This is a genomic window from Sulfitobacter sp. LC.270.F.C4, from assembly GCF_032922545.1.
In the GTDB taxonomy this organism is placed as follows: domain Bacteria; phylum Pseudomonadota; class Alphaproteobacteria; order Rhodobacterales; family Rhodobacteraceae; genus Sulfitobacter; species Sulfitobacter profundi.
This window is the reverse complement of sequence record NZ_CP136692.1, coordinates 391780-618519: the sequence shown is the minus strand read 5'-3', so window position 1 is coordinate 618519 and position 226740 is coordinate 391780. Positions and strand designations below refer to the sequence as shown.

Annotated in this window: 220 protein-coding genes, 4 tRNA genes and 2 riboswitches (2 of these 226 cut by a window edge); of the genes, 108 read left to right on the top strand and 116 right to left on the bottom strand. The window is 61.8% G+C overall.

The window, feature by feature from the left end:
* On the bottom strand, positions 1-2161 hold the 5' portion of the coding sequence (locus R1T45_RS06805) for a PBP1A family penicillin-binding protein (RefSeq protein WP_317390466.1). 95 nt of this gene lie to the left of the window's left edge; only the first 2161 of its 2256 coding nucleotides appear in the window; the start codon lies at positions 2159-2161; its stop codon lies off the left edge, out of view.
* Between the two features lie 271 nt (positions 2162-2432).
* Here R1T45_RS06805 and amt point away from each other — a divergent pair, with 271 nt between their 5' ends.
* Positions 2433-3740: an ammonium transporter gene (gene amt / locus R1T45_RS06800; protein WP_132444080.1), complete on the top strand. Its 1308-nt coding sequence runs from the start codon at positions 2433-2435 to the stop codon at positions 3738-3740.
* A gap of 59 nt (positions 3741-3799) precedes the next feature.
* On the opposite strand, the gene R1T45_RS06795 is transcribed toward amt, so the two are convergent.
* The 5 genes from R1T45_RS06795 to R1T45_RS06775 form a co-directional block, all read right to left on the bottom strand.
* Complete coding sequence (locus tag R1T45_RS06795) at positions 3800-5524, bottom strand: histidine kinase N-terminal 7TM domain-containing protein (RefSeq protein WP_317390465.1); 1725 nt, start codon at positions 5522-5524, stop codon at positions 3800-3802.
* Positions 5525-5724: 200 nt separating this feature from the next.
* The gene (locus R1T45_RS06790) at positions 5725-6906 is read right to left on the bottom strand and encodes an amino acid aminotransferase (protein ID WP_317390464.1); all 1182 of its coding nucleotides are present in this window, start codon (positions 6904-6906) and stop codon (positions 5725-5727) included.
* 33 nt (positions 6907-6939) lie between these two features.
* Positions 6940-7794, bottom strand: a complete 855-nt coding sequence (sseA, locus tag R1T45_RS06785) for a 3-mercaptopyruvate sulfurtransferase (protein ID WP_067622460.1) — start codon at positions 7792-7794, stop codon at positions 6940-6942.
* 259 nt (positions 7795-8053) lie between these two features.
* Positions 8054-8542: an SsrA-binding protein SmpB gene (smpB, locus tag R1T45_RS06780; protein WP_067266812.1), complete on the bottom strand. Its 489-nt coding sequence runs from the start codon at positions 8540-8542 to the stop codon at positions 8054-8056.
* 47 nt (positions 8543-8589) lie between these two features.
* Positions 8590-9408 carry a sulfotransferase family protein gene (locus R1T45_RS06775; RefSeq protein WP_317390463.1) on the bottom strand — a complete coding sequence of 273 codons (819 nt, stop codon included), beginning with the start codon at positions 9406-9408 and terminating at the stop codon, positions 8590-8592.
* Between R1T45_RS06775 and R1T45_RS06770 the strand changes: the two genes are divergently transcribed.
* The 3 genes from R1T45_RS06770 (at position 9317) to R1T45_RS06760 (ending at position 11776) form a co-directional block, all read left to right on the top strand.
* A complete protein-coding gene (locus R1T45_RS06770) occupies positions 9317-9514 on the top strand; it encodes a hypothetical protein (RefSeq protein WP_260012847.1) in 198 nt (65 codons plus the stop codon). The genes R1T45_RS06775 and R1T45_RS06770 overlap by 92 nt on opposite strands.
* A 63-nt stretch (positions 9515-9577) precedes the next feature.
* Entirely contained in the window at positions 9578-11155 is a 1578-nt protein-coding gene (locus tag R1T45_RS06765) for a DUF5928 domain-containing protein (RefSeq protein WP_120349953.1), read from the top strand.
* A 108-nt stretch (positions 11156-11263) separates the two neighbouring features.
* On the top strand, positions 11264-11776 hold the full coding sequence (locus R1T45_RS06760) for a PepSY domain-containing protein (RefSeq protein WP_317390462.1): 513 nt from the start codon (positions 11264-11266) through the stop codon (positions 11774-11776).
* Positions 11777-11891: 115 nt separating this feature from the next.
* Here the strand turns inward: R1T45_RS06760 and R1T45_RS06755 are convergent, their stop codons facing one another.
* The 3 genes from R1T45_RS06755 to R1T45_RS06745 form a co-directional block, all read right to left on the bottom strand.
* On the bottom strand, positions 11892-14402 hold the full coding sequence (locus R1T45_RS06755) for a cation:proton antiporter (RefSeq protein ID WP_317390461.1): 2511 nt from the start codon (positions 14400-14402) through the stop codon (positions 11892-11894).
* A gap of 76 nt (positions 14403-14478) precedes the next feature.
* Positions 14479-15108: a DUF1523 family protein gene (locus tag R1T45_RS06750; RefSeq protein ID WP_120349950.1), complete on the bottom strand. Its 630-nt coding sequence runs from the start codon at positions 15106-15108 to the stop codon at positions 14479-14481.
* 128 nt (positions 15109-15236) lie between these two features.
* Positions 15237-16025, bottom strand: a complete 789-nt coding sequence (locus R1T45_RS06745; RefSeq protein ID WP_132444073.1) for an alpha/beta hydrolase — start codon at positions 16023-16025, stop codon at positions 15237-15239.
* Positions 16026-16116: 91 nt separating this feature from the next.
* On the opposite strand from R1T45_RS06745, the gene R1T45_RS06740 reads away from it, so the two are divergent.
* Entirely contained in the window at positions 16117-17592 is a 1476-nt protein-coding gene (locus R1T45_RS06740) for an NAD-dependent succinate-semialdehyde dehydrogenase (protein ID WP_317390460.1), read from the top strand.
* 58 nt (positions 17593-17650) lie between these two features.
* On the opposite strand, the gene R1T45_RS06735 is transcribed toward R1T45_RS06740, so the two are convergent.
* The 9 genes from R1T45_RS06735 to R1T45_RS06695 all read right to left on the bottom strand — a co-directional run bounded on the left by R1T45_RS06735 (position 17651) and on the right by R1T45_RS06695 (position 25360).
* Positions 17651-17908, bottom strand: a complete 258-nt coding sequence (locus R1T45_RS06735) for a DUF6525 family protein (RefSeq protein WP_317390459.1) — start codon at positions 17906-17908, stop codon at positions 17651-17653.
* A gap of 15 nt (positions 17909-17923) precedes the next feature.
* The gene (locus tag R1T45_RS06730) at positions 17924-18598 is read right to left on the bottom strand and encodes a metal-binding protein ZinT (protein WP_317390458.1); all 675 of its coding nucleotides are present in this window, start codon (positions 18596-18598) and stop codon (positions 17924-17926) included.
* A gap of 186 nt (positions 18599-18784) precedes the next feature.
* Positions 18785-19339 carry a hypothetical protein gene (locus R1T45_RS06725; protein WP_317390457.1) on the bottom strand — a complete coding sequence of 185 codons (555 nt, stop codon included), beginning with the start codon at positions 19337-19339 and terminating at the stop codon, positions 18785-18787.
* A gap of 247 nt (positions 19340-19586) precedes the next feature.
* Positions 19587-20057, bottom strand: a complete 471-nt coding sequence (locus R1T45_RS06720; protein ID WP_067631156.1) for an Hsp20 family protein — start codon at positions 20055-20057, stop codon at positions 19587-19589.
* Between the two features lie 149 nt (positions 20058-20206).
* Positions 20207-21037 carry a trypsin-like serine peptidase gene (locus R1T45_RS06715; RefSeq protein ID WP_120349946.1) on the bottom strand — a complete coding sequence of 277 codons (831 nt, stop codon included), beginning with the start codon at positions 21035-21037 and terminating at the stop codon, positions 20207-20209.
* Between the two features lie 49 nt (positions 21038-21086).
* Positions 21087-22415 carry a glycolate oxidase subunit GlcF gene (glcF, locus tag R1T45_RS06710; protein WP_317390456.1) on the bottom strand — a complete coding sequence of 443 codons (1329 nt, stop codon included), beginning with the start codon at positions 22413-22415 and terminating at the stop codon, positions 21087-21089.
* Between the two features lie 13 nt (positions 22416-22428).
* Positions 22429-22797, bottom strand: a complete 369-nt coding sequence (locus tag R1T45_RS06705; protein WP_067631124.1) for a hypothetical protein — start codon at positions 22795-22797, stop codon at positions 22429-22431.
* Complete coding sequence (locus tag R1T45_RS06700; RefSeq protein ID WP_317390455.1) at positions 22794-23912, bottom strand: FAD-binding protein; 1119 nt, start codon at positions 23910-23912, stop codon at positions 22794-22796. Before R1T45_RS06700 ends, R1T45_RS06705 begins: the two co-directional genes overlap by 4 nt.
* Positions 23909-25360 carry an FAD-linked oxidase C-terminal domain-containing protein gene (locus R1T45_RS06695; RefSeq protein ID WP_317390454.1) on the bottom strand — a complete coding sequence of 484 codons (1452 nt, stop codon included), beginning with the start codon at positions 25358-25360 and terminating at the stop codon, positions 23909-23911. Before R1T45_RS06695 ends, R1T45_RS06700 begins: the two co-directional genes overlap by 4 nt.
* Positions 25361-25545: 185 nt before the next feature.
* Here R1T45_RS06695 and R1T45_RS06690 point away from each other — a divergent pair, with 185 nt between their 5' ends.
* Entirely contained in the window at positions 25546-25902 is a 357-nt protein-coding gene (locus tag R1T45_RS06690; protein ID WP_317390453.1) for a hypothetical protein, read from the top strand.
* Between the two features lie 23 nt (positions 25903-25925).
* Here the strand turns inward: R1T45_RS06690 and rlmH are convergent, their stop codons facing one another.
* The 3 genes from rlmH to R1T45_RS06675 all read right to left on the bottom strand — a co-directional run bounded on the left by rlmH (position 25926) and on the right by R1T45_RS06675 (position 28331).
* A complete protein-coding gene (gene rlmH, locus R1T45_RS06685; RefSeq protein WP_067940986.1) occupies positions 25926-26396 on the bottom strand; it encodes a 23S rRNA (pseudouridine(1915)-N(3))-methyltransferase RlmH in 471 nt (156 codons plus the stop codon).
* A gap of 23 nt (positions 26397-26419) precedes the next feature.
* Positions 26420-26791 carry a ribosome silencing factor gene (rsfS, locus tag R1T45_RS06680; protein WP_067631153.1) on the bottom strand — a complete coding sequence of 124 codons (372 nt, stop codon included), beginning with the start codon at positions 26789-26791 and terminating at the stop codon, positions 26420-26422.
* Between the two features lie 184 nt (positions 26792-26975).
* Positions 26976-28331 carry a mechanosensitive ion channel family protein gene (locus tag R1T45_RS06675; RefSeq protein WP_317390452.1) on the bottom strand — a complete coding sequence of 452 codons (1356 nt, stop codon included), beginning with the start codon at positions 28329-28331 and terminating at the stop codon, positions 26976-26978.
* A gap of 278 nt (positions 28332-28609) precedes the next feature.
* Here R1T45_RS06675 and leuC point away from each other — a divergent pair, with 278 nt between their 5' ends.
* Positions 28610-30016, top strand: coding sequence for a 3-isopropylmalate dehydratase large subunit (gene leuC / locus R1T45_RS06670; RefSeq protein ID WP_067631105.1), 1407 nt, complete (start codon positions 28610-28612; stop codon positions 30014-30016).
* A gap of 38 nt (positions 30017-30054) precedes the next feature.
* Here the strand turns inward: leuC and R1T45_RS06665 are convergent, their stop codons facing one another.
* The gene (locus R1T45_RS06665; protein WP_067631101.1) at positions 30055-30270 is read right to left on the bottom strand and encodes a DUF2945 domain-containing protein; all 216 of its coding nucleotides are present in this window, start codon (positions 30268-30270) and stop codon (positions 30055-30057) included.
* An 80-nt stretch (positions 30271-30350) separates the two neighbouring features.
* On the opposite strand from R1T45_RS06665, the gene leuD reads away from it, so the two are divergent.
* The 5 genes from leuD (at position 30351) to R1T45_RS06640 (ending at position 34493) form a co-directional block, all read left to right on the top strand.
* Positions 30351-30956 (top strand): 3-isopropylmalate dehydratase small subunit, encoded by a 606-nt coding sequence (gene leuD / locus R1T45_RS06660; protein ID WP_120349936.1) that lies wholly within the window; start codon positions 30351-30353, stop codon positions 30954-30956.
* A 275-nt stretch (positions 30957-31231) separates the two neighbouring features.
* Positions 31232-32062 carry a hypothetical protein gene (locus R1T45_RS06655; RefSeq protein ID WP_120349935.1) on the top strand — a complete coding sequence of 277 codons (831 nt, stop codon included), beginning with the start codon at positions 31232-31234 and terminating at the stop codon, positions 32060-32062.
* Positions 31945-33051, top strand: coding sequence for an endonuclease/exonuclease/phosphatase family protein (locus R1T45_RS06650; RefSeq protein WP_317390451.1), 1107 nt, complete (start codon positions 31945-31947; stop codon positions 33049-33051). Before R1T45_RS06655 ends, R1T45_RS06650 begins: the two co-directional genes overlap by 118 nt.
* 70 nt (positions 33052-33121) lie before the next feature.
* Positions 33122-34228, top strand: a complete 1107-nt coding sequence (leuB, locus tag R1T45_RS06645) for a 3-isopropylmalate dehydrogenase (RefSeq protein ID WP_067939242.1) — start codon at positions 33122-33124, stop codon at positions 34226-34228.
* 188 nt (positions 34229-34416) lie between these two features.
* Positions 34417-34493 (top strand) — tRNA-Pro (locus R1T45_RS06640).
* 52 nt (positions 34494-34545) lie between these two features.
* On the opposite strand, the gene R1T45_RS06635 is transcribed toward R1T45_RS06640, so the two are convergent.
* On the bottom strand, positions 34546-35304 hold the full coding sequence (locus tag R1T45_RS06635) for a MauE/DoxX family redox-associated membrane protein (protein WP_132444061.1): 759 nt from the start codon (positions 35302-35304) through the stop codon (positions 34546-34548).
* A gap of 146 nt (positions 35305-35450) precedes the next feature.
* Positions 35451-36848 carry a sensor histidine kinase gene (locus R1T45_RS06630; RefSeq protein ID WP_132444060.1) on the bottom strand — a complete coding sequence of 466 codons (1398 nt, stop codon included), beginning with the start codon at positions 36846-36848 and terminating at the stop codon, positions 35451-35453.
* Between the two features lie 218 nt (positions 36849-37066).
* On the opposite strand from R1T45_RS06630, the gene queC reads away from it, so the two are divergent.
* From queC to R1T45_RS06605, 5 genes are all read left to right on the top strand, one after another.
* Entirely contained in the window at positions 37067-37768 is a 702-nt protein-coding gene (queC, locus tag R1T45_RS06625; RefSeq protein WP_317390450.1) for a 7-cyano-7-deazaguanine synthase QueC, read from the top strand.
* Positions 37768-38121 (top strand): 6-carboxytetrahydropterin synthase QueD, encoded by a 354-nt coding sequence (gene queD / locus R1T45_RS06620; protein ID WP_067939230.1) that lies wholly within the window; start codon positions 37768-37770, stop codon positions 38119-38121. The genes queC and queD overlap by 1 nt, the downstream gene beginning before the upstream one ends.
* The gene (gene queE, locus R1T45_RS06615) at positions 38118-38825 is read left to right on the top strand and encodes a 7-carboxy-7-deazaguanine synthase QueE (protein WP_132444058.1); all 708 of its coding nucleotides are present in this window, start codon (positions 38118-38120) and stop codon (positions 38823-38825) included. The genes queD and queE overlap by 4 nt, the downstream gene beginning before the upstream one ends.
* Before the next feature lie 15 nt (positions 38826-38840).
* Complete coding sequence (queF, locus tag R1T45_RS06610) at positions 38841-39305, top strand: preQ(1) synthase (protein WP_067624216.1); 465 nt, start codon at positions 38841-38843, stop codon at positions 39303-39305.
* Positions 39306-39516: 211 nt separating this feature from the next.
* Positions 39517-40182, top strand: coding sequence for a L,D-transpeptidase (locus R1T45_RS06605; protein ID WP_067624211.1), 666 nt, complete (start codon positions 39517-39519; stop codon positions 40180-40182).
* 46 nt (positions 40183-40228) lie between these two features.
* Here the strand turns inward: R1T45_RS06605 and R1T45_RS06600 are convergent, their stop codons facing one another.
* Entirely contained in the window at positions 40229-40501 is a 273-nt protein-coding gene (locus tag R1T45_RS06600; RefSeq protein ID WP_411041357.1) for a hypothetical protein, read from the bottom strand.
* Between the two features lie 109 nt (positions 40502-40610).
* Positions 40611-40687, bottom strand: a tRNA-Arg gene (locus R1T45_RS06595).
* A 172-nt stretch (positions 40688-40859) separates the two neighbouring features.
* On the opposite strand from R1T45_RS06595, the gene R1T45_RS06590 reads away from it, so the two are divergent.
* On the top strand, positions 40860-41897 hold the full coding sequence (locus tag R1T45_RS06590) for a LacI family DNA-binding transcriptional regulator (RefSeq protein WP_120349930.1): 1038 nt from the start codon (positions 40860-40862) through the stop codon (positions 41895-41897).
* The gene (locus R1T45_RS06585; RefSeq protein WP_317390449.1) at positions 41894-43108 is read left to right on the top strand and encodes a winged helix-turn-helix domain-containing protein; all 1215 of its coding nucleotides are present in this window, start codon (positions 41894-41896) and stop codon (positions 43106-43108) included. The genes R1T45_RS06590 and R1T45_RS06585 overlap by 4 nt, the downstream gene beginning before the upstream one ends.
* On the opposite strand, the gene R1T45_RS06580 is transcribed toward R1T45_RS06585, so the two are convergent.
* Positions 43105-43800 (bottom strand): aspartate/glutamate racemase family protein, encoded by a 696-nt coding sequence (locus R1T45_RS06580; RefSeq protein WP_317390448.1) that lies wholly within the window; start codon positions 43798-43800, stop codon positions 43105-43107. The genes R1T45_RS06585 and R1T45_RS06580 overlap by 4 nt on opposite strands.
* A gap of 163 nt (positions 43801-43963) precedes the next feature.
* On the opposite strand from R1T45_RS06580, the gene R1T45_RS06575 reads away from it, so the two are divergent.
* From R1T45_RS06575 to R1T45_RS06540, 8 genes are all read left to right on the top strand, one after another.
* A complete protein-coding gene (locus R1T45_RS06575) occupies positions 43964-45205 on the top strand; it encodes an FAD-binding oxidoreductase (protein WP_317390447.1) in 1242 nt (413 codons plus the stop codon).
* Positions 45206-45243: 38 nt separating this feature from the next.
* Positions 45244-46233 carry a TRAP transporter substrate-binding protein gene (locus R1T45_RS06570; protein WP_317390446.1) on the top strand — a complete coding sequence of 330 codons (990 nt, stop codon included), beginning with the start codon at positions 45244-45246 and terminating at the stop codon, positions 46231-46233.
* 76 nt (positions 46234-46309) lie between these two features.
* Positions 46310-46834, top strand: a complete 525-nt coding sequence (locus tag R1T45_RS06565) for a TRAP transporter small permease (protein ID WP_067631297.1) — start codon at positions 46310-46312, stop codon at positions 46832-46834.
* 4 nt (positions 46835-46838) lie between these two features.
* Positions 46839-48149 (top strand): TRAP transporter large permease subunit, encoded by a 1311-nt coding sequence (locus R1T45_RS06560; RefSeq protein ID WP_317390445.1) that lies wholly within the window; start codon positions 46839-46841, stop codon positions 48147-48149.
* A 12-nt stretch (positions 48150-48161) separates the two neighbouring features.
* A complete protein-coding gene (locus R1T45_RS06555; protein WP_317390444.1) occupies positions 48162-49094 on the top strand; it encodes a hypothetical protein in 933 nt (310 codons plus the stop codon).
* Positions 49087-49815, top strand: a complete 729-nt coding sequence (locus R1T45_RS06550; protein ID WP_317390443.1) for a 5-oxoprolinase subunit B family protein — start codon at positions 49087-49089, stop codon at positions 49813-49815. Before R1T45_RS06555 ends, R1T45_RS06550 begins: the two co-directional genes overlap by 8 nt.
* Complete coding sequence (locus tag R1T45_RS06545; protein WP_317390442.1) at positions 49812-50843, top strand: biotin-dependent carboxyltransferase family protein; 1032 nt, start codon at positions 49812-49814, stop codon at positions 50841-50843. The genes R1T45_RS06550 and R1T45_RS06545 overlap by 4 nt, the downstream gene beginning before the upstream one ends.
* Entirely contained in the window at positions 50840-51607 is a 768-nt protein-coding gene (locus R1T45_RS06540) for a 5-oxoprolinase subunit PxpA (protein WP_317390441.1), read from the top strand. The genes R1T45_RS06545 and R1T45_RS06540 overlap by 4 nt, the downstream gene beginning before the upstream one ends.
* Here the strand turns inward: R1T45_RS06540 and R1T45_RS06535 are convergent.
* On the bottom strand, positions 51604-52473 hold the full coding sequence (locus R1T45_RS06535) for a branched-chain amino acid aminotransferase (RefSeq protein WP_120349921.1): 870 nt from the start codon (positions 52471-52473) through the stop codon (positions 51604-51606). The two genes, R1T45_RS06540 and R1T45_RS06535, sit on opposite strands and share 4 nt — an antisense overlap.
* Positions 52474-52644: 171 nt before the next feature.
* Here R1T45_RS06535 and R1T45_RS06530 point away from each other — a divergent pair, with 171 nt between their 5' ends.
* From R1T45_RS06530 to dxs, 5 genes are all read left to right on the top strand, one after another.
* Complete coding sequence (locus R1T45_RS06530) at positions 52645-53157, top strand: MarR family winged helix-turn-helix transcriptional regulator (protein ID WP_120349920.1); 513 nt, start codon at positions 52645-52647, stop codon at positions 53155-53157.
* The gene (locus R1T45_RS06525) at positions 53154-53855 is read left to right on the top strand and encodes a response regulator (protein ID WP_067628577.1); all 702 of its coding nucleotides are present in this window, start codon (positions 53154-53156) and stop codon (positions 53853-53855) included. Before R1T45_RS06530 ends, R1T45_RS06525 begins: the two co-directional genes overlap by 4 nt.
* A gap of 109 nt (positions 53856-53964) precedes the next feature.
* Positions 53965-54207 carry an exodeoxyribonuclease VII small subunit gene (locus R1T45_RS06520; RefSeq protein WP_067264990.1) on the top strand — a complete coding sequence of 81 codons (243 nt, stop codon included), beginning with the start codon at positions 53965-53967 and terminating at the stop codon, positions 54205-54207.
* Between the two features lie 8 nt (positions 54208-54215).
* Entirely contained in the window at positions 54216-55100 is an 885-nt protein-coding gene (locus R1T45_RS06515) for a farnesyl diphosphate synthase (RefSeq protein WP_317390440.1), read from the top strand.
* A gap of 41 nt (positions 55101-55141) precedes the next feature.
* Positions 55142-57070, top strand: a complete 1929-nt coding sequence (dxs, locus tag R1T45_RS06510) for a 1-deoxy-D-xylulose-5-phosphate synthase (protein WP_317390439.1) — start codon at positions 55142-55144, stop codon at positions 57068-57070.
* Here the strand turns inward: dxs and R1T45_RS06505 are convergent.
* From R1T45_RS06505 to R1T45_RS06475, 7 genes are all read right to left on the bottom strand, one after another.
* A complete protein-coding gene (locus R1T45_RS06505) occupies positions 57067-57663 on the bottom strand; it encodes an exopolysaccharide biosynthesis protein (protein ID WP_120349917.1) in 597 nt (198 codons plus the stop codon). The two genes, dxs and R1T45_RS06505, sit on opposite strands and share 4 nt — an antisense overlap.
* Before the next feature lie 26 nt (positions 57664-57689).
* Positions 57690-58544, bottom strand: coding sequence for an SDR family oxidoreductase (locus R1T45_RS06500; protein WP_317391044.1), 855 nt, complete (start codon positions 58542-58544; stop codon positions 57690-57692).
* A gap of 51 nt (positions 58545-58595) precedes the next feature.
* Positions 58596-59294 carry a YjbF family lipoprotein gene (locus R1T45_RS06495; protein WP_165935540.1) on the bottom strand — a complete coding sequence of 233 codons (699 nt, stop codon included), beginning with the start codon at positions 59292-59294 and terminating at the stop codon, positions 58596-58598.
* Positions 59291-61459 (bottom strand): YjbH domain-containing protein, encoded by a 2169-nt coding sequence (locus tag R1T45_RS06490; protein ID WP_317390438.1) that lies wholly within the window; start codon positions 61457-61459, stop codon positions 59291-59293. The genes R1T45_RS06495 and R1T45_RS06490 overlap by 4 nt, the downstream gene beginning before the upstream one ends.
* A gap of 153 nt (positions 61460-61612) precedes the next feature.
* A complete protein-coding gene (locus R1T45_RS06485) occupies positions 61613-63496 on the bottom strand; it encodes a polysaccharide biosynthesis protein (protein WP_067628587.1) in 1884 nt (627 codons plus the stop codon).
* 242 nt (positions 63497-63738) lie between these two features.
* The gene (locus R1T45_RS06480) at positions 63739-64350 is read right to left on the bottom strand and encodes a sugar transferase (RefSeq protein WP_067942490.1); all 612 of its coding nucleotides are present in this window, start codon (positions 64348-64350) and stop codon (positions 63739-63741) included.
* 10 nt (positions 64351-64360) lie between these two features.
* Positions 64361-65245, bottom strand: coding sequence for an NAD(P)-dependent oxidoreductase (locus R1T45_RS06475; protein ID WP_317390437.1), 885 nt, complete (start codon positions 65243-65245; stop codon positions 64361-64363).
* 152 nt (positions 65246-65397) lie between these two features.
* Here R1T45_RS06475 and R1T45_RS06470 point away from each other — a divergent pair, with 152 nt between their 5' ends.
* Positions 65398-66516 (top strand): polysaccharide biosynthesis/export family protein, encoded by a 1119-nt coding sequence (locus R1T45_RS06470; RefSeq protein ID WP_120349913.1) that lies wholly within the window; start codon positions 65398-65400, stop codon positions 66514-66516.
* Between the two features lie 6 nt (positions 66517-66522).
* Here R1T45_RS06470 and R1T45_RS06465 read toward each other — a convergent pair whose 3' ends face one another.
* Positions 66523-67767, bottom strand: a complete 1245-nt coding sequence (locus tag R1T45_RS06465; protein ID WP_317390436.1) for a glycosyltransferase family 4 protein — start codon at positions 67765-67767, stop codon at positions 66523-66525.
* Positions 67768-67890: 123 nt separating this feature from the next.
* Between R1T45_RS06465 and ade the strand changes: the two genes are divergently transcribed.
* The 6 genes from ade (at position 67891) to msrA (ending at position 73893) form a co-directional block, all read left to right on the top strand.
* On the top strand, positions 67891-69693 hold the full coding sequence (gene ade, locus R1T45_RS06460; protein ID WP_317390435.1) for an adenine deaminase: 1803 nt from the start codon (positions 67891-67893) through the stop codon (positions 69691-69693).
* On the top strand, positions 69690-71153 hold the full coding sequence (locus R1T45_RS06455; RefSeq protein WP_067624625.1) for an AMP nucleosidase: 1464 nt from the start codon (positions 69690-69692) through the stop codon (positions 71151-71153). The genes ade and R1T45_RS06455 overlap by 4 nt, the downstream gene beginning before the upstream one ends.
* A 127-nt stretch (positions 71154-71280) precedes the next feature.
* Positions 71281-71568: an HU family DNA-binding protein gene (locus tag R1T45_RS06450; protein WP_007118569.1), complete on the top strand. Its 288-nt coding sequence runs from the start codon at positions 71281-71283 to the stop codon at positions 71566-71568.
* Positions 71569-71988: 420 nt separating this feature from the next.
* Positions 71989-72858: a DMT family transporter gene (locus R1T45_RS06445; RefSeq protein ID WP_120349910.1), complete on the top strand. Its 870-nt coding sequence runs from the start codon at positions 71989-71991 to the stop codon at positions 72856-72858.
* Positions 72859-72937: 79 nt separating this feature from the next.
* Positions 72938-73387, top strand: coding sequence for a peptide-methionine (R)-S-oxide reductase MsrB (gene msrB / locus R1T45_RS06440; protein ID WP_067624619.1), 450 nt, complete (start codon positions 72938-72940; stop codon positions 73385-73387).
* Positions 73384-73893 carry a peptide-methionine (S)-S-oxide reductase MsrA gene (gene msrA / locus R1T45_RS06435; RefSeq protein WP_067942613.1) on the top strand — a complete coding sequence of 170 codons (510 nt, stop codon included), beginning with the start codon at positions 73384-73386 and terminating at the stop codon, positions 73891-73893. The genes msrB and msrA overlap by 4 nt, the downstream gene beginning before the upstream one ends.
* A gap of 29 nt (positions 73894-73922) precedes the next feature.
* Here the strand turns inward: msrA and R1T45_RS06430 are convergent, their stop codons facing one another.
* From R1T45_RS06430 to R1T45_RS06380, 11 genes are all read right to left on the bottom strand, one after another.
* Positions 73923-75929, bottom strand: a complete 2007-nt coding sequence (locus R1T45_RS06430; protein ID WP_317390434.1) for a hydantoinase/oxoprolinase family protein — start codon at positions 75927-75929, stop codon at positions 73923-73925.
* Between the two features lie 11 nt (positions 75930-75940).
* Positions 75941-77005: a tRNA epoxyqueuosine(34) reductase QueG gene (queG, locus tag R1T45_RS06425; RefSeq protein ID WP_317390433.1), complete on the bottom strand. Its 1065-nt coding sequence runs from the start codon at positions 77003-77005 to the stop codon at positions 75941-75943.
* Complete coding sequence (locus tag R1T45_RS06420; protein ID WP_067624607.1) at positions 77005-77673, bottom strand: glutathione S-transferase family protein; 669 nt, start codon at positions 77671-77673, stop codon at positions 77005-77007. The genes queG and R1T45_RS06420 overlap by 1 nt, the downstream gene beginning before the upstream one ends.
* A gap of 58 nt (positions 77674-77731) precedes the next feature.
* Positions 77732-78460, bottom strand: a complete 729-nt coding sequence (mtgA, locus tag R1T45_RS06415; RefSeq protein ID WP_317390432.1) for a monofunctional biosynthetic peptidoglycan transglycosylase — start codon at positions 78458-78460, stop codon at positions 77732-77734.
* 7 nt (positions 78461-78467) lie between these two features.
* Positions 78468-79172: an SGNH/GDSL hydrolase family protein gene (locus R1T45_RS06410; RefSeq protein WP_317390431.1), complete on the bottom strand. Its 705-nt coding sequence runs from the start codon at positions 79170-79172 to the stop codon at positions 78468-78470.
* A gap of 117 nt (positions 79173-79289) precedes the next feature.
* Entirely contained in the window at positions 79290-83822 is a 4533-nt protein-coding gene (gene gltB, locus R1T45_RS06405) for a glutamate synthase large subunit (protein WP_317390430.1), read from the bottom strand.
* Positions 83819-84253, bottom strand: a complete 435-nt coding sequence (locus R1T45_RS06400; protein ID WP_317390429.1) for a GFA family protein — start codon at positions 84251-84253, stop codon at positions 83819-83821. The genes gltB and R1T45_RS06400 overlap by 4 nt, the downstream gene beginning before the upstream one ends.
* The gene (locus tag R1T45_RS06395) at positions 84250-84723 is read right to left on the bottom strand and encodes a GFA family protein (RefSeq protein WP_317390428.1); all 474 of its coding nucleotides are present in this window, start codon (positions 84721-84723) and stop codon (positions 84250-84252) included. The genes R1T45_RS06400 and R1T45_RS06395 overlap by 4 nt, the downstream gene beginning before the upstream one ends.
* 1 nt (position 84724) lies before the next feature.
* Positions 84725-86158 (bottom strand): NAD(P)-dependent oxidoreductase, encoded by a 1434-nt coding sequence (locus tag R1T45_RS06390; protein WP_317390427.1) that lies wholly within the window; start codon positions 86156-86158, stop codon positions 84725-84727.
* Positions 86159-86317: 159 nt separating this feature from the next.
* On the bottom strand, positions 86318-87124 hold the full coding sequence (locus R1T45_RS06385) for an undecaprenyl-diphosphate phosphatase (RefSeq protein WP_317390426.1): 807 nt from the start codon (positions 87122-87124) through the stop codon (positions 86318-86320).
* Positions 87124-88110: a complex I NDUFA9 subunit family protein gene (locus R1T45_RS06380; protein WP_260011062.1), complete on the bottom strand. Its 987-nt coding sequence runs from the start codon at positions 88108-88110 to the stop codon at positions 87124-87126. Before R1T45_RS06380 ends, R1T45_RS06385 begins: the two co-directional genes overlap by 1 nt.
* Positions 88111-88278: 168 nt before the next feature.
* Here R1T45_RS06380 and R1T45_RS06375 point away from each other — a divergent pair.
* Positions 88279-88364: transfer RNA gene (locus R1T45_RS06375), tRNA-Leu, on the top strand.
* A 110-nt stretch (positions 88365-88474) separates the two neighbouring features.
* On the opposite strand, the gene R1T45_RS06370 is transcribed toward R1T45_RS06375, so the two are convergent.
* Positions 88475-88840, bottom strand: a complete 366-nt coding sequence (locus R1T45_RS06370; protein WP_317390425.1) for a hypothetical protein — start codon at positions 88838-88840, stop codon at positions 88475-88477.
* A gap of 360 nt (positions 88841-89200) precedes the next feature.
* Between R1T45_RS06370 and R1T45_RS06365 the strand changes: the two genes are divergently transcribed.
* Positions 89201-90244: an IS5 family transposase gene (locus tag R1T45_RS06365; RefSeq protein WP_317389285.1), complete on the top strand. Its 1044-nt coding sequence runs from the start codon at positions 89201-89203 to the stop codon at positions 90242-90244.
* A 536-nt stretch (positions 90245-90780) separates the two neighbouring features.
* Here the strand turns inward: R1T45_RS06365 and R1T45_RS06360 are convergent.
* The 3 genes from R1T45_RS06360 to R1T45_RS06350 all read right to left on the bottom strand — a co-directional run bounded on the left by R1T45_RS06360 (position 90781) and on the right by R1T45_RS06350 (position 92643).
* Positions 90781-91176, bottom strand: a complete 396-nt coding sequence (locus R1T45_RS06360) for a PleD family two-component system response regulator (protein ID WP_132444034.1) — start codon at positions 91174-91176, stop codon at positions 90781-90783.
* 75 nt (positions 91177-91251) lie between these two features.
* On the bottom strand, positions 91252-91431 hold the full coding sequence (locus R1T45_RS06355; RefSeq protein WP_317390424.1) for a hypothetical protein: 180 nt from the start codon (positions 91429-91431) through the stop codon (positions 91252-91254).
* 129 nt (positions 91432-91560) lie between these two features.
* The gene (locus R1T45_RS06350; protein ID WP_132444033.1) at positions 91561-92643 is read right to left on the bottom strand and encodes an NAD(P)/FAD-dependent oxidoreductase; all 1083 of its coding nucleotides are present in this window, start codon (positions 92641-92643) and stop codon (positions 91561-91563) included.
* 253 nt (positions 92644-92896) lie between these two features.
* Here R1T45_RS06350 and R1T45_RS06345 point away from each other — a divergent pair, with 253 nt between their 5' ends.
* From R1T45_RS06345 to R1T45_RS06330, 4 genes are read left to right on the top strand one after another with little or no spacing between them, the layout of a single operon-like run.
* Positions 92897-93988 carry an ABC transporter ATP-binding protein gene (locus R1T45_RS06345; protein WP_120349891.1) on the top strand — a complete coding sequence of 364 codons (1092 nt, stop codon included), beginning with the start codon at positions 92897-92899 and terminating at the stop codon, positions 93986-93988.
* Positions 93989-94048: 60 nt separating this feature from the next.
* A complete protein-coding gene (locus R1T45_RS06340) occupies positions 94049-95092 on the top strand; it encodes an ABC transporter substrate-binding protein (protein ID WP_120349890.1) in 1044 nt (347 codons plus the stop codon).
* 60 nt (positions 95093-95152) lie between these two features.
* A complete protein-coding gene (locus tag R1T45_RS06335) occupies positions 95153-96382 on the top strand; it encodes an ABC transporter permease (protein WP_132444031.1) in 1230 nt (409 codons plus the stop codon).
* A 4-nt stretch (positions 96383-96386) separates the two neighbouring features.
* Positions 96387-97235 carry an ABC transporter permease gene (locus R1T45_RS06330; RefSeq protein ID WP_174861039.1) on the top strand — a complete coding sequence of 283 codons (849 nt, stop codon included), beginning with the start codon at positions 96387-96389 and terminating at the stop codon, positions 97233-97235.
* Positions 97236-97296: 61 nt separating this feature from the next.
* On the opposite strand, the gene R1T45_RS06325 is transcribed toward R1T45_RS06330, so the two are convergent.
* Positions 97297-97372 (bottom strand) — tRNA-Lys (locus R1T45_RS06325).
* A 104-nt stretch (positions 97373-97476) separates the two neighbouring features.
* On the opposite strand from R1T45_RS06325, the gene dapF reads away from it, so the two are divergent.
* Together dapF and mtaB are read left to right on the top strand one after the other, a co-directional pair.
* Positions 97477-98310 (top strand): diaminopimelate epimerase, encoded by an 834-nt coding sequence (gene dapF, locus R1T45_RS06320; protein ID WP_132444180.1) that lies wholly within the window; start codon positions 97477-97479, stop codon positions 98308-98310.
* Positions 98307-99560, top strand: coding sequence for a tRNA (N(6)-L-threonylcarbamoyladenosine(37)-C(2))-methylthiotransferase MtaB (gene mtaB, locus R1T45_RS06315; protein WP_120349886.1), 1254 nt, complete (start codon positions 98307-98309; stop codon positions 99558-99560). The genes dapF and mtaB overlap by 4 nt, the downstream gene beginning before the upstream one ends.
* Before the next feature lie 254 nt (positions 99561-99814).
* Here mtaB and R1T45_RS06310 read toward each other — a convergent pair whose 3' ends face one another.
* The 5 genes from R1T45_RS06310 to R1T45_RS06290 all read right to left on the bottom strand — a co-directional run bounded on the left by R1T45_RS06310 (position 99815) and on the right by R1T45_RS06290 (position 104506).
* A complete protein-coding gene (locus tag R1T45_RS06310; RefSeq protein WP_317390423.1) occupies positions 99815-101101 on the bottom strand; it encodes a cytochrome c1 in 1287 nt (428 codons plus the stop codon).
* A gap of 11 nt (positions 101102-101112) precedes the next feature.
* The gene (gene petB, locus R1T45_RS06305) at positions 101113-102456 is read right to left on the bottom strand and encodes a cytochrome b (protein WP_067265773.1); all 1344 of its coding nucleotides are present in this window, start codon (positions 102454-102456) and stop codon (positions 101113-101115) included.
* A 15-nt stretch (positions 102457-102471) separates the two neighbouring features.
* Complete coding sequence (gene petA, locus R1T45_RS06300) at positions 102472-103032, bottom strand: ubiquinol-cytochrome c reductase iron-sulfur subunit (protein ID WP_007118534.1); 561 nt, start codon at positions 103030-103032, stop codon at positions 102472-102474.
* Positions 103033-103222: 190 nt separating this feature from the next.
* The gene (locus R1T45_RS06295; RefSeq protein ID WP_120349884.1) at positions 103223-103831 is read right to left on the bottom strand and encodes a glutathione S-transferase; all 609 of its coding nucleotides are present in this window, start codon (positions 103829-103831) and stop codon (positions 103223-103225) included.
* Positions 103832-103891: 60 nt separating this feature from the next.
* Positions 103892-104506, bottom strand: a complete 615-nt coding sequence (locus R1T45_RS06290) for an FMN-binding negative transcriptional regulator (RefSeq protein WP_317390422.1) — start codon at positions 104504-104506, stop codon at positions 103892-103894.
* A gap of 58 nt (positions 104507-104564) precedes the next feature.
* A riboswitch (FMN riboswitch) is annotated at positions 104565-104702 on the top strand.
* Between the two features lie 76 nt (positions 104703-104778).
* Here R1T45_RS06290 and R1T45_RS06285 point away from each other — a divergent pair.
* Positions 104779-105261, top strand: coding sequence for a 6,7-dimethyl-8-ribityllumazine synthase (locus tag R1T45_RS06285; RefSeq protein WP_132444028.1), 483 nt, complete (start codon positions 104779-104781; stop codon positions 105259-105261).
* Here the strand turns inward: R1T45_RS06285 and R1T45_RS06280 are convergent.
* The 3 genes from R1T45_RS06280 to thiB are packed head-to-tail and all read right to left on the bottom strand — an operon-like array spanning position 105258 to position 108446.
* The gene (locus R1T45_RS06280) at positions 105258-105950 is read right to left on the bottom strand and encodes an ATP-binding cassette domain-containing protein (RefSeq protein WP_132444027.1); all 693 of its coding nucleotides are present in this window, start codon (positions 105948-105950) and stop codon (positions 105258-105260) included. The two genes, R1T45_RS06285 and R1T45_RS06280, sit on opposite strands and share 4 nt — an antisense overlap.
* Positions 105937-107493 carry a thiamine/thiamine pyrophosphate ABC transporter permease ThiP gene (locus R1T45_RS06275; protein ID WP_317390421.1) on the bottom strand — a complete coding sequence of 519 codons (1557 nt, stop codon included), beginning with the start codon at positions 107491-107493 and terminating at the stop codon, positions 105937-105939. The genes R1T45_RS06280 and R1T45_RS06275 overlap by 14 nt, the downstream gene beginning before the upstream one ends.
* Complete coding sequence (gene thiB / locus R1T45_RS06270; RefSeq protein WP_317390420.1) at positions 107469-108446, bottom strand: thiamine ABC transporter substrate binding subunit; 978 nt, start codon at positions 108444-108446, stop codon at positions 107469-107471. Before thiB ends, R1T45_RS06275 begins: the two co-directional genes overlap by 25 nt.
* 34 nt (positions 108447-108480) lie before the next feature.
* Positions 108481-108582, bottom strand: a riboswitch (TPP riboswitch).
* A gap of 92 nt (positions 108583-108674) precedes the next feature.
* On the opposite strand from thiB, the gene aroC reads away from it, so the two are divergent.
* The 3 genes from aroC (at position 108675) to cobO (ending at position 111409) form a co-directional block, all read left to right on the top strand.
* Positions 108675-109784, top strand: a complete 1110-nt coding sequence (gene aroC, locus R1T45_RS06265; protein ID WP_317390419.1) for a chorismate synthase — start codon at positions 108675-108677, stop codon at positions 109782-109784.
* Positions 109785-109794: 10 nt separating this feature from the next.
* A complete protein-coding gene (locus R1T45_RS06260) occupies positions 109795-110733 on the top strand; it encodes a DMT family transporter (protein ID WP_317390418.1) in 939 nt (312 codons plus the stop codon).
* A 70-nt stretch (positions 110734-110803) separates the two neighbouring features.
* Entirely contained in the window at positions 110804-111409 is a 606-nt protein-coding gene (cobO, locus tag R1T45_RS06255) for a cob(I)yrinic acid a,c-diamide adenosyltransferase (RefSeq protein WP_132444023.1), read from the top strand.
* A 59-nt stretch (positions 111410-111468) separates the two neighbouring features.
* On the opposite strand, the gene R1T45_RS06250 is transcribed toward cobO, so the two are convergent.
* Positions 111469-113016, bottom strand: a complete 1548-nt coding sequence (locus R1T45_RS06250) for an alkaline phosphatase D family protein (protein WP_120349876.1) — start codon at positions 113014-113016, stop codon at positions 111469-111471.
* 207 nt (positions 113017-113223) lie between these two features.
* Here R1T45_RS06250 and pcaF point away from each other — a divergent pair, with 207 nt between their 5' ends.
* The 15 genes from pcaF to R1T45_RS06175 all read left to right on the top strand — a co-directional run bounded on the left by pcaF (position 113224) and on the right by R1T45_RS06175 (position 125861).
* Entirely contained in the window at positions 113224-114429 is a 1206-nt protein-coding gene (pcaF, locus tag R1T45_RS06245) for a 3-oxoadipyl-CoA thiolase (protein ID WP_067935332.1), read from the top strand.
* Between the two features lie 28 nt (positions 114430-114457).
* Positions 114458-115450 (top strand): 1,2-phenylacetyl-CoA epoxidase subunit PaaA, encoded by a 993-nt coding sequence (gene paaA / locus R1T45_RS06240; protein WP_317390417.1) that lies wholly within the window; start codon positions 114458-114460, stop codon positions 115448-115450.
* Positions 115451-115455: 5 nt separating this feature from the next.
* Positions 115456-115800, top strand: a complete 345-nt coding sequence (paaB, locus tag R1T45_RS06235; RefSeq protein WP_093927696.1) for a 1,2-phenylacetyl-CoA epoxidase subunit PaaB — start codon at positions 115456-115458, stop codon at positions 115798-115800.
* Between the two features lie 35 nt (positions 115801-115835).
* A complete protein-coding gene (paaC, locus tag R1T45_RS06230) occupies positions 115836-116558 on the top strand; it encodes a 1,2-phenylacetyl-CoA epoxidase subunit PaaC (protein ID WP_317391042.1) in 723 nt (240 codons plus the stop codon).
* Positions 116552-117100, top strand: coding sequence for a 1,2-phenylacetyl-CoA epoxidase subunit PaaD (gene paaD / locus R1T45_RS06225; RefSeq protein WP_120349872.1), 549 nt, complete (start codon positions 116552-116554; stop codon positions 117098-117100). The genes paaC and paaD overlap by 7 nt, the downstream gene beginning before the upstream one ends.
* Before the next feature lie 7 nt (positions 117101-117107).
* Positions 117108-118172 (top strand): 2Fe-2S iron-sulfur cluster-binding protein, encoded by a 1065-nt coding sequence (locus R1T45_RS06220; RefSeq protein ID WP_317390416.1) that lies wholly within the window; start codon positions 117108-117110, stop codon positions 118170-118172.
* 10 nt (positions 118173-118182) lie between these two features.
* Entirely contained in the window at positions 118183-120207 is a 2025-nt protein-coding gene (gene paaZ / locus R1T45_RS06215; protein ID WP_317390415.1) for a phenylacetic acid degradation bifunctional protein PaaZ, read from the top strand.
* Complete coding sequence (locus tag R1T45_RS06210; protein WP_317390414.1) at positions 120197-120976, top strand: PaaX family transcriptional regulator C-terminal domain-containing protein; 780 nt, start codon at positions 120197-120199, stop codon at positions 120974-120976. The genes paaZ and R1T45_RS06210 overlap by 11 nt, the downstream gene beginning before the upstream one ends.
* 55 nt (positions 120977-121031) lie before the next feature.
* Positions 121032-121646, top strand: coding sequence for a ribonuclease D (locus R1T45_RS06205; RefSeq protein ID WP_317390413.1), 615 nt, complete (start codon positions 121032-121034; stop codon positions 121644-121646).
* Positions 121643-122611, top strand: coding sequence for a KpsF/GutQ family sugar-phosphate isomerase (locus tag R1T45_RS06200; protein ID WP_317390412.1), 969 nt, complete (start codon positions 121643-121645; stop codon positions 122609-122611). The genes R1T45_RS06205 and R1T45_RS06200 overlap by 4 nt, the downstream gene beginning before the upstream one ends.
* Before the next feature lie 6 nt (positions 122612-122617).
* Positions 122618-123226, top strand: coding sequence for an LPS export ABC transporter periplasmic protein LptC (lptC, locus tag R1T45_RS06195; protein ID WP_067630555.1), 609 nt, complete (start codon positions 122618-122620; stop codon positions 123224-123226).
* Between the two features lie 26 nt (positions 123227-123252).
* Positions 123253-123726, top strand: a complete 474-nt coding sequence (gene lptA / locus R1T45_RS06190) for a lipopolysaccharide transport periplasmic protein LptA (protein WP_386283852.1) — start codon at positions 123253-123255, stop codon at positions 123724-123726.
* Complete coding sequence (gene lptB / locus R1T45_RS06185) at positions 123723-124481, top strand: LPS export ABC transporter ATP-binding protein (RefSeq protein WP_120349865.1); 759 nt, start codon at positions 123723-123725, stop codon at positions 124479-124481. The genes lptA and lptB overlap by 4 nt, the downstream gene beginning before the upstream one ends.
* A gap of 308 nt (positions 124482-124789) precedes the next feature.
* The gene (gene hpf / locus R1T45_RS06180) at positions 124790-125356 is read left to right on the top strand and encodes a ribosome hibernation-promoting factor, HPF/YfiA family (protein ID WP_067630564.1); all 567 of its coding nucleotides are present in this window, start codon (positions 124790-124792) and stop codon (positions 125354-125356) included.
* A 40-nt stretch (positions 125357-125396) separates the two neighbouring features.
* The gene (locus R1T45_RS06175; RefSeq protein ID WP_067630567.1) at positions 125397-125861 is read left to right on the top strand and encodes a PTS sugar transporter subunit IIA; all 465 of its coding nucleotides are present in this window, start codon (positions 125397-125399) and stop codon (positions 125859-125861) included.
* Between the two features lie 52 nt (positions 125862-125913).
* Here R1T45_RS06175 and R1T45_RS06170 read toward each other — a convergent pair whose 3' ends face one another.
* The 7 genes from R1T45_RS06170 to R1T45_RS06140 all read right to left on the bottom strand — a co-directional run bounded on the left by R1T45_RS06170 (position 125914) and on the right by R1T45_RS06140 (position 134836).
* On the bottom strand, positions 125914-129045 hold the full coding sequence (locus tag R1T45_RS06170) for an efflux RND transporter permease subunit (protein ID WP_317390411.1): 3132 nt from the start codon (positions 129043-129045) through the stop codon (positions 125914-125916).
* Positions 129042-130283 carry an efflux RND transporter periplasmic adaptor subunit gene (locus R1T45_RS06165; RefSeq protein ID WP_317390410.1) on the bottom strand — a complete coding sequence of 414 codons (1242 nt, stop codon included), beginning with the start codon at positions 130281-130283 and terminating at the stop codon, positions 129042-129044. The genes R1T45_RS06170 and R1T45_RS06165 overlap by 4 nt, the downstream gene beginning before the upstream one ends.
* 42 nt (positions 130284-130325) lie before the next feature.
* Positions 130326-130796, bottom strand: coding sequence for a GbsR/MarR family transcriptional regulator (locus tag R1T45_RS06160; RefSeq protein WP_067939715.1), 471 nt, complete (start codon positions 130794-130796; stop codon positions 130326-130328).
* A gap of 128 nt (positions 130797-130924) precedes the next feature.
* Positions 130925-131491 (bottom strand): membrane integrity-associated transporter subunit PqiC, encoded by a 567-nt coding sequence (locus R1T45_RS06155; protein WP_067629471.1) that lies wholly within the window; start codon positions 131489-131491, stop codon positions 130925-130927.
* Between the two features lie 3 nt (positions 131492-131494).
* Complete coding sequence (locus R1T45_RS06150; protein ID WP_120349862.1) at positions 131495-133579, bottom strand: intermembrane transport protein PqiB; 2085 nt, start codon at positions 133577-133579, stop codon at positions 131495-131497.
* On the bottom strand, positions 133572-134231 hold the full coding sequence (locus R1T45_RS06145) for a paraquat-inducible protein A (protein ID WP_201722075.1): 660 nt from the start codon (positions 134229-134231) through the stop codon (positions 133572-133574). Before R1T45_RS06145 ends, R1T45_RS06150 begins: the two co-directional genes overlap by 8 nt.
* On the bottom strand, positions 134189-134836 hold the full coding sequence (locus R1T45_RS06140; protein ID WP_317390409.1) for a paraquat-inducible protein A: 648 nt from the start codon (positions 134834-134836) through the stop codon (positions 134189-134191). Before R1T45_RS06140 ends, R1T45_RS06145 begins: the two co-directional genes overlap by 43 nt.
* Positions 134837-134993: 157 nt before the next feature.
* On the opposite strand from R1T45_RS06140, the gene R1T45_RS06135 reads away from it, so the two are divergent.
* Complete coding sequence (locus R1T45_RS06135; RefSeq protein WP_132444011.1) at positions 134994-135554, top strand: type 1 glutamine amidotransferase domain-containing protein; 561 nt, start codon at positions 134994-134996, stop codon at positions 135552-135554.
* A 51-nt stretch (positions 135555-135605) separates the two neighbouring features.
* Here R1T45_RS06135 and R1T45_RS06130 read toward each other — a convergent pair whose 3' ends face one another.
* The 11 genes from R1T45_RS06130 to R1T45_RS06080 all read right to left on the bottom strand — a co-directional run bounded on the left by R1T45_RS06130 (position 135606) and on the right by R1T45_RS06080 (position 150970).
* The gene (locus R1T45_RS06130) at positions 135606-136709 is read right to left on the bottom strand and encodes a CaiB/BaiF CoA-transferase family protein (protein ID WP_317390408.1); all 1104 of its coding nucleotides are present in this window, start codon (positions 136707-136709) and stop codon (positions 135606-135608) included.
* Entirely contained in the window at positions 136706-137677 is a 972-nt protein-coding gene (locus R1T45_RS06125) for a C45 family peptidase (RefSeq protein ID WP_317390407.1), read from the bottom strand. Before R1T45_RS06125 ends, R1T45_RS06130 begins: the two co-directional genes overlap by 4 nt.
* A gap of 17 nt (positions 137678-137694) precedes the next feature.
* Positions 137695-139152, bottom strand: a complete 1458-nt coding sequence (locus tag R1T45_RS06120) for a biotin carboxylase (protein WP_067629482.1) — start codon at positions 139150-139152, stop codon at positions 137695-137697.
* A gap of 17 nt (positions 139153-139169) precedes the next feature.
* Positions 139170-141905: an aminotransferase class I/II-fold pyridoxal phosphate-dependent enzyme gene (locus R1T45_RS06115; protein ID WP_317390406.1), complete on the bottom strand. Its 2736-nt coding sequence runs from the start codon at positions 141903-141905 to the stop codon at positions 139170-139172.
* A 65-nt stretch (positions 141906-141970) separates the two neighbouring features.
* Complete coding sequence (locus R1T45_RS06110) at positions 141971-143053, bottom strand: carbon-nitrogen hydrolase family protein (RefSeq protein ID WP_067629486.1); 1083 nt, start codon at positions 143051-143053, stop codon at positions 141971-141973.
* A gap of 67 nt (positions 143054-143120) precedes the next feature.
* Positions 143121-143552, bottom strand: coding sequence for a universal stress protein (locus tag R1T45_RS06105; RefSeq protein ID WP_067940946.1), 432 nt, complete (start codon positions 143550-143552; stop codon positions 143121-143123).
* A 12-nt stretch (positions 143553-143564) separates the two neighbouring features.
* On the bottom strand, positions 143565-146318 hold the full coding sequence (locus tag R1T45_RS06100) for a TRAP transporter permease (RefSeq protein WP_317390405.1): 2754 nt from the start codon (positions 146316-146318) through the stop codon (positions 143565-143567).
* A gap of 103 nt (positions 146319-146421) precedes the next feature.
* Positions 146422-147381 (bottom strand): TAXI family TRAP transporter solute-binding subunit, encoded by a 960-nt coding sequence (locus R1T45_RS06095; RefSeq protein ID WP_317390404.1) that lies wholly within the window; start codon positions 147379-147381, stop codon positions 146422-146424.
* A gap of 231 nt (positions 147382-147612) precedes the next feature.
* On the bottom strand, positions 147613-149214 hold the full coding sequence (locus R1T45_RS06090; RefSeq protein ID WP_317390403.1) for a dipeptide ABC transporter ATP-binding protein: 1602 nt from the start codon (positions 149212-149214) through the stop codon (positions 147613-147615).
* Positions 149211-150026, bottom strand: coding sequence for an ABC transporter permease (locus R1T45_RS06085; protein ID WP_317390402.1), 816 nt, complete (start codon positions 150024-150026; stop codon positions 149211-149213). Before R1T45_RS06085 ends, R1T45_RS06090 begins: the two co-directional genes overlap by 4 nt.
* Complete coding sequence (locus R1T45_RS06080; RefSeq protein ID WP_317391040.1) at positions 150023-150970, bottom strand: ABC transporter permease; 948 nt, start codon at positions 150968-150970, stop codon at positions 150023-150025. Before R1T45_RS06080 ends, R1T45_RS06085 begins: the two co-directional genes overlap by 4 nt.
* Before the next feature lie 251 nt (positions 150971-151221).
* Here R1T45_RS06080 and R1T45_RS06075 point away from each other — a divergent pair, with 251 nt between their 5' ends.
* Positions 151222-151659: an HdeA/HdeB family chaperone gene (locus R1T45_RS06075; RefSeq protein WP_120349853.1), complete on the top strand. Its 438-nt coding sequence runs from the start codon at positions 151222-151224 to the stop codon at positions 151657-151659.
* Positions 151660-151735: 76 nt separating this feature from the next.
* On the opposite strand, the gene R1T45_RS06070 is transcribed toward R1T45_RS06075, so the two are convergent.
* Positions 151736-153220 (bottom strand): ABC transporter substrate-binding protein, encoded by a 1485-nt coding sequence (locus tag R1T45_RS06070; RefSeq protein WP_317390401.1) that lies wholly within the window; start codon positions 153218-153220, stop codon positions 151736-151738.
* A 159-nt stretch (positions 153221-153379) separates the two neighbouring features.
* Between R1T45_RS06070 and R1T45_RS06065 the strand changes: the two genes are divergently transcribed.
* The 3 genes from R1T45_RS06065 to R1T45_RS06055 all read left to right on the top strand — a co-directional run bounded on the left by R1T45_RS06065 (position 153380) and on the right by R1T45_RS06055 (position 156665).
* On the top strand, positions 153380-154642 hold the full coding sequence (locus R1T45_RS06065) for an Hsp70 family protein (protein ID WP_317390400.1): 1263 nt from the start codon (positions 153380-153382) through the stop codon (positions 154640-154642).
* 199 nt (positions 154643-154841) lie between these two features.
* Complete coding sequence (locus R1T45_RS06060; protein ID WP_067623994.1) at positions 154842-155687, top strand: formate/nitrite transporter family protein; 846 nt, start codon at positions 154842-154844, stop codon at positions 155685-155687.
* Positions 155688-155738: 51 nt separating this feature from the next.
* A complete protein-coding gene (locus tag R1T45_RS06055) occupies positions 155739-156665 on the top strand; it encodes a YihY/virulence factor BrkB family protein (protein WP_067623992.1) in 927 nt (308 codons plus the stop codon).
* Positions 156666-156668: 3 nt separating this feature from the next.
* Here the strand turns inward: R1T45_RS06055 and R1T45_RS06050 are convergent, their stop codons facing one another.
* The gene (locus tag R1T45_RS06050; protein WP_067623991.1) at positions 156669-157397 is read right to left on the bottom strand and encodes a Crp/Fnr family transcriptional regulator; all 729 of its coding nucleotides are present in this window, start codon (positions 157395-157397) and stop codon (positions 156669-156671) included.
* 90 nt (positions 157398-157487) lie between these two features.
* Between R1T45_RS06050 and R1T45_RS06045 the strand changes: the two genes are divergently transcribed.
* A complete protein-coding gene (locus R1T45_RS06045) occupies positions 157488-157859 on the top strand; it encodes a hypothetical protein (RefSeq protein WP_150120001.1) in 372 nt (123 codons plus the stop codon).
* On the opposite strand, the gene R1T45_RS06040 is transcribed toward R1T45_RS06045, so the two are convergent.
* The 3 genes from R1T45_RS06040 to R1T45_RS06030 all read right to left on the bottom strand — a co-directional run bounded on the left by R1T45_RS06040 (position 157810) and on the right by R1T45_RS06030 (position 159382).
* Positions 157810-158145 (bottom strand): phage holin family protein, encoded by a 336-nt coding sequence (locus R1T45_RS06040; protein ID WP_120352111.1) that lies wholly within the window; start codon positions 158143-158145, stop codon positions 157810-157812. The two genes, R1T45_RS06045 and R1T45_RS06040, sit on opposite strands and share 50 nt — an antisense overlap.
* Before the next feature lie 16 nt (positions 158146-158161).
* The gene (locus R1T45_RS06035) at positions 158162-158467 is read right to left on the bottom strand and encodes a YqjD family protein (protein WP_067623987.1); all 306 of its coding nucleotides are present in this window, start codon (positions 158465-158467) and stop codon (positions 158162-158164) included.
* 105 nt (positions 158468-158572) lie between these two features.
* Positions 158573-159382, bottom strand: a complete 810-nt coding sequence (locus R1T45_RS06030; RefSeq protein WP_067623984.1) for a response regulator — start codon at positions 159380-159382, stop codon at positions 158573-158575.
* A gap of 94 nt (positions 159383-159476) precedes the next feature.
* Between R1T45_RS06030 and R1T45_RS06025 the strand changes: the two genes are divergently transcribed.
* The 4 genes from R1T45_RS06025 (at position 159477) to R1T45_RS06010 (ending at position 162236) form a co-directional block, all read left to right on the top strand.
* Complete coding sequence (locus R1T45_RS06025) at positions 159477-159647, top strand: NepR family anti-sigma factor (RefSeq protein ID WP_201722086.1); 171 nt, start codon at positions 159477-159479, stop codon at positions 159645-159647.
* The gene (locus R1T45_RS06020; protein ID WP_067623982.1) at positions 159647-160204 is read left to right on the top strand and encodes an RNA polymerase sigma factor; all 558 of its coding nucleotides are present in this window, start codon (positions 159647-159649) and stop codon (positions 160202-160204) included. Before R1T45_RS06025 ends, R1T45_RS06020 begins: the two co-directional genes overlap by 1 nt.
* Positions 160205-160236: 32 nt before the next feature.
* Positions 160237-161931 carry a sensor histidine kinase gene (locus R1T45_RS06015; protein ID WP_317390399.1) on the top strand — a complete coding sequence of 565 codons (1695 nt, stop codon included), beginning with the start codon at positions 160237-160239 and terminating at the stop codon, positions 161929-161931.
* 137 nt (positions 161932-162068) lie between these two features.
* Positions 162069-162236 carry a hypothetical protein gene (locus R1T45_RS06010; protein WP_165935537.1) on the top strand — a complete coding sequence of 56 codons (168 nt, stop codon included), beginning with the start codon at positions 162069-162071 and terminating at the stop codon, positions 162234-162236.
* Positions 162237-162303: 67 nt separating this feature from the next.
* Here the strand turns inward: R1T45_RS06010 and R1T45_RS06005 are convergent, their stop codons facing one another.
* Positions 162304-162855: a cupin domain-containing protein gene (locus R1T45_RS06005; protein WP_067623976.1), complete on the bottom strand. Its 552-nt coding sequence runs from the start codon at positions 162853-162855 to the stop codon at positions 162304-162306.
* A gap of 181 nt (positions 162856-163036) precedes the next feature.
* Here R1T45_RS06005 and gabT point away from each other — a divergent pair, with 181 nt between their 5' ends.
* From gabT to R1T45_RS05985, 4 genes are all read left to right on the top strand, one after another.
* Complete coding sequence (gene gabT, locus R1T45_RS06000; RefSeq protein ID WP_260010902.1) at positions 163037-164437, top strand: 4-aminobutyrate--2-oxoglutarate transaminase; 1401 nt, start codon at positions 163037-163039, stop codon at positions 164435-164437.
* Between the two features lie 250 nt (positions 164438-164687).
* Entirely contained in the window at positions 164688-165677 is a 990-nt protein-coding gene (locus R1T45_RS05995; protein ID WP_317391039.1) for a P1 family peptidase, read from the top strand.
* Positions 165670-166479 (top strand): alpha/beta hydrolase, encoded by an 810-nt coding sequence (locus tag R1T45_RS05990; protein ID WP_317390398.1) that lies wholly within the window; start codon positions 165670-165672, stop codon positions 166477-166479. The genes R1T45_RS05995 and R1T45_RS05990 overlap by 8 nt, the downstream gene beginning before the upstream one ends.
* Positions 166476-167843 (top strand): tetratricopeptide repeat protein, encoded by a 1368-nt coding sequence (locus tag R1T45_RS05985; RefSeq protein ID WP_317390397.1) that lies wholly within the window; start codon positions 166476-166478, stop codon positions 167841-167843. Before R1T45_RS05990 ends, R1T45_RS05985 begins: the two co-directional genes overlap by 4 nt.
* Positions 167844-167858: 15 nt before the next feature.
* On the opposite strand, the gene R1T45_RS05980 is transcribed toward R1T45_RS05985, so the two are convergent.
* The 5 genes from R1T45_RS05980 to hemC all read right to left on the bottom strand — a co-directional run bounded on the left by R1T45_RS05980 (position 167859) and on the right by hemC (position 174378).
* Positions 167859-168548, bottom strand: a complete 690-nt coding sequence (locus R1T45_RS05980; protein WP_317390396.1) for a fumarylacetoacetate hydrolase family protein — start codon at positions 168546-168548, stop codon at positions 167859-167861.
* Positions 168549-168646: 98 nt separating this feature from the next.
* Positions 168647-170356, bottom strand: coding sequence for a hydantoinase B/oxoprolinase family protein (locus R1T45_RS05975; RefSeq protein WP_317390395.1), 1710 nt, complete (start codon positions 170354-170356; stop codon positions 168647-168649).
* A 4-nt stretch (positions 170357-170360) separates the two neighbouring features.
* Positions 170361-172439: a hydantoinase/oxoprolinase family protein gene (locus R1T45_RS05970; protein ID WP_317390394.1), complete on the bottom strand. Its 2079-nt coding sequence runs from the start codon at positions 172437-172439 to the stop codon at positions 170361-170363.
* Positions 172440-172501: 62 nt separating this feature from the next.
* Positions 172502-173434, bottom strand: a complete 933-nt coding sequence (locus tag R1T45_RS05965) for a LysR family transcriptional regulator (RefSeq protein ID WP_317390393.1) — start codon at positions 173432-173434, stop codon at positions 172502-172504.
* Complete coding sequence (hemC, locus tag R1T45_RS05960; RefSeq protein WP_120349841.1) at positions 173431-174378, bottom strand: hydroxymethylbilane synthase; 948 nt, start codon at positions 174376-174378, stop codon at positions 173431-173433. Before hemC ends, R1T45_RS05965 begins: the two co-directional genes overlap by 4 nt.
* A gap of 84 nt (positions 174379-174462) precedes the next feature.
* On the opposite strand from hemC, the gene hemE reads away from it, so the two are divergent.
* Positions 174463-175503, top strand: coding sequence for a uroporphyrinogen decarboxylase (gene hemE, locus R1T45_RS05955; RefSeq protein WP_317390392.1), 1041 nt, complete (start codon positions 174463-174465; stop codon positions 175501-175503).
* 235 nt (positions 175504-175738) lie between these two features.
* Here hemE and hemF read toward each other — a convergent pair whose 3' ends face one another.
* Positions 175739-176620, bottom strand: coding sequence for an oxygen-dependent coproporphyrinogen oxidase (gene hemF, locus R1T45_RS05950; protein WP_317390391.1), 882 nt, complete (start codon positions 176618-176620; stop codon positions 175739-175741).
* A gap of 19 nt (positions 176621-176639) precedes the next feature.
* The gene (gene idi / locus R1T45_RS05945) at positions 176640-177170 is read right to left on the bottom strand and encodes an isopentenyl-diphosphate Delta-isomerase (protein WP_317390390.1); all 531 of its coding nucleotides are present in this window, start codon (positions 177168-177170) and stop codon (positions 176640-176642) included.
* A gap of 195 nt (positions 177171-177365) precedes the next feature.
* On the opposite strand from idi, the gene R1T45_RS05940 reads away from it, so the two are divergent.
* On the top strand, positions 177366-177839 hold the full coding sequence (locus R1T45_RS05940) for a c-type cytochrome (protein WP_120349837.1): 474 nt from the start codon (positions 177366-177368) through the stop codon (positions 177837-177839).
* A gap of 61 nt (positions 177840-177900) precedes the next feature.
* On the opposite strand, the gene R1T45_RS05935 is transcribed toward R1T45_RS05940, so the two are convergent.
* From R1T45_RS05935 to R1T45_RS05905, 7 genes are read right to left on the bottom strand one after another with little or no spacing between them, the layout of a single operon-like run.
* Complete coding sequence (locus R1T45_RS05935) at positions 177901-179046, bottom strand: iron-containing alcohol dehydrogenase (RefSeq protein WP_317390389.1); 1146 nt, start codon at positions 179044-179046, stop codon at positions 177901-177903.
* 3 nt (positions 179047-179049) lie between these two features.
* Positions 179050-180423, bottom strand: a complete 1374-nt coding sequence (locus R1T45_RS05930; protein WP_317390388.1) for an aldehyde dehydrogenase family protein — start codon at positions 180421-180423, stop codon at positions 179050-179052.
* Positions 180424-180425: 2 nt separating this feature from the next.
* Entirely contained in the window at positions 180426-181790 is a 1365-nt protein-coding gene (locus R1T45_RS05925; RefSeq protein WP_317390387.1) for a glutamine synthetase family protein, read from the bottom strand.
* A 59-nt stretch (positions 181791-181849) separates the two neighbouring features.
* On the bottom strand, positions 181850-182887 hold the full coding sequence (locus R1T45_RS05920; RefSeq protein ID WP_317390386.1) for a TRAP transporter substrate-binding protein: 1038 nt from the start codon (positions 182885-182887) through the stop codon (positions 181850-181852).
* A gap of 50 nt (positions 182888-182937) precedes the next feature.
* Positions 182938-184263, bottom strand: a complete 1326-nt coding sequence (locus R1T45_RS05915) for a TRAP transporter large permease subunit (RefSeq protein ID WP_093927639.1) — start codon at positions 184261-184263, stop codon at positions 182938-182940.
* Positions 184263-184829: a TRAP transporter small permease subunit gene (locus R1T45_RS05910; protein WP_132443990.1), complete on the bottom strand. Its 567-nt coding sequence runs from the start codon at positions 184827-184829 to the stop codon at positions 184263-184265. Before R1T45_RS05910 ends, R1T45_RS05915 begins: the two co-directional genes overlap by 1 nt.
* On the bottom strand, positions 184826-185605 hold the full coding sequence (locus R1T45_RS05905) for an N-formylglutamate amidohydrolase (RefSeq protein WP_132443989.1): 780 nt from the start codon (positions 185603-185605) through the stop codon (positions 184826-184828). Before R1T45_RS05905 ends, R1T45_RS05910 begins: the two co-directional genes overlap by 4 nt.
* 119 nt (positions 185606-185724) lie before the next feature.
* Here R1T45_RS05905 and R1T45_RS05900 point away from each other — a divergent pair, with 119 nt between their 5' ends.
* The 5 genes from R1T45_RS05900 to R1T45_RS05880 all read left to right on the top strand — a co-directional run bounded on the left by R1T45_RS05900 (position 185725) and on the right by R1T45_RS05880 (position 190695).
* The gene (locus R1T45_RS05900) at positions 185725-186597 is read left to right on the top strand and encodes a MurR/RpiR family transcriptional regulator (RefSeq protein ID WP_067626872.1); all 873 of its coding nucleotides are present in this window, start codon (positions 185725-185727) and stop codon (positions 186595-186597) included.
* A gap of 134 nt (positions 186598-186731) precedes the next feature.
* Positions 186732-187784, top strand: coding sequence for a quinolinate synthase NadA (nadA, locus tag R1T45_RS05895; protein WP_093927636.1), 1053 nt, complete (start codon positions 186732-186734; stop codon positions 187782-187784).
* A gap of 11 nt (positions 187785-187795) precedes the next feature.
* A complete protein-coding gene (locus R1T45_RS05890) occupies positions 187796-189358 on the top strand; it encodes an L-aspartate oxidase (protein WP_132443987.1) in 1563 nt (520 codons plus the stop codon).
* The gene (gene nadC, locus R1T45_RS05885) at positions 189355-190200 is read left to right on the top strand and encodes a carboxylating nicotinate-nucleotide diphosphorylase (protein ID WP_317390385.1); all 846 of its coding nucleotides are present in this window, start codon (positions 189355-189357) and stop codon (positions 190198-190200) included. Before R1T45_RS05890 ends, nadC begins: the two co-directional genes overlap by 4 nt.
* A gap of 45 nt (positions 190201-190245) precedes the next feature.
* On the top strand, positions 190246-190695 hold the full coding sequence (locus tag R1T45_RS05880; protein ID WP_260010872.1) for a GNAT family N-acetyltransferase: 450 nt from the start codon (positions 190246-190248) through the stop codon (positions 190693-190695).
* Here R1T45_RS05880 and R1T45_RS05875 read toward each other — a convergent pair.
* The 3 genes from R1T45_RS05875 to R1T45_RS05865 form a co-directional block, all read right to left on the bottom strand.
* Entirely contained in the window at positions 190685-192190 is a 1506-nt protein-coding gene (locus R1T45_RS05875; RefSeq protein ID WP_120349828.1) for a heme biosynthesis protein HemY, read from the bottom strand. The two genes, R1T45_RS05880 and R1T45_RS05875, sit on opposite strands and share 11 nt — an antisense overlap.
* Before the next feature lie 10 nt (positions 192191-192200).
* Positions 192201-193781 carry a hypothetical protein gene (locus tag R1T45_RS05870; RefSeq protein ID WP_317390384.1) on the bottom strand — a complete coding sequence of 527 codons (1581 nt, stop codon included), beginning with the start codon at positions 193779-193781 and terminating at the stop codon, positions 192201-192203.
* A 71-nt stretch (positions 193782-193852) separates the two neighbouring features.
* Positions 193853-194551, bottom strand: a complete 699-nt coding sequence (locus tag R1T45_RS05865) for a uroporphyrinogen-III synthase (RefSeq protein WP_317390383.1) — start codon at positions 194549-194551, stop codon at positions 193853-193855.
* A 75-nt stretch (positions 194552-194626) separates the two neighbouring features.
* On the opposite strand from R1T45_RS05865, the gene tsaD reads away from it, so the two are divergent.
* The 4 genes from tsaD to R1T45_RS05845 are packed head-to-tail and all read left to right on the top strand — an operon-like array spanning position 194627 to position 197373.
* Entirely contained in the window at positions 194627-195730 is a 1104-nt protein-coding gene (tsaD, locus tag R1T45_RS05860) for a tRNA (adenosine(37)-N6)-threonylcarbamoyltransferase complex transferase subunit TsaD (RefSeq protein ID WP_317390382.1), read from the top strand.
* Entirely contained in the window at positions 195727-196680 is a 954-nt protein-coding gene (locus R1T45_RS05855) for an NAD(P)H-dependent glycerol-3-phosphate dehydrogenase (RefSeq protein ID WP_317390381.1), read from the top strand. Before tsaD ends, R1T45_RS05855 begins: the two co-directional genes overlap by 4 nt.
* 1 nt (position 196681) lies before the next feature.
* Positions 196682-196954 carry a YciI family protein gene (locus tag R1T45_RS05850; RefSeq protein ID WP_067623436.1) on the top strand — a complete coding sequence of 91 codons (273 nt, stop codon included), beginning with the start codon at positions 196682-196684 and terminating at the stop codon, positions 196952-196954.
* The gene (locus R1T45_RS05845; protein WP_317390380.1) at positions 196954-197373 is read left to right on the top strand and encodes an EVE domain-containing protein; all 420 of its coding nucleotides are present in this window, start codon (positions 196954-196956) and stop codon (positions 197371-197373) included. The genes R1T45_RS05850 and R1T45_RS05845 overlap by 1 nt, the downstream gene beginning before the upstream one ends.
* Before the next feature lie 267 nt (positions 197374-197640).
* On the opposite strand, the gene R1T45_RS05840 is transcribed toward R1T45_RS05845, so the two are convergent.
* The 4 genes from R1T45_RS05840 to R1T45_RS05825 all read right to left on the bottom strand — a co-directional run bounded on the left by R1T45_RS05840 (position 197641) and on the right by R1T45_RS05825 (position 201069).
* The gene (locus R1T45_RS05840; RefSeq protein WP_120349823.1) at positions 197641-197982 is read right to left on the bottom strand and encodes a DUF2853 family protein; all 342 of its coding nucleotides are present in this window, start codon (positions 197980-197982) and stop codon (positions 197641-197643) included.
* 189 nt (positions 197983-198171) lie between these two features.
* Positions 198172-199083 (bottom strand): PRC-barrel domain-containing protein, encoded by a 912-nt coding sequence (locus tag R1T45_RS05835; protein ID WP_317390379.1) that lies wholly within the window; start codon positions 199081-199083, stop codon positions 198172-198174.
* 206 nt (positions 199084-199289) lie between these two features.
* Positions 199290-200681 (bottom strand): adenosylhomocysteinase, encoded by a 1392-nt coding sequence (gene ahcY / locus R1T45_RS05830; RefSeq protein ID WP_317390378.1) that lies wholly within the window; start codon positions 200679-200681, stop codon positions 199290-199292.
* An 85-nt stretch (positions 200682-200766) separates the two neighbouring features.
* Positions 200767-201069: an S-adenosyl-L-homocysteine hydrolase gene (locus tag R1T45_RS05825; protein ID WP_240791555.1), complete on the bottom strand. Its 303-nt coding sequence runs from the start codon at positions 201067-201069 to the stop codon at positions 200767-200769.
* Positions 201070-201144: 75 nt separating this feature from the next.
* On the opposite strand from R1T45_RS05825, the gene R1T45_RS05820 reads away from it, so the two are divergent.
* Together R1T45_RS05820 and R1T45_RS05815 are read left to right on the top strand one after the other, a co-directional pair.
* Entirely contained in the window at positions 201145-201741 is a 597-nt protein-coding gene (locus R1T45_RS05820; RefSeq protein ID WP_317390377.1) for an HD family hydrolase, read from the top strand.
* Complete coding sequence (locus R1T45_RS05815; protein ID WP_317390376.1) at positions 201738-202217, top strand: GNAT family N-acetyltransferase; 480 nt, start codon at positions 201738-201740, stop codon at positions 202215-202217. The genes R1T45_RS05820 and R1T45_RS05815 overlap by 4 nt, the downstream gene beginning before the upstream one ends.
* On the opposite strand, the gene R1T45_RS05810 is transcribed toward R1T45_RS05815, so the two are convergent.
* Together R1T45_RS05810 and R1T45_RS05805 are read right to left on the bottom strand one after the other, a co-directional pair.
* A complete protein-coding gene (locus R1T45_RS05810) occupies positions 202214-202762 on the bottom strand; it encodes an ActR/PrrA/RegA family redox response regulator transcription factor (RefSeq protein ID WP_120349818.1) in 549 nt (182 codons plus the stop codon). The two genes, R1T45_RS05815 and R1T45_RS05810, sit on opposite strands and share 4 nt — an antisense overlap.
* A 52-nt stretch (positions 202763-202814) precedes the next feature.
* On the bottom strand, positions 202815-203429 hold the full coding sequence (locus R1T45_RS05805; RefSeq protein WP_317390375.1) for an SCO family protein: 615 nt from the start codon (positions 203427-203429) through the stop codon (positions 202815-202817).
* A gap of 99 nt (positions 203430-203528) precedes the next feature.
* Between R1T45_RS05805 and regB the strand changes: the two genes are divergently transcribed.
* From regB to trxA, 8 genes are all read left to right on the top strand, one after another.
* On the top strand, positions 203529-204920 hold the full coding sequence (regB, locus tag R1T45_RS05800) for a sensor histidine kinase RegB (RefSeq protein WP_317390374.1): 1392 nt from the start codon (positions 203529-203531) through the stop codon (positions 204918-204920).
* Between the two features lie 85 nt (positions 204921-205005).
* Entirely contained in the window at positions 205006-206532 is a 1527-nt protein-coding gene (locus R1T45_RS05795) for a PAS-domain containing protein (RefSeq protein ID WP_317390373.1), read from the top strand.
* A 56-nt stretch (positions 206533-206588) separates the two neighbouring features.
* Positions 206589-207062, top strand: coding sequence for a tRNA (adenosine(37)-N6)-threonylcarbamoyltransferase complex ATPase subunit type 1 TsaE (tsaE, locus tag R1T45_RS05790; RefSeq protein WP_317390372.1), 474 nt, complete (start codon positions 206589-206591; stop codon positions 207060-207062).
* The gene (locus tag R1T45_RS05785; protein WP_317390371.1) at positions 207059-208072 is read left to right on the top strand and encodes an aminoglycoside phosphotransferase family protein; all 1014 of its coding nucleotides are present in this window, start codon (positions 207059-207061) and stop codon (positions 208070-208072) included. Before tsaE ends, R1T45_RS05785 begins: the two co-directional genes overlap by 4 nt.
* On the top strand, positions 208045-208737 hold the full coding sequence (locus tag R1T45_RS05780) for a nucleotidyltransferase family protein (protein WP_132443973.1): 693 nt from the start codon (positions 208045-208047) through the stop codon (positions 208735-208737). Before R1T45_RS05785 ends, R1T45_RS05780 begins: the two co-directional genes overlap by 28 nt.
* A complete protein-coding gene (gene addB, locus R1T45_RS05775; protein WP_317390370.1) occupies positions 208730-211687 on the top strand; it encodes a double-strand break repair protein AddB in 2958 nt (985 codons plus the stop codon). Before R1T45_RS05780 ends, addB begins: the two co-directional genes overlap by 8 nt.
* Entirely contained in the window at positions 211684-215055 is a 3372-nt protein-coding gene (addA, locus tag R1T45_RS05770; RefSeq protein ID WP_317390369.1) for a double-strand break repair helicase AddA, read from the top strand. Before addB ends, addA begins: the two co-directional genes overlap by 4 nt.
* Positions 215056-215091: 36 nt before the next feature.
* Positions 215092-215412 (top strand): thioredoxin, encoded by a 321-nt coding sequence (trxA, locus tag R1T45_RS05765; protein WP_007118424.1) that lies wholly within the window; start codon positions 215092-215094, stop codon positions 215410-215412.
* Positions 215413-215479: 67 nt separating this feature from the next.
* Here the strand turns inward: trxA and R1T45_RS05760 are convergent, their stop codons facing one another.
* The gene (locus R1T45_RS05760) at positions 215480-216175 is read right to left on the bottom strand and encodes a hypothetical protein (protein ID WP_317390368.1); all 696 of its coding nucleotides are present in this window, start codon (positions 216173-216175) and stop codon (positions 215480-215482) included.
* 307 nt (positions 216176-216482) lie between these two features.
* Here R1T45_RS05760 and hslV point away from each other — a divergent pair, with 307 nt between their 5' ends.
* Genes hslV through R1T45_RS05745 form a run of 3 tightly spaced genes read left to right on the top strand, consistent with a single transcriptional unit; the run spans position 216483 to position 219597 of the window.
* The gene (hslV, locus tag R1T45_RS05755) at positions 216483-217043 is read left to right on the top strand and encodes an ATP-dependent protease subunit HslV (RefSeq protein ID WP_067623712.1); all 561 of its coding nucleotides are present in this window, start codon (positions 216483-216485) and stop codon (positions 217041-217043) included.
* Entirely contained in the window at positions 217040-218341 is a 1302-nt protein-coding gene (gene hslU / locus R1T45_RS05750; RefSeq protein ID WP_067937317.1) for an ATP-dependent protease ATPase subunit HslU, read from the top strand. The genes hslV and hslU overlap by 4 nt, the downstream gene beginning before the upstream one ends.
* Before the next feature lie 38 nt (positions 218342-218379).
* A complete protein-coding gene (locus R1T45_RS05745) occupies positions 218380-219597 on the top strand; it encodes an MFS transporter (protein ID WP_317390367.1) in 1218 nt (405 codons plus the stop codon).
* On the opposite strand, the gene R1T45_RS05740 is transcribed toward R1T45_RS05745, so the two are convergent.
* Genes R1T45_RS05740 through R1T45_RS05730 form a run of 3 tightly spaced genes read right to left on the bottom strand, consistent with a single transcriptional unit; the run spans position 219594 to position 221868 of the window.
* On the bottom strand, positions 219594-220178 hold the full coding sequence (locus R1T45_RS05740) for a Smr/MutS family protein (protein WP_317390366.1): 585 nt from the start codon (positions 220176-220178) through the stop codon (positions 219594-219596). The two genes, R1T45_RS05745 and R1T45_RS05740, sit on opposite strands and share 4 nt — an antisense overlap.
* Positions 220175-221167, bottom strand: a complete 993-nt coding sequence (locus tag R1T45_RS05735; protein WP_067937393.1) for a murein transglycosylase A — start codon at positions 221165-221167, stop codon at positions 220175-220177. The genes R1T45_RS05740 and R1T45_RS05735 overlap by 4 nt, the downstream gene beginning before the upstream one ends.
* Positions 221168-221208: 41 nt before the next feature.
* Positions 221209-221868 carry a Tim44/TimA family putative adaptor protein gene (locus R1T45_RS05730; RefSeq protein WP_120349806.1) on the bottom strand — a complete coding sequence of 220 codons (660 nt, stop codon included), beginning with the start codon at positions 221866-221868 and terminating at the stop codon, positions 221209-221211.
* Positions 221869-221972: 104 nt separating this feature from the next.
* Between R1T45_RS05730 and R1T45_RS05725 the strand changes: the two genes are divergently transcribed.
* A complete protein-coding gene (locus R1T45_RS05725; protein ID WP_317390365.1) occupies positions 221973-222476 on the top strand; it encodes an FxsA family protein in 504 nt (167 codons plus the stop codon).
* Positions 222477-222541: 65 nt separating this feature from the next.
* Positions 222542-223024 (top strand): protein-export chaperone SecB, encoded by a 483-nt coding sequence (secB, locus tag R1T45_RS05720; RefSeq protein WP_317390364.1) that lies wholly within the window; start codon positions 222542-222544, stop codon positions 223022-223024.
* 3 nt (positions 223025-223027) lie between these two features.
* Here secB and dnaQ read toward each other — a convergent pair whose 3' ends face one another.
* The 4 genes from dnaQ to R1T45_RS05700 are packed head-to-tail and all read right to left on the bottom strand — an operon-like array spanning position 223028 to position 225729.
* Positions 223028-223717 carry a DNA polymerase III subunit epsilon gene (gene dnaQ, locus R1T45_RS05715; RefSeq protein ID WP_067623692.1) on the bottom strand — a complete coding sequence of 230 codons (690 nt, stop codon included), beginning with the start codon at positions 223715-223717 and terminating at the stop codon, positions 223028-223030.
* On the bottom strand, positions 223710-224300 hold the full coding sequence (gene coaE, locus R1T45_RS05710) for a dephospho-CoA kinase (protein ID WP_132443965.1): 591 nt from the start codon (positions 224298-224300) through the stop codon (positions 223710-223712). Before coaE ends, dnaQ begins: the two co-directional genes overlap by 8 nt.
* Complete coding sequence (locus R1T45_RS05705) at positions 224300-225133, bottom strand: shikimate dehydrogenase (protein WP_317390363.1); 834 nt, start codon at positions 225131-225133, stop codon at positions 224300-224302. The genes coaE and R1T45_RS05705 overlap by 1 nt, the downstream gene beginning before the upstream one ends.
* Positions 225130-225729, bottom strand: a complete 600-nt coding sequence (locus tag R1T45_RS05700) for a Maf family nucleotide pyrophosphatase (RefSeq protein WP_317390362.1) — start codon at positions 225727-225729, stop codon at positions 225130-225132. Before R1T45_RS05700 ends, R1T45_RS05705 begins: the two co-directional genes overlap by 4 nt.
* A gap of 407 nt (positions 225730-226136) precedes the next feature.
* Here R1T45_RS05700 and R1T45_RS05695 point away from each other — a divergent pair, with 407 nt between their 5' ends.
* Positions 226137-226586 carry a CopD family protein gene (locus tag R1T45_RS05695; RefSeq protein ID WP_317390361.1) on the top strand — a complete coding sequence of 150 codons (450 nt, stop codon included), beginning with the start codon at positions 226137-226139 and terminating at the stop codon, positions 226584-226586.
* A gap of 124 nt (positions 226587-226710) precedes the next feature.
* Positions 226711-226740, top strand: the beginning of a protein-coding gene (gene rho, locus R1T45_RS05690; protein ID WP_067267859.1) for a transcription termination factor Rho. Its footprint extends 1242 nt past the window's final position; only the first 30 of its 1272 coding nucleotides appear in the window; its start codon is at positions 226711-226713; the stop codon falls past the right edge of the window.

The following is a 226740-nucleotide window of genomic DNA, read 5'->3' as shown; positions in this document are numbered from 1 at the left end:
CCGCGCCGCCACCCCCCTGATTGCCCCCGCCCTGCGGTTGCTGCGGCTGTGGCTGCGGTTCGGGCTGCGCTTCGCTCAGGTTGCTGGGCGGGGCGGGCGCCTGCATCGGCAACTCCTTGAGGGGCAGCCCATCATGCACGCGGCTCATGGTTTCGCGCCAAATCTCTGCGGGCAGGCCACCGCCTGTGACCCCGGTGAGCGGCGTGTTGTCATCATAGCCCATCCAGACCCCGGCCACATAATCCGCCGAAAAGCCGACGAACCAAGCGTCTTTGTTGGCCGAGGTGGTGCCGGTCTTGCCTGCCAGTTGACGGTCGCCAAACTGGGCGCGCTGGCCGGTTCCCTCCGAGATCACCTTCTCCATCATATAGACCAACTGGCGCGCGGCATCTTCTTGGATGACCCGTTCGTTGATACCGCCGCCGGTGCCCATCAGCGCCTCCGTCTCGCCCAAGAGGCGCAGATCGACCAGCCCGTAGGGGGTCACCGAAGAGCCGCCGTTCAGGATGCCCGCGTAGGCGCCCGTCATCTCGAGCAGGGTGCTTTCCGATGCGCCAAGTGCCAGCGCCGGGCCTGCGGCCAGATCGCTTTTGATGCCGAACTGCGTGGCGACCGCACTCACCGTCTCGCGGCCTACGCTTTCCGAGACTTTGACCGCCGGGATATTCAACGAGTTTTTCAGCGCGTCTGTCAGGGAGACCGGGCCTTTGAAGTTCTTGGTGTAGTTCTTGGGGCACCACTCACCCGAACCGGGGATGTTCAGGCAGTAGGGTTCGTCCACGATGATGTCTTCGGGCGAATAGCCCAGATCAAGCGCCGCGGCATAGATGAAGGGTTTGAACGCCGACCCGGTCTGGCGCATCGCCTGCGTGGCACGGTTGAACGCGCCCGCGACCTTAGTCTTGCGCCCGCCGACCAGCGCCCGCACCGCCCCATCAGAAGACATCACCACGATGGCCGCCTGCGCTTTGGAGGTGTCGCGCACCTTGTTTTCAAAGACCCATTTCAGCCCCTCCTCTGCCGCGCGCTGGATGCGCTGGTCGAGGGTAGTTTTGATGATGACATCTTCGGTGGTGTTGCGGGTAAAGAACTCCGGCCCCGAGGACATGACCCAATCGGCGAAATAGCCGCCCGCCTCGGCCTCTGCCGCCTCGGACAGTTGCGCGGGATTGGCGATGGCTTCGTCAGCCTCGGCTGCGGTCAGATAGCCCTGATCTTCCATCAGGCGGATCACCGTGGCGGCACGGCTTTGCGAGCGATCCAGATTGTTGGTGGGCGATAGGGTTGTGGGCGCGGTCAAAAGACCGGCCAGCATCGCGCCCTCAGACGGCGAAAGCGCCGCGGCGGGCTTGCCAAAGAATCGCTGCGCCGCGGCCTCTGCGCCAAAGGCACCGCCGCCCATGTAGGCACGGTTCAGATAGATCGAAAGGATGTCGCTCTTGGAGTATTTAATCTCCATTGCGACGGCAAAAAGCGCTTCTTTGGCTTTGCGGCCCAAGGAAGAGCGACGGCATTCCGCCTCATATTCCTTTTCCGTCATGCCGCTGCTGGGGTCATAGGGCTCGCCCAGACAAAGCAGTTTGGCCGTCTGCTGGGTGATGGTCGACCCGCCATGGCCGGAAAGAGGGCCGCGGCCCTCGCTTAGGTTGATCCGCACCGCCGAGGCGATGCCCCGGGGGCTGACCCCGAGATGGTTGTAGAATCGCTTGTCTTCGGTGGCGATGACCGCGTTTCGCAGATGTTTGGACACCGAGTCTGCCGAGACCACGCCGCCAAACTGGTCGCCGCGCCAGGCAAAGACCTCTCCCTCCCGGTCGAGCATGGTGACAGAGCCGCGCGCGCGGCCATCCAACAGCGCTTCGAGCGGCGGAATGGTGGTATAGATATAGCCGACAGCCAAGGCGAGAACGAGGAAGGCCACAAGGCTCACGCGCCATGTGATCGTCCAGATCAAACGCCAAATCCAACGGGCCAAGCCAGCAAAGAAACCAATGATTCCCCCGCGCCGAGGGCGTTTGGTGCGCGCGGCCTTGCGGCGGGCCGGTGCTGCCTTGCGCGTGGCCGGTTTGGCCCGCGCAGAGGTCTTGGGCTTGGGTTTGGCCTTGCCCGGATACCGCCTGTCGGCGACCAGAGGGCGTTTGCGCTTGTTCTTGTCAGTCATAAAATCGCCTGCTCGGCCCTATTTTTCGCCACTTTAGCCTGACTGCAGCGGTTTGTTTAGCGCTGCAAGGTCCAATCGGCGTCAAATGTCTGATTAATTTATAGGCAGATTCCAGCCGGCGCCCGCTTTTTAGGCAGCACTGCCAAGCAATGGCGCAAATATGGCAAGCAAACCTGTCCAAGAGCGCCCGATATCCGGTTTTCTCATGCTGCACGGGCAGCCGCCCGCTTCGGTAAGCACGCATTCGGACCCGCAGACAGGAAACGACCATATGAAACCCACCTTAATACTTCCCCTCGCAGCGGCGGTCATCGCCCTGCCCGGGCTGGCGCTGGCACAGGACGCGGAATACGCGACGCTGGCGGATACGACCTTCATCTTCAACACCCTGCTTTTCCTGATCGGCGGTTTCCTCGTCTTTTGGATGGCGGCGGGTTTCGCCATGCTGGAAGCCGGACTTGTCCGCTCCAAGAACGTCACAACGCAGTTGACCAAGAACATGGGCCTCTTTGCCATTGCGGCGGTCATGTATTGGCTGGTGGGCTACAACATCATGTACCCCGGTGACGGCAATTGGATCATGGAAGGCGTCTTTGGCACCTTCGCCACCAAAGACATCAAGACCGAGATTGACGCAGGCGGCTATTCCAACGCTTCCGACTTCTTCTTTCAGTTGATGTTCTGCGCCACCACCGCCTCCATCGTGTCCGGCGCGCTGGCCGAGCGGATCAAACTCTGGCCCTTCCTGATCTTCGTGGTCGTGCTGACCGGCTTCATCTACCCGATCGAAGCATCTTGGCAGTGGGGCGGCGGTTTCCTTTCCGCAATGGGCTTTAGCGACTTTGCCGGGTCGACCCTTGTGCACGCCGCTGGTGGCTTTGCCGCCCTCGCTGGTGCCATCGTACTGGGGCCGCGCTTGGGCAAATACGGCAAAGATGGCCGCGTTGTGCCGATGCCGGGTTCCAACCTTGCGCTCGCCACTTTGGGCACGTTCATCCTGTGGATGGGCTGGTTCGGCTTTAACGGTGCGTCGCAGCTTGCCATGGGCACAATCGAAGATGTCGACGCCGTGGCGCAGATCTTTGCCAACACCAATATGGCCGCTGCCGCCGGTGCTGTTGCTGCGCTGATCCTGACACAGGTGATGTACAAAAAGGTCGACCTGACCATGGTGCTGAACGGCGCGCTGGCGGGCCTCGTCTCGATCACTGCCGGGCCGCTTGACCCGACATTGTTCGGCGCGCTTTGGATCGGTGCCGTGGGTGGTGTCATCGTGGTCTTCACCGTGCCCATGCTCGACAAGTTCAAGATCGATGACGTGGTCGGCGCGATCCCGGTTCACCTGATCGCTGGCTTCTGGGGCACGCTGGTTGTGCCAGTCTATACCGAGGGCACATCTTTCGTCACACAGATCATCGGCTTTGCCGCGGTTGGCCTCTTTGTCTTCGTCGTCAGCTTCGTTGTCTGGCTGATCCTGAAAGCTGCCGGTGGCATCCGCGTCAGCGAAGAAGCCGAGATCACCGGTTTGGACATGTCCGAACTGGGGATGGAAGCCTATCCTGAGTTCGCCAAGGGCTAAGCCCTAGCCACATCGCCAAGCAATTGACCGCCCGGCCAGCAATGGCCGGGCGGTTTGCGTTAGGCCACCAAGGGTAAAGAAATCGTAAAGGTCGTGCCGACACCCGGCGCGCTGACATAGCGGATACTGCCGCCGTGCCGGTCCAGAATTTGCCGCGTGATATGCATCCCCAGACCGCTGCCATAGGCAGTTTTCGTGTCGGAGCCGTCAAGCTGCGAGAAACGGGCAAAGACCTGCTCTTCCGCCCCCGGAGGAATGCCGCAGCCGCTATCGCTTACCTGCACCAGCGCCATGCCTTCGGCGTGCTCAAGACTGACTTCCACCAGTCCGCCTGGCAAAGAGAACTTCACCGCGTTCGAAAGCACATTGCCAAAGACCTGACCCAACCTCTCGGCATCCGCCTCCACGATCAGGGGGTCATCAGACAACGCGCAGGTGAAACGGATATCCTTGTCGGGTTGCAGGCTTTCCGCGCGCGCCACAGCGCCCTGAACCAGCGGGCCAAGTGCAACAGATTGAAGGTCAATGCTGAACGCCGCACTGCTCAGGCTTTGGGTGTCGATCAGATCGTTAACCAGCGTCGTCAGCGTCTCGGAACCGTCTGTGGCCTTTCCAAGCAAACGTGCCTTTTGCGCATCGTTCAGCTTTGCGCCGCCCTGTGACAGCAGGCCAAGCGCGCCGTTGATCACCGTCAGTGGGGTCCGCAACTCATGGCTCACCGTGGCAAGGAACTGCATCTGCATCTGCTCGGCGGCGATCGCTTTCTGAGCGGCGATCTTTTGCACCGTCACATCCAAGAGCGCCACCGCCCAACCGACCTGTTTTTGCCCGACACCCAAGGAAATCGCATGAGCGCGTACGGCGAAATGGCGGTGGCCCAACTGGATATCGGTCACGTCCGGCAGGCTACCGTGGGCCGCGAGATGGCGAATGACCGGCCCCAGCTCTCCGAACTCGCTCAGCGGTGCTTCGGGCTCTGCGCCGCGGCGCAACAGGTCGGCCGCAGCCGGGTTCGTCTCAATCGCAACCCCTGATGGGTCGACCACGAATACCGGGTCGGTGCTGTTGTAGAACAACAGCTCCCGCGCGATCGCGTTGACATCGATCCAGCGGTTGTCAGCCACCAGCCAAACCACCAGCGTCAGCGAAAGCGCAAAGGAAAAGGGCGTCGGATCGGTGTGAAACAGCGTGATCCCGCCCAGAATATAGCCCAAATTGGCCACCATGGGGATCAGCGTCGCGGCGAAGAGCTTTAGGAAAAAGCTGCGCACCGCGGGGTTGGCCGTCCGTACGGCACGGCCCGCCACCACCGCCGCAGCCACGATGACCATGTAAAGATAGGCAATCGCGATGAAAAAGAGCGGGCCATGGTCAGATTGGACGTAGGCCCCCTCTTCGCTCAAAATCCACTTGGTTTCCGGCCCGTAGAATTTCTCATGCCAGCCGCTTGTCACTGCCGCGAGAGTGATCAGCGCCGGCGCAACCCCGGCGCAGATCGGCACCAGATACCGCGGCACCTTGGCCCCGAGTGCATATTCGTAGAGGAAAAAGGCCCAGAAGGTCGGCAGCAGCACAAAGCCGATCCATGCCCAACGACTAACCCCAAAGGCACAGGCCGCCGTGGTGGCCGAAAGCTCGACCCCGACTGAAAGAAGCCACATGTCCATGGCCAAGATCGCCAGCAAGAACCAATGTTTGCCGGGCAGACTGCTGTGGCCACGCACCCAATAGCCCAAGACGGTGACAACCGATGCCGTCACAATCACGAGCTGTACGGCTGGCATGCCAACATCCAACCGAATGCATTGAAAAATTGATTCTAAAATTTGCCTGACCTTAAGTTTTCGCTCAAGGTACTCAATCCGGGCAATCGGACCAAGTTCTGTTTTAATGTAGACATTACGGGGGCATAGTGCCCAGTTATGTTATCAACGCTTGGGTCGGCAGGATGTTCGGGCCGCGGCAGGCGCGGCCCGAAATAGCGTTAGATGCCTACGTCGATGATCGCGCGGGCCAGAATTGGCACGCTGTTTTGGTTCAACCCTGCGATGTTCATACGGCTGTCACCAACCATGTAGATGCCATGCTTTTCGCGCAGCGCTTCGACCTTGTCCGGGGTGGTGCCAAGGCGCGAGAACATGCCCCGGTGCTGGGCGAGGAACCCAAAGCGGTCCGACCCGGACAGGCGCTGCAATTCACCGGCGAGCTGCTCACGCAGGGCAAGCATGGCGTTGCGCACGTCTTCCAACTCGGCCTGCCAGTCGGCCTTGAGCGCGTCATCGGTCAGGATGGTCGAAACGATCCGCGCGCCGTGGTCGGGCGGGAAGCTGTAGTTCTGGCGGTTGAGAAAGGCCAAGGTGGCTTGGTTCAGCCCTTGGGCCGCCTCAGAAGCGACCAGCATCAGGATGCCGGTCCGCTCTTGGTAGATACCGAAGTTCTTGGAACAGCTTGCCGCGATCAGGCATTCGGGCACCGAAGACGCCACTTTGCGGGTCGCGGCGGCATCGGCTTCCAGCCCGTCGCCAAAGCCCTGATAGGCGATGTCGATCATCGGCACGGCACCGGTGCTTTGCAGCACTTCGATCACCGCGTCCCATTCACTGCTGTTAAGGTTCGCGCCGGTTGGGTTGTGGCAGCAGCCATGCAGCAGCACCACATCGCCCTTTTTGGCGGTTTTGAGATCTTCGATCATCCCATCGAAGTTCACGCCGCCGGTTTCACTGTCGAAATAGCGGTAATTCACCACTTCCATGCCCAGATAGGACAGGATCGACAGGTGGTTCGGCCATGTCGGGTCAGACACGAAAACGCGCGCTTCGGGGTTGGCCATGCGCACCAGTTCAAACGCCTGACGCACCGCGCCGGTCCCGCCGGGGGTGGCGGCGGCGGCGATCGCACCGCGCGGCACGGCATCGCCCAGCACAAGCGCGGCCATCGCGTTGGTATAGGCCGGATCACCAGCCAAACCGGTGTAGACCTTGGTGTCTTGGTTTTCCCAGATGCGCTGCTCGGCGGCTTTGACGGCGCGCATCACCGGGGTGTTGCCGCTGGCGTCTTTGTAAACGCCGACGCCGAGGTCGATCTTCGTGTCACGCGGGTCTTCGCGGTAGGCCTGTACAAGGGCGAGGATCTTGTCAGCGGGTTGCGCCTTGAGCGTCTCGAACATGGGGTTCTCCGGTTGGAAGGTAACTAAAAAGGGTTAAGCCGCGCCGGTGGCGACGGGCACGGTGGGGAACATGCCCCACTCAGCCCATGAGCCATCATAGAGCGACCATTTGCGGTGACCCACCCGCTCCAGCGCCAGCGCCAGCACGGCGGCGGTGATGCCCGACCCGCAAGAGGTGATGACGGGTTTGGCAAGGTCCACGCCCGCCGCCTCGAAAATGGCGCGGGTCTGTTCGGGGGTCTTCATCGTTTTGTCGTCGTTGAGCAATTCGGTGAAGGGCACATTGCGTGCGCCGGGAATATGGCCTGCGCGCAGCCCTTCGCGTGGCTCTGGCGCATCGCCGCGGAAGCGGGCGGCTGCGCGGGCGTCCACGATCTGCGGATCGCCGAGTTTCGAGGCATGGGCGACCTGCGTCACATCGCGCACCAACTGGTTCTGAAAGCGCACGGTCATGTGGCGGTCGCGCGGCACGGGCGGCATATCTTCGGTTTCGCGCCCCTCGGCCTGCCATTTGGGCAGACCACCATCGAGCACGGCGACATTCTCCTGCCCCATCAGGCGGAACAGCCACCAGACACGCGCCGCCGACATCAGCCCGGCGCCGTCATAGACCACCACCTGATGCCCATCACCCACGCCCATCGCGCGCAGGCGCGACATGAATTTCTCGATCGGGGGGGCCATATGCGGCAGGTCCGACCGCGCGTCAGAGATGTCATCAATGTCAAAGAACCGCGCGCCGGGAATATGGGCGGCGTCATACTCGGCCTTCGGATCGCGCCCGGCGTCGGGCAGATACCACGAGGCATCAAGGATGCGCAGGTCAGGGTCTTTCAGGTGCTGAGCCAACCAGTCGGTTGAAACCAATGTCTTGGGATCGTCGGCCATCGGGGCCTCCTTCGTCGCGGGCGTTGCCCTTGACTATAACCGGTAGGGGATGCTGGCAAGTGGAAGGGGGTTTGAGAGGTGTAAGGAGGGCCATCGCCTGCCCGTGGGGTGGCGATGCTACGGGCTGTTGGCACCATTTTATGGTTCAGCTTTGATGTGTGCCGTCAAGGAGGCGCCCGCCTCACCAAATCGCCAGCCCGCCGGTACGGGCAGGCGATGGCCCGGCGCCTGCGGCTTGATTCCGGGCCTGCCGTGCGTATCAGCCGTGATCCTTCAACAACCGCTGCTTCTGCCGCGACCAATCACGTTTCGCCGCCGTCTCGCGCTTGTCATGCAGCTTCTTACCCTTGGCCACACCGATCTTGATCTTCGCCATACCGCGATGGTTGAAATACATCACCAGCGGCACCAGCGTCATCCCCTTGCGCTGCGTCGCGTTCCACAGGTCGGCCAATTGCTTGCGGCTGACTAGCAGCTTACGGCGGCGGCGTTCCTCATGCTGAAAGGTCTTGGCCTGCTTATAGGGCGCCACGTAAGAGTTCACCAACCACAGCTCGCCATCCTCCACGGCGGCGTAACTCTCGGCGATATTCGCCCCGCCTTCGCGCAAAGATTTCACCTCGGACCCTTCAAGGATGATGCCGCATTCGATGTCTTCTTCGATAGCGTAATCAAACCGCGCGCGGCGGTTTTCGGCGATCACCTTGTAGTTCGGATCGGATTTGGAGCTGGATTTGACCTGTGACATGCCAAAGCATGTAGAGCGCCCCCCGCCCCGGTGCAAGATGCAGCCGCTCAGTCACCCAGTTTGGCGTGCACCTCATCAAGATCAATCTCACCCACGGGCAGCTTGTTCCCCGGATCGTCGAAGTCATATTTGAACAAATCGAAGTCGCGCTTATAGATCTCGCGCATCAGATGCATCGACAGATCGTCAAAGTAATCCTCGACCGGATGCGCCCGCTTGGGCCCGTGGCCCTCGCTTTCGTTGAACCGGGGGATCGCCGCCAGATCAACCCGATGCGGCGTGTCCACGGCATCGAGCACCTGCTGCATGCCGTCGTTAAACTGCTCGGTCCAAAAGATATTATCGTAGGTGCCACCGTTGATGATGAAGGTGCTGACGTGCCCCGACACCGCAGACCAGTGAATGTCCGGGTCCATCGGCCGCCGCCAACGAATGGTATCACGCGCAAACAGCAAGAAACGCCGGAAACTCGCGATCTGGTCAAACTCCTGTTTGCCATCATCGCCGCCCACATCGATCCCGTATTTCTGAACCAACAGCGGCACCAGATTGCCGCGATACCGCCGCCCATTGCGTTGGATGCCGCAAATCTTGTCAAAAAAGGACGACAGGACCCGCGTGTAGGGATTGCGCACGCAGGTAAAGGCATAGGACTTGCGCGCCGTCACATTATCGGTGATCGGCCCCTGCGATGCATCCAAGGCCCATTTGTGGATGCCTGCCTTGGCATCATGGATGTCGCCGTCAAAGAATTCGCCATGATCGGAATAAAACATGATCTGCCCGATGGTCGAACAGGCGCATTTGGGCACCACCCGGTACACCATGCTCTCGCTCTCCGTCATCCATGTTCCGGGAAAACCCATGCTCACTCGCCTCCTGCTGGCGCTGACTGTTTTAAGCAACAATCTGGCCTTCGCGCAAAAAAGCAAAGAAATGCTGTTTATTCAATCGGTCTTCACGATTAACTAGGTAAGTGATCCACGACAAAAGGCCGATGCAAGCGGGCCGCGACAAGGACATTCGGTATCCTGCATGGCGAAAATTGCCTATATCCTGCTGTGCCACAAGGATCCGGAGGCTGTTATCCGGCAGGCCGAGCGGCTGACCGCCGTGGGCGACTATATGGCGATCCACTTTGACGCTTCCGCCAGTGCCGAGGATTACGCCCAGATCACCGCCGCCCTTGGCGACAACCCCAGCGTCACCTTCCCGCGCAAACGCACCCGCTGCGGCTGGGGTGAATGGTCTTTGGTGCAGGCCACGCTGGATACGCTCACCGCCGCACTGCAAAGCTTCCCCCGCGCCACGCATTTCTACCTGATGTCCGGCGATTGCATGGCGATCAAATCGGCAGAATACGCGCATCAGTTTCTTGATGAGAATGACACCGACTTCATCGAAAGCGTGGATTATTTCGACAGCGATTGGATCAAGACCGGCTGGAAAGAAGAGCGGCTGATCTATCGCCACTGGTTCAACGAGCGCACACAGCGCAAGCGGTTCTACGCGATGTTCGAGGCCCAGAAACGCCTTGGCCTCACCCGCAAAATCCCCGCCGACCTTCAGGTGCAAATCGGCAGCCAATGGTGGTGCCTGCGCCGCCGCACCATCGAGGCGCTGATGGCATTCACCCATCGCCGCAGCGACGTGATGCGCTTTTTCCGCAGCACATGGATCCCGGATGAGACCTTCTTTCAAACCCTCGTGCGCCATCTGGTCCCCGAGGCCGGAATCTCCAACCGCAGCCTGACCTTCCTGCTGTTCTCCGACTACGGCATGCCGGTCACATTCTACAACGATCACTACGATCTGCTGCTCGGTCAAAACCACCTCTTCGCGCGCAAAATCAGCCCCGAAGCGCTGGACCTCAAACGCCGCCTCGGCCTGCTCTATGCCGCCCAAGGCGTGCAATTTCAGATCAGCGACGAAGGCCGCAGCCTATTCGACTTCCTCACCGCAAGGGGCCGCATCGGCCGCCGCTTCGCCCCCCGCTTTTGGGAGACCGAAGCCAGCCTTGGCCGCGAGCGTGAATTGCTGATCATCCTCGCCAAGAAATGGCATGTCGCCAAACGGCTCGTCGGTCGAATACGTCAGGAAACCGGCCTCCCGGCGGTGGACTTCCTCTTCAACGAAGAAGACACCCCCCTGCCCGATCTCGGCGGCATTCAAACCTCGCTGGAAAAACGCACCCGCCACCGGCGCGCCTTGATGCGGATGCTTTATGACTACTACGACAGCAGGCGGCTGATCGTCTGCATTGATACATCCAACCTCGACCTGCTGCGCGATTTCGCCTCAGATCGCGCACAGGTGCGCATGCTCGAAGTCGAATGCAAGCTGACAGATGCCTATCTCACCGGCCACGCCCTGCGCATCGGCCTGACCGGGGAACAGACCTCGCAGGAAAACCTCTCGCGCCTGCTGCCTACAATCCGGGGGAACATGCTGCATGAGGTCGACCAGATCCGTGACGCGCAGTTTGAAAATTATACGCGCCTCTCTGAATACGCCGACACCGAAACGAACGCCGCAGCCCTCGCGCGTTTTCTCAACGTGAGCGAGGACAAGGCCCGCGCAATCGCCCAGAGCGACAACCTCTTCGCGGATTAACGCAGGCCTCCCTGCCCCATGGAACACCCCGCTTTGCCAAGCGTTGAACCGCGAACGCCGTCCCCTAATTGGGGCCGGCAAACCGCAACACATTTCATGAGGTTTCCCATGCCACATAAGTTCACCGCCCTCGCCGCATCGCTCCTGATCGCCCCCACTGCGCTCTTTGCCCAAGAAACCGCCCCAGAGGCCGAGCGCGTCAGCATGTCCCAAGCCATCAAAGCCGCGCAAAGCAGCATCGACGGCGGCGTGCTGGAAGCCGAGATCGAAACCGAAGGCGATGCGCTGGTCTATGAAATTGACCTTGTCCGCGGCGAGGCTGTCTACGAAATCACCGTCAACGCCGCCACCGGCGAGGTGATCTCGCAATCCGAAGAACAGCTCACCAGCTTCCTCAGCGGCCTCTTCCAAGAAGATGAACTGCGCGCCGCTGGCACCTCCCGCGATGTGCTGATGAAAGCGCTGGCCGAACTCGAAGGCCAAGACGGCACGAGGATCGAGGAACTCTCGCTCGACGATGAAGATGACCGCATGGTCTATGAGGTCGAACTGACCGATGCGACAGGCGAACGCGAGGTGCTGATTGACGCCTCCACCGGCGAAATCACCCAAGACGACTAACCTCACCCCAAGGTGCGGCCGCCCCTACCGGCCGCACCCCCCCTATCTTCATCCTTTTTCAAATACCGCTGCGCAACACCGGCCCCAAACACCCCGTCCGCGATTGCCAAGCAGCCTATCCAGCCCCGCCCCCCGAAATCAAATCCACCGGATCGATGCCGCGCTTTTCTGCGCTGGCCCGCACCGCGTCGCGCAGGGCCGCACTCCGTTCCAGCAGGCGGCGAAAGCGGTCTTCGTCCAGCACCAAAAGCGTTGTCGGTGCGATGGCGCGGACGTCCACCCGGCGCACACGGTTCGTCAGGATCGCCATCTGGCCAAACATCTCCCCCCGACCCAATCGCCAAGTCTGACCTGCACTTTCCAACTCGACCGCGCCCGAGGCGATGAAAAACACGCTGCGTGCAGGGCTTTCCTTGTGCAAAACCACATCGCCGATATCTACATAGCGGGTTTTGAGCACCCGACCGAGCCGTTTGAGCGCGCCCTCACCCAGATCCGTAAACAGCGGAAACTGTTCGATAAAAGCGCCGCGCCGCACGGCAAGGTCAAGGCCCGGACGCCCCTCTGCCGCCGTGCGCCGCGTGGCCAATTCCTGAATCAGCGCGGTATAGACCTCGGCCCCGAACAGCCCGTCTTCGCGCATCAACGTGTATTCGCGTTCTTCCAGCCGCAGCGCTGTACGGCGGATGAAACGCCGCTCAAGTTCCTCGGCATAGCCCGGATACTGCAACCGCAGCCCCTCTAGCGCGGTTTCGATGCCTTCGATGCGGCGCGCCAGCAGATCGTGCAGCAATTCCGCCACCCGCCGCCCGTGAATCCGGCGAATACGCCCATCAATAAAGGTGCCCAGATCGCGCAGGATCAGCCGCTGCGACAGCAGCATTTCAAAGCGGTCCGCCGTCATCCGCGCCAAGGGCCCCGAAACGCCGTAGCGCCCGTGCAGCACCGCCGCCGCGCGAAAGGTGCGCCCATAGGCCACGCTGCGCCGCGCCGCGCGCTGGTACCCGCTGCGGCCTTGGGTCCGCGCCCCTTCGATCAGCCGATCCGCATCCGAGAGCACCAGATCAGCCATCCGGGCCGAGATCGTCCGCTCCCGCACCCGCGCGAGGATCGTGTCGCGCTCGTGCCCTGCCAGCGCGATGAGACCAAGCGCGATCCGGTCCCGGTCAAGGATATCGGTCGCCTCCTCCGCGGTCTTGACCGCCGTCTCAAGCCGTTCGCCAAAGCGTTTGGCTTCGGAGCGCACGATATCCCGGTTCAGATCATAATTCTCGGTCGTTTGGGCCACGTCTTCGCGCACGGTCTGCAGGGCCACGGCGATCACCTGCCGCGACAGCGCGTGATCGATGGGCGACAGTTGATCCAGCCCCAGCCGCCCGATGATCCAACGCAGCGTCGTACCTTGGGCCAGCAGGGTGAACAGCGTAAAACCGGTGGCCAAGATACCCACGATCCGCTGGATATCATCCGGCACCCGCACGCTTTCCGTCACCGCCAGCGCCAGCGCCAGCGTGACCGCCCCGCGCAGCCCACCCCAAAGGATCGCCGCGCGGTACGGCCGCTCAACTGGCGGAGAAAGCTTTGCCGCGGTCAGCAAGGGTAGCAGACCAAAAAGGATCACCGCGCGTGCGAAGATGGCAGCCATCACAACCACGGCAATGAGGAAAAAGTCCTCTAGCCGGACTTCCTCCAGCAGACGCGGGATCAGCAGGGCAGCGAGGATAAAGATGAGCGCCCCCGCCCAATGGGCCAACACATCCCAAAGCTCACGCAGGTTGGTCAGCGCCTGCGGCGGCAGCCGTCCCGGCGCGGTCAGGTTCAGCGTCAGCCCTGCCGCGACCACGGCGATCACCCCAGACGCACCAACGCTTTGCTCCGCCACGATATAGGCCAGATAGGGCAACGCGACCGAGATCGACTGCTGCGCCAGTTCGTGCCGTGCAAACAGCGCCATCACCCAAACCGCGATCCGCGCGCCCAGCCAGCCCACCAGTGCCCCGCCCGCGATCAACATCGGAAATTGCGCAAGTGCGCTGCCCAGTTCCGGGTCGGGAATGCCCAGCATGACATAGCCCATGAACAGACCGAAAAGCGCGATGGCGGCGGCGTCGTTCAGCAGGCTCTCACCCTCAATGATCCGCGCCAACCGCCGCGGGGCCGAGATCGAGCGAAAGATCGAGACCACCGCCGAAGGGTCCGTCGTCGAAACGATCGCCCCGATCAGCAGACAGGCCGCCAGCGGAATGGCACTGACCCAAAACAGCGCATAGCCAATGCTAACGGTTGCCACCACCACGGCCACCACGGCCAGCACGAGAATGGGCACCCAGTCATCCACCATGCGCCGCAGGTTCATCCCCAGCGTCGCCTGAAACAAAAGCGTCGGCAGGAAGACATACAGGAAGACGTTAGACCGGATCGGCAGCCCCAGAATGGCCGCCGCCATTGGATTCAGCGCATCCGTCAGATCGGTGCGCAGGAAAAAGATCGCCGAGGCCCCGATGAGGATCCCCACGACCGCAAGGATCACGCTGAATGGCAGTTGCAACCGCGCGGCAAAGGGTTCCGCCAAGCCGATAACGACAAAGAGCGACGCAATGATTGTGGTGACGAGGATGATGTCCATATAGGATGGAATACCAGAATTTAGCTGAATGCGGGACGCTACCTGCCCCGCTCAGCGTTTACAGTTCTTGGTGAGGTTACTTCCGCGCGCGTCGTTCGGCACGCCACCGGGCAAAGCGCCCTCGGCGCGCGGCGAAGTCATCCTCGATCGCCTCGATCCTTGGGTCCAACCGCGCGCGACGGAACCGCCGCCAGCGCACCCAGATGGCATAGAACAGGGCCGCCACGAGGGTCAGCACGATGATGGTCACAAAGGGGATACCCTTGCTCGCCTCCGGCCCCTCGACCGCGCGGAGCGAGATGGCATTGGGGTAGATCGACAAAAGCTCACTGCGCCAACCGTAATGTTTCAGCGCATAATACTGCGGCGCGCCGGTGGTGCTGCGGGCATCCGCCGCCTCGGCCTGAAGGTTGGCGGTGTCGAATTTGAAATAGGGCGGCCAGCCCCAGCCGGTGTCTTCGTTGCGGTAAACCATGACATCGCCCTTGGCGCGGCGGGTCTGGATGAAAAAGACATCGCGGTTGACCGCTAGCCCGGCACTATCCGTCGCAGAGCCGGCCCAGAAGATCGAACTGTTGCCGAAGTCGATCCGCTTTTCATAGGTGTCCGTGACGCGGACGATATCGGTCTGCGGCAGGGTATAATGGAAGAACGCCGCCACCAGCACCCAGACGGTCACCCAGAACACCCATTTAACGATTCTCATCTTCGGCCCTTTCAATTGCGTCGCGTGGCCGAACAGGGGCCTTTGCCCCTCTGACATAGTGTTTCTGCGGCACTGCGGCAAATGCCTTACGTGCATTAACGCAGGGCATCTGCCGTAAAATTTGGGGCTTAGCTGCCCAATAGCGCTTTGGTCAGGTCGCTGTCCGGCTCGGCCAGCGGGTCGATCACGTCAAAATGGTGCTTGCCCTCGGCCACGACCTGTTTCGCACCCCAACTGCGGGCGAAATTCTCGGCCTGCTCAAGGAAGGCGGGCCGCTCCTGAGCGCCCACCCAGACGGTGACATCAACGCCGTGCGGCGGGGTCATGTTCATCGGGCTTTCGGCCTCGGCCTCGGCCTCGTCCAGCCGCAGGGTGTCGTTCATCTGGGTCTGTAGCAGCGGGGCAAGGTCAGCCACGGGCGAGATCGGCACGATCCGCGTGATCCGGTCGCGCACCTCGGCCCCGAGCAGCAGGGGGTCGGTCATGCGCGCCACCAAATGCCCGCCCGCCGAATGGCCCGACAGAACGATGGTGCCCTGCGTGCGGTTCGCCACTTCGGTCAGCGCAGCGGCGATCTGCGTGGAGATCTCAGAGATACGCACATCGGGGCAAAGGTCATAAGACGGCATCGCCACGGCATAGCCCCGCGCCAGCGGACCGGCGGCCAGATGCGACCAATAGCTCTTGTCGAAGGCCTTCCAATAGCCGCCATGCACGAAAACCACCGTGCCGCGCGAGACGCCCTCGGGCTGGAAGAAATCGAACTTCTGACGGTCCGAGGGGCCGTAGCGCACATTCAACTGCGCCCGCGCCCCCAATGATGCGCGGAATGCCTCCGCCTCCTTTTCCCAGCGGGGCGGAAAGCCGTCGGCCCCGTCGATATAGGCAGCATTTGCATAGGCGTCATCTAGCATCATTTGGGTCTCCCACCCCGGATTTGATCAAACTGAACTGGACAATCATACTCGTTGTTGCTTTGGAGGCTATAGAGAATAGCGGAGAGATGACATGACTGATGCTAAGACGGATCTGAAATCACTGCTGAAAGACCCCAGCCTGCTTGAAACCCGCGCCTATATCGGTGGCCAATGGGTCGACGGTGAAGACGGCACCTTTGACGTGACCAATCCCGCGCGGGGCGATGTCATCGCACAGGTCGCCGACCTCAGCCGTGCACAGGTCGCGGGTGCGATTGCCCAAGCCGAAAAGGCGCAAAAAGACTGGGCCAGCTGGACCGGCAAGGAACGCGCGGCAGTGATGCGCAAATGGTTCGACCTGATGATGGAGAACCAAGACGATCTGGGCACCATCCTGACCGCCGAACAGGGCAAACCGCTGGCCGAAGCCAAGGGCGAGATCGCCTATGGCGCCTCCTTCATCGAGTTCTTCGGTGAAGAAGCCAAGCGCGTCTACGGCGAGATGATCCCCGGCCACCAGCGCGACAAGCGCATCATGGTGATGAAGCAGCCCATCGGCGTTGCCGCTTCGATCACGCCGTGGAACTTCCCCAATGCGATGATCACCCGCAAGGCGGCCCCCGCGCTGGCGGCGGGCTGTTCCTTCGTGGCACGTCCGGCGGCTGAGACACCGCTCTCGGCCATCGTCATGGGTGTGCTGGCCGAACGTGCGGGCATTCCGGCGGGCGTGTTCAACGTGCTGCCGTCGTCATCGTCGTCTGCCGTGGGCAAGGAGTTCTGCGAGAACCCCGCCGTGCGCAAGCTGACCTTCACCGGCTCCACCGAAGTTGGGCGCATCCTGCTGAAACAGGCCGCCGATCAGGTGATGAAATGTTCGATGGAACTGGGCGGCAACGCGCCCTTCATCGTCTTTGACGACGCCGATCTTGATGCCGCCGTCGAAGGCGCGATCATGTGCAAGTTCCGCAACAATGGCCAGACCTGCGTCTGCGCCAACCGGATCTATGTGCAGGCGGGCGTCTATGACGACTTCGCGGCCAAGCTGAAGGACCGGGTGAGCAAGATGAAGGTCGGCGACGGCCTCGAAGAGGGCACTGACCTTGGCCCGCTTATCAACCCCGAAGCCTCGGACAAGGTACGCGAGCACATCAAGGATGCGGTCGACAACGGGGCCGAGATCATTTTAGGTAACGCCAAGGACGACATGGGCGGCAACTTCTTCGGCCCGACCATCGTGACCGGCGTGACGCAAGACATGAAGGTCGCCAAGGAAGAGACATTCGGCCCCCTCGCGCCGCTGTTCAAGTTCGACGATGTGGACGACGTGATCGCCATGGCGAACGACACGATCTTTGGCCTTGCCTCCTACTTCTATGCCAAAGACCTCAGCCGTGTGTACAAGGTCGCCGAGGCGCTGGAATATGGCATCGTCGGCGTGAACACTGGCATCATCTCGACCGAGCTTGCGCCCTTTGGTGGGGTCAAGCAATCCGGCCTTGGCCGCGAAGGCAGCCACCACGGGATCGAAGACTACCTTGAGATGAAATACGTCTGCCTGTCGGTCTAAGCACCTGAGACGATTGATAGAACGGGGCGTGCCTAGGGCGCGCCCCGTTTGTTTTTGCTCAGTTCTGCAACCGGTCCTGCGCCAGCATCCGGTGCTCTGCGCGGCTTAGGTGGAGGGCGGCCCCCACCGCATCGCCTTCGCAACGCTGCAAGGCCCGACACCACAGCCGATGGGCTGACTGCGGCGACCATGGCAGCGCCGCCTGCGCCAGCCATGCCCTAAGCGGGGGCGGCAATCGGTCATAGGCCGCCATCGGATCCCCCTGACGCCGCCGCTGTTTCAGCCCGCTTCGCAGGTTTCGCTTTCTGCCAGACATGCTGGATGGCCGCCCTTAATGCGCTTGCATATCCGCCGCGATCTCAGACGCGCTCATCTCGGCGGGGAAATAGGTCGGCCAATTGGTCAACTCTTTCAGCACTTCGGCGCGATCGTCACCCCAATAGAGGTGGTAGTGATCGGCCTTTTGCGGTGCGATGATGTGGTCGCTGAACTGGATAAAGCCCGGCGCTTCGGCATCGCCACCCTCTTTGGCAAAGACATAGCGCACGCCGCGGTTGCCCTTTTCGTAGGTCAGCACTTCGTAGCCATCACTGGCATAGCGCCCCTGCACCGGATCACCGTCCCGAAAGAAGGTCACGGCGTTGCCCTCGATGGTGATGCGGTTCACATCCGTGGCATAGCCTACATCGTAATAGGCTTTGTACTCCGCCGCCGTCTTGTCGCTGTCTTCGGCCTTGTGCTGCATCACCTCGTCCAGCGCGCCCTGCTGCAAGAGCGGGTAGACCGATTGCCATTCACCCGCCCAATCCGACAGGGGCCGGTCCTTGATCTGTGCGTCATCGAAATAGCCTTTGTAGATGTCGTCTTGGCCGTGGGCGTGGTCATGCGCATGGGAATGACTGTGGTCATGCGATGCCTCTTTCGTATCGGCGAAGGCGGGGGCCGAAAGGGCAATGCCAGCGCTGAGCGTCAGAAAGAAAAGCGGGGATGCGGATGTGTGGGGCATGTCGTTCTCCGTGATGTAACGCGGGTCATGATTCGATATGTTATATCATAACTATTGCGAGGTACCCGCCCCCCAAGACATTTGCAAGCCGACAAGCACCCTGCCCCGGCACATAAAAAAGCCGACAGCACTTTCGTGCTGCCGGCCTCCGGGCGGGGGAGAGAAACGCCCTGGGAGTGACCCGTCTTAGTTGGTCCGGGTCTGCGCCGCGCTGCCCGCATTCACTTGCTGGGTCAGGGCTGCGGCGAATTCTTCGCCTGTCATGCCGATGAGCAACTGGCCTTCGGCGTCGACATCTTGGTCGATCTGCACGACTGCGCGGTCGCTATCGGCGGCGAAATCATTGGCCAGATCGATGGAATAGCGCACAGAGCCATCGGCCTGTGGTTCCGCATTGGAAATCGTGCCGATGACAGTGTCGTCCGACGCGACGGCCACGGTGCTGCCATCCAGCGCGATATCGACATCCGTGTCGCTCTCGCTCGGCATTGTCTCAGCGACCCGGTCTTCGACGTTCAGATCGGTGTCGGCCGAGATGGCGCTATCGGCGCCCGCCGCGACACCAGCACCGGTCGCAGTGTCGGCCATATCGGCGCCTACACCGGCGTTTGCTTCGGCATTCACATCAGCGCCAACGCCGACATCGGCGGTCTGAGCCTGTGCAGCAATCGGGGCGGCCATAAGCGCCGTGACAGCCGTGGTCAGGGTCAGCTTGCGTAGGGAATTTGCATAGTTAGTCATGGTTCTTCCTTTCATTGCGCGTGCGGTACTCTGCACGCTGTTGCCCGAGCACGCCTGCCCGGTCCCCCACTCAACCCGACAGCTTTCGCATGGTTTCCCCCGCCCTGCTGCGCAGCAGAAAGCCGCCGTTTTCGCGCCCCACCTTCGGCAGATATTCTCCCACGAAGGGGCCCCCTCAAGCGCCGTTGGCAACAAAAAAAGGCCCGCTGGATAGCGGGCCTTTATAAAGCTCGGCATGGAACCGGGCTTAGTTCACGGATTTGGCGTCAACCACGTCTTTGTCGATCGACTTCACCTCGGAAGAGATGGCGATCTGGCGTGGTTTCAGGGCCTCAGGCACCTGACGCTCAAGCTCGATATGCAGCATGCCGTTGGCATGGGCCGCGCCGATCACCTGAACGTGGTCCGCCAAATGGAAGCGGCGTTCAAAGGCGCGGGTGGCGATGCCACGGTGCAGGTAGGACTTGGCCTCATCCTCATCAGCCTTGCGGGCCGAAACGATCAGCGCCTTCTCACGGACTTCGACGCTCAGGTCGCTGTCGGAGAAACCAGCCACGGCGATCGAGATGCGGTAGGCATCGTTGTCGAGCTTTTCGATGTTGTAGGGGGGATAGCTGGGGGTGGCCCCATCATTTGTCAGAACCCGGTCCATCATATTGGCGATCTGGTCAAAACCAACGCTGGAGCGGTAAAGGGGTGCGAAATCAAAACTACGCATGTGTTCATCCTCATCAGTGAGCGATTGACATATCGGGCCTTCCACCATTGGACAGACCCGGTTTTTCAAGTGCCGAAGCCCTATTGAGGCACCTCGGCAAAGCTCATGTGGGATGGGTTCTGCGCGCTTTCAAGTCTTGGGCCACAGATTTACGGGCGGATGAATTTCGCCCCGGTGCCACGCTCTTCTCCGACCCGGATGCGTTTGCCTGCCGGGTTGGAATCCAGAAACACACCTTTGCCCGCCACCAGTTCCGCTTGCAGCAACGCCAAGGGCGCGCCCAGAGCGGTGCCAAGGGATACCTGCGTGCCCTCGACCTCGGCCTTGGCCGAAACGACTGAGACGATATGCGCCTCACCTGCGACAATGCTAAAGATCGGCGCGCCGCTGGAGCCGAAATCGACCGCGCAGGAGGTCACCAGTACCCCCTCCTGCTGGGCCAGCACCTTGCAGACCTCTTGCAAGGACGGCGCCTCGGCCCGGTCGCGGGCATAGCTGACCACGCCCACGCTGTCGCCGGGACGCGGACGTGCGGCGGTGCCAAAGGGCCGGATCGTCGTGTTGCGGATGGGGCGGGAGAGTTCCAAGAGCGCCAGATCGTTGCGCACCCGGCCCGAGGAGACCTCACCATCATAGACGTAGTCGGGGTGCACCACGGCGCGGCGGATATCGCGGTAGGCACCGGCGCGGCCATTGCGCCAACCGGCAAGGAATTGCACCTCGCCATGGTCGATCCGGGCCTTGGTTTCGCGGTCAAACAGGCAATGCGCGGCGGTCAGCACCAGACGCGGAGCGATCAACGTGCCGGTGCAAAACCCGGTGCCGCCGATGTCGAGACGGCCCACGGCCTCCCAAGCGGCGGCGTCCACACCGTTGTCAAGCGCCTTGAGCGCACTGTCTTGGGCCAGCGCCGCCGTGGCGAGGGTAAATACGCCGAGAATAGCCGCCAACAATTGTCGCAAAATGCACCTCAAAACCATGTCCACTTTGGCGGATATAGGGGAGTTGCGGCGAAAATACGGCGTAGGCTTAACGCAAACGCGGCACCTGCGCGGGCGCATCGGGATCGCGGCTCAGCGCGGGCGGTTTCGGCCCGCCGCAGGCCCAATCCAGCAGTTCGACGCTATGCACCACAGGCACCCCGGTGCCCGATCCGATCTGCATCATGCAGCCGATGTTGCCCGCCGCGATGACGTCTGGGGATTTCGCCTCTAGCGTCTTGATCTTGCGTTCTTTCAGCTTTGCCGAAATCTCGGGCTGCATCAGGTTATAGGTGCCCGCCGAGCCGCAGCAGAGGTGACTGTCCGCCGGTTCTACCACCGTAAATCCCGCCTGTTTTAGCAGCGTCTTCGGCGTGGCCTTGATCTGTTGCCCATGTTGCAGCGAACAGGCCGCGTGATAGGCGACGACCATGCCCTGCTCAGCCGGTTCGACAAAGGGCAGGTCCAACTCCGCGAGCAACTCCGTCACATCCTTTGCCAAGGCCGAAACCCGCGCGGCATCCTCTGTCAGTGGGTCATTGCGGAACATATGGCCGTAGTCCTTGACCGTGGTGCCGCAGCCCGAGGTGTTGATCACGATGGCATCCAGCCCCTTGCCGTCCATCTCAGCACACCACGCGCGGATGTTGCGGGCGGCATGGGCGTGGCTTTCATCGGTCTTGCCCATGTGATGGGTCAGCGCGCCGCAACAGCCCGCGCCTTCGGCTACCACCACTTCGCAGCCCGCGCGGGTCAGCAACCGGATCGTGGCGTCATTAATATCGGTGTTCAGGGCCTTTTGCGCGCAGCCGGTCATCAGGGCCACACGCCGCAGCGGTTTGCCCTGAGCCGGGAAGCTTTGCGGATCGTCATTGCGGCTGACCGGAGGGATCGTTTTTGGCGCCATCTCAAGCATTGCGCGCAGCCGGGCGTCGGGCATCAGCCGCGCGAAAGGCCGCCCGATCTTGGCCCCCAATAGCGCCAGTCGAAAGCGTGTCGGATAGGGCAGGATCCGCGCCAGCATCCAGCGCAGCGCGCGTTCGCCTAGGGGCCGTTTATACCGTTCCTCGATATAGCTGCGGGCGTGATCGACCAGATGCATGTAATGCACGCCCGAGGGGCAGGTCGTCATACAGGCAAGGCAGGACAGGCAGCGGTCGATGTGCTGGACCGTCTTTGGGTCAGGATCACGGTCATTCTCAAGCATGTCCTTGATCAGGTAAATACGCCCGCGCGGGCTGTCCAACTCATCGCCCAAGACCTGATAGGTCGGGCAGGTCGCCGTGCAGAAACCGCAGTGCACACAGGCGCGCAGAATGTCGTTGCTGCGCTGCGTGTCAGGATCCTGCAATTGCTCGGGGGTAAAGGTGGTTTGCATGGATGCTCCGTTACTATGTGCTGCGCATCAGATTGGCGAGGACAAGGCCGAACCAAGGAACCGTCGTGCCTACGGCCCCCAAAACCCCGCTCCACCGGCGCATGGCGGGGCGCGGATCGGCGCGGCGCAGTGCTTGGACCACCAGCGCGATCACCCCGATCCAAGCGGCCCAGAGGGTGAGGGCGATGACCCCCAGCAACCACGGGCTGTCGCTCCAATAGCGCAGCAGTCCATAGCGCAGGCCGGTGGCGAATAAAAAGGCGGCCAAGACCATCGCCCCCAAGGTGCGGACGGCCCGCAGGGAAGGCGGCACGGCGATCAACGCCTTGAACAGAAACGGGCCGATCAGAAAAACGATGAGAAAGACCAGCACCAATGTCATGGGGTCAGCGCCAAGGCTTCGGCGTTGAAGATGCCTCGCGGGTCGAACTTGGCCCTCAGCCCCGCCGTCAACCGCGCCACGCCCGGCGCTTCGGGTTCCTGCCGGGGCAGCAGAGTCTGCGCCGCGCTTTCGGCCCGCAATTGGGTCGCGTGACCGTCATACCGCCCCAACCGCGCGCGCAGGTCGGTGCCGGGCGCCATGCGCAGCCAGATCAGCCCCCCGGCCCAGTCATAAAGATGTGCCTCGGCCCCGGCTTTTGCCGCCAGCGCGGGGGCCTCGGTCGGGCGGCAGTGCACCCGCCAGACATCCCCCGCCGCCCCATGAAAGGCCGCAACATCGCGCAAATCGCGCCAGAGGGTCGCGGAGGGCTCTGCGTCCAGCACCTCAAGCTCGGCCCCCGTTGCGGCCAGCAAATCCTTCAGCCGCCCCGTCCGGTAGGAGACCGAGGTCTCAAACCCCTCCAACCGCAGAAACGACCGCCCCTGCGCCGGATCATGTGCCGCGCCGGTAACCTCAAAGGGGCTGCGCATGGCCAGCGCCATGGCGGCGATGGCAGCGGCGTCGTCCAGCCCCGAAAGCACGAGCGTTGCGCTGGTTTCCGGGGTGGGCAGCACCTTTAGCGACACCTCGGTCACGGCCCCCAAGGTTCCGCGCGACCCGGCCATCAACTTGACCAGATCATAGCCGGTGACGTTCTTCATCACCCGGCCCCCGTTTTTGATAACGTTCCCCTGCCCATCGACAAAGCGCACGCCCAGAAGGAAATCCCGCGCTGCGCCGATGGCAAGCCGCCGCGGGCCGCTAACGTTGGCCGCAAAGATCCCGCCGATGGTCGGCGTGCCGCTGCGGCCCATAAGCGCGCGGTGGTCCATCGGTTCAAAGGCCAGCCGCTGCCCTTCGGCGGCCAGTGTCGTCTCAATCTCGGAGACTGGCGTCCCCGCCTGCGCCACCAGCGTCAGCGCGCCCGGCTCATAGAGGCTGATGCCCCGCAATCCGGCAAGCGACAGGTCCGCCCCCGGCCCGGCCATGCCGCGCGTATTGCCACCCCGCAGGGACAAGGGCGCCTGCGCGGATCGGATCGCCTCGACCACTTCTGCTTCAGTCGTTACCGTCACGCGGCCACCGACGCGCCGCTGCCGCGCCGCCCTTCCGTGACATCCAAAGGAAAGACCTTGGCCGGGTTCAACAGCCACGTCGGATCAAACACGTCTTTCACCGCCAACTGCGCCTCCAGATCCGCCGGGGCATATTGCACATGCATCAGATCGCGCTTTTCGATGCCGACGCCATGCTCTCCGGTCAGACAGCCGCCCGCCTCAACACAAAGCCGCAGGATATCCGCGCCGAAGGCTTCGCATTTTTCCAGATCGCCGGGTTTGTTGGCATCAAACAGAATCAGCGGGTGCATATTGCCGTCGCCTGCGTGAAAGACGTTGCCGACTTTAAGGCCATAGCTGTCCGACATCTCGCCAATGCGCCGCAGCACCATCGGCAGCTCGTTCACCGGGATCGTGCCATCCAGACACATGTAGTCGTTGATCTGCCCCATCGCACCGAAGGCCGATTTGCGCCCCAGCCAGATCGCCGCGCTTTCTTCGGCGCTGGTGCTTTCGCGCAGTTCCACCGGGTTGTGGCGGCGGGCGATCTCGGTGATCAGGGCAAGCTGGTGATCGATCTCGGCGTCGGAGCCTTCGACCTCGACGATCAGCAGCGCCTCGCACATCGGGTAGCCTGCATGGGCGAAAGCCTCCGTCGCCTCGATACAGGGGCGGTCCATGAATTCGATCGCCACCGGCAGCACCCCGGCCTTGATGATGTCGCTGACACAGGCCCCCGCCACGGCGTTATCGTCAAAGCCCATCAGCACGGGCCGCGCGCCTTCGGGTTTGGGCAGAATCCGCAGCGTTGCCTCTGTCACCACGCCCAGCTGACCTTCGGAGCCGCAGACCAGCCCCAGAAGGTCCAGCCCGCCTGCATCCATATAGCCCCCACCGATTTCAACCACGTCGCCATCCATCATCACCATCGTGACGCCCAGCAGGTTGTTCGTGGTGACCCCGTATTTCAGACAATGCGCCCCGCCTGAATTCATCGCGATATTGCCCGCGATGGCGCAGGCCAACTGGCTGGAAGGGTCTGGCGCGTAGAAGAAGCCATCCTCCTCTACCGCGCCGGTCACGCTGAGATTGGTGCGCCCGGTCTGCACCCGCATGAGCCGGTTGTCATAGTCTACCTCAAGCACCTCGGCCATGCGGGCCACCCCCAGCACAACACTATCGGCTGTGGGCAGCGCCCCACCGGCGAGCGAGGTGCCCGATCCGCGCGGCACGACAGGCACGCCCTCCTCATGACATATCCGCAGCACGGTGGAGACTTCTTGGGTGCTGGCCGGAAGGGTCACGGCCAAAGGGGGGCATTTATAGGCTGTGAGCGCGTCGCATTCATAGGCGCGGGTCTCATGCGGGTCGTCAATCACGGCATTGCGGGGCAGCGCCGCACGCAGCCGCGCCACGACTCGCGCCTTGCGCGCAATGATCCCGGCATCCGGTGTTGGCATCTGCATCGCGGTCCCTCCTCTTGACCCGCAGCATAAAGACTATGCCACAGGTTTGACCAGACTGCCGCGCGCTTGGTGCAATTGCACCACTAATTTGCAGCCTCACGGTGAATTGCGCGGAGCCGCGCTGTGCTTACCTTGGAACCCTTCCGAAATGCGCTATATTCAGTTTGTTGTTTTATTGGTGCCACATGTTCAAACGCAGCCTCATTCTCATCCTATTGGCTTTTGCCATGCCGGCCTTGGCCGATCCGCCAGACATTTTGAATGTCACGGTCGATCGACAGGGGGATCTGTGGAAATTTGACGTTACCATCCGCCACAACGACAGCGGTTGGGATCACTATGCCGATGCTTGGCGCATTCTGGACCCCGAGGGGGAGCCTTTGGGCACGCGCAATCTGGCGCATCCGCACACCAAAGAGCAGCCTTTCACCCGTTCGCTGTCGGGCGTGCGCATCCCTGATGGGATGACTGAGGTCAGCATTCAGGCGCGCGACAGTGTGAGTGGCTGGTCGCCGGAATTGGTGACGATCCCGCTGCCCTGACCCCGCCCCTTGATCCCTAAGCCTCAGACCCGGTGATAAGGCCCGCCCGATAGTATCGCGGCGGCGCGGTATAGCTGTTCGGCCAGCATGACCCGCACCAGCATATGCGGCCAGACCATCTTGCCAAAGGAGAGCGCGTGATCCGCCTCGGCGCGGAGACTGGGATCAATGCCATCCGCCCCGCCGATGACAAAGGCCAAATCGCCCCGCCCGGCATCACGCCATGTGCCAAGACGTTCGGCGAAAGCGGGGGAGGTTTCGACCTTGCCGCGCTCATCCAACACGCAGATCACCGCCCCTTGGGGGATGGCGCGCCGCAGCAGAACGGCCTCGGCAGCCATGCCGCCGTTTTTCTTATCTTCCATCTCGACCACACGCGCAGGACCAAGGCCCAGACCGCGCCCGGTCCGGTCGAACCGGGTGAGATAATCATCGACAAGAGTTTTTTCGGGACCGGCGCGAAGCCGGCCCATGGCGCAGAGATGTACCCGCATGGCTTAGTCCCGCAAAAGCAGGATCAGTGCGGCATGACCGCAGCCGCGTCTTCGCCGCCCAGCCACATCTTTTCGAGCTGGTAGAACTCACGCACTTCGGGGCGGAAGACATGCACAACAACGTCGCCTGTGTCGATCAAGACCCAGTCGCCGGTTTCGCGGCCTTCCATCTTGGACGTACGTCCGGTGGCGTCTTTGACGGCCTGCGCCAGCTTTTCCGAGATCGCCGAAACCTGCCGCGTGGAGCGGCCCGAGCAGATCACCATATAGTCGCCGATGGCCGTTTTGCCGCGCAGATCGATCTGCACGATGTCTTCGGCCTTGTCGTCATTCAGCGAGGAAAGGATAAGCGCCAGCAGGTCGTCGCTGGTTGCGATTTGCGAGGCGGCAGTCATTGCGGCCCCATGGTCAGCAGCCTGCGCTGCGTCAACGTTAAGAGACAGGACATTGTCCTCCTTCGTAATGCACCGCCAATGCTGAACGCTTGCCCCGGTGCCGAGCCCCCCTAATTTAGCGATATAGGCCAGATTTTTCAATGGACCCTATGCGCTCCGCGTGAACCGGGGCGCAAATCCCCGCCTAGTCAGGCAAATTCTCTGCCGCCGCCACCCTTGAGAGCGCCAATTGACTGTCTTCGATGACTTTCACCTCGCGCTGCGGGAAGGGGATGGAAATGTCGTTTTCCTTGAACGCATCCCAAAGCGCCAGATAGACATTGCCGCGAATGTTGGTCAGCCCGCCGGTCGGATCCTTGATCCAGAAGCGCAGGATGTAATCCACCGACGAATTGCCAAACCCGACGATATGGCAAACGGGCGCCTTGTAGCTTAACACCCGGTCGACGCCCTTGGCCGCATCGACCGCCAGTTTGCGCACCACATGCGGATCATCCGAATAGGCTGTGCCGAAATAGATATCGAGGCGCACAAAGTCATTGGAATGCGACCAGTTCACCACTTGGCCAGTGATCAGGTCTTCGTTCGGGATCAGGTATTCTTTGCCGTCCCGCGTGACCACAGAGGCATAGCGCGCGCCCAGTGTCTGGATCCAGCCAAAGGTCTCCCCCAGACTGATCACGTCGCCCGGTTTGATCGACTTATCGAGCAGAATGATCACGCCCGAGACGAGGTTCGACACCACCTTTTGCAGACCAAAACCAAGGCCCACACCGATCGCACCCGAGAGCACCGCCAGCCCCGTCAGATCAATCCCCACGGCCCGCACACCGATAAAGAACGCCAAACCATAGAGCAGGATCTGCACGCCCTTTACCGCCAGCACTTGCATCGACGGGCTGATGTCTTCGTTTTTACGGATCGTCGCGGCGGTTGTCGTGCTGGCAAGCCGCGCCATGGTCAGCAACGCGCCGACCACCACCAAAGCCGTCAGGACGGTCAATACCGACAGCCGGAACTCCCCAATCGTCAGCGCCACGTCATCCAGAAACACCGCCACATCGTCCGCGACATTCAGCATGTAGAGCGTGGCATAGATCCACAGCCCCCATGTCACCATGCGCCGTAGGGGGCGGTTGCGCACCAGACGCGCGGCAAAGGCGATGCCGACATAGATCGCCGCCAGCGTCGCCGCCAATCCGATGAGATACGACCGCGATGGCCAAGTGACGTTCTGCATCACCTGATACAAAAGCCCCGCCAGCAGGGCGAACCAGATCAGCCCCAGCCGTCGCTTGACCTGCACCACCACCCGCAACTGCCACTTGGACCACCCTTCGCGCGAGCGGACCCAGTTTTGCAGCATCACACCGGTGACCCGATGCAGGATCCACGCCAGCGCAACCAAGGCCAGCAAGATCAAAATCTGGTTCTGCCGCCAACCGGGGCTTAGGACGCTCTCACCAAAGCCGAGCACCCCATCGAACAAAGCCTGAAGCGATAGAAGGAAGTTCGAGAAAGGGTGGGACTCAGGGATCATGTACGGCCTTTGCAACTCAGGAAGATCACGGTTGCACAGGCTCCTCGCCAGAGCAAGAACCGCCGCGCGACCGGCCCCGCACACCGCCCCACGATGCCACCTTGCGAGACTCGCTCAGGGTCTATATCCAAGGCCCCATGATACTGGTGTTTGATCTTTGCGACCGTGCGCGTCTGCGCGAACGCTTTTTCGGCGCGACGCATAGCGTTCTGGCCCGACTATAAGCCAGCCCTCTCAGCCACACCCATAGCCATTCCAAACCACGGGAGAGGACCATCATGTCCCCCAAGACGCTTTACGATAAAATCTGGGACGCCCATGTCGTCCACGAAGCCGATGACGGCACTTGCTTGCTTTATATCGACCGTCACCTCGTCCACGAAGTGACCAGCCCGCAGGCCTTTGAAGGGCTGCGCATGTCGGGCCGTACCGTGCGCGCGCCGGACAAGACCATCGCCGTGCCGGATCACAACGTGCCAACCACCGAAGGCCGCGAAGACCCCGAGGCGATGACCGAGGACAGCCGCATTCAGGTTTCCGCGCTCGACAAAAACGCGCGTGAGTTCGGCGTGCACTACTACCCCGTCTCGGACGTGCGCCAAGGCATCGTGCATATCGTCGGCCCCGAACAGGGCTGGACCCTGCCCGGCATGACCGTCGTCTGCGGCGACAGCCACACCGCGACCCACGGCGCTTTCGGCGCGCTGGCGCATGGCATCGGCACCTCCGAGGTTGAGCACGTCCTTGCCACCCAGACGCTGATCCAGCGCAAGGGCAAGAACATGAAGGTCGAGATCACCGGCAAGCTGCGCCCCGGCGTCACGGCCAAGGACATCACCCTTTCCGTCATCGGCGCCACCGGAACGGCAGGCGGCACCGGCTATGTCATCGAATATTGCGGCGAAGCGATCCGCGACCTGTCGATGGAAGGCCGCATGACCGTCTGCAACATGGCGATCGAAGGCGGCGCGCGCGCGGGCCTTATCGCACCTGACGAAAAGACTTTTGAGTATTGCAAAGGCCGCCCCCACGCTCCGAAAGGCGCACAATGGGAAGCGGCGATGGACTGGTGGAAAACGCTCTACTCCGACGACGACGCCCACTTCGACAAGGTCGTCACGCTCAAGGGCGAAGACATCGCACCAGTCGTCACATGGGGCACCTCGCCCGAGGACGTGCTGCCGATCACTTCGGTCGTTCCTGCGCCCGAGGACTTCAAAGGCGGCAAGGTCGACGCGGTGAAACGCGCGCTGGAGTATATGGACCTGACACCGGGCCAGAAACTGACCGACATCCAGATCGACACCGTCTTTATCGGCTCCTGCACCAATGGCCGCATCGAAGACCTGCGCGCCGCTGCCGCCGTGCTGAAAGGCAAGAAGATCAAAGACGGTTTGCGGGCCATGGTCGTGCCCGGCTCGGGCCTTGTGCGCGCACAGGCCGAGGAAGAAGGACTGGCGGACATCTTCCGCGAGGCCGGTTTCGAATGGCGCCTTGCGGGTTGTTCGATGTGTTTGGCGATGAACCCCGATCAGCTCGCCCCCGGCGAACGCTGCGCGGCCACGTCGAACCGTAACTTCGAAGGGCGTCAGGGCTATAAAGGCCGCACGCACCTCGTATCGCCCGGCATGGCCGCGGCGGCTGCTCTCACCGGTCACCTGACCGACGTGCGCGAATTGGCGTGACCGACCGGGGCGTGGATACCGGGCGCGTTGCGCAGGGCTCAGTCGGCCTTGCGCAACTCGCTGCCAGACTTCAGCACTTCGCTGCCGTCGTCTTGTTCGATCTTATAGGCCGGTTCGTCATCGCTCGCTTTGCGGGTCACCTCGCTGCCCTGCAGCTTCAGCGTGATCTTCTGCGTGTATTTCTTGACGATCTTGCCGGTCCCAGTGCCATTGCCCCAGTCCCATTCCACTTTCGTGCCGGTTTGGTACGTCATGCCATGCCCTCCTGATACCCCATTTGCCTAGAACGCGCCGGTCAGCGGCGCGGTTCCCGCAATCTCCGAAGGATAACCCGATGGAAAAGTTTACAGAAATCACCGGCACCGCGGCTCCCATGCCGCTGGTGAACATCGACACCGACATGATCATCCCCAAGGTCTTTCTCAAAACGATCAAACGCTCGGGCCTTGGCGTGAACCTGTTCGACGAAATGCGCTATGACCGCGAAGGCAACGAAATCCCCGATTTCGTGCTGAACCAACCACAATACCGCGACGCGCAGATCCTCGTCGCAGGCGACAACTTCGGCTGCGGCTCCTCGCGCGAGCATGCGCCCTGGGCGATCAAAGATTTCGGCATCCGCTGCGTCATCGCGCCCAGCTTTGCGGACATCTTTCACAACAACTGCTTCAAGAACGGCATCCTGCCGATCGTCCTCCCGCAAGAGCAGGTCGATGTGCTGATGAAGGACGCCGAAAAGGGCTCCAACGCGCGGATGACCATCGACCTCGAAGGTCAAACCGTCACAACCTCAGACGGTGAGAAATTCCCGTTTGAAGTCGATGCCTTCAAAAAGCACTGCCTGCTCAACGGTCTGGACGACATCGGCCTGACGCTTGAAAAGGGCACGGCGATCGACACCTATGAGGATTCGCTCAACCAGAGCCGTCCTTGGGTCTAAGGGCCATTTCTAAACTCAACTTGTGGGCGTAAATCCAGCGCCCACAAGATGTTGCGGCCTGCCATCAACCTGCCACGAAATTGATGCAAGAACGCACCACCCTTTCCCTCAAAATACCCCAGAACCCTGCTCTTTTCCACGCGGAGCCTTGAGGCGCGCGCGGAAAGAAGGCAAAAATTGGACAATAATGAGGCGAGCCCCAGCAACCGGGGCCATCAAGTTGGAACAAGCACGCGGCAATGTATCGCGTCTGGCCAGTTTGGAAGGGCAGAGCAGTGATCGGACGAATGACAGGCGCGGCGACGCGTGGCCTATTGGTGGCGCTATTGATAGCCACACCTGCGCTCCTTTTGCCGGGCGCCGATGCGGAATCGAGCCAGATCACCCTGCTCCTCGCCTGTATCGCGTCGATTTTGACCTTCATGGAATACAACTCGCGCCAACCGAGCATCGTCGAATTTCGCGATGCGCCACCCTTCAATCGGCTGCGCTTCATCAGCCTGCTGTTCACCATCGTCGTTCTGTCACTGATCGCACGGGGCCAAGCGGCCCCCACCCTGCTGACAGGCGCACTGACCTCGCTCGGCGTGATCTTGGGCAACGCGCTCGATTTCCCTTATTCTCCGGTGCGGCTGGTCGTGCTGATGATGCCCGCCGATGCCCCCTATGAGGCGGTCAATCTGATCCGCACGGCAGCGGGGCTGGCCTACCTCGTTTCGCTCATCGCATTGGCGACATTCGTGGTGCTGGTGCGGGTCATGGGCTGGCCCGCCCGCCAAGGCGCCTTTAACGTCTGGGTGAATCTGCCGCTCTTTGACCCAACCGCCGGGGGCGACGTGCTTTACCGTCTGCAACGCGATGCACGGATCAACATCGCGCTTGGGTTCTTGTTGCCCTTCATCATCCCCGCAGTGGTCAAGGCCACCGCCGATCTGCTAGATCCGATCTCACTGAGCAATCCGCAAACCATGATCTGGACAATAAGCGCATGGGCATTCCTTCCGGCCAGTATGATTATGCGGGGCATCGCCATGGGGCGCGTGGCCGAGATGATCCACGACAAACGCCGCCGCGCCTACGCCGAAGCGCATATGCAGGCCGCCTGATCAGACTGCTGCTGGCGTTTTTCCTGCTGACTGGTTTCGCACAGGCCGAGCCGCTGCGCATCGCCACCTTCAACACCGAATTGTCACGCAAAGGGCCGGGCATTCTGCTGCGCGACATCCTGCGCGGCGATGACCCAAGCATCGCTTCGGTGGTGCAGACCATCGCCGCCGCCGATCCCGATATCATCGCCCTCCAAGGCATTGACTACGATCTCGAATGCAGCGCCCTTAATGCCCTCGCCGATGCCCTCACCGCCGCAGGCGCGCCCTACCCCCACCGCTTTGCCGCACCCCCCAACGCAGGCCGCCAAAGCGATGTAGATCTGAACGGTGACGGCAAGCTCGGTGGCCCGCGCGACGCCCAAGGCTATGGCCGTTTCTTTGGCCAAGGCGCCATGGCGCTCCTCTCACGCCACCCGATCCTGACAGAAGACCTACAGGACTTCAGCACCCTCATTTGGCGCGACCTCCCCGGCTCGCTCTACCCGATGATCGACGGCAAGCCCTTCGCCGGAGCCGAGGCCCACGCCACGCAACGTCTGTCGTCCAACAGCCACTGGGCCCTGCCCGTCCAGCTGCCCGACGGCCCAATCACCCTGCTGACCTACCACGCCACCCCGCCCGTTTTCGACGGCCCCGAAGACCGCAACGGCCGACGCAACCACGATGAAACAGCCTTCTGGTCTCACCACCTTGCCGGAGTGATCGGCACCCCGCCCCAAGATGCTTTCATCCTCCTCGGCGATGCCAACCTTGATCCTACGCGCGGTGAAGGACGCGGTGACGCCATCGCCAGGCTGCTCGCTCACCCCACCTTGCAAGACCCGCTGCCCGACCAATCTACAGTCGACTGGTCGCAAACCGGCCCGATGCGCGTCGACTACATCCTGCCCTCTCGCGACTGGCAGGTGCTCGACGCTGGCCTGATCTGGCCCGAGGGGGAAGACGCCAGCCGCCATGCACTGGTCTGGGTCGACCTCACCCGCTGACGCGCCGCTATCTTGACCCTTCGGAACCCGCAGGCTACCCAATCTCCAACCGTATTTTCAGGAGTTTCCCATGGCCAACCCATCCTTGCTCATCCTCCCCGGCGACGGCATCGGCCCCGAGGTTATGGCCCAGGTCACGCGCATCATCGATTGGTTCGGCGAAAAGCGCGATCTGGCCTTCGACGTAGAGCATGATCTGGTCGGCGGTGCGGCCTATGACAAACACGGCACGCCCCTGCACGACGACACGATGGCCCGCGCCCTCGAAGTCGACGCGGTGCTTCTGGGCGCCGTCGGCGGCCCGAAATACGACGACCTCGACTTCTCGGTCAAACCCGAACGCGGCCTTTTGCGCCTGCGCAAGGAAATGGACCTCTTCTCCAACCTGCGCCCAGCACAATGCTTTGACGCGCTGGCCGATTTCTCCTCGCTCAAGAAAGACATCGTCGCGGGCCTCGACATCATGATCGTGCGCGAACTGACCTCCGGCGTCTACTTCGGCGAACCGCGCGGCATCTTCGAGGAAGGCAACGAGCGCGTCGGCATCAACACGCAGCGCTACACCGAAAGCGAGATTGAGCGCGTCGCCCGCTCCGCCTTTGAACTCGCCCGCCGCCGGGGCAACAAAGTCTGCTCCATGGAAAAAGCCAATGTCATGGAAAGCGGCATCCTCTGGCGCGAAGTCACCCAACGGGTTCGTGACGCCGAATATCCCGATGTCGAACTTAGCCACATGTATGCCGACAACGGCGCCATGCAACTGGTCCGGGCCCCCAAACAATTCGACGTCATCGTCACCGATAACCTCTTCGGCGACATCCTCAGCGACTGCGCCGCCATGCTCACGGGCAGCCTCGGCATGCTGCCCTCCGCCAGCCTCGGCGCGCCCAATGCCGATGGCCGGCCCAAAGCCCTCTACGAGCCCGTCCACGGCTCCGCGCCCGACATCGCGGGCCAAGGCAAAGCCAACCCGATCGCCTGCATCCTCAGCTTCGCCATGGCGCTGCGCTATTCCTTCGACCAAGGCGAAGAAGCCGCGCGCCTGGAAAAAGCCGTTGAACAGGCACTGGCCGACGGCGCCCGCACCCCCGATCTGATGGGCCCCGAAGGCGGCACCCCCATCACGACCGAGGAAATGGGCAACGCGATCCTCAAAGCGCTCGACGCGAGCCTCTAAAGAACCGCGGCGGGGTTCACGCCCCGCCGCTTCCCCCTTCATTCTTTCTCAAATACCCGCGGGGGAGCAGCCAAAGGCTGCGGGGGCAGCGCCCCCAACTGCGCCCGATCTCCCCATCCGCACCGCAAAATCCCTACAACTGACCAATTGCCAATTACGCCACGCTGCGCTATGCGCTGCACATCGGTCGGGCTGTAGCGCAGCCTGGTAGCGCACCTGCTTCGGGAGCAGGGGGTCGGAGGTTCGAATCCTCTCAGCCCGACCAGATATCCCCCTGATACCAGCCTACGCCCAAACCTCGGCGCGCCCCGTTCCGCTTAGCCGTAGACCTTGATTAACATCCAAATCCCCATGCCCAGCATCATAACGTTCTCGGTGAGCGAGACGAACCCAAGCGGCACATTGCTTGAGCCACCCACACAGGCGCATTTCAGCTCGCGCTTGTCGACATAGACCGCCTTGATCACCGACACCGCGCCGATCGCGCCGATGACAATCGCGACGGGGGCCGACAGCCATGTCAGCGCGCCGGCTGTCATCAGGATACCGGCCAGCGCCTCGCCAAAGGGGTAGACCTTGCCATAGGGCACCCAACGCTGCGCCAGCAGGTCGTAGTTCAGGAACATCGTGGAAAAGCTCTCGATGTCCTGCAATTTTTGTACGGCGAGGAAACACATCGAGATCGAGATGAACCATTCAAATGCCCGCAGGGTGAAGATGCTGTCGAAGGCGTACCAAGAAAGGCCCAGTGCCATCAGGAAGGCCACGCCGAAAATGGCGATGACGGGCTGATAGCTGGTGTCCGACTGTTCTTCCTTGGGCTTGTCCAGACCGAAATGCACACGCAGATCGTCGTAGCCGCCTATCCGCTCACCATCGATAAAGGTCTGCGGCGTGGTTTCCACACCCTCTTTTGCCATGAAGGCGTCGGTCTCTTCGCGCGTGGTAAGGTGGTGATCTTCGACGTGATAGCCCTGCCGCTCCAGCAGGTCTTTAGACTTCAACCCAAAGGGACAGAGGTGCTGCTCCATCACCATGCGGTAAAGCTTTGCGGTCTTGTCCTGTCCTTCGGCCATCCTAGCCTCCTATTGCTTTTCCAAACGACGTGTCTGGGGAAGGAACAAGTTTCCAGCGCAGGAGAGTTCCGCAAAAGCGCCATTTTGCGCCACCGGGAACGGCCCTTGCGGGCATACATCCCCCGAGGAGCAAGGTTTCGTGACCTTCAGGTCACCTTGACAAGATGCGCGGCGGGGATCGTCACGGTCCAAGTCAGCGCGTCTTCACTGGTCACCGTATCCGCCGAGCCATTGACCATGGCGGGGGCCAATACGGAAAGCACCTTGCTGCCAAAGCCAGACGCTTTTTTGGCGGAAGAATCAAATGTGATGCCGGTCTCGACCCACTGGAAACGCAGACCGCCCTTTTCGGTGTGCGACCAATGGCACCGGATATCGCCGCGCCCGCCGCTCATCACACCGTATTTGGTGGAATTCGTCGCCAGTTCATGCAGCGCCATGCCGATCAATTGCAAAGCCTGCGGCCCCAATGCGACGGTGGGGCCTGCCACATCCACCCCCTTGCCTTGCAAATGCAAGAAGGGGTCCAATTGCGCCCGGACCAGTTGTGCAAGGTCCACAGAGGACCATCCACCATCAACCAGCAAATCGGTTGAACGGGCCAGCGCCTGAATACGGTCCCCGAAGGATTTGTTGAACTCCGCCAGCGAGGCGGCCGAACTCGCCGTTTGACGCTGCATCGCCGTCACCAAAGACAGCATGTTCTTGGCGCGGTGGATGACCTCGCGCGAGACGAGATCGCGCACCTCTTCGGCTTTGCGCGTCGCGGTCACATCGTGGTGGATATTCGAGATTGAAACGATATCCCCCGACAGCGTCCGGATGGGCGTGCAGGCGATTGTGACATGCCGCTCGGTGCCGTCCTTGGCGACCCGCACCGCATCGAACTGGCGCAACTTACCCGCCATAATCTGATCGCGATATTCAAGCACCCGTGTCGGCCAATCCAGCGGATACAAAAGCTCGACCGACCGGCCCAATGCCTCCTCTTCGGTATAGCCATAAAGCCGCTCGGCGGCGGGGTTCCAGCTGATGATACGGCCATCCATATCATAGGTCAGGATCGCTTCGCCCGTGGTGGCGACGAGGGCGGCAAAGGTTTCAGCACGCACATGGGCACGCTCGATATCGTCATGGGCCATGCGGCGCGTGGTGACATTGCGGTGCTGCAAAAGCAGACAGGGCGCGCCTTGGATTGTCATGCGGTTGGCGTTCAGCTGAAACCAGCGCCGCACGCCCGGCCCATCACAGGGGTATTCCCCCTCAAAGGCGGCACCGGTTCTCAATGCCTGTCGCAGCCCGTCCAGAACGGTTTCCGCCTGCACCACGGAATCCATCACCGCCGCTTTGCAGATGTCAAAGTAATTGGCCCCGACATAATGCGACCCGGCGTCCCCGCCGTTCTCTTCGCAAAAGATCTTCCACGCCATATTTACCGCGACAATCTCGCCGGTGGCGTCAAGGATGACCACTTCGTCGGTCATCGCCTCGATCAATTCATAATGGCTGGCGTCAAGCGTGACGCTTTGGCTGCTTTTCAACATATCCTCACCTTAGCGCGGATTCGGACCTGGCTAAAGTTAACTTAGGTTTAATCGTTAAGGCCAAATCCCTTATTTTAACGGGCTCCGACAGCGCCCCTCCTGCCCTTATGCCTGCGACCCGGCGCCGCTGCCCGGAAGGCTTGCAATCTGTGAAAATTCTGAAATAAGCCCCGCCATCCGGTCGCAGCCTACCCGGACATCAAAACAAGGGCCCCAGAATGAAAACACTTGTCATCTGCTCAGGCGGACTCGATTCCGTGTCGCTTGCGCATATCATCGCCGCTGAGCACCACCTCACCCGGCTTGTCTCCTTTGACTATGGTCAACGCCACCGCAAGGAGGTCGACTTCGCCGAAGCCGCCGCCAAGCGGCTGGGCGTGCCGTTCCACCTGATTGACATGCGCGGGATTGGTGCTGCGCTGTCAGGCTCCGCACTGACCGATGATATCGACGTGCCCGATGGGCATTACGCCGAAGACACGATGAAGATCACCGTCGTGCCAAACCGCAATGCGATCATGCTGTCGATCGGCTTTGGCATCGCAGCAGCACAGGGCGATGAGGCCGTGGCCACTGCCGTGCATGGCGGCGACCATTTCATCTATCCCGATTGCCGCCCCGGCTTTACCCGCGCCTTCGACGCAATGCAGCAGGCCGCACTCGAGGGTTATGCCGATGTGCGCCTGCACACGCCCTTCGTCGAGCAAAGCAAGGCCGAGATCGTCCGCCAAGGCGCGCGCCATGCCACGCCTTTCGCCGAGACGTGGTCTTGCTACAAAGGCGGCGCGGTCCATTGCGGGCGCTGCGGCACCTGTGTTGAGAGGCGCGAAGCCTTTCATTTGGCCGAGGTCACCGACCCGACGGTCTATGCCGACCCGGACTATTGGACCACGGCCCTCGCCACACGAGGGGAAGGCTGATGTTCCGTATTCGCAAGGAATTCCACTTCTCCGCCAGCCACCAGTTGACCCACCTGCCCGACGACCACCAATGCGCGCGGCTGCATGGGCACAACTATATCGTCGTGGTCGAACTGGCCGCCGAGACGCTCAATGCCGACGGTTTCGTGCGCGATTATCACGACCTGAAGCCGCTGAAGACCTATATCGACGATCACTTTGACCACCGACATTTGAACGATGTTCTCGACGGCCCCTCCACGGCCGAGAATATGGCAAAGCATTTCCACGATTGGTGCGCGGCGCGTTGGCCGGAAACCTGCGCAGTGCTGGTCAGCGAGACCCCCAAGACATGGGCGGAATACCGGCCATGAGCCTGCGCATAGCCGAGATTTTCGGCCCCACCATTCAGGGCGAAGGCGCGCTGATCGGGGAACCGACGGTATTCGTTCGCGCGGGCGGCTGTGACTATCGGTGTAGCTGGTGCGACAGCCTGCACGCCGTCGACAGCCAATACCGCCATAGCTGGGCCCCCATGTCCACCGAGGATATTTGGCGCCGGATCCGCAAACTCTCCAAGGATCAACCGCTGACCGTTTCCCTTTCCGGAGGCAACCCGGCAATTCAGGATTTCGGCCCGCTGATCCGGATGGGGCAGGCCACGGGCTACCGTTTCGCCTGCGAGACCCAAGGCTCCATCGCGCGCCCATGGTTTGCCGATCTTGATACGCTGGTGCTCTCTCCCAAACCGCCCTCAAGCGGTGAGACTGTCGATTGGGATGCCTTCGACGCCTGCCGGGCCTTCGGCGCTCAGGCGCGCCAACAGGTGATGAAGATCGTGATCTTCGATGAGATCGACTACCACTGGGCCCGCGAAGTGCATGCGCATCACCCCGATATCCCGCTCTACCTCCAGCCCGGCAATCCCGAGGTCGACCCCGCCACGCCGGTTGACCCGCAGGCGCTGGCCGACCGTCTGGGTTGGCTGACCGACCTTGCCATGACCGATCACTGGTTCGCCCCCCGCATCCTGCCGCAGCTTCATGTCCTGATCTGGGGCAACAAGCGCGGCGTCTGACCGATGGAGACACCTATGTCCGAAGACATCTACAGCAATCTCAAACAACTCGGCGGTGAGACCCGCATTCCCGCCAGCCCCGAAGAGGCCGAGTTGGAGCGGGTGCCGAACCCGCAGGCCGATGTGGCCTATAACGTGCGTTTCACCGCGCCCGAGTTCACCTCGCTCTGTCCGATGACCGGCCAGCCGGACTTTGCGCATCTGGTGATCGACTATGTGCCCGGCCCGTGGCTGGTGGAATCCAAATCGCTCAAACTCTTCCTGACCTCGTTCCGCAATCACGGCGCTTTCCATGAGGATTGCACGGTCTCCATCGCGCGCCGCTTGGCCGATTTCCTTGATCCGCAATGGCTGCGGATCGGCGGCTACTGGTATCCGCGCGGCGGCATTCCCATCGATGTGTTCTGGCAGACCGGCCCCCTGCCCGAAGGCGTCTGGATCCCCGATCAGGGCGTGCCGCCATACCGGGGCCGTGGCTGAGCGGGCACCGCCAACCCCACCCTCACCCCCAGTGCCTTCGGGGCGCGCGACCCCCTGCGCGCCCCTGTTTTCGTGAAAACCGTGTGTTTTAGATCACATTCTCTTTAGCAACGGCCTTCTTCCTTGAACCTCCGGCGGGGAAAGGCCGTTAGTCTTTCATACACGCATACGACCCTGCCCTGCGCAGAGAGGTCAACCACGGAGCGACCAAATGCTGACAAGACGTCATTTCATCCAGACCACCACAGCGCTTTTTTCCGGCGCGATTGCCACTCCTTTGATGGCACGCACCCGCCCCAGCGAAGCGGAGAAAGCCGCATGGGACGCGCGGATCACCCCGACAGGGTTTGACCCGGCGACCAGCAACCCTTGGGGCGTCCACCCGCGTTTCCTGCCTCAGCGGGTTGTGGCGAACGACAATCTGCGCGTCGGTGACGTTCACGTCGATGCCGTTGCACGCTATGTCTATCATATCGAAGAAGGCGGCACCGCGATGCGCTACGGCGTGGCGATTGCGCGCGGCAATCTTTATGAGCCCGGCACCTACACGATCAAGCGCAAGGTGGAATGGCCGCATTGGACCCCCACTCAAAACATGATCAAGCGCGATCCTGAGCTTTACGCGGGTCTCGAAGACGGCGTGCCCCCCGGCCCTGAGAACCCCCTCGGTTCACGGGCGCTTTATCTATTCGAAGGCAACCGTGACACCTATCTGCGTATCCACGGCACACCCGAGCCGCGCAGCATTGGTGGGCGGGCCAGCTCTGGCTGTGTGCGGATGATTATGGCGCATATTAACCAACTCTACCCGAATGTGCGGACCGGCTCGACGGCCTATCTCTATTCGGCAGAAGAAAGCGTCGTCGCGCGCAGCTAAGCCGCGACGCAGGACGGGGACCGCGAACAGGCGGTCCCCATTCTCATTAGGCTTGGCGTTTGGTGCAGATCGGATTGCCGCCCACCGCCCGCAGCGGTACCATCGTCGTCTCAACCGGACCGCTGTGCTGATACCAATAGCAGCCATCTTCGGGCAGCAAACGCGCCGAGGTCAGGTCTTGGTTCGGCGCGGCAAGGCGCACCACCGACTCTGGCAGATTGCCCACCCGTGCCGACCCGCCATCTGGCGCGGTCGCGGGCACCGTACATCCGGCAACAGCCATCATGGCCGCCCCGATCACAAAAGTTCCTGTTTTCATCAAAGCCTCTGCCATTCCTGATTATATCCCGCGCAATCTGACAGACCGGTTGGGGATTTCAAGCAACAAGGGGGTGAATGAGGCAGATGTTGGCATCGCGCAAGACGCATGGCGACCCCGGCAGGATTCGAACCTGCAACCTGCCCCTTAGGAGGGGGCTGCTCTATCCAGTTGAGCCACGGGGCCGACAGGGGCGGTTTAGCGCAAGCAGGGGGCGATGTCATCGGCAGAATGGCCACCGATTGGTGCGGCGCCCCGGCCCGACTGCACGACCTGACTGCACGGCCAGACTGCGGCAGTGCTTGATCGCGCGTCCCGCTTCGCGCTACCTATGGGTGAGGCAAACAGGAAAACCAAATTGACCACACCCCCCAAACGCCCGTTGACCCTACGCGATGTGTCCGATGCTTGTGGCGTTTCCGAGATGACGGTCAGCCGTGTCCTGCGCAAACGCGGCGACGTGTCAGAGGCCACCCGCAACCGTGTTCTCGCCGCCGCCAAGGCGCTTGGCTATGTGCCCAACCAGATCGCCGGATCGCTGGCCAGCCAGCGCGTGAACCTTGTGGCGGTGGTGATCCCGTCACTGGGCAATATGGTGTTTCCCGAAGTCCTGAACGGCATCAATCAGGTGCTCGAAGACACCCCGCTGCAGCCGGTCGTGGGGGTGACGGACTACCTCCCCGAGAAGGAAGAGCGGGTGCTCTATGAGATGCTCTCGTGGCGGCCTTCGGGGGTGATCATCGCGGGGCTGGAACATTCCGACGCCACCCGCGCCATGCTGCGCAATGCAGGCATTCCGGTGGTCGAGATCATGGACACCGACGGCAAACCCGTCGATGCGATGGTGGGTATATCACACCGTCGCGCGGGGCGCGAGATGGCGCAGGCGATCCTGCGCGAAGGCTATGAGCGGATCGGTTTCATGGGCACGAAAATGCCGCTGGATCACCGCGCCCGCAAACGGTTCGAAGGTTTCACCGAAGGGCTCGCTAAGGCAGGGGTGGAGATCGAAGACCGCGCCTTTTACTCCGGCGGCTCCGCGCTGGCCAAGGGTCGTGAGATGACGCAAGAAATGTTGGAACGCTCACCCGACCTCGATTTCCTGTATTACTCCAATGACATGATTGGCGCAGGCGGGCTGTTGCATCTGATCGATCAAGGCATCGATATCCCCGGTCAGATCGGTTTGGCGGGGTTCAACAACGTCGAACTGTTGCAAGGTTTGCCGCGTCAATTGGCGACGATGGATGCCTGCCGGAACGAGATCGGTCAGGCAGCGGCGCGGATCATCCTCAACCAGACCCAGCCCGAGCCGGACCCGGAAATGCAGACCCAGATCACCCTGACCCCGACGCTGTCGCTGGGCGACACCCTGCGCCGCCGCCGTCAGGGGTGAGCCGCCCAAGGCTCGCCAATGCCGCCGCGCGGCGGTTGTTTTTGGCGCGTCACCTGCTGTCCGACCCGCCGCAGGGCCCGGCCAAGGGCGCGGCACTGCTCAAGTTGATCCATGACTTGGGGTTTGTGCAGCTCGACAGCATCAATACCGTGGCGCGGGCGCATGATCTGATCCTCTTTGCACGGCGTCCTCGGTATCGCCCCGCCGCCCTGAAACGGCTCTATGAAAAAGACCGCGCGCTGTTTGAGCATTGGACCCATGACGCCGCCGTCATCCCGATGGAATTCTACCCCCAGTGGCACCTGCGCCGCACCCGCGATGCGGCAAAGCTGCTGGGCCGTTGGAAGGACTGGCAGCGCCATGATTTCGAAGCGCAGATGCAAAGCGTGCTGGCGCAGGTCCGGGCGGAGGGCAGCGTAACCTCATCGGATGTGGGCCGGGACGAGCCGCGCAGCAGCGGAGGCTGGTGGCAGTGGCATCCGTCGAAAACCGCGCTGGAGTATCTGTGGCGCAGCGGCGCGCTGGCGGTGACCGGACGCGAGGGGTTTCGCAAGCGCTATGATCTGACCGAACGGGCGGTGCCTGCCGTGCTGCACGATCCGGCCAATGCTCCCGGCACGGGGCAGACAATCGACTGGTGCTGCGATCAGGCGCTGGCGCGTTTGGGCTTTGCCACGGCGGGGGAATTGGCCGCCTTTTGGGCCCATATCTCTCCCGCCGAGGCGCGCGGATGGTGCGCGGCCGAACAGGCCGCCGGGCGGTTGGAGGAGATCGATATCGAGGCCGCCGATGGCAGCCTCCGCCCTGCCTTTGTCCGCCCCGGTTGGGCCGAAGACCCCGCCCTCACCCGCGACCCGCCCAAACGTCTGCGCGTGCTTAGCCCCTTCGACCCGGCCCTGCGCGACCGCAAACGCGCGGCACGGCTTTTCGGGTTTGACTACCGGATCGAGGTCTTCGTGCCCGAGGCGCAGCGTAGATACGGCTACTATGTTTTCCCCTTGCTACAGGGCGACCGGCTGGTGGGCCGCGTTGATATGAAAGCGCATCGAGACGCGGATGAGCTGCGCATCACTGCGCTGTGGCCCGAGCGTGGCATCCGCTGGGGCAAGGGGCGGCAGGCGGCGTTTGAGGCGGAAGTGCACCGGCTCCTGCCCCTCGCCGGGGTGAACAAAGTTCGCTTTGCCGACGGCTGGCTGCGCGCGCCGCTTTAGGCGAAACGGGGCGGCAGCAACCCTGCGTGAAACCAGTTGAGATAACTGTGGATCGAATGCACGGGCCGCCCGGTCGCCGCCGCGATGTCGGGGGCGTAGGGTACCATATTCGTGCATTCCAACAGGATCGCGCCGACATCTGCCTGGGCCTCCACCAACTGCTGCGCCGCCTGCACCATCTCGGCCCGCGCCTGCGGCACTTCAAGGTCGGGCAAATTGCCAAGGATCGTCCGGGCGAAACTGCTGCCTTCCAACCCCATCACTGGGCTGCCTTCGGGCACGCCCGCCGCGCGCAGATGGGCGGGCGAAAGCGTGGCGGCCGAGATCGTTAAAATCCCCACCCTGCGCCCGGGCGGCAGGCAAGCCGCGATCTGCCCGGCCTGCTCTAACGCCGAGGCCGCAACCGGCACGTCCAACGCCTCGGCCAGACGGGGCCGGATCAGGGCCAAGAACCCGCAGGTGGTGGCGATGCCGGAGCAGCCTTCGGCGACCAAGCCCCGCCCCACCGCGATGAATGCCTGCACAAAGGGTTCGATATCATCGCAAACGATGGCTTCGGGCGTGGCCCCCGGCACAACGGCATAGCGCACCGGAAAGGGCCAACTCCTCGCATTGCCGACATCGCCCAGAATGCGGGGGAAGCGCGTGTCGAGCATCAGTATACCCAGCCGCGCGCCTGTCTCGTTCGCCATATGCCCTCCGTTTGGGCGCAGGGTGCCTTTGCGGGCAGCGGGAGACAAGTGAAACTCGAACGATGACATTTTATCAGCATTTTGTTGACGTGGTGATTTTTTGTGTAAAGATGCTCCAAAGGAAACAAGCCATGACCCAACGCGAAATCGAAAGCCGCCACCCATGAGCCAGCATGTCGTCGTTATCGGTGCCGGGATTGTCGGCGTCTCTGCCGCGATCTGGCTGCGCCGCGCCGGGGCGGAGGTGACGCTGCTGGACCGGTCTGAGCCGGGGCGCGGCACCTCGCATGGCAATGGTGGCGTGCTGGCGGCGGCGGGCGTTGCGCCGGTGACCGGGCCGGGCCTGATGCGGAAATCGCCCGGCATGCTGCGCGACCCCGAGTTCCCGCTGTTCCTGCGCTGGCCCTATCTGCCCCGCCTGCTGCCGTGGCTGCGCCGCTACATGGCCCACGCCAATGATGCCGACACCCGCCGCATCTCTGCCGGGTTGGCGCCCATCGTCGGTGACAGCGTGGCGCAACACAAAGCCCTCTGTGCCGATCTGGGTCTGGCCGATTGGGTCCACGACAGCGACTATTGCTTTGCCTATACCAGCCGCGCGGCCGTTGAGGCCGAAGCCTACACATGGGCGTTGCGCCGCGATGCGGGCTTCGTGCCAGAGATCATCGAAGGCGGCGCGGTTCAGGAATTCGACCCGGCCTATGGCCCGCAAATCACCTGCGTCGCCCGGTTGGCCGACCACGGTTTCATCGCCGACCCCGGCGGCTATGTCCGGGCGCTGGCCAAGGCGTTTGAGGGGATGGGCGGCACTATTAGACGGGCCGAGGTTGAGGACATCACGATCCTTGATGAAGAGGTCACTTCGGTCCTGACCGACCAAGGCCCGCTGCCCTGCGACGACGTGCTGCTGGCCACCGGGGTCTGGTCGAAACCGCTGATGCGCAAGCTGGGGATCAATGTGCCGCTGGAATCCGAACGCGGCTATCATATCGTGTTTAAGGATGCTGAGGGCGGCCCGTCGCGCCCCACCATGATGGCGGCAGGCAAATTCGTGGCCACGCCGATGGCCGAGGGGCTGCGCTGCGCCGGGATCGTCGAATTCGGCGGGCTGAAGGCGGGCGCATCCAAAGCGCCACTGGCGCTGCTGCGCCGTCAGGCCAAGGCCGCCTTTCCCAACCTCACCGCCGAGGAAGAGATCGAATGGCTGGGGCACCGACCCGCCCCCAGCGACTCGCTGCCCCTGATCGGGCAGATCGGGACGAGCCGGGTCTATACCGCCTTCGGGCATCACCACATCGGGTTGACGGGCGGGCCGAAAACGGGCCGACTGATCGCCGGATTGATCACGGGGCAGCCGCCAAACACGGATCTAACCCCGTATCACCCCCAGCGCTTTGACAGATAACGCCAAGCGCGCACGCAAATAAACAAGGGAGAAACCAAATGACACTGACAGCAAGACTGATGGCCGGCGCGGCGATGACCGCCCTGACACTCGGCACCGCCATGCCTGCCTTCGCGGCCGAGAAATGGGACATGCCGATGGCCTATTCGGCCTCGAACTTCCATTCCGAGAACGGCGTGCAATTCGCCGAATGCGTGACCGAAGCCACCGGCGGCGAGATCGAGATCACTGTGCATCCGGGCGGCGCACTTTTCGCTGGGGCCGACATCAAACGCGCGATCCAGACCGGTCAGGTTCAGATCGGGGAGCGTCTGCTCTCTGGCCACCAGAACGAGAACGCGGTCTTCGGCTTTGACTCCATCCCCTTCCTCGCGCCTTCTTTCGAGGCGAGCGCGAAGCTCTGGGAAGCCGCCAAGCCCAAAGTCGAAGCCGTGCTGGAAGAGCAGAACCTCGTCCTGCTTTATAACGTGCCATGGCCACCTCAAGGGCTCTACTTCAAGAAAGAAGTCGGCTCGGTCGAGGATATGAAGGGCGTCAAGTTTCGCTCCTACAACAACACCACCGCGCGTTTGGCCGAACTGACCGGCATGTCGCCCGTCACCATCGAAGCCGCCGAAGTCAGCCAAGCCTTCGCCACGGGCGTTGCGGAATTGATGATCTCGTCGGGGGCCACCGGCTATGACCAGAAGGTCTGGGAAAGCCTGACGCATTTCTACGAGGTCGACGCTTGGCTGCCGCGCAACTACGTGATGGTGAACGCCGATGTCTGGACCGAAGTCACGGACGCCAACAAAGAGGCGATCACCACCTGCGCCACCGAGGCCGAAGAACGTGGCCTGCAAGCCTCCAAGGACTACACCCAGTTCACCTATGACGGGCTGCGCGAAGGCGGCATGAACGTGGAGCCTGCCAGCGAAGAGCTGATGTCCGGCCTGCGCGAAGTGGGTGAGACCATGACGCAAGAATGGCTCGAAGCCGCGGGCGAAGACGGTCAGGCGATCGTCGACGACTATAAGGCGATGCAATAATCACGAAACCTGCGGCGGTCCGTTATTCGGGCCGCCGTTCTCATGCCGGGGCATGACTTGACTGAGGGAGAGCCAGATGAAGGCGCTGCGCAGACTATTGGACGGACTTTACATCGGGGCGGGGGCGCTGGCGGCGCTCTGTCTGGTGGCCATCCTCACCTTGATCGTGGCCCAGATGGTCGCCCGCTGGACCGGCAATGTCTTTCCGGGCGCAGCCAGCTATGCGGGCTATGCCATGGCCGGGGCAAGCTTCCTCGCCTTTGCCAATGCGCTGAACCGCGGCTCGCATATCCGCGTGTCGATCCTGCTCAATGCGCTGAGCACGGGCGGGAAGCGGCTGCTTGATATCTGGTGTTTCGCCGTGGCGGCGGCGGTCGCGTGGTACTTCACCTATTACGCCTATTGGTTCGTCTACTGGTCGTGGAAGTTCAACGAGGTTAGCCAAGACCAAGATGCCACCGCGCTTTGGATACCGCAATCTGTCATGGTCATCGGCGGCGGCATCCTCGCCATCGCGCTGACGGACAACCTTTTGCATCTCATCTTCAAGGGCGACCACCGCGTCACCCGTGACCTAGTCGATCAAAGCTTCGGGGAATGACGCCATGACCGAGATCTATGCCATTGCCCTGTTCCTGATCGTCCTGTTCTTCCTCCTCGGCACCGGTGTCTGGGTCGGGCTCGCCCTGATGGGCGTGGCCTGGGTCGGGATGGAGCTTTTCACCACCCGCCCCGTCGGCGACGCGATGATCACCACCATCTGGGCCAGCTCCTCTAGCTGGACCCTGACCGCGCTGCCGCTTTTTGTCTGGATGGGCGAAATCCTTTACCGCACGCGATTGTCACAAGACATGTTTCGCGGGCTGTCGCCGTGGCTCGCGAAACTGCCGGGCGGGCTGGTGCATACCAATATCGTGGGCTGTACCGTGTTTGCCGCCGTCTCCGGCTCTTCCGCCGCGACGCTGACGACCGTGGGCAAAATGTCGATCCCCGAACTTCGGGCGCGCAACTATCCTGAGAAGATGATCACCGGCACGCTGGCCGGGGCCGCGACACTGGGCCTGATGATCCCGCCCTCGCTGGCGCTGATCGTCTACGGGGTGACGGTGAACGAAAGCATCACCAAGCTCTTCTTTGCCGGCGTCATGCCCGGCCTGCTGCTGGCGCTGATGTTCATGGGCTATGTCGCGGTGACCAGCTTGATGTCGAAAGACTGGAACCCCGATGTCGAGACCGACATGACCTTCGCCGAAAAGCTGCGCAACTCGCGTTTCCTGCTGCCGGTCTTTGCGCTGATCTCCGTCGTGATCGGGTCGATGTATCTGGGCTTTGCCACCGCAACCGAAGCCGCCGCGATTGGCGTCATCGGCTCCCTAACGCTGGCGCTGTTCCAAGGCTCGCTGAACTGGCACAGCTTCCGCGAGAGCCTCATGGGCGCGATGCGCACCTCTGCGATGATCGCGCTGATCCTTGCGGGCGCGGCGTTCCTGAAACTCTCGATGGGCTTTACCGGCCTGCCCCGTGCGTTGGCCGACGGGATTGCGGCGATGGAGCTGTCCCGCTTCGAACTGCTGATGGCGCTGCTGGTCTTTTACATTGTTCTAGGCATGTTCCTTGATGGCATTTCTTCGGTCGTGCTGACCATGGCCGTGGTTGAGCCGATGGTGCGCGGAGCGGGGATCGATCTGATCTGGTTCGGCATCTTTGTTGTGGTCGTCGTGGAGATGGCGCAGATCACTCCGCCCATCGGGTTCAACCTCTTTGTCCTGCAAGGCATGACCAACCACGAAATGGGCTATATCACCAAAGCCGCGCTGCCGATGTTTGCGATCATGGTCTTTATGGTCTTCGTGCTGATCTGGTTTCCGGAAGTGGCAACATGGCTGCCCGAAAACCTGCGCAGCGCGCCCGTTTAGCGGTGATAGTCCATGTATATCCTGAGGTTGGCGTCGCGTCATGCGCGGGCCTGTCTGATCATCGGGCTACTGGCGGGGCTGTCTTTGCCCAGCCTCGCGGCGATGCTGGCAGATTGGTTGCCGCAGATGGTGGCAGCACTGCTGACGATCACCGCGCTCAGGATCGGGCACCGCGCCGCAACCGGTGCGGCGCGCGATCTGCGGTGGGGGTTGGCCTCGGTGCTGGCGTTGCAGACGGCGCTGCCGCTGCTGCTTCTTGGGGGCTTTACGCTGGCCGGGTTGGGCCAAACGCCTGCCGCGCTGGCGGTGACACTGGCTTCGGCTGCGCCGGCGCTGACAGGCAGCGTAAACCTCGCTTTGTTGCTGCGGCTCGATGCTGGGCGCATGATGCAATTGATGGTCTTGGGAACCGCCGCCTTTCCGTTGACCGTGTTACCAGTGCTGGCCCTTCTGCCGCAACTTGGCCCAGCGACGGAGGTCGCCTTGGCCGCGCTGCGCCTGCTCGCCGTGATCCTCGCCGCGACTGGGCTGGGCTTTGCCCTGCGCCACATATTGCTACCCCGTCCCACGGCACGCCAAATCGAGGCGCTCGACGGGGCGTCGGTGCTGGCGTTTTGTATCATTGTCGTCGGTCTCATGGCCGCGCTGAACCCGGCGCTGCGCAGCGATCCTTGGGCGGTGGCGGGCTGGACGGTGCTGGCCTTCGCCCTAAGCTATTTGTTGCAGGCCGCGACGCTCTTGCTGCTGCGCCGTGGCCCGCTGCGTCACGTCGCCGGGCCGCTGGCGATCGGCGCGGGCAACCGCAATATCGCGCTGTTCCTCGTCGCACTCCCGCCCGAGGTTCTGGCGCCCTTGATGATCTTTATCGGCTGCTGGCAACTGCCGATGTATCTGACCCCGGTGCTGCTGCCGCGCCTTTACGAAAGGATGCTCTCCAATGACTGACTGGCCCCGCATCCGCAGCGTCGGTCTCTCTGGCCTGTTGATCACCTTCGCCGAGAAGATGTCCGAACCGGCCAACCGCGCCGCCCTCGCCTTTCGCGCGGCGGTCGAGGAACAGGACTGGCCCGAGGTGCGCGAGACCAGCACCTCGCTGGTATCAACCTTCGTGCAGTTTGAGGTCAGCCAAGAGGCCATCACACAGATGACCGACCGCCTGCGCGACTTGCTCGAAACCCGCGATTGGTTCGCCGAAGCCCTGCCCGCCGGGCGCAGCCTGTGGCATGTGCCGACCGTCTATGGCACCGACCTCGCCCCGCAGTTGGAGGAAGCCGCCGAGGCCGCGGGCCTCGACCCCGACGCGGCCATAGCCGAGCTGTCGCAGGCTCGCGTGCGCGTCCTCACCATCGGCTTTGCCCCCGGCCAGCCCTATATGGGTGAACTGCCCTCGCATTGGGACATCCCGCGCCAGCAGGGGCTGACAAAATCCGTGCCCTCCGGCGCGCTGGTCGTGGCGATCCGGCAGTTGATCATCTTCACCAATGCCTCCCCCACCGGCTGGCGGCACATCGGCCAGACCGCCTTTCGCACCTTCCGCCCCGGCAGCGACATGCCCTTCCCCCTGTCGCCGGGCGATGAGCTGATTTTCCCATCCATCACCCGGCAAGAGTTCGACCGTATCGCCGATGACCCCACCGGCGGGGCCGAGCGGGAGGCGCTGACATGAGCGGCACGCTGACCATCCTCCAAGCTGGCCCGGCGATGACGGTCCAAGACCTTGGCCGCCCCGGCTACCGTGCCCTTGGCCTGACCCATGGCGGCGCGGCGGACCCGACCGCCCTGCACGAAGGGGCCGCCCTGTTGGGGCAAGACCCAAACTGTGCCGCGTTGGAAATGGCGGGCAGCGGCGGCAGCTTTGAAGCCGAGCAAGACATCCGCATCGCCCTCACCGGCGCGCAGATGCAGGTCAGCATCGACGGAGAGCCGATTGCGTGGAACGCCAGCCACCTGCTGCCTGCCGGGGCCAAACTGACGATCGGCGGCGCGCGGGATGGGGCTTATGGCTACCTTCATGTGGGCGGCGGCTTTGATGTTGAGCCGGTGATGGAGTCGCGCTCCAGCCACCTCGCCGCGGGCATCGGTCGTCTGCTGCAAACGGGCGACAGCCTGCCCGTCGGCAAGGATAGCGGTAGCGTGACCAGCCAAACCCTCCCCCGCGACAGCCGTTTTGGCGGCGAGCGGGTGCGCATTGTCTCCTCCATGCAGACCGACGCCTTTGACGAGGCAACCCGCGCGCGCTTTACCGAAACCACCTTTCGACGTGACGCTCGCGCCAACCGCATGGGCGCACGGATGGATCACGAGGGCGAAGGTTTCGCCACCGGCGGGCAGTTGACCATCGTCTCAGAGGTCATCACCCCCGGCGATATCCAGATTACCGGCGATGGCGCGCCTTTTGTGCTGATGTGTGAATGTCAGACCACCGGCGGCTACCCCCGCATCGGCACGGTGATCCCCTGTGACCTGCCCATCGTGGCGCAGGCGCAGCCCGGCGCTGCGCTGCGGTTCGAGCTCATTGACCTCGACGAAGCGCTGGCCGCCGAGACACGCCACCGCGCCGACCTCGCCGCCCTTCCCAAACGCCGCCAGCCCCTGTTGCGCGATCCCGCGCGCATCCGTGATTTGCTGGGCTATCAACTGATCTCTGGCGTGGTTTCGGCCACCGCCGATCCATTCGAAAAGGACACGCCATGACATCCGTCGATCTGAACGCCGACATGGGCGAAAGCTTTGGCCCATGGACGATGGGCGACGACGCGGCGCTTTTGCGCATCGTGACCTCGGCCAATATCGCTTGCGGCGGCCATGCGGGTGACGCCGATGTCATGGCGGCAACCATGTGGACGGCGCATGAAAACGGCGTCGGCATCGGCGCGCATCCGGGCTTCATGGATCTCGCGGGCTTCGGGCGCAACCGCCTCTCGGTGCCGCGCGGGACCTTGCAGAACCAAATCCGCTATCAAGTCGCCGCCAGCACCGGCATGGCCCGAAGCGTCGGAGCCGAGGTGAGGCACCTGAAACTGCACGGGGCGCTGGCGAATATGGCGTCCGAAGATGAGGGACTTGCCCGTGATCTTTATGAAGCGGCGCTCAGCGTGGCCCCTGACCTCATCGTCATGGTGCTGGCCGCCACGGCGCAGGAAAAAGCGGTGAAATCACTGGGCTGCAAATGGGCCGGAGAAATCTTTGCCGACCGCGCCTATAACGACGACGCCACGCTGGTCGACCGCAGCAATCCGGGCGCGGTGATCCATGACGCCGATCACGCCGCCGCCAGAATGGTCGAGATGGTCAAAGCCGGCGCGATCATCACCGAAAGCGGGAAACACATCCCCACGCGGATCGACACGATCTGCCTGCATGGCGACACGGCAGAGGCCGTTCAAATCGCAACCGCCGTCCGCAAGGGTTTGCAGGACGGCGGGGTAACTTTGGCAAAGTTCGGCGGCAGCGTTTAGCTGCGCACCAGCTTTTCATAGTCCAAGGCGATTTCGCGCGTGATCGCGCCCACCTCGAATTTCCAGTCGCCGATCTGGCCCACCGGGGTCACTTCGGCGGCGGTGCCGGTCAGCCAGCACTGCTCGAAACCTTCGAGTTCCTCGGGCATGATGTGGCGCTCGTGGACTGTAATCCCCTTGTCCTTCAGCATGCCGATGACGGTCTGCCGGGTGATGCCATTAAGGAAGCAATCGGGCGTCGGCGTGTGCACTTCGCCATCCTTGACGAAGAAGATATTCGCGCCCGTCGCCTCGGCCACATAGCCGCGGTAGTCGTACATCATCGCGTCCGAACAGCCCTTCGCTTCGGCGGCGTGTTTGGACATGGTGCAGATCATATAGAGACCTGCCGCCTTGGCGTGGCTCGGGATCGTCTCTGGTGAGGGGCGCTTCCATTTGGAGATGTCGAGCTTGGCGCCCTTCATCTTGGCATCACCGTAATAGGCGCCCCATTCCCATGCCGCGATGGCCAAGCGCACCGGGTTGCGGGCCGAGGCGACACCCATGTCTTCGCCCACACCGCGCCATGCGACCGCGCGCACATAGGCGTCTTGCAGGCCAGAGGCGGCGAGGACTTCGGCCTTGGCGGCTTCGATCTCATCAATGGTGTAGGGGATCTCAAAATCGATCATTTCAGCCGAACGCTTCAGGCGCTCAGAATGTTCACGGCTTTTGAAGATCTTGCCATTATAGGCGCGCTCGCCCTCGAACACCGAAGACGCATAGTGCATCGCATGGGTCAGGATGTGGACATTGGCCTCGCGCCAGTCCACCATTTTGCCATCCATCCAGATGTACCCATCTCGGTTGTCATATCCGCCTGCCATGGTGTTTACCTCCCAAATGACGCGCTATCTTTTCAAAAATTGCGCAAAAATCGGCATATGCAGACATTTAATTGCGCAAAACACGGGATTCGATAGCCTTTCACTATTGGAATGTCAACAACGCTGACGTAAACTGATCCCCAACAGGCCCGAGAGAGATTGAGACATACTATGGCTGACGGGCGGATGATGGCCCCTAGCAGCGGCGACAGCCTGCTGTTTTTGACCGACGAACAACTGCGGCAAGGGATCGAGGCGATGTTCTTTGCCTATCGCGGCTTCACTGCCGATCCCGACAGGATTCTGGCCGATATGGCCTATGGCCGCGCACATCACCGCGCCATCCACTTTATCAACCGCGCCCCCGGCACAACGGTGAACAACCTGCTCAACATCCTCGGGGTCACGAAACAATCGCTCAACCGTGTCTTGCGCACGCTGATCGCCGATGGTCTGGTGCAAAGCAAGGTTGGCCGCAATGACAAGCGCGAGCGGCATCTGTTCCTGACCGACGATGGTCGCAAGCTGGAACAAGAGCTTTCCGATGCTCAGCGCGCGCGCATGCGGCTGGCCTTTCGCACCGCCGGGCCCGAAGCCGTGGCCGGTTTCAGAACGGTATTGGAGGCCATGATGGACCCCGAAATGCGCCAGAGCTTTGACCGGCTCCGCGAAAGCGCTCCATGAACGAGCTTGACGCGCACCTGCTGGTTGTCGACGACGATGAGCGCATCCGCAGCCTGCTAAAGAAATTCCTGATGCGGAACGGCTTTCTGGTCAGCACGGCCCGCGACGCGGCCCATGCGCGCCGGGTGCTGGCGGGGCTAGAGTTTGATCTGATCGTGCTCGACGTGATGATGCCCGGCGAAGACGGCATGGCGCTGACCCGATCCCTACGCGAAACCCTGCAAACGCCGATCCTGCTGCTGACCGCCAAGGGCGAGACCGACAACCGCATCGAAGGGTTGGAGGCCGGGGCCGATGATTACCTGCCCAAACCCTTTGAGCCGAAAGAACTGCTGCTGCGCATCAATGCGATCCTGCGCCGTATGCCCGACACCTCAGCCGCCGACGCCGCGCCAAAAGTGCTGTCGCTCGGCGTGATCCGCTATGACATGGAGCGGGGTGAGATGTGGCAGGGCGACGATCTGGTACGTCTCACCGCGACCGAAGTGCAACTGATGAAGATTTTCGCCGCGCAGCCCGGTGTCGCGCTCAGCCGGTCAAAACTTGTCGAAGAATTGGGCCGCGACCGGGGCCAAGCGCAGGAACGCGCGGTTGATGTTCAGATCACCCGCCTGCGCCGCAAGATCGAAAGCGATCCGAAACAGCCGCAATACCTGCAAACCGTGCGCGGCGCGGGCTATATGCTGGCCCCGGACTGACCCGGTCCTTTTAGCGAAACACATAGGTAAAATTCATAATGCCAGCCCGCTGGCAATGCCCGGCGCGAAGCACTATTGTCGCGCGAAATTCCGACCAACGAGGCGCGCAATGTCTGACACACCCGTAGAAGAGATGAACTTTGAGACCGCCATGGCCGAGCTTGAAAAAGTGCTGGGCCAACTTGAAAATGGCAATGTCGCGCTGGACGAAAGCATTGCGCTTTACGAACGCGGGGCCAAGCTTAAGGCGCGCTGCGAGACCAAGCTGAAAGAGGCCGAAGAAAAGGTCGCCGCGATCACTCTTGATGGCGATGGCAACCCCAATGGGCTGAAACCCGTCGAAGGGCTTTGACCGCCTGCATGACCTTCCAGCCCACCCCCCTTCCCTTGGCAGAGGCGCTTGCCCATGCCCGTGATCTGGCGCAAGCGCAGATCGAAGCGGCCTTGGCCGAGCGCAAAGGCCCGGTGGCCGAGGCGATGCGCTATGCCTGCGGCGGCGGCAAGGGGCTGCGCGGCTTTCTGGTGATCGAATCTGCGCGGCTGCATGGCATCGCCCCCGGTATGGCTGCCCCAGCCGCTGCGGCCATTGAGGCGCTGCATGCCTATTCGCTGGTGCATGACGATCTGCCCTGTATGGACGACGACGATCTGCGCCGGGGCCAGCCCACGGTGCACCGCAAGTGGGATGAGGCGACCGCCGTTCTGGCCGGTGACGCGCTGCAAACGCTGGCCTTTGAATTGCTCGGGCAAGCGCCCTGCCCTGCAGAGGCGCGTCTGACCCTGATGACCAGCCTTGCCCAAGCGGCAGGTGTGGGCGGCATGGTCGGCGGCCAAGCGCTGGACATCGCCGCCGAAACCGCCTCCGCGCCGCTCTCGCTGGCCGAGATCACGGCGCTTCAGGCCGGTAAGACCGGCGCATTGATCGAATGGTCTGCCATGGCCGGGCCACGGATGGCCCGGGCCGATGCCACCGCCCTTGGCGCTTATGCCAAACACCTCGGCCTCGCCTTTCAGATCGCCGATGACATCCTTGACGTCGAAGGCGACGCTGAAACGGTCGGAAAGGCCGTCGGCAAGGACGACGCGGCGGGCAAAGCCACGTTTGTGTCCCACCTCGGTCTGGCCGGGGCCAAAACCCGTGCCGCCGAATTGGTGGACATGGCCTGTGACGCCCTATCTGAATATGGACCAGAGGCGCAGAGCTTGCGAGCCGCTGCCGCCTTCGTTATTGCCCGCGACAGCTAGCCGGGCGGCACATGCGCCAATGCGGCACCAGAGAGGCCCCGATGAGTGACAAACCCGCCACCCCCCTGCTTGATCAGGTCACCCGCCCTGCGGACCTGAAACGCCTGTCCGATGCCGAACTGACCCAAGTCGCGCGCGAGTTGCGGGCCGAGACGATCTCGGCCGTGTCGGAAACCGGCGGACACTTGGGCGCAGGGCTTGGCGTGGTGGAGCTGACCGTGGCGCTGCATGCGGTCTTTGACACCCCGCGCGACAAAATCATCTGGGACGTCAGCCACCAATGCTACCCGCATAAAATCCTCACCGAACGCCGCGACCGCATTCGCAGCCTGCGGATGAAGGACGGGCTGTCGGGCTTCACGAAACGCAGCGAATCCCCCTATGACCCCTTCGGCGCGGCGCATAGCTCGACCTCGATCTCGGCCGCGCTCGGCTTTGCCGTGGGCCGTGATCTGGGCGGCGTGATCCCCGAGGGCTTGGGCGATGCGATCGCCGTGATCGGCGACGGCGCGATGAGCGCGGGCATGGCCTATGAGGCGCTTAACAACGCGGGCGACCTGAAAAAACGGTTGATCGTCATCCTCAACGACAACGAGATGTCCATCGCCCCGCCCGTCGGCGCAATGTCGAGCTACCTCAGCCGCCTCTATGCCGAAGCGCCGTTTCAGGACTTCAAAGCCGCCGCCAAAGGCGCGGTGAGCCTGCTGCCCGAACCGTTCCGCGAAGGCGCCAAACGCGCCAAGGATATGCTCAAGGGCATGGCCGTCGGCGGCACCCTGTTCGAGAACCTCGGCTTTTCCTACCTCGGCCCGATCAACGGGCATGACATGGACCAGTTGCTGCCCGTGCTGCGCACCGTTCATCAACGCGCGACGGGGCCGATCCTGATCCATATCCAGACGCAAAAGGGCAAGGGCTATGGCCCTGCCGAAGCCGCGCGTGATCGGGGCCATGCCACGGCAAAGTTCAACGTGGTGACCGGCGAGCAAAAGAAAGCCCCCTCCAACGCGCCGAGCTATACCCGCGTTTTCGCCGACAGCCTGCTGGCCGAGGCTGCTGCGGATGACAAGATCTGTGCCGTGACCGCAGCGATGCCCGACGGCACCGGGCTTGATCTTTTTGCCGAACGCTACCCCAGCCGCTGTTTCGACGTAGGTATCGCCGAACAGCATGGCGTGACCTTTTGCGCGGGGCTTGCGGCGGCGGGGATGAAGCCCTTCTGCGCCATGTATTCAACATTCTTGCAGCGCGGCTACGATCAGGTCGTGCATGACGTCGCGATCCAGCGCCTGCCGGTGCGTTTCGCCATCGACCGCGCCGGGCTGGTGGGGGCTGATGGGCCGACCCACGCGGGCGCATTCGACGTGGCCTTCCTTGCCAACCTGCCGGGTTTCGTGGTGATGGCCGCCGCAGACGAGGCCGAGTTGCGCCATATGGTCGCCACCGCCGCCGCCCATGACGAAGGCCCCATCGCCTTCCGCTATCCGCGCGGCGAGGGGCGCGGGGTCGAGATGCCAGAGCGCGGCACGCCACTGGAAATCGGCAAGGGCCGGATGATCCGGGAAGGCAGCAAGGTTGCGCTCTTGTCCTTTGGCACGCGGCTCGAAGAAGTTGAGAAAGCCGCAGAGCAGCTTGCGGCCAAGGGCATCACCCCCACCATCGCCGATGCGCGTTTTGCCAAGCCGCTGGACCGCGACATGATCCTGAAACTGGCCGCAGACCACGAAGCGCTCATCACCATCGAAGAGGGTGCCGTGGGCGGCTTTGGCAGCCATGTGGCGCAACTGCTGGCGGATGAGGCTGTTTTTGATAAGGGGCTAAAATTCCGCTCCATGGTGCTGCCCGATACTTTCATTGATCAGGCCAGCCCGGCGGATATGTATGCGGTGGCCGGGATGAACGCGGAACAGATCATCGCCAAAGTGCTTGAGGTGCTCGGTATCGGCGATCTGGACGCGCAGCGCGCCTAGCTGCTGGCGGCGGTCAACACCAGCAGGGCGCCCGCGCTCAGCGTGATCGCCACGCAGAGATAGCCCAAAAGCACGAACAGCCCGTCGCGAGTGAAAAGGCCGAAAACCAGTAACGCCACGGTGCCAGCGCCGAGCGACGACATCATCGGCAAGACCTCCATAAAGGGCCAGCCGAGCGGGATGATCGTGACCACGACAAGCGTGATGAAACGCATCGGACCGGTGGTGAGGAACTGAAGACGCGGCTTGCAGCGCCCGTCGACAAAGGCGCAGGGACGACGCAAAAAGCGCACGCAGCCGCTTAACCGATGGCCCGCCACTTCGCGCCGCAGCAAAAACTGCGGCATCCAAAGCCTGCGCCGCCCGGTAACGGCCTGCACCGCCAAAAGGATGATCGTCACCGCCGCTAGGGTCGAGACGCCGGGGATTCCCGACAGGGGCGAGACCAGCAGCAAGGCGACAATCAGGATCAGCGGTGTGATGGAACGGTCGCCGATCTCATGCAGCACATCGTTGATCGACACCGTCTCCTTCTCTGCCGCGCGCTCCATACTGTCGAGCAGATAGGCCAACGTGTGTTCGTCTTGACGCATTCGGTGCCTCGGGCGGTGCCACGGGTTCAGTCATCCGCCCCCAGCAGCGCGGCCAGACCCGAGCGATAATCATGGTAGATCGGTTGCCAGCCCAACGCCGCCTTGGCGTGATCGTTCCGGACCTTCTTGCTCTCCGCATAAAAGCTGCGGGCCATGGGGGTCATCTCGGCCTCGTCGAAGTTCACCGCCGGGGGTAACGGCAGGCCCAAAAGCGCGGCGGCATGGCCGATCACATCTTGGGGCGGAGCGGGGTCGTCGTCGCACAGGTTGTAGATCGCCCCCGGCTGCGGTTTTGCCAACGACAATTCCAGCGCTTGAGCGATATCCTCCACATGGATCCGCGAAAAGACTTGGCCCTGCTTGATGATGCGCCGCGCCGTGCCCTTGCGCACCTTGGCAAATGGCCCGCGTCCGGGGCCGTAGATGCCCGCCAGCCGAAAGATATGTAGCGGCAGATCGGGGATCGCGCCCCATGCCGCCTCGGCCTGCACCCGCGCCGCGCCGCGTCGGGTAGAGGGGGCAAGCGGCGTGGTCTCATCCACCCAATCGCCGCCGTGGTCGCCGTAGACGCCAGTGGTCGACAGATAGCCCACCCACCGCAGATGCGGGGCGGCGGCGGTGATCTGATCCTGCAACTCCAGCAGGACCGGATCGCCCTCCGGCCCCGGCCCGGCAGAGACCAGCAAGTTCGGCACCTCTTGCAAAAGCGCGCTCAGATCGTCGCCGGGCCAGAGCATCGGCTCCACCCCCGTCGCGGCAATCTCTTTAAGCTTTTCGGGGCTGCGCGTGGTGCCGATGATGCGCCAGCCCTGCGGGATCAACCGGGCGGCCAATGCGCGTGCGCTATAGCCATGCCCAAGGGAAAGAAGCGTTTTATCCATCTCGCCAAATTGGCCCGCGCGGGCTGCGATCACAAGCGCCAAGCAGGGATTTTAATCTTTCAGAAGGTCGATCGCCATATAGCCGAATTGCGGCCCGGCCCATTGCCGCGAACGGCGGAGTTTGCCGGTGCCGACCTCGGCCCAATAGTCATTGCTGAAGGTCGTTGCGCCATAAACGCAGTCCTCACGAAAATGACGCACGGACAGGCGACGGTCCACGATCTGGATCGTTTCCGGACCCAGATGGGTCACGTCGCAGGCAAAGGGCACCGTCTGTGCAGTGCCATCCAGCCGCGCCAGCGTGATCAGCCTTTCGCCGCCGCCGCCCTGCCCGTCCAGCGCCGCAATCACCGTTTGCGCTTGGGCCGAGCGCATATCGCCACCAAGCCCCTTGGTGCCGACCAGCACGCCTTCGCGCAGGACGATCTGAGCCTGATCCGTGGATTGCCAGACCTCAACCATCCCCGGCGTGCCATCAGACCGCCGAGCGACACGTTTCAGAAAGTCCTGCAGCCCGGTGTTTTCCGGCACCACCTGCATGACCGCGCCGGGCGTCTGATCCAGCAGCGTGCGGGTCACTGTCACCCGCCCCTTGGCTGGCGCATCGGGCCCGGTGCGGTCTTTGAGAATGCTAAACAACGTGCTGCCCGCGCTGAGCAGCGGGCTGCGTTCCTCTTCGCGCCCTCCGCCCGCACAGGCGCTCAAGGTAAGGCTGGCGATCAACAAAAGACCGGTTGCAAAATGCTTCATTCCCAGACCCTCGACCATTGATCTTCCAGTGAATTGCGATGGCCACTGCGCACCTGTTCATAAAGCCGGCCCGGCACCTGAAGCCGCGCCCCGCCATCCCGCTGGATCGGTCGGATCGTGGTAGACAAGCTGCGTTTGTCCGGCTCGCCCAAGAACCAACCGATGGGGATCGTCAGGTTGATGCCCTTGTCAAAAGACCCCTCGCCAAACTCTTCGGCCGAGACATCCGTGATGGTGAAAAAGCCGCCGACCTTCCAGCCGTTGGTAAATTCGCGCGTCAGGGTCACGGTCGCACCGACATCACCGGCCAGATAGCGGCCCACGTCCAATTGACCATGATAGCCGCCGCCAAAGGCGTAATAGGCTGAGACATGGCCCGTCGCCACGCTGTAATCGAGAAAGCCCAGAGCACCGTCATAATCGCGCTGCTTCACGTAATTCGCCTCAACCCCAAGAGCGAGATTGCTGTTGACAGGCTTCCACAGCAATTCGGCCGAGACGCCCCCGAACATCCGTTCAAGATAGCCTGCTGTGACCCGCGCATAGAGGTCATTGCCGGGCTTCCATTGCTTGCTCACATAGGCATTGTCGATGATCGTCTCGCCTTCGCGGGCATAGCGCGGCCCCTCGGTGCGGACGGTCGGAAGCCTTGAATTGCTCGGCGTCGTTTTATCGCCCACTGAGCCAAAAAGACGGTGCTTCAGACCGCCTGCGACGGTCCAGCCCGGCGCGGGGCGATAGCTGGCCGTGACCTCCACGCCGCCATCCAGGCGAACCGGCTCTTCCGGGTCGAAATAGCTGGGCGACAGATAGGGGCCGATGGACCAGGCGAAATCCGGGTAGAGGTCGTCATTTTCCATCGCGCCGGGCAGCCGGGGAGTGGCCTCACCGATGCCCGCCACCGCCAGCAGCGCGTCGGCGGCCTGCGGGTCAAACTCCAAAGCCTCAAGGTCAGAGCGGCGCAGGGTCACGGCGGATTGCGCCAATCCCTCTTCGACCAAGACGATGCGGAAGGTCTCAACCGAGGCGGGCAGCACCCAAGCCAGCGCGCGCGCACCACGCCCCACAGCAACCGCCGGGGCCTGATACCGGTCATTGCGCAACCGCAACTCGGCCTTGGCGGAATCAAGCGTCAGCGCCACGAGGGAAAGACCGCTGGCATCTAGCACCTCTTTCACCTGATCGCGCAGGCTGCGCTGCTGGTTGGTGCTGGCGGTCCATTGCGTATCCCAAGCCGCCGGAGAGGTCGCGCGGCTGGGGCGTACCTTGAGCGGCGCGACCGGGGTAATCTTGACCGGCGTCAGCGGCTTGCGGGGGTTCAACTGGTATTGCAGGTTCACCCCGATCTCGGACCCATAGAGATAATAGGCCCCCAACCGCAGCCCGTCGGAATATTGGTATTCGGTGCCGAAGTTGAACTGCGATTTACGGGTAAAGATCTCGCGCGAGCCGTCTTCGGTCTCATAGGCGTCGGAACTGTATTCCGCCTTGAGGGTCCAACGGTCATTCACCGCCCACTCTACCCCGGCGAAGGGCGCAGCCGACCCGCGAAACCATTGATCAAACGAAGGTTTGCCCCCCGTGCTGCCCCCGACAAAAGAGCCGCGGTTGCCACCAAAGGGCGCACCGATGCTGCCGTAGCTGCCCAGACGCCCCCAGCCCAGACCACCGGTCACCTTGACGCGCCCGGGCAGCAGCGTGTTGTCGAAAGTCTTGGTCGCGACGACATATTCGCCCGCGTAGATCCCAGTGCCTGCGAAATCCTGCAAACCTACGGTGATCGCAGGCCAGAAAGCGCCTTCCTTTTTCAGCATATAGCGCAGGTCAAAGCTTCGGTCGCGATAGGTATCGAAATTGCCGGGAACGACATCGGTCCAATCCCGAATTCCAACGTAGCGAAAGCTGGCCGACAGGCGTGGTGTGGCCTGAAAGGTCAAGGTGGTGCGCGTCATGCCTGCAAAGTTTGAGACCCCGATGGCAAGCTGCCCATCCGGCAGTGCATGGGCGGTTGGCATATCGACCAGCCCCGGCGAGCCGTAAAAGTTGAGCGAAGGACGCTCGGGGGTTTCAAAGATGTCGTAAGTCGGATCAGCCAGCGCAACACCGGGCAGCGCCACCCCCGCCAAGAGCATCGACACCAGCGGCCCACGGTTCAGCCTACGCATTCCTAATTTCGTCCGCTGATCCACAAAGCGCCCCTTACCTGCGATATTGTTGGCTAGATTTGGCACGGACAGCCCCTGCAAATCAATCTCTGTCCCGCCACCGTTTTGCCGCGCGCCGCGACCGCGGCAATATCGCGACATGTGACGGTCCGGTCAGGAGGATTTTCTCAGCGCCTCGGGCGGGGCGAAGCCTTCGACCCAGCGGTAGACAACCTGACGGGCCAGATCTTCGTCATTGGCAACAAGTGCTTCGCGCAAGTCCCGCAGGACCGAGGCGATTTCCAGTTCGTTCAATCCGTTTTCCCGCGCGGAATAGATCTTGGGATGCGCCGTGTTGATGAGCAAACCGCTCAGCGTTAACTCCTCTGTCATCTTCTCGCCGGGGCGCAGGCCGGTGATCTCGATCTCGATATCGCCATCGGGGTTGTCTTCGTCCCGGACGGTGTATCCGGCCGTTTCAATCACTTGCCGCGCAAGTTTCAAGATGGGCACGGGCTTGCCCATGTCCAGAACGAAGACCTCGCCCCCTTGGGCCAGCGATCCAGCCTGCAAGACCAGACGCACGGCCTCTTCCACCGTCATAAAGTAGCGCGCCACGCCCCGATCCGTCACCGTCAACGGGCCGCCGCGGCTAACCTGTTCTTGAAACAGCGGCACGACAGACCCGGACGACCCCAACACATTGCCAAAACGGACCATCGAAAAGATAACACCACCCTCGCCGCCATATTTGCGCGCCATATCCTGAATGACGAGTTCGGCAAGCCGCTTGGACCCACCCATGATATTTGTGGGGCGAACAGCCTTGTCGGTCGATACCAGAATGAAACGCTCCACGCCTGCGCGGGCGGCCTGCTCGGCCAGCGCCTGTGTGCCCAAAACATTGTTCACCAGCCCCGAAAGCGGGTTCGCCTCGACCAGCGGGACATGCTTATAGGCGGCGGCATGAAGGATCACATTGACCCCGTGCTGCGACAGCACTTTGCGCAGCTGCCGGGTATCCGTGACCGTACCCAGGACCGAGACGATTTCGATGTCGCTGCCCTCGGCCAACTGCCGGATCTCCATGTCGGCGTTGTAGAGGGCCAGTTCGCTCAGTTCGAAGAGCACCAGTTTGGTGGGCCGGCAAAGCAGAACCTGACGGCAAAGCTCCGACCCGATGGAGCCGCCCGCACCTGAGACGAAAACTACCTTACCGGCATAGCTCTCTCCGCCTTCGTTGATCAAAGGGGTGATTTCATCGCGGTTCAGGAACCGACGCGGAGAAACGGGGGAAAGCTTGTCGACCAAAGCCTCTTCCCCGATCAATTGCGCGAAGGACGGAAGGGTTTGCACCTCCAGACCCAGCTTCTCCAGCCGTCGGGCGATCTGCGCCTGCTTTGGGGTGCTTAGCGAGGGCACGGCCAGCAACACGCGGTCGATCTGTTTCTCGACGACAAGTTCAGCAATGCCGCGCGAGGAATAGACCGGCAGTTTTGAGACGTTGAGCCCTTGCAGCGCAATGTTATCATCGACAAAGGCAATAGGCTCAATCGTTTCATGGCCGCGCAGCGCCGAGACCAGCTGTGTCCCCGTGGTGCCCGCGCCATAAATCAGGACACGGCAGCGCGCGTCGCCGGTACGGTAGATTTGCAGCACGATATGCAACAAGATTACCCGCGACAGCACCACCAGAGAGAAAAAGATCGCCCCGAACATGATATGCACGCCCAGCGGGAAATCCAGCCCCAGAAGGGACGCGCCCAGCAGGGATACGCCCGCCAGGGTGGTCCCCAAAATAGCGGTGCTACCGACCGCTGCGGTCTCATAGGCGTTCAATTGTGTGCTACAGACCCCCAAGCGGATCGATACGAGCACACCAACAATCAGGGTAAGAGGTAATACCGGGGCATAGTTGGCGAGTGTTTCGAGAAGATGCTCAGGCAGCCCGCGCACAGCCAAGGCGGCAATCGTGGAGACAACGATTAAAAGGGAGTCGAGCGCCAACATGATCACGCGCTTTTGCCGTTTGGTCAGCGACTTGATGATGCTCAGCATGCGCCGTCTCCTGTCTACGTGTATATTAGCGACCGCGATGCGCCCGAAACGTATTAGTAGCTCTCTTTCGTCCATGGAGCTCTTTCTGAGCACCAGCAAGCGTAAAAACAGTAGATAGCGCTCAATGTGTCATCAATCGAATCTGGATTCGCTTAAATTTTCAGCAAACAATGCCACGATTTTGTAAAAAACACCAATTTTTAACTATTTGCCCCCGGTCACGCCGCGGGCCACCGCCACCTTCATCTGCGTCTAAAAAGGTTGCTGATAGTTTGAAACACCAAATCGAAGTCGTAACATGTGCTTTGATGGCGCTGATAAATCAGATCTAGTTGGGCTTTGCGCGGGACGCAGATACGACAATAGACACGGTCGGTCTCTTCCGGGGTCTCGCAGCGCGACAGCAGCCGTTCTTCATGTTTGTGAAACCGGATCGTGGCCAACCCGGTCACGCCGGGCCGGGATTTCAGAACCTCGGCATAGACCTCGGGAAAACGCTCCACATATTCGCGCAGCGGCGGACGCGGGCCGACAAAGCTTAGATCGCCGCGCAGGATATTCCAAAGCTGGGGAAACTCATCCAAGCGCCGCGCCCTGAGCCATGCGCCAGTGGGGGTGATCCGCGCGGCTTTGTTGCCGCCCGATACGCCCTGATCCTTCTCTGCCACGGTCATCGTACGCAGTTTCCAAAGGTTGAAACTCTGCTCAGGCGTTTTCATCCGCTCGGCCACATGAAAAAGCGGCCGCCCCTCTTTCAGCAGCAACCAGACCAGCAACCCCAGCAGGATCGGCCCCAAGATGATGACAAGCAGGCTGGCGAAGAACAGATCGAAGATGCGCTTGCGCCACGTCATTGAAGGGTCTTCATCGTTTGTTCATATCCTGCTGCCATTCACGTACCATACCGGCGGGCGTTTGAGTTTCTGGCGTGAAATCGACGTGGCATTCAAGCGCATTCGTATCCAGCCGCACCTCAGGAATGGCGGTGGCCGGAGCCGGTTTGGGCTGCCACGCCAGCCCCGCCGCATCGAGCAGCGCCCCCATTTGCACCGCGCCGGGGGCCGCGATATTCAAAACGGGCGGCAGGTCGTCCACATGGCAGAGCGTGCAGAGCACCCGCGCCAAGGTCACCGGCCCGATATAGCTGCGGCTAGGCGTGGCGCCATCGGGGAAGCGATCAATCTGCATTGCCGGTTGCCAGCCGCCAAGGATCGCATCCGCGCCGACCACATTGCCGATCCGCAGCGCGGTGACGGCAGTCTTGCCTCCCGCTTCTCGCACCGCCTGTTCCATCGCCAGCTTCTGCCTGCCGTACTCCGAAAGCGGAGCGCAGGGCATATCCTCTCGCAGGGGACCGTCTTGCGCGCCATAGACCGCTGCCGAAGAGGCGACAAAAAACCGAGGGACCGCCGCCGCCTCTGCCAGTTTCAGCGCGGCGAGGGCGAGGGTGACGTTATCCTCCAGCGCTGCGCCGCAGGCCCCCGCCCGGGCCGGGGTCACCCCGGCCAAAGCGATCACCGCCCGCGCCCCACGCGCGGTGGATATCGCCGCATCACTTGGCCCCTCTCCCGCTGCTGGCAGATCGAAATTGTAAAATCCGGGTCGAGGCTGCCGCGACTGGCTGCGCAGAGCCTGCGGTTCAGGCCAATGACGGCGCAGCATGCTGCCCAAACGCCCCGTCGCGCCCAACAAGAGAACCCCGTCAAAATCCGCCGGGCCGCTTGAAACCGCGCTGTCTTTTGTAGTCATTGACGCCATAGGTTCAGCCTCTATCCTGAGGGGCTAGAATTTCGGATGGGGGCCGGGTTTACAACATCCTTTGCAAGCCGCCAATTAACACTGCATACAGGCACAAGTACCCCGGTTTACCGGTGAAACACCAGAAAGCGACTGCGCATCTCATGAAGCACCTGAGCAAACTGTTCCTCTTGGCCCTGATGACCTTCTCGCTGGCGGCATGCAGCAACCTTCCACGTGGTGCAGCCATCCAAAAAGAGGTCACAGAGGAAGCGGCCGCGCCGGATGCCGATATCGCCGTTTATCCCGTCACCCGTGCCTTTCTGCCCAGTGTTGCTCAGTGGCCCCGCACCGGCGAAAGACGCCATGGCTGGATCGGTGCCAGCCGAGGGTCGAGCGCCCAAGTCATCCGCCCCGGTGATCGGCTGGACATTCTGGTTTGGGACAGCAGCGACAACTCGCTGCTGACTTCACCAAGCCAACAGGTTGCCACCCTGTCCGGCATTCGCGTTTCGGAGAGCGGGACGATTTTCATGCCCTATATCGGCAAGGTTCAGGTCTCGGGCCGGACCCCGGATTCAGCGCGGCAATTGCTTCAGCGTCGGCTTGAGACGATCGTGCCCTCGGCACAGGTGCAACTGGCCATGACCGAAGGGCGCAGCAACTCCGTCGATCTGGTGAGCGGCGTGAGCAGCCCCGGCAACATCCTGATGCCCGACAATAACTTTACCGTGCTGGCGGCGATCTCGGCTGGTGGCGGGGTGCAAAGCGGCATCGAAAACCCGCAGGTCAAACTGCTGCGCGGCCCAAACATCTATACCACGTCGATCGACCGGCTTTACGAAAACCCCAGCCTTGATACCCGGCTGATCGGGGGCGACAAACTGATCATCGAGGATGACCGCCGTTACTTCCTGTCGCTGGGTGCCGCCGGAAGGGAGGCACAGTTTCCCTTCAACCGCGATGAGGTCTCTGCTCTGGATGCGCTGGCGATCATCGGTGGGGTAAACGAATCCCGCGCCGACCCCGAGGGCATTTTGATCCTGCGCGAATACCCCGCCAGCGCGGTCAGCGCCGGGGTGCGCGGCCCGCGCCGCACGCGGGTGGTGTTCACACTGGATTTGACCACATCTGACGGGCTGTTCTCGGCGCGGAATTTCCACATTCAATCCGGCGATCTGGTGCTTGCAACCGAAAGCCCACTGTCGGACACGCGCACCATTCTGGGCCTCGTCGGATCGGTCTTTGGGCTGGTGAACACCGCTGGAAACCTTGGCAACTGATCCTCGCTAGCTTATCCGTTTGCTGTCGGGCACCAATGCGTTGATCCGCGCGAGGTGTTCGGGCAGGCAGCGGGTAAGGAAATCGTAATGCTCAACCACATGCGCCCGCGCCGCCGGGCCGAGATGGGCGTGATCCTGCGGATTGGCAAGCACCTCCACCACCTGCGCCGCCAGCGCATCGGGGTCAAAGAAATCCACCAGCAGCCCGGTCTTGCCATGGCTCACCGCCTCGCGCACCGGGGCCACATCAGAGGCCACGATCGTGGCTTGCATCGACATGGCTTCGAGCAGTGACCAAGACAGCACAAAGGGCATCGTCAGATAGATGTGACAGCGGCTGATCTGCACAAGCTTCTTGAAATCGGGGTATGGCACTTTGCCGACGAAATGCACCCGCTCCCAATCGACCTTGCCCTGCAGTTCTGCCGCCATCTCTCCGCGCAACCCGCCGGGATGGTCGCTTTGCTTGCCGTAGGACACCTCATTGCCGCCGACGATCACCACCCGCGCAGCGGGCCGCTCGGCCAAGATACGCGGCAGAGCGCGCATCATCGTGTGAAAGCCCCGCGTCTTTTCCAGATTGCGCGCGACATAGGTAATGATCTCATCCTTGCGCGTCACGGGCTCTGCCAAACGCCCCAACCGCAGGCTGACATCCGGGTCGGGCAATAGCTGATCGGTACGGATGCCATCGTGGCAGACGTAAAGCTTGCGGTGAAAGCTTTCGGGGAAACGGTCGCGCTGCCAATGGGTCGGACAGTGGCCCAGATCGACGGTCTCGATATTGGCCAGCGGCACGATATTGCGCGCATGGTTGAGGTAAGGCGCATGGGTCGAAATTTTCTCGGCTGGATCAAAGCCGACCATCCCACCGGTCATGTTATAATAATACTCGAAATAGCCGATGATCGGAACATCGGGCCAAAGCTCTTTGAAAAAGCTTAACTCCCCCCAACCGACGTGGCCGATGATGATGTCGGGGCGAAAGCCCTCTTGCGTTTCGATCTGCCGGGCCGCGCTGACGGCCCCGAAACCATTGCCCGAGGCTTCTTCCCAAACGCGCGAGAGCCCATAGGCTTTGTCATCGGGCCGATGATGGGGGCGGTAGACCCGGGTTTCGACGCCGGGCAGATTTGGGGCGTTCTGACGCTGGGTCAGAAAATAAATCCGATGCCCGCCCGCCTGCGCCAGCCATTGCACCAACTCCCGGTATTGGCCGGGCATGTTCTGGTGCACAAAGAGAAAATTCATTTGATGGTTCCGTGAATGCCTTGAGCCCCAGTTAGCCGCATGCGGCGCGCGCTGGCAACATCCCGCGCCCTTTCATATCGCGGGCCCGCTTGAACCTCCCCCGGCCCTATGGCACCTTTGGACATGACAGATAAAACGTTCCCCACTTGGCCCGATGTGGCCGCACAATTGGTCGAGGTCGCAGCCGGGCGGCGCGCGGCCGATACGATCATCACCGGCGGCATTTGGGTGAATGTGCACACCCGCGAATGCCTGCCCGATCACGACATCGCCATCGCCGCCGGGCGCATCGCCTTTGTCGGGCCGGATGCCAGCCACTGCCGCGGCGATGATACCCGCATTATTGAGGCCAATGGCCGCTATATGGTCCCCGGTCTTTGCGACGGGCATATGCATATTGAATTGACCATGCTCACCCCGGCGGAGTTCGCCCGCGCCGTGATCCCGCATGGCACGACATCGGCCTTCACCGACCCGCATGAGATCGCCAATGTGCTGGGGCTGAACGGCGTGCGCATGATGCATGACGAAGCGCTGATGCAGCCGATTAACATCTTCACTCAAATGCCCTCCTGCGCGCCTTCGGCTCCGGGGCTGGAGACCACGGGTTTTGAGATCACCGCCGAAGACGTGACCGAAGCAATGGCATGGCCCGGCATCGTGGGCTTGGGCGAGATGATGAACTTCCCCGGTGTCAGCAACGCCGACCCGCAGATGCTGGCCGAAATTGCAGCGACCCAGCGGGCGGGCAAGACCGTGGGCGGGCATTACGCTTCTCCCGACCTCGGCCCCGCCTTTGCCGCCTATGTGGCGGGCGGTCCGGCGGATGACCACGAAGGCACCTGCGAAGCCGACGCCGTGGCGCGGATGCGGCAGGGCATGCGCTCAATGATCCGGCTCGGCTCGGCGTGGTATGACGTGAAGACGCAGATCACCGCGATCACCGAAAAAGGGCTCGATCCGCGCAACATGATCCTGTGCACCGATGACAGCCACTCGGGTACCATCACCAACGAAGGGCATATGAACCGGGTGGTGCGTCATGCCATCGACTGCGGCTGCGATCCGTTAATTGCCTTGCAAATGGCGACGATCAACACCGCGACGCATTTCGGGTTGGAGCGGGAGATCGGCTCGCTCACGCCGGGCCGCCGAGCTGATGTGATCCTGACCTCGGATCTTGCGAGCTTCCCGGTAGAGACGGTGATCGCACGCGGCGACGTGGTGGCGGAAGATGGCAAATGCCTTGTCGATTGCCCGCATTTCGACTGGCCTAACAATGCTCGCCAGACCGTAAACATGGCCCGAGACCTGAGCGCCGATGACTTCGACATCGCCGCACCCGAAGGCGCGAACGCAGTCACCGCCAATGTCATCGGCGTGGTCGAAAACCAAGCGCCCACACGCGCGCTGAAGTTTGAACTGCCCGTGACCGAAGGCCGCGTGCAGGGCACTGGCGAGGTTTGCCAGATCGCACTGGTCGAACGCCACCGCGCCACCGGGACGGTGACCAACGCTTTCGTCTCGGGATTCGGCTATGAGGGGCGCATGGCCATGGCCTCGACCGTGGCGCATGACAGCCACCACATGATCGTCGTGGGCACCGATACCGAGCAGATGGCGCTGGCCGCCAACCGGCTGCGCGAAGTCGGCGGGGGCATCACGATCTTCCGCGAGGGCGAGGAGCTGGCGCTTGTCGCCCTGCCCATCGCCGGGTTGATGTCTGACCGCCCCGCCGCTGAAGTCGCCGCCGATGCCGAAGCCCTTGTGCAGGCGATGATCGACTGTGGCTGCAAGCTGAACAACGCCTATATGCAGCATTCTCTTTTGGCCCTTGTGGTGATCCCTGAGTTGCGGATCTCGGACCTCGGGCTGGTCGATGTGCAGAAATTTGAAATCATCCCATTGTTAGAGCCGCAAACATGACAACGATCCTGACCCCGGACACCCCGAACCCGGAAAGCTTCCGCGATGCGACAGCTGCGGTGGACCGCCTGACCGAACTTTATCAGCAGGCCACGACCTTCCTGCATGATGCCTTTGCCAAGGCGATGGAGACTTCGGCCCCCGATGCCCGCGTGCGTGCCTTTTATCCCGAACTGCGGTTTCGCACCTCGTCTTATGCCCATGTCGATACGCGCCTGTCCTTCGGCCATGTCTCTTCTCCCGGCACCTTCGCCGCGACGATCACCCGGCCTGATCTCTTTCGGAACTATCTGATCCAGCAGATCGGCCTGCTGATTGAAAATCACGACCAGCCAGTGATCGTTGGCCCGTCGACCACACCGATTCCGGTACATTTCGCCATGTCGGGTGATAATGCGCTGAACGTGCCCCAAGAAGGGGCCGCCGATTTCACCCTGCGCGATGTCTTTGACGTGCCGGACCTGTCGACCACCAATGATGATATCGTCAACGGGACCTACGTGCCTGAGGACGACGTGCGCCCGCTCGCGCCCTTTACCGCGCAGCGCGTCGATTACTCCCTCGCCCGGCTGGCGCATTACACGGCCACGGATCCCGAGCATTTCCAGACCCATGTGCTGTTCACCAACTACCAGTTCTATGTGACCGAGTTTGAGCAATACGCCCGCGAGATGCTGCGCGACCCCGAGAGCGGCTATACCGCCTTTGTCTCGACCGGCAATGCCGAGATCACCGATCCCGATGCCCCCTTGGCAGAGACGCTGAAGACCCCGCAAATGCCGACCTATCACCTGAAACGCGCCGACGGTTCGGGCATCACACTGGTCAATATCGGCGTGGGGCCGTCCAACGCTAAAACGGCGACGGACCACATCGCCGTGCTGCGCCCCCATGCTTGGCTGATGGTCGGCCACTGTGCCGGGCTGCGCAATACGCAGGCTCTGGGCGACTTCGTATTGGCGCATGGCTACCTGCGCGAGGATCACGTTCTGGATGACGACCTGCCGGTCTGGGTGCCGATCCCGGCGTTGGCCGAGATCCAGATCGCGTTGGAGCAGTCGGTGGCGCAGGTCACGCAATTGGAGGGCTATGAGCTCAAACGCATCATGCGCACCGGCACCGTCGCCACCATCGACAACCGCAACTGGGAACTGCGCGACCAATCCGGCCCGGTGCAACGGCTGAGCCAGTCCCGTGCCGTGGCGCTGGATATGGAAAGCGCGACCATCGCCGCCAACGGCTATCGCTTCCGGGTGCCCTATGGCACGCTGCTGTGTGTGTCGGACAAACCGCTGCATGGTGAATTGAAACTGCCCGGCATGGCCTCGGACTTCTACAAGACCCAAGTCGCGCGCCATCTGATGATCGGCATTCGCGCCATGGAGCTGCTGCGCCGCATGCCGCTGGAGCGGATCCACAGCCGGAAACTTCGATCCTTCGACGAAACGGCGTTCCTATAGGGGCTAAAACAGCGGAAAATCGCATGTTTTCACGTTTAGAGCGCCACAATTCGTTGTGTTATCCCACAACATACCGTTACATTCCGGCCATGAGGCCCTAAAAAGCGGGCAGTCTAAGGAGAATAAAATGGCAAAACCGATGACCAAGACCCAGCTCGTTGCTGCCCTGGCAGAAGAGATGGACACCGACAAGAAATCCGCAGGCGCAGCGCTCGACGCCGTTTGCAACCTGATCACCCGTGAAGTGTCCGCCGGCGGTGCCGTGACCCTGCCGGGCGTTGGCAAAATCTATTGCCGTGAGCGCCCCGAGCGGATGGTCCGCAACCCCGCCACGGGCGAGCAGTTCAAGAAAGACGCCGACAAAGTGGTCAAGATGACCATCGCGAAGGCGCTGAAGGACAGCGTGAACGAGTAAGCCTTGGGCTGAATGTTTGCGAAAGGGTCGCCTTCGGGCGGCCCTTTTTCGTTTGGGAGGAGGAAGGTGCGCGCCAGTACACAGATTAGCGATCTCGCGTTTTCCCGTTTGAGGTTTGCATTTCGCAGGGCCATCGCCTGCCCGCGGGTCGGCGATCCAACAGACGCTCCATGCACTTTATGGTTCAGCCATAATGTGCGCTTTCAATGTCGTGTCCAGCCTCGCCAAATCGCCAACCCGGTCGCACCAGCGGTGCGCCCGAACTACCACGGCACGCCTCTGGCGTGGCGGGCGGGCAGGCGATGGCCCGGCGCCTGCGGCTTGATTCCGGGCCGGGTGGCATACTTACCAGTTTTCCGCACCTTGCCCTCCCCCTTCAAACCCGCCATTGCTTAGCAAGTTCAGCACAGGGGGCATTTCATGGACATCCGCGCAATTCTCATGGGTCTGGCCTTTGCCGTGATGTGGTCCTCGGCCTTCACCTCTGCCCGTATCATCGTGATGGATGCCTCGCCCCTACTGGCTCTCTCTCTGCGCTACCTGATTTCCGGCCTCATCGGCGTGGGCATCGCGCTGGCCCTGGGGCAAAGCTGGCGGCTCACCCCCGCGCAGTGGCGGGCGACGATCATCTTCGGCGTACTGCAAAACGCGGTCTATCTCGGCCTGAACTTCATCGCCATGCAGACCATTGAGGCCTCCCTCGCCGCGATCATCGCCTCCACCATGCCGCTTCTCGTGGGCTTCGCCGCTTGGGCGTTCTTGGGCGAGAAACTGCGCCCTCTAGGCATCGCGGGACTGTTTGCCGGTGTCATTGGCGTCGCCATCATCATGGGCGCGCGCCTCGGCGGGCAAGTCGACCTCTATGGTCTCATCCTTTGCGCCATCGGCGTGGTGGCCCTCACCGCAGCCACCCTGTTGGTGCGCGGCGCGACCTCGGGCGGCAACTTCCTCATGGTCGTCGGCTTGCAAATGCTTGTCGGCTGCGTGGCCCTCTCCATCGCCACCCTGCTGTTTGAGACACCCCGCATCGACCCCAGCCTGCGCCTGACGCTCGCCTTCGCCTATACCTGCCTTGTCCCCGGCCTTGCCGCCACCGTGGTATGGTTCTGGCTCGTGAACCGCATCGGCGCCACGCGGGCGGCGACCTTCCACTTTCTCAACCCGTTCTTCGGCGTGGCCATCGCGGCCCTGCTGCTGGGCGAAACGCTGGGTCCGCGCGACATCCTTGGTGTCGCCATCATCGCAGGCGGCATCCTTGCCGTGCAGGTCTCGCGGCAACGCAAGGCGTAACGCCAGTGTGAGCCGCAAACCCTTTGAATTTCACCGCCACACACCATCTAATAGGCCAAGCCCATGAATGGAGGACCCCATGCCCCAATACGAGAAAACCAACGCCGCGATTGATGCGCTGAGCCCCGAAGAATTCCACGTCACGCAGCGCAGCGGCACCGAACGCCCCGGCACCGGCAAATACCTGAACAACAAAGAGCCGGGCATCTACGTCGACATCGTTTCGGGCGAGCCTTTGTTCGCCAGCGGTGACAAATACGAAAGCGGCTGTGGCTGGCCCAGCTTTACCAAACCGATCGTGCCTGCCTATGTCGAAGAGTTGGAAGACGCCTCGCTCGGCATGGTCCGCACCGAGGTGCGCAGCAAACACGGCGACAGCCACCTTGGCCACGTCTTTCCCGACGGCCCACCGGATCGCGGCGGGCTGCGCTATTGCATCAACTCCGCCTCTTTGCGCTTCGTCCACCGTGACGACATGGAGGCCGAAGGCTATGGCGAGTATCTCAACCAAGTGGAGAATGTGACATGACAACCGAACGCGCAGTATTGGCCGGTGGCTGTTTCTGGGGGATGCAAGATCTGATCCGCCGCCGCCCCGGTGTGGTCTCGACCCGCGTCGGCTATACCGGCGGCGATGTGCCCAATGCGACCTATCGCAACCACGGCACCCATGCTGAGGGGATCGAGATCAACTTCGACCCCGAGAAGACCTCCTACCGTGAGCTGCTGGAGTTCTTCTTTCAGATCCACGACCCCACCACGATGAACCGTCAGGGCAATGACCGCGGGATGAGCTACCGTTCCGCGATCTACTATGTCGACGATGAACAAAAAGCGGTCGCCGAAGATACCATCGCCGATGTCGAAGCCTCTGGCCTGTGGCCGGGCAAAGTCGTGACCGAGATCGAACCCGTTGGCGATTTCTGGGAAGCAGAGCCAGAGCATCAGGACTATCTGGAACGTCTGCCCAATGGCTACACCTGCCATTTCCCGCGCGCCGATTGGGTGCTGCCCAAACGCGCAGCGGCTGAGTAACGATGCTGCCCCCGGCACCGCGCCGGGGGTTAGCCCGCCGCCACGCGCGGCCGCCCCGAGGCTTCGACGGTAAGCGCGGCCTCGACAAACACCTCCCGCCCCTCAATCTCCGCCATACGAATATCGCGCGTCACGTGGCACTCGATCTGTGCGGCCCCGGCTGACTGGGCCCGCCCGCGGGCGGTTTCGGTCAAAGCAGTCTCTGCTTCGGCCAAAGCGCGTTCGGCATTCGGGAAATCCTGTGGGCCATTGGCCAGATGAACGCGAAACACCCCTTCGTGCGGGACGGTGACGGTGCCGCTTTCACGCATGATCACCCGGCCCACCACCGCACCGATGGCATTGGCGACATGGGCGTGGTCGGGCAGGATCATCTCGCTGCCCAGTCTCTTTCCTACCGCCGGGTAGTAGGTCGCCGCCGAAGCGCCCAAGCCCACGACAGGCAAGTTCAGACCCGCATCAATCCGCAGCACGCCGCGATGCCCCGACAGGCCACGCTGCATCAAAACATGCCGTGCCAAGATCTCGGGCGGCAGGTCAAAGGCGGGGGATTCTTCGGCAAAAGCAGTCTCTAACAGGGCCAAAGCAGTCTGACCGGTCAGCTGGTCGATGATGATTTTGGCCAGACTCTCGGGCTCGGGGCAGAACCGCAGCCCCGAGCCGCCGCGCTTGCGCCCGAACAACGCCAACGCCTTGTGGGCAGCCGCGCGGTCCCATGCCGAAAGATGCCTGGTCACATGGCTTGCATCGCTGGGCGTAACCCCCGCCACCTGCACCAGCCCTCGCGCCACCAGCCGGGCCAAAGCGCCCTGTTCGACCCGGTTCCGCAGCACGTCGCCCAAGGGCCAGACATCGGTGCCGATCCGCTCCAGCAGTGCCAAGTCGCGCGGGACCAGACCTTCGACCTCCTGACCCGGCACGGCCCGCACAAAACGGCCATCATGCTCCCCCACGACACTCCGCCGCAGTTGGGCGTCCAAGGCTCTATGCACCACCTCGCCCGCCTCCACCGCAAGGAGAGAGACCGGCAGCAGCCGCTTCGGCCCTAGGGTCACGCCCGCGGTCAGACCTTGGGACGTGAAATGCACTTCGCTGTCACCGCCCAAGCCATGGGTCCGCATCGCCACCGCCTCGACCATGGTTCGATAGGGACCAACCTGCGCACCCGCCGGATCAATCGCCGGGCGACCGTCGCGCAACAGCGCTACATCGGTCGTCGTCCCGCCGATATCCGACACCAGCGCCGTCTCTGCCCCGGTCAACCAGCGCGCGCCCACGAGCGACGCAGCAGGGCCGCTAAGGATCGTCTCGATCGGGCGCTCGCGGGCCTGCGCGCTCGACATCAAGGCACCGTCGCCGCGCACCACCATCATCGGGCCGCTGATGCCCAAGCTGCGCAACTGATCCTCGGCCCGGCCAATCAGCCGATCGATCATGCCAATCAGCCGCGCGTTCAGCAAAGCCGTCAGCGCCCGCTTCGGCCCGTTCAGCTTGGCTGAAAGACTGTGAGACGCCGACACCGGACGCCCCGAGACCTCTGCCACCAGTTCCGCGACCCGCTGCTCATGGGCCGGATTGCGCGTGGCGAATTGGCTGGCCACGGCAAAGCCGCTTACATCGGCCCTATGCGTCTCTAAAAAGGCGATTAGGGCTGGCTCGTCCAGCGGCGCAACCTCGGCCCCCGCATGGTCGTGCCCACCAGTCAGCAGCAGGCAAGGGTCACCCCGCAGCGCCTCTGACAGCCCATGCGCTTCAAGATCAGGAGCGCGAAATCCGACATAGATCAGCGCCACGCGCCCGCCCTGCCCTTCGACCAGCGCGTTGGTCGCCAGCGTGGTGGAGAGCGAAGCCATGGCGATCTGATCCGCCGCCACGCCGGACTGCGTCAGCACCGCGCTGACCGCATTGCCCACGCCAACAGCCAGATCGGCGCGGGTCGTCAGCGCCTTGGCCGAAGCGATCACCTCTAACTCATCGCGGATCAGCACCGCGTCGGTATAGGTGCCGCCCGTGTCCACACCCAATAACACCGCCATGGGCGTGCCTCCTATGCCAACAGCTCTGCCGCCCAACGCGCGGCATCGGCCACGGTGGGGTCAGCATCTTCGGTCAGAGATTGCGCCACCGGGCGCAGCCGCGCCAGCCCGGAATTGCCGATGGCATAGAGCACGTTGCGCACAAAGCGATCCCGCCCGATCCGTTTGATCGGAGAGCCGGAATAGCGCGCGCGGAACGCGGTATCATCCAGCGCCGCCAACTCTGCCAAATCCGCCGGCTGCACAGCGGGGCCGTGATAGCGCATATCACTGGCCGCCACGGCGAATTTGTTCCACGGGCAAGCGGCAAGGCAATCGTCGCAGCCATAGATCCGGTTGCCCATCTTCTCACGTAGGTCCAGATCGACCGGCCCTTTGTGTTCGATCGTCAGATAGGAAATGCAACGCCGCGCGTCGAGTTGATAGGGCGCGGGGAAGGCATCTGTCGGGCAAGCCTCAAGGCAGGCGCGGCATGACCCGCAGTGATCCACCTCTCGCGCATCAGGGGCCAGATCAAGCGTGGTAAAAACAGACCCTAAAAAGGCCCAATTGCCGAACTGCCGGCTCAGCAGGTTGGTATGCTTGCCCTGCCAACCGAGCCCCGCCGCCTGCGCCAGCGCCTTTTCCGGCACCGGGGCGGTATCGACGAAAACCTTCACCTCAGGGTCAGCCGCGCGGGCCTCCTCCATCAGCCAACGCGCCAGCCGTTTCAGCCGTTTCTTGACGATATCGTGGTAGTCACGCCCCTGCGCATAGACTGAGATCGCCCCCTTGTCGGGATGCTCCAACACCGCGCGGGGGTCATGGTCGGGGGTGTAGCTTTCGGCCAGCATGATGACCGACCGCGCCTCGGGCCAGAGTGCTGCGGGATTGCCGCGCCAATGCATCCGCTCTTCCATCCAGCCCATCTGCCCGTGAAACCCCGCCTCGACAAAGCGGGCGAGCCTTTCGGGCATTTCGGGCACGTCTTCGGGGCGGCAAATACGGCAGGCGACAAAGCCTTCCTCAAGCGCCCGAGCCACCACCCGCGCCTTGAGGGCCTCCGGCCCGGGTTCGGCACGGGGGGCGGGAGGCATCAGAAGTCGAGGTTGTTGTAATGCACCGGCGGCGGGAAGCCCGGCAACTGGTCGGCGAGGATCGACCGAAAGGCGGGACGCGATTTGATCTTGGCGTACCAGTCCTTAACCACGTCAGAGCGGTTCCAATCCACGTCCGAGATATAGTCGAGCGACGACAGATGCGCGGCGGCGGCGAAATCGGCCAGCGTCATCACGTCACCTGCCAGCCAGCGGCGGTGATCCAGCAGCCAAGCCATATAGTCGAGGTGATATTTGATCGCCTTGGCCCCGGCCTTCACGTTCTTGCTGTCCGGGTAGCCCTGTTTGGTGACCTTCTTGTTGACCCGCTCGTACAGCAGTTTCGAGGTCACCTCGTCGTGGAATTTGTCGTCGAACCAGCTGACCAGACGGCGCACTTCCAAGCGCTGCACCGGGTCGCTGGGCAGCAATGACGCCTCTGGACGGGTCTCTTCGATATACTCACAGATCGCGGCGCTTTCCGCCATCATGATCCCGTCAAGCCGCAGCACAGGCACCTTGCCCGCCGGATTGCGGCGCAGGAAATCGGGGTCTTGCTCCCAATAGCGCTCCTCGACCAGTTCCACCTCGATCTTCTTCTCCCCAAGGCTAAGCCGCACCTTGCGACAGAAGGGGGACAAGGGAACGTGAAACAAGCGAGCCGTCATATAAAGTCCGTGTGGTTAAAGGGATTGCACTCTTCCATGCCTGCTGGCGGGAGGATTTTCAACTCTCGAAACAAGCGGCACGACCGTCCGCGCGGATGGTCGCCGCCCCGTCCATGATCTGGGCCGTGCGCTTGCGGGTAAAGTCACCGGGCCGGGAGGCGGAACGCTCTTTCGGGTCGGGCAGGATCGCGGCAAGGCGCGCGGCCTGCGTCGGGCTCAGGTCTGCTGCCGCGACGCCAAAGTAATGCGGGGCCGCAGCACCAACGCCAAAGACACCTTCGTCAAACTCGGCCACATTCAAATAGACCTCGATGATCCGGCGCTTGGGCCAAAGGGTTTCGACCAGCGGAGTCATCCCGGCCTCAAGTGCTTTGCGCAGCCACGAGCGCCCATGCCAAAGATAGACGTTCTTGACCGTCTGCTGGCTGATCGTGGACGCCCCGCGGGCAGAGCCATTTTCAATCGCGGTGCGGATCGCCTGCATGTCAAAGCCCCAGTGGTTGCAGAAATTCGCATCCTCTGCCGCGACAGCCGCGCGGGCCATCACGGGGGCGATCTGCTCAAGCGGCACCCAGTCGCGCTGCACCCCACCCAGACGGCGCGATTCCGAAAGCATGTAGACCCCGGTGGGCGGGTTGACGAAGCGGAACAGCAACACCAGCAGCACAGCCAAGACAAAGGCCAGCGCCAAGGCACGCACCACCCAGCGGCCCGCGCGTTTCTTCAACGGGGGGCTTGCCTTGCTCAATTTCTTGCCCTTGGGGGCGGTCTTTTTCCGTGTCGCCATGGATCAGCTATAGGCCGTCTGCGGGTTTTTGTGAACGGTTCTCGCGCGCGTTGATTTCTTGAGCGAGGTAGGCACCGATCCGGGCAGAGCCACGGGCGGAGGGATGCACGTTGTCCCCGGCGAATAGACCGCGGTCCCCCCGGTCGATCACGTCTTCGGAATCAACGAAATGGATCCCCGGGCGGCCTGCGGCAAAAGTGGCGATGCGGGATTCGATTTCGACCAGATCATCGCGGCATCCGGCAAAGGAGCCTGAGCCGGAGCCTGCGTAATAGCCCATCCACATGACCTGCGCCCCGGTCTGGGCACGGAGGCGTTGCAAGAAGGCGGGGATGCTGCCGCTTTGACCGTCCGGTGCGATCAGCGCATTCACCGAGGCCCCGCAGGCCCCGCAGCCGCAATCGGCGCTCAAATCGTTGGCACCGCCATTCACCACCACCCAGTTCCAGCGCCCGCCGGGGAACTGCTGCTGGATGTCAAAGCCAACGGCAGAGGCGATGGTCGAGCCATTGTCGAACTGCGCGCCGGGCACGGCACGGCTGGTGACGCTGCGGCCCGTTTGGTTGGCAATGACATCGGGGATGGAGCGGCCTCCATTCCACGCCATGATGGAATTGCCCAGCACGAGGATATCGCCCCCGCCACGCGGTGCGGTGTCGGTGCAGGCGCTGAGGCCTGTGACTATCGCCAATACCGCTAGAATTCTTCGCATGATCCGCCTCCTGTGGAGAGGCAGAGATAGCGCAGAGGTTTTTCAAAACCACCCTTGCCCCGAATCAAGCCGAAGGCGATGGCCCGCCCGCGCGACCGGAGCCGCGCGGGGCAAAGGTTACTCCGCTGGAACTGCCGTCTCTTCCACCGACAGCGGCGCGGGGAGATGCACCAGCATCTCCTTTGGGCAGACCTGCAGGAAGTTGTGCTTCTCAGTCTCCCAATGCTGAAGAATATCGGCGGCCTTGCGGCTGTTGGTCTCGGCGACATGACGCTCCAGCAGCCCGTGCAACTGGTCCAACCAATGCTCGACGCTGACCGGGCAGGTCACGATTGTTTCGGCATTCATCAGCTTCGGCGCCAGCCCGTCGGGGTCATAGAGATAGGCCATCCCCCCGGTCATCCCGGCGGCGAAGTTCGCGCCGATCTCGCCCAAGATCACCGCCACACCGCCAGTCATATATTCACAACCGTTACTGCCGCAGCCTTCGATCACCACATGCGCGCCCGAGTTGCGCACCGCAAAACGCTCGCCCGCCCGGCCCGCGGCAAAGAGATAGCCCGCCGTCGCACCATAAAGCACCGTGTTGCCGATGATCGTATTCTCCGACGCCACCACTGGGCTCGCCATCGAAGGCCGCACCACAATCGTACCGCCCGACAGACCCTTGCCGACATAGTCGTTGGCATCGCCCGAGACTTCGAGCTTCAGCCCCGGTGCCGCGAAGGCGCCGAGCGATTGTCCGGCACTCCCGGTCAGCTTCACCGTCAAGTGGTCCGGCTGCAGGGAATTGCGCATACCGAAGCGTTTCACGATATGGCTCGAAACCCGCGTGCCGACCGTCCGGTGCGTGTTCTGCACGGCGTAGGACAGCTGCATCTTCTCACCATCCTCAAGGAAACGCGCGGCATCCCGGACGATCTGCGCATCAAGCGTATCAAGCACCACCTGACGCGGTTTGTCGCGGTCATAGACGTTCTCATGTGCGCCATCGACGGTGATCAACAGCGGGTTGAGGTCCAGATCATCCAAATGCGCCGAACCTCGGCTGACCTGCGTCAACAGGTCCGCGCGGCCGATGACTTCATCAAGGCTGCGCGCCCCGATGCTGGCCAGAATCTCGCGCACTTCGGTGGCATAGAAGGTGATGAGGTTCACCACTTTGTCCGCATTGCCGGTGAACTTGCCACGCAGAGCTTCGTCCTGTGTGCAAACACCCACGGGGCAAGTATTCGACTGGCACTGGCGGACCATGATGCAGCCCATAGCGATCAGCGCGGCGGTGCCGATGCCATATTCCTCGGCCCCCATCATCGCAGCCATGACGATGTCGCGTCCGGTGCGCAGGCCACCATCGGTGCGCAATGTCACCCGGTCGCGCAGGTTGTTCATCGACAGAACCTGATGCGCCTCGGTGAGGCCCATCTCCCACGGCAGACCCGCATATTTGATCGAGGTCGCAGGCGAGGCCCCGGTGCCACCGTTATGGCCCGAGATCAGGATGATGTCGGCCTTGGCCTTGGCCACGCCCGCAGCAATCGTGCCGACACCGCTCGACGCCACCAGCTTGACCGTCACCTTGCAGCGCGGGTTGATCTGCTTGAGGTCATAGATCAGCTGCGCAAGGTCTTCGATCGAGTAGATATCGTGGTGCGGCGGGGGCGAGATCAGCGTCACGCCCTTGGTCGAATGCCGCAGCCGCGCGATCAGATCGGTGACCTTCATGCCGGGAAGCTGCCCACCCTCACCGGGCTTGGCACCCTGTGCGACCTTGATCTCCAACTCTTCGCATTGGTTCAGATACTCCGCCGTCACGCCAAAGCGGCCCGAGGCGACCTGTTTGATCTTGGCCGACGGATTGTCGCCGTTGCTTTCTGGCACGAAATGCGCCGGATCTTCGCCGCCCTCGCCGCTGTCAGATTTCGCGCCAATCCGGTTCATCGCCACGTTCAGCGTCTTATGCGCCTCTGGGGAAAGCGCGCCCAGCGACATGCCCGGCGTTACGAAACGCTTGCGGATCGAGGTGATGCTCTCCACCTCCTCCAATGGCACCGGCGTGCCCTTGGGCTTGATGTCGAGCAGGTCACGCAGATGGATCGGCGGGTTGCTCTGCATCTTTTTCGAATACTGCTGCCACATCTGATAGGACGCCTTGTTGCAGGCCATTTGCAGCATATGCATGCTACTCGCTTCCCAAGCGTGTTTTTCGCCCGTCTTGCGCTGTTTGTAGAAACCGCCAATCGGCATCACGACCCCGTCGCCCTGCCAGCCCTTGGCGTGAACTTCTTCGGCTTTGCGCTGAATGCCGACGACACCGATGCCGGAGATACGGCTGGTCATGCCGGGGAAATACTCGGCGCACATGGCGCGCGAAAGGCCCACGGCCTCGAAGTTCAGGCCGCCGCGATAAGACGAGATCACGGAAATCCCCATCTTCGCCATGATCTTGAGCAGACCTTGGTCAATCGCCTCACGGTATTTCTGCACCGCCTGCGTCAGAGTCATGTCCAAGAGCCCGCGCTCGATCCGGTCGGCCAAGGAATCTTCGGCCAGATAGGCGTTCACCACGGTCGCGCCGCAGCCCACCAGCACCGCAAAGTAATGCGGATCGACACATTCCGCCGAGCGCACGTTGAGCGAGGTAAAGGTCCGCAGACCCTTGCGCACGAGGTGACTGTGCACCGCGCTGGTCGCAAGGATCATCGGCATCGCGACCCGGTCGGCCCCGCTGTGCTGATCGGTCAGCACCAGATGGCCCGCGCCAGAGCGCACGGCGTCTTCCGCCTCGGCCCGAATCCGCGCCAGCCCGGCGCTGAGATTGCCGTTGCCCGCCTCAAAGGTGCAGTCGATGGAGACGGTATGCACCTTGAACTGCGCCATCAGTTCTTCGAACTGCGCATTGCCGACGAAGGGACTGTCGAGCACGAGGATCTCGGTCTGGGAGCTGTCTTCGTCGAGCACGTTCTTGAGGTTGCCGAAGCGCGTCTTGAGGCTCATCACCCGGAATTCGCGCAAGGAATTGATCGGCGGGTTGGTGACTTGGCTAAAGTTTTGACGAAAGAAGTGGCTCAGCGGGCGGTACTGGCCGCTCAGGACCGCCGAGGGCGTGTCATCGCCCATCGAGGCCAGCGTCTCTTTCCCATCCTCGGCCATAGGCGCGAGGATCTGTTCCAACTCTTCGATGGTATAGCCCGCAGCCACCTGACGGCGGCGCAGTTCGGCCCCGTCAAACAGCGGCTTTTCGGTGACGCGGCCAAGGACATCATCCATCTCGGTGATCTTGCCGACCCATTCGCCGAAGGGCTGGTTCGACGCGAGCTTGTTCTTGATCTCGGTATCGTTGAAGAGTTTGCCCTCTTCCATATCGACCGCGATGATCTGCCCGGGGCCAAGCGCGCCTTTGCGCACGACCCGCGCCTCGTCCAGCGGCACCATCCCGGCCTCGGACCCGGCGATCAACATGCCGTCGGAGGTTTCCACATAGCGCATCGGGCGCAGGCCGTTCCGGTCAAGCCCGGCGCAAACCCAGCGGCCATCGGTCATCGCCAATGCGGCGGGGCCGTCCCACGGCTCCATCACGGAGTTGCAGTAGGAATACATGTCGCGCCATGCTTGGGGCAGTTCCACCGCCTGTTTCGACCACGATTCTGGCACCAGCATCGTCTTGGCCATCGGCGCGGAGCGGCCCGCGCGGACCAGCACCTCGAACACGGAATCCAGTGCGGCAGAGTCGCTGGACCCCGAGGCCACGATCGGTTTGATGTCCTCGGCCATGTCACCAAAGGTGGCAGAGGCCATACGGATCTCATGGCTCTTCATCCAGTTCATGTTGCCCTTGAGGGTGTTGATCTCACCGTTATGGGCCAACATGCGGAAGGGCTGCGCCAGCCACCACTGCGGGAAGGTGTTGGTGGAGTAACGCTGGTGATAGATCGCGAAGGCGCTGATGAACTTGTCGTCTTTCAGGTCGGGATAGAATTCGGCCACCTGTTCGGCCAGCATCATGCCCTTGTAGATGATGCTGCGGCAGGACATCGAGGCGATGTACATCTGCGGCACCTGCGCGGCGATGGCAGCTTTTTCGATGCGACGGCGGATGACATAAAGCTCACGCTCAAAGGTCTCTTCGTCGACACCTTTGGCGTTGGAAATCAGGATCTGCTCAATCTCGGGCCGGGTCGCGTTGGCCTTTTCGCCCAACACGGAGATGTCCACCGGCACATGCCGCCAGCCGTAGATGTAATAGCCCATGCGGAGCACTTCGGTCTCCACGATGGTCCGGCAGGTTTCTTGCGCGGCAAAGTTGGTGCGCGGCAGGAAGACTTGGCCCACGGCGATCAACTCGTTCTCGCGCGGGGTGTGGCCGGTGCGGCGGACCTGCTCATAGAAGAAGGGCACAGGGATCTGCACGTGGATGCCCGCGCCATCGCCGGTCATCCCATCTGCGTCAACCGCGCCGCGGTGCCAGATCGCCTTGAGCGCGTTGATCCCGTTCAGCACGACCTCGCGGGTCTTCTCACCGTTGATGTTGACCACAAGGCCCACGCCGCAGGAAGAATGCTCTTCCTCGAAACTATACATGCCCTTATCGGCCATCATCGCGCGTTTGGCTTCTTCGCGGGCCACCCAGGCGTCATCATATTTGGTCATGGCTTGGTTCCTTCCACAAACGCCGCAAATCCTGCTTCGACTTCGGCCTTGGTTTTGATCTCGTGGTCCCCGGCAAAGGCATAGCCGTCGGGCTTCACATCTATGTAAATCTCGGTCTTGAGCGGCAGGCCGCCCGCATTCTCCACCAATCCGGCAGAGAGTGAGTAATAGTCATGCCCCGGCAGCGTGAGGTGATACCAAAGCGTGCTGCCGCAACTGTCGCACCATGCCCGCTCAGCCCAGTCCGAAGAGGCATAGGATTTCACCGGGCCGTCATAGGTCAGGCTGCCCGGTTCCGCGTCAATCTCAAGAAACGCACTGCCGGTCCAACGGCGGCACATCTCGCAGTGGCAGGCACCAAGCGCGTCTTTCAACGGCTCAAAGCTGACCGTGACCGCCCCGCAAAGGCAATGACCGCTCAAAAGGCTCATTGCTTGTCCTCCACATGCAGGGCGCGGGCCTCGTAATCGGCTTTGCTCACCCGCTCCAGTTCTCCGGCCAGGGCAAAGTTGCTTGGGGCGCGGTCGGCATAGACCACACGCGCCAGCTTTGCCCCGCCAAACCCGTCGAAGAGACCCGGAGCCAGTTCCAGCAGCTCCGCGTTCTCGCCTTCGGTATCGGCAAACCAAACCGCCGTGCCGCAGGTCTCGCACCACGCCCGCTCGGCGAAGGAGGATGAGGCATAGGTCCGGATCGGCCCCTTGTAGGAAACCCGCGCGCGTGGCACTTCGATCCCCATTTGGACAGAGCCGCTCCACCGGGTGCAGAGGTCACAATGACAGGCCGAAATCGCAGCCAACGGCCCGGTCACATCCACCGTGACCGCGCCGCACAGACAGTGGCCGTGGTGTGCTTCACCCCCCATGGCGTTGTCCGCTTTGATGGCTGCACCAGCACTCATCTCATTCCGCAGCGATGCGCTGCGCCCCGTTGAAATCATCAAGGATTGCCTGCGCGCAGTCGCGGCCATCCTTGATGGCCCAGACCACAAGGCTCGCCCCGCGCACGATGTCGCCCACGGCATAGACACCATCAAGCGCCGTTGCCCCGGTGACGTAATCGGCTTTGATCGTGCCCCAGCGGTTCACCGGCAACTCCGGTTCGTTCCAAAGGGTCGGCAGGTCTTCTGGCTCGAACCCAAGCGCCATGATGACGAGGTCGGCGTCTTCGACGTAGTCCGCGCCTTCGATCACCTCGGGGGCCTGACGGCCAGTGACATCCGGCGCGCCGAGGCGCATCTTTTGCACCATGACCCCGGTCACCGGATCGCCGACAAAGCCCTTGGGCGCGCTCAGCCATTCAAATATCACGCCTTCTTCCTCGGCGTTTTGCACTTCGCGTTGGCTGCCCGGCATATTGGCCCGGTCCCGACGGTAGAGACATTTGACGCTCTCCGCGCCTTGGCGGATCGAGGTGCGCACGCAGTCCATCGCGGTGTCGCCACCGCCGATCACAACGACTTTCTTACCCGCGGCGTTCAGGCGACCGTTTTCGAACTCATCGACCGAGTTGCCAAAGCTTTTGCGGTTGGAAGCGGTGAGGAAGTCGATCGCCCGCTCCACGCCGAAACCACCCACGCCGGGGGCTTCGATCTCGCGCGTTTTGTAAACGCCGGTGGCGATGATCACCGCGTCATGTTTGCCCCGGATCGCGCCAAAGCTAAGGTCGACGCCCACATCGCAGTTCAATTCAAAGGTCACGCCACCTTCGGCAAGCTGCGCATTGCGGCGCTCGACCACGTCTTTCTCAAGCTTGAAGCCGGGGATGCCATAGGTCAGCAGGCCGCCCGCACGGTCGTAGCGGTCATAGATGGTGACCTGCACGCCCGCGCGGCGCAGCATGTCCGCCGCTGCCAGACCGCCGGGGCCGGCGCCGATGATGCCAACGCTTTCAGCGCGCTCTTCGCGCGGGGCGGCGGGTTTGACCCAGCCCTGCTCCCATGCGGTGTCGGTGATGTATTTCTCGATCGAGCCGATGGTGACGGTGCCATGGCCCGACTGCTCGATCACGCAGTTGCCTTCGCACAGGCGGTCCTGCGGGCAAATGCGGCCACAGATTTCCGGGAAGGTATTGGTCGCCTGACTGATCTCATAGGCCTCTTGCAGACGCCCTTCTGCAGTCAGGCGAAGCCAGTCGGGGATGTTATTGTGCAAAGGGCAATGGGTCTGGCAGTAGGGCACGCCGCATTGGCTGCACCGGCTGGACTGTTCAGCCGCTTTCGCATCCGCATATTCGGCATAAATTTCGTCGAAATCCGTCCGGCGCAAATCAGGCGGGCGTTTTTCGGGCATATCCCGCGCAATGTCTGTAAATTTTAGCATGACCTGCTTCGCCATATACCCGTTCCTTCGACAAATTCCGTCAGAAGGCTCGTATACGAGAGCCACCAAGTAAATAAAAGACAGCAGCGCTGACCTATTTACCTCTTTCCGGGCAAATGGAACGCCCGGAGGTCATTTTTATGCGTCATTTAAGGTCCGATGCGGACCTAACTATCAAAACCCCGCCCAAAGCGCGATGATCACGACCCCACCCACAAGGATTCGCCACCACCCAAAAAGCGCGTAGCCATAGCGGCTGATGTAATCGAGCACCCAACGCACCACGAAGACGGCAGAGATAAAGGCCATGACAAAGCCCACGGCGATCTCGCCCATGGCAGAGGCATCCAGCACGTCGCGGTTCTTGTAGATGTCATAGGCAAAGGCGCCCGCCATCGTCGGCATCGACAAAAAGAACGAGAATTCCGCCGCGGCGCGCTTGCTGGCCCCCAGCAACAGGGCGCCAACGATCGTCGCCCCCGACCGCGAGGTGCCCGGCACCATGGCAAGACATTGGATCACGCCGATCTTGAACGCCATGGAAAGGGGGAATTTGGTCGCGTCGGAATAGGTCGGCGCAGGTGCGATGCGATCCACGATCAACAGCACCACCCCGCCCAGCACCAACATGATGGCGATCAGCAGAGGTGTTTCGAACAGGACCGTCTTGATGAAATCATGGGCCAAAACCCCGATGAACACCGCAGGCAGAAAGGCCAGAAGCACCGACCAGATAAACCGCCGCGCCTGCGGATCATGCGGCGCGGCCGAGAATACCGCCCAAAGCCGTGCGAAATAAACCGTCAGGATCGCCAGCACCGCGCCCAATTGGATCACGACTTCAAAGGTCCGCCCGGCGCTCTCAAAGCCCAAGAAGTGACCGGCCAACAGAAGATGCCCGGTCGAAGATACGGGGATGAACTCTGTCAGCCCCTCCAGCAAACCCAGAAAGGCGGCGATCAGAGTGGTCGACTGTTCCATTATCCCTGCCGCAGGTTACGTGCCGATGCTTTGATGGCGTCATATTGCCCCGAGGGTCGGAACCGCCAGAGATAGTCGGGCAGCACCGCGTCCATCGCGGTGGGGGTGATGCCAAGCTCGGTAAAGCCGCGCGCCCCTTCTGCCACAACGTTGTCATTGCGTAGGTTTTTGACCTGATCGCGGGTTAGCATCTTGTTGGTGAAAAGACCAAAGGTTGCGGCCTGCACCATGTCGAACCCAAAGGCGACGATCTTGGCTAAGAACCACGGCATGTTGAGCACCAAACGCCGACGGTGAATCACCTCAAGCATACGCTGCATCAGGCCGCGGAAAGTATCCACATCAGGGCCACCAAGCTCATAGACACCCGCGGGGGCCTGCCCCTCCAGAGCCTTTTCGGCCGCTTTGGCAACGTCATCGACAAAGACCGGCTGGAACCGGGTAGAGGCACCGGCGACCGGTAGGATCGGGCCGGTGCGGGTCATGCCCGCAAAGCGGTTAAAGAACTCATCCTCGGGGCCAAACATGATCGAGGGGCGCAGAATCACGGCCTCAGGCATATGTTTGAGAATGGCGGCCTCGCCCTCGCCCTTGGTGCGGGCATAGTCGCTCTCGGCCTCCATATCCGCGCCGATGGCAGAGACATGCACGAAACGCGCAACTCCTTCGGTTGCGGCCATATGGGCGATACGCTCCGCCCCTTCGGATTGCACCGCGTCAAAGCTGTTCTTGCCGGTTTCGACCAAAATGCCCACGCAGTTCACGACCGCGTCCGCCCCACGCAGAGCGTCGCGCACGGAGCCATCGTTGCGAATGTTGCACAAAACAGGTTCGACTTGGCCAACCACACCATAGGTCCGCACAAAGAGCGCTTCGTTGGGGTGGCGCACCGCCACCCGTACCCGCCAACCAGCTCTGGCCATGCGATACGCGATATAGCGTCCGACAAACCCCGAACCGCCATAAATCGTGACCAGCTTAGACATTCTGCCGCTCCTGTAGATAAATTCTCTGACAGGATGTACCCGTGCGCCGCCGCTGTCACAAGGCCAAACCCCCGGTTGTAGCGATCCCCGCGCAGGATTTTCTAGATTTCGCTCAAATTGCGATTGACAGTCACCCGGCTGAGCCTTAGAGCACCCCACACGATACGTGCCCAGGTGGCGGAATGGTAGACGCGCTAGCTTCAGGTGCTAGTACTGGCAACGGTGTGGAGGTTCGAGTCCTCTCCTGGGCACCAAAGTAAACCCCCAAATTTCATATTTATATGGTTTTCGGGGGTTTTCTTGGTTTAGTGGCTGAAAACTGCCACACAAACTGCCACACGATACGACAGCCTCGCCCCTCAGATCACATTCTGCGTGCGGCTTGCGCGAGGTCACTGAATCTCGCTGCGTACCATCGGACACCCGCATCGACCTGGATGCTTGGGCCCTCATCAGCCTCCAGAACTCGACAATCTGCACCTTGGAGGGCCAGGAGCGTATCGACCGCGTGCTCGAGAGCTAATATTAAATCTTCAGTCATTGTTGCGGGTTCTGAGAGGTGCTTTTCAAGCGCCCCACGATAGGCTGCACCACTAACGCCGGGAAAACGCTCCAAAAGACTGTCCAACCCTTTTCCATGCCGGGTGAGAAAATCCCTTACCAGCCGCACGACCGTTCCCTCCGAAACGCCGGTTGAAGCATCTTTAGTAATTTTGGCTTGTTTGCTCATCAGAGCCTCCTGTACCGAGGATTGGCAACACCGCGTTGCCTCTGGAAATCACCCGGCTTCAAGAGTCGTCGTGGTTACGACCACAACGACTTAGTATGTGTATGGGAATGTTCCTGCTTATTACGCAGGAATGAGTTTCCCGGATGTCACTCTCGCGCGTCAGATCACAGTCATTCAATTCTGCTGCACGGTGCTCTCAAAAATTGCCTCCCTGGAATGCAGTTCATGACAACAGCGTGGCCGTCGCGTATCCGGACCTTCGCGAGACCATAAATTTAGGTTATGGGCACCTCTAAAAATTGCGCTGACCTTGGCGCTGCTTTATGATTGAGGCGACGGATCGGCACAGGGGATGCAGCCATGGCGCAGATGGGTTTTTTCGATCTTTCCGACCGCTATGCGAGCTTGGATGTCAAGAGGGACCCGCTGGTCGCGATCGACGCCGTGGTGCCATGGGAGGAATTCCGGCCAACGCTTGAGGGGGTTTGGCGCAAACCGGATTCAGAGCGTAAATCGCGCGCGGGGCGCAAGCCGATCGACGCGATCGTGATGTTCAAGGCGCTGGTTCTGAGCGCGCTCTACAACCTGTCGGACGATCAGATTGAATATCAGGTGCGCGACCGGCTGTCGTTCATGAGGTTCCTGGGCCTCGGACTGGAGGACCGTGTGCCGGACGCCAAGACGGTCTGGCTCTACCGCGAGGCGCTGGCTCAGGCGGGCATGGTGGAGGCGCTGTTCAAGCAATTCGACGGCCATCTGGCGCGGCAGGGCTACATCGCGCGGGGCGGACAGATCCTGGATGCGTCCATCGTGCCGGTGCCGAAGAACCGCAACACCCGCGAGGAAAACAAGACCATCAAGAGCGGCGAGGTGCCCGAGGACTGGGAAAACAAGCCCGCGATGCGCTCACAGAAAGACTTGGACGCGCGCTGGACGAAAAAGCACGGCAAGAGCCATTACGGTTACAAGAACCATGTGAATGTGGACCGCAAGCACAAGCTGGTGCGGCGCTATGACGTCACTGACGCAGCCGTGCATGACTGTCAGGCGGTGGATCACCTGCTGATGCGGGGCAACACCGGCGCGGGCGTCTGGGCGGATTCTGCCTATAGGTCCGAGGAGATGGAGGCGAAGCTGCGAGCGCGCAAGCTGACCAGCCACATTCACCGCAAGGGCAAGCGGGGCAAGCCGCTGACCGAACAGGCCAAGGGCAGCAACCGAACCAAATCCACGGTGCGGGTCCGGGTCGAACATGTCTTCGGCGCGCAGACCAACGACATGGGCGGCACGCTGGTGCGCACGATCGGCATGGTGCGGGCCAAGGCGAAGATCGGAATGAAAAATCTTGCCTATAACATGCGCCGCCTCGTCCAGTTGCGCCGCATCAACCCGTGCCCGGCATGAAGACCGGGCAAACCAGCGACCAGATCAGGCCGCAAGGCCGTAAAAGCCAGGCGTGAAAGGCGCCGCGCCGTGACCGTCCCGGGGCGCCAGGCACCAACCGACTGCCTACCTCCCGCTTCTAGCCACACGCACTGCTGTGCGGCTACGAAAATGGTTAAAAATCGAGGTGCCCTTAATTTCGGCCAGGGGTTCGACATCGGCGAACTCCTTTGGGACCCGCATACGCAGATAGTAGGTCTTGCCACGCAGCTCGAGATATTTTGCAGTGTTTGTAGACATAGGAGTTGTCCCACAGTTTGCCCCACACGGAAGCGCTTGACGGAAACCCTACCCGCAACGGGGTAGAGCAATTTCTTCCGTGAAAATGGGAACTTCTGCGAAAGGGCGGAAAAATTAATTCTCCTGAAGAGTGTCCTCTCCTGGGCACCAATATTCCCCGACAGATGATTGACTGTAGATCAGGTCTTAACCGACCCCGATGATACGCGCCCCGCAAGGGGGCGTTATGCCGCCCAGTCTGCGTGCAGACGCACCCCCTATTGCACGGCAATGCCTGCGTTTTTCAGACATATCTGCAGCCGTCTTTCAAGCTCTGGCAGACTAAAAGGCTTTTTTAAACAGTCGCTTGCCCCCGCGGCCAAAGCGCGGCGCAGCAGATCTGCGTCTTTTCGAGTTGAGATCATGACGACCGGAACGCCGTGGTAGAATGGCAGACCTCTGACATGGCTACAGAACTCAAGCCCGTCCATCGCGGGCATCATGAAATCCGTGATGATCACGTCTGTCGCGATCCGCTCCTTCGCCAGCGCGTCCAAGGCTTGGGCGGGGCATCCATAATCCGCCACGCATGAAAATCCGACTTCGGCGAGGGACGCCTGAATGAACTGCCGCGCAATCTCTGAATCGTCGATAACGATAGCATTCCAGTTCATTTCACCGCACCTTACATTCTAAATAACGCCCCGAGGGCCACCGTAGCGGTGCGGCACTTAATATCGTGTGAATGCTTAAATGCGTTTGCCGATAAACAGCGCAGTGTCGGAACGGATGCAGGCGATCTCACCCTTTTGCCAGACAAGCTCCCCCTGCGCGGTCGCGTATTTGCCCATGCTGACGCAGGCGGTGATCGGGGTGATCTCTGTGACGTTTTGGGCGGCATCGAAACTGTGGCTGAACTGAATGGACATGGCTTGTGCTCCTGAGTTGACGTTAATCAACCTTCACACATGTCGCCGCTCAATGCCTGCTGGCGTCAGGATAACGGCCCTATTCTTAGGTATATGCCACGTCACTTTCAGACCACGAAAAGCGCCCCGTCAGCGACGGTTCAGCAGCTTTTGGTACTTTGGCACGAACAGATCCGCGCCTTTCACCTTTTTCGTTATCCAATCGCCTGCTGTGAACAGCATCAAAAAGCTATTGCCGCGTTCCGGCCCCAAGGGCAGCACGATCGGCGCCTCCGTGCCCCACGGGCGATAGGTTTTCATATCCGCCAGTTTGCGGCCCGTGATCAGCCCGGTGAGGGTCTTTTTCAACCAAGGCAATTGCCGGCTGACCGCGACGATGGTCATGTTGTCACCGGGGTCCGCCACGTCCCCGGCGGCAAAGACGTTGGGCAAGGACGAGGGGCGCAGATGGCCATCGGTCTTGATCCGCTCTGCGGCGGTGACCTCTGCGCCGGGCAGGTTCTTCAGCAGGTCAGAACAAGCGCGCGCCCCCAACACGGGAAAGATCAGATCGAATGCGCGCTCAGGTCCCCCTTCGAGGGTCACACTGCCCGCATGCGGCTCTGTCATAGAGGCGAGCCCTTCGACCTTTTTGCCGAGGATAAGCTCCACCCCGCTGGCCTTTAACTTCTTGCTCAGCGAAACCCCAAGGCTGTCCGGCTTGGCCGCAAAGAGCTTGTCGTCCATGGTGATCACGGTGATCTTTTTGTCGGGCATGGCCTCGGCGATCTCGCCCGCAAGCTCAACCCCCACAGCCCCGGCGCCGATGATGCCGACGGTCTTGGCCGCCTGCAGCTTTTCATGCGCGGCTTGGCTCGCGGCCCGCAGCCCGTCGATGTCTGCGCCTTTGGGCTTGAAGGGTGCGGCATAGTTTGAACCGGTCGCGACGACGATGTAATCTGCGTCGACCCGCGCGCCGCTATCGAGGGTCACACCCTCCCCATCCACACCCGTCGCCCGCGCCGCAACGACGCGGCCGCGCTTCAGCAAGCGGTCATAGGGGATCAGCGAGTCCTCGACCAAACCGGGCTGGACCACGGCCCGGATCATCGCAGAGGCATGCACAAAATGGCTGCGCGGTTCGATCAATGTGACATCGGCGATGTCGTCCATCGCCTTGGCCAGTTCCGCCCCCAGATACCCGCCCCCTACGATTGCGATACGTTTGCCCATCGGTGCTGTCTCCTTGTGGTCATCCCAGTCTGCCGGACAATCTTGCCCTTGCGGTTGGCTATCCACATAGGCGCGGGTGCATAAATTTCCCGCCCGGGATGCCAAAACCCGCCGACTGTGCCGCCAAAATGGTCACATGATCACCCGATAAGCGCTCAAAGCGCGGGGCCGATTCTCTTAAACGATACAAGATATTGTTTAGAATCATCGCACCTGCTTAACTCCCCCCAGCGACAGGGAGAGCCGCGACACAATGAAAGACACCAAAGCAGAGACTTTTCTGCGTTTTGACAACGTCAAGAAGAGCTACGATCAGGAAAACCTCGTCGTCAAAGGCTTCGACATGGATGTGCAGGAGGGGGAGTTCATCACCCTTCTTGGCCCCTCCGGATCGGGCAAAACCACCGTGCTGATGATGTTGGCGGGGTTTGAGAGCGTTACCTCGGGCGATATCGCCATCAACGGCAAATCGATCAACAAGACCGCGCCCAACAAGCGCAACATCGGCATGGTGTTCCAAAACTACGCGCTGTTCCCGCATATGACGGTGGCTGAAAACCTCGCCTATCCGCTTAGCGTGCGCAAAATGTCCAAGGCCGATATCAAAGAGCGCGTGGCCGAATATCTCGCATTGGTCGAGCTTTCGGCCTTTGGCGACCGCCGCCCCGGTCAGCTTTCCGGCGGCCAACGGCAGCGTGTGGCGCTGGCCCGCGCGATGATTTTCCAGCCGACGCTCATTCTGATGGATGAACCTTTGGGCGCGCTTGATAAGAACCTGCGCGAACAGATGCAGTTTGAAATCACCCGCCTGCACAAGCAGATCGGCTTTACCGTGATCTACGTCACCCACGACCAAACCGAAGCGCTGTCGATGTCGGACCGGATCGCGGTCTTCAACGATGGCGTCGTGCAACAATGCGCCCCACCGGCGGAGTTGTATGAGCGCCCGGTCAATGCCTTCGTGGCCGAGTTCATCGGCGAGAATAACTTCGTGCAGGGCAAGGTCAGCAAGATCGATGGCGACCTTGCCAAGGTTGAGACAGACACCGGCACCATCACCACCCAGACCTCCGAAGGGCTGACCGAAGGTGCACAATGCCGCGTGTCGATCCGGCCTGAGAAGCTGTTCATTCACCCCACGACCCACGCCCATGACAACGCGCTGACGGCGACCTTTGTCACGCGCATCTATGTGGGCGATTTCATCCGCTATTATTTCCGCCTACCCGACGGCACCGACATTATCGTCAAAGTGCTCAACGATCTGTCCGCGCCAGAATTCGAAGACGGCGCGACGGCGCAGCTGTTGTCCCTGACGAAAGATTGCATCGCCTTTGCCAATTAAAGGCGACCGAGGGCAAACCGGGGCCCCGCAAAAGACCTGGACACAACAAGGAGAGACCCGATGAAGAAACATCTGACGTATCTGGCCACGACGGCGCTGCTTGCCAGCCCTGTTCTGGCCCAGGATCTGACAGTGACATCTTTTGGCGGCGCCTATGGCGCGGCACAGATGGAGCACATGATTGAACCCTACATGAAGGAATCCGGCACCAACGTGCTGTTCGAAGACTACGGCGGCGGCGTGGCCGAGATGAAGGCGCAGGTCGAAGCTGGCAACATCCTGTGGGATGTGGTCGACATCGAAGTGATCGACCTCGAGCGCGCCTGCGCCGAAGGCTATCTGGAAGTGATCGACCAATCCGTCCTGCCCGATGGCGACGATGGCACCGCAGCGGCCGATGACTTCATCGAAGACGCGCTGGCCAATGAATGTGGCGTGGGTAACATCGTTTGGTCCGTCGTCTTTGCCGTGAACACCGAAAACGGCGAAGGCCCGAAAACCATCGAAGACTTCTTTGACACCGAAGCCTTCCCCGGCAAACGTGGTCTGCGCAAACGCCCCCAAGTGAACATGGAATGGGCGCTGCTGGCCGATGGCGTTGCCCCCGAGGAAGTCTATGAGGTGCTGGCCACCGAAGAGGGCCAAGCCCAAGCCTTTGCCAAGCTTGACACCATCAAGGACGAGATCACTTGGTATGACAGCTGGTCTCAGGCCCCCGTTCTGCTGAACGACGGCGGTGCCACCATGGTGCAATCCGCCAACGGTCGTATCTTTGCCGCGATCAAGGACGATGGCGCCCCCTTCGAGATCGTCTGGGACAGCCACATCTATGACCTCGACGTTTGGGCGATCATGAAAGGCACCGAGAAGAAAGAAGAGGCGATGGAGTTCATCAAGTTCGCCACAGGCACCGTGCCGCTCTCGGGGATGCAAGACGTGGCCTACGGCCCGACCCGCGCCTCTGCTCAGGCGCTGCTGCCCGAAGAGGTCAAGAAAGACCTGCCCACGGCGCATCTTGATGAGGGCGTGAAGGCCGATGGTATCTTCTGGGCCGACTATGGCGAAAGCCTTGGCGAGAAGTTCAACGAATGGCTGCTGCAATAAGCACCCTGCCCCGCGCCTTTCCGGGCGCGGGGACCCCACACCTTACAGATGAGTAATCGCGTGCCCAGCCTCAGTTCCGAAGACGCCGCCAACGCCCGTCGCCAATTGCGCAGACGCCGCACGCAGGCGTTTTTGTTCGTGGTGCCGCTGCTGGTCTTTATCCTCTTTGCCTTTGTGGCCCCGATCACCACGATGCTGTTTCGCAGTGTCTATAACCCGACCGTCGCCGAACTGGTGCCTGAGACGCTGACCATGCTGGAAGACTGGGAGGGTGAGACCCTGCCCGATCCGGCTGTGGTGACGCAAATGGCCATCGACATGAAGCGCATGGCGGGCAACCGCACCTCCGGCAAATTCGCCGATGAGATCAACCGCGCCCTGCCAGGCATGTCGAGCGTGATCAAATCCACCGCCCGCGGTCTGCGCCGTGCCGATGATGCGGAGCTTGCCGCCAACGGGGCCGAGATGCTGCTGGCCGAGAATGACCGCTGGGCCAAGCCCGCCACATGGCGCGCGATCCGCAGTGCCGGGCAGGCCTATACCTCAAGCTATTACCTTACCGCCGTCGATCTGGAGTACGACGCCGAGGGCGAAATCGTCATGCGCGACACGCAGATATACAAACAGCTCTATACCAAGACGCTGAAGATGGCGCTGATCATCACCGGGCTGACCATGTTGCTGGGCTATCCGCTGGCGTTCTATATGTCCCAAGCCTCTCCGGCGACGGCGAACTTCCTCATGGTCTTTGTGCTGCTGCCGTTCTGGACCTCGCTTCTGGTGCGCACCACCGCTTGGATCGCGCTGTTGCAAGCGGGCGGCGTGGTGAACTCTACGCTCATCTGGGCGGGGCTGATCAATGAGCCGATTGAACTGCTCTACAATGAGTTTTCTACGATCCTCGCCATGACCCACATCCTGCTGCCCTTCATGGTGCTGCCGCTCTATGCGGTGATGCGCGGGATCGACGCGAGCTTCATGCGCGCCGCGATTTCGATGGGCTCGAACCCCATCGGCGCGTGGTACAAAATCTACCTGCCGATGAGCCTGCCGGGCTTGTCTGCCGGGGCGCTGTTGGTCTTCATCATCTCGGTCGGCTACTACATCACCCCGGCGCTGGTGGGCGGCACCGATGGTCAGATGATCTCCAACATCATCGCCTTCCACATGCAGGTCTCGAACAACTGGGAACTGGCGGCGGCGCTTGGCTCGCTCCTCTTGATCCTGATCCTTGTCCTTTACTGGCTGTTCGACCGTTTCGTCGGCACCGACAACCTCAAGCTGGGATGACGCCATGAGCCCATTGCCCGACTATTACACGATCTGGCACAAAGCGGGCCACTACGGCCTGCGCATCATGGCGGCCTTGGTGCTCATCTTTCTGATGCTGCCGATCCTCGTGATCATGCCGCTGTCGTTCAATGCCGAGCCGTTCTTTACCTTCACCCAAGGCATGCTGTCGCTCGACCCCGACGCCTATTCGACGCGCTGGTATCAAGAGATTGTCGATGACCAGAAATGGCGCATCGCGATCCGCAACTCCTTCCTTGTCGGCATCGCTGCGGCAAGCATCGCTACGGTGCTGGGGACACTGGCCGCCGTCGGCCTCGCCTCGCCTTGGATGCCGTTCAAACGGGTCATCACCGCGCTGCTGCTGTCGCCGATGATCGTGCCATTGATCATCATCGCGGCAGGCATGTTCTTTTTCTACACGCAGTTCAATCTGGTCGGCACCTTCACCGGGCTGATCATCGCCCATGCGGCGCTCGGCGTGCCTTTTGTCATCATCACCGTCACCGCCACGCTCAGCGGCTTTGACCGCTCACTCTTCGTGGCGGGGCTGAGCCTTGGGGCCTCTCCGATCAAAGTGTTCTGGGACGTGGTGATACCACTCATTCGCCCCGGCGTGATCTCGGGCGGGCTTTTTGCCTTTGTCACATCCTTTGACGAGGTGGTGCTGGTGCTCTTCCTAGCAGGCCCCGAACAGCGCACGATTCCGCGCCAGATGTTCTCGGGCCTGCGTGAGCAAATCAACCCGACGATTCTAGCGGTGGCGACGCTGCTGGTGGTGCTCTCGGCGACGATGCTTTTCGTGCTGGAAGCCCTGCGCCGACGCTCGGCGCGGCTGCGCGGTCAGGAATAGGCGAAACCGCCCGCGGGCGGCACCAAACACCTGATCCACAACCATATTCGGGGGGGGTGAGTGGTGAGCCGTGATGGGTTCGAACCATCGACCTACTGATTAAAAGTCAGTTGCTCTACCAACTGAGCTAACGGCCCACTAGGCGGGTAACTAGAAATTACGGGCGGCAGGGTCAAGCCCTTAATTACGAAAATAATGCGAGATGCTGGATTAGTTTTCATGCCGGGGTTATATGCCCCGAATGTACAGCGATCAGACCCCCGGATTGCCCTTCATGAAAATGCATGGGCTAGGCAATGACTTCGTCGTGTTTGACGCACGCGCGGAGGCAATCGACGTGACCCCGGCGATGGCGCAGGCCATCGGCCACCGGCAATTTGGTGTGGGATTCGATCAGCTTGCGGTGATTACCCAAGGGACGGGCGACGCGCATCTGACCTTTTACAATTCCGACGGTTCCCTCTCTGCTGCCTGCGGCAATGCCACCCGCTGCATCGCGCGCTACCTGATGGATGAGTCGGGGCGCGATTCGCTGCATTTGACCACCGCGCGGGGCGATCTGGCAGCGAAAGACGCCGGGGGCGGCCTGACCTCCGTCAACATGGGCCACCCGCAGTTGAATTGGGACGAGGTGCCACTGGCGCGCGAAATGGACACGCTGCACCTGCCGATTAACGGCGACCCCGTCGCCACCGGCATGGGCAACCCGCATTGCACCTTCTTCGTCGATGATGCCGAGGCGATGGACCTCTCCGATCTCGGCCCCCGCGCCGAGCATGATCCGCTTTACCCTGAGCGCACCAATGTGCAAGTCGCGCAGATCGTCGGGCCGGATCACATCCGCATGCGCGTTTGGGAGCGCGGCGTGGGGGTGACGCTGGCTTCTGGCTCGTCCTCTTGCGCCACCGCCGTGGCCGCCGCGCGCCGGGGCCTGACGGGCCGCGCCGTGCGTATCGACCTCGACGGCGGCACACTGCACATCGATTGGCGCGAGGATGGCGTCTGGATGACGGGGCCGACCGCCCATGTTTTTTCCGGCACCTTCACCCCCGACTTTCTGGAGAGCCTGACATGAGCGCCCCGATCTTCAGCACCATGGGCTGCCGTCTCAACGCCTATGAGACCGAGGCGATGAAGGAACTGGCCGAACAGGCCGGGTTGCAAGACGCCGTGGTGGTCAACACCTGCGCCGTCACCGCCGAGGCCGTGCGCAAAGCGCGCCAAGACATCCGCAAGCTGCGCAAGGCGCACCCCGATGCGCGGCTGATCGTCACCGGCTGCGCCGCACAGACCGAGCCCGAGACCTTTAACGCCATGCCCGAGGTCGACGCCGTGATCGGCAACACCGAAAAGATGCAGGGCGCGACATGGCAGGGCATGGCCGCCGATTTCATCGGTGAGACCGAGACCGTGCAGGTCGACGACATCATGTCAGTCACCGAAACGGCAGGCCATTTGATCGACGGATTCGGCACCCGCAGCCGCGCCTATGTGCAGGTGCAAAACGGCTGCGACCACCGCTGCACTTTCTGCATCATTCCTTACGGTCGCGGCAATTCCCGGTCGGTCCCCGCAGGGGTCGTGGTGGATCAGATCAAGCGGCTGGTCGACAAAGGCTTTAACGAAGTGGTGCTAACCGGGGTCGACCTGACATCATGGGGGGCCGATCTGCCCGCCACGCCAAAGCTCGGCGATCTGGTGATGCGAATCTTGCGTCTGGTGCCCGATCTGCCGCGGCTGCGGATTTCCTCGATCGATTCGATTGAGGTGGATGAGAACCTGATGCAGGCCATCGCGACTGAGCCACGCCTGATGCCGCATCTGCACCTGTCGTTGCAGCACGGCGATGACATGATCCTCAAGCGCATGAAACGCCGCCACCTGCGCGACGATGCGATCCGTTTCGCCCAAGAGGCCCGCGCCCTGCGTCCCGACATGACCTTCGGCGCCGACATCATCGCCGGTTTCCCGACCGAGACCGAAGCGATGTTCGAAAACTCGATGAAACTTGTCGAGGAATGTGACCTGACATGGCTGCATGTCTTCCCCTATTCCGCCCGCCCCGGCACCCCCGCGGCGCGGATGCCCGCGGTGAACGGTGCTGCGATTAAAACCCGCGCGGCACGGCTGCGCGCGGCGGGAGAGCGGCAAGTGCAGCGGCATCTGGAGGCGCAGGTGGGGCAAACGCATGATGTGCTGATGGAGAACCCTCACATGGGGCGCACGGCGCAGTTCACCGAGGTGAGTTTTGCCGCGCCACAGGTCGAGGGCGACATCGTGCGGGCCGAGATCACCGGAATTTCAGGCGCGCAGCTGACCGCCTAGCGCGAAGGGCATCGCCCTCCCTGGGGGGCGATGGAACGAGGCTGTCGTCGGAACGGCTGCCGTACTCGAAACGACTCCGCATCATGAAACCTCGCCAAATCGCCCTCCGGGGGGAGGGAGGGCGATGCCCGGTGTGCCACCGGGCGGACCCTGTTGAGAGGTTTTAGGCCAAATGGCCGCCGTCATTACGCATGGCCAAACAAAAGGGCGCCGGTTTCCCGACGCCCTTCTCATTTCCAAAAGCCGTGGCCCGATCAGCCGTCCTTGCGGCGGTTCTTGACCGGAGCCCAGAGCTTTTTGTTGGTCAGGTACAGCAGCACCGACAACAGGCCCAACAGCACGACCCCGGCAAAGCCAGCCTGCTTGCGTGCGCCCAGTTTTGGCTCGGCGGTCCACATCAAGAAGGCAGAGACATCCTCGGCCATGTGCTGCACGTCATTGGCATGGTCATCCGCGAACTCGACCAGCTCATCCGACAGCGGGGGCGCCATGGCGATCCAGCCGCCGGGGAAAACGGTGTTCTCATAAAGAACCGTGCCCGCTTGCTCTTTCTCTTCGCCTGTGTAGCCGGCCAGAAGTGCGGTGATATACTCCGGCCCGCCGATCCCTTTGAGGAACTGGTTGATGCCCAAACCGTAGGGGCCGTGGAACGCGGCGCGTTTCTTGGCCATCAGGGACAGGTCAGGTGCGTTCGGCAGGTTGGACCCGGGGAAGTGGTCAACCGGGGTGCCGGGGCGGGTGTCGTCCAGCTCGGCGTCATAGACGTCATAGCCTTTTGCGTATTCGATCACCTGATCTTCGGGCATGTTCGGACCGCTTTCGTCCGCCAATGTCCGCATCGCGACATATTCCAGACCGTGGCAGGCAGCGCAAACCTCGGTATAGATCTGCAGACCGCGCTGAAGCTGGTTTACGTCATAGCCGCCGAACGGACCATCGAAGGAGAAATCGATGTTGTCGATATGCGGCGTGGCGTGGGAATCGTCACCGTGATCGTCGTCACCGGCGTGATCGTCCGAGGCGTGCTCTTCGCCGTGATCATCCGCTTCCATGACGCCAACGTTGGGGTCATCGCCATGCGCTTGGCCGTCGACGTCGTCTTCGACGATCACTTCGTTTTCAGCGTTTTCCTCGGCTGTCGATTGCGCTTCGTCCGAGGCTTCGACTTCCTCGGCAGGTGCTTCTTCTGCGTCTTCGGCGGAAACCTCTTCGGGCGCTTCCTCGGTGGCAGCATCCTCAGTGGCGGTTTCTTCGGCCGGGGCCTCTTCGGTTGCGGTGTCCTCAGCAGGAGCTGCCTCAACCGCTGGTTCCTCTGCCGGGGCCGCGTCGACCTCGGGTTCGGCTGCGGTCGCGTCAGCTTCGGCAGGTGCCTCTTCCGCCGCTGGCGCTTCAGCAGGCGCGGTTTCGGCTTCGGCCTCCGGCGTTTCCGCCGGAGTTGTCAGCAATTCTTCTTCTGTCGCTGTGTCCTGCGCCAGCACCGCCGTTCCCGGCAGGGCAAGGCCCAGAGTTACCACGGCAGAAAGGAGGTTGGTCTTCATCATGGTCATGATCCTTATTCCGCCGGGTTCACAAGCGTCTTGGTGCCGCCTGCCTTGGGCGCGTAATGCGCGTCAAAGTCGGCTTCGATGGTTTCAGGCTGCGCCAGCGGCTTCTCGATCACGCCCAAGAGGGGCAGGATCACGAGGAAGTAGGCGAACCAATAGGCCGAAGCGATCAGTGAGAAGCTCGCATAGGGCTCTTCTGCGGGCATCGCACCCAGCCACATCAGGGCGAAGAAGTCGATCACCAGCAGGGCGAACCACCATTTGAACATTGGACGATACCGGCCCGAACGCACAGAGGATGTGTCCAGCCACGGCACCAGCGCCATAACCGCAATCGCACCGAACATCGCCAGCACGCCAAAGAATTTGGCGTCGATGATGCCACCGGTCACGAAGGACGCGATTTGCACAACCCAAACCTCAGAAGTAAAGGCCCGCAAGATCGCATAGAACGGCAAGAAGTACCATTCCGGCACGATGTGTGCAGGCGTCGCCAGAGCGTTGGCTTCGATGTAGTTGTCCGGGTGGCCCAGATAGTTCGGCATGAAGCCAACAACCGCGAAGAACAGCGTCAGGATCACGGCCAGAGCGAACAAGTCCTTGATCACGAAGTAGGGCCAGAACGGCAGCGTGTCTTTCTTGGCGTCTTCCTTCGAGGTGCGGCGCACTTCGACCCCGGTGGGGTTGTTGTTGCCGGTCGTGTGGAAGGCCCAGATGTGGAGAACCACAAGGCCCGCAATCACGAAGGGCAGCAGATAGTGCAGCGAGAAGAAGCGGTTCAGCGTCGCGTTATCAACCGCAGGTCCACCCAGGAGGAATGTCTGCAGTGTTTCACCGACAAAGGGCACCGCGCCAAAGAGGCCGGTAATCACGGTCGCGCCCCAGAAGGACATCTGACCCCAAGGCAGAACGTAGCCCATAAAGCCGGTGGCCATCATCAGCAGGTAGATCAGCATGCCAATGATCCATGTGATCTCACGCGGGGCTTTATAGGAGCCATAGTAGAGACCACGGAAAATATGCGCATAGACCGCGATAAAGAACAGCGACGCGCCGTTCATATGCAGATAGCGGATCATATAGCCGCCATTCACGTTGCGCATGATGTGCTCAACCGACGAGAAGGCCAGATCGACATGCGGCGTGTAGTGCATCACCAGAACGATGCCGGTGATGATCTGCAGTGCCAGACAGAAAGTCAGCACGATGCCCCAGATCCACATCCAGTTCAGGTTCTTGGGCGTGGGGATCATCAATGTGTCGTACAAAAGGCCAACGATGGGAAGGCGGCGGTGCAGCCACTTTTCGCCGTTCGAATTCGGCTCGTAATGGTCGTGAGGAATTCCAGACATCTCTCTTCCGCTCCCTTAACCCAGTTTAATCGTGGACTCGTCCACGAATTCGGCGACAGGCACCGGCAAGTTGCGTGGGGCCGGCCCCTTACGGATGCGGCCTGCGGTATCGTAGTGCGACCCGTGGCAAGGGCAGAACCAGCCGCCAAAGTCACCCGCATCACCCAAAGGCACACAGCCAAGGTGCGTACAAACGCCCATCTGAACCAGCCATTCACCAGTTTCATCCAGCGCGCGGTTCTCGTCCGTGGCAGGCACGTCGCCGCTAAGGTTCTCGTTCTGCGCGATCGGATCGGGCAGCGTCGATACATCGACGGCTTTCGCCTCTTCGATCTCGGCTTCGGTGCGGCGGCGAATGAACACCGGCTTGCCCAGCCATTTCACGGTCAGCTGCGTCCCGACTTCAACGCCGGACACGTCCACACGAATGGACGACAGCGCCTTAACATCGGCAGAGGGGTTCATCTGGTTGACCAGCGGCCAGACGGCGGCACCAACGGCGACGGCACCTGTACCGGCTGTCGCGTAATACAGGAAATCCCTCCGGGTGCCTGCGTGTTCTTCTGCTTGGGACACGGGTTTACTCCAATTCTTGGCCAAATCTGGCCGTCAGACATAGGGGTGGCGTCACCTTGCCACCTGACTTCTCGCCGCTATCTACCGGGATGGACCGCGCCCGTCCAGATGTCAAAGCCGCGCATCTGGGATCAACCGCGCCACAACGCGGCAAAAATACCGCGATTGTGGCAATATCATTACGGCCCGATTACTGCGGCGGCGCCGTATGCATCATCGCGGGACGCGAATCAAAGGCATCGAACCAGGCCGCCAGATCAGGGTTTCCAGCACGCCAATCGCGTGCGCCATGGCGGAAATCGACATAGCCCAACGCGCAGCCAATCGCGATTTGCCCCATATCCAATGGCCCCGCCAAATGCGCCGCCCATTGATTGTTCAGCGTCTTGCAGGCGCGTTCAACCTTGCCCCACTGGCCCTCGACCCATTCCGCCATGCGTTTGTTTTCGGGGCGCAGCTTGCCTTCGTAGACCATGGCGAGCGCTGCATCGAGCATCCCGTCCGCCGTGGCCTCCAGCGTCAAAGTGTCCCACCTGCTTGCGCCTTGGGGGTAAAGCCCCGCTCCGGCGCGGTCATCCAGATAGGCGCAGATCACCCGGCTGTCATAAAGCGTGCATCCGTCCGGTCGCTCCAGTGCGGGCACTTTGGTCAGCGGGTTGCGCACGGCAAAGCCCTCGGCCGGGGCCAGCGGCGTGCCCGAGGTCGGCTCCAGCGCGACATCATCAAGCTGGCCAGTTTCGTGCAGCAGCACCATGACCTTGCGGACATAGGGCGAGGTTTGAGAATAAAATAGTTTCACGTGAAGTCCCCCCTTGGTTGCCCGCACTATTCAACGGGGCCGCGCCTGACGCAACGGCGTTCAAGCGCCCCGCATCAATGCCGCCATCACCGCAGGCTCTGTCCCGAACCCATGCGCCGCCATCTGATCCGCCGCCGCCAGACGCACAGCCTCATTCTTGTTCTGGCCCAGCTTCCACGTGCCATCGATCCCGGTGACGCGGATCTGGCAGGGCACGATCATACGTAGCATCTTGTCGCGCGCCTCGGGGGTCATCTTGTCCATCGTCCACGGGGTCTTGGGGGCCAGCCGCGCCTCATAGACTGCCGACTGCCGCGCCAGCAGATCAAGCAGTTCCTCTGCCGGGCGCACCTCTAGCATCCCGGTCAGATGCACGGCGACGTAGTTCCATGTCGGCACTTGGTCTTCGATGCCGTACCAATCGGGCGAGACATAGCTGTCGGCCCCGGTCACCGCCAATCGCACCGGCTGCGGGGCCTTCAGCGCCCGCGCGATGGGGTTTGAGCGCACCAGATGCAGCTCCGCCAGATCCCCGGCAGCGTTCAGAATGAAGGGCACATGCGCCATCAGCGGCCCGTCGGCGGCGTTGATCGCCAGCACGCCAAAGCCCATGTCGCGGGCAAAAGCGAGGTTCCTGTCTCGGCCCTCTTTGCGGTAGATCGGGTTGGGATGCATGGCGGCTCCTGAGCGTTTCTTTTGGTATTGCAGAGCCTTCCCCAACTTGGCAACCTAGCATCATTCTCAGGGCGGGGCGAAATTCCCCACCGGCGGTAAGCGGTTCCCGCAAGCCCGCGAGCGGCCCCACGGGGTGTCAGCAGATCTGGTGCGACTCCAGAGCCGACGGTCACAGTCCGGATGGAAGAGAATGCGAACAGATGTGGGGCCTTGGCCCTGCCTATGCTCGTGATCGCCTTGGGTGGACGTGTCTGAACCTAAAGGAGATCACCATGACACAAGATCGTTCCGCCCGTTTCGCCTTTGTGCGCGCAAGTTGGCATGCGGATATCGTCGACCGCGCCTATGACGGATTTACCGAAATTATCGACGCCGCGCAGGTCGACAGTTTTGCCGTCCCCGGTGCCTTTGAATTGCCGCTGATGGCACAGCGCTTGGCCAAAACGGGGCGCTATGACGCCGTGGTCTGTGCGGCCTTCGTTGTCGATGGCGGTATCTACCGTCATGACTTCGTGGCGCAGACCGTGGTCGATGGGCTGATGCGCGTGGGGCTGGACTGCGACCTGCCGGTGCTGTCGGTCTCGCTCACCCCGCATCACTATCAGGAAACCGACCACCACAACGCGATCTACCGCGCGCATTTTGTCACCAAAGGACGCGAGGCCGCCCAAGCCGCCCTCGGCATGACCCAAGCGCTGGAGGTGTTTTCTTCAAAAGAAAACGCCCCGGAAATTTCAAAAATTTCCGCCGCCTAACCCAGATAGGCACGCAGGGCCGGGGGCGGGTTGTCGAGCAATTCCGCCGCTGGCCCCGGCGCATGAGCGCGCCCGCCTTCGACAAAGATCACCTCATCCGCGATGCGCCGCACGTCATCGGGCGCATGGGTTACCATGATCAACCCCGCCCCGGTCTCTCGGGCGAGGTCTTGGACAAGGTCCAACATCTCAATCCGCAGCGCGGGGCCAAGCGCGGCAAAGGGTTCGTCCAACAGCACCCAAGGCCGCGCCTGCACCAGCACCCGCGCCAGCGCCACGCGGCTTTGCTGCCCACCCGACAGCGCACCGGGGCGTTTGGCGGCGTGATCGCTCAGCCCCACCCGCGCGAGGGCGGCATCGATCCGCCCTTGATCCGCCGCCTTCAGCCGCAAGTCAGGGCGCAGCCCAAGGCCGACGTTCTGCCGCACGGTGAGATGGGGAAACAGGTTATTATCCTGAAACAGCATCGTCATGCCGCGCTGGCCGGGATGCTGTTCGGTGATGTCCGCGCCATCCCGCAACAACCGCCCTGCCGCCACCGGCACAAACCCACAGATCGCCGCCAGCAACGTCGACTTGCCCGACCCAGAGGGGCCGATCACCGCATAGCTGCGCCCCGGTGCGAGGGTCATATCGGCGACAAGGCTGAATTCGCCCCGCTCTATGCGCATCTTTTCAAGCGTCAGCATGCCAGCGCCCCCATTTGTCGCAGATGAAAAACACCGCCAGCGCCAAGACCAGCAGCAACAGCGCCGCACCTGCTGCGGCCTCCATCCGGTAAGCGTCCATCAGACGGTACATTTGTAAGGGCAGCGTCGCACGGTCCTGATCGGCGAACAGCGCGATCACGCCGAGGTCACCCACCGACAGCGCCCCGGTCAGCCCGGCGGCAAAGCCCAGTTGTGGACGCAAGCGCGGCAAGACCAACAGACGCCAAAGCGCCCAACCATTCATGCCGAGGGTCTGCGTCAGCGGGCCATAATCCTGCAACGTCTCACGTAGCCGCGGCACCAGAATGCGCAGCACGAAGGGCAGCGCCATCAGCGCGTTCACCAAGGCCGTGACCGGCAGGCTCAGCCGTGCGGGCTCCAGCACCGGATTGATCATGATGAACCACCCCGTGCCAATCATCAGCGGCGAGGCGGCCAAACCCATCAGGCCAATCGCCTCCACCCCGCCGCGCCGCCGGGTGGCGATCCAACCCGCCATCGGTAAGGCCAGTGTGGCAAGTACCATCACGCTGAGGCCCGCAACCAGACTGCTATTCAACGTGGCCTGCCAAACCGAGGGTGGCAACTGCCCTACCCCCGCCAAACCACGCAGCACCACAGCCCCCAGTGGCAGCAGCAGAAACAGCGCCGCCAACGTGATAACGACGATATCCAACGCTCGCTGCCCCCCGCCCCGCGCATCCCAGCGGCGCAGGGGGCGGTCCAGCCCGCCGCCCAGGCTGATCGGCGGGATCAGCCAAAGTGCCGCAACCGCCGCAGCACCGGCGAGCACAAGCTGCACCACCGACAAAAGTGCCGCCCGCCCAAGGTCAAAATCAAACCGAAACGCCTGATAGATCGCCAGCTCGATCGTCGTCGCGCGTGGCCCGCCACCCAGTGTCAGGGCCACGGCAAAACTGGTCAGACAAATCACGAAGATCAGCGCCGCCACGCCGGGCAGCACCTGCCGCAGCATCGGCCATTCCAGCGCCAGAAACAGCGCCCGCGGCGTCATTTGTAGCTGCCCGGCCAGTCGAAACCGCTCGGACGGTATGCTCTGCCAGCCTTGCAGCAAAAGCCGTGTCGCCAGCGGAAGATTAAAGAAAACATGGGCCAGAACGACCCCATGCAGCCCGTAGATCGACACGGGCGGCAGGCCCAGAGCCGCGCCAAATTGGTTCAGCACGCCCGAGCGGCCAAAGACCGTCAGCAGCCCCAGAACCGCCACGATAACCGGCAGAATAAACGGCGCGCCGAGCAGGGTGATCAGCGCCCCACGCCCCCAAAACCGCCGCCGCGCCAAGGCCCGCGCGACCGGCACCGCCAGCAGCACAGACAGCACCGCCGACCACACCGCCTGCGTGACGGTAAAACGCACCGCCGCCCAGTCCGCCGCGCCGAGCCCCGCCGCCACATCGGCTGCCATGAAAACGGCAACCAACGCAGCAAGGATCAGGCCCGCGACCAGTGCGGCGGCGAAAAGCCCCGTCCTGCCGCTTAGCGCGACAGCGCGGTCAGCCATTCGTCCAAAGCCTCTTCACGGAGCGCGGGGACTTCGCCGTTCGGCACCAACAGCGCCTTGCCGGGTTGGATCATACCGTCGAACCCTTCGGGCAAACCGCCTTCAGGCGTCACGGCGGGGTACATCCAGTTGGTCGTCGGCAGCACCGATTGCGCGGCATCAGAGACGAGGTATTGCAGGAACTGATCCGCCAGTTCCGGCTGATCCGACCCTGCGAGCTTTCCCGCCACTTCGATCTGCATGTAGTGGCCTTCGTCAAACAGCGCCGCTGTCTTGCTGTCGTCTTCCTCGGCAATTAGGTGATAGGCGGGGGAAGTCGTGTAGCTCAGCACCATGTCGGCCTCGCCTTCGAGGAACAGACCGTAGGCTTCGGACCAGCCTTTGGTGACGGTCACGACGTTATCGGCCAACCCCGCCCAAACCTCGGGCGCTTCATCGCCATAGGCCGCTTTGACCCACATCAGCAGCCCCAAACCGGGCGTCGAAGAACGCGGGTCTTGGATCACGATCTTCAAATCGCTCTCAGCCAGCGCTTTGAAATCTCCGGGCGCGTCCAGATCGGTGCCGTGGACAAATGCGAAATAGCCCCAGTCATAGGGCACGAAAACTTCGTCTTCCCAAGTGATCGGCAGGTCATAGTCGGCCTGCAATCCGCTCGGCGCAAACAGCTCGGTCTCTTTCGCGGCGGCGACAAGGCTGGTGTCGAGCCCCAGCACGATATCCGCGTCCGACCGCGCGCCTTCAAGCTTCAGCCGCGCCAAAAGGGCCGCGCCATCGCCCATGCCGACGAATTTCAGGTCGCAACCGCATTCGGCCTCGAACCCCTCTTCGATGGCCGGGCCGGGCCCCCATTCGGTGACGAAACTGTCGTAGGTATAGACCGTCAATTCAGGCGTTTCGGCCCATGCAGCCGATGCGCCCAAGACGCCCGCAGCAAGTGTAAGATACTTCATTGCATCCTCCTTTTGCGGCGAAAGGTAAAAGGTGGATGTCTGTCCGGACCTTCCCTCCGCCGGTGTTAACCGGTTCAGGTTCAACGGGTCCGCACAACACGTACATCTCAGCCCAAAGGCCCCCCGAGGTAGCGTCAGGGGTAGATGCCCCCCACACAATTGGCAAGGCAAATCCCCTTGAGGCAGGGCGCTGCCCCGGCTAAGGGTTTGACAACAGGAGGTCCGCCCATGTCGATCAACAGCTTTGGCCATCTTTACCGGGTCACCACATGGGGCGAAAGCCACGGTCCCGCCCTTGGCGCCACGATTGATGGCTGCCCCCCCGGCGTGCCGATTGACGAGGGCATGATCCAGCAGTGGTTGGACAAGCGCAAACCGGGCCAGAACAAATACACCACGCAGCGGCGTGAGGCGGATGAGGTGCGGATTCTGTCGGGCACCTTCGAGGGCGTCACCACCGGCACCCCGATCCAACTGATGATCGAAAACACTGATCAGCGCTCCAAAGACTACGGCGACATCAAGGACAAGTTCCGCCCCGGTCATGCCGACATCACCTATTTCCAGAAATACGGCATCCGCGACTATCGCGGGGGTGGGCGTTCCTCGGCCCGCGAAACGGCGGCGCGGGTGGCGGCGGGTGGTCTGGCGCGCGAGGCGATCAAGGCGCTGGCCCCGAACCTGCAGATCACCGGCTATATGGTGCAGATGGGGCCGCATAAGATCGACCGTGATGCCTTTGACTGGGGCCAGATCGACCAAAACCCCTTTTGGGTGCCCGACGCCAAGGCGGCCAGAGACTGGGCCAACTACCTCGACGGGCTGCGCAAGTCCGGCAGCAGCGTGGGTGCGATCATCGAAGTCACCGCGCGCGGCGTGCCTGCGGGGCTCGGCGCGCCGGTTTACGGCAAGCTCGACACCGATCTGGCCGCCGCGATGATGAGCATCAATGCCGTCAAAGGCGTGGAGATTGGCGAAGGCATGTCAGCCGCGATGCTGACGGGCGAGCTGAACGCGGATGAGATCACCATGGGGCCGGAGGGGCCGGAGTATTCCTCCAACCACGCGGGCGGTATCTTGGGCGGGATCAGCACCGGGCAGGATGTCGTGGTGCGTTTTGCGGTGAAGCCGACCTCAAGCATCCTGACCACGCGGCGTACCATCACCAAACAGGGCGAAGAGACCGAGATCATCACCAAGGGCCGCCACGACCCCTGCGTCGGCATCCGCGCCGTGCCGGTAGGCGAGGCGATGATGGCCTGTGTGCTGCTGGATCACCTGTTGCTGCACCGCGGGCAGATCGGCACCAACCGCGGACTGATCGGCCCCGAAGCATGAGGACCAGAGTATGAAAGTCGATGATTTCTCCGCCCGCCCTGCCCTTGGCGTCGGGCTGAAAATCACGGCGATCCTGCTCTTTACCTGCATGTCTGCGATCATCAAATCGCTGGCCGACGAAGTCCCTGCAGGCGAGTCTGTCTTCTTCCGCTCCTTCTTTGCCATTCCGGTGATCCTGATTTGGCTGGCGCAACGCGGCAAACTGAAAAGCGGGCTTAAGACCAAGAACCCGATGGGCCATGTCTGGCGCGGGCTGTTTGGCACCACGGCGATGGGGCTGACCTTCACCGGCCTTGGCCTGCTGCCCCTGCCCGAGGTCACCGCTATCGGTTTCGCCACGCCGATCTTTACCGTCATCCTCGCCGCCGTATTGCTGGGCGAACAAATCCGTCTGATCCGGGTCACCGCTGTCGCGGTCGGGCTGGTGGGCGTGATGATCATCCTCTGGCCGCGTTTCAGCAATATCGGCACCATGGAGCAGACGGCCACCATTGGCGCACTGTTGATCCTAATGGCGACGATGGTGCGCAGCCTTGTGCAGATCCACATCCGGCAATTGGTGCAGAACGAAGACACGGCGGCGATCGTCTTTTACTTTTCCGTCACTGCATCGGTCTTGGCGCTTTTCACCCTGCCCTTCGGCTGGGTCATGCCTGATCTGCAAACCTTTGGCTTGCTGGTGTTGGCAGGGTTAATCGGCGGAGTGGCGCAGATTCTTATCACCTCGGCTTATCGCTTTGGCTCGGCTTCGATGCTGGCGCCATACGACTATACCTCGATGCTCTTTGCCATCTTGCTGGGCTACGTCTTCTTTGCCGAACTGCCGACGATGATGATGCTGGCAGGCGCGGCGCTGGTGATCAGCGCGGGCGCGCTGGTGATCTGGCGCGAGCGGCAGTTGGGGATGGAGCGCGGCAAAGCGCGGTCTGTCACCGATCCCAAGGCGTGATTCATTGCGGGCTTTCGCCCGGCTCGCCCTCTCCCTATGGTGCCCCGAAACCGGATAGAGGAGATGACCGATGAGCGACGCGGATCCGCAAGACCACAAGGAAAAGATGCAGCAGCGTCAGGCCGAACAGCGCGCCAAGGTGGCCGAGCTGCAAGACCCTGACAAGGGTCTTGTGCTGGTCCATACCGGGCCGGGCAAGGGCAAATCCTCCTCTGCTTTCGGGGTCGTCGTACGCGCGCTTGGCTGGAAACAGCGCGTCGGTGTGGTGCAGTTCATTAAGGGCAAATGGAAGACCGGCGAACGGCTGTTCTTTGAACAACTCGATGAGGTGACATGGCACACGATGGGCGAAGGTTTCACCTGGGACACCCAAGATCGCAACCGCGACATCGCCGCCGCCGAGGCCGCATTTGGCAAGGCGCGCGAGATGATGGCGAGCGGGGACTATGACCTCGTGGTGATGGATGAGATCAACATCGCCATCCGCTATGAATACCTCAAGATCGAAGACGTCATCGCCGGGCTTGATGCCCGCGACAAGCGCACAGCGGTCGTGCTGACAGGCCGCGACGCCCGGCCCGAGCTTTGCGACTATGCCGATCTGGTGACCGAGATGTCAGAGGTCAAACACCCGTTCAAAGCAGGCATCAAAGCACAGCGCGGCGTCGACTACTGAAACGAAAAGGATCGCCCGCTTCTGGGCGATCCTCTCAATCCGACCGCTCAAACGGGTCTTTAGATCGCGGCCCCCTTGGGGTCGAGCGTCACCGAGTAGAGCTCGGTGTCGGCACGGTCCATCAGGCGCACTTTCATCTGCTGGGTCTTGGCGTCGATATCGACCAAGCCAAAGAATTGCAGACCAGCAGAAGGCGGCAGGTTCACCTGACCCTCCTCCGGCGCTTTGACGTATTTCAACTCGGGGCCAAAGGTGCCGTCCAATTCGTTCGGGCCAAACGTGCCTGCGTGCAGCGGGCCCGAGACAAACTCCCAAAACGGGTCGAAATCCTGAAACTGCGCCTTGTCGGGGTTGTAGTAATGCGCGGCGGTGTAATGCACATCTGCCGTGAACCAGACGACGTTGTCGACCTGCGCGGTCTTGATGAAACGCAGCAGCCCCGCGATCTCTTGCTCGCGCCCCTTGGCGGCACCGTTGTCGCCATTGGCTACCGCTTCGGCCCCGCCGCCGACGACCAGTCCGATGGGCATGTCGCAGGCGATGACCTTCCACGTGGCCGCCGAATTGGTCAACTCCCGCTTGAGCCATGCCATCTGCTCGGCCCCGAGGATCTCTGTGGCCTGCGACATCTCGGTCTGCATGTTCTCGCTGTTCGGCCCCCGGTAGCTGCGCAGGTCAAGGAAGAAGACATCCAGCATCGGACCGTAGTTGATCTTGCGGTAAACCCGGCCCGGCTCGGCGGGGGTGATACGCAGCGGGGTCATCTCGTGAAAGGCCTGCGAGGCGCGGGCGGCGAGGACGTGGATCGACTTTTCGCTATAGCGGTCGTCTTCCATCAGGCTGCGCGAAGAGGACCAATTGTTCACGACTTCATGGTCGTCCCACTGCATGAAGGTCGGCACATGGGCGTTCATCTCGCGCACATGATCGTCCATCAGGTTGTATTTCCACTGGCCGCGATATTCGTCCAGCGTCTCGGCCACTTTGCGTTTCTCATCGATGATCGTGGTGTTTTTCCACAGCGTGCCATCCTCAAGCTGCACCTCATCCTCAAGCGGGCCATCGGCATAGATGGTGTCACCGGAATGCAGGAAGAAATCGGGGCGGTGTTTGGCCATGGTCGCATAGGTGCGCATGCCCTCATCGTCGATGCCCCAGCCCTGACCGGCGGTATCGCCCGACCAAGCAAAGCGCACGTCGCGGCGCGCGGTGGGCGCGGTGCGGAACTGGCCGATGATCGGCTCTGAAGTGGCGTTGATGTCGCTCAGGTCGGCAGCGGTGAAGCGGTAAAAGATATCCTGATCCGACGGCAGCCCTTCGACCAGACGTTTCACGGCCAGATCGTGGTTCGGCAGCGCGTTCATCGGTGCAAGCTGCCGAGCGTTGGCGAAGCTTTCGGTTGTAGAGATTTCAACCTGCACCCGTGCCGGGCGGTCGGTGCGGGTCCAGATCATGCCGGATTGCGTGTCGACATCACCCGATTGCACCCCATGGGTAAACACCGGGCGCGAGGCGGCACGGCTGAGGCTGGGCATGGCAAGGCTTGCGGCAAAGGCGGTGGAGCCCGCCAGCACAGCGCGACGGGTCGGGCGGATCAATTTGGTCATCTTTGGCTTCCTCTGAGGGTGGCGATGGCCGCACAGAACCCCCGCCGCGTGACAGAGCGCCGACAGATGCGTGACTCTTTGGCAAAGCTTTGGCGACAGCGCTGTAACGTGTTACCGAAATCAACTCCGCAATTCTATTCAGTAACATTTTGATTGAAACGAATCGCCCTGATGTGTAAATTGTGGGGCAACAACAGGAGCACCCCCATGCAGGCATTCATCTGCGACGCGCAGCGCACCCCCATTGGCCGTTACGGCGGCGCACTCTCTTCGGTTCGCGCCGACGATCTGGCCGCGATCCCGTTGAAGGCGCTGATGGAGCGGAATCCTTCGGTGGATTGGGCGCGCGTCGATGATGTCATCATGGGTTGCGCCAACCAAGCCGGCGAAGACAACCGCAACGTCGCGCGCATGGCCGCCCTGCTGGCCGGTCTGCCCGTCGACGTGCCGGGCGCCACGATCAACCGCCTCTGCGCCAGCGGCATGGACGCCGTCGGTGCCGCTGCCCGTGCGATCCGCGCGGGTGACATGGATCTGGCCATCGCAGGCGGGGTAGAGAGCATGTCACGCGCACCTTTCGTCATGCCCAAGGCCGAAACCGCCTTTTCCCGCAACAACGCCGTCTATGACACCACCATCGGCTGGCGATTTGTGAATCCCAAAATGAAGGCGCAGTTCGGCGTCGATTCCATGCCCGAAACCGCCGACAACGTCGCCGCCGACCATGATGTGTCGCGCGAGGACCAAGACGCTTTCGCCGCCCGCAGCCAGCAACGCTGGGCCGATGCGGATGAGAAAGGCATCTTTGCCGAGGAAATCGCCCCCGTTACCATCCCGCAGCGCAAAGGCGATGATGTGATCGTCGACCGCGACGAACACCCCCGCCCCGGCTCCACGCTGGAAAAACTCGGCAAACTGCGCGGCATCAATGGCGCTGACCTGACTGTGACTGCAGGCAATGCCTCGGGCGTCAACGACGGCGCGGCGGCGATGCTGCTGGCGTCAGAGGCAGGCGTGAAAGACCACGGCCTCACCCCCATCGCCCGCGTCGTTGCCATGTCTGCCGCAGGTGTCGAGCCGCGCGTCATGGGCATCGGTCCGATCCCCGCAGTCCGCAAGGTGCTGGACCGCGCGGGCCTGACGATCGAACAGATGGACGTGATCGAACTCAACGAGGCTTTCGCCTCCCAAGGCCTCGCCACCCTCCGCGCCTTGGGCGTGCCGGATGACGCAGCCCATGTGAACGCCAACGGCGGCGCCATCGCCATCGGCCACCCTCTGGGCATGTCGGGCGCACGTCTGGTGATGACGGCGGCGCTGCAGCTCAAGCGGACGGGCGGCAAATACGCGCTATGTACAATGTGTGTGGGCGTGGGACAGGGCGTCGCCCTGATCCTCGAAAACGCAGGCTGAGACTTCTTTCCGGGAAAGGAACAGAACGATGTATGCACAGATGATCAAATCCACCGGCAAGGGCATCAAATCCCTCGACGAGATGGACCCCGAAGAACGCGCCTTTCAGGAGCGCATCAATGCGGGCGGCAAGATCGAGCCCAAGGACTGGATGCCCGACGGCTACCGCAAGAACCTGATCCGCCAGATCGGTCAGCACGCGCATAGCGAAATCGTCGGCCAATTGCCCGAGGGCAACTGGATCACCCGCGCGCCCACGCTGGAGCGCAAGGCAATCCTCTTGGCCAAGGTACAGGACGAGGCGGGCCACGGGCTCTACCTCTATTGCGCGGCCGAGACGCTGGGCGTGACCCGCGACCAGATGACCCGCGACCTGCTGTCGGGCAAAATGAAGTACTCGTCAATCTTCAATTATCCGACCCTAACATGGGCCGATATGGGCGCGGTGGGCTGGCTGGTCGATGGCGCCGCGATCATGAACCAAGTGCCGCTGCAGCGGACCTCGTACGGTCCTTACGCCCGGGCGATGGTGCGGATCTGCAAGGAAGAATCCTTCCACCAGCGCCAAGGCTTCGACATCATGATGAAGATGGTCAAGGGCACAGAGGCGCAGCGCAAAATGGCCCAAGACGCGCTGAACCGTTTCTGGTTTCCGGCGCTGATGATGTTCGGCCCCTCAGACAAAGATTCGGTCCATTCCGCGCAGTCGATGGCGTGGAAGATCAAGATGAACACCAACGACGAGCTGCGCCAGAAGTTCGTCGACGAGACGGTGCCGCAGGCCGAATACCTCGGCCTGACGATCCCCGACGAAACCCTCAAGTTCAATGAGGAAACCGGCCATTACGATTTCGCCGAGCCGGATTGGGAAGAGTTCTTTCAGGTGCTCAAGGGCAATGGCCCCTGCAACACCGAACGGCTGGCGGCGCGCAACAGGGCTTGGGACGAAGGCCGCTGGGTGCGTGAAGGGCTTTTGGCCCACGCCGAGAAAAAGCGCAGCAGACAAATGGCAGCGGAGTAAGCGACATGAGCAGCCCTGAATCCAGCGAATACAAAGGCACCGAGGCCGCCCCCCACGGCAAGGCGCGCTCCACCGAATGGCCGCTGTGGGAGATCTTCATCCGCGGCCAGCACGGGCTGAGCCACCGCCATGTCGGCAGTCTGCATGCGGCAGACGCGGAAATGGCGATCAAGAACGCCCGCGATGTCTATACGCGCCGCAACGAAGGCGTGAGCATCTGGGCGGTCGAGGCCAGCGCCATCGCCGCCTCCTCGCCCGAAGAAAAGGGCGCGCTTTATGAGCCCGCCAATGACAAGGTTTACCGTCATCCGACCTTTTTCGACATTCCCGACGAAGTGGGGGCGATGTGAGCACGGTTAACCCTAAGTTCGAATTCCTCTGCCGCATGGGCGACAACGCCCTTGTGCTGGGCCACCGCGTTTCGGAATGGTGCGGCACGGCTCCGGTGCTGGAAGAAGACATCGCGCTGGCCAATGTGGCGCTCGACTTGATCGGGCAAACGCAGCTGTGGCTGGGCATGGCAGGTGAGGTCGAGGGCGCGGGGCGCGACGCCGACAAGCTGGCTTTTCACCGCGATGTTTGGGATTTCCGCAATATGTTGTTGGTCGAACAGCCTAATGGCGACTTCGGCCAGACCATGATGCGGCAGTTTCTGTTCGACGCTTGGCATCTGGCGCAACTGACCGCATTGATCGATTCCAGCGACAAGGAAATCTCTGCCATCGCCGAGAAATCGGCGAAGGAAGTGACCTACCACCTCGAACGCTCCTCTGACACGGTGATCGGGCTCGGCGACGGGACCGAGGAAAGCCACCGCCGTATGCAGGCGGCGCTTGATCTTCTCTGGCCTTATGTCGGTGAGATGTTCCTTGGTGATGACGTCGACGCGGCGATGGTCGAGGCGGGCATCGCGCCCGAACCGGAAAGCCTGCGCGCGAGCTATGACCAACTCGTCGGCGACACGCTGGTAGCCGCGACCCTGGCCAAACCCGAAGACGATTTCGCCCACAAAGGCGGGAAAAGCGGCGCACGGCACAGCGAACATCTCGGCCATATGCTGACCCAGATGCAATGGCTGCAGCGCGCCTACCCGGACGCCACATGGTGAAACCCAGCCCCCACAGCCGGCCGGCCCCCGCGCCGGTGCCGGGGGTGGTGCGCGATACCGCCCCGCGCGGTGCCGCGTTGGCCGGAAAGCCCACGTTAGAGACGGTTTGGGCATGGCTTTCGGCGATCCCGGACCCGGAGATCCCGGCCATTTCGCTCACCGATCTGGGCATCATCCGCGATGTGGCGTGGCAGGGCGACTCGCTGGTCGTGACCATCACGCCGACCTATTCGGGCTGCCCGGCCACCAGCATCATCAACCTCGATATCGAGATGGCGCTGCACGGCCATGGGATCGAAAAGCTGGAGTTGAAACGCCAGCTTTCCCCGCCCTGGACCACCGAGTGGATGACCGACACCGGCCGCGCCAAGCTGGAAGCCTACGGCATCGCGCCACCCCGTCCCGCCGGTGGGCCGCAACATTGTCCGCATTGCAAATCTACCGCGGTGGAGCGGATCAGCCAGTTCGGCTCGACCCCCTGCAAGGCGCAGTGGCGCTGCACCGAATGCCGTGAACCCTTCGACTATTTCAAATGTATCTGAGGCCCCGATGAGCCAGTTTCACCCCTTATTAGTGACTGATATCCACCACACCATCCGCGACGCGGTGGTGCTGACGCTAAAGCCGGAGGACCCCGGCGCCTTCGCCTTTACCCAAGGCCAATACCTGACCTTCACGCAGGATTTCGACGGCACCGAGCTGCGCCGCAACTATTCGATCTGCGCCGGGTTGGACGATGGCGAGCTAAAGGTCGGCATTAAGCGCGTCGATGGCGGGGCATTCTCGACCTATGCCAATACCGAATTGAAGGTCGGCGATACGCTCCACGCCATGCCGCCGCAGGGCAAATTCTTCACCGCGATCGAGCCGGAGGTGGCGAAAAACTACCTCGGCTTTGCGGGCGGGTCGGGCATCACGCCGGTGCTGTCGATCCTGAAAACCGTGCTGAAACGCGAGCCGAACTCGACCTTCACGCTGGTCTATGCCAACCGCGCGGTGAACACGATCATGTTCCGCGAGGAGCTGGAGGATCTGAAAAACCGCTACATGGGCCGCCTGACGGTGATCCACATCCTCGAATCCGGTCAGGATATGGAGTTGTTTGAGGGCCGTATCGATCAAGCGAAATGCGATGCGCTGTTTAAACATTGGATTCAGATCGACAATATCGACACCGCCTTCATCTGCGGCCCCGAACCGATGATGCTGACGATTGCCGAGGCGCTGAAGACCAATGGGCTGATCGACGAACAGATCAAATTTGAACTCTTCAGCGAAAGCCAGCAGGGCCGTCTGGCCAAACAGGAAATGGCCAAGCGCAGCGAGGGCCAGAGCGGCACCGAAATCACCGTCATCATCGACGGCGCGCGGCGCAGTTTCACCATGCAGAAGGGCCAGTCGGTGCTGGAAGCGGCGCTTGAAAACGGACAGGAAGCGCCGTTTGCCTGCAAGGCCGGGGTCTGTTCGACCTGCATGGGCAAGGTGCTGGAAGGCGAGGTCGAGATGATCTCGAACCACGCGCTGGAGGATTACGAGGTCGAGCGCGGCTATGTGCTGACCTGCCAGAGCTACCCGCTGAGCGACACGCTCACCATCGACTACGACACGCACTAAAGGAGCCGACATGCGCGATATTCACAGTTACGCGGCAGGCGAATGGCTGGCCCCGGGCGCGGGCGCCCGCAACATCGCCAGCGCCATCACCGGCGAGGTCATCGCGCAGGCCGGCAACGATGCGCTCGACGCGCAGGCCATGCTCGGCTTTGCCCGCGACCACGGTGGCCCCGCCCTGCGCGCCATGACCTTCCACGACCGCGCGCGCATGCTGAAGGCGCTGGCGCTGCACCTGATGGAGCACAAGCAGGCGCTTTATGATCTGAGCTACGACACCGGGGCGACGCTGTCGGACCACAAGATCGACGTGGACGGCGGCATCGGCACCATGCTGGTTTTCGCCTCCAAAGGCCGTCGCGAGATGCCGGACGCGCAGGTCTATCTCGACGGTGCGCCCGAGCAACTGGGCCGCGACGGGCAGTTCATGGGTCGCCACATCTGCACCCCGCTGCAGGGCGTCGCGGTGCATATCAACGCCTTCAACTTCCCGGTCTGGGGTATGCTTGAGAAGCTCGCGCCCACGCTGCTGGCTGGCGTGCCCGCCATTGTCAAACCCGCCACCGCAACCTGCTACGTCACCGAACATTGCGTGCGGCTGATGCTCGACAGTGGGCTGCTGCCGAAGGGCGCGCTGCAACTGGTCAGCGGCGGCTTGGGCGACATGCTCGACCACCTCGACTGTCAGGATGCCGTGGCCTTTACTGGGTCGGCCGATACCGCGCTGAAGCTGCGCAGCAATCCCTTGTTGCTGCAGAACTCGGTGCGTTTCACGTCTGAGCAGGACAGTCTCAACGCCTCGGTCCTTGGCCCTGACGCCGTTCCCGGCACGCCAGAGTTCGACCTCTTCGTCAAGGAAGTGCAGCGCGAGATGACTGCGAAGGCGGGGCAGAAATGCACCGCCATCCGCCGCATCATGGTGCCGCAGGCGCAGGTCGACGCGGTGATCTCTGCTCTGTCAGAACGCCTCGCCAAGACCACCATCGGCGACCCCCGCGCCGAAGACACCCGTATGGGCGCGCTGGTCTCGGGTAGCCAAAAACGCGACGTGCTGGAAAAGGTGGCGCTGCTGAGTGCCGAGGCGGAACGGGTCTTTGGCGACCCCGACAACTTTACCGTCAACGGCGCCGACAAAGACAAAGGCGCCTTCCTGCCGCCGATGTTGTTCCACTGCGCTGATCCCGACAGCGCCGAGCGCGTGCATGACACCGAGGCTTTCGGCCCCGTTTCCACCCTCATGCCCTACCGCGATCTGGCCCATGCCTCGCAGTTGCTGAACCGCGGCCAAGGCTCTCTTGTCGCCTCGATCATCACCAATGACGGTGAGGTGGCGCGCGAGCTGACGATGGGCTCCGCAGCCTTTCACGGACGGCTCTATTTCAACAACCGCACGTCGATGGGGGAGGCCACGGGCCACGGCTCTCCGCTGCCGCATATGGTGCATGGCGGGCCGGGCCGCGCAGGCGGCGGCGAGGAACTGGGCGGCATTCGCGGCGTGATGCATTACATGCAGCGCACCGCCATTCAGGGCAGCCCCGACATCCTCACCGCGATCGGCAAACAATGGGTGCCGGGGGCGGAAGAGATCACCGACCGCGCGCACCCCTTCACCCGCCGTTTCACCGAGCTGGATCTGGGCGAGACCTTCAACTCGCCCACCCGAGAAGTCACACTGGAGGATATCGAGACCTTCGCCCATTTCACCGGCGATACTTTCTACGCTCATATGGACGACGAGGCCGCCGCCGCGAACCCCTTCTTTCCGGGCCGCGTGGCACACGGCTACCTCTTGCTCAGCTTCGCCGCGGGCCTTTTCGTGCAGCCCGACCCCGGCCCGGTGCTGGCCAATACCGGGCTCGACAGCCTGCGCTTTCTTGAGCCTGTCTCGGCAGGCGACAGCATCAAGGTGCGGCTCTCGGTTAAGCACAAGACGCCGCGCAATGAGGAATATGGCGAGGTGCGCTGGCATGTGACCCTGACCAACCAGCGCGAGGAGGCGGTCGCGGAATATGAACTGCTGACGATGAATGCCCTCTGATCCCTCCCTTCCCGCTGTCGCGGCCTTTGCGGGCTTGGGGGGCCAGCGCGTCTGGTCGCTGATGGTCAGCCTGTTTGGCGATCTGGCGCAGGGAGAGGGCGATGCGATCGACGGGCCGGTGCTCTCGACGATCATGGGCGCGCTCGACGTGCGGCCAGAGGCGAGCCGCGTGGCGCTGCACCGGCTGCGCAATGACGGATGGTTGCAGTCACACAAGGTCGGGCGGATCAGCCAGCATAGCCTGACCGCGCAGGGCCGCGCGGAAAGCGCCGCCGCCAGCCCCCGCATCTACGCCGCGCCGCCGGAACTGACCGAGCCGTGGCAGATGGTAATGACCGAAGAGAACGGGCGCGAGACCGACAGCGCCCTGCGGGGCGCGGGTTTTATCGCCGCCCTGCCCCGCGCCTATGTCGGGCGGGCCGATAGCGCGGTGCCCAAAGGCTGTCTTGCCCTGCCCGGCACGCCGCCGCCCGACTGGCTGCGCCGCGCGGTGGAGCCTGCCGAGCTTGAGGCCGACTATGCCGCGCTGCTGGCTGCGCTTTCTACCTTGGACGCCGAACTGCCGGATGCAGACAGGTTGAGCGCCTTGGATGTCGCGGTTCTGCGCTGTCTGATCGTGCACAACTGGCGGCGGCTGGTGCTGAAACACCCCGCCCTGCCCGGCGGGTTGATCCGCCCCGAGTGGTCCGGCTACCGGTGCCATCTACTGGTCGACCGCTTGCTGCGCCGCTATCCCCGCCCCGCATTGCAGGATCTGGCCACCGCCTGACCCGGGGCAAAGCCTCCGCTTTCCCATGCCGGACAAGCACGATATAGACGTGCTCATGACAAATTTCCTCTATCAGAACGACCTGCCGGATGACCTCGACCTTGGGCCGATGGTCGCCATTGACTGCGAAACGATGGGGCTGCATCCGCATCGCGACCGGCTCTGTGTTGTGCAGCTTTCGGGCGGCGATGGTCACGCGCATCTGGTGCAGGTCGCCAAGGGCCAGACCGAGGCGCCGAACCTCTGCGCGCTGTTGGAAGATCCGCATGTGCTGAAACTGTTCCACTACGGCCGTTTTGACATCGCCGCGATGCGCAACACCTTTGGCGCCACCGCAGCGCCGGTCTATTGCACCAAGATCGCCAGCCGTCTGGTGCGCACATATACCGACCGGCACGGGTTGGCGAAGCTGTGCCAAGAACTGCTGAGCGTCGACATCTCGAAACAACAACAATCCAGCGATTGGGGGGCTGAAAAGCTGACCCAAGCGCAGATCGACTATGCCGCGTCGGATGTGCTCTATCTGCACCGTCTGCGCGATGAACTTAACAAACGCCTGATACGCGAAGGTCGGATGGACATGGCGCAGGCCTGTTTCGATTTCCTGCCGATGCGCGTCCGGCTGGATCTGGAGGGATGGCCGGACACGGACATCTTCGCACACGCATGAACACACCTTTCCTCGACACTGCCCGCCGCGTCATCCGCTGCGAATCCGAGGCGCTGACGCTGCTGGCCGACAGCCTTGATGACCGCTTTCGTGCCGCGGTCGATCTGATGCGCGCCTGCAAGGGCCGCGTGATCGTCACCGGCATCGGCAAATCGGGCCATATCGGCAACAAGATCGCGGCGACGCTGGCCTCTACCGGCACGCCCGCGCAATTCGTGCACCCGGCAGAGGCGAGCCACGGCGATCTGGGGATGATCACCGCGGCTGATGTGGTGCTGGCGATTTCAAACTCGGGCGAGGCACCGGAACTGGCGAACCTCATCGCCTATTCGCGCCGCTATGCGATCCCGCTCATCGGCATCACCAGCCGCCCCGACAGCAGCCTTGGCCGCCACAGTGACGTGGTGCTGGAACTGCCCCGCGCGGCAGAGGCCTGCGGCACCGGCGTGGTGCCGACCACCTCAACCACCTTGACGCTGGCGATGGGCGATGCGGTGGCCGTGGCCCTGATGGAGAACCGCGCCTTCACCGCCGAGCATTTCCGCGACTTCCACCCCGGCGGCAAACTGGGCGCAAGGCTGAGCCGCGTGGCCGATCTGATGCATGTGGGCGATGCCCTGCCGCTGGTCGCAGCCGACGCGCCGATGCCCGACGCGCTGAGCGAGATGAGCCGCAAGGGCTTTGGCGTGGTCTGCGTGACCGATGGCGCTGGCGCACTGGCCGGGATCATCACCATGGGCGACCTCGCGCGGCACCTTGACGGGTTGATGACCATGACCGCGCGTGAGGTCATGACCCCGGCCCCAGTTACCATCGGCCCCGACGAACTGGCCGAGAAAGCCGTGGGCGTGATGAACAACCGCAAGATCACATGCTTGATCGTGACCGACCCTGTGCAGGACGACGGCAAATCGCCCGTGGGCCTGCTGCATATCCACGACTGCCTGCGCGTTGGGCTGGGGTAGCCTGCGATGAAGGGTGACCGCCACTCTCGCGTCGTCTCTTGGCTGAAAGTGCTCTTTCCGCTGATCGCGCTGGCGCTGCTGTCGACCCTGTTTTTGCTGTCGCGCGCGATTGAACCGCAGGCGGTGATCCCCTTTGCAGATAAAGAAGTGCAAGAGCGGCTGCGCGACCAGCAGATCACCGGCCCCTTCTATTCCGGCACCACGGCGGATGGCGATCTGATCTCATTCTCGGCGGAAAAGCTGACCACCCCCGGCGGGGAAACCGGCACCAACGAGGCCGAAGAGATCGAGGCGACGCTGGACCTGCAGGGCGGTGCCAAGATCACTCTGCAATCCAACAGAGGTCGGTTTGACACCGGCGCGGAAGAAGCGGAACTGGCGGGCGATGTGCGGGTTAGCACCTCAACCGGCTACCAGATTCTGTCGGACCGGATGACTTCGAACCTCACCACACTAGATCTGCTATCACCCGGCCCGGTCAAAGCCACCAGCCCCGCGGGCGAGATTACCGCCGGGCGCATGGCCATCACCAACCGCCAGAACAGCGCCGGATCGCAATTGCTTTTCACAAAGGGTGTGAAACTGATATACACGCCGCAAGCAACGAAAGAGTAACTGCCTTGAGACATTTGATTATTTTGATGCTGCCGCTGTTTCTCGCGCTGCATGCCGCCCCTGTCTCTGCCCAATCTGCCGATGTGGCCTTTGGCGCGCTAGAGCAAGATACCAGCCTGCCCGTCGAAGTGACCGCCGACAACCTATCGGTCGACAACGCCACGGGCACCGCGGTCTTTACTGGCAATGTGTTGATTTCGCAGGGCGAAATGACCCTGTCCGCCGGCAAGGTCGAGGTGATCTATCGCGCGTCGGATCAAGGCATCGCCAAGTTGGAAGCAACCGGCGGCGTGGTCTTGGTCGCGGGTGAAGACGCCGCTGAATCGCAGCGGGCCGACTATGATATCGACGCAGGCACCTTGGTAATGAGCGGCGATGTGCTGATGACCCAAGGCCCAAGTGCGCTGAGCGCGCAGGAAATGACGGTAAACCTAAACGACGGCACGGCGCAGATGTCGGGCGGCGTGAAGACCATTTTGCAGCCCGGCAGCGGCAACTGATGCCGCCCGAGCTTAAAGTCGCCGGGGGCGAATCCGGCCTGCGCATTCAGCATTTGCGCAAGTCTTATCGCAAGAAAGCGGTAATCCGCGACTTTTCGATGGAGCTTGACCGGGGTGAGGTCGTGGCGCTGCTGGGGCCGAACGGGTCGGGCAAGACCACGACTTTCTACGCGGTGGCCGGGCTGGTCACGCCTGAAGGCGGGCGCGTCACAGTGGATGGCAAGGATGTCACCACCCTGCCGATGTACCGCCGCGCGCAGTTGGGAATCGGCTATCTGCCGCAGGAAATGAGCATCTTTCGCGGGCTGTCGGTGCAAGACAACATCAGCGCGATTCTCGATATCCGGGTCAAACATCGTCACCAGCGCCGCGAACGGCTCGAAGAGCTGCTGACCGAGTTTTCCATCGAACACCTGCGCCGCGCGCCTGCGCTGGCCCTGTCGGGTGGGGAGCGTCGCCGGGTCGAAATCGCCCGCTGTCTGGCCGCCAATCCCAACTATCTGCTGCTTGACGAACCCTTTGCCGGGGTCGATCCAATCTCAGTCGGGGACATCCGGCAATTGGTTGCCGACCTTAAAAAACGTGGCATCGGCGTGCTGATCACCGACCACAACGTCCGCGAAACCCTAGAGATCGTGGACCGCGCCTATATCCTGCATGAGGGCAAAGTTCTGATGTCCGGAACGCCCGAAGAAGTTGTGCAAAACGAGAATGTGCGCCGCGTCTACCTTGGCGATAACTTCCGTATTTCCTAAGACTTAGCGCGTTTCGCCCGGCCTTTCAGCCCTCGGCAGGGCCCTGCCTGCACTTTGCGGAAAACCGCTCTGATTGTAGCGATAAAAGAATGGCGGGTGCATCGGCGCCATTGACTTTCAAACGGAAACGCGGCCTCATTGACCTATGGTGACATCGCGTTCCTGTTTGATCCTGCATCGCCCTTCCCGCGAAGGAACGGTTAAAATCATCCTGGTCGCAGCACCATTCCTCCATATCTGAAAGTTGTCGCGCTCCACGCATGTGGACCGTTTGGCAATGTTCGGAACAAGAAAGACAAGGAGACGATATGCGGTATCAGATCAGTGGCAAACAGATCGACATTGGCGATGCGCTCCGGACACATGTCCGGACCGAACTGGACGAGGCGGTCAGCAAATATGCCGAACGCCCGACAGATGCTCTGGTGGTGTTTTCCAAAACAGGTCACGAATTTGCCTGCGAGGCCACCGTGCATCTTTCCACCGGTCTCAATGCGTCGGCCAAGGCCAAGGCGACAGAGATCTATGCCGCCTTCGATAGCTGCTGCGAAAAGATGGAAAAACAGCTGCGCCGCTACAAGCGCCGCCTGAAGGACCATCACAAAGAACGCGCCGAACCGGTTGAACTTTTGGGTGCGTCCTCCTATATCCTCGCGTCAGACAGCGATTCAGATGCGCAGGAACCTGATACCCTCCAACCCATGATCATTGCAGAGATGCAGACGAAGGTGCCAACTTTGTCTGTCGGTGAAGCGGTGATGCAGATGGAATTGTCGGGCGACCCGGTGCTGCTGTTTCGCAAGGAAGGCCAGGAAGGGATGAACGTCGTGTACCGTCGAGAAGACGGCAACATCGGCTGGATCGACCCTTCGTAACCCACGGCGGTAATATCCGCCAAAGAGCAGGGCGAGCGGAATGGATTTCGGCAAACTCCTCAAGCCAGAGGCCGTGAAGGTTTTGACTTCGGCTTCGAGCAAGAAGCGTCTGATGCAGGATATCGGCGAACTCGCCCAGCAAGCCTATGGGCTGCCGGCCGGCCAAGTGGTGGATGCGCTGATGACGCGCGAAACCCTCGGGCCGACCGGAGTTGGCCACGGCGTCGCCCTGCCCCATGCGCGGATGGACGGGATCGACAAGGTTGTCGGTGCTTTCGTGCTGCTGGACAAACCGATTGATTTCTCTTCGGTCGATCGTCAGCCAGTCGATGTGGCCTTTGCCCTCTTCGCCCCCGAAGATGCGGGGGTGGAGCACCTCAAGGCGCTGGCGCTGGTGGCCCGCACGCTGCGCGACACCAGCATCTGCACCAAGCTGCGGTCGAACCCCGACCCGGCCACGCTTTACACCATCCTGACCGAGGACAAGGCCGACAAGGCCGCCTGATCTTGGGCCGCCTGATCTTGGGCCGCCTGATCTTAGGCCGCATGACCTTGGCTTAGATCGCGACCGGTTCCGGCTCTTGCGGGGTCGGCTCGGCGCGTTTCGCTTTCTTTTCTCCCAACATCAGCATCGCCGGTGTCACCACCAGCGTCAGCACAGTGGCCACCACCAGACCGCCCGCGATGGCCGAACTCAGCTCGGTCCACCATTGGGTAGAGGGCGCGCCATAGACGATCTCACGGGTGAAAAAGTTGATGTTGAGGCCGATCACCATGGGCATCAGGCCAAGCGCCGTGGTGACCGAGGTCAGCACCACCGGACGCAAACGCTGCGCCCCGGTGCGCAGCGCGGCCTCCAGCGGCGACAGCCCCGCTTTTTTGAGGTCATTATAGGTGTCGATCAAAACGATGTTATTGTTCACCACGATCCCCGCCAAGGCGATCACACCGATCCCCCCCATGACCACCCCAAAGGGCCGCCCGGTGACCAACAGGCCGAACAGCACCCCGGCAATCGAAAACACGATGGCCGACATGACGACAAAGGCTTGGTAGAAGCTGTTGAACTGGATCACGAGGATCACGAACATCAGGAAAATCGCGGTAATAAACGCCCCCGCGAGGAAAATCATCGATTCCTGCTGGTCCTCCGCCTCTCCGGCGAAAGAGGCTTCGACACCCGGCGGCAGGTCCATCGCGTCAATCGCGCTGCGTAGGGCGACGGTTTGGTCGTTCACCAGAACGCCCGGTGCGACATTGGCCTCAATCGTCACCACCCGCTCTTGATCCACCCGCGTGATCGTACCGGTGCGGGGGCTTGGCTCAAAGGTCACGAAGTTCGAGATCGGCACCAGCCCCGCCGAGGTCGGCACCCGCAGCGATTGCAACTCTTCCAGCGTGCGCTCATCCGACGGGAAGCGCACGTTGATGTCGATGGAGCCTTCGGCATCATCGGGCCGGTAATCCGCCACGGTGATGCCCCGCGTCAGCAGTTGCACAGCCTGCCCCAGTGTCGAGATATCGGCCCCAAACCGCGCCGCCTCAGAGCGGTTCACCGCGATGCGCCATTCCACCCCCGGCAGGGGGCGCGAGTTGGTCACGTCGGTAAAGCCGCCGATATCGGCCATCTTTTCGCGGATTTGGTCGACCACCTGTTGCTGCACCTCAGGATCATGGGCTTGGACCCGCAGATTGACCGGCTTGCCCGCCGATGGGCCGTTCGAGGCGGTCTGCACCTGTACGTCGATCCCCGGAATGGCCGCCATCTCGGTCCGGATTTCTTCGCCGATCATGGCAGCGGTCCGCCGTTCGTCCCATTCGGTGAACTCAACCTGAATGGTGCCGATCAGGTCGGCGCTGTCGCGGTTGCTGCTGCCGGTGCGGGCATAGACGCTGGCAATCTCGTCGTAGGCAAAGAGACGTTGCTCGACCTGCCGCACCAGCGCGTCTTGTTCGTAGATCGAGAAATTGTCCCGCGCGCGCACCTGTACCTGCGCAAAATCAGGCTCTACCTCTGGGAAAAAGGTGATGCCGTTGCCAAATTGCGCATAGGCGGTGAAGCCGCCCATCAGCATGGCAATGGCAAGGATCAGCGTCATCCATGGCCGCAGAATGGCGAATTGCAGCAGTTTGACATAGCCGCCGGTGAAGCCCTTCAGGTCACGCGGATCCCCCTGTTCGGCGGCATAGAGCGTGGCCTTATCCTTAGCGGATTGCGGGGGCCGTTTGCCGATGATCCCGCCAACCACGGGAATGAAAACCAGCGCCATGAAAAGCGATGCGGTCAGGGTCAGGATCACGGTGATGGGCAGGAACTTCATGAACTCGCCCACCGTGCCGGTCCAAAACAGCAACGGGAAGAACACGCTGAGCGTCGTGGCGGTAGAGGCGATGATCGGCCATGCCATGCGCTTGGCGGCATGGGCATAGGCAGCGCGGGGCGCATGCCCCTCTTGCAGGCGGCGGTCGGCCAGTTCGGTGGTCACGATGGCCCCGTCCACCAGCATCCCCACCACAAGGATCAGCGAGAAGAGCACCACGAGGTTCATCGTATAGCCCATGACCCAAAGCGCCGTGACCCCGGCCAAAAACGCCCCCGGAATCGCCAGCCCCACCAGCAGCGCCGAGCGGACGCCCAAGGCCCAGACGATCACGATCATCACAAGGATCACCGCCGCGATGACATTGGCCTCAAGATCGCTGAGCATGTCTTGGACCTGCTCGGATTCGTCTTGGGTGTATTTGACGGTGATGCTGTCGGGCCATTCCGCGCGCATCTCGTCGATCAACTCACGCACGGCGGCGACTGTTTCGATGATATTCGCGCCGGAGCGTTTCTTGATCTCAAGCGCCAGCGCGGGCTGGCCGTCGATACGGGCAAAACCGGTGGGGTCTTTGAAGGTTCGGCGGATCGCAGCGACATCGGCGAAGGTCACCACCGTATCGCCACGCACCTTGATCGGCAGCGACATGACATCTTCGACATTCTCGATCAGCCCCGGCACTTTGAGCACCAGCCGCCCCGCGCCGCTTTCAATCGCCCCCGCCGCAATCAGGCGGTTGTTGCGGTTGATCTGGCTGATCAGCTCTTCGAAGGAGATGTTGTAGGTCTCGAACACTGTGGGGTCGATCAGCACCTCCAGAAGTTCCGTACGCTCACCGCCGACATCGACCTCAAGCACGCCTGACAGCCCCTCAATCGCGTCCTTCAACTCCTCCGATATGGTGTTGAGCGTCCGTTCCGGCACCGGGCCGGACAGGATCGCGGTCAGGATCGGGAAAAGCGCTGTGTTGATCTCGGTCACGACCGGATCGGTGGCGTCTTCTGGCAGGTCCGACTTGGCCCGGTCCACGCCTTCGCGCACCTTGTCGAGCGCCTCGTCGGAATCAAAACCCGGCTCGAACTCCAACTGCACCGAGGCATGACCTTCGGCGCCGTTGGAGGTGATCTGTTTCAGCCCGGTAATGGCACTGAGTTCGGTCTCAAGCGGTTCGACCAATAGCCGTTCGCTATCTTCCGGAGAGATACCTTCGAGCGAGGTCGAGACATAGAGTGTCGGGATCGGAATCTCGGGCGAGCTTTCCTTGGGGATGCCGATATAGGCATAGGCACCGACGGCCAAGATCATCACCAAGCTCAGGATCACCACGCGGGCGCGGCTGAAAGCGGCGTCGATCAGCGCGTTCATTCCACCTGCTCCGGCTGGGCGGCATCGGCGCTGCCGGTGATCTGCCCGTCACCGGTTGGCTGTTCCTCCAATTCGTCAATCTCAGGCACGCCCGCCATCGGCTGCCCCTCGGGGCTTGAATCCGTGCCGGTTTCGGGCTGGGGGTTAACGGTCTCTCCGTCATTCACGAAACCCTGCCCGATGGTGATGATTTCGGCCTCATCCGGCAGGCCCGCAATCCAGATACCATCGGTCTGGGCACGTACGATCGCGATCTTGTTGAAAACGACCTTGTCCTCGTCATTCACGGTTTTGACACCCAATGTGCCATTGGTGTCCAAGGACAGGATCGCCGGAGAAACGAAATGCGCACGGGTCTCGCCCGTAGGAATACGCACGCGGGCCGAGATACCGGCAGGGATCGCACCATCGGCGTTTTCGACCCTAACCTCGGCGGTAAAGGTCCGGGTTTCGGCGCTGGCGCTGCTTGAGACGAATTGCACCTTCCCCTGCGCCTCTGTCCCGGTGATGAACACGACCTCGGCGTTCTGCCCTTCCTTGATGTCTTTCAGCGACTGCTGAGGCACCTGCACTTGGATCGTCAGCGGGGTGTTGTCGACCAGACGTGCGATTTCCTCACCGGTGGAGACGAACTCTCCGGCAGAGATATCCAGCATCTCTAACCGACCGGGAAAGGGGGCGCGGATTTCGGTGTTGTTCAGCGCCTCTTCGGCTGAAGTGACCGACGCCTGCGCGGCGGCCAAGGTCGCCCGCGCTTGGCTGACCCGGTCCACGGTCGAGACGCCCCGGTCCAGTAGGGCTTCGGCATTGTCGTATTCCCGCTGTGCGCGGCTTAATTCCTCGCGGGCGCGGGCCAGATCGGAATCCCGCGCCGTGGTGCTGAGCCGCGCGATCAACGCGCCCGCGTCGACCACATCGCCCTTGGCGACCAGCACCTCGGCGATTTCTCCGCCTGCTTCGGCGCGGACCATCGTGTCGCGGTCCGGCAGGGCCTGACCTTCGGCCACAAAGACCTGCGTCACGCTTTTGGCTTGAGAACCGCGCACGGCCACTGTCACCGCCTCGGGCGAGAGGGGGGCAGGTGCGGCTTCCTCGGTTTCTTCGGCGGGAATGATATAGCCGCTGCCCATCCAAAGTCCGATCAACAGCGCGATTCCACCGGCGATGAATTTCGACCGTTTCGAGCCAGCGTCGCTGTCGAATGAAAGCGTCTGGCGCTCTTGAGATGTGTCACTCATTGATCGAACTCCATCACCGCGTTCCTGTTTGCAGGTCGCGCGTCAATTCTTGGGTTTGCTCACCCGGGTTGCGACATCATCAAGCGCGGTGCTGATCGCGTCGTAAAACTCGGCAAAGGAATCGAGCCTCGCGCGTACGCCGTCGGCCTCTTCGGGCAGTTTGCTGATCGTGTCGCTAATCTCGGCCTTGGCGTGGCGCGTGCCTGCCAGCGCGAATTTTGTCATCGCGGCATAGGCGTCATCGGCAAGTTGGAAGTAGTCCTGCCGGTCGCCGGTTTTGTTCACCCGCCGGATCAGGCCCCGCTCTTCCAGCACACGGATTGATGTGCTGATCGTGGCGCGGCTGACGGACAGACGGCGCGACAGCGCGCCAAAGGCAATCGGCTCGCCCTCGAAAACGAGCATGGCAAAGACCTGTCCCGACATGCGCGGCAGGCCCTCGCCCATGGCGATCACGCCCATGCGCGTGATGAAATCATCGCGGACTTGGTCGATTTGGTCTGTGGTATCCATCTGTTCCCCGTCAACGACACGCTGCGTTGACGTTAGATAAACAAGGCCCCGCACAAATCAAGTCTATTCAGAAAATTCCGAACAGACTGAACACGACATGCCGCAAGGTCATTTTCGGGCGAACTGCCCTACTTCAACCCGTTTTGCGCGATGTAGCGGGCCAGATCGAGCACAAGCTGGCCGCGCGCTGTGGCGATGGCATTGGCCCCGCCTTCGGGGTTGAACGGCACGCTGAGGTCAAACAGGCCCGAACGCTCCCGACGGTCATCGGGGACGGCCACGAAATACTGACCAGAGGCGCGGAATTCTCCGGCTTCGGTGGCCACCATTTCAGCAAAGCGCACTTCGAGACGGGCATCGGGGAAAGCCTCAAAAGGCCAAGGCTCAGACGCGATGCGCCGCCCGGTCATCCGCGCGAGGTTCTGGCTCAGCTCCAGCGCCACGGCCCGTTCGGGGGCATCGGCCCACAGCACATCGGTCGAACTGACCAGACTGCCGTCGGCCATCTGCAGCGAAATCTCTTCGGCGGCGGCATAGGTTGGCAGGGACACGTCGCGCACCTCAACCGAGCTAAAAGCGATCGAAGTCTTTTCTGTGACCGCCGGGGCGCGCACGGTGAAACGCTCAGCAGCGCCGCCACAGGCCGCCAAGGCTGCCAGCAGGCCGAGGGTGATCAGAGGTCTTGCAACATTCATGCTTTACCGTCCCAGCAATAGAGAATTGGGGTTACGTTCGATGGTCCGCGCCAAAGATGCAAGCGCATCGGCGGCTTTCTGGATGTCGCGCAGGGTGCGCTCGGCGCTGCGGCTTAGCTGTTCGCCTTGGTTATAGCCTTCTATGGTGCGGCTGGCCTGCGCGAAAAGCGCGGTCAAACGTTCGACCACCTGCGGCAGATCGCGGGCCGAGACGGCGATGCTATCCGCCGCATTGCGGGCCGAGGCCAAGGTGCGGTTCACATTCTCAACCGCGCCGCCTTCGCGCAATTCTACCAACGTGGCGTTCACCTCATCCAATGCCCGCTTGAGCGCGCCCGGCAGGGCCACCGCGTCTTCAGTGCCGATCACCGCATCGGCGGATTCGGTTAGGTCCGTCAGCGCGACGACCAACTCTTCGACTTCCAGCGTTTCCGCCTTGGCCGCCACGGCCTGAATGCGCTCGACCAACTCTGGCACGCCCTCAACCGAAGACGATACCGCGTTCGCCGCCTCCGATGCCCCTTCAAGCGCGGTGGACAGGCGCTCGGCGATCCGCTCTTCCTCAAGCTGGGCCACCAGTTCTTCGATCCGCACCAGCGTGCCGTTCAAGGCGACCGGCACGTTCTTGACCTCTTCGGAAGAGACCAGCCCCGTCAGTTCACCCAAAAGGGTCCGCACATCCTGCGGCGTTTCGCGCAGGTCTTCGTCTGAGACGAAAGCCTCTGCCGAATTAAGGAAAGTAATCGCACTGTTGAGCAACTCTTCGATCGGCAGGCTGTTGATGCGGGTAAAGACCCCTTCGACAGTGGCCGCCGCATCGGAAACATCGCTTTCAGTGGTCGGCATCAGCGCAAGACCGTTATCAGCCGCTTCCAACGATGCCTCAGGCACGTCTTCCACCGTCACGAACTCAACCTTCAAGCCGCCGGTCAACAAGCTGGCCGAGGCCAGCCGCGCACGCAGGCCGTTTTCCACACGCTCTTGTAAGAAGGCCAGCGCGGCTTCGGCGGTTACGTCGTCTTGCAACCCCAGATGCGCCGGTTGGATCGACAAGATCGCGTTGAGCCGAACCCGGCTATCGCCAAAGCGTTCGAAATCCACGAGGCCCGACAGGGTCTCGACCTCACCAATCTCAAGCCCGCTCATTTCAACCGGGGCGCCGACGATCAGCCCTGAGATATTGTCGTCGAACACAACGCTCAACTTGAGCGGATCAACTTCGGAAGCGTTAAAGACAGAGTTCCGCGCGGTTTCCTTGTCGGGGTAGATCTCAAATACCGTCCCGTCAGACACCTGCGCCCCGCCCGAGACGAAGGTGTCAAAGGTGATGCCGCCGCCCACGAGGGTAGCGAGCGAGGAAAAGTCAATCTCGGCCCCCGCCGGGCCGATGTTGACGCTAAAGCCGGAGGCGTCCCAGAAACGGGTGGATTCATTGATCAGTTGGCGGTGCTCTTCAAAGATCAGCGCCTCAACAATGGCAAAGTTGCCCCGCGGGGCAATCTTGGCATAGCCTACGCGGCCCACTTCGATGCCCTTGTAAAGGATCGGCGCATTGTCGGTCAGCTGGCCATTGGCGGTGGACCGAAAGGCAATCTCAAGCCCGCCCTGACCGCCACGGATCAAAGGCTCGGTCGATGACCCCTGAAAACGCTGCGCCGCCGGGCCGACCTGCTGGTCCCATGACCCTTCGATATAGACACCGCTCAGCACCGTGCTGAGGCCGGTAATGCCCTGCGCGGTGACTTCGGGCTGTACGACCCAAAAGACCGCACCGTTGTCGATATAGGGGGCCACATCTTTGTCGAGCCGGATATGCGCCGTCACCCGGTCCAGATCCGAGGTGAAGCCGACCTTTTCGACCACACCGACCGTCACATCGCGAAAGCGCAATTCGGTCTCTCCAGCAGAGATGCCCGCGCCCTCTTCGAACTCCACAATGATCACCGGGCCGCGTTCGCTATAAGAGCGATACGCCACGAAGAGCGCCACGATCAGGGCAAGGATCGGGATGATCCAGATCACCGACGCCCCACTGAGGAACATCTTGCGTGTCGGAGAAATCGGTACGTCGGGAGGCGTCTTAGTCATCGGTTTTCAGGCCCTCGTCCTTGGTCTGAGCGTCCCAGATCATGCGGGTATCAAACGCTTGCGCCGCCAGCATGGTAAAGATCACGGAGAGGGCGAAAAAGATGCTCGCGGTACCGGGATTGATGGCGGCCAGTGTCTTGAGTTGCACCAGAGCGGATAAAATCGCAACCACAAAGATATCGATCATCGACCAGCGGCCAATGTACTCAACCACTTCGTAAAGGTAGTGCCGCTGCCGCTGCGAGGTGACAGAGCGCCGTTTGACGCTGATCGCAAGAAAGGCCACGGCCATGAACTTGGCCAGCGGAATGGCAACAGAGGCAAAGAGGATGATAAAGGCGATCCCCCAATTGCCGTATTGCGCCAGTTCCACCGCGCCGCCGATGATGGTGCTTTCCTCGACCTGAAACAGCGTCCGGGTCTTGAGCATCGGGTAGGTGTTGGCGGGGATGTAGCACATCAGCCCAACGGTCCAGAACGCCCAGACACGCTGAAGGCTCAACCGATCGCGTGAGACCAGCTTGCTGCCGCAGCGGCTGCAGGTCTGCGTGCCCATCGGCGCGGGCTTGCTACAACGGGTGCAGGCCACGACGCCCAATTCCCGCGCGCTCAGGATGTCTTGGGATGTTCCAGAGAGTTCCATACAGACCATTTGCATAAGAATTTGTCCTGCGCGATGACGAGGATCACCAGCGCGCCGAACATGTAAAACGCCGGGCCAAAGCCGACATCGGCCAGATCGGCCACTTTAACCAGCGCCACCGCACAGCCGATGGCAAAGACCTCGGCCATCGACCAAGGGCGCAGTTCCTCTGACAGGCGAAAGGCGGCGACGGCATGCCGCGCGGCCGGGCGATCCAGCACCACGGGGATCAACACATAGAGCGTCAGCAATACCCGCAAAAGCGGGATGAAAAAGATCAGCGCCGCCGTGGCCAGCGACAGAAAGACCATCGCCCCCCCTGAAAAGGCAAGCGCCGCATCCAGCACCGACACCGCGTTGCGGGCCCCCGCCGCGTCAATCGTAAGGAAGGGAAAGACCGCCGCCCCGATGATCAACACCATGACCGCAACCGCCACGGCGATGATTTGCAAACCTGCGTTCCTGCGCGGCGTGATCAGGGCCGTGTGGCACCGCTCACAAGCCGCGCGTTCCCCATGGGCGGGGCGGCGTAGCCGGTAGACGGCGTCGCATTGCGGACAGACGATCAATTCGTCCATGGGCAGTTCGGCGAGGGGGGTGTCGGGGTGATCCATTCTGAACGCATATATGATGCCGCTCTTGGCTGTATCAACAAATATTCGCGGCCCTGTGGCGCATCTGCACCGGCGGATCACTGCCCTCGCGCGAATGTGAGCGGAACAGGGGACCATGCACATCGTTGGTCCAGCAGAAATCACAAAGGAGAAAGCAATGACCGATATCACCAATGCAAAGATCCTGATCCTCGCCACCAACGGTTTTGAGCAGTCCGAACTGGAAAAACCCCTGAACGATCTCCGCGACCGCGGCGCCACTGTCCATGTGGCCACCCCCGACGGGAATGAGATCAAGGGCTGGGACGAAGACGACTGGGGCAACACCGTGCCCGCAGACCTCGCCCTTCGGGACGTAAATGTTGATGACTACCAAGGCATCGTGCTGCCCGGCGGCCAGATCAACCCTGACCTGCTGCGCGCCAACGATGACGCAGTGGCCCTGATCCGCAAGTTCCACGACAGCGGCAAGACCGTCGCCGCGATTTGCCATGCCCCATGGCTGCTGATCGAAGCGGGCATTATCAAGGGCCGCAAGGCGACCTGCTTTAGCTCCATCGCGACCGACGTGAAGAACGCTGGCGCGCAGTATGAAGACAGCGAAGTGGTGGCCGACCAAGGCATCGTGACCAGCCGCTCGCCCGAGGATCTCGACGCATTCGTCGCCAAGATCGTCGAGGAGATCGAAGAAGGCAAACACGACCGCAAAGCGGCCTAAGCCTGAGCTTTCGTTCCAAGATTGACCCCCGGCCCATGCGCCGAGGGTTTTTTATGCGCGGTCCAAACGTAGGCCAAGCTCCGCCAGCACCGCATCGGTGTCCGCCCCGATGGCACGTGGAGGGCTGGGCATCTGGGGCGCAGTTGCGCCGAAACGCGGCGCATGGCCCGATTGCAGCACGGCGTCTACCCGCACCACATTGCCGCGTGCCGCCATCTGCGGATGGTCCGGCGCTTCGGAAAAGCTGAGCACGGGGGCCACGCAGGCATCCGAACCGTCGAAATGCGCGGCCCAGTCATCACGGGCGCGGGTTGCGAATATCGCGGCGAATTCGGCGGTCCGCGCCTCCCAAGTCGCCCGGTCGTTCTGGCTGGCGGCTAGGTCCGCAGGTAGACCCAGCTTCTCCAACAGGATCGCGTAGAACTGCGGCTCCAACGCGCCCACAGAGATGAATTTTCCATCGGCGCAGGTGTAGCAGCGGTAGAAGGGCGCGGCCCCGTCAAGCCAATTGGTAGCGCGTTCCTCGGTCCATGTGCCTTGGGCCAACATGCCGTGGATCAACCCCATCATCGCAGGCACCCCGTCGACCATCGCAGCATCGACAACTTGACCTTTGCCGGTCACCCCCCGCTCGATCACTGCCGAGAGGATGCCAAACAGCAAGAACATCGTGCCGCCGCCGTAATCCGCCACCATGTTCAAAGGCGGCACCGGGGGCGCACCCGCGCTGCCCATGGCGTGCAAGGCCCCGGTTAGAGCCAGATAATTGATGTCATGCCCCGCCGTCTGCGCCCATGGGCCGGTCTGACCCCAGCCGGTCATGCGGCCATAGATCAGCTTGTCAGAGCAATCTGTTGGGCCGAGGCCCAAACGCTCCATCACGCCGGGGCGAAACCCTTCGATCAGCACATCGGCAGAGGCAATCAGCGCCCGCGCTGCCGCGATCCCTTCGGGGGTTTTCAGGTTCACCACCACCGACCGCTTGCCACGGCGGTTGATATCGGACGGGTCCGCCGGGGCGGCTTTGCGGTCGACCGTGATGACATCCGCGCCCAGATCGGACAGCAGTTGCCCCGCCAATGGGGCGGGGCCGAGGCCGGAGAACTCCACCACCCGCAGCGACGACAGCGGCCCTTTGCGCGCCGCCCTGCTCATGCCGCCCCCGGTACCAAGACCTGCCGCGCGCCTTCGGTGAAATCCGACAGCGACAGCGCCCAAGTCGTGCCGGGCCAGCGCAATTCCATCTCGCGTTTTCGTGGACGGTAAACAGCGGTGTAAAGCGTGCCGAACCCGGCGTTGAATGCCGTGGAATAAAGCGGAGGTTTCAGAAACGCCCCGATGAATTTCTCTTCCGGATCGCGGTGCAGACGCAGACGTTGCAAAAGATAGCGCTCCCGCTCGACCGTGGCGGTAAAACGGGCGTGGCTGATCCATTCCACATTTTCTTGGTGATTGGTCGCCACCGCGGCGCGGGTGATGACAGCCGGGCGGTCAGGGGCCATCATCGCGGTCAGGTAGCTCCGCTTCCGATCGAGCACGGTGACGTTATAGCTCATATGCGTCGGCACCCGTGCCAGCACCTCTCCCGCCTCTTGCGCGGTTTCGCAGGTCTGCAGCACATAGCGTAGGATCAGCGGCACGCCGAACCCTTCGCCTACCACACGACGCCCGCCAAAGGTTAGCGAGATCGACAGCCCCGCATCATTCACCCCATCGACCAGCCCCCATAGCCCATCCGATGTGCCCATGACCTGCCGCCCCTGCCAGCCCGAGCGCAGCACCATCGCGTCGAATGCATTGGGATTATAGTCATAGTTGCGCACCATGACCGGTTCTTTCCCGGCCCAGATCGCCTGTGAACAGGCCGAGAGATAGGGCGGCGGGCAATAGAAGCTCAGAAACCGCGCCGCGTGATCGCCGCCGCCCGCGAGGGTGCAAAGCTCATCATAAAGCGGCAGCATCTCGGGCATATGTTTGCCCAAGGCGCGACGGCATTGGGCATAGGTCGGGCGCGCGGCCTCCCCTTCCTTCAGCCACCATGCATGGTAGTCAGGCCAATAGGCTGCGAAGAGACCGGCCCACTTGGGGCCGGGCTGATCTTCGGACATTGCGCGCCAGTACATCGCGGCCTTTCATCTTGCTACAGGATCTTGAACGCCGGATCAGAAAGCTCCGGACCAGCAGACGCGGTGGGCAGGGGTTTGCCGTCCACACTGCGTTTGATCCCATGGATCCACTTTTTCGCGCGCTCATTCAACTGGAAAGACTTGGTCATCGACCGCCCCCGCGTCACAAGGATGCCGATATCCGCGCCTTCGTAGCGGTAATCACCCGGTTGCAGGATGCGCAGGAAGAAGGCTTCGTTCTCGCTCTCCACCGCGCGGCGGTGATAGTCGAAGCGGTCAAAGACCACGCTGCCGTCTTCCTTCATCTTGTAGATGCCGGTCTCGGGCGCTTCGGTGCAGATGTCGACACTGTCATCGGTGTGTTTGATGACCATCTGGCTCCAACCGTCGATGTTGTCCGGATCGGCCCAGCGGGCGTTCAACTCATCCACGTCGAGGTTGAACTTCTTGCGGCTGAACTCCAACAGGTGGAACAGGAAGAGCGGCGCATCGGCATGGGCAAAGGCGGCGTGGTTGGTCATCGAAGACGCGCCTGTGATGCGCGGGTTCAACTCACCCAGCCACAGATCGCCGGTCTTTTTGTCGATCAGGAAATCGAGCTCGAAATAGCCGCGATAACCCTCCTTGCGCAGCTGCTCCCCGAACTTGAAGGTCAGATCGCGGGCCTTCTCCCGCACCTTCGGCGGGAAGGCGGTGGCGAGGATTTCATTCCCGCACCAGCCGCCGCGATAGGGGGTCAGTTCTTTGAAACCCACAAGTTCGGTCATCAGCGGGCCGACGATGGTGCCCTCCTTGGTCGCACAGGCCTCGATCGCCGCGCCACGGCAATCGATCCGCTTCATGATCTTGATCTCGCCCTCGCCGATGATCTCGCTCTCGTGGCGGCGGAAGTCGGCTTCGGACTTGATGAAGAAGGTCGTGTGCCCGCTGTCGCCATAGGCCGACTGCAACACCAGATCATGACCGATCCCGGCCTTCTCGCAGGTCTTTTTCAGGTCGTCGTAAGATTTCACCTCGGCCAGAACGTTCGGCACCGAGGGCACGCCCGCCTTGTTGCCGATGCGCACGGTTTCGATCTTGTTGTCCATCGACTGGCGCAGCTTGGCTTTCGGGAACCAGACCTCGGCGCCCAACTCCTTGCTGAGACGCTCGGTCTCTTCGTCGAACATCAAAAAGACGAACTTGGGCTTGCCGCCGCGGCGTTTGATAAAGTCGATGACCTCTTTGTGCTGCAGCAAGTAGTTGTTGATGTCCTCGATGCTCTGGAACTCTGCATGGGGCTGTTCCGAGGGGCAAAAGACGTTGGGGTGCTTACCGCCGTAGCAGTCGATATAGCAGATGTATTTGAAATTCTTCACCCATTCATCAAGGCCCAACAGATTGAAGTTGGTGGCCGAGATGAAATAGACCGGGTCCTCGTTTCGGTGAAAGAACCGGCGGATTTCGGAGATATTCTTGAGAATTTTTACCATGTCGTGGGTCCTTTTGGTCAAACGGGTGAAGAAGAAAGGTCTTTGCGGCGCACGCGTTTCAGCGCCTCCGCGGTAAAGACGCGCAGGCCCAGATCGGGCCGGTATCCGTGGATCTCGCTCACGTCCAAGGCACGCATAAAGTCGAGAATTTCCTGACTGACGACCTGTCCGGGGACAAGGATCGGAAAGCCGGGCGGATAGGGGATGATGAAACTGGCCGAGACAACGGTATCGCCCGCGTCCATCACCTCTTGGAGTGAGCCGTTCAGGTCGAGGTAGTCACAGTTTTTCTCATCATAGGCGAGGAAGAAGGGCGTGCGAATGTCCCCCTCGGGCGTATCCGCGGCGCGGAAGGCTTCGTGGAAACAACTGAAATCCGGCAGCGGGGGGTAGTTTTCCATCAGGTTGGTGACACGCCGATCAAACGACAGCCGTTCCATCCGGCTGGCATCGTCCAAAAGATCGTCGAGCGACTTGGCGATCTCGACCAGCACTTCGATCAGATAGGCGACCGAAGAGCGCGTGGTGCCGATGTTGGTCATGAACAACACGGTATTGCGCGAGGTTTTGTTAATCTGGATGCCGTATTTATCCATCAAGATCTGCGTCTTGAAGGTATCGCCATCCCAGCCGGTGCCGCCCACGGCAAGCGTCACGCGGGTGGCGTCGAGGACAAACTCGTCCTGTTCCCAGCAATCCCACATGTCGGTCCAGCCCTGTTCGGTGTCGTAATAGCTGGTCACCCCACTTTCGCGGTGGGTTTCGGGGATCATGTCGCCCGCGGTCAGCACTTTGAAATACTTGCGCAACAACGGGTGTTCACTGATTGCGCGGCGCATCGACATCGCCGCTTCGACCTGCCGTTGCACGAACTCAAAGCCCTCAAGTTCGACCTGCCGCCGCCCCACATCCAGCGAGGCGATGATCTGGTAGTTTGGCGAGGTTGACGTGTGCGTCATATAGGCTTCGTGGAAGCTTTGTTCGACCTCGCCTTTGAAGTCCTGATCGTTGACATGGATCATCGACCCCTGCCGCAGGGAGGTCAGGGTTTTATGGGTCGATTGCGTGGCATAGGCCCGCACCCGCGCCTGCGGCGGCGGGATCAGCCGGGTGTTGGGCAGGGTCTCATCATCCGCGTCTTTCAGCGTCTTTTGCTGCGCTTCATAGGCGTCGGCATGGGCGTCAGACTTGAATTTCTCGCGCAGGGTGTTGGCCGCGTTCATCGCCGTGCGCTGGCGATATGTGGGACTAAACCGGGCGAAAGCGAACCACGCCTCATCCCAGAGGAAGATCAGATCGGGCTTGATCGCCAGACATTCCTCCATCACCCGCTCGACGTTATAGACCAGCCCGTCGAAGGTGCAGTTGGTCAACAGAAGCATCCGCACCCGATCAAGCTTGCCCGCCGCTTTCAGCTCCAGCAGTCGGTGCTTGATTTCGCGCAGGGGCACCGCGCCATACATCGAGTATTCATTCAGCGGATAGCTGTCGAGATAGCTGACCTGCGCGCCGGCCAGCACCATGCCGTAGTGATGCGACTTGTGGCAGTCGCGGTCGACCAGCACGATGTCACCGGGCCGCACCAGCGCCTGCACGACGATCTTGTTGCAGGTTGAGGTGCCGTTGGTGGCGAAAAACGTCTGCTTAGAGCCGAAAGCCCGGCTGGCGAGTTCCTGTGCCTCTTTGATCGGGCCATGCGGTTCCAACAGACTGTCGAGACCGCCGGACGTGGCGGAAGTCTCCGCCAAGAAGATATTAGGCCCGTAAAACGCCCCCATGTCCTGAATCCAATGGCTGCGGGTGATCGACTTGCCGCGGCTGATGGGCATGGCGTGGAAAACGCCTGTGGGCTGCTTGGAATATTCCACCAGCGCGGTGAAGAAGGGCGACTTGTTGCGCGCCTGCACCCCGCGCAGGATATTGAGGTGCAACTCCATGAAGTCTTCTTGGTTGTAGAAAACCCGCCGACAAATCCCCAGATCCAGCCCGGCGATATCCTCGACCGAACGTTCGGTGACCAGATAGGCGTCCAACTCGGGCCGGACCTTGGCGATCATCCGGCAAAGTTCGGGGCCATAGCTTTCAGGTTCAAGCGCGTCGATCTCATCCTGCCCCCCCGCGCGGGCGAGGTAGCGTGTCAGGATCTGCTGATCGACCTTTGATTTCAATGTCAGGCCGGGGCGGACGACGATGGCTTGGATGTTGTGGTTGAACATCACCGCAATCAGCGCGTCTTCGAGGCTCGGCACCACGACGGCTTCGTAGATAAACGGGTCTTCGCTGCGGCGCATGCGGGTGACATTGCTGCGCAGCCAGCGCTCTTGCTGTTCGTTCACATTGTCAACGATAAGCACTTCGAAATAGGGCTTGGCCAGAGCGCGCGCCTCGGGTGGGAGCATCGCCTCGTCGTCATGTTCGTCTTGATCCAGACTGTCGCGTTCCAGCGGGATCGTGCGCCGCCGGTAAGCGCCGGTGGTCAGCGCACGGGTCACCCGGTTCACGGCAAAGGCCAGATCCTCGAAATTGCCATGGGCAAATTGACGGCGCATGTGGTCAAAGGCGGACATGCCCGGAAAGGCCCAATAGGGCTCGATCAGGGCCAGCGAGTCGAACAGCGCCTCGATTTCCTTGCGGCCCTGCGCCGCGCCTTTGCCCTTAGGGTCACGCGACATGGCGGCGGCGGCGGCGCGCAGGGCGCTCCACCGATCCGACCGCAGTTGAATGGCCGAGGAATAGTCGTTCATAGAATGCATCAGTCGTCCTCTGCTGGAGGGCCGACCGATGCCTAGGTACCGCAGTGTGCGAACCTAACCTCGGCCTAGCCGCTGGTATTGTCGTTCTGCCCGGGTGTTTCGGGCGTTGTTTGTGGGTCTGGCATGGCCGCAGCAGGTGCCGCGGGCGCCGGTGTCTGTGCCACTTCCGGCGCGGTGCCGGCGGTGGCGCTGGCAAGCGGTTCCGGCGGGAAACCGTTCTTGCCCTTATAGGCGGGGATCTCGGCAGGCACCTGCTGGGCGGGCACATCGACATGCAGCCCCGCGCGGCTGCCCTGCTGCGGAACTTCGAGCGGGCCGAGGGTGTGCAGGAAAGCATCCGCGCCGCTGTCGCGGTCATAGACCGGGAAATCGGTCGGGCGATCACGGAAGGATTTGAGCAACTGGCCCAAGCCCTTCATCCCCGTCTCACGCTGGCGGCGCACCATGTTGAGATCGATCTCAATCGGGAACATGTCTTCTTGGCCTGCCGACTGGTGCAGCACCATCGAGGTCGGATCAACGACACAGGACTTGCCTACACCGCCAGCGCCAAGGCCGTTCACGTCAAAGATATAGCACTGGAACTGCGCCGCCGTGGCCCGCGCGATGGCAAGCTCTGCGTCGCGGTCCGTGGTGCCAGTCAAAACCGGGTGCAACAGCACTTCGACACCCTGAGAGGTCAGCTGGCGCGTCGTCTCGGGGAACCACATATCATAGCAGATCGACAGGCCAAAGCGGCCCACATCTGGCACGTCGAAGATGCAGAATTCATTGCCCGCCGCGATCCCGGCCTCATAGGGCCGGAATGGGAACATCTTGGCATAGCGGCGCACCACTTCGCCTTCGGGGTTGATGACGACGGAAGTGTTATAGACCCGGCCATCTTCGGGATGCTTTAGGAACATCGAACCGGGGATCAGCCAGACGCGGTGCCGCCGCGCGGCGGCCTGAAACTGTTCAATCGTCTCGTTCTCGGGCGGCAGGGCAAACCGGTCGAGCGGGCCGAAAGGCGCCAGTTCAGAGAACAGCACCATCTGCGTCCAAGGGAAGCGTGCCATCAGAATGTCGAGCCGCTGGATCATGCCATCGACATTGGGCTGCAAGGCATTGACGTACATCTGCACGCCGGCAATCGCGAAAGGGGTCATGCGTGAATACTCCGAACAACGCGGCGCAATGGACCATTTCCCTGCTTATCTCCGCGACGCACGTGTCTTACGCCCTCACGACCAAAACGGAAACAGGCGAACGACGCACAATGCGGTCGGCATTGGAGCCAACGAGGAATTCACGCAGGCTGTCGGGGTGTTCTGATCCCATGACCACCAGATCGGCGTTTGATTTCTTTATCGTTTTCAGCGCCTCGCGGTGGATTTTGCCGAACTTGAGGTGCTGCTTCACCTTTACGTCATCAGGCACTTCACGCTCGACTAGCTTTTCAAGCGCCTTGGCCGCACGGCCTGTGGCCTGTTTTTCGTAATCTGCGGGAAAGAACCCTTCGACCAGCGGCGTGCCCATGTCAGGCACGACCGACAGGATATGCAGGGTGCCCTTGGACAGACGGATCATATCCACCGCCTGCGGCAGCGCTTTCTCCCATGATTTTGGGTCACTCAGGTCAACAGTCAGCAAGATATTGTCAAACATGGTGCGCCCTCCTCAGGCTGTCGCGGGCTTGCGGGTGTCACGCGCGGCACGGCCCCGTTGCAGGAAGACGACCAGTGCCAGCAGCAACAGCGCGGGGATGAACATCCAATATTTGCTGGGTTGCGGCATCGGTTTCAGCACGCGCAGCACCTCTTGGTCCCAATCAAGGCCCGCGCCCTGCGCAGGGCTATCGTAGAGGACATCGTCGATGATCATCTTGTCGCCATCCTCGCGGAACATGAGACCTGCGGCTTCCAGCTTCTCGGCCCCCGTCTCGCCCGCGCCAATCGGCAGCAGCGCGACGAATTCCAGCGGATCGCCCAGATCGTTCACTCCCGCAACGCGCAGGCGCAGCCGCTCACCGGCGGGCGTTTCCTCAGCCGCCTGCACGATCTCGGTCGGCGCTTCTTCGCTATAGGGCGGATAGACCATGTCCATCCAGAACCCCGGGCGGAACAGGGTAAAGGCAATCAGCAGCAACGCGATGGTTTCATAGAAACGGTTACGCGCCAAAAACCAGCCTTGGGTCGCGGCGGCAAAAAGCAACATCGCCACAGTTGCCACGACAAAGATGAACAGCCCCTGCCCCCATGTGACCCCGATCAACAGCAGTTCCGTGTTGAAGATAAACAGGAACGGCAGCGCCGCAGTGCGCAGGGAGTAGAAGAAGGCCACGAGCCCCGTGCGGATCGGATCACCGCCCGAAACGGCGGCGGCGGCAAAGCTTGCCAGACCCACCGGCGGGGTCACGTCGGCCATGATGCCGAAATAGAAGACAAAGAGGTGCACAGCGATCAGCGGCACGATCAGCCCGTTCTGCTGACCCAATGTCACGATCACTGGCGCCAACAGCGCCGAAACCACGATGTAGTTCGCAGTGGTGGGCAAGCCCATGCCAAGGATCAGCGACAGGACCGCGGTCAGGAAGAGGATCGCAAGGATATTGCCGCCCGAGAGCACCTCAACCACATCCGCCAGCGCCGAGCCGACGCCGGTCTGGCTCACCGCGCCCACGATGATACCGGCCGTTGCCGTGGCGATGCCGATACCGATCATGTTGCGTGCGCCGGTGACCAACCCGTCGATCAGGTCAAGAACACCCGCCTTCACGTCGTTCACAAACTGGCTTTCGCCGCGGAACATCGCCATCAGCGGGCGCTGTGTCAGCAGGATAAAGATCATGTAAGCCGCCGCCCAAAAGGCCGAGAGGCCGGGCGACAGACGGTCGACCATCAGCGCCCAGACCAGCACGACCACGGGCAGGATGAAATGCAGCCCCGACCGCGCGGTCGGTCCGGGCATCGGCAGCGATGTCACCTCAGCATTGGGATCGTCCAGCTTCAGCGGCTCTTCTTTGCTGGCGACATAGAGCAGACCAACATAGACCGCCGTGAGGAAGACAAAGATGATGTAGCCCGCCGTCTCAGGGAAGGCCGGGCGGATCCAGCCCATTAGGTAGTAAACCGCGAAAGACAGGGCGCAGATGGCGATGATCGCAAAGGCGATGCCGATCAACTGCTGCACCAGCGGCTTGGGCGTATAGGCGCGGGGCAGACCCTGCATCCCGGCTTTCATCGCTTCAAGGTGCACGATGTAGACCAGCGCGATGTAAGAGATAACCGCAGGCAAGAAGGCGTGTTTGACCACGTCGAAATAGGGGATGCCGACATACTCGACCATCAGGAACGCCGCAGCGCCCATCACAGGCGGCATGATCTGACCGTTGACCGAAGAGGCCACCTCGACCGCGCCGGCTTTCTCGGAGTTGAAGCCCACTTTCTTCATCAGCGGAATGGTGAATGTGCCGGTGGTCACAACGTTGGCGATGGAGGAACCGGAAATCAGGCCGGTCATGGCGGATGCCACAACAGCCGCTTTCGCTGGTCCGCCGCGCATGTGCCCCATGAGGCTAAACGCGACCTGAATGAAATAGTTGCCCGCGCCCGCACGGTCCAACAGCGAGCCGAACAGCACGAAGAGGAACACGAAAGAGGTCGACACACCAAGCGCGATGCCAAAGACGCCCTCGGTGGTGATCCACTGGTGGTTCACGATCTCCGACAGGCTGTTGCCCTTATGGGCGATGATGCTGGGCATAGAAGGGCCAAGCACGGTGTAGAAAAGAAAAATGCTCGCCACGATCATCAACGCAGGCCCAAGGGCGCGGCGGGTGGCTTCGAGCAGGATTAACAGTCCGGTAACCCCTGCGATATAGTCTGGCAGGATCGGCGCGCCGACGCGGTTGGCGATTTCGCGGTAGAAGATAAAGAGGTATAGCGCACAAAAGGTGCCAGCGATGGCCAAGGCCCATTCCCAGATTGGAACGCGGTTCTTGGGCGAGCCGAGCAGCACTGTCGCAATCACGAAAAGTGCGGGGATCGGGATCCACCAAATCGCGGTCGAATCCTTGGTGCTGACCATAAAGAGCGCGGCAAGAACGGCCGGAACGATGACACCAAGTGCCACCTGAAAACTCGTGCGCGTGGCCGGGAACACCATGATGCCAAGGAATACGGCAAAGCCCAAGTGAATGGAGCGGGCCAGCGTATCATTGAACAGACCAATGGGTGACGCGATGTAGAGTTGAAACAGCGACCAAGCCAGTGCCACCAACAGCAGCAAGGTGCCCATCAGCCCGCTTACAGCACGGCCGCCCGTATCAGAAGAAGCGACAAGTTCGTCCAGTTCCGCCTGGCTCAGTCCGCCTCGGTCACCGGTTGCGGCGGTTTCGACAGCCGCCGCCTTTTGCTGGTCCTTCTCAGACATATCGTCCCCCTGTCGGCTCCACCTTGGGGTGGATGCGCATATTGTTTTTTTCGGGTCTCTGACGGCAGCGTACCGCCGCCAGAGCTATCATGTCACGCGAAGATTACTCGATCCAACCTTGCTCTTTGTAATACTTCTCTGCGCCGGGGTGCAGCGGCGCAGACAGACCGCCCGAGATCATCTCTTCTTGGGTCAGGTTCTCGAACGCCGGGTGCAGACGCTTGAAACGGTCGAAGTTGTCAAAGACAGCTTTCACGACCTGATAGACCACATCGTCATCCACATCAGCGGATGTCACAAAGGTCGCTTTCACGCCGAAGGTTTTGATGTCGCTGTCGGTGCCCTTGTACATGCCGCCCGGCACGGTGGCCTCGGCATAATAGGGGTTGTCGTCGATCAGACCTTGGATCGCATCACCATCCACGGGGATCAGCTTGGCGTCGATGGTCGACACGGCTTCTTGGATGGAACCATTCGGGTGGCCAACGGTGTAGATGATCGCATCCACTTTGTTGTCGCCCAGAGCGGCGGCCTGCTCGGCTGGTTTCAGTTCGGAAGCCAGTGCGAAATCGTCCAGTGTCCAGCCCTTGGCGTCCATCACGACTTCCATGGTGGCGCGCTGACCGGAACCGGGGTTGCCGATGTTGAGGCGCTTGCCTTTGAGGTCGTCGAAGGACTCGATGCCGCTGTCGGCACGGGCGATGACGTTGAACGGCTCACCGTGCACGGAGAAGACCGCGCGCAGGTTGTCGAACTTGTCGCCTTCGAACTGCGAGGAGCCGTTGTAGGCGTGGAACTGCCAGTCGGACTGGGCAACGCCCATATCCATGTCGCCCGCTTTGATCGCGTTGATGTTGGCGATGGACCCACCGGTGGAGGGGGCGGTGCATTTCAGGTTGTGATCCGCTGTGCCGCGGTTCACCAGACGGCAGATCGACTGACCGACGACGAAGTAAACGCCTGTCTGGCCACCGGTGCCGATGGTGATGAACTTTTCCTGCGCCATGGCCGCAGTGCCGGCCACCATGGCACCGGTCATTGCGAGCATTTTGAACATTTTCATAAGATGTCTCCCATTGTTATATTGGTGGCCCACCCTTTAGGCGGACACCATTGCATTCACAAGTAGAGCGCCGCAGCCTTTAGGCAATTGACTGGGCAGGGAAATTTCTAACGCGCCGTTCAGGCCCAAGCAGACATGCCCTTGTGGCGGGAATCCCCGAATTCAGGTTAGGTCGGATTGCCATCGCGATCAATGCAACTCCCTTTCATGGCGCACCCCGGCCCCAAAAGCCTATCCTACACGCTGGGGCAAATCCGGCAAAACCGGCGCGGCGGCAATGAGTGATTTGGTATATTCATGCTGCGGCGCGTCAAAGACCTGCGCTGTCTCTCCGGCCTCTACGATCTTGCCGGACTGCATCACCAGCACCCGGTCCGTCACCGTGCGCACCACCGACAGGTCGTGCGAAATAAAGAGATAGGTCAGATCATAATGGCTGCAAAGCTCGGCCAGCAGATCAAGGATCTGCGCGCGGACTGAGACATCCAGCGCGCTGACCGCCTCGTCGAAAAGGATCAGCTCTGGCCGGATGATCAGCGCGCGGGCAATGGCGATCCGCTGCCGCTGCCCGCCCGAGAATTCGTGAATGTATTTGCGCGCATCTGCGGGGCGCAGCCCCACGGCGGTCAGCGCTTCGTCAATCGCGCGTGTCCGCTCCGCCCCCTGCGGCGCGCTGTCGAGCAGGTGGAAAGGCTCGGTCACCAACCGATCAACCCGGTGGCGCGGATTGAAGCTGCCGAAAGGGTCTTGGAACACCACCTGCATCTTGCGGCGCACCGCAAGGTTCGGCTTTGTCCCGGTAAAGACGGGCTGACCATCGACGGTGATGCTGCCCTCTTGCACCTGTTCCAGACCCAAAATCGCCCGCGTCAGGGTCGATTTGCCGCAACCGGATTCCCCCACCAAGCCCAAACGCTCCCCCCGGTTCAGGGTAAAGCTGAGGTTGTCCACCGCGCGGAACCTGCCGGGCGCACCAAACAGCGTTTTGCGCGGCAGATGATAGTCACGGCAGACGCCCTTGACCTCCAACAGCGGCTGGGGCGCGGGCGGCTTGGGCAGGTTCACCTCATGGCGGGAGGCGTCGAAAAGCATCTTGGTATAGGGGTGGCGCATGTCATGCAGCAGGGTTTGGGTTTCCCCCTGCTCGACGATCTGACCCTTGCGCATGACGATGATGCGGTCGGCCATATCGGCCACGACGGCAAGGTCATGGGTGATCATCAACAGCCCCATGCCGTCTTCGCGCGCCAGACGGGTCAGCAGGGTAAGGATTTGTGCCTGCGTGGTGACATCCAACGCCGTGGTCGGCTCATCGGCGATCAGCAGACGGGGGCGCAGGGCGATGGCGATGGCGATCACCACCCGCTGACGTTGCCCGCCGCTCAACTCATGCGGATAGCGCGACAGGGGGAAGCGATCTTGGGGCAGGCCGACGCGGGTCAAAGTATCGGCGGCGCGGGCCTCGGCCTCGGCGCGGGACACATCGGGTTCATGCACACGGATGGTTTCGGCCACTTGGCGGCCAATGGTCTGCACCGGATTCAGCGCGGTCATCGGCTCTTGAAACACCATGCCGATGTCATTGCCCCGCACGCCGCACAGGGCCGCTTCGCTCATCTGGCTCAGATCATCATCGCCCAGCATGATATGGCCGGTGGTCGTGCCCCCCTTGGGCAGCAGTTGCATTGCCGCCAACGCGGTCATCGACTTGCCCGAGCCGCTTTCCCCGGTCACGGCCACGATCTCTCCCGGTGCGACAGAAAAGGTCACCCCGTCGAGGATGCGCAGCCCGTGGATCGACAGCGAGAGATTGGAGACAGTCAAAAGCGTCATGTGCGTGCCACCCTCAGGCGGGGATCAAGCATGTCCCGCAGCCCGTCACCCATCAAGTTCAACCCCAGAACCGTCAGGATAATCGCGAAACCCGGCATCAAGGCCATATGCGGCGCGATGCTGACCATCGTCTGCGCATCGGCCAACATCCGGCCCCATGACGGCACCGGCGGCTGCGCGCCAAGGCCGACGTAGCTCAGCCCCGCTTCGGCAAGGATACCCAGAGAGAATTGGATGGTCCCCTGCACGATCAGCAGATTGGCGACATTGGGCAGGATATGCTCAGCCGAGATCCGCGCGGCGGATTTGCCCGCGACCCGCGCGGCGAGGATGAATTCACGTTGCCACAAAGACAGCGCCGCCCCGCGTGTGATCCGGGCGAAAACGGGGATGTTAAAGATGCCGATGGCAATGATCGCATTGATCGCCCCGGCGCCAAAGACCGCCGTAATCAGAATGGCGATGACGATGGCCGGAAAGGCAAAGACCAGATCATTGCCACGCATGATGACCTCATCCACGAGGCTCCCGCGCCGCGCAGCCGCCCAAAGGCCCAGCGGTACGCCTGCACCCATGCCGATGCCCACCGCCACCAACGCCACAGCGATAGAGGTGCGCGCGCCGACCATGATCATGCTCAGAATATCGCGCCCGAAATGATCGGTGCCCATGGGATGCGCCATTGAGGGGCTGTGCAGTTTGTTGGCGATGTCGAGCCCGGCATAGTCATAGGGCGTCCAGACAAAGGAAATCAGCGCAGCCAATAGAAAGACCGAAGTCAGCGCAGCACCAAGGATCAAATTGCGGTTCATGTGCGGGCCCTCAGCCGGGGATCGACGGCGGCATAGGCCAGATCGACAAGGAAATTCACCAAGATCACCGAAAAGACCAAGAGCATCACCACCGACTCGACCACGATCAAATCCCGCGCCGAGATCGACTGAAACACCAGCCGCCCAAGGCCCGGCAGGTAAAACACCTGCTCAATGATGATCGACCCGGCCAACAGGAAAGAGAACTGCAGGCCGATGATCGTCAGCACCGGGATCAGCGCATTGCGCAGCCCGTGCCGCCAAAGCGCCTGTCGCGCGGTCAGCCCCTTGGCCCGCGCGGTGCGCATGAAATCTTCGCCCAGAACATCCAGAAGGGCCGAGCGCATGACCCGCGCGAGGATCGCCGCCTGCGGCAAGGCCAGCGCGATGGCAGGCAGGGTCAGCGCATGCAGCCCGGCGAAAAGCCCCTTGTCCCAGCCGACGAAACCGCCTGCCGAAAACCAGCGCAGGTTGATCGAAAAGATCAGCACGAGGATCATGGCGAACCAAAAGTTCGGCACCGCCACGCCCAATTGCGTTGCCCCCATGACGCCAACGTCGCCCGCCCGTCCGCGGCGGGAGGCGGCGTAGATGCCCGCCGGAAAGGCCACGATGACAGAGAGGAAAAGCGCATAAAGCGCCAAGGGCACAGAGACCCAAAGCCGGTCACCGATCATCTCGGTCACCGGGGTGCGATAGGTGTAGGACGTGCCGAAATCGCCGCGCAGCATGCCACCGACCCACTCAAGGTAACGCTCCGGTCGGGACTGATCGAGCCCCAGTTCACTGCGCAGCGCGGCCAGTGTTTCTGGCTGTGCATTCAGGCCCAGCATAAAGGAGGCCGGATCGCCGGGGGCGACCTCGATCACCATAAAGATCACCAGCGACGCGACCGCGAGACTGACGAGCAGGGAGAGAAATCTTTTCAACGCATAGCGCAACATAGCGCGGAGGTTAGGCGGCACGCTCGGGAGGGTCCAGAGCCCGCGTGCAGTTTCCCAGAGGAGAAAGAGAGAAATGCTGAATTTTTAAGGCCCAGGCAGCGCGGGGCCGGGGTGCACATCGAAAGAATCCAGCATTGTGAGCATGTTATGCACTGAAACTGCCGTTTTCCCGTTCCTAATCGCTATGCGCTGGAACCATATCCGTTATGCGGTGTTGTCTTCGGGAGAACAGACAAAACTGGAGAATAAAAATGAAAACGACTTTGAAAACACTTGCGATCGCCGGCCTTCTGGGCACCGTTTCCGCACCCGCCTTCGCCGCTGCTCACATGGACATGGCCACCATGACCTGCGCCCAGTACCAAGAATTGAGCGATGAAGACAAAATGAAAGTCGCTTCCATGGCAATTGCCGAGCTGGAAGATGGCGACCACGGTGGCTCCATGATCACCGAAACCAAAAACGACGGTTCCGAGCCGAGCGACATCTCTGCTGCTGAAGCGACAGACGCTGAAGAAACCGAAGATTCCCTGATCGACGATACAAAAGCCGTCGAAGATTCCGAAGAAGCTGACGAGATGGCCGACACGGAAATGGAGCAGGAAATGGAAGACTTCATGGTCGTCTGTAACCAGAACCCCGACGCGCTGGTAAGCGAAGCCGCAGCAAACCTGCGTGGCAAAGACTAATAGGTCTTCGCATCTAATTAAGAAGGGCGCGCCTCACGGCGCGCCCTTCTTTAATGCTTAAACGCGATCCTATGGATCACTCCGCCCAGCTTACACCGGTCAGGTCGGTGGCCTGCGTGGGCGCGTTTACCCAAAGCCCCTCGACACCCGCCTTGGCAATCGTCGGGAAAGCAAGCTGGAACAGATAGCCGTTCACATAGTCTTCGGCGATCATGCGCTGCGCCTTGGCCAGCATCTCGGTCCGCGCTGCGGGTTCTGCCGTCTTGTTGAACTCGGTTATCAGCGACTGGAACTCAGCATTGTCATATTGGAAGTAATAGTCCGGGTTGGCATAGATGTTGATGTCCATCGGCTCTGTATGGCTGACGATCGACAGACCGAAATCCTTGCCTTTGAACACCGTTTCCAACCACTGTGCCCATTCGACATTGGTGATCTGCGCCTTGATGCCAACTTCGGCCAGCTGGGCTGCGATGATCTCTCCGCCGCGGCGGGCGTAGGATGGGGGCGGCAGGTGCAACGTCGTCTCGAACCCATCGGGGAAACCGGCCTCGGCCAGCAGCGCCTTGGATTTTTCAGGGTCGTAGCTGCTCATCTCAGTCAGATCGACGTAGTCCGGGTTATGCGGCGCGAAATGGGTGCCGATGGGCGTGCCATAACCAAACATTGCCCCATCGATGATTGCCTGACGGTCGATGGCATGGGCCACAGCCTCGCGGACTTTAACGTTATCGAAAGGTTCGCGCTTGTTATTGATCGATAGGATCGTTTCCCCCTCGGTCGAGCCGATCAGCACTTGGAAACGCGGGTCCGCTTCGAACTGGGGGATATTTTCCGGCGCGGGGAAGCCGGTGAAAACATCGACATCCTCGGCCATGACCGAAGCAAAAGCCGCTGTCGGGTCCGAGATGAACTTGAAGGTCGCGCTGGCCAGCGCGGGCGCCTCGCCCCAATAGTCGTCATTCCGGGTCAGAGTGATCTTGTCGCCCTGATTCCAGTTCTCAAACTTGAACGCGCCTGTGCCAATCGGGGTTTGCTTGATCGCCTCAACCGTTTCAGGTGCGACGATCACCGCGTCGCCCCAAGCGAGGTTGAACAGCATGTTGCCATTCGGTTCGCTCAGTTTGACCTCAACGGTCTGCGGGTCAATGACGTTCACTTCGGAAATTGCGGCATAGAGCGCCTTTTGCGCGTTGGCGCTGTCTTCGGCGTTGATCCGGTCGAGGGTGAATTTCACGTCCTCGGCGTCCATCGTGGTGCCATCGTGAAAGGTGACCCCCTCGCGCAGCTTGAACGTATAGGTCAGCCCGTCTTCGGAAATCTCCCAGGACTCAGCCAAGCCCGGCACGACAGAGCCATCGCCCATGAAACGGGTCAGCCCTTCGAAGACATTGGTATAAAGCACCGAGTCGATGGCCCCGGCCGCGGCAGAGGTCGGATCAAGGTGCGGCGGCTCAAGCTGCATGGCGACGGTGATGTCGTCCTTGGCGAAGGCGCTGGTGGCGGCGACAACCAATGCAGCACTGGCCACACCGGTCATCAAACGGTTCAAACGGTTCATGAAGTTCTCCCATATTGGCGTATTTTTTTGCGAGGCTAGCCAAAAGCCGCGCGACGCGCCAGCCTTCGTTGCCAAGCCCGCGCGAGAAGGGTATCGCGGGTGCTTTGCACGGGCGCGCTGCGCATCGGACCGCCCGTGAGAAGGCATTAGGAGAACGTCATGGCCAGGCTGGGGATTGATTTTGGAACGTCCAACACCGCGGCGGGCATCGCCGTCAACGGCACCCCGCAACTGATCGCACTAGAGGCCGAGGCGCAGACCCTGCCGACGGCGGTATTTTTTGATTTCGAAGCGCGTGAAATGCGGATCGGCGCCGCCGCCTCTGACGCGCTGCTGGCCGGGGCCGAGGGCCGTTATATGCGCGGGCTGAAAAGCCTGCTTGGCACCCGGCTGATGCGCGAGCGGCGGGTGCTTTTAGGTGAACGGCTGGACTTTATCGACATCGTGGCGCGGTTTCTGGCGCGGGTGAAAACGCAAGCCGAAGCCGCCACGGGGATGCAGTTCGACACAGCACTCTCTGGCCGTCCGGTGCGCTTTCATTCAGCCGATGACGCGCGCGATGCGCAAGCGCTGACAGACCTGCGCGAGGCCTATGGCCGGGCCGGTTTCGACCATGTGGATTTCATGAACGAACCCGAAGCCGCCGCGCTTGCCAACCGCGCCGCGCTGCGACCGGGGGATCTGGGGCTGGTGATCGATATCGGCGGCGGCACCTCTGATTTCACGCTTTTCCGCCAGCGCGGGAATGATGAGATCGACATTTTGGAAAGCCACGGCATCCGCCTTGGCGGGACCGATTTTGACCGGTCCTTGTCCATCGGGCGGGTGATGCCGCAGCTTGGGATGGGCAGCGAAATTCGCCATGCTTTCGGAGGCGACACCCACATCGCGCCCAATGCGATCTTCAACGATCTGGCCACTTGGGCGAAAATTCCGTTTCTCTACGGCGCTGACACCCGCAAGGCGGCGGCGGAATTGCATAAGTTTGCCGAACACCCCAAGCGTCTGGCACGATTGGTTAAAGTGCTTGATGAAGAGCTTGGTCATGATCTTGCTTTCGCCGTCGAAGCGGGCAAAATCCGCGCCAATGGCGCATGGGCCGAGGGGGATGCAGAGCCGGTGATCGACGTGTCGATGCTCAAACCCCGCGCGACTTTGCCCCTGCCCCGTGACTGGATGCGCAAGCGGCTTTCGAAACTGGCCGCACAGATGGGGGATGCAGCGGAGACGACAGCGCGGAACGCAGGCATCGCGCCCGGCGCCGTGGACCGGCTGATCTTTGTCGGCGGGTCGAGCCTGATGGAGGTGGTCGAGGCCGAAATGCGCACACGCTTTCCGCACGCGGAAGGGCATCGGGGGGCGGCGCTGACGGCTATTGTCGAGGGGTTGGCGTTGAGTGCCGGTGGGGGAGAACGCGGCTGATCCGTCTGATTGAGGGTGCGGGATCGGTATTTAAGAAAGGATGAAGTTGAAGGGGGGGGACGCTCCCCCCCGGTGGGGGCGAGATTGGCGGGGCGTTGTTGTTTGGGGCGCGCGGATTAAGCAGCCTGGGGCTTTTTACTGTGCAGGGGGCTTCGGCGGGCTATGTTCATCATGTCCATGAATTTCAGGAAGAACGCGAATGGCCCCACTGATCCAGAAAAAGCCCCCTACCTCTGCCGTGCAGGAAGAGGCGGAAGAACGCTCTGTCAGTGAGGCGGCGGCGCTGTCGCCCAAGCTGATCTATGAGGTGATCCGGCGCGAGGGGCGCGATGAGTTGAACCGCACCAACCGGTCGTTGATCTGGTCGGGGATATCTGCGGGGATGCTGATCAGTCTTTCGGTCTTGGGGGAAGCGATTTTCCGAACCTATTTGCCAGATGCAGGCTGGCGTTTTCTGCTGGAGAACCTCGGCTATTCATTGGGGTTCATCGCGGTCATCATGGGCCGGATGCAGTTGTTTACCGAAAACACCATCACCACGGTCTTGCCCCTGATGCAGGAACGTAGCCTGAATATTCTGTGCAGGCTCATGCGGCTTTGGGCCGTTGTGCTGGGGGCCAATGTGATCGGGGCCTTCGCGGCGGCCGCGCTGTTTATTTATACGCCCGCCATCCCGGCGGAGGTTTTGCCCGCCATCATCAGCCTTTCGGAACACGCGACGGGCATGCCGGCGGCGGAGGGGTTTTGGCGGGCCATTCCGGCGGGGGTCATCGTGGCATTGATCGTCTGGATGCTGCCCGAAGCGGATGAGGCGGCGTTTTTCCTGATCCTGACCTTTACCTGGCTTATTGCTGCGGGGGATTTCACCCATATCGTCGCCGGGTCAGTCGAGATGGCAGCGCTCATTCTGCATGGCGGGCTGGGGCTTGGTCAGGCGATCTTTGGCTTCTTCCTGCCGGTGCTTGTCGGCAACATCATCGGTGGCACGTTGATCTTCACCCTTGTTGCTTGGGGGCAGGTCCGCGACGATGTGGAGGACAGCTAACGCGAAGCGGTTCCGGTTTTGGCCGGGGCCGAATTGAAAGGATTGGCATTCGTGCTGCGCAGACCTCCGACCCGACCGGCGATCTATTGGGACGCTTTCAAGGCGAGCCTAAAGCAAGCGGCCGACGATAACCTTGCGTTGATCTCGGCCGGGGTGGCGTTTTTCGCGATGCTGTCGTTGTTTCCCGCGCTGGCGGCGCTGATTGCGCTTTTGGGGCTGATCTCGGACCCTGTTGTGGTCATTGCCCAGTTGGAGGATGTGCGCGGGCTGCTGCCGGATGATGTCTATGACATTATCAATACGCAGGTGACCGGGCTGGTTACCGCGCGGGCCGATACCTTGGGTTGGGCCGGTATTGTATCGCTGCTGGTGGCGCTGTGGTCTGCGCGGGCCGGTGTGGGTGCGATGGTGATCGGTCTGAACGCTGTCTATAACGAGCGCAACCGCAATGCTGCGAAACATTACCTGCATGCCTTGATGTTGACGGTGAGCCTTGTGGGGGTCGGGATCGTGGCGCTGCTGGCGGTGGTGGTCGCGCCCATCATTCTGGCGTTCATCCCGCTTGGCCCCTTTGGCAACGCCGTGGCCGACCTGCTGCGCTGGACCGTTGCGACGGCGGTTTTGTTTGCCGGTGTGGGTGTGCTTTACCGTTTCGGGCCGAACCGGCGCGCGGCGCGATTGCCTTGGCTTAGCAGCGGGGCGATTTTGGCGGTGATGTCTTGGGCGGTGCTTTCGATCGGGTTTTCCTATTACGTCGCCAATTTCGGCAACTACAATCAGGTCTATGGCTCGATCGGGGCTGTGATTGCGATGTTGGTCTGGCTTTGGATCAGCAGTTTTCTGATCCTATTCGGCGCGGCCCTGAACGCGCAGGTCGAACGCCGGACGCGCCCGGACAGCACCATCGGCCCGGCCAAACCGCGCGGGCAACGTGGGGCCGAGGCCGCAGATACCTTTATCGATATCACGCAAGAGTAGCTGTTAAAGCAGGGGGCGCTTTTGGCGACCCTCAAGTTCGGTCACCCCCGCTTTCGCCAAGGCGGCGAGGTCGTTGATCTGAAGCACCCTGTCGGACCACGAAAGCAACTGGCGTTCTTTCAGGGCACCGAGGGTTTTGTTGGTGTGCACCACCGACAGGCCAAGCGCATCGGCCAGATCGCGTTGTGAATAGGGCAGCAGCATCTGGTTGTGGGTGACCATCCCCAGCGACTGGCCACGTTCGAAAATCTTGACCATCGCCCAAGCGATGGCCTGCATCGCGGTGCGTTGGCCAATGGTGGCAAGGACTTCGCCCATGAAATGCTCTTCGATCGCGGCCAACCAAGTGATATCAAAGGCGCGTTCGGGGTGGTTTTTGAAGAAATTCCAGAACTCGCTGCGGTTGAAAACGCAAAGCCGCATATGGGTCCGGGCTTCGACGGAATGGCCCATTTCACCCATGATGCCTGCCTGCAGGCCGATGAAATCGCCGGGGAAGACAAAGCTGATGACCTGCCGGTTGCCGTTTTCCAAGGTCTTGTCGCGGATGCCCATCCCGGTCAGGGCCGTGTAAAGCTGGGGTGAGTTTGACCCCTCAAGCAGGATCGGCGTGCCCGGCTCAACCGTCAGCTCACCGGACTTGAACTTCTCCATGAAGTTCACTTCATCTTTCGACATCGGCAGGAAGGCATCTTTGCGACGGAGAGGGCAATAGCGGCATTGTGTCGTCATCAGATAAAATTTGCCTTCTTATGTCTTAGTTTAATGCGCCCTCGTGGCGCGCCCCCTAAATCGACAACTTTGCTAACCCGGGGGAAGACCATGTCGATTTTGATCTACGAACCGGACCCGTTGGTCTGTTCAGACATAAATGAAACGCTTTCTGCTGCGTTTCCGCAATCGCAAATTCGCGTTTTAGAGACGTTTGATCTCAGCAAGCTGGTGGAGAACATCGACAACATCGAATTCGCGGTTCTGTCGCTGCGGCGCGATCAGTTGCACCAGCATCTGTCGGATCTGTCGAACCTGCGGGAGTGGTTTCCGATCGTCTGTATCATGAACGATACGCCCCGACTGGCGGAGGCCGAAAGGAGGCTCAGGTTCATCACCCGCCCCTTTTCCAGTGGCAATCTGCTCAGCGCTGTTAACGGCGCGCTTTCTGACCCGCGGTTATGCCAGCCAGAAATGCCATGACCAAGTTCTTGAGACCGTCATGTTCGGTCGCTGAGGGGTCTTCCTGACGGGGGGCCTGAGCGGCGGGAGCGCGATCGGATCCGGCCATGGCAAGCAAGAGAAAACCAACACCGAAATAGACCGCGCCGAGGATCAGCGCGGCGGTGAGCGCTGTGGTGACGGTGATGAGATAAAGCCATGCCGCAAGCGTGAGAAACAGCAGCCCGATCAGCAGAAAGAGCGCGGCCCCGGCGCTGAGCATCGCGGTGCGCAGCGCACGTCGCAGGGAGCCGCGCAGATGGTTCATCACCGAGGAAAGCATCTTAGCGGCGGGCCGTCACAAGACCGACAAGGAAACCGATGCCTGCGGCGATGCCGAGGGCGGTACCGGGCTGGGCTTGCAGGAATTCCTCGGCTTGCTTTTGGGCCTCCATCGCCTTCAGGCGCCCTGTGTCGGCAAAATCATTCGCCGCGTTGCGGGCGTTGTCGCGCATCTCTTCCGACTTGGCCTTGCCGTATTCGCCCAGGGTTTCGGTCAGCGATGCGATGTCTTTTTTAAGAAGCGCGATCTGATCCGACAGATCGTCGATGGTCAGATCTTTTGCGGCAGCGGTCGGGGTCTTGGCCATGTGGGCCTCCTGAATGTTTGACTGACGATAGGCAGCGCGGGCGCTGAATGCAAAGGGTTCCCTGCGCAAAGCAAAGCGCGGGGAACCCTGTTTTTCTGGCCCGGTTTAGGCGTTGAGCGTTTCCGTGGAGGAAAAGAACATCGCTTGCGAGACAGCCGAGACGACCTGATCGACCGAGTAAGGTTTGGAGATCAGGAAGGCGGGCTCTGGCTTGTCGCCGGTCAACAAACGCTCGGGGAAGGCGGTGATAAAGATCACCGGACGCATGCCCAGTTCGTTCAGCAGGTCGTTCACCGCATCGATGCCCGAAGAGTTATCGGCCAGCTGGATATCGGCGAGGATCAGGTCAGGCACATCGGCCTTGCCTAGTTTCACCGCTTCATCACGGGTGCGGGCGATGCCGGTTACCCGGTGGCCCATCTCGGCGACGATGGATTCAATGTCCATCGCGATGATGGCTTCGTCTTCGATGATCATCACCGAACCAGAGGTGCTGTCGGCCATTTCGCGGTGTGCGATCTGGATCAGCTCATCGGCCTCGGCCTCATCCACGCCAATGATCTTGGCGATTTCACCATGCGAAAAGCCTTCGATCGTGTGCAGCAGCAGCGCTTCGCGGCTGTTGTTGGTCAAGCTCGACAGATGCCGCTGCGCCTTGGCGCGGGGGCCGCTTTCGCCTTCTTCCACCGGGGCACCTGCGCTGGCCCAGATGCCGTACAAAACCTTGAAAAGACCCGTCTTTGTGTCTACTCCATCGAGCACCGAGCGATCAACCAGGATGGCTTCCAGCGCCGCCGCGGCGAAGGTGTCACCACTGGTCTGGCTGCCAGTCATCGCCCGCGCGAACCGGCGAAGGTAGGGGATATTGGCACCCAGTTCATCGCTGATGCTGGTCTTTTGTGTCGCATCGTTCATCTAGTCGAATCCTTTTTTACTTTTCTTGGAACCAAACACGTCGACATTGTGTTTGGTTCCAGTATGCGTACATAATTATTCAAACGAGACGACGATGCCAGAGGTGATGTTAGTGAATTCAGGAAACAAGGACGAGCGCGAGCGCGTCATCGACGACAACCTCAAGCGTGTCTTCGATGAGACGCTCGATGAAGGCATCCCTGATCGTTTCAAGGATCTGCTTCAGAAGTTGAAGGAACAGGATTCAGAAAAAGGAACGTCATAATGACCCGTCCCGATCCGCGCGACGAGCTGGTAGAACATCTGCCGGCCATGCGGGCCTTTGCCATCAGCCTGACACGCAATGGTGCCACGGCAGACGACATGGTGCAGGATACCTTGGTCAAGGCGTGGACCAACATCGAAAAGTTCCAAGAGGGCACGAACATGCGTGCTTGGCTCTTCACGATCCTGCGGAACACCTACTATTCCTCGCGCCGCAAGGCGAAACGTGAAGTCTCAGACGTGGATGGCGTGTTGACCGACGGGCTGGCCGAAAAGCCCGCACATGATGGTCACATGCAGATGACGGATTTCCGCAAGGCGCTTGCCCTGCTGAAGGATGAGCAACGCGAAGCGCTGCTTCTTGTGGGGGCCTCTGGCTTCTCCTACGAGGAAGCTGCAGACATGTGTGGCGTTGCCGTAGGCACCATCAAAAGCCGCACCAACCGGGCTCGTGCCCGCCTTGCTGAACTGCTGGGTCACCATGACGACGAGTCGCTTGAAATGACCGATGACGCGACAATGTCAGTCCTATCCGCTTCTAAAGTTTCTTCTTTCTAAATATGACGTCTGGCTTCTTCAGTGGTGATCTGATGCGTGGGCTGACGATCCGTATTTTGCTGTTTCTGTCTCTCGCGCTTTTGCCCATCGGGCTGATCGCGGTTGTGCAGACACGGCAGATTGCGGATCAAAGCCGCCAAAGCGCAGAGCTATCGCTGATCGCCGTCACAGAACAGGCCTCCGCTGCGGAACGCCGGGTGATCCAAGAGGCTTTCGGCGCCGCCGAAGCGCTCACCTCGATCGTGCGTCTCAGGCGGGACGACCCAGAGGAATGCACCGCCTTCCTTAAGGAATATAAACAAGCGTCAGACATCTATTCGCTTGTGGGTTTCATCGGGCTAGACGGGAAAATGACCTGCTCCTCCACGGGGCAGGATCATGACTTTTCCGAGGATGAGAACTTTCAAACACTGGTGGAAACACCGGTCCGTCGTGCGATGCCGGTGTTGCAAGGGGCGGTCAGCAATCAGATGGTCACGCTGATCAACGCGCCGGTCTACGAAGAGCGCGAATTGATCGGCTTCATGGCGCTCAGCATTCCCGAAGACGCCATCAACGCGATACGCGAACCCAAGAGCAAACACAGCAGCGTCGCGATGATGACCCTCAACAAGATGGGCCACATCCTGACCACGGAAAACGGGCTGGCCGTTGCCAAAAAGGAATACCCCAGCGATGTCGCCTTGTCGCTGTTGACCACCAAAGAACCCAACGTCTTCCTTTCAGAGAATTTCGATGGCCAAGACCGCGCCTATGTGATCGTCCCAATCGTGCCAGACACGGTCTTTGCGCTGAGCGTATGGCCCAAAAACACCCCGTTTCTGGACACGGGCGTTTCCACCCGCCTGAGCGCGCTTTTGCCCATCGTCATGTGGCTGGCCAGCTTGATCGTGGCCTTCTGGGCGTTGAACCGGCTGGCGATCAACCACATTCGCAAGCTTGGCCGGCAGATGCGTCGCTTTGCGCTGAACCGCACCCTGCCGCGCGGTACGCTTGGCCCCTCGGTGCCCACCGAATTGGTCGAGATGGAATCCGCTTTTGTCGGCATGGCGGAATTGATCCTGCGAGATGAGGCGACGCTCGAAGACAGCCTTCGGCAAAAGAACATCCTGCTGAAAGAGGTCCACCACCGGGTCAAAAACAACCTTCAGCTTATCTCGTCGATCATGAACATGCAGATCCGGCAGGCCAAAAGCGAAGACGCGCGTTTTGTTCTGCGGCGCTTGCAGGATCGTATCCTCAGCCTCGCCACCGTGCACAAGAACCTCTACCAGAATGACGATCTGGTGCGGGTCAACGCCAGCGAACTGCTGAACGAGATTGTAGGCCAGATGCTATCGGTCGGGCTGGCCTCTGGTTCGGGCGTGCAGGTTGAGCAATCCTTTGAGCCGATCAAGATTGACGCCGACGATGCGGCCCCCCTCACCCTGCTGGTGTCAGAGGCGCTGACCAACGCGCTGAAATACGTCTCGACGGTCGAACATGGCAAAGGGTTCATTTCGCTCAAGCTGATCCAGACCGGGCCGGAACAGGCGATGATTGAAGTCCGCAACACCATCGGCAACCCCGAAGAGGTGAAATCCGGCACCGGGCTCGGCTCTCGTTTGATCCTTGCCTTTACCCGCCAGTTGAACGGTCAGGTCGAGATTGAAACCACGGAGGGCGTATATCAAATCCGGGTTAATTTCCACGTCCCGACCGACAGCAAGATGATCTACGACTACTGACGCGCTATCGGTCAGCGGAATCTGGCCGGAAACGTGGCCCGCAGGTCACAGACTCGTTATAGGCGAAAAATTTGTCGGAACCCTTTGGCTTGCGCGCGGTTGAGCACCTGAAACGCAGTGCAAAAAGGAGCACGGAGATGACCACAGAGCTCTTTCTCGGCGGTCTGACCATCCTGACCTTAGCCGCGGTCATCATCTTGGCCCTCACTACGGGCCGACGGGAACTTCATCCGGATGAGGACCGTGCCGGGCGCGACAAACAGCAACCGGAGACCCAAAGGTCGAACTACCGGTCAGACTACTAAGACCTGACACCCCTATCGACCGCCCCGAGCAGAACGCTCGGGGCGGTCGATATTTATACGGTGCCTTTTAGAAGCTGGGCGGCGTGCAGGCGCTGACAATCTCACAAGGGTCAGTGCCAATATTGCGGAACCGATGTGGCAGGCGGCTGTCGAACAGGTAGCCATCCCCGGCGTTCAACAGGCTGACTGCGCCGTCGACCGTCACCTCTATGCTGCCGCGCACCACCACGCCCGCTTCTTCGCCCTCATGGCTCAGAAACTCCGGCCCGGTATCCGCGCCGGGCTCATAGGTTTCATGCAGCACCTGAAGCGCGTGATGCGCGGCATTGCCCAATTGGCGCAGCGATACGCCGCCCTGATGGCTTGGCGAAATCTCGGTCAGTTCCTGCGCGCGGTAGAAAACCTTGGCGCTGTCGTCCTCCTCAAGGATCGAGAAGAACTCCGCCATGCTGATGGGAATCGCGTCCAGCAGGCTTTTCAGCGATGCGACTGATGGGCTCGTCCGGTTCTTTTCGATCAGCGAGATCGTGCCATTGGTCAGCCCGGCCTTGGCCGCAAGCTCACGTTGGGACAACCCATGTTTCTTGCGGATCGCTCTAAGTTTATCGCCGACGTTCAATGACTTGTCCTTTGTGGGCATCGGCGTTGCGACCGGGCATCGTGGCGGAGGGGCAACCGATGATCTTGGGAATTGTTAGATAGGCTCTGCCTTCGCGATTGACAATTATATTAAACGGAATATGGATTTTTTAAACGACACGTCACTGCCCCTCTCTCTTTCGCAATAAGGTATCTGTTCCATGTCCAGCACCGTCAAGAAATCGCACCGCAAATCCTCTGCCAAGGCCAAAGCCGCGCCGCAGATGACAGTGGTCGAAGCAAATCCCGCCACCAAACCCGACGGTCAGACGAATGCCGACCTCGTCGCGCGCCGCGACGCCGCCGTGCCGCGCGGTGTGGCCTCTGCTGCGCCGATCTATGCGAAATACGCCGAGAATGCCGAACTGTGGGATGTCGAAGGCAACCGCTACATCGATTTCGTCGGGGGCATCGGCGTGCTGAACACCGGCCATCGCCACCCCAAAGTGGTCGAAGCCGCCAAGGCGCAAGAAGATCACTATACCCACACCAGCTTTCAGGTCGTGCCCTACGGCCCCTACATCGAACTGGCTGAGAAACTGAACGCGCTGGCCCCGGGTGAGGCACCCAAAAAGACGCTGCTTGTCACCACCGGCGCCGAAGCCGTTGAGAACGCAGTGAAAATCGCCCGCGCTGCCACCGGTCGTCCGGGCATCATCGCCTTCACCGGCGGCTACCATGGCCGCACCCTGCTGACGCTGGGCATGACCGGCAAGGTCACGCCCTACAAAAAAGACGTGGGCCCTTTCCCGGCAGATGTCTTCCGTGCGCCTTTCCCTTCGGTGCGCGACGGGATCACCGTGCAGGACGCGCTGACCGGGTTGAAGAACCTCTTCCTCACCGATGCCCAGCCCGAGCGCGTTGCCGCGATCATCATCGAGCCAGTGCTCGGCGAAGGCGGCTATACCCCTGTGCCTTTCGACATGATGCAAGAACTGCGCGCAATCTGTGACCAGCACGGCATCCTGCTGATCGCCGACGAAGTGCAGGCCGGGTTTGGCCGCACCGGCACATGGTTCGCGATTGAGCATTCCGGCGTCGCGCCGGACCTGATTACCGTGGCGAAATCCATGGCCGGTGGGTACCCGCTGGCCGGTGTGATTGGCCGCGCCGATGTGATGGACGCGATGGCCCCCGGCGGTCTGGGCGGCACCTATGGCGGCAACCCGGTGGCTTGTGCTGCAGCGCTGGCGGCGATTGAGGCGATCGAAGACGAAGGTCTGCTGGCCCGCTCCACCGCGATGGGCGAAACGCTCAAAGCCCGCTTTGCCGAAATCGGCGCGCGGTCGGCGCCCTACCGCTTCTGGGATATCCGCGGCCTTGGTGCCATGGTCGCCGTCGAATTCGTAACCGACTTTGACAGCGCCAAACCCGATGCCGATTTCACCAAGCGCGTCATCGCCCACGCCCTCAAGCGCGGCCTGCTGCTGCTGAGTTGTGGCATGCATGGCAACGCCGTGCGCGTGATGGTTCCGCTGACCGCATCTGACGCCATCGTCGAAGAGGGCCTCGCGATCTTTGAAGAAGCCGTCGCCGCCGCTGTCGCCGAAGAGCAAAAATAAACCAACCGGCCATGCCGGACGGATCGGGCGCGCGGGGCAACCTGCGCGCCCATTTTTATGGCGCGCAACTGGTGGGGCAGATCTCTGGCAGCAGAGGCCTTGGCATCCGCTGGGGAAGCGCGCAAACTCCGCCTGAAATCAATGCCGGAGTGACGATGCCACTGTTAGACCCCTCGCCCATTTGCACCATTACGGGGATGTTTCACGTGAATAGCGCGGCAGCCCGCGGATGCGCCCAATGACCGCGCCGATGCGCCCCGGCCCGCGCAACCTGATCACCGATGTGGCAGGGCTGAAGGTCGGCAACGCGCAGGACGCGCGGCTGAAATCCGGCAGCACCGTGCTGATCGGCGACGCGCCCTTCACCGCCTCCGTCCACGTCATGGGCGGCGCCCCCGGCACGCGCGAGACCGATCTGCTGGCACCCGACAAGACCGTGGCGGCGGTCGATGCGCTGGTGCTTTCGGGCGGCTCTGCCTATGGGCTGGATGCCTGTTCGGGCGTGGTGGATGCCCTGCGCGCGCAGGGGCGCGGGTTTCGCGTCGGCGATGCGCTGATCCCGCTGGTGCCCGGCGCGATCCTGTTTGATTTACTCAACGGCGGAGACAAGGATTGGGCGCAGAACCCCTATGCCGATCTGGGCCGCAAGGCCATGGAAGCGGCCGGCGAAGAGTTTGAAATAGGCTCTGTCGGCGCGGGCACCGGCGCGCTCAGCGCGATGGTCAAAGGCGGGCTCGGCTCGGCCAGTTTGCAACTGCCCGATGGCAGCATGGTCGGTGCGCTGGTGGGGGCCAATCCGGTGGGCGCCGTCACCACCCCCGGCGACCGCCATTTCCACGCCGCCCCTTTTGAGATCGAAGGAGAGTTTGGCGGGCTGGGGCCCGACCCCTCCGCCGGGCTGGGCCTCTCCTTTGAAAGCCGCAAGATGGCGGCCATGTCGGCCCGCGCCAATACCACCATCGCCATCGTTGCCACCGATGCCACGTTGGCCAAAGCCGAATGCCAGCGCGTTTCCGTGGCCGCCCATGACGGCATCGCCCGCGCGGTGGTGCCCGCGCATATGCCCAATGACGGCGATCTGGTCTTCTCCCTCTCGACCGCGGCGCGACCTGCGGGGGATGTGGCGATGATCGGCCATGCCGCCGCGCTTTGCCTGTCGCGCGCCATTGCCCGCGCGATCTATGCCGCCTCCCCCGCCCAAGGGGATCTTCTGCCTTGTTGGAGCACGCTGAATGCCTGATCTACCCCTCTCCGATATCTCCCTTCATTACGAGGTCGACGGCAGCGGCCCGCCACTGCTGATGCTGGCAGGCATGCTCAGCGACAGTGCAAGCTGGGGCGCTTTGGCACCGCTGCTTTCGGATCATTTCACGCTGATCCGGCCTGACAACCGCAGCACCGGGCGCACAACGCCGTGGGACGCAGAAACCTCCGTCGGGCAGATGGCCCGTGATGCGCTGGCGTTGATGGATGAACTGGGGCACGCAAAGTTTCACGTTGTCGGCCATTCCATGGGCGGCCTGATGGCGATGGAGCTTGTTGGCCTAGCGCCCGAGCGCATCCAAGCGATGAGCATCCTCGCCTCTGCCCCGGTCCGTGCGCCGCGCACCATGGCGGTGTTCGACGCACTGCTCGCCGTGCGCCGCGCGCCGCAAGGGGAGCAGCTTTGGCTGCCCGCGCTCTACCCTTGGGTCTTTGCCCCCGGCTTCTTTTCCGATCCGACAAACACTAAGACCGCCCTTGCCGCCGCATTGACCTACCCCCATGCGCAAAGCGCGGATGCCATGGCCCATCAACTCGAAGCGCTGCGCGGCTTTCGCCCCACGGTGCGGCCCTCTGATCTGACCTGCCCGACCCAAGTGCTCCACGGGGCCGAAGACCTGCTGATCCCCCGCGCCGCCGCCAAGGACGCCTTTGCGCAGGTTCCCAACGTGGTGCAGACCACCCTGCCCGACGCGGGCCATTCGATCCATTGGGACGCAGCCCCCGCCGTCGCCCACCACCTGCGCCAATTCCACGACACCGCTGGAGACCCGAGATGACACAAGACCTATACGGATTGGAAACAACCACCAGCCGCCCGGAACCCCTGCAGGCGATCAACGATTTCATCCACGGCTTTCTGTCCTACCAGCCCAAAGCCGCAGGCATCATCGCCGCAGCCGATGCGGACCCGGAGGGGCCGCTGGTCAATGCCTATGCCGCCCTTTTGTGGATGTTCCTTGAGCACCCCATCGCTCCGGAAAAAGCCCGCCCCTATCTGGAACGCGCCACAGCCGCGACCGGGGCCAACGCCCGGGAGCAAGAGATCATCCGCGCTGTAAGCCACTGGATCCACGGCGATGTGCCCGCCCTCGTCGCTGCCTGTGACGCCATCACCGACAAATGGCCGCGCGATCTGGCGATGCTGAAACTGGCGCAATACCACCTGTTCAACTCAGGCGATGCCGCTGGCATGTTGCGCCTTGCGCTGAAATCCCTGCCCGAGGCCGAAGACATTGCCTATGCGCACGGCATGATCGCCTTTGGCTACGAGCAGTGCCACCTGCTCGACCCGGCCGAGGCCGCCGCCCGCCGCGCGATGGAGTTGCGCCACGATGAGCCTTGGGCGCATCACGCGCTGGCCCATGTGATGCTAACGCAAGGCCGCGTGGCGGAAGGCGCGCGTTTTATGGAAAGCGTGGCCGAGACATGGACTGATCTGAACTCCTTTATGCGGAGCCACAACTGGTGGCATCTGGCATTGTTCTACCTGTCGCAGGGCCGTCACGCCGATGTGCGTGCCGCCTATGACCAGCATATCTGGGGGCTTGAGAAAGACTATTCCCAAGACCAAGTCGGCGCGGTGTCCCTGCTGGCGCGGATGGAGTTCGCGGGCGTCGATGTGGGCGACCGTTGGGGCGATGTGGCAGACCATGTGGCAGCGCGGGGGGCGGATACGGTCAGCCCCTTCCTGACGCTGCAATACCTCTATGCCCTCTGCCGTACCGGACGGCCCGAGGCGGCAGAGATGCTTGCGGCAATCAAGGCCCGCGCGGCCGAAACCACGGCCCATGACCATGCCGCATGGGCCGAAGTCGCGCTGCCTGCGGCCCGCGGCATCGCCGCCCATGCCAAGGGGGATTGGGCCACAGCGATCCGCGAGCTTGGCATGGCCCTGCCCCGCATGGCCGAATGCGGCGGCAGCCATGCGCAGCGCGATCTTTTCGAGCAAATCCACCTTGATGCGCTGGTGCGCGATGGCCGCGCCTCTGCCGCGCAGCAGGTGCTTGAGATGCGCCGCACCTATGACCCCGAAGGCGTGCCGCTGAACCTGATGCTGGGCGCGGTCTATGAAAAGAGCGGTTTGCCAGATCTGGCCGCCCAAGCCCGCGCGCGGGCAGAACGCACGCTGGCCGGAGCCTAGACCGGGCCGCGTACTTTAGGCGCGCGGGCCGACGGTGACCTCGAACTCAGAGATGCCGTCGACCCCCCCGGTGATCACATCGCCGGGCTTCACAGCCGCGACACCGGCGGGCGTGCCGGTCATGATGATGTCACCCGGTGCCAGTGTCACGGCCTGCGACAGGGTCGCGGTATGTTCGCGCACCGACCAGATCATCTGTGACAGATCGGCCTCCTGTTTCATCTCGCCGTTCACGGCCAGCCATAGGCGGCCCTTCTCCACCGAGGCGACATCGGCGATGGGCAGGATCGGCGCGATGGGCGCGGAATTGTCAAAGGCTTTGGACCAGTCCCACGGGCGGCCCATCTTCTTGGCCTGTGCCTGAAGGTCGCGGCGGGTGAAATCGATGCCCACAGATGCGCCCCAGATGTGATCCATTACATCCGCTTCTGCGATGTTTGCGCCGCCCTTGCCGATGGCGATGACAAGCTCTGCCTCGAAGTGGAAATCCTCCGTCAGCGGCGGATAGGGCACGGTGCAGGGCGTATCCAGCGTGGCATCGGCGGGTTTGGTGAAAAAGAACGGCGGGTCGCGCATGTCATTGCCCATCTCAAGCACATGCGCCTCATAGTTACGGCCCACGCAAAAGACGCGGCGCACCGGGAAACGGTCGCTGGTGCCTTGAACGGCAAGGCTGCTCTGCTTTGGGGGGTCAATCACATACATCACTGGGTTCCTCTTGGCATGATGGGGCCAAGGAACACCCGCGCTTTGTAACAGTCAATGACCCCCGTGCGCTTATAAACCCTTGAGCGATAACTCTTTCACAGGTCCGTGCCCTTGCGGATCGCCTCTTGCACCTCGCGGATGTCTTCGGCGCTCAGCCCATAGTCCGCCGCAGCCACCTCGGCGCTTATATAGCCGCGCAAAAGGTCGCGTTTCACCAAGTCCTTGGGGCGCTCGATGGCGGGGCCGTAGCCCGCGCCCCCCGGAAAGGCCATCATCACCTTTGCCCCATGCGGCACGAACTGTTTGCCCTTGCCGCGCATCGGCGTGCCATCGTCGCGGGCGATGGTGGTCGGGGCACCGGGGGCACCGCCCTGCCGCCCACGGGCGGGATGATCGACGCGGTCAAACATGGCCTGCATGTCGAACTCATGCCCCGCGCGGGCGCTGACTTCCATGTACTGCCCCAGCCCCCCGCGCTGGCGACCCGCGCCGCCGCTGTCGGGGCGCAGTTCTTTGCGCCAGATCACCACAGGACCGGCATGTTCCGTGGCCTCCACCGGCATGGTCATCACGCCCGAGGGGAAGGCTGTGGCGTTCAGCCCATCATGCTGCGGCCGCGCGCCCGAACCACCGGAGTTGAAGGTCAGCACCTCGGCCCGGCGCGCGCCTGCGGGGGCTTGCGCATCCGTGCGCGGGCGCAGACTGACTTGGAAGTTGCACAGGCAGCCCGCGCCCTCGGCAGGGACAAGATTGGGCAGAATCTGATCCAGCGCCGCGTAGACTGTATCGGGCACGAAGTGACCCACGATGTGCCGCAGGGCCACGGGTGCCGGGTGCACGGCGTTTACGATGGTATCTTCGGGCGCGGTGATCCGAAACGGCTCTAGCGAGGCGGCGTTGTTGGGAATCTCCGGCGCGATGGCGCATTTCAGCGCGTAGCAGGCATAGGCCTTGGTATAGACCAGCGGGCAGTTGATGCCCTTCTTGTCGATCCCGCTGGTGCCCGCGAAATCCGACAGGATGTGATCTTCTTCGATGCTCACCGTGACCTTCAGCGTGATCGGCGTGTCGGAGCCGTCGATCGTCATCTCGCCGGTCGCCTGCTGGCGTGGCAGCGCCGCGATCCGCTCCAGCGTGGCGCGGCGGGAATTGTCGAGGATGAAACCCGCGATGCCGGTGAGATCGTCGAGGGCAAACTCCTCCATCATGTCGATCAACCGGCGGTGGCCGATCTCGTTGCAGGTGGTCAGCGCGTAGATGTCGCCGACCAATTGATCCGGCTCGCGCACGTTGCCACGGATGATCCGCACCAGTGTCGCGTCGACCTTGCCCGCATCGGCGAATTTCATGATCGGCAGGTAGAGCCCTTCTTCGTAGACGCTCGCCGCATCCGCACCAAAGCCACGCCCGCCGATATCGACGATATGCGCGGTGCAGGCAAAGAAGCCGACCAGCTTGCCACGGTGAAAAGACGGCGTGACCATGGTGATGTCATGCAGATGGCCCGTCCCCTCCCAAGGGTCGTTGGTGATATAAACGTCGCCCTCAAGGATGTTCTGCCGCCCGATGCGGCGGATAAAATGCGCCACCGCGTCGGCCATGGCGTTGACGTGGCCGGGCGTGCCGGTGACCGCCTGCGCCAGCATCTGACCGTCGGTATCATAGACCCCGGCCGAGAGATCGCCCGCCTCGCGCACCGAGGTTGAAAAGGCGGTGCGCACCAGCGCCTGCGCCTGTTCCTCGACGACCGAGATCAGCCGGTTCCACATGACCTGATAGGCAACGTTGGAGTGTGTCTGTGCCATGGGCTTACCCTTTCACGGTGATGTCGATGCAGCCGTCCGGCTGGCAGATGGCGCGGCGTGACGCGGGCAGGATGATCGTCGTCTCATCCTCGGTGATCGCGGCGGGGCCTTGGGCGGTCTGGCCGGGGGCCATCTGGGCGCGCAGGACCACGTCGGCATCGCAGTATTCGGCGAGCGCCGGGTCGAACATACGCCGTATTAGAGCCACATCTGCCGCCGTACCCGGGGACTGCTCTGCGGTGCGGGCGACCGCCTCGGGCGGGGTGGTGGCATTGACCGACCAGACCGTGATCTCGATATCCAACCCCTCGACGGTACGACCGAAAAGATTGGCGTAATCCGCCTCAAAAAGCGCCTCGAACCGGACGGCATCGGGGTTTAGGGCGTCTGCCTCGTCCAGCACGATGGGGATCTCCCAGCCCTGCCCGCTGTAGCGCATGTAGACTTTGTATTCCGACAGAATCTCCGCCCCGGCGTCGCAGTTGCGGACAAAGCCGGTGGCCTCGTCGCGTAGCTCGGCCAGCAGCGTCTTGATGCGATCCGCATCGAAATCCGACAGCTTCATATAGACCGAGCGGTTGGCCTCGAAGCTAAACGGCGCGCGCAGGAACCCGATGGCCGAGCCGACCCCGGCGCCGGGCGGCACCAGCAGGCGTTCGACGCCCAGTTTCTCACAGAGCCGTCCGGCGTGCAGCGGGGCCGCGCCGCCGAAAGCGATCATCGTGTAGTCGCTGAGATCCTCGCCGTTTTCCACCGCATGCACCCGCGCGGCATTGGCCATGTTCTCGTCCACCACCTCGGCCAGACCAAAGGCGGCGGTGGCGGCATCCATGTCGAGCTCCTTGCCAATGACGTCCTGCAACGCCCCTTCAGAGCCTGTGGTATCAAGCTTGATCGAGCCGCCCGCGAAATTGTCGGGGTCGAGCTTGCCCAGCACCAGATCGGCATCGGTCACCGCAGGCTTCGCGCCACCCCGGCCATAACAGGCGGGGCCGGGCTCGGAGCCCGCGCTTTCCGGCCCCACACGGATTTGCCGCATGGCGTCCACATGGGCAAGGCTGCCGCCCCCTGCGCCAATCTCGACCATGTCGATCACCGGGATCGAAATCGGCATGCCCGACCCTTTCTTGAAGCGATAAGTCCGCGCCACTTCGAACACTCTGCTGGTCTTGGGTGTCTGGTTCTTGATCAGGCAAATCTTGGCCGTCGTGCCGCCCATGTCAAAGCTCAGCACCTTGTCGAGCCCGTAGCGGGCGGCGATGTTGGCGGCAAAGACCGCGCCCCCCGCCGGGCCGGATTCCACCAGCCGCACGGGGAATTCGGCGGCGCTTTCGATCGAGATGATGCCGCCGCCCGAATGCATCAGGAAGATGTTGCAAGAGACACCTTCCTCCTGAAGCCGCCCTTCAAGCCGCCCGAGGTAGCTCTTCATCAGAGGCTTGATATAGGCATTGGCGACCACGGTGTTGAACCGCTCATACTCGCGCATCTGCGGCGACACTTCGGAAGAGATAGAGACCATGACCCCTGGCAGCCGCTCTTCTAGCACCTCGCGGATCATCCGCTCATGCGTGTCGTTCAGGTAGGAATGGATCAGCCCCACGGCGACGCTGTCATAGCCGGCGTCCGCGATACGGTCGGCCAAGGCTTCGACCTCGGTACGGTCGAGCGGCAGCAGAACCGCGCCGGTGGCATCGACGCGCTCTTCCACCGTGTAGCGCATCTGGCGTGGCAGCAGCGGCTCGGGGAGATTGAGGTTCAGGTCATATTGCTCGAACCGGCTTTCGGTGCGCATCTCGATCACGTCGCGGAAACCTTGGGTCGTGATCAGCGCCGTCTTGGCCCCGCGCCGCTCGATCAGCGCGTTGGTGGCCAGCGTTGTGCCGTGGATGATCTGGGTCAGGTCGGCAGGGGTGACCCCGGCCTTGGTGCAGACCTGATGCATCCCGTCGATGATCGCGTTCTCGGGCGCGGCATAGGTGGTCAGCACCTTGGTCGAGAAACTTTCGCCGCCCTTTTCCAGAACCACGTCGGTAAAGGTGCCGCCGATGTCTACGCCCAGTCGGATGGTTGATGCCGCCATGTCATTCTCCTGTTTGGGCGCAGGATAGATGCGGGTGCAGCATCGGCACAAATTATTATATTCTATGGGTGTGAAAGATTTTTTCGATCCTCGGCCTCGAATGCCTGGGCGCAGTCACGGGCCAGCTCGGCGGCGCGGGTGACATAGGCGGGCGTGCGATCCGCGTGATAGCGCGCGGCGACCTGCAGTGGGCGCGGATGCCATGCGGCGGGCAGGGTTTGCAACGCCCCATCGGCCAGAGCGCCTGCCACCATGACACGCGGCATTACCGCCACGCCCATGCCGTCGAGCACCATGTTCATCGCCGCCGACAGGCTGCTCGAAGGCACCAAACGGGCCTTGGGCGCGGTGGTGCCATCGAAATGGCGGATCAGATCAGAATGCGCCTGCGTGTGCCGCGCATGGCCCAGCACCGGATGGCGCAGCATCGCGGCAAAGTCGGGGGCGGGGCCGATCTGCGCGGCGAGTTCAGGGGCGGCGACCCAGATGTAGTCATAGGTCGCCAAGTCCACCTGCCCGCTTGCGGGGGTCGAGAAGGGCGCGGTTTGCAACGTCAGGTCAAGCGCATGGGCGGCAAGCTCCTGATCCAGATCGCGGGACAGATCGACGGTAAGTTCGACGGTGAGATTGGGATAGACCTCGGCCAATGCGCGCAGGAAGGGGCGCAGCCATGTGCTGGCGACCACTTCGGTCACCCCAAGGCGCAGACTGTCGTCGATCAGGTCAGGCCGCGCGGCGGTCTCGACCAGCGCCTCGGCTTCGCGCAGCACGCGGCGGGCTTGGGCCAGCAGGGCGGTGCCCTTTTCGGTCAGCCGGATCGACCCGGCGTCGCGTTGCATCAGGGTAACGCCCAGCGTCGCCTCCAGCCCGGAGATCCGGGCCGAGATATTGGGCTGTGTCGTGTTCAGATGTGCAGCGGCGCGACGAAAGCTGCCAAGGTCCGCGACCCAGATCAGCGCTTCAAGCTGTTTCAGCGTGAAGAGATTGCCGATCATTCGCGCCAGTCAAAGAAACCCGGTCCGGCCTCGGCCAGAAGCTTGCGGGCCATCGCCTCGCCCGCCGCGGCGCCGTCGGAAATGGCGCAGGTCACGTCGTCGCCGATGGCGTCTGACCCGTCCGGGCGCAGCACCTGACCGCGCAGGCGCATCTCGGTGCCGTTGAGTTCGGCCAGCCCGGCGATGGGCGTCTCGCAAGAGCCGTCAAGCGTTGCCAGAAACGCGCGTTCGGCGGCGAGTTGTTCGCCCGTGGCGCGGTCATGGATCGCGGCCAACATGTCGGCGGCGCGGCTGTCATCAACACGGCGTTCAACCCCAATCGCCCCCTGGGCGATGGCGGGCAGCATGTCATCGGGATGCACGGCGGCCTGCGGCACATCGTCCATTTTCAGCCGGTTCAGCCCGGCCATGGCAAGAAAAGTCGCCTCGGCCACGCCGTCATCCAGCTTTTTCAAACGGGTCTGCAGATTGCCGCGAAACTCGACCACTTCCAGATCAGGCCGACGCAGTTTGACCTGCGCACGACGGCGCAGGCTGGAGGTGCCAACGACCGCGCCCTGCGGCAGGTCGGCGATGGATTTCAAATGCGGCGAGATAAACGCATCGCGGCAATCCTCGCGCGGGAGATAGGTGTCGATCAACAGCCCACCGGGTTGCAGCGTCGGCATATCCTTCATCGAATGCACCGCGATGTCGATGGAGCCGTCGAGCAGCGCGGCCTCAATCTCGCGGGTGAACAGCCCCTTGCCGCCGATCTCTTTCAACGGGCGGTCGATGATCTTGTCGCCGGTGGTCTTGATCACCACGATCGTAAACGCTTCAAACGGCAGGTCAAAGGCGGCGGCAAGCCGGTCGCGCACCTCATTCGCTTGCGCGAGCGCCAGAAGCGATCCGCGTGTGCCGATGTTGAGGGGCCGGGCCGGGGTGGGGAGCTGATACGTCATGACGCATCCCTACCCCCGTCGACATGAACTGACAACTGCTGTACCTGCGCTACCTACGGGTTTGCCACAATTAGGAACGCCATAATGACTGCGAATAAGACCATCCTGCGCGCCCTTGCGGGCGAAACCCTGCCGACCCCACCGATCTGGATGATGCGGCAAGCTGGGCGCTACCTGCCGGAGTACCGCGCGACGCGGGCCAAGGCGGGGGATTTCCTGTCGCTGTGCTACAATCCTGAACTTGCCGCCGAGGTGACGTTGCAGCCGATCCGCCGCTACGGTTTCGATGCCTCGATCCTTTTTGCCGACATCCTGCTGGTGCCGCAGGCGCTTGGCGCGGACCTGTGGTTTGTTACCGGCGAAGGGCCGCGTCTGTCGACGATCACCACCAAGGCCGAGATGGAAGCGCTGAAACCGGCGGATGCCATTCACGACCACCTCGCTCCGATTTACGAGACCGTGCGCATCCTGTCACGCGAACTGCCCGAGGAAACCACGCTGATCGGTTTCGCAGGCGCACCTTGGACCGTGGCGACCTATATGATCGCGGGCAAAGGCACGCCGGATCAGGGGCCAGCCCATGCCTTGAAAGATGAGAACCCCGAGGTGTTCGATGCGCTGATGGAGCGGATTACGCTGGCGACGATAGAATACCTCGATATGCAGATCCAAGCCGGGGCCGAGGTGGTAAAGCTTTTCGACAGCTGGGCCGGGTCGCTTCAAGGCACCGATTTTGACCGTTATTCGACCGAGCCGCTGCGCCAGATCATCAGCGCGCTCAAGGCCCGCCATCCGGGCGTACCGATCATCGCCTTCCCGCGCGGTGCCGGGGCGCGGTTTGCCAATCTGCATGCCGCGACTGGGGCGGACTGCATTGCCGTGGATGATGCGGTGAGCGCAGAATGGGTCGCCGAGAACGTGCAGCCGCATGGCTGTGTGCAGGGCAATCTGAAATCCTCGCATATGGTGACGGGCGGGGATGCACTGGTGCAAGAGACGCGGGCGATTGTCGATGCGTTGTCGAAGGGGCCGCATATCTTTAATCTTGGCCACGGGATTACGCCGGATGCTGACCCGGAGAATGTACAATTGATGATTGATACCGTGCGCGGGACGCGCGGCTGAACACTCGCGCTAAGAGATGAGGGCCATCGCCTGCCCGCGGGTGGGCGATGTCACGTTGGTTCATGCCACTTTATGCCTCAGCCTTGGTGCGAACTCACGAGGTTACGCCCAGCCTCACCAAATCGCCTACCCGGTCGTACCGAAGGTGCGCCAAATATGGCGGCACGCCTCCGGCGTGACGGGCGAGCAGGCGATGGCCCGGCGCCTGCGGCTTGATTCCGGGCTGAACGCTACCTCAAACCCACTTCGCCATAGGCGGCAGGCTCATCAGCACCGCATCGGGGTCATGCCCCGTCTCCAACCCGAACTTCGTCCCCCGGTCATAGACGAGGTTATACTCCGCATAGAGCCCACGGTGGCGCAGTTGCACGTCCTTATCGTCCATGTCCCACTCGATCTCGCGCCGTTTGTCGACCAGTGGCACATAGGCGGGCAGAAATGCCCGGCCCACATCCTGCGTCAGGGCGAAATCCGCCGCCCAATCACCGCTGTTGCGGTCGTCATAGAAAATCCCGCCCACACCCCGCGCGCGTTTGCGGTGCGGGATGTAGAAATACTCATCCGCCCAAGTCTTCAACTCGTCATAGAGCGTGGCACCATGGGGGTCACAGGCCGCCTTCATCTCGGCATGAAAATGCGCGGTGTCCTCGTCATATTCGATGCAAGGGTTCAAATCCGCCCCGCCGCCGAACCACCATGCATGAGGGGTCCAGAACATGCGGGTGTTCATGTGCACGGCAGGCACATGCGGGTTTTGCATATGCGCAACCAGACTTATCCCCGAGGCCCAGAAGCGCGGATCATCGGCCATGCCCGGCAGCCCTTTGCGCGCGGCCATCGCTGCCTGCGCCCGTTCGCCCAAGGTGCCGTAGACGGTGGAGATATTCACGCCCACCTTCTCAAACACGCGCCCGCCGCGCATGACGGACATCTCACCGCCCCCGGCGTCTGACCCATCAGGCGCGGTGCGGGTGGTGTTGCTGACCACGAACCGTCCGGCTTCTTCCTCGCCCACGTGGCGCGCTTCGATGTCGTGGAACGCCTGAACGATGTCATCGCGCAGCTTGCGAAACCAATCCGCCGCGCGTGTCTTTTGGTCTTGCATGTCTTCGGTCATCTCTGGCCCGCCTTTGCTGTTATTTAATCGCCCCGCCGCCGAGGATCAGACCTTCGTGTTCGGCCATGTAGATCCGCAACCAAGGCGTATATTCTTCGGGGTTCTGCGCGAGATTGGTGTGCAGATCGCTCAGGCTGATCCAGCGCGTTGCCATTACCTCTTCGGGGTTTTCCGTGATCGACAGTGCCCGGTCTGCATGGGCGAGAAAGACCTCAACAACCTCATGCTCAATCAGCCCACCACCAACATCGGCGCGGTATTCGACTTGGCCGCGATGCTGAAGGTCCAACCCGGTGATCCCCAACTCCTCATCCAAACGCCGGGTGGCGCAGACTTGGGGCGGCTCATCCCATTGCGGATGCGTGCAGCAGGTGTTCGCCCAAAGGCCCGGCGTGTGATATTTGCCAAGCGCGCGTTGCTGCAGCAGCATCTTGCCCTCGGCGATGACAAAGACCGAGATTGCCATATGCCGCAAACCGCGTTCATGCGCGGCGAGTTTTTCAACCGGTTGCAGGGTGCCGTCGACCCAAGCGGGGACCATGATCTCCATCAGAGGCGGCTCGCCGTTGTGTTCATCTCACCCTCGAAGCAGAAGAAATTCACCGGCAGTTATCGGAGGAATTCCTCTTGGTCTCAACCGCTAACCGGCCCGCAGCCCGCCCGTGCTACCTTTTGGCGCAGCCGATATGCTTTACCCCCTCGCCCCAAACGCTAGTTTCAAATCAGCCAGACAAAGGAACTCACAATGAACATGCGTATCGCGTCGATCTTCGCCATTTGCCTCGGGGCCACACCCCTTTGGGCGGAAAGCCATGCCTCCGGTGATGCCGAAGCCGGGGAAAAGGTCTTTCGTAAATGCAAAAGCTGCCACATGATCCAAGATGATGAGGGCAATGACATCCAAAAAGGCGGCCGCACCGGGCCGAACCTTTATGGAATCTACAACCGCGTGGCGGGGTCGGTCGAAGACTACCGCTATGGCGATTCCATCGTTGAAGCCGGCGAAGCCGGGCTGGCGTGGAACGAAGAAGACTTCACCGGATATGTTGCCGATCCCAAGAAGTTTCTGGCCAGCTATCTCGACACGAACCGCGCCAAATCCAAGATGTCTTACCGTCTGAAAGATGAAGAAGACGCCAAGGATGTTTGGGCGTATCTGGTCTCGGTCGGGCCGGAGGTTACTGAAGCGGATATGGAAGAAGCCAAAACGACCGAATAATCCGACGTTTCACTGATTTATATCAACGGGGGGCCGATGATCCGGCCCCCCGTTTTGCGTTTTAAAGGCAGTCGCGCAGCAGCTGCGTGACATTCTCTTTGGTCAGTTCAATCGGGTTGCCGCCACAGCTTGGGTCTTGCAGGGCCGAGGCCACCAGCGCGTCGATATCCGGGTCCGTCACACCAAGGGCGGTCAGCGAGCTTGGGATGTTCAACTCTTCGTTCAGCTTGCCGACGAAATCGTAAAACCCGTCAAAGCCGCCGACGATATCAAGATAGGCTGCCGCTTTGGCCAGACGGCCCTCAATCGCGGGGCGGTTCATGCGCAGGACGGGCTGCATGACAACCGCGTTGGTGGTGCCGTGGTGCGTGTGATGCACCGCGCCGATCGGGTGGCTGATGGCATGGATCGCGCCCAGACCCTTTTGGAACGCCGTGGCGCCCATGGCCGCGGCAGACATCATATGCCCGCGCGCCTCAAGATCAGTACCATCGGCATAGGCACGGGGCAGATATTCCTTGACCAGACGCATGCCTTCCAGCGCCATGCCTTGGCTCATCGGGTGGTAATGCGGGGAGCAGAAGGCTTCGAGGCAATGGGCAAAGGCGTCCACCCCGGTGCCTGCGGTGATCATCGGCGGCATGCCGACGGTCAGCTCCGGGTCGCAGATCACGACGGCGGGCAGCATTTTGGGGTGGAAGATGATCTTTTTCTCATGGCTTTGGGAATTGGTGATCACGCTGGCGCGGCCCACTTCAGACCCGGTGCCAGCCGTCGTCGGCACGGCCACGATCGGCGCGATGCCATCGGGGTCGGCGCGGGTCCACCAGTCGCCGATATCTTCGAAATCCCACAGGGGGCGTGTTTGGCCCGCCATAAAGGCAATGACCTTGCCCAGATCAAGCCCCGAGCCGCCGCCAAAGGCGATCACGCCGTCATGGCCGCCGTCGCGGTAGACCTTGATGCCCGCCTCGGCGTTCATCTCGGTCGGGTTCGGGTCAACGTCCGAGAACATCGCGCGGCCAAGGCCAGCCGCCTCCATCAGGTCGAGCGTGGACTGGGTGATCGGCAGATAGGCCAGCCCTTTGTCGGTGACCAACAGCGGGTTTTTGATACCTGCGGCGGCGCAGGCTTCGGCGATCTCTTTAATTCGGCCTGCGCCGAAGCGGATGGCGGTGGGGTAAGACCAATTGGCAGTCAGGGACATGTCTCAGGCTTTCTTGAGGTGGTAGGATTTAGGGCGTGTCAGCGCGTGATAGCCCAGTTCAGACAGGCCCGCGCCGCGCCCGGTCTGCTTGCAGCCGGTCCAGCACAGCGCCGGGTCGAGGTAATCGGCGCGGTTCATGAAGACGGTGCCGGTTTCCAGCCGCTGGCCAATGGCTTCGGCGGCATCAGCGTCAGCGGTAAAGATCGCAGCGGTCAGACCAAATTGGCTGTCGTTCATCAGCGCGATGGCTTCTTCGTCGTCCTTGACTGGCATGATGCCGACCACGGGGCCAAAGCTTTCGTCGCGCATGACGCGCATCTCATGGGTGACATCCGTCAGCACCTGTGGGGTGAGGTATGCACCGCCGTCATCGGCGGGCATTCTGTCGATATGCGCCTTGGCACCTGCGGCGACCGCCTCATTGATCTGGGCGCGGACCTCTTCGGCGAAACGGACATTGGCCATCGGGCCAAGCGTCGTGGCTTCTTCCAATGGGTTACCGAGGTTTAGGTTGTTCACCCATGCCACGGCCTTTTCGACGAAAGCGTCATAGAGGCTTTCGTGCACATAAATCCGCTCGATCCCGCAGCAGCATTGGCCCGCGTTGAACATCGCGCCGTCCATCACACCATCGACTGCCGCGTCGAGATTGGCATCGGCCCGGACATAGGCGGGGTCTTTGCCGCCCAACTCTGTCGCGACGCCAGTGAAGGTGCCCGCCGCCGCGCGCTCCATCGCCTGCCCGCCACCGACGGAGCCGGTGAAGTTCACGAAATCGAACGCATTGTCCGCGATCAGCGCCGATGTGGTGTCATGGCTCAGCACAACGTTCTGAAACACATCCTCGGGCACGCCCGCCGCGCGGTAGGCATCGGCGAGGTGTTCGCCGACCAGAATGGTCTGCGAGGCATGTTTCAAGATCACCGAATTGCCCGCGATCAGCGCGGGCGCGATGGTGTTGTTCGCGGTCATGTAGGGGTAGTTCCACGGTGCCACGACGAAAACCACGCCATGCGGCTCACGCATGATCTTGCGGCTGAAGGCGGCGCTGTCTTCGATTATCGTGGGGGCCAGCGCATCGGCTGCGATCTTGGCCATGTGGCTGGTGCGTTCCTGCAAACCGCCGAATTCGCCGCCATAGCGTACCGGGCGGCCCATTTGGTGGGCCAGTTCCTCGGTCATGCGGTTGGTGGAATTCTCGATCTCTTTCAACGCGCCCATCACCAAATCAACGCGCTCCTGCAAAGGCCGCGCCGCCCATGCCTTTTGCGCTTTGCGGGCGCGGGCTACAGCCTCAAGCGCCGCATCGTTGCTTAGGGTTTCGCGCTCCGCATAGACCGAACCGTCAATCGGAGAGATACATTTTACCGTCGTCATTCTCAGGCCCTTTCAAAGCCACGGGCGATTTCCCAATCGGTCACCACCCGGTCATATTCTTCCTGCTCCCATTCCGCCGCGCGGGTGTAATGGGTTACTACATCGTCGCCCAAGACCTCGCGCAGGAACGTCGAGCCGCGCAGGGTCTCGGTTGCTGCCCGCAGGGTCTGGGGGATATCGACAGCTTTGCTTTCACCGTAGGCATCGCCGCGTGTGGGCGGGGCCAGTTCCATCTTGTCTTCGATCCCTTTGATCCCGGCGGCCAGCATGACCGCCTGCGCCAGATAAGGGTTTAGATCCGATCCGCCAATACGGCATTCGACACGCACGCCCTTGGTCCCCGCCCCGCACAGGCGGAAACCCGCGGTGCGGTTATCGACCGACCAAACGGTCTTGGTCGGGGCAAAGGTGCCTTTGGCGAAACGCTTGTAGCTGTTGATATATGGCGCAAGGAAATAGGTGTATTCCGGCGCATAGGCGATCAAACCGGCCATATAATGCCGCATCAGGTCAGACATGCCCAACTCGTCGTCACCATCGACAAACATCGGCTTGCCGTCTTTCCACAGCGACTGATGCACATGGCTAGAGGAGCCCACCCGGTCTTTATGCCACTTGGGCAAAAAGCTTGCCGCCTGCCCCTGCTGCCACGCGATTTCCTTGACCGCGTGTTTCGCGATTGTGTGGTAGTCGGCACAATCAAGGGCCGGGGAATAGCGGATGTTAAGCTCTTCCTGCCCCGCCTCGGCCTCGCCTTTGGAATTCTCAATCGGCAGGCCAGCGGCAAAGAGGTGGTTGCGCACGGGGCGCATCACGTTCTCTTCTTTGGTGGTCTGGAAGATGTTGTAATCCTCGTTGTAGCCGCTGAACGGCACGAGGTCGCGATAGCCATCTTTGCGCAACGCGTCAAAGCTCTGCTCGAAAAGGAAGAACTCCAATTCGGTGGCCATCATCGCGTCAAAGCCCAGTTCCTTCAGCCGCGCGATCTGTTTTTTCAACATGGCGCGGGGGGAATGGGGCACCGGGGAATGCGTGTCGTGATCCAGCACATCGCAAAGCACCATCACTGTGCCTTCGAGCCACGGCACCGGGCGGATCGTATCAAGGTCGGGCTGCATGACATAATCGCCATAGCCCGTCTCCCACGAGGTAGAAGCAAAGCCTTCGGGCGTGCTCATCTCTAGGTCGGTGGCCAGCAGGTAGTTGCAGCAATGGGTCTCTTTGTAAGAGGTCTCAACAAAGTTCACGGCATGGAAGCGTTTGCCCATCAACCGGCCCTGCATATCCACAAGGCAGGCAAGGACCGTGTCGACGGATCCCTCTTTGACCAGTTTTTTCAGCGCGTCGAATGTCAGTGTGCCGGGCATGTTCTGTCCACTTCAGGGGGTAAGGCGGGGGCGCAGGCAGCGCGCCCCCGGTTGTCGGTTCAGCCGTTGGTGTAGGGCGGACCGGCTTTGTTGATGACTTCGTTATAGTCGCGGAAGATCTGCACGATCTTGGCGTGCACTTCGCCTTCTTCGGCGATCTCTGTCCAGAACTCCTTGGCCGCATCTTCGACCTCGGCCCATTCGTCGGCAGGCACGGTGCTGAGCTTGAGCTTGTCACCCTGTGCGCGCAGACGCGCCTCGCCGCCCCAGTACCATTGGTTGCGGTAGGTGTGGCCCGCTTCGATCCCCGCCATGACCAACTGCTTGAGGTGATCCGGCAGATCGGCCCATTGCTGCTGGTTGACGAAGAAGGAGCCAATCCAAGCACCCGAGATGTTGTTGGTGAGGAAGTAGTCGGTCACATCGGCCCAGCCGACGGTGTAGTCTTCGGTGATGCCCGACCACGCCATGCCGTCCAACTCGCCGGTCTGCACGGCAACTTCGGCGTCCTCATAAGGAATGTTCACCGGCACCACGCCGAACTTCGACAGGAAGCGGCCCGCGGTGGGGAAGGTGTAGAGCTTCAGACCATCCAGATCGGCGACCGATTTGATCTCTTTGGTGGTGTTGAAGTTACAGGGGTCCTGACCCGCAGCCGACAGCCATTCGACCCCAACCTTGGCGTATTCTTCTTTCCAAATGTCGGCCAACCCATATTGGTTGAACAGCACCGGCACGTCGAGGATGTGCTTGGTGGCAAAGGGGAAATAGCCGCCGAACTGCTGCAAGGGCGTGGGCGAAGCCATGGAGTCGTCATCGGAATGCACCATGTCGATGGTGCCGCGCTGCATGGCTTGAAACAGCTCGCCCGTGGGCACGATCTGGTCGGCGTAGAACAGTTCGATCTCCATCTCGCCATTGGCAGCGGCGTTGATGTAATCGACGGCGGGTTTGGTCACCTGCTCGCCCAAGGCAGCACCGGCATAGGTCTGCATGCGCCATTTGATCGGCGCTTGGGCATGAACGATGGAGGGCGCGGCGAGGGCCGCAGGGGCGGCGACGGCGGCCCCGGATAGAAACTTTCTGCGAGTGGTCATACGTCTCTCCTTTGTTGAAATGTCAGGCCGTCTTTGCGCGGCTCTCATTGTTATTTGTCGTAGATGTAATCGGGCAGCCATGTCGCGATCTGCGGGAAGACCATGACGAGTATCAGCGCCAAGACCATCACCAGCACGAAGGGCGTGATCGAAGCATAGATGTCGCGCAGGGTAATCTCCGGCGGCGCCATGGCGCGCATCAGGAACAGGTTATAGCCAAACGGCGGCGTCATATAGGCGATCTGCGTGGTGATCGTATAAAGGATACCATACCAGATCAGATCAAAGCCCAGCGCACCGACCAGCGGCACATAGAGCGGCGCCACGATGACCAGCATCGCGGTGTCATCAAGGAAGGTGCCCATGATGATAAAGCTGAGCTGCATCATGATCAGGATCATCCACGGGCTCAGGTTCATCTTCTCGGTAAAGAGGCTCTCAATCGCCTTGACCGCGCCCAGCCCGTCAAAGACCGCGCCAAAGGCCAAGGCGGCGAGGATGATCCACATGAACATGCAGGTGATGCCGAGGGTGTTGCGGACGGAGTTCTCAAAAACTTCGCGCGTCATCCGGCCCTTCAGCACAGCGGCAAGGAACGCCGCCCCTGCCCCGATGGCAGAGCTTTCCACAAGGCTGGTCCAACCGTTAACAAAGGGCACCATCATCACCGCAAAGATCACCAGCGGCAGGATACCCGCACGCAGGAGCCGCAGTTTTTCGGCGCGGGGAATGTCGCGATCTTCGGCTGAGAGGATGGGACCAAGCTCAGGGTTCATGCGGCACCGGATCACGATATAGGCAATGAACATCGCCGCCATCATCAGCCCCGGGATCACCCCCGCGAGCCACAGTTGCCCCACCGGCTGCCGCGCGATCATCGCGTAAAGCACCAGCACGACCGAGGGCGGCACGAGGATCCCAAGGCTCGATCCCGCTTGGATCACCCCCGTCACCATCCTCTTGTCATAGCCACGTTTCAGCAATTCCGGCAGCGCAATGGTCGAGCCAATCGCCATCCCCGCCACGCTCAGCCCGTTCATGGCCGAGATCAGCACCATCAGACCAATCGTACCAATCGCCAGCCCGCCGCGCACGCCGCCCATCCAGACATGGAACATCTTGTAAAGGTCATCGGCGATGCGGCTCTCGCTCAGCACATAGCCCATGAAGATGAACATGGGCAGCGTCAGCAGCGGATACCATTTCATCAGTTTCATCGCGGCGGCAAAGCCGATGTCATATCCGCCCTTGTCACCCCAAAGCAGCAGCGCCGAGACCACGGCGATAAAGCCGATGGCGCCAAACACCCGCTGGCCGGTCAGCAGCATCAGCATCATCGATGAGAACATCAATGTCGCAATCATTTCATAGGACATCAGATGGCCTCACCCTTGAGCCGCAGCACGTCTTTCAACAGCTCGGACAGACATTGCAGCAGCATCAGAAAGATACCGACGATCATCACGACCTTGATGGGCCAGAGGTAGGGCCGCCAAGCGGAACTGGATTTCTCCATATGGCCGATCTCTTCGGTCCCCGTGACCAACCCACCGAAAAAGCTAAACGGCTCGGTCCCCCAATAGCCCAGCGAATAGGCGGTGGAACTGACCGCCCCATAGAGCAGCACGCAGAGATAGAAGATCAGGAAGAAAACAGTGAACAGGTCAAACCACGCTTTGCGGCGGAGCGACCAATCGCCATAGAGCAGGTCCATCCGCACGTTCGAGCCCAGTTGGATCGAATAGGGCCCGCCCAAGATATAATAGCCCACCATCACAAACTGCGCCATTTCCAGCGTCCAAAGCGAGGGAACGAAAAACGCTTTGCTGACCGTCGACCACAAAAGCACCCCCATCAGGACAAAGATGCCATACATCATGATCCGCCCGATCCGTCGGTTCATCGCGTCGATGCCCCGGATATAGCCACGCATGAATTTCATGGTTTGGCGTCCTTCATCGCGTCATTCATTTCGGGCCGCATGAGCGCGGCACGCAACCAATTGCTGATCATCGCGGCCATCTGCTGTTGCTCGGCCTCGGTTGTGATCAGGTCATTACGGATCTCAAGCATGACATGCGGATGGCCATGCGCCAAACCGTGTTCCTTGAGCGTATGGGTTACCCCGTCTTGGGGGCCATAGGGCGCGTTGCGCTCGACCGTTAGGTCCGTGAACTCTGGCGCCACCGCCAGCATCGCATCCGCCAGCCGTGTGTCACTGTCATGCAGGATGCCAATTTCCACGCGGCGCGGTTTGCCGTGGTAGATGGGCGTGAAACTGTGCACCGTCACGATCGCGGGCGCATCGACCCGCTTGATCGTCGCGGCAAGGGTCGCGCGGAAGGGCTCGTAATAGCGCGTCACCCGCTCGGCCCGGCCCGCGTCATCAAGCGTGGCATTGCCGGGGATCGCGAAAATCTCGCTCTGGGCAGGCATCGCGCCGGGGGCTTCGGGCGGGCGGTTGCAGTCGTAAACAAGCCGCGAAACGCGCCCGGCAACCAGCACGGCGTCTAAATCCTGCGCCATCGTCTGCGCCACGGCTAGAGCGCCGGGATCCCACGCCACATGGCTTTCGCGGGCCGCAGCATCCAGACCAAGACCGTCAAAGCAGGCCGGTATCTCACGCGCCGCATGTTCGCAGACCAACACCAGCGGCGCCTTGGCTCCGGCGTTGATCACCTCGACGGCTTCATTCGAAAGATCTGTCTGCTCTGACACCTTGTCCCCCTCAGTTGATCAAACCTCATTCGGGCGGGGGGCTTCTGTCAACAGAATAATGTCAAATTTATTACAACGCCGTTCAGTTTGTGTTATTACTCGTCAAAAGAGGGGCATCCATGGCTGAACCGACGCTGACCATTTCCGACCGTATCCAGCAAGAACTGGACCGGCTGACCCGTGCGGAACGCCAACTTGCCCATTCGATTCTTGAGAATTACCCCGCCTCTGGCCTCGGCCCGCTGACGGCGCTGGCCAAGGATGCCAATGTCTCTACCCCCACCGTGGCGCGAATGGTGCAAAAGCTGGGGTTCAAGGGCTACCCTGAGTTTCAGAACGAGTTGCGCGAAGAGCTAAAGGCCAAGGCCAAGAACCCCATCGCCAAACACGACACATGGACCGAAGGCGCGCCCTCGGGCCATGTGCTGAACCGTTTCACCGACGCGGTGATCGACAATATCCGTCACACCCTCGGCCAGATTGAACCGGCGACTTTTGACCGTGCCTGCGCCATGATCGCCGATACCGCGCACCCGCTTTATATTGTGGGCGGGCGCATCACGCATACGATGGCGGAATATCTGTTTCTGCACGCGCAGATCATCCGCCCGAAAGTGACCCATATCCAGTCCACCTCCAACGCATGGCCGCATTACCTCCTGGACGTGGGCGAAGGCGATGTTTTCGTCATCTTTGACGTGCGCCGCTATGAGAACAACACCCTGAAACTGGCCGAAATGGCCCATGCGCGGGGGGCCAAGATCATCCTCTTTACCGACCAGTGGCGCTCTCCGGTGCATAGCCTTGCCGACATCTGTTTCTCCAGCCGGATCGTCGCGCCCTCGGCTTGGGACAGTGCGGCGGCGACGCTTTTGCTGGTGGAAAGCGTGATCTCGGCCATGCAGGACATCAACTGGGCCGACACCAAAGACCGGGCCGAGCGGCTGGAGGAGATGTTCGATCAGACCCGATTGTTCCGCAAATTCACCTGATCCACAAAGGCTGAGCGCCCTGTCATAAAGGGTATTGGCTTGCCCAAACCCCGCCAGTCGTCTATGGCCAGCACGCCGGGTGTGGTGTCCAGCGCGGTGCCGTGACACGCGCCAAGGCCGGAGGGGGACCGACCATGCGTGATGAAATCTTTTCGCCCAGCGAGCTTGAGCGCCATTATGACCTCGCGCCATCGCCAGCGCTGGCGGCTGAAATGGCCGATATCTACGCCAAGATGGACCGTGTCGTTTCGCCCCCCGATTGGGCCATTCACGCGCCCTATGTCGCCGCGATAAACAAGCTGAAAAAAGAGCGTAACGCGGTCATCCTCGCGCATAACTACATGACGCCTGACATCTACCACGGCATCGCCGATTTCGTGGGCGACAGTCTGCAACTGGCGATCAAAGCGACCGAGGTTGAGGCCGATGTGATCGTGCAATGCGGTGTGCATTTCATGGCCGAGACCTCGAAAATCCTGAACCCGTCGAAAACCGTGCTGATCCCCGATATGGAAGCGGGCTGTTCGCTGGCCGAAAGCATCACCGCCGAGGGTGTCGAACAGATGCGCGCGCAATACCCCGGCGCGCCGGTGGTGACTTACGTGAATACCACGGCCGAGGTAAAAGCCGCGTCGGACATCTGCTGCACCTCCTCCAACGCCGCGCAGATCGTCGCCGCGATGGAGAGCGACACGGTGATCATGACGCCCGACAAATACCTCGCTCAGAACATCGCCAAACAGGTGCCCGAGAAACGCATCGTCTGGTGGGACGGGGCCTGCATCGTGCACGAACGCTATACCGCCAAGGATATCGCCGATTACCGCGAGTGGAACCCCGACACCCGCATCATCGCGCACCCCGAATGCCCACCAGATGTGGTGGCCGAGGCTGATTTTTCGGGCTCGACCAGCGGCATTCTGGACTATGTGCACCGCGAGAAACCGGCGAAAGCGATGCTGGTCACCGAATGCTCCATGGCGTCGAACATCGCGGATGAGCTGCCCGAAGTCGATTTCGTCGGCCCCTGTAACATGTGCCCCTACATGAAGAAGATCACGCTCGAAAAGGTGCTGTGGTCGCTGCACACCATGTCTGGCGCGGTCGAGGTCGAGGCGGAAGTCTCTGAAAAAGCGCGCGTCGCGGTGCAGCGGATGATCGACCTCTCCCGCGAACTCGGCCTCTGAGGGCCGCGCCGGTGCAAGAGATCACAACCGGCAGGATCATCATCGTTGGTGCGGGCCTCGGCGCGCTTTATGCCGCGCTTTGTCTTGCGCCGCGCCCCGTTTTGCTGATCTCGCCTGATCCCTTGGGATCAGGGGCCAGTTCCGCTTGGGCGCAGGGCGGGGTGGCCGCCGCGATGGCGCAGGCCGACAGCCCCGAGGCGCATGCGCTGGACACCATCGCCGCCGGTGCTGGCACGGTAGAAGCGCGCGTCGCGGCGACCGTGACGGAAGAGGCCAGCGCCCATATCATTGCCCTGACCGACTTTGGCACCGCTTTCGACCGCAGCGCCGATGGCGGCTATGTCATGTCCCGCGAGGCGGCGCATAGTTTCGCGCGTGTGGTGCGGGTGCAGGGCGATCAGGCCGGGGCCGAGATCATGCGCGCCCTGATCGAGCGGGTGCGCAATACCCCGTCGATCCAAGTGCTTGAAGGCGTGTTGGCGCGCGGATTGGACAGCGACGGCAGCAAAGTCACCGGCGTTGAGATTGAATTGGCCCGAGCCGAAGGCTCCGCCCCCGTCCTGCTGCGCGGCGCGGGGGTCTTGCTGGCGGGCGGCGGGTCGGGCGGGCTTTATGCGCTGACGACCAACCCGGCACGGATCCGGGGGCAGGTGATCGGCATGGCGGCACGGGCAGGCGCGCTCATCGCCGATGCAGAATTCGTGCAGTTCCACCCCACCGCCATCGACTGCGGCGAAGACCCCGCCCCCTTGGCAACCGAAGCCCTGCGCGGTGCCGGCGCGCATCTGATCAACAGCGAGGGGGCGCGGTTCATGACCGAGGTCCACCCGCTGGCCGAACTCGCCCCGCGTGACATCGTGGCCCGCGCGATCTTTGCCCAGACCCAAGCGGGCCAGCGCCCCATGCTCGACACCCGTGCGGCCTTGGGCCCTGCGGTGCTGGCCGAGTATCCCGCCGTCGCAGCCGCCTGTGCCCGCAACGGCATTGACCCGGTGATCCAACCGATCCCCGTGGCCGCCGCCGCGCATTACCATATGGGCGGCGTGGCCACGGATGCGCATGGGCGTTCCAGCCTCGCCGGGCTTTGGGTCTGTGGAGAGGCGTCTTCGACCGGGCTGCACGGCGCGAACCGGCTTGCATCGAACGGGCTGCTCGAAGCGCTGGTCTTTGCCCGCCGCGCGGCGCAGGACATGCTTGAGGAATGCAGCACCGGCGACAGCGGAACGGTGGCCCTGCCAGACCTGCCCGCTGGCGAAACACCCGCTGAGACCCTCGTCGCCCAGTTACGCCAAACCATGACCGCCCATGTCGGCGTTCTGCGCGATGCGGAAGGGCTCCAACGTGCCCTTGCCACGATTGCACAGATCGAAGCCGCACAACCCGACTGCGCCCAGCTGCAAAACATGACCGCCACCGCGACACTGATCACCGCCGCCGCCCTCGCGCGCCGCGAAAGCCGGGGCGCGCATTGCCGCACTGATTATCCTGACACGCTCCCCGAAGCCGCGCGCAGTTTTCTGACACTGGCCGAGGCGACCGCATTCCGCTCCAACCATGAGGAACTTCCCGCATGACCACCGCCCTGCCCGACCTGATCCTAGAGCCGCTGGTCCGCGCCGCGCTGATGGAAGACCTCGGCACCTATGGCGATGTCACCACGCGCAGCGTGATCCCCGAGGGCACGACTTATGCGGCGCAGCTGCGCGCCCGCGCAGAGGGCGTCGTCTCTGGCATGCAGATCGCACGGCTGGCCTTTCATCTCGTCGACCCATCGCTTGATGTTCGCACGCTGAAAGAAGACGGAAGCACGATCGCCAAAGGCGACACGCTGATGGAGATCGAAGGCTCTGCCGCCGCGATCCTGTCGGCAGAACGTGTGGCGTTGAACTTTGCCGGGCGGCTGTCGGGCATCGCCACCCTCACGGCGGCCTGCGTGGCCGAGACCAAGGGCACCGAGACCCGGATCACCTGCACCCGCAAGACCACGCCGGGGCTGCGTATGGTGGAAAAACAGGCGGTGCTGCATGGCGGCGGGTTCAACCACCGCTTTTCCCTCTCGGATGCGATCCTGATCAAAGACAATCACATTGCCGCAGCCGGTGGCATTCGGCCAGTCTTGCAAGCGGTGAAAAGCAACGCCTCGCATATGACCCGCGTCGAGATCGAAGTGGACACGCTGGCGCAGCTGGAAGAAGTTTTGGACGAAGGCGGCGCGGATGTTGTGCTGTTGGACAATATGGACACGGCGACGCTTCGTGAAGCGGTGGAAATGGCCAAGGGCCGCATCGTTCTTGAGGCATCGGGCAACATGACATTGCCGCGCATTGCCGAGGTCGCGGCGACGGGGGTGAACTATATCTCCATGGGCGCGCTCACACATTCTGCGACAACGCTGGACCTTGGGCTGGATTTCTGAACCAACTAGGGCAAAGATCGCGCAGCCAGCGAAGGGAGCCCCGCCATGTCCGACCTTACCATCCGAACCGTGAGAGACCATGACCGCGCCGATTGGGAGCGGCTCTATCAAGGCTATGCCGAATTTTACAAAGTCGAGCAGACGCCAGAAATGCGCGCGCGGGTCTGGTCTTGGCTGCATGACCCGCTGACAGAGGTCGAAGGGCTGGTCTGCGAAGACGCCGAAGGCCGTGTGATCGGCCTGACCCATTTCCGCCATTTCGCGCGCCCCTTGGCGGCGGCGACGGGCTGCTTCCTCGACGATCTATTCGTGGCTCCCGAAGCACGCGGCAGCGGGGCTGCCGACGCGCTGATCGGTGAGGTGAAAAAGATCGCCCAGAAACGCGGCTGGAGCCTCGTGCGCTGGATCACGGCCGAGGATAATTACCGCGGCCGTGGGGTTTATGACAAGCTGGCCACCCGGACCAACTGGGTCACCTACGACATCAAGCTGTAGGATCGGGCGCCTTTTTCGGGGCCTCGGGATTGGTCGGCTCGTCTGGGTCAGTCACCAACTCTGCCTCTTCGATGTCGTCGGTCCGGGTTGTCAGCGCGCCTTCTGGCGGTGTCGTTTCCGGGGCACCGACGATCAGCGGCAGCATCTGCACACCGCTTGGCATGGCGACTTCCGAGAGCGGCGGGGTCTTCCATTCCAATGTGTCAAAGCTCTTGCAGTTTTCGCAGATCGGCTTCCATTCGGCGTGGATGTGGTGACAATTCTCGCAAATCCATTGCGGCCCGCGCGAGACATTGAGCGCGCGTGTCAGCCAACCTTTGACCACCGTATCAGACGCGCCCTCACCCCGCTCGATCGCGGCCATCAGCGTGACGGAACGCGCGGAGGGATCGGTCTCAACCAGATTGCCAAGCGCACGGCGCGCTTCGGGGAAATCTTCGTTGGCGATGTGCAATTCGGCCAGCAGCATCTTGGTTTCGGGATGGTCGGGCTGTGATTTCGTCAGCGCGCGGAACCGTTTGATGCGCTGCTGCGGGGTCTCATCGGGCTGAACCTCGGCAAAGGCGGCGGCAAGGTCGGGGTGTGGATGCACGCTCCACGCTTTTTGCAGCACTTTCGAGGCATAGCGCGGTTTGTCCTGCGCGATATAGCTGCGCGCGGCCATCACTGCGGCGGGCACCAGATCGGGCGACAGGCGGTTGGCTTCGATCGCGGCTTCGCGCGCCTCGATGCTGTTGCCTTCGGCGATGACTTCGCGGGCTTCCGACAGCGCCAGCACCGCATCGCGGCGTTTGTGCACGTCGCGCGGCAGGTGGCCGTTTTTGTACTTGGCCTGCAAGGTGCCGCGCGCGCCGGTCCAGTCATGCTTTTCGGCCTGCAACTTCAGCAGCGTATCGCCGGTTTCTTCGTGTTTGGGCTTCAGCGCGAAGGCCTTCTCGGCCAGTTTCAACGCGGTCTCGGTATCCCCATCGGCCAGCTTTTGTTTCATGATGCCACGCACGCCGACGAAACGGGTCTTTTCGTCTTCGACCAGCTTGCGATAGGTCCGCTCTGCCTTGCGGCGGTCGCCTGCAAGCTCTGCGGCCTGCGCAGTCAGCAGATTGGTCAGCGCCGGGCGTTTGAGATAGCGGTCCGCCTTGGCGGCCTTGGCCATCGCAACCTGCCCCTCACCGCTGGCCAGCGCCATCAGCCCGTCCGACAGCGCCTCATAGCCCTTCCGTTCGCGGTTGCGGTCAAAGTAGCGCGACAGGGCGGTCTCATCCCCATTCAGGAAATGCCAGACCGCCGACAGCAGCGCCACGATCTTGAGCAGCACCCAGACCGCGAACATCAAAAGCAAAACGGCGATGACCGATTGCAGCGGCCCGAGGGTATATTCGGTGCCCGCCACGGTCAGTTGAATGCCGCCCTCGCTTTCCAGCAAGAAGCCCGCACCCCATGCCAAGGCGGCGACAAGCACGACGAAAAGAACGATTTTAATAAGAGACCAGAGCATTTTTCGTTCCTCAGTTGGCCGTCAGGCGTTGGGAGAGTTCATTGGCGGCGGTTTCAGCCGCCTGACGCGCGCGGGCATCGGCGAGCCATTCCGCCATCGCGTCCTGCGCAGGGGCCGGCAGCGTTTCGATCTCGGCCAGCGCATCGGTCAAACGGCCATCGCGCACCGCCGCTTCAGCGCGGGAGAGGACAGCATCGGGGTCCGTCCCTTCGCGGGGCGCGACCGAGCGGGCACCAAGCTGCCGTTTCAGGAAGCTGCCAAAGCCGCCTTCGCCTTCTTCCGGCACGGCGGCACGGGCGGTGGCCAAGGCCTGCCGCGCGGCGTCGGGATAACGCGCTTGCAGATTGGCGAGGGTGACCACACCGCCCGCAGCGGTCTCAGTCAGCGCTTGGGGAATGTCTTCGACCCCGGCTTCCTGCAACTCGGCCAGCGCGGCCTCAAAGGGGCGTCCGGCGCTGATCGCGGCGTTCATCTGGGTGATGCCGGTCTGGGCGCGGGCCGCTTCTGCAGCGGCGGCGGTCGCCTCTTCGGCGGTTTGGGCGTTATCCAGCAGGCTTTCGATTTCGCGGCGTTGCTCAGCGACAGAGACGCGCAGGGCTTCCATTTCACGCTCAAAGGCCGCGACTGCAATCTCGTTTTCGCCACCGCTTACGGGCTGTTTCTCAACCGTGGTGAGGCGGCTGTCGATCTCGGCCAATTGGCTTTGAAGCGCCGAGAATTCTTCGCGTGCGGCGGTCAACTCTGCGCTGAGCGCGTCGACCTGCGGCAGGCTTTCCGGTAGGGCCGCAGGCTCATCAGCGCGGGATTCCAACTCTGCGATGCGGGCCTGCTGCGCTTCGATCGCGTTTTGCAATTCCGCAGCCCCCTGCGCGCGGGTGCCAAGAACGTCGTATTCCGATGCGGCAAACCCCAGTCCGGCGGCAATGGCCCCACCGAGCAGCATGGGGAAAAACACGCTCCGCCTGCGCTCTTTCGGCGCGGGCGCGGGGGTCGGTGTCGGGGTTGGCTTGGGGGTCGTAGCGCTTGGCTTTTCGGTCTTGGTCGGCGCGGGCTTCGACGTGCTGTCACCCGGCTTAGACGCGGCTGCCGACGCCCGCGAGGGCGCAGGATCGGTCGCTGGTTTGTCGTGGGAAACCGGTTTGTCCTTGGGCGCAACGCCGCTGGACGTTGGTTTAGGGTCATCCTTGGGCAAGGGCGTCTTTGGTGTCGTATCTTTGGCGGTAGAGGCGCTCTCCGCCTTAGCCGGTGCCTTGTCATCACGCATGACCGCGTCGCTTGCAGCGGTCGGCTTCGCCGTGGCTTTCTCCGCTGCGGGCGTAGTGTCCCGCACGGGCAGAGTGCTGGTTGTTTTGCCCGGCTCGGTTTTGCCCAAGTCGGTTTGCCCGGGCTCGGCTTTCGCTGCGTCCGGTTTGACATCTTCGGTCTTCGGCGCGTCGGGTTTCACCGTGTCCGTACCCTTGGCATCGGTTTCGGATGGTTTCGGCGCGTCAGCTTTCTCCGCCGTTACTGCCTTATCCGCCTGCGGGGGCGTCTGTTCGGCCGTGGTCTTGTCCGCTTCGCCTTTGCTGACCGTCTTTTTGGGTTTTGCCACGCCGTACGCCTTTCGATTCTGAACCTATCATCCGCTCGCAGTGGCGAGCTTACCCGGCATACCTATGCCCCTCAAGGCAAGGTGGTGCAGCGGAAAAGTTTTTCAACGGCCTCCGCCATGGCTTCGCCAGTGGGTTCCGCAGCGACATCATGCGCATAGAGCGGCAGAGCTTCAAGCGCCTGCGCGGCGGCGGGGCTGATCGACAGGGCGATGACCCGCTCTGTGCAACTGGCCTCGCGGGCGAAATGCTGTGCACTGCGGGGGGAAAAGAGCGGCACGATGACAGGACTTGGCCCATTTAAAAGGGTTTGCGCCGCGGCGGAGAGCGGCAAAAGGTTCTGTTCATAGATCGTCGCGACATCAACGGTCAGACCCGAAGCGCCTAAAATTGCAGCAACATCCGCCCGCCGATGGCGTCCGGCAAGGTGCAAGAGCGGGCCAATCTGCGGCTGCCCCGAGAGGGTCGCGATCAGCGTTTTGGCATCCAGCCCGGCCATCTGCGCCTGCCAGCCCGCTTTCGCCGCCGCCGCCGTGGTCTGCGGGCCGACACAAAAGGCGGGCCGCCCGTCCCCCTTTGGCGCATGGGCCACACCATTGGCCGAGGTAAAGATCACCCCGGCGAAGGGCGCGAGATCGACCTCTACACCGGTCGGGGCAATCTCGATCAGGGGGGAAATCACCGCCCCGTCCCGCAGCGCGGGCGAGAGCCGATCCAGAAACTGCGCGGCACCGGGATGTGGACGTGTCAGAAGCAATCTTGGCTGTGGCATCGCAAGGCTCCGGCATTGTTTGCGCGTGATAGCGGTGTTACCTGCGGTACAGGTGCCTTGCAACGGAAAGCCCCCATGCCCTCTACCCAACCTCAGACCCGCTTGATCCTTGGTTTGGAAAGCAGTTGCGACGATACCGCTGCCGCCGTGGTGCGTATGGGTGAGGATGGGCGCGGCACGGTGCTGGCCTCGGTCGTCGCAGGGCAGACCGAGCTGCACGCTGACTTCGGCGGTGTCGTTCCCGAAATTGCGGCTCGCGCCCATGCGGAAAAGCTGGATCACTGTGTCGAAGACGCTTTAGCCGAGGCCGGGATCGATTTGCGGCAGATCGACGCAATTGCCGTCACCGCCGGGCCGGGGCTGATCGGCGGGGTTGTCTCAGGCGTGATGTGTGCCAAGGGACTTTCGGCAGCGACGGGCAAACCGCTTTATGGGGTGAACCATCTGGCGGGCCACGCCCTGACGCCGCGGCTGACCGATGATGTGCCCTATCCCTATCTGATGTTGCTGGTGTCGGGCGGACATTGCCAGTTCCTGCTTGTGCGCGGCCCGGAGAGTTTTGACCGTCTTGGCGGCACCATTGATGACGCGCCGGGCGAAGCCTTTGACAAGGTTGCGCGGCTGTTGGGTCTGCCGCAGCCCGGGGGGCCTTCGATTGAAAAATGCGCGCAGGAGGGCGAGCCCAATCGCTTCGCCCTGCCGCGCCCGCTGTTGGATCGTGACGGTTGCGACATGTCCTTCTCGGGTCTGAAAACCGCCGTTCTGCGCGCCCGCGACAAATGCGTGGAAGCCCATGGCGGGCTGACGCGGCAGGATCAAGCGGATCTGGCGGCAGGGTTTCAGGCCGCCGTGGTCGATGTGCTTGCCCATAAGACGCGCCGCGCCTTTGCGGAGTATCCAGTAGAGGGTGCGCGGGGCCTTTGTGTGGCAGGCGGGGTGGCGGCAAACAAGTCCATCCGTGCCGCGTTAGAGACTGTTGCAGAGGAACAGCAGGCGCGCTTCGTCGCCCCACCACTGGCGCTTTGCACCGACAACGCCGCGATGATCGCCTTCGCTGCTGGAGAGCAAGCCGCGCTGCGCGAGGCCGATGATCTGACACTCTCGGCACGTCCCCGCTGGCCGCTGGATACCGCACGGCCTTCGATGCTGGGCAGTGGCAAGAAGGGGGCCAAGGCATGAGCGTTTCCGTCCTTGGCGCAGGGGCATTCGGCACGGCGCTGGCAATCTCGCTGGCGGGCAAAGGGCCGGTGACGCTTTGGGCGCGCGATGCGGGGGATATGGCCAAGCGCCGTGAGAATACCAAACGCCTGCCGGGGTGCCCTTTCCCTGATACGCTCACGGTAACCGATAGCCTTGACCAAGCGAGCGCGGCCAAGATCCTGTTGCTGGCCGTGCCGATGCAACGGCTGCGCAGTGTCTTGGAAGACCACAAAGGCGCGCTTCACGGGAAACATCTGGTGGCCTGCTGCAAGGGGATCGAACTCAGCAGCGGTGTCGGACCGGTGAGCGTGATCACCCAAACCATCCCCGATGCCACGGCCGCGATCCTGACGGGGCCAAGCTTTGCCGCTGATATCGCCCGCGGCTTGCCCACCGCGCTGACCTTGGCCTGTGGCGATGCGGCGGCGGGCAAATACCTGCAAGCGGAACTGACCACGACGAACCTGCGGCTCTACCGCACCACGGATACCATTGGCGCGGAACTGGGCGGGGCGCTGAAGAACGTCGTCGCCATCGCGAGCGGGGCCGCGATTGGGGCGGGGCTGGGGGAAAGCGCGCGGGCCGCGCTGATGACGCGCGGCTATGCCGAAATGCAGCGCCTCGCCGCGCATCTGAAGGCCGAACCGACAACGCTGGCCGGGCTTTCGGGCTTTGGTGATCTGACGCTGACCTGCACCTCAGAGCAATCGCGCAACTACCGGCTGGGGCAGTCGCTTGGCCAGGGCACGCCCTTTGACCCGTCGACCACGGTCGAAGGAGCCGCCACCGCGCGCGCTGTGGATGCACTTGCCTGCGAGGCTGCGCTCGATATGCCGATTACACGTGCGGTTGCCGGGCTGCTCGACAACCAGTTAGATGTGGCTGGCGCCATGAAATCACTACTGACCCGCCCCCTAAAGGAAGAATGATATGTTTGTTGCCCTGACCGCCCATGACAAAGCCGATGGCCTGCCGATCCGTCAGGAAAACCGGCCCGACCATTTGGCCTATCTCAAATCCAGCGATGCCGTAGCCCAAGCTGGCCCGCTGCTGAATGCCGAAGGCGGCATGATCGGCTCGCTCATCATTCTGGATGTGCCAGACATGGCCGCAGCCGAGGATTGGGCCGCGAATGACCCCTATGCCAAGGCCGGTCTGTTCCAAAGCGTGACCCTGACCCATTGGAACCGGGTGATCGGCTAATGGCCTATTGGTTGTTCAAATCCGAACCCGCAACATGGAGCTGGGCCGACCAAAAGGCCAAAGGTGACGCGGGCGAGGAATGGGACGGCGTGCGCAACTATCAAGCGCGCAACTTCATGCGCGAGATGAAGGTTGGCGATCTGGGGTTCTTCTACCACTCTCAGAAAGACCGCGAGGTTGTCGGCATCGTCGAAGTCTGCGCAGAAGCGCATCCCGACAGCAGCACCGATGACCCGCGTTGGGAATGTGTGGATATCAAAGCGGTGCGGTCGTTCAGCCTGCCTGTGACACTGGATACGATCAAGGCCGACGCACGGCTGGAGGATATGGTGCTGGTGAAAAACTCCCGCCTATCGGTGCAACCTGTGACCGAAGCGGAATGGGACCTTATCTGCGGTTTGGGTAAGACTGCGCCCTAGGGTCGGGCCCTGAGACCGGCCAAAATTAACGGTTGGGAAACGAAAAAGGGTTCCGGCACCCCGCCAGAACCCTTCTCACCCCATGTGCTCCCAAAACCACCACACATGTTCTTTAAACTCTTATCAGCGCATCAAGCCGATATAAGACTGATAGCAGAAGTCATTGAATTTCTCAACTTTCTACTGTGTCAAAGCCCCATCAAAAACGAAACGCGCGCTTAATCAAGCGCGCGTCCGAGGTAAAGTTTTGGTAAGTCTTTCCGGCGATTAGCCGTAGACCGACTCTTTGCCGAAATGTTTGACCAGCATGTAATAGACCACGGCGCGGTACTTGTTCCGCTCTGACCGGCCATAGGTTTCAATCACTTTCTGGATGCCGCCCATGAGGTGCTCATCATCCGGCAGGCCGAGTTTCTTGATAAGGAAGTTGTCCTTTACGGTGTTCAATTCAGCCGTATCACCGGCAGACACCGTTTGCGCGTCGGCGTTGTAGATCGACGGACCGCAACCGATGGTCACCTTGGTCAAAAGGTCCATATCCGGGTCCATGCCGCATTTATTCTTCAGGTCCTCGGCGTATTTCGCGATCCATTCGTCACGCTTGCCCATAAATCTCTCCAACAGTAACTTCGGCTTCAGGGGTTCCTGAAACCGGAGCCTAAGGCCATAACCCTGTTTTGCAAAAGATTTATTTCGCGACCCCGGCTGACTGCCCCCGTCGACCACGCCCGGCAGCCACGCCCCCATACGCAAAGAGGCGCCCGATGGGGCGCCTCTGAGTTCGATATCGCGGGTCGCTTAGGATGCGTCGTCAAGACGGACGTCGTCTTCGAGACCTTCGATTGTATCTTCATCAACTTCCGGCTGGGCTTCCAGCTCGGCTTTGGTCCAAGAGCTCAGCTTCAGGTCGTTTTCGGCGGCCATGGAGATTTCCTCAAGCGGCACGGCGACGGTGTGTTCGCCAAGGCCAAGGAAGCCACCCACACCAACGACAGCGGCATAGCCAGCGTCAGTTTTGATCACATAGTCGATGTCACCGATGGTGTCGCCATCCGCTTCGACGACGGTCAGGCCGACCAGATCACCCACAACCATACCGGAGAAGGCATTGCTCATGCCGGTGTCGGTGCGTGTGACGTCTGTTTCCATGTTCGCTTCGGTGTCCGAAGCGACATTCTCTTCCAGATCGGTTTCAGCTTCGCCTTCGATCTCGGCAGTCATTTCGCTGTCGATATCGGCGTCTTCATCGGCTGCCAGATCGGTGTCTGTCTCTGTTGTGACAGTGCCGCTGGTGTCGGTGCTCAGGGTCGAGTTCGACTCTGAATCTGCGTTCCCGGCCAGATCGGCTTCGGCATCCGTCGACGGGGTCACGCCATCGGTTTCGGCGGTCAGCTCCGCTCCGTTGTCGACTTCGGTATCACCTTCGATTTCCGCGCTCTCCGTCGGGGCGGTCAGAATCTCGTCGGTTTTGTTGGGGTCGTTGGTCCCCTCGTAATCGTCAGAATTCTCACGCGACATCTCAGCGGTTTGCTCGGCCTGTTTCTCAACAGTGGTGGTCAAATCGTTGGCGGTGTCGCTTACGCTCTCACCCGAGATTGTGGCCTCGGCCTCTGCTGCTGCACCGGCTTCGGTGTCGGCAGTCTGAGCGAATGCGGTGCCCGCAGTCAGTGCAAGGGCGGCGACGGTGGATTTCAGGAATGTACGTTTCATTTTCGATACTCCTTTTCAGTGGTCTGGGGAAGAAACACCGCCCGGGTGACTATGTTCCGCCCGCCATTTGCTACCGGCAGATATGTGCTTGAATCCGCCGATGGGCCGCATTTCCTGAGGAGTTTCAGAACTTTAATACAAAAACGCCGCCGCGACGGTCTGCGGGGCGGCGTTGAAACCTTACCAAAGAGCGAACTCTTTGCGATTTAGTAGCGGTAATGCTCGGGCTTGAACGGGCCTTCAGGCGTCACACCGATATAGGCGGCCTGTTCGGGGTTCAGCTTCGAGAGCTTCACGCCGATCCGATCCAGATGCAGACGGGCGACTTTCTCATCCAGATGTTTGGGCAGGATATAAACGTCGTTGCCGTATTTGTCGGTGTTCTCCCACAGTTCGATCTGCGCCAACACTTGGTTGGTAAAGGAGGCGGACATCACGAAGGACGGGTGCCCGGTGGCATTGCCAAGGTTCAGCAGACGCCCTTCGGAGAGCAGGATCAGACGATTGCCGTTCGGCATCTCGATCATATCCACCTGTTCTTTGATGTTGGTCCACTTGTGGTTCTTCAGCGCGGCAACTTGGATTTCATTGTCGAAGTGGCCGATGTTGCCGACAATCGCCATGTCCTTCATCTCGCGCATATGCTCAATGCGGATCACGTCTTTGTTGCCGGTGGTGGTGATGAAGATATCGGCAGTTGCCACGACATCTTCCAGCAGCACGACTTCAAAACCGTCCATCGCTGCTTGCAACGCGCAGATGGGATCGACTTCGGTGACCTTGACGCGCGCGCCAGCACCGCTCAGCGACGCGGCAGAGCCTTTGCCCACATCGCCATAGCCCATGACGACAGCAACCTTACCGGCCATCATCGTGTCGGTGGCGCGGCGGATACCGTCCACGAGGCTCTCTTTACAGCCGTATTTGTTATCGAACTTCGACTTGGTGACAAAGTCGTTCACATTGATCGCGGGGAAGGGCAGTTGGCCTTGCTTCACCAGATCATAAAGACGGTGCACGCCGGTGGTGGTTTCTTCGGATACGCCTTTGATCTGCTCGCGCATCTTGGTGAACCAGCCGGGGCTTTCCGCCATACGCTTTTTGATCTGAGCGAAGATCGCTTCTTCTTCCTCAGACTTGGGCACGGAGATCAGCTCGTCTTCGCCATTCTCGACCCGCGCGCCCAGTAGGATATAGAGTGTCGCATCGCCGCCATCGTCGAGGATCAGGTTCGGGCCTTCGGGGAACATGAAGGATTTGTCGAGGTAATCCCAATGCTCAACCAGCGACTGGCCTTTGATCGCGAAGACCGGAACGCCTGATTCAGCAATCGCCGCAGCAGCGTGGTCTTGGGTCGAGAAGATGTTACAAGACGCCCAACGCACATCGGCACCAAGCGCGACCAGTGTTTCAATCAAAACGGCTGTCTGGATGGTCATGTGCAACGATCCGACAATCCGCGAGCCTTTCAGCGGTTTGCTCTCACCGTATTCATCGCGCAGCGCCATCAGGCCCGGCATCTCGGTCTCGGCGATGTCCAGCTCTTTGCGCCCGTAGGCCGCCAGATTGATATCCTTAACAATATAGTCGTGGGCCATGCGGCGCTCCTGTTTGAAGTGTTGCAGGGCGGTTAGCACCTTCGCCGCGAATTCTCAATGTGAATGGGGAATGACCCCCGCAGGGTCAACGCTGAAGAGCGGCCAGTTGCTTATCGCCCGAGAGTCCCGCCATCCAGTCATCGCCTTGGGCCAGCACACAGGCATTGCCGTCGGCCAATGTCTTGACCAAGGTCCATGTGCCCGATTGATCCGACGCCCAGAGTTGGCTGTTGTCGTCCCGCTGACCCGGCACAGGCTCTTCGCCGTACCAATCGATCAGAGCCGACTTCATTTCCTTGGCGGGCATGCAGACTTCTTCCGCCTGCGCGGCACCAGCGAGGGTGGCCAAGGTAACTGCAAGTATCGTACCGGAAAAAACGGGTTTCATGATTATCTCCTTCGTGGGATGAACAGGTTTGACAGGGATTTGTTCCCAAGGATCACGAGGTAAGGACTCCGGCGGATGGCGCAGAAACCACGTGCATGGCAAAGGATGCTGTCGGGTCGACGGCTTGATCTGCTCGACCCCACCCCTGTGGATGTCGAGATCGAAGACATCGCCCATGGCTTGGCCTTCGTCGCGCGGTGGAACGGTCAGACGCGGGGCGACTATGCCTATTCGGTGGCCGAACATTCGCTATTGGTCGAAACGATATTTGCCCGGATCGCCCCCCGTGCGCCTGCGAAATGGCGCTTGGCCGCGCTGCTTCATGACGCACCGGAATATGTGATCGGGGACATGATCTCGCCCGTGAAGGCTGCTGTGGGGCCGGACTATCGCGCCTTGGATGACCGGCTGACCACTGCCGTGCATGTCCGGTTTGGCCTGCCTGCCAGCTTGCCGGCGCGCGTCAAGCAACAGATCAAAAAGGCGGATCGCGTCAGTGCTTGGATGGAGGCCAGCCAGATCGCAGGCTTTTCCGAAACCGAGGCGACGCGCTTTTTTGGCCGCCCCGACGCGGCGCTGATGGAGGGGCTGGGCATCCTGCTGCGCCCACCGGTCGAGGTACGGGCCGAGTTTACCCAACGCCATGAGGCGCTGCTGCGCGAGATGGCGTGATCCATGTCCGCCGTGCCGGGGCGCTTGATACCCGCGCCTTGGCCGACTTGCTGAACGCGATCATCGCCAAGGGGGGCACCACCGCCATGGTCACCCCCGTCACCCCGCGCGAGTTGCAAGGTTGGATGACCGCGCCCGACAGCGCATGGCATCTGGCCGAAGACGAGCGGGGAGAGATCAAAGGCTTTCAGTACATAGAGCCCCATCCAGACCTGCCCGAAGGCGGCGTGGATGTCGCGACCTTCGTGCGGGTGGGCGAGACGGGGTTCGGCATCGGATCGGCGTTGTTCGAGCAGACAAAGACTGCCGCGCGTGATCTAGGCTATGCCCATATCCACGCGATCATCCGCGCCGACAATCTGGGCGGACTTGCCTATTACCAAAGCCGCGGTTTCGAAGATTTCCGCCGCCTGCCCAGTTGTACGCTGGCCGATGGCACCCGCGTCGATAAAATCTGGAAACGGTTCGAGCTTTAGCGCGGCGAGCGTTTTGCCAAGATGCGCTGCAAGGTGCGCCGGTGCATGTTCAGCCGCCGCGCGGTTTCCGAGACGTTGCGATCACAAAGCTCATAGACCCTCTGGATATGCTCCCACCGAACGCGGTCCGCGCTCATCGGGTTTTCCGGCGGCTCGGGCAGGTTGCCCCCGGTGGCTAGCAATGCGTTAACGATATCATTGGCATCTGCGGGCTTTGAAAGGTAATCTGTCGCGCCGCTTTTGACCGCAGCAACCGCCGTCGCAATCGCGCCATAGCCAGTCAGCACAACGACCCTTGCATCAGCACGTTTGTCGCGCAGCACTTCGACCACATCAAGACCGTTGCCATCCTGCAGGCGTAGATCGACCACGGCAAAGGCCGGGGGACGCGCGGTGGCGATGGCCTTGCCCGCCGCGACAGAGCCTGCGGTTTCCACCTCAAAGCCGCGTTTCTCCATCGCCTTGGCCAAGCGGCGCAGAAACGGCTCATCGTCATCGACCAAAAGCAAGCTGCGGTCTGGGCCTAAGTCGGAAATATCCTGCATCAACGTCCCCTCTCCAAGGCTAATATGGGGCGGCTATCGCGGCGGGTCAATTTCAGCTTTGATCGAGGAAGCAACCAATGCTGTCGGCCATCTGCTCGGACCGCACTTCGCGGCGGAAAAAGTCGACGACGCCTTCGCCGGGCATGACCAAATAGCTGAAGGTAGAATGGTCAACGAGGTATTCGCCATTCTCATCCGCCGGATGCACTTTGTAATAGGTGCGGTAGGCTTGGCTGGCCGCTTTGACCTGCTCCGGCGAACCGGTGAGCCCCACCATACGCGGGTGCATCACTTCGGCAAAGTCACCCACCACTTCGGGCGTATCGCGCGCCGGATCAACGGTGATGAAAACAGGCGTGATGCTTTGGCCGCGCTCATCGAGGATCTCGGTCGCGGCGGCGTTGCGGTCCACGTCCAGCGGGCAGACATCGGGGCAAGAGGTATAGCCGAAATAGAGCAAGGCAGGCTCGGTGATGACATCGGCATCGGTCACGGTTTCGCCCGCGCCGTTGACCAATTCGAACGGACCGCCAATATCGCCCCCCGCCACTTGGCTTGACCGGCAAGAGGCATAGGGATCATCTTCGCCGCGCAGCACCATAAAGGCCGTCCCGGCCAGAAATACCGCTGCAACCCCAACCGCACCAAATGCAATCATCTGTTTCATGTCAGTCCTTTGCGCCGATGGCCGCTCTTGATCGTGTTTCGCCGCAGACCTACGCTAGATCGCAGGTGATGCAAGACGCAATAAAGTGATGGGGCTAAGATGACGCAGGCAAACATTCGGCCCCTCGACGGGCGCACCCGCGCCAGTTGGATCCGGCTGCGCACGATGATCCTGCTGCGCTGGTTCGCCATCGCCGGACAGTTGACCGCCGTCACCGTGGCGCAATGGGCGCTTGGGCTGCAACTGGCCTTTGGTCTGTGTTATCTGACCATCGGTGCCTCGGTGGTGGGCAACCTCGTCGCGGCCTTTGTCTTTCCACAGAACAAACGCCTGTCCGAGCGCGAAAACCTTGCCATGGTCCTGTTTGACCTGCTGCAACTAACCGCCCTGCTGGGGCTGACCGGGGGGCTGCACAATCCCTTTGCGCTGCTGCTGCTGGCCCCGGTAACGATCTCGGCCACCGCACTCAGCCTGCGTTCGACACTGGTTTTGGGCGCTACCGCGATTGTCGCGGCTTCGGTGCTGGCGCTGTGGCATCTGCCGCTTGTCACCCAGTCGGGCGATGTGCTGCGCCAGCCCGGCATTTTTGTCTTTGGCCATTGGGCGGCGCTGCTGATCGCCATCGTTTTCACCAGCGCCTATTCGCGGCGCGTCACGACTGAGGTCCACTCCATGGCCGATGCCCTCTCGGCCACGCAGATGGTGCTGGCACGGGAGCAGAAACTGTCGGACCTGAGCGGTGTTGTGGCCGCTGCCGCCCATGAATTGGGTACGCCCCTAGCCACCATCAAACTAGCCAGCACCGAACTGCTGGGTGACCTCGAAGACCGGCCCGATCTGGCCGAAGACGCCGCGTTGATCCGCGATCAGGCTGACCGGTGTCGCGATATCCTGCGCGATATGGGCCGCATTGGGAAAGACGATCTGCATATGCAACGCGCGCAACTCACCGCCGTGGTGAAAGAGGCCGCCGAGCCACATCTGGAGCGCGGCAAGACGGTGATGTTCTCTGACAACCCGATGGCCCGAGATCACGCGCGCCCCCCCACCATCCCGCGCAAACCCGAGATCATTCACGGGCTGCGCAATCTGGTGCAGAACGCGGTGGATTTTGCCGAGAGCACGGTTTGGATCGAAACCGAATGGTCCGCCGAGGATATCTCGGTGCGGATCATCGACAACGGGCCGGGCTTTCCGCCGCAGCATCTGGGGCGGATCGGCGACCCCTTCCTGCGCCGCCGTAGCGGCACGGCAAACGAGACGGCGCGCCCCGAATATGAGGGCATGGGGCTGGGGCTTTTCATCGCCAAGACTTTCCTCGAACGGTCCGGCGCGCGGCTGCGGTTTGCCAATGGGTCAGACAGCGGTTGGCTGCGCGGGTTGCCGCCCGCAGGCAGCGGTGCGGTGGTCGAAGTCGTCTGGCCGCGCCGCCTGCTGGACCTTGGCCCCGATGATGCCGTGATGGGCGAGAACCAGCGCCTGACGGCTTGAAAGGGGGAACTGCGCTTTTGTTAACCCGCCGTTAACCTTTGGCTCTCAAGATAGGGCGTCGCATTTGCCGAAAGGGTTATCCGTCATGGCATTGCCAGACGTTATCATCGTGCTTGCTGCCGCTTTCGCCACCGCTCTGGCCGCCCTTTGGTGGCTTAGCACAAACGCGGGCCGCCCCGCTGCGGCACCGCCCGGCATCGACGATATGAGCCTGCTTTTCGAAGACGGCGAGTTGATCCACGGCTCCGACAGCGCACTAACCCGCTTTGCCCTCGCCCCCGGCCACCACCAGTGGGAGGACATCCGCGAAGCGCTGCTGTCGCGGTTTCCTGAATTCCCCCGCACGGCCCGGCACGGGGCCACCGGCAAACTGACCCTCACGGCAGAAGATGGCGACAGCCCCTCGGAACTTCGCATCACATGGCGGGACGCGCTATGTTGGCTGCACCTGCCTCAGACCCGCGCGGCCGAAGAGATCACGCAAGAGACGTTCCAAAAACTCGCCGCGCTGCGCCGGGCCAGCGAAACCAGCCCCAACCCTGCATGGCAGACCAATGCCGCAGGCCGCATCATCTGGCACAACCGGGCCTACGGGGCCCTGAAACGCAAGGCTCCGGCCGATCCTGAATGCGGCGGCGCCGCTTTGTTCAGCACGCCTTCGCCCGAACATCCCAACCGCGTATGCCTGCGCTGCGGCGACGGGGACAAACCCGATTGGTACGCGCTGACCACCACGACAGAGGACAATGTGCAGGTCTACCACGCCACCTGCATCAATGCCGTGGTCGCCGCCGAAGAGGCGCAGCGCAACTTCGTTCAAACCCTCGCCAAGACCTTTGCGCATCTGTCCATCGGACTGGCGATTTTTGACCGCAACGGGCAACTGGCCCTGTTCAACCCTGCCCTGGTTGACCTGACCGCCCTGCCCGCCCCCTTTCTTAGCGCCCGACCGACGATGGTGTCCTTTTTCGATCAGCTGCGCGAAAGCCGCCGCATGCCGGAACCAAAAAACTACAAGAATTGGCGTCAGGAGATTGCCGAGGTGATCGCCGCCGCAACCGATGGGCGCTATCAAGAGACATGGTCGCTTGAGAACGGTCAAACCTACAGTATCCGTGGCCGGCCCCACCCCGACGGGGCCACAGCATTCTTGATCGAAGACATCACCGCCGAAGTCACCCTGACCCGCAATTTCCGCGCTGAGCTTGAGCAAAGCCAAAGCCTGCTGGACAAGCTCGAAGATGGCTTCGCCGTCTTCTCCGCCTCCGGCGTGCTGACCTTTTGCAACGCCGCCTATCGCGACCAATGGAAACAAGACCCCGACAAAAGCTTTGCCGAGATTACAATCAATGACGCGATCCGCGTCTGGCAAAAGATGTCGGCAGCCAATCCGCTTTGGCCCGACGTGGCCGAGTTTGTCATGGGCAGAGGGGACCGCGCGGGCTGGAACATGCCCATCGCTCCGCTCCACGGCGCGGCCCTAACTTGTGAGATTTCGGCCATCGCTTCCGGCGCGACGCTTTTTCGCTTTCGCCCGACCCCGGTTGGAACGGCCCGCCCGGACCGCAGCGCCATGCCTTCGGCATGCGACCGGCGACAACCCTCCAACTAGGGCATTCCCCGCCGCTTTAATCTTGCGGCTGCGTGTCGGCACGCTAAGCATGGGGCATGTTCGACGATACCCTTTCCCTCCTGCTCAGCGGCCCCGATGACACCGCCCGGCGCGCCCAGCAATTGGCCCGCCGCCTGTCACCCGGCGATGTCATATTGCTCAGCGGCGATGTCGGTGCGGGCAAGACCCATTTCGCCCGCGCCCTGATCACCGAACTGCTCGACTACCCCGAGGACATCCCCTCCCCCACCTTCACATTGGTGCAAACCTATGAGGGGGCAAGCGGCGCGATCTGGCATGCCGATCTCTACCGTCTGACCTCCACCCATGAGATTGAGGAACTGGGGCTGATCGACGCCTTTCATGACGCGATCTGTCTGGTGGAATGGCCGGATCGTCTGGGCTCGCTCGCCCCCGCCGGGGCATTACGGATCAGCCTTTCCCCCGGGGCCCATGAAGACAGCCGCGCGCTGACAGCCGAATGGTCCGGCAGCGGTTGGGCCGCCAAGTTGACAGAGTGGCGCACATGACCGAACGCGCCGCATTGATCGAAGGTTTTTTGCAAACGTCTGGCTGGGCCGGGGGCACCCGAAAGCTGCTGGCGGGCGACGCCTCCAACCGGCGGTATGACCGGCTGCGCAAAGCGAATGGGGATAGGGCCATCTTGATGGATGCCCCACCCGAACGCGGCGAAGACGTGCGCCCCTTCCTTGATGTCGCGGCGCATCTGACGGCCTGCGGCCTCAGCGCGCCACAGATTTACCACAAGGACAGCGACCACGGGCTGCTGCTGATCGAAGACCTTGGCGATGATCTTTTCGCCCGGCTGATGGCGGCCGATCCCGCTCGGGAACTTCCGCTGTACCGCGCCGCCGCAAACGTATTGGTCAAACTTCACAGCGCCCCTTTGCCGGAACTGCCGCTTTGCGATGCCGATTGGCTGACCGATATGGCAGCCCCCGCATTCGACTTTTACGCACCCGAGGGTAGGCAAGTGGCAAGCGCCGCTTTTGCGCAGGCTTTCCGCCCCCTCGTCGCTGCGCTGGATGACGCCCCCAAGGTCGTGATCCTGCGCGACTATCACGCCGAAAATCTGCTTTGGCTGCCGCAGCGCGAAGGTGCCGCGCGCGTCGGGTTGCTGGATTTCCAGGACGCGCTGCTGGGCCATCCGGCCTATGATCTGGTCTCAATCCTGCAAGACGCCCGCCGTGATGTTCCCCGCGCGGTGGAGGCACAGATCATCGACTATTACCTTGCCCAGACCGAACAAGAAGCCGCCCCCTTTCGCCGCGCCTATGCGCTGCTTGGTGCCCAGCGCAATCTGCGCATTCTGGGCATCTTTGCGCGCCTTTGCCTACGCGATGGCAAACCGCATTACGTCGATCTGATCCCCCGTGTGTGGCAGCATCTGCAACATAACCTGCGTCATCCCGCGCTTGCCGCGGTGGCGGATTCTATCGCGGGCGTGCTGCCCCCTCCGACCCCTGAATTCTTGGAGCATCTAAAAAGCCAATGCGCGACTATCCCGACGCCATCATGATGTTCGCGGCCGGGTTCGGCACGCGTATGAAACATCTCACCCAGACCCAGCCCAAACCCATGGTGCCGGTCGCAGGTCGCCCCTTGATCGACCATGCGCTGGACCTCGCCCGCGGGATATCCCCCGCCCGGATCGTGGCGAACCTGCACTATCTGCCCGACCAGCTTGATGCCCATCTGCGGGCGCAGGATGTTAAGACCGTGATCGAGACGCCTGAGATCCTCGACACCGGCGGCGGGCTGCGCAATGCCCTGCCGTTGCTGGGCGCGGGGCCGGTTTTCACCATGAACAGTGACGCACTTTGGGCCGGGCCGAACCCGCTCGCGATGCTGCAAGCAGCGTGGGATCCGGCGCGGATGGAAGCGCTATTGATGACCGTGCCGCTGGAAAACACCCTTGGCCATGGCGGCACGGGCGACTTTACCCGCGCCCCGGATGGCCGCCTGCAACGCGGGCCGGGGCAGGTCTATGGCGGGATACAGATCATCAAAACCGATCTGCTGGCCGATATCGAAGCCGAGAAATTCTCGCTCAACCTATTGTGGGATATGATGCTTCAGCGCGAGACGTTGTTTGGCCTGCCCTATACTGGGCGTTGGTGCGATGTGGGCCATCCCGGCGGCATTCCCCTTGCCGAAAGCCTTTTGGCGGGCGCCGATGTTTGAACCGCAAGACAGCCCCCGAGTCTTTGGCCTCGCCCCCGGTGTCGACTTTCCACGCGGGTTGGTGCGCGGGCTTTGTGACCGGTTGGAGAATGGCCCGCCCGAGGCGATGGCCCGCGTTGAACTGCTGGTCAACACCAACCGAATGGCACGCCGGTTGCGCCATGATTTCGACGCAGGACCGGCGGGGTTTCTGCCCCGCATTCGGCTGATTACGGACCTTGATGCCTTGGGCCCCGGCATTGCGCTGCCTGCCCCAACGCCACCGCTGCAACGGCGGCTGGAACTCATTCAACTGGTGTCGCGCCTGCTGGATGCCGCGCCGGATCTCGCGCCGCGCGCGTCGCTTTATGCGCTGTCGGACAGTCTTGCGGGCCTGATCGACGAAATGCAGGGCGAAGGGGTTTCGCCCGAGACGGTGGCCGGGCTGGACGTTGGCCATCTCTCGGCCCATTGGGAGCGCGCGCAGCGGTTCCTAGCCATCGCCCATGACTATCTAGGCCAGACCACCACCCGCCCGGATGCCGAGGCGCGGCGGCGTCAACTTGTTGCCCGGATCATCGCCCGCTGGCAGGACAATCCACCGCAGCACCCGGTGATCCTTGCCGGCTCTACCGGGTCGCGCGGGACCACCGCGCTGCTGATGGAGGCCGTGGCCCGCCTGCCGCAAGGGGCGATCATCCTGCCGGGTTTCGATTTCGAGATGCCGACCGCCGTTTGGAATGAATTGGATCAGGCGCTGTTGGCCGAGGATCATCCGCAATACCGGTTTCGCAAGCTGATGAACATGCTCGGCGTTGCGCGCGGCGCGGTCGCGCCTTGGTGCGAGATGCCCCCGGTTTCGACGGCCCGCAACAAGCTGCTGTCGCTCTCGCTCCGGCCCGCGCCGGTCACCCATGCTTGGCTGAACGAAGGGCCAAAACTGGAAGACCTGCAAGGTGCCACCGCCAACATCACTCTGATCGAAGCGCCCACGCCGCGGGTCGAGGCATTGGCCATCGCGCTGCGTCTGCGCCAAGCTGCCGAAGACGGGGTGAAAGCCGCGTTGATCACCCCCGACCGGATGCTCACTCGGCAGGTCACGGCGGCGCTTGATCGGTGGAACATCCTGCCCGACGACAGCGCCGGGATGCCGCTGCAACTCTCTCCGCCGGGGCGGTTCTTGCGCCATGTGGCGGCGCTGTTTGTCCGGAAACTGGATGCCGAGGCGCTGCTGACCCTATTAAAACACCCGCTGACACACAGCGGCGCGGGGCGGAACTTTCACCAGCTCTATACCCAGCGGTTGGAGGCCGAGATCCGCCGTCACGGGTTGCCCTATCCTAATGCTGAGAGCTTGACCGAGATTGCAGAGCGGGCTGCGAAGCGGATGGAAGACCCCAGCGGTTTCCGCAATTGGGTCGCTTGGCTGGGCGAGGTTTTCCCCGGCCATGACGCCCCCGGAGAGCGCCCCCTGCCCGATTGCGTCGCCGCGCATTTGGCGCTGGCCGAAAGGATCGCCGCCGGGCAACCCGCCGACCCCGATCACCTGCTCTGGCAGCAGGGTGCGGGCATCGCGGCTGCGGCGGTGATGGCCAACCTGACGGAGCACGCCGCCCATGGCGGCGCGATGAATGCCGCCGATTATGCCGATCTGCTGGGCGCGCTTTTGTCCCAAGAAGAGGTGCGCGAGGCCGATACCCCGCATCTCGACATCATGATTTGGGGCACGATGGAGGCGCGGGTGCAGGGGGCCGAGTTGGTCATCCTCGGCGGTCTGAACGAAGGCACTTGGCCCGAAGCGCCGCCGCCCGATCCTTGGCTCAACCGTCAGATGCGCGAAAAGGCCGGGCTGCTGTTGCCCGAACGGCGCATCGGCCTGTCGGCGCATGACTACCAACAGGCCATCGCCAGCCCCGAGGTTTGGATCACCCGCGCGATCCGGTCGGATGAGGCAGAGATGGTGCCCTCGCGCTGGCTGAACCGGTTGGGCAACCTGCTGGGCGGCTTGGGCGATACCGGCGGGCCGGAGGCGTGGAAGGCGATGCAACAACGCGGCGGCTATTGGCTGGATCAGGTGCGCGGCCTTGAGGCGGTGAAGCGTACGGCCCCCGCGCCGCGCCCCTCGCCGCGCCCGCCCCGTGCCGCGCGGCCGCGCAAACTGTCGGTGACCGAGATCAAGACGCTGATCCGTGATCCCTATGCCGTCTACGCCAAGCACAGCCTGAAATTGCGTCCGATCAACCCCCTGGTGCAATCTCCCGACGCGCCGGTGCGGGGCATCGTTTTGCACCGCATCATGGAGGATTTCGTGAAGCTGGTGGCCCGCGACCCCGCGCGGCTGACCCGTGACACGCTGATGCAAGTGGCCGCCGAAGTGCTGGAGGAGGAAGCCCCATGGCCCGCCGCTCGCGCTATGTGGCTGGCGCGGATCGACCGGATCGCGGATTGGTTCATCGCCCGTGAAAGCCAACGCGCTGGATTTTCCAGCCCCGTCGCTTTTGAGCAGGGCGCGCGCGGCAGCTACACCTTTGCCGACCTCGGCTTTACCCTCAGCGGCTTTGCGGACCGGATCGACCAGACCGATGATGGTGATGTGCTGCTCTATGACTACAAGACCGGGACGCCGCCGGGCAAAAAGGAACAGCGGCTGTTCGACAAACAACTGCTGATCGAAGCGGCGATGGTCGAGCGTGGCGGTTTCCCCGAGGTGGGCGTGGCCCATGTGGCCCATGCCGCCTTTATCGGGCTCGGGTCGAAACCCGTCGAAGTCCCTGCCCCGCTGGAAGAAGAGAACCCTCAAGAGGTGCTCGCCGGGCTGCACGCGCTGCTCTCGCGCTATCTTGATGAGGGGCAGGGTTTCACCGCGCGCCGCATGGTGCAAAGCGATGCCTTTGCCGGAAATTATGACCAACTGGCCCGTTTCGGCGAATGGGACGGCACCAGCTCTGCCCGTCCAGAGGATTTGGAATGATGCGCGATTTTGACGATGCCACCCGCGCCCAGATCGAAGCGGCGCGGCCCGATGCCTCCACTTGGCTCACCGCCAACGCAGGCTCTGGCAAGACCCGCGTGCTGACCGACCGCGTGGCGCGGTTGTTGCTGGACGATGTGGAGCCGCAGCACATCCTTTGCCTGACCTATACCAAGGCCGCCGCGTCAGAGATGCAAAACCGTCTGTTCAAACGTTTGGGCGAATGGGCGATGCTGAAAGATGAGACGCTGCGCAGCGCTTTGGCCGATCTGGGCGTGCAGGGAGAGTTGACGCCCGAGCAACTGCGCAATGCCCGCACCCTTTTCGCCCGCGCGATTGAGACACCGGGCGGGCTGAAAATCCAAACCATCCACTCTTTCTGCGCGGCCCTTCTGCGCCGCTTCCCGTTGGAGGCACAGGTCAGCCCGCAATTCACCGAGATCGAAGACCGCGCCGCCGATCTGCTGCGGGCCGAGATCGTCGATGAGATGGCCGAGAGCGAAGACGCCCCGCTGGTGGCCGACATTGCGCGGCATTACACCGGCGAAGATTTCGCCAGCCTTACCCGCAGCATCGTGGGCCAGCGCGATGCTTTCACCGACCCCCGGTCATGGGCCGAAATCCTAACGCTTTTCGCCCAGCCCGAAGACCTGACCGAAGAGAAAATCGCGGCATCGGTCTTTCTTGGCAGCGAAGCGGCGATGATGGCCGAGATCATCCCGCATCTGCTGGCCAAAGGCGGCAATGACGGCAAGGCTGGCGCGGCGCTGCAAGAGATTGACCGCTACGATCTTTCTGCCCTGCCCCAGCTTGAAAATACCCTTTTGACCGGCAGCGGCGCCAAGGCGCCATTTACCGCAAAAATCGGCAGTTTTCCGACCAAGCCGACGCAAAAGGTCATCGCCGAACAGATGCCGCAGCTTGAGCAGTTGATGCAGCGCGTCGAAGATGCCCGCGAAGCACGGCTGGCCCTAAAGGCGGCGCGCAAGTCCTATGTGCTGCACCGGTTCGCGGCCCGTTTCCTTGAGCGTTATGCCGATGAGAAACAAAAACGCGGCTGGCTCGATTTTGACGATCTGATCCTCAAAGCCCGCGCTTTGTTGACCGACAAGGCGGTGGCGGCTTGGGTGCTGTTTCGCATCGACGGTGGCATCGACCATATCCTTGTGGACGAAGCGCAGGACACCTCGCCGCGCCAATGGGATGTGATCGAACGGCTGACGGATGAATTTTACTCAGGCGCTGGCGCACGTAATGAGGTGGATCGGACGCTTTTCGTCGTGGGCGACAAAAAGCAGTCGATCTACTCTTTCCAAGGGGCCGACCCCGAAGAGTTGGATCGCAAAGGCGCGACCTTTGAGCAGAAAATCGGCGAAGCGGGGCAGTTCTTTCAGCGCCGTAGCCTCGCCTATTCCTTCCGGTCTTCCTCGGCGATTTTGCAGGCAGTCGATGGGGTTTTCGATCCGGAGATCCAAACCGGGTTCACAAATGACGGGCATATGGCCTTTAAGGACCGCCTGCCCGGCCGTGTCGATCTTTGGCCCTTTATTGAGAAAGCAGGCCCCGATGAAGAAGGCGACTGGACCGACCCCGTTGACCGCCGCAGCGCGCGGCATCACACCGTGCAACTGGCCGAACGCATCGCGCGGCGGATCAAAGAGCTAACCACCGAAGCGCATTACCTGCCCGACGACAGCAAGGGCGACTTGGCGCGGCGGCGCATCCAACCGGGGGATTTCCTGATCCTCGTGCAGCGCCGCTCGGCCCTGTTTTCGGAGATCATCCGCGCTTGCAAAGCGGCGGAACTGCCCATCGCCGGGGCGGACCGGCTCAAGGTCGGGGCCGAACTGGCGGTGCGCGATCTGGCGGCGATCCTGTCGTTCCTCGCCACACCGGACGACGATCTATCCCTTGCCACCGCGTTGAAATCACCGCTGTTCGGCTGGTCAGAGCAAGACCTTTTCACCCTCGCCCATTACCGCAAAGAGGATCACCTCTGGCAAGCCCTGCGCGGCCAGACCGAGACCCACGCCGCCACCCTTGCCGTGCTGCGCGACCTGCGCGGGCAGGTCGATTACCTGCGCCCCTACGACCTGATCGAACGCATCCTCACCCGCCACGATGGCCGCCGCAAACTGCTGGCGCGGTTGGGGCCAGAGGCCGAGGATGGGATCAATGCGATGCTGAGCCAAGCGCTCTCTTACGAGCGCGGCACGGTGCCCAGCCTGACCGGATTTCTGCAATGGATGCAGACCGATGATCTGGAGATTAAACGCCAGATCGACAGTGCTTCGAACCAGATCCGCGTGATGACGGTGCATGGGGCAAAGGGTCTGGAAGCGCCGATCGTGATCCTGCCCGACACCGGGCGGCGCGATGTGACGATCAAGGATGAGATCATCACCGTCGACGGCACGCCCGTCTGGAAAGCCCCGGCAGATGACATGCCCCAGCCCATGCGCGCGCGGTTGGACGAGATGAAAGAGGCCGCGTTGCAAGAGCGGCTTCGGCTTTTCTATGTGGCCATGACGCGGGCCGAAAAATGGCTGATCGTGGCGGCGGCGGGGGAATTGTCGAAAGATGAATCCTCTTGGTACCAGATCACCGCTGCCGCTTTGGCCCGGTTGCGGGCCGAGCCCTTGGGCGATGATGGCACGCTGCGCTATCAACAGGGCGACTGGGATGCGCTCGACGTCGTAGAGACGCCAGAGAAAATCGTCACAACGCCCGTGTTAGACCCTATTTTTACCCGTTCCGCCCCGTCCCCCCGGGGGGAGGACAAGACCCTCTCGCCCTCCGATCTTGGCGGTGCCAAGGCGCTGGCGGGTGAGGCCGGCTTTGATATGGATACCGCGCTGAGCTACGGCACTTTGGTCCATGAATTGCTGGAGAATCTGCCCCTCATGGGGCCGGACGCGCGGCAGGTATTTCTGGACCGCTTGGCCCGCACGCACCCACCTGAAATGATTGCCCGCGCCGAGAGTGAGGCCGACGCGGTTCTGCGCACCCCTACCCTCGCCCCGCTGTTCACCGAGACGACCCTTGCCGAAGTCCCCGTGACCGGCAGCTTGGGCCATCAGCGTCTGCACGGCACGATCGACCGATTGGTGATCGCCGATGACCATATCCTTGCCGTCGATTTCAAGACCAACCGCGTGGTCTCCGAGACCGCCGACGCCTGCCCGGACGGGCTGTTGCGCCAGATGGGCGCCTATGCCCATATGCTGCGCCAAATCTACCCCGATCGCCGGATCGAGACCGCCATTCTGTGGACCGCCCGCCCCGCGCTTATGGTGTTACCCAACGATATCGTGACAAATGCGCTGCGTGCCCTGCCATATCTTGACGCCACCGCCCCGCGTTCATAGGTTCAGGCCTCAACCCATTCCTGTCAGGAGAGCATCATGGCAACCGTCGCAGTCACCGACGACACTTTCGACGCCGAAGTCAAAAATTCGGACATTCCGGTTCTGGTCGATTTCTGGGCCGAATGGTGCGGCCCGTGCAAACAGATCGGCCCTTCGCTGGAAGAGCTGTCGGATGAGATGAACGGTCGCGTGAAGATCGTCAAAGTCAACGTCGACGAAAACCCGAACTCGCCCGCTCAGGTCGGCGTGCGTGGTATTCCGGCGCTGTTCATCTTTAAAGACGGGCAGGTCGTGTCCAACCTTGCCGGCGCACGCCCCAAGGCGGCCCTGCAAAGCTGGATCGAAGAATCCATCTAAGGTCAGTACCTTACCAGATTTAAGTTACGAAAACGGGCGTCCTTCGGGGCGCCCTTTTCATTGCCAGCTACACTTGCCAGCCAAAGCGGCGGAGCCGCGCGGCAATCTTCTCCTCGGCTTCCGCTCGACCTGCGTTGATGCAATTGTCTTGCCAGAACCACCATAGATAGGCCGCAAAATCCGGCGCTGCCTGTTGGACAGCGGCAAAGCTGTGGCTGAGATCTGCGAGATCTGCCCTGACACCGATATGATGAAAATCGATTTCACCAAAGAGCAGAGCCGGTTTGCCAAAGAAATAACCAGAGAAGGCAGCGGCTGAATTCTGGGTAACGACAAAGGCGCAATGCTGCAAATGCCGCTCCATATCACCCGATGTCAGGATCAAACGCGGGTGTCGCTCGGCGAGGTTTTCCAGCGCGGAGAGCTCCTCCGCGCTATAGGTTTCTTTTGGATGCAAGGCCGCCACGACAGCGCCCGAGCACTGCGCGAGCGTGTGTTCCAGCATCGCAATAGGGCTGCAAGATTGGAAGGACCGCTCCTGCAACAAGCGTCCCTGTAGGGGCACATAAATGGGCCCATCCCGACGGGCTTGCTGGGGCGCATCGGCGAACAGGCGCTTTTGCCAGAAACGATAGAACCGTTTCGCTTCATCAGGGTTAACCAGCGCTGGATCAAACTTGGCTTGGGCCACATCCCATAACCATCGCTCCGGCCGCGCTTCGATCTGCCAGAAAGGGTAGTGATAGCAGCGGCGAAACACCAAACCGCGTGCGGTTGGGGCAGGGGCCATATGGCTCAGCGATAGGACATCGGGGTCACCTACAGGGCCGTCGGCATTGCGATATGTGACCCTAAATTGGGCATCTTGGAGAACGCGAGCGACTTTGCCGATGAAGTTATGCGCGCCAGCCTCGGCGCTTTCCCGTAGTTGGGGCTCCAGATAGATATCAACTTGGGCTTGATCCTGCATCGCTAAAGGCTAGCCCGTCGCCCGACCGCTCACAAGCGGCGCTGCCCTTGTCCTGCCTTGCCACGGGGGCCATATAGAGCGCCAAGCGACAGGAGGCCCCATGGCACAGAACGACGATTTCCCCGGTTGGCACGGGACCACGATCATTGGCGTCAAAAAAGGCGGCGAAGTGGTGATTGCCGGTGACGGACAGGTCAGCCTTGGCCAGACCGTGATCAAAGGCACCGCGCGCAAAGTGCGCAAGCTCAGCCCCGGCGGCTATGACGTTGTGGCGGGGTTTGCGGGGTCCACGGCAGATGCCTTTACCCTGCTGGAACGGTTGGAGGCCAAGCTCGAAGCGACACCGGGGCAATTGGCCCGCGCGAGTGTCGAATTGGCCAAGGACTGGCGCACCGACAAATACCTGCAAAAACTCGAAGCGATGCTGATCGTGACCGACGGGAAAGACCTGCTGGTCATCACCGGCGCAGGCGATGTGCTGGAGCCCGAACATGAGGTCGCGGCCATCGGGTCGGGCGGGAACTATGCCCTCGCCGCTGCGCGCGGCATGATGGACAGCGACCGCGACGCCGAAACCATTGCCCGTGATGCCATGGCGATCGCCGCCGACATCTGCGTCTACACCAACGGCAAACTCACCGTGGAGAAAATCACCGCATGACCGACCTGACCCCCCGCGAGATCGTATCCGAACTGGACCGTTATATCATCGGCCAGAATGACGCCAAACGCGCCGTTGCCGTGGCCCTGCGCAACCGGTGGCGCCGCAAGCAGCTAAGCGATGACCTGCGCGACGAAGTCTATCCCAAGAACATCTTGATGATCGGCCCCACCGGCGTTGGTAAGACCGAGATCAGCCGCCGTTTGGCCAAGTTGGCCCGTGCACCATTTATCAAGATCGAAGCGACGAAATTCACCGAAGTGGGCTATGTCGGCCGCGACGTGGAGCAGATCATCCGAGATCTTGTGGACAGCGCCATCGCCATGACCCGCGATTTCATGCGTGAAGACGTGAAAACCAAGGCCGAGCAGGCCGCCGAAGAGCGCGTGATCGACGCCATCGCTGGCACCGACGCCCGCGACGGCACCCGCGAGATGTTCCGCAAGAAGCTCCGCAGTGGTGAGTTGGACGACACGATGATCGAGCTTGAGGTCTCCGATACCTCCAGCCCCTTCCCAATGATGGACATTCCCGGCCAACAGGGCATGGGGATGATGAACCTTGGCGATATGTTTGGCAAAGCCATGGGGGGCCGCACCACCAAAAAACGCATGGCCGTGGCCGATAGCTATGAGGTGCTGGTCGGCGAAGAAGCCGACAAATTGCTGGACGATGAAGCCGTGAACCGCGCCGCCATCGAAGCGGTCGAGCAGAACGGCATTGTCTTTTTGGATGAGATCGACAAGGTCTGCGCCCGTTCCGATGCGCGGGGCGGTGATGTTTCACGTGAAGGGGTGCAGCGCGATCTGCTGCCGCTGATCGAAGGCACCGTGGTGTCGACGAAATACGGCACGGTGAAGACCGATCATATCCTCTTTATCGCTTCTGGTGCCTTCCACATCGCCAAACCGTCGGACCTGTTGCCCGAGCTTCAGGGCCGTCTGCCGATCCGCGTCGAACTGCGGGCGCTGACCGAGGGTGATTTCGTTCGCATCCTGACCGAGACCGACAATGCGCTGACGCGGCAATACACCGCCCTGATGGGAACCGAAGATCTGACCGTCACCTTCACCGAAGAGGGCATCGCAGCACTGGCCAAGATCGCGGCGGATGTGAACACCTCGGTCGAGAACATCGGCGCGCGGCGGCTTTATACGGTGATGGAACGGGTGTTCGAGGAGGTCTCCTTTGATGCGCCCGACCGGTCGGGGCAAGAGATCACGGTTGATGCCGACTTTGTCGAAAAGAACTTGGGCGAACTGACCCGCTCCACCGATCTAAGCCGCTACGTTCTTTAGGGCTTTCCTTTCCTCCATGCCCCGGCGATGAAAGGGGCATGGAATACCTCTCATTTTTGCGGCGCAACTGGCTGTTTCTGCTGGCCGGTTTCCTGCTGACATTCACCTCGTCCTATGGGCAAACCTATTTCATCTCGCTCTTTGCCGGGGCGGTGAAGGGCGATTTTGGCCTGAGTGATGGGCAATGGGGCGGCATCTATACCATCGGCACGACGCTTTCGGCAGTCACCATGGTCTGGGCCGGGGTGCTGACGGATCGTTTTCGCGTGCGGGTGCTGGCCTTTGGCGTGATGGTGGCGCTTGCCGGGGCCTGTTTGGCGATGGCGGCGGTGCCGAATTGGATCGCGCTGATCTTCGTTATCTATGCCTTGCGGCTGACCGGGCAGGGCATGATGTCTCAGCTTGGGCAGGTCGCCATGGTCCGCTGGTTTGAGGCATCGCGCGGCAAAGCGCTTTCGCTATCCTCTATGGGATTTGCGGCCGGTCAGGCGTTTCTTCCGGTAATCTTTGTGGCGCTTTTCGCCAGCTTTCATTGGCGCAGCCTTTGGGTGCTGGCCGCCGGGCTGGTGCTGCTGACCATCCCGGTGATCCTGATGCTGCTGCGTCAAGAGCGCACCCCGCAGAGCATGGCGGATCAGGCGCAGCGCGCGGGCATGGAGGGGCGGCATTGGACGCGGGCAGAGATGTTCCGTTCGGGCCTGTTTTGGATGATCATCCCCCTCGCCATCGGCCCCGCCGCATGGGGCACCGCGCTGTTTTTCCAGCAGGTTCACCTGACCGAAGTGAAAGGCTGGGCCTTGGTCGAATTCGTGGCGCTCATGCCGGTCTACACGCTCTCGGCGGTAGCCTCGACCTTCCTTTCGGGTTGGGCGATTGACCGCTTTGGCGTCAGCCGCGTGGTGCCGGTGATGATGCTGCCTTTTGCCCTGTCATTCGCGGTGCTGGCCTATGCCGATACGCTGTGGATGGCTGGGATCGGCTTGGTGATTTTCGGCTTCGGGCAGGGCATGCAATCAACCGCACCAGCGGCGTTCTGGGCCGAGTATTTCGGCACCCGCCATGTGGGCTCGATCAAAGCGGTGGCCGCGGCGCTGATGGTCTTTGGCTCGGCCATCGGGCCGGGGGTGACGGGTCTTTTCATCGACTTGGGCGTCGATTTTCCGCAGCAAATGTTGCCGATCGCGGTTTACTATCTGCTGGCGGCTGGGTTGGCCGCATGGGCGATAAGACGCTACAGGCCGCTGCTGCGCGGCTAACGGTTGCGCCGGAGATAGACGTAATAGGCCCCGCCGCCGCCGTGGCTGACATGGGCCTGTGCAATCTGAAGCACAAGGCCGTTGAGCGGCGGCATCGACAGCCATTGCGGCACCTGATGGCGCAAAACACCATCGCGCACAGGGATCGGGCCACCATCGTCGCGGCGCTTGCCCTTGCCGGTGATGACCAGCACCAACCGCTTGCCCCGCGCATGGGCATCCATGATGAAGCCGTTCAGCGCCGGATTCGCGCGGTCAAGCGTCATGCCATGAAGATCAATCCGGCCTTCGGGGCGCAGTTTGCCGCGTTTCAGCTTGCCGAAGGCTTTGTGATCCATCTGAACCGGGGCGGCTTTCATCTGTTCTGACAATGTCGGGCGCAAGTCATTGCTGCGTTTCTTCATGGTCGGCTGAGGCTTGTTGCCTTGGAGCGCGATTTTGGCCCGACGGACCTGCGGCGGGGCAGGGGCGGGCGCGTCGATCTCTTGCGTGAAAAGCTTGTTCAGCTCCAGCTTCTCTGTCCGCTCCGTGACCCTGCGCCAAAGCGCAAGATCGTCTTCGTTCAGGCGGCGGCGTTTCATATCGCGCTCTCCGGCAGGAAAGCATAGGCGCGTTGGATCGGCATCAAGACCATCATCCGCCCCGCGTCGCGCAGGCGACCTGCCTCGCGGCCTGCTTTGTCGCCGGTGCCAAAGAACACATCCGCACGCTGCGTGCCCTTGATGGCCGAGCCTGTATCCTGCGCGACCATCAAGCGCCGCATGGGTTTCTTGCCGTCTTTTTCGATCCAAACCGGCGCGCCAAGCGGCACATGCGACGGGTCCACCGCGATGCTGCGCAGCGTGGTGATGGAACGGTTCATCGCCCCAAGCGGCCCCTTGTCGGCAGGCACCCGGCTGACCTCTCGAAAGAAAACATAGGATGGATTGTGATAGAGCAATTCGCGGCCATCTTCGGGGTTCCGGCGTACCCAATTCTTGATGACATCGGCGCTGACCTGATGCGCCTCATAGACCCCGCGCCGCACCAGTTCGACCCCCACAGAGCGGTAATCATGGCCATTCGCCCCGCGGTAGCCCACGCGCAGGTAGCTGCCATCGGGCAGGCGGATACGTCCAGAGCCTTGAATTTGCAAAAAGAAAAGCTCAACCGGGTCATCGACCCAAGCGATTTCCAATCCGCGGTCCCGCATCACGTCGCCATCTAGGATCTCACGTCTGGTAAGCCAGGGGCGGATCTCTTCGGCCTCGGGGGGCATGGCGTAGATGGGGTACTGAAACCGCGCAGAGGGGTAGAGATCACCGTCCAACTCAGGCTCGAAATACCCTGTGAACAGCCCATCCTTTCCGTCTTCCATCAACACGGGCCGGAAAAACAATTCGAAAAACTGCCGGGGGTCGGGGCCATCTTTGGCCAGCTTGCACAGCGCGCGCCAATCGACATCTTTCATGTCGCCGCAAGTGCTGGTGAACACCTCAAAGGCGGCGGCGTGGTCATCTTCGGCCCAGCCGTCAAGCTGGTCGAAATCCATCACCGTATAATGCACCTCTGCTGCGGACGGCGTGTTCATCGACACACCGCCCAACAGCGCAAGTGCGCCAAGCGCACGCACTACCCGTCTGTGGAAACCAACAGCCAATTCGGATCATCCGAGCCCATGACACGGGCGAAGACCCATGTATCTTTTTGGCGTTTGATTTCGTTGCTGCTGCCCTCGACAACCTCGCCTTCGCGGTTGCGTACTTCAGAGGTCAGCTCTCCCACGAAGCGAATGGTGAGTTCGGCTTCTTTGGTGGTCTCGTCCATCGTGGCGTCGACCAATTCCATCTCACGCACGCCGATAAAGTTGGCGTCGATCGTCAGACCTTGATCCTCGCGCGCCGCGACACCGTCAACAAAGCTTTCATAGACATCATCGGCCAGAAACGGCTGAATTTCTGCCAGATCGCCACGCTCGTAGCCCATGACGATCATCTCATAGGCACCGCGTGCGCCTTGCAGAAAATCGCTGACGCCGAACGAGGGCTCAACCCGTTTCATCTCGGCCAGTGCCTTGCCCGAGGGGCTGTCTTCGGGAACGTGGTCGGTGATATCGAGATCGGGGCCGCCTTCGATCACCTCAAACGCGGGGCCACTGCGGGCGCTTGGCGTTTGATCGGTTACCGGGGGCTTTTCAAAACCCTCGCGGGTGCCAAGCACGTTTTTCAGCCGCAGGATCAGGAATACGGCGATACCGGCAAGCACCAGAAGCTGTATCAGGGGAGAATTCATCGAAACCTCATTCAGGGGTGGCATGGAAACATGCGAGTTAAGCTCTTATGTAGGTGTTCGACCGGGGCAAGTCCACTCTGCCCCCAGCGAAAGGACCCCGCCACATGTGGCTATTGATCGCATTTATCGCCGTGCCTCTGATCGAGATCACGCTTTTCATCCAAGTCGGTGGCGCCATCGGCCTTGGCTGGACGCTGGCCGTGGTGGTGCTGACCGCCGTTCTGGGCACATGGTTGGTGCGCTCTCAAGGGGCGCTGGCGCTTGGTCAATTGCGCAGTTCCTTCAATGACCTGCGCGACCCGACAGAGCCTTTGGTGCATGGCGCGATGATCCTGTTTTCCGGCGCGCTGCTGCTGACGCCGGGTTTTTTCACCGATGCTGTCGGCTTTGCTTTCCTGATCCCGCGCTTCCGGCAAGCGGCCTACGGCGCGATCCGCGACCGGGTGAAGGTCCAGAGCTTTGGCACCCCGGGCGGCATGGGCCCGCGCCCCGGCCCGCAGGGCAGACGCGACCCGCGCGGTCGCGGTGACGTGATCGATGGCGATTTCCATGAGATCTCCGAACAGCCGCGCCAGACCAAGGGCCCCTCGGGCTGGACTAAGGATTGAGCGGCCCGTGCCGACCTGCTAAGTCCGGATAGATTTAAGAAATTCACCACAACAGGACACAGAAAATGGCAGAAAACGAAACAGCGCAACCGAAACAGCCGCAGATGCGCGTGCTGGGCCAGTTCATCCGCGACATGTCGTTTGAGAACATCATGGCGCAAAAGGGCGCCCCTGCAGATGTGCAGCCCGATGTGCAGGTTCAGGTCAACCTCGACGCGAAAAAGCGTGGTGGGGAAAACCAGTATGAGATCGCGATCAAGCTGAACATCACCTCGAAAGCGAAAGACGGCGACGCGACGCTCTTCGTGCTGGAAATCGACTATGTCGGTATTTTCCAAGTCGAAAGCGTGCCTGAAGAGCAGATGCACCCCTATCTGCTGATCGAATGCCCGCGGATGATCTTCCCCTTCCTGCGCCGCATCGTCAGCGACGTGACCCGCGATGGTGGCTTCCCGCCGCTGAACCTCGAGAACATCGACTTCCTGTCGCTCTACCGCAACGAAGTTGCCCGCCGTCAGGCCGAGACCCCGCCAAAAGCCGACGCCTAAGCGTCAGCCAAGCTGTTTCCATAGCGCGTCGTCGCCCAGCTTGCCGACAAATTCGGCATGGGCGGCGGCTTCGGCCTCTGTCAGACGCGAGGGCAGAGGATTGGGCCGCGGTTTCGGGGTCCAGCGCGTGTCAGGCTCACCGGATTTCCGTTCGGGCGCCGATGACAGCGCAAAGTCGGGCTGCCGCCCCCCGATCAATTCCAGATAGACTTCGGCCAGAATCTCACTGTCGAGCAGGGCGCCGTGCAGTGTCCGAGAGGTATTGTCGATCCCGAAGCGACGGCACAGCGCATCAAGCGACGCGGGCGAGCCGGGGAAGCGTTTGCGCGCAATTTCCAACGTATCAAGCGCCTGCTCCCATGGGATTTGAGGCAGACCCATCCAGCGCAGCTCGGCGTTCAGGAATTTAATGTCGAAGGCCGCGTTGTGAATGATCAGCTTGGACGTGCCAATAAAGTCGAGGAATGACTTGCCGATCTGCGCAAACTTGGGCTTGTCGCGCAGGAAATCATCACCCAATCCGTGCACCTGAAACGCCTCTTCGGGCATGGAGCGTTCGGGGTTGATATATTGGTGGTAGGTCTCGCCCGTGGCCATATGGTTCATCAGCTCGACCGCACCGATCTCAACGATACGGTCGCCGCTTTCGGGGTCAAAGCCGGTGGTTTCGGTATCGAGCACGATTTCACGCATGACGTAGCTTTTCCCTAATGTCGCGGATCACATCCCGCACCTGCGCGCGGGCATGGTCGGGCGTGTCGGTCACTATCACATAGTCTGAACGGGCGCACTTCTCTTTGGCGGGCATCTGCTTGGCGCGGATGGCATCGAATTGCGCTTCGGTCATGGTGCCACGGGCAAGCACGCGGTCGCGTTGGACGGCGTCTGGGATCGTGACGCAGACCACCGCGTCCATCGCAGCGTCGCCGCCGGTTTCAAACAGCAACGGAATGTCGAGCACGGCAATGTCGCTATAGGCTTCGGCCAGAAATGTCGCCCGGTCTTGGGCCACCAGCGGATGTACGATGGACTCGATCCGGGGCAGGGCGGTGGGATCAGCGGCGATGATCTCTTTCAATGCGGCGCGAGAAACCGCGCCAGCCTCTATCGCCGTCGGAAACGCCGCCTGCATGGGCGCGACCGCCGCGCCCCCCTTTGCATAAAGCCGGTGCACCGCTGCATCGGCATCCCAAACGGCGCAGCCTTCCTCGGCAAACATCTTTGCCGTGGTCGATTTGCCCATGCCAATCGACCCGGTCAGCCCGAGGTGAAACATCAGCGCAGCACCGCCGTGCGCGTGGCGCGGTCAACCTCTGGCCGCTGGCCGAACCAACGCTCAAACGCGGGCACCGCCTGATGCAATAACATGCCAAGGCCGTCGACCGTGACACAGCCCATTTCTTCGGCCGTTTCCAGCAGATGTGTCCGCAGCGGCGCATAAACGAGATCCGTCACCACGGTGCCGGGGCGCAGCCCATCAAGCGGCACACGCAAAGCACCCTTGCCAATCATACCAAGCGATGTGGTGTTCACCACCAAGGCGGCATGATCAATCATATTGCCTGCCTGCATCCAATCGACGACTTTGACCCTGCTGCCGAAATCGCGCTGCAACTGCTCTGCCCGCACGCGGGTGCGGTTCGACAGGCAGATCTCAGGCACCCCAGCGTCCAAAAGCGACGAGACCACAGCGCGCGCCGCGCCGCCTGCACCCAAGATCGCCGCTGGTCCGGATTTTGGATCCCAATCGGGCGCACCGGCCTTCAAGTTCTCAATGAACCCATAGCCATCCGTATTATCAGCATGCATTTTGCCATCGGGACGAAAGATCAGCGTATTGGCGGCACCAATCAATGTGGCGCGGTCGGTGATCAGATCCGCGATCTTCATCACCGCCTCCTTATGGGGGATCGTCAGGTTTACCCCGACGAAACCCATCTTGGGTAGTGTCCGCAAAACCTGCTCCAGATCATCGGGCGCCACATCAAGTGGTACATAATGACCCGCGATGCCGTAGGTCTCTAGCCAATGGCGGTGCAGTTGCGGAGATTTGGAATGCGCGATGGGCGATCCGATCACACCGGCAAGGGGGATTTTGGACAGGCTCATGTCGTGAGGTCTCCGCGCAGCGTCAGGTAATTCAGCAGTTCAAGAAATGGCATACCGAGGACGTGAAAGTAATCCCCCTCAATCTGGCTGAACAGCCGCACACCTTCTTCTTCCAGCTTATAGCAGCCCACCGCGTAGCGGATGCTGTCCCAGTTCCGTTCGACGTAGTCCTTAATATAGGCGTCACTGGCGTCACGCATCCGCAGCCGCACTTGGCCGACATGCCGCCACAGCGGTTCACCATCTTCGTAGAGCACGGCGGCAGAGAGCAGCGAATGCCGATCCCCGCGCAACTGGTAAAGCTGCGCGATGGCCTCATCCCGATCACGCGGCTTGTGCAACATCTCTCCGCGATGCTCCAAGACCTGATCGCAGCCCAATACCAGCGCGCCGGGGTGTTTTTCGCTCACCTTGCGGGCCTTCATCTCGGCCAATGTATCGGCAATGTCGCGCGGTTTCGCCGCCTCTGCACACAGGGCAGCGGTGATCATCTCTTCGTCGACCCGCGCCGGGATCACCTCATGCGGGATCGCAGCCTGCGCCAAGAGTTTCGCGCGGATCTCCGAGCCGGAGGCGAGGACGATTTTCTGTGGCATGTGGATAACCCTGTGATGATCTGGCGCAAATCTTGAGGATTTGTTCTGCGAGATAAAAGTTGACAGCACAAGCCCGCAGATCTCGCCCCGAGTCGCGGTTTTTGTCGCCGATTCCCACCCCGATGGATAGGGATAAGCCGCTTGTGCGTATAACCACGGCACTTCACCGGTTATCCCCGCTTTGATACATTTTGTCCCCCGGAAAATACGCTGGCAAGTTCCTGAGAAAGTTCAATATTCGCGAATCGGGGCGGGTTTATCCACAGGTGGCCGTGAAGTTTGTTCACCTGTTGATAAGCGGCGGTATAAATCATTAATCCACAGGAATCCGGTTCCCTACAATCAACTACATCTTTTCTCTTTTCTTATTTATTAAGAAAGAAGCACGCACACCCGGAGCCATCCCCATGTTTGATCTTCTCAGCCTCACCTATCCGTGGATCAAAGCGTTCCATATCGTGTCCGTCATCAGTTGGATGGCCGCACTGTTCTATCTGCCCCGGCTCTTCGTGCATCATGTCGAACAGGCAGGCTCGGCAGGTCGGATGCATGAGACCTTCTCGATGATGGAATTTAAGCTCGCTCAGTTCATCATGCGGCCCGCGATGATGGCGACATGGGGTTTCGGCCTCGCCCTCGTTCTGACACCCGGAATCGTGGATTGGACAATGATCTGGCCTTGGACCAAGGGTGCCAGTGTCATTGCCATGACGATTTTCCATGTTTGGCTGAAAAAACAGGTCAAATCCGTCGAAAGTGGCGAGAGCACGGTCACAGGCCGTCAGTTCCGGCTTTTGAACGAGGTGCCGACGCTTTTGATGATCGTGATCGTTTTCTCGGTCGTTGTGAAATTCTGAAGCAATTGACTCAAGCAGCGCCGTTGCCTATATCTGCGCCACTGTCCCGTCCGGGGCGGTTTCTGCTTGCCACATTCAAATAATCGACCAGCCCGCATTCTGCTGCGGCTGAACAGGATGCTTCATGACAACCGAAACGCTGAACCTCGCTGAT

Coding starts and splice junctions, on each gene's coding strand:
- R1T45_RS06675 (WP_317390452.1), bottom strand. CDS start 28,331: ATGATCCCTGAGTCCCACCCTTTCTCGAACTTCCTTCTATCGCTTCAG.
- paaB (WP_093927696.1), top strand. CDS start 115,456: ATGAGCAGCCCTGAATCCAGCGAATACAAAGGCACCGAGGCCGCCCCC.
- R1T45_RS06065 (WP_317390400.1), top strand. CDS start 153,380: ATGGCCAGGCTGGGGATTGATTTTGGAACGTCCAACACCGCGGCGGGC.
- R1T45_RS06160 (WP_067939715.1), bottom strand. CDS start 130,796: ATGGATACCACAGACCAAATCGACCAAGTCCGCGATGATTTCATCACG.
- R1T45_RS06345 (WP_120349891.1), top strand. CDS start 92,897: ATGAAAGACACCAAAGCAGAGACTTTTCTGCGTTTTGACAACGTCAAG.
- R1T45_RS05975 (WP_317390395.1), bottom strand. CDS start 170,356: ATGGCACAGACACACTCCAACGTTGCCTATCAGGTCATGTGGAACCGG.
- R1T45_RS05935 (WP_317390389.1), bottom strand. CDS start 179,046: ATGTCCCTGACTGCCAATTGGTCTTACCCCACCGCCATCCGCTTCGGC.
- R1T45_RS06635 (WP_132444061.1), bottom strand. CDS start 35,304: ATGGCCGAAGGACAGGACAAGACCGCAAAGCTTTACCGCATGGTGATG.
- addB (WP_317390370.1), top strand. CDS start 208,730: ATGTTTGAACCGCAAGACAGCCCCCGAGTCTTTGGCCTCGCCCCCGGT.
- paaD (WP_120349872.1), top strand. CDS start 116,552: ATGGTGAAACCCAGCCCCCACAGCCGGCCGGCCCCCGCGCCGGTGCCG.
- R1T45_RS06490 (WP_317390438.1), bottom strand. CDS start 61,459: ATGCGTAGGCTGAACCGTGGGCCGCTGGTGTCGATGCTCTTGGCGGGG.
- R1T45_RS05785 (WP_317390371.1), top strand. CDS start 207,059: ATGACCGAACGCGCCGCATTGATCGAAGGTTTTTTGCAAACGTCTGGC.
- paaZ (WP_317390415.1), top strand. CDS start 118,183: ATGCGCGATATTCACAGTTACGCGGCAGGCGAATGGCTGGCCCCGGGC.
- R1T45_RS06050 (WP_067623991.1), bottom strand. CDS start 157,397: ATGACGACACAATGCCGCTATTGCCCTCTCCGTCGCAAAGATGCCTTC.
- R1T45_RS06385 (WP_317390426.1), bottom strand. CDS start 87,124: ATGGAACAGTCGACCACTCTGATCGCCGCCTTTCTGGGTTTGCTGGAG.
- R1T45_RS06115 (WP_317390406.1), bottom strand. CDS start 141,905: ATGCATTCTATGAACGACTATTCCTCGGCCATTCAACTGCGGTCGGAT.
- R1T45_RS05725 (WP_317390365.1), top strand. CDS start 221,973: ATGTGGCTATTGATCGCATTTATCGCCGTGCCTCTGATCGAGATCACG.
- lptC (WP_067630555.1), top strand. CDS start 122,618: ATGAAGGGTGACCGCCACTCTCGCGTCGTCTCTTGGCTGAAAGTGCTC.
- smpB (WP_067266812.1), bottom strand. CDS start 8,542: ATGTCACAGGTCAAATCCAGCTCCAAATCCGATCCGAACTACAAGGTG.
- R1T45_RS06560 (WP_317390445.1), top strand. CDS start 46,839: ATGACCGAGATCTATGCCATTGCCCTGTTCCTGATCGTCCTGTTCTTC.
- R1T45_RS06450 (WP_007118569.1), top strand. CDS start 71,281: ATGGCAAAACCGATGACCAAGACCCAGCTCGTTGCTGCCCTGGCAGAA.
- R1T45_RS06360 (WP_132444034.1), bottom strand. CDS start 91,176: ATGAACTGGAATGCTATCGTTATCGACGATTCAGAGATTGCGCGGCAG.
- R1T45_RS05990 (WP_317390398.1), top strand. CDS start 165,670: ATGCCTGATCTACCCCTCTCCGATATCTCCCTTCATTACGAGGTCGAC.
- R1T45_RS06260 (WP_317390418.1), top strand. CDS start 109,795: ATGAAAGTCGATGATTTCTCCGCCCGCCCTGCCCTTGGCGTCGGGCTG.
- R1T45_RS05730 (WP_120349806.1), bottom strand. CDS start 221,868: ATGAATTCTCCCCTGATACAGCTTCTGGTGCTTGCCGGTATCGCCGTA.
- R1T45_RS05875 (WP_120349828.1), bottom strand. CDS start 192,190: ATGCTCTGGTCTCTTATTAAAATCGTTCTTTTCGTCGTGCTTGTCGCC.
- R1T45_RS05850 (WP_067623436.1), top strand. CDS start 196,682: ATGTTTGTTGCCCTGACCGCCCATGACAAAGCCGATGGCCTGCCGATC.
- R1T45_RS06515 (WP_317390440.1), top strand. CDS start 54,216: ATGACCTTCCAGCCCACCCCCCTTCCCTTGGCAGAGGCGCTTGCCCAT.
- R1T45_RS05880 (WP_260010872.1), top strand. CDS start 190,246: ATGTCCGACCTTACCATCCGAACCGTGAGAGACCATGACCGCGCCGAT.
- addA (WP_317390369.1), top strand. CDS start 211,684: ATGATGCGCGATTTTGACGATGCCACCCGCGCCCAGATCGAAGCGGCG.
- R1T45_RS05930 (WP_317390388.1), bottom strand. CDS start 180,423: ATGACGACGGTAAAATGTATCTCTCCGATTGACGGTTCGGTCTATGCG.
- R1T45_RS06075 (WP_120349853.1), top strand. CDS start 151,222: ATGAAAACGACTTTGAAAACACTTGCGATCGCCGGCCTTCTGGGCACC.
- R1T45_RS06760 (WP_317390462.1), top strand. CDS start 11,264: ATGCCACATAAGTTCACCGCCCTCGCCGCATCGCTCCTGATCGCCCCC.
- dxs (WP_317390439.1), top strand. CDS start 55,142: ATGAGTGACAAACCCGCCACCCCCCTGCTTGATCAGGTCACCCGCCCT.
- R1T45_RS06280 (WP_132444027.1), bottom strand. CDS start 105,950: ATGCTGACGCTTGAAAAGATGCGCATAGAGCGGGGCGAATTCAGCCTT.
- R1T45_RS06015 (WP_317390399.1), top strand. CDS start 160,237: ATGCGTGGGCTGACGATCCGTATTTTGCTGTTTCTGTCTCTCGCGCTT.
- R1T45_RS06470 (WP_120349913.1), top strand. CDS start 65,398: ATGAAGCACCTGAGCAAACTGTTCCTCTTGGCCCTGATGACCTTCTCG.
- leuC (WP_067631105.1), top strand. CDS start 28,610: ATGTCCCCCAAGACGCTTTACGATAAAATCTGGGACGCCCATGTCGTC.
- R1T45_RS06145 (WP_201722075.1), bottom strand. CDS start 134,231: ATGGTCTGTATGGAACTCTCTGGAACATCCCAAGACATCCTGAGCGCG.
- gabT (WP_260010902.1), top strand. CDS start 163,037: ATGTCCAGCACCGTCAAGAAATCGCACCGCAAATCCTCTGCCAAGGCC.
- R1T45_RS05980 (WP_317390396.1), bottom strand. CDS start 168,548: ATGTATGTGATTGACCCCCCAAAGCAGAGCAGCCTTGCCGTTCAAGGC.
- R1T45_RS06350 (WP_132444033.1), bottom strand. CDS start 92,643: ATGGGCAAACGTATCGCAATCGTAGGGGGCGGGTATCTGGGGGCGGAA.
- R1T45_RS06060 (WP_067623994.1), top strand. CDS start 154,842: ATGGCCCCACTGATCCAGAAAAAGCCCCCTACCTCTGCCGTGCAGGAA.
- R1T45_RS06365 (WP_317389285.1), top strand. CDS start 89,201: ATGGCGCAGATGGGTTTTTTCGATCTTTCCGACCGCTATGCGAGCTTG.
- R1T45_RS06410 (WP_317390431.1), bottom strand. CDS start 79,172: ATGCGAAGAATTCTAGCGGTATTGGCGATAGTCACAGGCCTCAGCGCC.
- R1T45_RS06775 (WP_317390463.1), bottom strand. CDS start 9,408: ATGGGTTTTCCCGGAACATGGATGACGGAGAGCGAGAGCATGGTGTAC.
- R1T45_RS06715 (WP_120349946.1), bottom strand. CDS start 21,037: ATGGTTTTGAGGTGCATTTTGCGACAATTGTTGGCGGCTATTCTCGGC.
- R1T45_RS05925 (WP_317390387.1), bottom strand. CDS start 181,790: ATGCCCGGCACACTGACATTCGACGCGCTGAAAAAACTGGTCAAAGAG.
- aroC (WP_317390419.1), top strand. CDS start 108,675: ATGTCGATCAACAGCTTTGGCCATCTTTACCGGGTCACCACATGGGGC.
- R1T45_RS06745 (WP_132444073.1), bottom strand. CDS start 16,025: ATGATGCTAGATGACGCCTATGCAAATGCTGCCTATATCGACGGGGCC.
- rsfS (WP_067631153.1), bottom strand. CDS start 26,791: ATGACTGCCGCCTCGCAAATCGCAACCAGCGACGACCTGCTGGCGCTT.
- R1T45_RS05985 (WP_317390397.1), top strand. CDS start 166,476: ATGACACAAGACCTATACGGATTGGAAACAACCACCAGCCGCCCGGAA.
- R1T45_RS06330 (WP_174861039.1), top strand. CDS start 96,387: ATGAGCCCATTGCCCGACTATTACACGATCTGGCACAAAGCGGGCCAC.
- R1T45_RS06705 (WP_067631124.1), bottom strand. CDS start 22,797: ATGACATTGGTGCTGGTCTTTCTCATCGTTTTTCTGATCGGCCCGTTT.
- R1T45_RS06155 (WP_067629471.1), bottom strand. CDS start 131,491: ATGAATGTTGCAAGACCTCTGATCACCCTCGGCCTGCTGGCAGCCTTG.
- R1T45_RS06100 (WP_317390405.1), bottom strand. CDS start 146,318: ATGTCTGAGAAGGACCAGCAAAAGGCGGCGGCTGTCGAAACCGCCGCA.
- hemE (WP_317390392.1), top strand. CDS start 174,463: ATGACTGCGAATAAGACCATCCTGCGCGCCCTTGCGGGCGAAACCCTG.
- queD (WP_067939230.1), top strand. CDS start 37,768: ATGTTCCGTATTCGCAAGGAATTCCACTTCTCCGCCAGCCACCAGTTG.
- R1T45_RS06210 (WP_317390414.1), top strand. CDS start 120,197: ATGCCCTCTGATCCCTCCCTTCCCGCTGTCGCGGCCTTTGCGGGCTTG.
- R1T45_RS06310 (WP_317390423.1), bottom strand. CDS start 101,101: ATGATGAAGACCAACCTCCTTTCTGCCGTGGTAACTCTGGGCCTTGCC.
- R1T45_RS06290 (WP_317390422.1), bottom strand. CDS start 104,506: ATGCATCCCAACCCGATCTACCGCAAAGAGGGCCGAGACAGGAACCTC.
- R1T45_RS06125 (WP_317390407.1), bottom strand. CDS start 137,677: ATGTACTGGCGCGCAATGTCCGAAGATCAGCCCGGCCCCAAGTGGGCC.
- hemC (WP_120349841.1), bottom strand. CDS start 174,378: ATGACGTATCAGCTCCCCACCCCGGCCCGGCCCCTCAACATCGGCACA.
- coaE (WP_132443965.1), bottom strand. CDS start 224,300: ATGTTTCACCTCGGGCTGACCGGGTCGATTGGCATGGGCAAATCGACC.
- R1T45_RS05705 (WP_317390363.1), bottom strand. CDS start 225,133: ATGAGCCTGTCCAAAATCCCCCTTGCCGGTGTGATCGGATCGCCCATC.
- R1T45_RS05840 (WP_120349823.1), bottom strand. CDS start 197,982: ATGGGCAAGCGTGACGAATGGATCGCGAAATACGCCGAGGACCTGAAG.
- R1T45_RS06505 (WP_120349917.1), bottom strand. CDS start 57,663: ATGCGTCAAGACGAACACACGTTGGCCTATCTGCTCGACAGTATGGAG.
- msrB (WP_067624619.1), top strand. CDS start 72,938: ATGCCCCAATACGAGAAAACCAACGCCGCGATTGATGCGCTGAGCCCC.
- rlmH (WP_067940986.1), bottom strand. CDS start 26,396: ATGCGGGTACATCTCTGCGCCATGGGCCGGCTTCGCGCCGGTCCCGAA.
- R1T45_RS06730 (WP_317390458.1), bottom strand. CDS start 18,598: ATGCCCCACACATCCGCATCCCCGCTTTTCTTTCTGACGCTCAGCGCT.
- R1T45_RS06285 (WP_132444028.1), top strand. CDS start 104,779: ATGACACAAGATCGTTCCGCCCGTTTCGCCTTTGTGCGCGCAAGTTGG.
- R1T45_RS06755 (WP_317390461.1), bottom strand. CDS start 14,402: ATGGACATCATCCTCGTCACCACAATCATTGCGTCGCTCTTTGTCGTT.
- R1T45_RS05965 (WP_317390393.1), bottom strand. CDS start 173,434: ATGATCGGCAATCTCTTCACGCTGAAACAGCTTGAAGCGCTGATCTGG.
- R1T45_RS06030 (WP_067623984.1), bottom strand. CDS start 159,382: ATGAACGATGCGACACAAAAGACCAGCATCAGCGATGAACTGGGTGCC.
- R1T45_RS06720 (WP_067631156.1), bottom strand. CDS start 20,057: ATGCGTAGTTTTGATTTCGCACCCCTTTACCGCTCCAGCGTTGGTTTT.
- R1T45_RS06605 (WP_067624211.1), top strand. CDS start 39,517: ATGCTGACAAGACGTCATTTCATCCAGACCACCACAGCGCTTTTTTCC.
- R1T45_RS06170 (WP_317390411.1), bottom strand. CDS start 129,045: ATGAACGCGCTGATCGACGCCGCTTTCAGCCGCGCCCGCGTGGTGATC.
- pcaF (WP_067935332.1), top strand. CDS start 113,224: ATGCAGGCATTCATCTGCGACGCGCAGCGCACCCCCATTGGCCGTTAC.
- R1T45_RS06555 (WP_317390444.1), top strand. CDS start 48,162: ATGTATATCCTGAGGTTGGCGTCGCGTCATGCGCGGGCCTGTCTGATC.
- ahcY (WP_317390378.1), bottom strand. CDS start 200,681: ATGGCCCACGACTATATTGTTAAGGATATCAATCTGGCGGCCTACGGG.
- paaA (WP_317390417.1), top strand. CDS start 114,458: ATGTATGCACAGATGATCAAATCCACCGGCAAGGGCATCAAATCCCTC.
- R1T45_RS05805 (WP_317390375.1), bottom strand. CDS start 203,429: ATGAAACAGATGATTGCATTTGGTGCGGTTGGGGTTGCAGCGGTATTT.
- R1T45_RS05695 (WP_317390361.1), top strand. CDS start 226,137: ATGTTTGATCTTCTCAGCCTCACCTATCCGTGGATCAAAGCGTTCCAT.
- queF (WP_067624216.1), top strand. CDS start 38,841: ATGTCCGAAGACATCTACAGCAATCTCAAACAACTCGGCGGTGAGACC.
- R1T45_RS05900 (WP_067626872.1), top strand. CDS start 185,725: ATGGCTGAACCGACGCTGACCATTTCCGACCGTATCCAGCAAGAACTG.
- R1T45_RS06040 (WP_120352111.1), bottom strand. CDS start 158,145: ATGAACCATCTGCGCGGCTCCCTGCGACGTGCGCTGCGCACCGCGATG.
- R1T45_RS06165 (WP_317390410.1), bottom strand. CDS start 130,283: ATGAGTGACACATCTCAAGAGCGCCAGACGCTTTCATTCGACAGCGAC.
- R1T45_RS05835 (WP_317390379.1), bottom strand. CDS start 199,083: ATGAAACGTACATTCCTGAAATCCACCGTCGCCGCCCTTGCACTGACT.
- R1T45_RS06485 (WP_067628587.1), bottom strand. CDS start 63,496: ATGCTGAGCATCATCAAGTCGCTGACCAAACGGCAAAAGCGCGTGATC.
- hslU (WP_067937317.1), top strand. CDS start 217,040: ATGACCGACCTGACCCCCCGCGAGATCGTATCCGAACTGGACCGTTAT.
- nadC (WP_317390385.1), top strand. CDS start 189,355: ATGACCACCGCCCTGCCCGACCTGATCCTAGAGCCGCTGGTCCGCGCC.
- R1T45_RS06480 (WP_067942490.1), bottom strand. CDS start 64,350: ATGACGTGGCGCAAGCGCATCTTCGATCTGTTCTTCGCCAGCCTGCTT.
- mtgA (WP_317390432.1), bottom strand. CDS start 78,460: ATGGCGACACGGAAAAAGACCGCCCCCAAGGGCAAGAAATTGAGCAAG.
- R1T45_RS06495 (WP_165935540.1), bottom strand. CDS start 59,294: ATGAAGCATTTTGCAACCGGTCTTTTGTTGATCGCCAGCCTTACCTTG.
- R1T45_RS06650 (WP_317390451.1), top strand. CDS start 31,945: ATGGGCATTCCTTCCGGCCAGTATGATTATGCGGGGCATCGCCATGGG.
- R1T45_RS06010 (WP_165935537.1), top strand. CDS start 162,069: ATGACCACAGAGCTCTTTCTCGGCGGTCTGACCATCCTGACCTTAGCC.
- R1T45_RS06200 (WP_317390412.1), top strand. CDS start 121,643: ATGAACACACCTTTCCTCGACACTGCCCGCCGCGTCATCCGCTGCGAA.
- R1T45_RS06395 (WP_317390428.1), bottom strand. CDS start 84,723: ATGAGTGCTGGTGCAGCCATCAAAGCGGACAACGCCATGGGGGGTGAA.
- tsaD (WP_317390382.1), top strand. CDS start 194,627: ATGCCCTCTACCCAACCTCAGACCCGCTTGATCCTTGGTTTGGAAAGC.
- R1T45_RS05820 (WP_317390377.1), top strand. CDS start 201,145: ATGGCGCAGAAACCACGTGCATGGCAAAGGATGCTGTCGGGTCGACGG.
- R1T45_RS06455 (WP_067624625.1), top strand. CDS start 69,690: ATGACAACGATCCTGACCCCGGACACCCCGAACCCGGAAAGCTTCCGC.
- R1T45_RS06355 (WP_317390424.1), bottom strand. CDS start 91,431: ATGTCCATTCAGTTCAGCCACAGTTTCGATGCCGCCCAAAACGTCACA.
- R1T45_RS06765 (WP_120349953.1), top strand. CDS start 9,578: ATGGCGAAAATTGCCTATATCCTGCTGTGCCACAAGGATCCGGAGGCT.
- R1T45_RS05700 (WP_317390362.1), bottom strand. CDS start 225,729: ATGCCACAGAAAATCGTCCTCGCCTCCGGCTCGGAGATCCGCGCGAAA.
- R1T45_RS06770 (WP_260012847.1), top strand. CDS start 9,317: ATGATCTGCCCGATGGTCGAACAGGCGCATTTGGGCACCACCCGGTAC.
- R1T45_RS06380 (WP_260011062.1), bottom strand. CDS start 88,110: ATGTCTAAGCTGGTCACGATTTATGGCGGTTCGGGGTTTGTCGGACGC.
- R1T45_RS06420 (WP_067624607.1), bottom strand. CDS start 77,673: ATGACGGCTCGCTTGTTTCACGTTCCCTTGTCCCCCTTCTGTCGCAAG.
- thiB (WP_317390420.1), bottom strand. CDS start 108,446: ATGAAGTATCTTACACTTGCTGCGGGCGTCTTGGGCGCATCGGCTGCA.
- hpf (WP_067630564.1), top strand. CDS start 124,790: ATGCGGTATCAGATCAGTGGCAAACAGATCGACATTGGCGATGCGCTC.
- lptA (WP_386283852.1), top strand. CDS start 123,253: ATGCTGCCGCTGTTTCTCGCGCTGCATGCCGCCCCTGTCTCTGCCCAA.
- R1T45_RS06665 (WP_067631101.1), bottom strand. CDS start 30,270: ATGACGTACCAAACCGGCACGAAAGTGGAATGGGACTGGGGCAATGGC.
- hslV (WP_067623712.1), top strand. CDS start 216,483: ATGGCACAGAACGACGATTTCCCCGGTTGGCACGGGACCACGATCATT.
- dnaQ (WP_067623692.1), bottom strand. CDS start 223,717: ATGCGTGAAATCGTGCTCGATACCGAAACCACCGGCTTTGACCCCGAA.
- R1T45_RS06580 (WP_317390448.1), bottom strand. CDS start 43,800: ATGGCGAACGAGACAGGCGCGCGGCTGGGTATACTGATGCTCGACACG.
- R1T45_RS06205 (WP_317390413.1), top strand. CDS start 121,032: ATGACAAATTTCCTCTATCAGAACGACCTGCCGGATGACCTCGACCTT.
- petB (WP_067265773.1), bottom strand. CDS start 102,456: ATGTCTGGAATTCCTCACGACCATTACGAGCCGAATTCGAACGGCGAA.
- regB (WP_317390374.1), top strand. CDS start 203,529: ATGACGCAGGCAAACATTCGGCCCCTCGACGGGCGCACCCGCGCCAGT.
- R1T45_RS06250 (WP_120349876.1), bottom strand. CDS start 113,016: ATGACCAAATTGATCCGCCCGACCCGTCGCGCTGTGCTGGCGGGCTCC.
- mtaB (WP_120349886.1), top strand. CDS start 98,307: ATGAGCGCCCCGATCTTCAGCACCATGGGCTGCCGTCTCAACGCCTAT.
- R1T45_RS05780 (WP_132443973.1), top strand. CDS start 208,045: ATGCGCGACTATCCCGACGCCATCATGATGTTCGCGGCCGGGTTCGGC.
- R1T45_RS06370 (WP_317390425.1), bottom strand. CDS start 88,840: ATGAGCAAACAAGCCAAAATTACTAAAGATGCTTCAACCGGCGTTTCG.
- R1T45_RS06150 (WP_120349862.1), bottom strand. CDS start 133,579: ATGACTAAGACGCCTCCCGACGTACCGATTTCTCCGACACGCAAGATG.
- R1T45_RS06475 (WP_317390437.1), bottom strand. CDS start 65,245: ATGACTACAAAAGACAGCGCGGTTTCAAGCGGCCCGGCGGATTTTGAC.
- hemF (WP_317390391.1), bottom strand. CDS start 176,620: ATGACCGAAGACATGCAAGACCAAAAGACACGCGCGGCGGATTGGTTT.
- cobO (WP_132444023.1), top strand. CDS start 110,804: ATGAGCGACGCGGATCCGCAAGACCACAAGGAAAAGATGCAGCAGCGT.
- leuD (WP_120349936.1), top strand. CDS start 30,351: ATGGAAAAGTTTACAGAAATCACCGGCACCGCGGCTCCCATGCCGCTG.
- R1T45_RS05810 (WP_120349818.1), bottom strand. CDS start 202,762: ATGCAGGATATTTCCGACTTAGGCCCAGACCGCAGCTTGCTTTTGGTC.
- R1T45_RS06045 (WP_150120001.1), top strand. CDS start 157,488: ATGTCGATTTTGATCTACGAACCGGACCCGTTGGTCTGTTCAGACATA.
- sseA (WP_067622460.1), bottom strand. CDS start 7,794: ATGGCCGACGATCCCAAGACATTGGTTTCAACCGACTGGTTGGCTCAG.
- R1T45_RS05735 (WP_067937393.1), bottom strand. CDS start 221,167: ATGAACACGCCGTCCGCAGCAGAGGTGCATTATACGGTGATGGATTTC.
- R1T45_RS05795 (WP_317390373.1), top strand. CDS start 205,006: ATGGCATTGCCAGACGTTATCATCGTGCTTGCTGCCGCTTTCGCCACC.
- R1T45_RS06600 (WP_411041357.1), bottom strand. CDS start 40,501: ATGAAAACAGGAACTTTTGTGATCGGGGCGGCCATGATGGCTGTTGCC.
- R1T45_RS05825 (WP_240791555.1), bottom strand. CDS start 201,069: ATGAAACCCGTTTTTTCCGGTACGATACTTGCAGTTACCTTGGCCACC.
- R1T45_RS05745 (WP_317390367.1), top strand. CDS start 218,380: ATGGAATACCTCTCATTTTTGCGGCGCAACTGGCTGTTTCTGCTGGCC.
- R1T45_RS06545 (WP_317390442.1), top strand. CDS start 49,812: ATGAGCGGCACGCTGACCATCCTCCAAGCTGGCCCGGCGATGACGGTC.
- trxA (WP_007118424.1), top strand. CDS start 215,092: ATGGCAACCGTCGCAGTCACCGACGACACTTTCGACGCCGAAGTCAAA.
- R1T45_RS05915 (WP_093927639.1), bottom strand. CDS start 184,263: ATGTCCTATGAAATGATTGCGACATTGATGTTCTCATCGATGATGCTG.
- R1T45_RS06465 (WP_317390436.1), bottom strand. CDS start 67,767: ATGAATTTTCTCTTTGTGCACCAGAACATGCCCGGCCAATACCGGGAG.
- queG (WP_317390433.1), bottom strand. CDS start 77,005: ATGCCTCCCGCCCCCCGTGCCGAACCCGGGCCGGAGGCCCTCAAGGCG.
- R1T45_RS06725 (WP_317390457.1), bottom strand. CDS start 19,339: ATGACTAACTATGCAAATTCCCTACGCAAGCTGACCCTGACCACGGCT.
- queE (WP_132444058.1), top strand. CDS start 38,118: ATGAGCCTGCGCATAGCCGAGATTTTCGGCCCCACCATTCAGGGCGAA.
- R1T45_RS06110 (WP_067629486.1), bottom strand. CDS start 143,053: ATGACCCCTTTCGCGATTGCCGGCGTGCAGATGTACGTCAATGCCTTG.
- R1T45_RS06530 (WP_120349920.1), top strand. CDS start 52,645: ATGGCTGACGGGCGGATGATGGCCCCTAGCAGCGGCGACAGCCTGCTG.
- R1T45_RS06400 (WP_317390429.1), bottom strand. CDS start 84,253: ATGAGCCTTTTGAGCGGTCATTGCCTTTGCGGGGCGGTCACGGTCAGC.
- R1T45_RS06695 (WP_317390454.1), bottom strand. CDS start 25,360: ATGCAGATGCCAACACCGGATGCCGGGATCATTGCGCGCAAGGCGCGA.
- R1T45_RS05910 (WP_132443990.1), bottom strand. CDS start 184,829: ATGAAATTCATGCGTGGCTATATCCGGGGCATCGACGCGATGAACCGA.
- R1T45_RS06740 (WP_317390460.1), top strand. CDS start 16,117: ATGACTGATGCTAAGACGGATCTGAAATCACTGCTGAAAGACCCCAGC.
- R1T45_RS06540 (WP_317390441.1), top strand. CDS start 50,840: ATGACATCCGTCGATCTGAACGCCGACATGGGCGAAAGCTTTGGCCCA.
- msrA (WP_067942613.1), top strand. CDS start 73,384: ATGACAACCGAACGCGCAGTATTGGCCGGTGGCTGTTTCTGGGGGATG.
- R1T45_RS06275 (WP_317390421.1), bottom strand. CDS start 107,493: ATGGCTGACCGCGCTGTCGCGCTAAGCGGCAGGACGGGGCTTTTCGCC.
- R1T45_RS06500 (WP_317391044.1), bottom strand. CDS start 58,544: ATGGATAAAACGCTTCTTTCCCTTGGGCATGGCTATAGCGCACGCGCA.
- R1T45_RS06340 (WP_120349890.1), top strand. CDS start 94,049: ATGAAGAAACATCTGACGTATCTGGCCACGACGGCGCTGCTTGCCAGC.
- paaC (WP_317391042.1), top strand. CDS start 115,836: ATGGGCGACAACGCCCTTGTGCTGGGCCACCGCGTTTCGGAATGGTGC.
- R1T45_RS06020 (WP_067623982.1), top strand. CDS start 159,647: ATGACCCGTCCCGATCCGCGCGACGAGCTGGTAGAACATCTGCCGGCC.
- tsaE (WP_317390372.1), top strand. CDS start 206,589: ATGTTCGACGATACCCTTTCCCTCCTGCTCAGCGGCCCCGATGACACC.
- R1T45_RS05995 (WP_317391039.1), top strand. CDS start 164,688: ATGCGCCCCGGCCCGCGCAACCTGATCACCGATGTGGCAGGGCTGAAG.
- R1T45_RS05740 (WP_317390366.1), bottom strand. CDS start 220,178: ATGAAACGCCGCCGCCTGAACGAAGACGATCTTGCGCTTTGGCGCAGG.
- R1T45_RS06525 (WP_067628577.1), top strand. CDS start 53,154: ATGAACGAGCTTGACGCGCACCTGCTGGTTGTCGACGACGATGAGCGC.
- R1T45_RS05855 (WP_317390381.1), top strand. CDS start 195,727: ATGAGCGTTTCCGTCCTTGGCGCAGGGGCATTCGGCACGGCGCTGGCA.
- R1T45_RS05970 (WP_317390394.1), bottom strand. CDS start 172,439: ATGGCGGCATCAACCATCCGACTGGGCGTAGACATCGGCGGCACCTTT.
- R1T45_RS05845 (WP_317390380.1), top strand. CDS start 196,954: ATGGCCTATTGGTTGTTCAAATCCGAACCCGCAACATGGAGCTGGGCC.
- R1T45_RS06565 (WP_067631297.1), top strand. CDS start 46,310: ATGAAGGCGCTGCGCAGACTATTGGACGGACTTTACATCGGGGCGGGG.
- R1T45_RS06575 (WP_317390447.1), top strand. CDS start 43,964: ATGAGCCAGCATGTCGTCGTTATCGGTGCCGGGATTGTCGGCGTCTCT.
- R1T45_RS05865 (WP_317390383.1), bottom strand. CDS start 194,551: ATGCCACAGCCAAGATTGCTTCTGACACGTCCACATCCCGGTGCCGCG.
- nadA (WP_093927636.1), top strand. CDS start 186,732: ATGCGTGATGAAATCTTTTCGCCCAGCGAGCTTGAGCGCCATTATGAC.
- queC (WP_317390450.1), top strand. CDS start 37,067: ATGAAAACACTTGTCATCTGCTCAGGCGGACTCGATTCCGTGTCGCTT.
- R1T45_RS06140 (WP_317390409.1), bottom strand. CDS start 134,836: ATGGATCACCCCGACACCCCCCTCGCCGAACTGCCCATGGACGAATTG.
- R1T45_RS06070 (WP_317390401.1), bottom strand. CDS start 153,220: ATGAACCGTTTGAACCGTTTGATGACCGGTGTGGCCAGTGCTGCATTG.
- R1T45_RS06630 (WP_132444060.1), bottom strand. CDS start 36,848: ATGTTGAAAAGCAGCCAAAGCGTCACGCTTGACGCCAGCCATTATGAA.
- R1T45_RS06095 (WP_317390404.1), bottom strand. CDS start 147,381: ATGAAAATGTTCAAAATGCTCGCAATGACCGGTGCCATGGTGGCCGGC.
- R1T45_RS06570 (WP_317390446.1), top strand. CDS start 45,244: ATGACACTGACAGCAAGACTGATGGCCGGCGCGGCGATGACCGCCCTG.
- R1T45_RS06175 (WP_067630567.1), top strand. CDS start 125,397: ATGGATTTCGGCAAACTCCTCAAGCCAGAGGCCGTGAAGGTTTTGACT.
- R1T45_RS06130 (WP_317390408.1), bottom strand. CDS start 136,709: ATGAGCAGGGCGGCGCGCAAAGGGCCGCTGTCGTCGCTGCGGGTGGTG.
- gltB (WP_317390430.1), bottom strand. CDS start 83,822: ATGACCAAATATGATGACGCCTGGGTGGCCCGCGAAGAAGCCAAACGC.
- secB (WP_317390364.1), top strand. CDS start 222,542: ATGGCAGAAAACGAAACAGCGCAACCGAAACAGCCGCAGATGCGCGTG.
- R1T45_RS06735 (WP_317390459.1), bottom strand. CDS start 17,908: ATGTCTGGCAGAAAGCGAAACCTGCGAAGCGGGCTGAAACAGCGGCGG.
- R1T45_RS06750 (WP_120349950.1), bottom strand. CDS start 15,108: ATGAGAATCGTTAAATGGGTGTTCTGGGTGACCGTCTGGGTGCTGGTG.
- R1T45_RS06035 (WP_067623987.1), bottom strand. CDS start 158,467: ATGGCCAAGACCCCGACCGCTGCCGCAAAAGATCTGACCATCGACGAT.
- R1T45_RS06080 (WP_317391040.1), bottom strand. CDS start 150,970: ATGTTGCGCTATGCGTTGAAAAGATTTCTCTCCCTGCTCGTCAGTCTC.
- R1T45_RS06135 (WP_132444011.1), top strand. CDS start 134,994: ATGACCGATATCACCAATGCAAAGATCCTGATCCTCGCCACCAACGGT.
- R1T45_RS06550 (WP_317390443.1), top strand. CDS start 49,087: ATGACTGACTGGCCCCGCATCCGCAGCGTCGGTCTCTCTGGCCTGTTG.
- R1T45_RS06445 (WP_120349910.1), top strand. CDS start 71,989: ATGGACATCCGCGCAATTCTCATGGGTCTGGCCTTTGCCGTGATGTGG.
- R1T45_RS06790 (WP_317390464.1), bottom strand. CDS start 6,906: ATGTTCGAGACGCTCAAGGCGCAACCCGCTGACAAGATCCTCGCCCTT.
- R1T45_RS06430 (WP_317390434.1), bottom strand. CDS start 75,929: ATGGCGGTGTTATTGGGTGTGGACACGGGCGGCACCTATACCGACGCG.
- R1T45_RS06120 (WP_067629482.1), bottom strand. CDS start 139,152: ATGGTAAAAATTCTCAAGAATATCTCCGAAATCCGCCGGTTCTTTCAC.
- R1T45_RS05940 (WP_120349837.1), top strand. CDS start 177,366: ATGAACATGCGTATCGCGTCGATCTTCGCCATTTGCCTCGGGGCCACA.
- ade (WP_317390435.1), top strand. CDS start 67,891: ATGACAGATAAAACGTTCCCCACTTGGCCCGATGTGGCCGCACAATTG.
- dapF (WP_132444180.1), top strand. CDS start 97,477: ATGTACAGCGATCAGACCCCCGGATTGCCCTTCATGAAAATGCATGGG.
- R1T45_RS06795 (WP_317390465.1), bottom strand. CDS start 5,524: ATGCCAGCCGTACAGCTCGTGATTGTGACGGCATCGGTTGTCACCGTC.
- leuB (WP_067939242.1), top strand. CDS start 33,122: ATGGCCAACCCATCCTTGCTCATCCTCCCCGGCGACGGCATCGGCCCC.
- R1T45_RS06220 (WP_317390416.1), top strand. CDS start 117,108: ATGAGCCAGTTTCACCCCTTATTAGTGACTGATATCCACCACACCATC.
- R1T45_RS06520 (WP_067264990.1), top strand. CDS start 53,965: ATGTCTGACACACCCGTAGAAGAGATGAACTTTGAGACCGCCATGGCC.
- amt (WP_132444080.1), top strand. CDS start 2,433: ATGAAACCCACCTTAATACTTCCCCTCGCAGCGGCGGTCATCGCCCTG.
- R1T45_RS06090 (WP_317390403.1), bottom strand. CDS start 149,214: ATGACGCTTTTGACTGTCTCCAATCTCTCGCTGTCGATCCACGGGCTG.
- R1T45_RS06390 (WP_317390427.1), bottom strand. CDS start 86,158: ATGGCGAAGCAGGTCATGCTAAAATTTACAGACATTGCGCGGGATATG.
- R1T45_RS06690 (WP_317390453.1), top strand. CDS start 25,546: ATGTTCAAACGCAGCCTCATTCTCATCCTATTGGCTTTTGCCATGCCG.
- R1T45_RS05920 (WP_317390386.1), bottom strand. CDS start 182,887: ATGACCACTCGCAGAAAGTTTCTATCCGGGGCCGCCGTCGCCGCCCCT.
- R1T45_RS06105 (WP_067940946.1), bottom strand. CDS start 143,552: ATGTTTGACAATATCTTGCTGACTGTTGACCTGAGTGACCCAAAATCA.
- R1T45_RS06025 (WP_201722086.1), top strand. CDS start 159,477: ATGCCAGAGGTGATGTTAGTGAATTCAGGAAACAAGGACGAGCGCGAG.
- idi (WP_317390390.1), bottom strand. CDS start 177,170: ATGGAGATCATGGTCCCCGCTTGGGTCGACGGCACCCTGCAACCGGTT.
- glcF (WP_317390456.1), bottom strand. CDS start 22,415: ATGCAAACCACCTTTACCCCCGAGCAATTGCAGGATCCTGACACGCAG.
- R1T45_RS06535 (WP_120349921.1), bottom strand. CDS start 52,473: ATGGCAGGCGGATATGACAACCGAGATGGGTACATCTGGATGGATGGC.
- R1T45_RS06085 (WP_317390402.1), bottom strand. CDS start 150,026: ATGAACCGCAATTTGATCCTTGGTGCTGCGCTGACTTCGGTCTTTCTA.